This is a genomic window from Pinibacter soli (genome assembly GCF_029961145.1).
Classification (GTDB): domain Bacteria; phylum Bacteroidota; class Bacteroidia; order Chitinophagales; family Chitinophagaceae; genus Pinibacter; species Pinibacter soli.
On the sequence record NZ_JASBRG010000005.1, the window covers coordinates 1 to 230,686 of the forward strand.

Genomic DNA, 230,686 nt, shown 5'->3' on the forward strand with positions numbered 1-230,686 from the left:
ACGCTATTAATTTAATTATTCATTGTATTTTAAATATTTAAACAATATTTTAAAATACTAAATTTTTTGTCACTTATCTGTTTACAATAAAATGCAAGAGATAAATTTAATTCTAACATTTTTAGTAGTTATTTTATAAAGCCATTTTTTATTTTTCCGGCGGTGTGCGAGAACTTCCCTATTTTGCTGAATAAATAATCGATTAAAATGGCTAAAAGATTGTATTGGAGTTTGCTGATCCCTATCCTATTATTTGGAGCTTGCAGTAAGCCGGAAATGCCCCAATTTGTCGGCATCGGCAATTTTAATATTGAAAGTTTAGGAGGTAATCAGTCTGTCGTTTCGGCAGATGTGACCTATTACAATCAAAACAAGTTTGACCTGAAATTGAGAAAAGCGGATCTTGATATTTACCTGGCGGATAAATATGTTGGCAAAACAGTGCTGGATACTTTGATAGAAATCCCCAAATTGGACACATTTAACGTACCGGTAAAAATTACAGTCGATGTAAAAAGCCTGGTTAGCAATGCGATTTCGGCGCTGCTTTTCAACCAGGTTAAGATCAAAATTCAGGGAACGGCAAAAGTTGGGAGATCAGGATTTATGATGAATTTGCCGGTTTTGTATGAAGGAAATCAAAAACTGAACTTCTAAAAATTTCACCTTATATATTATAAAATACTTTAAATTTTATTTTTCGACACAAAAAAGCCTCCCGATTTTTTCAGGAGGCTTTTTTTAACGGAAGTCTAAAACGTCATTTTCAGGAGGCATAGTCAATTTTCTTCCGGAGGTTCTCTTTCACATGATCGAACCATTCATTTTTCAAAATACTCAAAACAATGGTATCTCTTCTTCCATCCGGCATTTTTGGCATGCTGTTTCTCAATACGCCTTCAACCGTGCAGCCGATATTTTCATCGCATTTATACTTTTTTCGTGGAGGGCATCAGCCCTGAATTCTACCCTTTCCATGTTTATTTTTTCGAAGGCAAAAGTCAAAAGCAGCAATTTACAATGACGGTTCAAACCACTTCTTTGGAATTTTTTTCCGTACCAGGTATATCCGAGTTGGAGCGTCTGATTTCCCAACTGGATGTCATAAAATCTCGTCGATCCGGCAAACGCGTTTTCATTTTTATCAAAAACAATGAACGGATATTCTTTTTTGTCGATACGTGCCTGAAGCGTTAAATCAATATACTTTTTCATATTCTCGCTTCCTGCAACTGGCATTGTCGAAAATTTCCATATGTCGGGTTCCTGCTCTGCAAATGGCACTAGAAATTCGGCATCCTCTTTTTTCAGGGGTCGCAAAAGAACTCTGTCGTCTTCCAAAATATAGTCTTTAGAAAAATCGAATTCCATTGTTTTTATTTTTTTTGAAAGTTAAAAATTGATTTGCGGAACGCGGTTTTAATTTTTTGACTCTGGTAATTTTCCGGCGGACTATATTTTTATTTTTTTCAAAATCTTTGATTTTTACCCGCAGAGAATGGAACGCAGATTATCATGATTGTTATGATTTTTTCAAGATTTTTAAAAAGATGAAGGACGGATAATTCCGAATTTGAGGCCATGACTTTCGGCCTTTTTTGGGCAGACAAATGGGGTAAATTGGACTGATTTGCATGGATTTTTCTAGTAGATTTTTCCGATTTTTCATAGGAAATTGGAACGAAGATGACGCAGATTTCGCGGTTTTTTTTTATGAGTAAGACACGACTTTCGGCTTTTTTGGGCACACGGATGACACAGATTAGACGGATTTTAGCGGATTTTTGGTGACGGTATCGTATGTAGCGAGAGCATTGGAACCCATGTAAATAGAACAATTTTTGCTAACTTTTTTGGGAATTCTTTTTACTCGCGTCAGCAGGTTTTTAACCGCAAAGAAAGCAAAGGTGGCGCAAAGAAAAGAAGGGTTCTTGATTGTGTTTTCTTCGTTCCCTTTGCGCAATCTTGGTCCTTTGCGGTTAACAAGATCCATGAAAATCCGTCCAATCCGTGTCCTCTGTGTGCCAATTCTCGTGCAAAAAAAGAGCCCGCCAGTTTATAAACCAGCGGGCTCTCGATACTTTTTATTTTTGACTTTTTCCTTCTCTATTGCTTTTTCTGATCCATTGGCGTTGGACCGGCATCGGCAGTTTTCATGCAACATTTTGGAAGTTTTTTGTAAGATTCCGGATTTGCAGTTTCGTTGTCGGCATCAAAACCGGCATTCGCAATCGCCGTTCTTACGTTTTCCACAGTTGTACGATCTGTCCAATAGGTCACTTTCACCTGCTTGCGTTTGTAATCTGCTGCGTATTTTATTACACCTTCTTCCTTTGCCAGGTAATTTTCTACAATGAGTTTGCATTGCTCGCATTGTAAGGTTGGCGTGCTGATGACAACCGATTTTTGAGTCTTTGCCTGGGCGAACGAAAATGTTACTGCTCCCATCAGAAGGATCAGTACTAATTGTAACTTTTTCATTTTACGAATTTTGGTAACTGGATTTTTTAAAATTCAACTCGCTAAAGTTAAATGATAGAATGTTTGTTTTTCCATAAATCTTTAGCGAAAAATAAACTTTACGCACCCGTCCAATTCGCAGGATCTTCTCTCCAATTCAGCAAAATGGATTGTTGATCCGGTGTAACGATATTCTTTTCGATAGCGATTTCAATCAAAGAATTGTAGTTTGTCAAGGATTTGTATGCAACTCCGGCGTCCGCGAACGCCTTTTCCGCTACCGCAAATCCGTAAGTGAATATGGAAACCATACCAACCACTTCAAGTCCGGCAGCCCTTAAAGCGTCAACTGCTTGCAGACTACTTTTTCCGGTAGAAACCAGATCCTCGATGACTACGGTTTTCTGTCCTTTCTCAAAATGACCCTCGATCTGGTTGCCCAAGCCGTGCTCTTTCGGTTTCGGACGTACATATATATATGGTAATTTCAATTGATCTGCAGCCATTGCGCCCCACGGAATTCCGGCAGTTGCCACCCCGGCAAGCAAATCTGCATCCTGGAACTGTTCAAAAATCACGTTGCACAGCTCGGATTTAACGTAATCTCTAATGAAAGGAAAAGACAACGTTTTGCGGTTATCGCAGTAAATAGGACTTTTCCAACCACTTGCCCAGGTAAACGGTGCCGTTGGGCTCAACTTTATGGCATTGATCTGTAAAAGCTTTTCAGCTACAACTTTTTCATTTGTCATGACGCGAAGATAGCCACGAATGACTGAATAATTGAATAACTGAGTGCCTCAATTCATAGAGAATGATTGAATATGAACATTCAGTTATTCAGTCATTCCGTTACTCAGTTATTATATTTCTATCTTCGCAAAAAGACCACCCTCATGCATATCCCAATTTACTTCAACGATAAGCCGCTTTTTTTGTGTGATGCCATTGGTCCTGAAATGGAGGAGTTTCGCCACCATGATGACACCGTTTTTATTGACGAATTTTCTACGCATGCCGTTAATGCGATGCTGCATGAAATGCATTCAAAGAAAATTCATGCGGGCATTTTTCTTCACTCAAACCTAGTGGAATTAAAGCACGCGATCTGGAAAAAATTCATGGTCATAAAAGCCGGCGGCGGTGTTGTGGAAAATGAAAAACATGCATTGTTGTTCATGCTTCGCAGGGGAAAATGGGACCTGCCAAAAGGTAAACTAGATGATGGCGAAACCATTGAAGAGTGCGCCGTTCGGGAGGTTGAGGAAGAAACGGGATTGCGACAAATCAAGTTAAAGGAACATTTGCTTACAACTTATCACACTTATAATGAAAGCGGACATCATATTTTGAAAGAATCTTACTGGTACAAAATGTCTGTAGACAGTAAGGTGCAGGACATGAAGCCACAAACAGAGGAAGACATTACTGAGTTGAAATGGGTACCCAAAAAACAGCTGGAAGATGTGTTGTCAAATACTTTTCCTTCTATTAAAGATGTGATGAAAAAGCTTGGGTAAGGAAAGCTATGAAGAAGTCCGCCCTATCTAAGGAATGTTGCTTGTCATCCCGAGGAACGAGGGATCTGAGTCTGAAACGAAACTAACATACTGTTTGATTAAACCCTCAGATCCCTCCTTCGTCGGGATGACAACAGAGTTTCTTTACGTTTACAAACACCATCAACTTCAAAGTTTTCTATTGCCCTTTCAACTTTTTCAATTGTTCAATAGCTCCCTGATTTTTCGGATTCAGAACCAAAGATTTTTCATAATATTCAATCGCCAACTTTTTATTTCCCTGCTTCATATAGGCTTCTGCAAGGCTGTCCCAGACGTTCCATGAGTTGGGAAAATCTTTTGTGTTTTGGGTGAACACTGCAATCGCATCGCCTGTATCATTGGCATTGAGAAAGCTGTAACCAATGCTGGTCATGGCGTTTTCATCAATGATCGCCTTTCTTGTTTGCTGATAATTTTTCAGCGCTGCATCTACACCATCCTGCTTTATCGATTTTACAAGAACCAACGCAGCTGTGTCAAATTTGCCGCAGGCGATATACTTGAGAATATCATGATTTTTATCTCCGTACACAATGCTTACAATGTCCGGTGCAATGGATAATCCGTTGGCACTATTTGTAAAATAAAGGATCCCATCTTTAGTGTTTATGTTGCAGACGAACAAGGCTTTGCTATCTCCCTGATCTCCCCAATGCCAGCAATAGCGGGCATTTTCGGTTCTTTCTAAACCGATGCCAAGCCCCCAGTAAAGTTGTGTATAGTTTGCCGGATCAACTTTTATTTGTGCTGTAAGCATTGCTTCATGCGATGCTTTTGTAAGGCCGGTGCCATTTAATACTGCAGCTAAAAATGTTGCATAATCTTTTGCTGTAGTTCTCAAACTCGCTGCAGCATTGGCATTCGGGTAGTTTGCCAGCCACGATACTTCGCCCGTCCAGGTATGGCGATATGCCGCAATATTTTGAAATGAAGGCTTCCATGTTATGCTGCTTCTCGTCATTTCCAAGGGTTTGAAAACAGTTTGTTCGATCAGGGTTTCATAACTCTTACCAGTTAGCTTTTCCATCACTTTCGCGAGGTAAACAAATCCTTCGCCTGAATAGCTGAAGCGTTCACCTGGCGTGAAATTGATGGGCAGTAAAGAATCTCCTTCATTGCGCCAGTTGGGAAAGCCAGCACTGTGCGATAGCACACGGCGGGCGGTGATCATGTCGATGCGCTGATCATTGCCTACCTGGTAATTATTGCCAAGGTAAGCATTCAATGGTTTGTCGAGATCAAGCTGATGAGAATCTACAAGTTTAAGCGCTGCATAAGCGGTTACTACCTTCGTGAGCGATGCGGCTTCAAAGAGCGTAGAATCAGTTACAGGTGTTTTTGTTGTTGCGTTGGCGACGCCATAATTCTTTTGCCAAACCAATTTCCCATTTTGTATATATGCTGCTGTTAATCCGGGAATGTAATCTCTTTGCATGAGCATGGGAATGCTTGTCTCAAGTTTCGATGCTATACTTTCATTTGAGCCTGATTGTGCCAAAAGCAAGACGGGACAAGCAATGCAGAGGGTAATCGCAAGGACAATATTTTTCATATAGATGAATTGACCGCATGATTATTATTTTTATTTATCAGACTCTTTGCGTTTTAAAATTGCTACAGTAATTCTGCTTACGCAAACAAGTCGTTCTTCTTCATCAGTAATTTTTATTTCCCACACTTGTGTTGTATTGCCAGTGTGAAAAGGTCTTGCGGTACCATACACATAGCCACTCGTTGCACTTCGAATATGATTGGCATTGATCTCCAGGCCTACGGGAAAACTTATCGTGTGATCAATTACAAGAGCAGCGGCTACGCTCCCCAAGGTTTCGGCAAGAGCCACAGAAGCACCGCCATGCAACAGCCCGAACGGCTGCTTGGTTCGATGATCTACAGGCATGCGGGCAATCAAATGGTCATCGCCAATTTTGACAAACTCTATTCCCAAATGCTCCGCCATTGTGCCTTTGGAAAGTGTGTGCAAATATTCAAGTGTGAGGCCTTTGTTGGGATTCCAAATCATGGTATAGTTGTTTGTTGTTAGTTGATAGTTGTTAGTGGGTGGTTGATTGCTCTGCAGCCGGTAACTCCTAACAACTAACAATAATCAACCAACAACTGTTCAAAATCTATAGCCAAGGAATTTCGCCATTATACCCGTCCAACCGGTTTGGTGCGAGGCGCCAAGGCCCTTACCTGTGTCGCCATGAAAGTACTCAAAGAATAAAATATTGTCTTTGAAGTAAGCATCAGTTTGCATTTTTTCCTGTTGTCCGAAAAAAACTCTTCTTTCTGTATGATCTTTTAAATAAATTCTTTCCAATCGTTTGATCAAGTCATTTGCAATTTGCCTGAGCGATAAATATGTGCCTGAGCCCGTTGGACACTCTACTTTAAAATCTTCGCCATAGTAAGTATGGAAACGAAGCAGGCTTTCAATGATCAACGCGTTAACCGGCATCCAGACAGGGCCCCGCCAGTTTGAGTTCCCCCCAAACATTGCATTGTCGCTTTCTCCCGGCGTATATTTTGAACAAAAAGTTTCTTTTTCAATTGTCAATTCGTAAGGATGTTCAAAATGATATTTCGACAATGCTCTGATTCCATGATCGCTCAGAAATTCTGTCTCATCGAGCATCCTGTACAATACATGTTTCATGCGGTCTGCACGCACAAGGCTCAGCAATATCTTTTCGCTTTCATTCTTCTCTTTAAATCGGGAAACGAGCGAAGCCAGATCAGGCCTATGTTCCAGGAACCATTGCATGCGCGCCTCAAATTCTGGTAATTCTTTCAACACTTTGCTGTCAATAATTTCCACGGCAAACAATGGAATCAATCCAACCATACTTCTCACTTTCAATCTGAAAGTTTTGCCTGTTGGCAATTGCACCTGGTCGTAAAAGAAACCGTCTTCGTCATCCCATAAGCCTTCTCCGTTTTCTCCTAAATATTCCAGCGCTCCGGCTATGTACATGAAGTGTTCAAAAAATTTATTTGCAAGGTCTATGTACACTTTGTTATAGCGTGAAAGTTCGAGGGCTATGTGCAGCATATTCAATGCAAACATGGCCATCCAGCTTGTTCCATCGGCTTGCTCAATGTAACCTCCCATTGGCAATTGTTTGTTGCGATCAAACACACCAATATTATCCAAACCGAGGAATCCGCCTTCAAAAATGTTGTTTCCGGATTCATCTTTTCTGTTCACCCACCATGTAAATGTGAGCAACAATTTATGAAAGATCGATTCGAGAAAGGCGACGTCTGTTTTGCCTCCATTTTGATGTGCTTCTTCACGATACACCCGCCATGCCGCCCACGCATGCACGGGAGGGTTCGCATCTTCAAAGGACCATTCGTATGCAGGTAGTTGCCCATTGGGGTGCATGTACTGTTCCTTGGTCAACAACTCTAGTTGCTGCTTCGCAAAATCAATGTCGACAATGGACAAGGTGATACAGTGAAAACCCAAATCCCATGCAGCAAACCACGGATACTCCCATTTGTCGGGCATGGAAATGATATCCATGCAATTCATGTGCTTCCATGTGCGGTTACGTCCTGCAAGTCTTTCTACTGGTGGTCTCGGCTGACCGGGATCGCCGCTGAGCCACTGTTGCACATTGTAGTAATAAAATTGTTTGTTCCACAAAATACTGCCGAGCGCTTGTCGCTGCACAAGTTTGGCATCCTCATTTTTCAGGTCATGTTGGATCTCTGCGTAAAAATCATTTGCATCTTGCAAACGTGCAGCGAGAATATCTTCAAAGTCTTTAAAAGGTTGTTCGTGTTCGCCCTTTGTAAGTCTTACGCGAATGATGTGCGTATCTCCTCCTTTTACAACGATATCATAATTGGCAGCACCTTTTGTTCCTTCTTTGTAAGGGTTTACCGTTGTTGCTTTATGAATAATGTAATTGTTGATGCCGTCTTTGCAATAACCTGTTTCATTTTTTGCACTGTAAAGCAATTCGTTGTTGGTATTGTTGTCGCAGAAAATAATCTCAGGATCGCCTTCACAATGCAGATTGTACTCTCCGAAATCGTGACATTGTGCGGCAATAGAAGCAGGTTCCTTCTCGAATAATAAAGGTTTTATTTTGGCATCTGTAAAGCTCCATGTGTTGCGCATCCATAGTGTAGGAAGGACATTCAATGCGGCATCAACATCTGCACGGTTATGAATAGTAATCTTAACTAAAATGTCTTCCGGCGCGGCTTTCGCGTATTCTATATAAATGTCGAAATATTTATTCTCATTGAAAACGCCTGTGTCGATCAATTCATATTCAGGATCGTTTCTTGTTCGCTTTTTTGTTTCCTCCAGTATTTCATCGTATGGGAATGCTGTCTGCGGATATTTGTACAGCATCTTCATGTAAGAGTGGGTAGGTGTGGAATCGAGGTAGTAGTACAGCTCTTTTACATCTTCTCCATGGTTGCCTTGCGGCCCCGACAATCCGTAATATATTTCCTTGATAAAAGGATCTTGTTTGTTCCAGAATGCCATTGCAAAACACATCCGTTGTTCATCGTCGCAAATACCAGCGATACCTTCCTCTCCCCATCTGTAAGCCTTGCTGCGAGCCATGTCGAACGTTGTATAACCCCATGCATCACCGTTTGCGCTATAATCCTCCCGTACAGTTCCCCACTGCCTGTCTGCAACGTATGGGCCCCATTTTTTCCATGCCAGGTCTTTGAGTCTTGTTCTTTCTGCATTCATGATGAGGAAAAATTAATAATTAATAATTAATAATTAAAGCGAGACATTCCGCCTGAGTACAACAGGCAGAATGAAAAGTCTTAGCAACGTAAGTTATCAGTAATTACAAGGCGGGCTACTTAGGGCAATAATTTGAATGGTATATTGACGGCAGCTCATTGTTGAGCTCCTGTTGTGTCACTCCCGATTCGATTCCTCATCGGGATTCCGATAAGAAATATAATCGGAACTTTTACTGTAGTAATTCTATTTAGCATGTATCATACACGGCAACAAACTTAATTATTATTTATTAATTATTAATTCGCCTCATCCATTCGTAGAAAATCCCGGAAACAAAGTCATGCCGCCATCTACGAACAGCGTTGTACCGTTTACATAATCACTATCATCGCTGGCGAGCCATACAGCTGCTTTGCCGATATCATCGGTAATGCCTACACGTCCGTAAGGAATCAATGTCAGGAGTTTTACTTCTGCTTCGGGAGTGTCCCAGGCAGATTTGTTGATAGGTGTTTTGATGGCGCCGGGACCTATGCTGTTGATGCGGATCTTCTTTGGTGCAAATTCCTGAGCGAGTGTTTGCATCAACAATTTTATTCCGCCTTTGCTGGCTGCATAATTTGCATGGCCCGCCCAGGGTATAACTTCGTGTACGCTGCTCATGCAGATTATTTTTCCCAGGGCAACGGATTTTTCGGGCTGCATGCCGCGGCGCAAAAACTCGCGAATGGCTTCCCTTGCACACAAAAACTGACCGGTAAGATTTACACCAATCACATGATTCCATTGTGCCAAAGTCATTTCAGTAAAGGGCGAATCATCCTGCAATCCTGCATTGTTTATCAAAATATCTACCGTGCCGAATTGCTTTACAGTTTCTGCAAACATGGCCTGCACCTGATCTTCTTTGCTTACATCGCATTGGTAGATCATTCCTCTGCCGCCTGCTGATTTTATTTCGTTTAATACGGCATCGGCTGCGTCATGCGTGTGATCGGAGGGATAATTAATTACAACAATAGCACCGTCGGTGGCCAGTGCGTTGGCAACGCCAGCACCAATGCCACTGCAGGCACCTGTTACGATGGCGACCTGGCTTTGTAGTTTGTTTCCCATTTTTGATGGTTTTAATGTGAAGCTACAATACGTGTACCACAGAGAGGGCACACGGATGACCCTGATTTGACTGATCTACGCGGATTGGTTGTTGAATTTGTATCAAATTGATCTTCATAAACACTATCTTCTAATTGTAAAACAGTTTCACCTGTTAATGCAATCCGAAAAAAATCAGTGTAAATCAGTCTAATCAGCGTCATCTGCGTGCCTCTGTTATCGTGCGCTCTGCGTTTTACATATGCTATTTGCCACTGCCTCCGGGAGAAATGGTCTTGCGTCACCGTGATTGCGCAAAATGTCGCGAACGATGGTAGAGGCTACGGATGTGTATTTGGGTTCTCCTGTGAGGAAGATGGTTTCTATGTTTTTGTCTAAAGTGCGGTTGGCGTCGGCGATCGTTTTTTCGTACTCAAAATCGCTTACATAACGGATACCGCGAAGTATGTATTTGGCTCCGATGGACTGGCAGTAATTTACGGTGAGTCCTTCATATGTTGCGCCTTCTACTTTTGGCTCGTCTTTAAATATCTCTTCGATCCACATTAGTCTTTGCTCGGGAGAAAACATGGGCGTTTTTGCAGAGTTTAATCCCACGCCTATTACAATTTTGTCAAACAAATTCAGGGCGCGGGTGATAATGTCCACGTGCCCCAATGTAATGGGATCAAAGGTTCCGGGAAACAAGCAAATGCGTTGCATAGGAAGTTGTGAGTTATAAGTTATGAGTTTTGAGTTGTTAGTTAATAGTTGTTAGTGCTTTCAGGCGCATGCAGCACTTAAGCCTGCATCAAACAACTCATAACTCAAAACCCTGATTAATTCTGTACAGTCTTACCCCCCGCCAGCAGATACAACACTGCCATTCTCACTGCTACACCATTTTCTACCTGCTGCAAGATAATGGATTGTTTGCTGTCCGCCACATCGCTATCCAGCTCCACACCGCGGTTTATTGGGCCGGGGTGCATGATCACTATTTCTTTGTTCAGGTTGTCGAGCAAACTTCTTTTTACGCCGTATTGCAAATTATATTCACGCAATGACGAGAATAACACCTGGTTCTGGCGCTCCAACTGAATGCGCAATACGTTTGCAACGTCGCACCATTCGAGGGCCGTTTTCAAATCGTATTCAACATGTACGTCGAATGCCTGTTGCATGTATTTTGGAATCAACGTAGGTGGTCCTGCTACCATTACTTCTGCACCCATTTTCTTCAGCAGGTAAATGTTGCTCAGCGCCACACGTGAGTGCATGATATCACCCAGCAACGCAATTTTTTTGCCCTGCAAAGTGCCCAGTTTTTCACGAATGGAAAATGCATCCAGCAATGCCTGTGTTGGGTGTTCGTTGATACCGTCGCCGGCATTTACGATGGCTGCAGGAATATGCTTCGCCAAAAAGTGTGGCGCACCGCTTGCGCTGTGCCTCATCACCACCAGATCCACTTTCATGGAAAGAATGTTGTTTACTGTGTCCAGTAAAGTTTCTCCTTTTTTTACGGAAGATCCACTGGCAGTAAAGTTGATGGTATCTGCGCTAAGACGTTTTTCAGCAAGTTCGAAAGAAATTCTTGTACGGGTGGAGTTTTCGTAAAACAGGTTTACGATGGTCACATCCCGCAATGACGGAACTTTTTTAATAGGTCGCTGTAAAACTTCTTTGAATTGAGCGGCGGTATCTAAAATGATTTGAATATCGTTGGGAACAAGGTCCCTAATCCCTAAAAGATGTTTGGTAGATAATTGCATCTTAAGGGGCAAAGCTATAGGAAAAATAAATACGAAGTGGACTTTTTTTGACAGTGTGGAGAGGGTGTGGACAGCAGAAAAACTGAATAACTGAGTAACTGAATAACTGAACCTTCAAAAGATGATTTTCTTCAAATAATTCAATCATTCAATAATTCAAACCTTCGGTTACTCAGTTATTCGGTTATTCAGCTTCGTGCATTCTAAAAATCAAACTTCACCCCGCCACCATAAAACCGGCGCCTGTCACTAGCCAGGGGCATTATGTTTGAGTCTGCAAGATTACAGCTGCTGACATACACGTTCATGTCGTGTATTTTTTTGAAGTTGAGCCTGTATCCCAGGTAAACGTTTTGCAATAAAATAGAGCTATGTTTATTGGTTTTACCCGATCCTGAATTTGCACTTACATCCTCATTCAGCAGATATAACAGGTCAGCGCCTAACGAAAGCCTCTTGTAATTAAACCGGTTTGTCCACCCACCCGTTTTATGGTTTTCATAATACCGGCTGCCATTTACTTCATAATGTTGAATGTTCTTTATAAAGTTCAGGAAGAGCCCCGAGTGCCACTGAAATGCACCGGATGATAACACCTGTCCGGTCAAGCTTACCTGGTGTCTTTGCATTGTATTTTTATAGTGACTATAGATCACCTGCGTGCCTCCGCTTGTTAAAATCGATCCACGTGTGTATGCAAGATCTGAGGCGTTCATGTAATTGTATCGAAGCGTAATTCTTTTGTGAAAAAATGAGAAGTCAGTACCCGCGTGCCATCTGTCACCATAGTTTTTTGTTGTTGGAGGCAGGTAGATCACACTTGTATAAGTGCCTGTAACTAATTGCTCCGGTCTTTCGAAATAGTGATTATAACTGTACAGATCGTTTACCTGAAATTTTGAAAAACTACTGGGTGCAAAGGTTTCTGCATATGAGCCATATATTTTCAATGAAAGCCTGCTGCTTGAAGGCAATGCGCTTGCAGCTATCGTCACAAAAGGATAAGCTCTTGAGTCATTGTAATCATGTTGTACCAGCTTTGACAGATCCTGCATAAATCCGCCTTGAATACTAAAGATCTTTTTATAGGAAATGGTAACAGACGGAGTTATGGTAAAACAATTGCCTTTTTCCTTTGCGGTGTCGATATAGGCTGACATGCCATATACAGATCGAATAAGCTGGTTGTTGTGCGATTCATATTTTACGGATTGAAAGTTAAAATCAAGTGCCGGCTCAATTAGCCAGTCATTTACTTTCAGGCTGTAGCTAAGATTATCATTTAGGAAAAGTACATGTCCTTTCAGCCCGGCATCCAATTTCACAAAGCGGTTGTAATAGGGTTGAACATTCTTAGTTGTTGCTGTGTCTGCTCCTTTTTGAATGTTCGTCGTATACCCTGCAGAAAATTTGTTTTGCAATGCACGATTGAACGCTGTTTGGAGTTGAAGCGTTGTATTTAATAATGACTCGTTCAACTTGCGATCGTGCGCTTCTCTTTCCTGTATATAACCAACGGAAAAATTTCTATTGGAATTTTGTGGCGTGTAATTTCCCTGTATTACAAGCCTGCTCTTTTTTCCAAGATTCGTTTCCGCCCAAACATGCAGCCTGAGTCTGTCAAGATTTTCTGTTGTGTTAAATTCCGTTTGGCTATTGTCGTAATGAGGTGCCGCATCATGTAGGTAATTCAAAGAGCCACCAACAGCAACGGACCCAAGGGTTGCCGAACCATTTACTATATATTGATGAAACAATGCGGTAGTGAACTTGCTCTCGTAAACGTTTGGTTTCTGCGTTACGGCAAATGCCTGTGCGGCCGCGAAAAATTGAGGCTTTGCACTTTTGTTTCTCTTAGTAGCGATCAATGCAAGCATTTGCGAATTGCCCGCCCCGTTGGGTTGCGACAGCGCATTTTTTACGACGGTAATTTCTTCGATATCATAAATGCTGTAAGCATCCGCATCGTTGATCATTACCCCGTCAACAATATACGCCATCGTTGATTTGTCAGTGTAAACACCGTTTACCCACAAACGGATCGCATCACTCAGATTAGTGAAAGGCATTTGTGCAAGATCGCTTGCTTTAATAACTGTTGTTTGGGTGAAGTCTTTCCTGGCACGCATTCTGCCAAGATCAAGATAGGTAGAATCGGTTTGGGCGTTTGCTACGGTACACGCAAGCATGCCGCAGAGCATGAGGTTAAGGTATTTCATGTGGTCTAATCGGGTTTTCGAGGGTCAAAATAAAGAGAAAGCCTAATCTTCTACGTAATTACAAAAGAATAACTTCATCTGCTCCATGCACTTCCTGCCAGCTAACTTTTACTTTTTCGGTGATTAAAGAATCGATGGCTTTGCCTGCATAATCTGGTTGTATAGGCAATTGGCGGCTAAATCTTCTATCGATCAAAATGCATAGCTCTACTTTTTCAGGACGGCCAAATGCAAGCAAGGCATCTAATGCCGCCCGAATGGTTCTGCCGGTGTATAATACGTCGTCGATAAGTACAACCTGTTTGTTTTCTATTGAAAAAGGAATATCTGTATGATTGGCGAGGTGCAATTCTTTTCGCACGTCGTCGCGGTAGAAAGTGATGTCGAGCTTGCCATATTTGATGGCGCTCGCGGGTACTTCCTGCTTAAGATTTTCAACCAGTCTGTCACTGAAAAAGATACCACGTGGCTGGATGCCGATCAGGACGGTATTTTCAAGATTGTAGTGATTCTCAAGTATTTGATGACTTAACCGTTTGATAGTTATTGCCAGCTGCTCTTTGTTTAAAACCGTTTTCAAGAAAAATAATTTTCATAAAAATAGGAAGTTTATGGCACACAGATGACACGGATTAGACTGATTTACACGGATATTTTACATCTGGTTTGCTTTGCATCGATTCGTGTAGGCATATTGTTCAACTATATTCTACTGCTGAAGTTCCGATTTTACTTCGTATCGAAATCCCGATAAGGAATTGAATCGGGAAGTGACACAACCAGAGCTAAACCAATGCTCTACTACCGGTCTCAAAAAAAGAACAGAGCCAAAAACAAATTAGCACGGAAAAAGATCCGTGCTAATCCGTCTAATCCGTGTCATCCGTGTGCTAATAAAGTTAAGCCTCGTTCAGGAACGCATAACGGTAATCCACAGGTGGGTTAAACGTTTCCTTGATTGTTCTTGCGCTTAACCAGCGGTAAAGGTTCAATTGAGAACCGGCTTTATCATTGGTTCCGCTTGCTCTTGCGCCGCCAAATGGTTGCTGGCCCACAACGGCACCTGTCGGTTTATCATTTACGTAGAAGTTACCGGCAGCATTACGCAATTTATTTGTTGCCAAATCGATCGCTGATTTGTCCTGCGCAAAAATAGAACCTGTCAACGCATAAGGAGAAGTAGCATCAACCAATGCCAATGTTTTTTCGTATTGATCCGCATCGTATGTGTAGATCGTAAGCACAGGCCCGAAGATCTCTTCACACATGGTTACATATTTTGGATCGGTTGTTTCGATAACCGTTGGTTCGATGAAGTAACCTTTTTTTCTATCGCAGTTACCGCCTACCAGAATTTTCGCTTTCTTATCTTTCTTCGCGTTGTCGATGTATTTTTTAATTTTCTCGTAGCTTCTCTGATCGATCACGGCATTGATGAAGTTGGTGAAATCTTCAACAGTACCCATCTTCATGCTTTTAACCTGAGCTACCAATTTGTTCTTAACTTCATTTGCGATGTTAGAAGGAATGTAAGCTCTTGAAGCCGCAGAACATTTTTGTCCCTGGAACTCGAAAGCGCCTCTTGCCAACGCTGTTGCTACTGCATCCGGATTTGCACTTTTGTGTGCCACTACAAAGTCTTTACCACCTGTTTCACCTACAATGCGAGGGTAGCTTTTGTATTTGCCCATGTTCTCTCCTATTGTCTTCCACATGGAATTGAAAACACCTGTAGAACCAGTGAAGTGAACTCCTGCGAATTCAGGGTGGTTGAAGCAAATTTCTCCCAAAGTTGCGCCGGGAACAAACACAAGGTTGATAACGCCATCCGGCAAACCTGCTTCTTTCAAAATGCGCATGAACATTTGGGCAGAGTAAATTTGTGTTTCGGCACATTTCCAAACCACTACGTTTCCGCACATTGCTGCAGATGTTGGAAGATTACCGCCAATTGCAGTGAAGTTGAATGGAGTAACAGCCAATACAAAACCTTCAAGCGGTCTGTATTCAAGACGGTTGTGAATGCCGGGAGAACTGATCGGCTGCTGGCGATAAATTTCACTCAGATAGTGAACGTTAAAACGAAGGAAGTCGATGATTTCGCAGGCACTGTCGATCTCCGCCTGGTAAGCGTTTTTGCTTTGTCCAAGCATCGTTGTACCGTTCATGTACGAACGGTATTTTGTTGCGATAAGATCTGCTGCCTTTAAGAAGATGGCTGCTCTGTTTTCCCAGCTGATATTTGCCCACTCTTCTTTGGCTTTTAGTGCAGCATCAATTGCCTGTTTGATATGTTTTTCGTCACCTGCATGGTAATGACCAAGTGTAAAGGCGATTTCGTGAGGAGGATGAATGGCAACTCTGTTACCTGTTTTTACTGCTTTTCCGCCGATGTACATTGGAATGTCGATCTCTTTCTTCTTCAGTTCTGCCAATGTTTTTTTCAGTGTTTCTTTTTCCGGTGAACCCGGTGCGTAGTTTAACACCGGCTCGTTTGCCGGCAAAGGATAGTTGAAATAGCCGTAACTCATGTTTAATCTTGTTTTTAGTTATTGATAGCTGAAATCTTAAAACCGTTATCTGCTTTATATAGCCATATATCTCCCTCCCACCCAATCATTGCGCCGTGATAATTGCGAAATATCTGGCTAAAGTTCTGCTGTTGTAATGTATCTTTTATTCTGGCAGTAAAATACTTATCGTAATTGCGTTTAAAAGCCTCTGCATTTTTGATTTTGCCTTTGTCAAAAGGATACGAAATCACAGAGGCTAGGCTATCCCGCTGATCGTTCTTCACCCATATTTGTAATTTCTTCAAAAACTTTTTAAACGCCACCGGATCATCTATACCTGCCACACTCCACGCCGTAGGCTCACTGCCGTTTGCAAATGTACTATCATCTTTTAATTGCTCCGGTGTTAATGCCAGCGAATCGATAATCGCGGGTTGCAGATGTGTTGTATCCTTGTAAACGATCGGTGTATCAATTTTAGGAGGCGTCGAATCACCAAGGTCGACTTCCTTACTACCGTCATTATTACAGGCAAAAAGAAATAAGATGAATGGTGCAAGCAAGAATATTTTCTTCAGCATAAGACTAATGTTTTGAAACCACTTTTAACCCAACAATCGACATAATTAAAGTGCACAAAAAGAATATGCGCCAGAAACTAAATGGCTCTTTGAAATAAAGAATTCCAATCAGCACTGTTCCTGCTGCACCTATCCCTGTCCATACAGCGTATGCTGTTCCAATTGGTAAAGTCTTTACCGCCTGACTCAGCAACACTGCACTCATCACATAAAAGAGCACAAAAGCAATTGTCCATTTGATGTTCGAAAATCCTTCCGTAAGTTTTAAACAACTCGCAAATGCAATTTCGCAGGCACTTGCAAGAATTAGGAAAATCCAAGGCATGGATAATTAATAATTAATAATTAACAATTAATAACTGTCCGCTATAATGCAGCATTCTTGATAATAAAGAATGCGTATTATTTTGATATCGACGGTATTGCTACTATTAAGCTTGGATTGCGTCGCACACTTATACAGTAGTAATTCTATTCAGCAATACCCTTTTCACAAACTCACTTAACAATGCCGATAATTAATAAAGAAAGACAGCCCTATTAATTATTAATTGCTCTCCTTCTCGCTCATCAAATATGCCTTAATAAATCCATCCAGCTCACCATCCATCACCGGTTGTACATTGCCCACTTCATAATCAGTGCGGTGATCTTTGATCATTTTGTAAGGATGGAAAACATAACTTCTGATCTGGCTACCCCACTCGATCTTTTTCTTGGATGAATTGGCCGCATTTTTTATGGCTTCGCGTTTCCGCATTTCTTCTTCGTACAAACGGCTCTTCAACATCGTCATGGCTTTTTCACGGTTCTCACCTTGCGTCCGGGCTTGTTGACATTCTACAATGATGCCTGTTGGTTTGTGCGTTAAGCGAACGGCGGTTTCCACTTTGTTTACGTTCTGTCCGCCCGCACCACCACTACGGAAAAATGCCCATTCGATATCGCCCGGATTCACTTCAATTTCTATTGTATCGTCGATCAACGGATACACATACACACTGGCGAAAGATGTATGCCTCCTGGCATTGCTGTCAAACGGTGAAATGCGCACCAAACGATGAACACCGCTTTCTGCTTTTAAAAAGCCGTAAGCAAATGGTCCGTCGAATTGCAACGTGGCACTTTTAATGCCTGCACCATCGCCATCCTGCCAGTCGAGTTGTATAACGTTCCAGTCCTGCTTTTCTCCATACATACGATACATGCGGGCAAGCATTTCCGCCCAATCCTGGCTCTCCGTACCACCGGCACCGCTGTTTATTTGCAAAACGGCAGGCAGTTCATCCTCGGGTTGGTTAAGCGTGCTTTTGAATTCTGCATCTTCAATTTCTTTTAATGCATTTTCATAAGCCGATTTCACCTCTTCTTCGGATGCTTCACCTTCCTTCCAGAAATCAAAAAGCACTGCAAAATCTTCCACTGTGGTTTGTACTTTTTCGAACATACCCACCCAATACTCATGTACTTTAATTTCCTTTAAAATGGCGGTTGCCCGCTCATTATCGTCCCAAAAACCGGGACTGAGCGTCATTTGTTTGTCTTGCTGGATCTTGTCTTGTCGGTTAGCGACGTCAAAGAAACCTCCTCAGGACGCTAACGCGCTCCCTCATAACCTTAATTTGTTCTATTGTCATAGCGGGCGAAGTTAAGCATTATTGATAGGAAAATAACTGAGTAACTGAATGACTGAATAACTGAGTAGCTGATTGTGAAAAGGACCTCAACATTCGAACTACCTTGGCAATCCGGAAGCGCTATTCATTTATACTCATGGTAACAACAATCCCCTAAAAGGAAAAGATAGCCTGATAAAAGAATTGCTGCGATTGGATAAACCAATTGACGGAACCAATGAGCGTCAGACGGACCCGACAGTCAATACAGTCGCAGTTGACTCCGCAACAATGTCACATTAAAAATTAGGGGAGAAAGAACGCAGATTATCATGATCCGTGCAGATTTTTAATAAAAAAACCCTTATCAAAATAATTTACACAAAGATGAACGAAGTACGATGCACAAAAATCATTTTTTACTTGGCATTCTGCACCATTTGCGCACCGTACATCGTTCATCGCTAATATTTCAAAACAAGTCTATATTGCTCGCAGGCCACTGTGTTTCCTTGTTGTTTACAACGGACCAAATAATATTATCAAGATCAACTAAATAATTCGGATCGGTACTTCGTGAATTGCAGAGAATTGTCCAGCAAAATCCTCCACCGGTTCTTACAATTTCACCGCTCGATCCCGGAAGATTGCCAACGTTTGTCCAGTTATCGCCATTTACAAACCAGCCGCTTGCATAATTTGAGCCAGCAGAGGTGGTTGTAATTGCCTGAAGGGAGGCGCTGGTTAACAGATCTGCTTTTGAAGTAAATCCATCCGTGCTCACTAAAAATTTCAAAATATCCTGCGGATTTGCAAGCCATCCCGCATCGGCATCCATGCGTGCGATATTGAAACCATAAGGATCTTCATCGCTGTAACCGTAATAGGTCACCTCATTTTGTTTGCGATCGTTTTTTGTGTTGCCTGCCATCTGCATATCGCTGATGCCGCAAGGTTCCAGAACTTTTACTTTCACATAGTTTGTATAGGAAACGTTTGCAATTTTTTCAATTATTCTTGCCAGCAAAAAGTAGGTAAAGTTTGACGCTGTATATGTTGTTCCGGGAGCAACTGTAAGAGGGCGATTGTCGACAGTCCACGAAACCAGTTGCGAAGCTGTGTAATCAGGATGAATGTACATGGGATCTGTACCATCAGACTGCCAGCCGGTAGTTTCCTGCATAAGGTCACGCACTGTTATATTTTGCAGATTGGCGCCATATGGTTGAGTACCGTATGTTGCACCAAGCACGCCATCTGCGCCAAATACTTTTGCATCGAGTGTAAGCCTTTTATCTTCCACTAGTTTCATAATTGCAACGGCTGTAAATGTTTTGCTGATGCCTGCAATTCTAAACAAGCCGGATCCTGTCACAGGAGTTTTTGAAGTTGCATCCGCAAAACCATACCCTTTCAGGTAAACCATTTTTCCATTTCTTGAAATAGCAACAGCAGCACCGGGAATACTATATTTTCTCATAAAGCTACTAATCGCACTATCTACTTTGAGGTTGGGCACTTGCTGGCTGATGCCGGAACTAATTGTGGAGGTTGAGTTAGCATTGCCAATAGTGTCTGATTTGGAGCAGGCTTCAAAAGTTATTATTGCGCACAGAAGTAAAAAGGGACAGGCTTTCATACTCGGAGGTTTAATCTTTAATCAATCTGTCAGCCCATGGATATAACATAGTTTCCCACAATGAAATTGGATGCCCATAAAGATTGCATAACGGAAAATCTTCAGGTTGGTAGAATGAGAAAGTCATTTTTCGCTTGCGCAAAAAGGGAGTTAAAAGAGTCGATCAGCCAAAAAAAATAACGTTAATTCTCTATTAACAAATTACAGAAAAAAGAGTTCAGTTGCAAGAGGAAAATTTTGGAAACTTAACGCAGAAATTTACTCAATACTGAACGTCATAGCTTAAGCTTAATGCCGCCGAAAAGTCGCATTTGCATGCATTTAGCATTAGGCATAGGCGTAGAGCACCTCCTCTCTTGGCACAATTATTTTACCTTTTAACCAACAACTGAATAGCTGAATAATCGAATAACTGAAATGGTGTGGAAATGTCGACAATAATGATCAGTTATTCAGTTACTCAGTTATTAATTTCTTAACTCGATTTTTAACGATTTTGCCTTAAATTGCAAATATGATGGATGTTCTTATTTCTACTGCCCGCTTGTATTTCAGGCAGTTTCGTGAGGGTGACGAACAAAAACTTTTTGATCTGAATTCGGATGAAGAAGTTGTGAAATTTACAGGTAACGCTTCAATGAAAGATCTCGCAGAAGCACATGATGTGCTCGTGAACATCATTTTACCACAATATTCAATGGGCTTTGGCAGATGGGCCGTTTACCGCAAGGAAGATGATGCATTTCTTGGCTGGTGCGGACTCAAAAAGGTTGATGACCATAACATCGATCTGGGCTATCGTTTTTTTCGTAAATACTGGGGAAAAGGTTACGCATCTGAAGCCGCAATTACTGCATTGGAATATGGATTCAACAAACTCAATATTGATAAGGTGGTTGCACATGCGATGGTAGAAAATAAAAATTCCATTAAAATATTAGACAAGTTCTTGCAAAGAACAAAAATTATAAAGGAGGAAAACAAGGATGTACAATGTTTTGAAATGACGCGAGAGATGTTCTTGGAAAAGTTGAGAGTTGAGAGTTGAAAATGGAAAGCCAATTCATATTGAACTTTTCATAAGCATACAAGGCCTAACAACTAATAACAAACAACCAACAACTTCTCTAAAAGAATATCCACAACTGGGGATAAGTGAAAATTGGAATGAACAGAACCAACAATTAAATTTGGATAAAGGCTGGAACAACAGTTAGTAAGGATAAATACTACAAAAGTTCATCGGCCTCCCGCCTCAGTTTCAAAAAACTATTTTAGAACTTAAACTGAACCACTTTGACTGAAACAATTATTAACCTGGAAACCGTTAACCCCATCGAGTTTTTTGGAGTTAACAACGGAAAACTAGACATTCTCAAGAAAAAATTTCCATTATTAAAAATCCTTTCAAGAGGAACACAGATCAAACTAAGTGGCGCTCCGGAACAAATTGAATCAGCTAAAGAAAAAATAGAATTGCTGGTGCAGTATCTGCAGCGAAACGGGCACATGAGCGAGAACTATTTCGAACAGATCCTTGGAGGCGACGACCAGGAAACAATCGATCACTTTGTTGATCGCAATCCTAATGACGTATTGGTTTTCGGACCAAACGGCAAAACAGTCAGAGCCCGCACAGCGAATCAAAAGAGAATGGTTTCTGCTACAGACAAGAATGACATTCTATTTGCAATCGGACCTGCCGGTACAGGTAAAACATACACCGCTGTAGCATTGGCGGTGCGTGCACTGAAGAACAAGCAGGTGAAGAAGATCATTCTTACACGTCCCGCAGTGGAAGCCGGCGAGAGCCTTGGCTTTTTACCCGGTGATTTAAAAGAAAAGATCGATCCATATCTGCGTCCTTTGTATGACGCACTGGATGACATGATACCAGCCGATAAACTTGGCTACTATATGACTACAAGAACCATTGAAATTGCACCACTCGCTTATATGCGCGGCCGTACGCTGGACAACGCTTTCATCATCCTTGATGAGGCACAGAACGCAACCGACCTGCAATTGAAAATGTTCCTTACACGTATCGGCGCCAACGCAAAGGCGATCATTACTGGTGATATGACACAGGTCGATCTTCCTAAAAATCAAAGGAGCGGATTAGAAAAAGCCGTACGCATTCTTAACAACGTTGACGGCATCGCCCACATTGAGCTTGACGAAGAAGACGTTGTTCGTCACAGATTGGTTAAAGCGATCATCAGGGCGTATGAAAGAGATAATCAGGTTAGTTGAGATGGAAAATTGAAGTTGAAAGTTGAAAATGAGTTGTAGCCGGAACTTTCCAGGTCATCCATTCGACATTATGATTTCTTAAAAATAATAAGCAGCAGATCAATACGATCTGCTGTTTTGTTTTAGGTTCTTTCTGCTTTCAATCCTTTTTTTGATCACACCGATTTTGACCGGGCATCTTCGGGTGCAGCAGGGCGAATGCGATTCACCCCTACGGCCACCCCATTTTCAACTTTCAACTTTCAATTTTCCATTACAAAAAGCTATGTTTGCAACTATAACAACCGGGTTATGAAAAAATTACTTGTATTTTTTGCCATTTCTTCTATTCTTTTTGCCTGCGGCAATAATTCCAACGCAGGTTTCGAAAAAGCGGAAGACGCCCAGGATGCAGGCCGACTTTTTATCAGGGCTTCCCTGGATGGCGACTACGACAGAGCGATCAACTATATGCTGAAAGACTCCATAAACGTAATGATCCTGAGAAAATGGAAAGACGAGAACTATGATAAATTGAGCAATGAAAACAAGATCAACTACAAGAACGCAAACATTCTCCCTATCAAAATCGAAAACGTAAGCGATTCCATTGTGAGCTATGCTTACACAAACACATTCAAGAGAAACGATACCACCGTTCTGTTTATCGTTCGCTCTAAAGGAGACTGGAAAGTAGATCTGAAGAAGATACACAGGTATTAATTGAAAGTGGAAAATTGAAAGTGGAAAATGAGGAGAGACTTCTTTAAGTCTTTGCTCTTAAACCTTTTCCACGATTTTCAATTTTCAACTTTCAATTTTCAATTAATAAAATGTCATTTTACTCCGACTTAAAAGAAAGATTCCCCGGTTCTTCACGTTTGGCAATTATTTTATTGCAAGTGGCTCCCATTGCGGCCTGCATTGGTTCGGCAGTTGCGCTTTTCTTGTGGCTGCTGGATAAAGCAACAACAACGAGACAACAACATACATGGCTGTTATTCTTACTTCCTTTGGGGGGATTGCTAATTCACTTCCTATACAAAAGCATTGGAAAAAATGCAGAGAAAGGGAATAATTTATTAATAGAAGAAATTCACGAGCCTGCTGCCGACATTCCCAAAAGAATGGCACCACTGGTACTCTTCAGTACAATCGTTACGCACATTTTTGGAGGCTCCGCGGGTCGCGAAGGGACTGCGGTACAAATGGGTGGAAGCATTTCGGCAGCTATGGGGGGATGGTTCAAAACGACTGATAAAGAATCTCTTCAAACGCTACTGACAGCCGGTATCGCTGCGGGTTTCGGAGCTGTATTCGGCACGCCCGTTACCGGTGCTATTTTCGCCATGGAAGTGCTGACCATTGGCCGCATCCGCTACGATGCATTGCTACCTTGCATCTTTGCTGCGATCATCGCAAATTACACGTGCAGTGCCTGGGGCATTCATCACACACAATATCATATTCTGTTTAAAAATACGCTGCAATATTTTTCCGCTGATTCATTTCACTTGCTTTGGAAAATTGTTGTCAGCGCCATTGCGTTTGGATTGGCAGCATTTCTGTTTGCAGATCTCACTTCTTTTCTAAAGAAAACTTTTCAGCAATTTATAAAGATCGATTGGTTCATTCCGGTTACCGGCGCCATCATCATTATTGCGTTGACTTACATTTTAGGTACCGATGATTATCTAGGTCTTGGCGTGACGAGCCCAAATCCAAACGGAGTAAGCATTGTAAATGCATTTAACGAAGGCGGAGTAACATATTTTAGCTGGTTTTGGAAACTACTGTTTACAGCCATTACGTTAAGCAGTGGTTTCAAAGGCGGAGAAGTAACACCGTTATTTTTTATTGGCGCAGCTCTTGGAAATGCACTTGCAATTTTATTTCATGCACCTGTTGATCTTTTCGCCGCTCTTGGCTTTATAGCTGTGTTTGCTGCAGCCACGAACACTCCTATCGCCTGCACTGTAATGGGCGTAGAGCTTTTTGGTGGCGAACACATTTTGTTTTTTGCGCTCGCATGTTTCATCGCCTATTTCTTTAGCGGACATTCAGGCATTTATTCTTCCCAAAAAATCGGCGTCGCTAAACTTGGCAGTCCCTACGCCGGTGAAAAAAATCTTTCAGAATCGTTTTCAAGAAGAGGTAAGGTGATTTCGTCGATTGTGGAAAAACTGAGACGGAAGAAGAATAATTGAAAATGCTTTAGGTTGAAATTTCCGTACTGAAATCAACCATTCACTGCATCATAGGCAGGCAATGTACCACCAAACTTCATTTTCAACTTTCAATTTTCAATTTTTCCTCCAATTTGTTACCTACTTTTAAAGAAAAACGTCTATGCCTTCATGGTTAATATTCGCCATTCTCTCTGCAGTGTTTGCAGCGCTCACAGCCATTTTCGCAAAAGCGGGATTAAAAGACATTAACAGCGACCTGGCTATGGCCATTCGCACGGTGATCATTCTTTTCATTGCCTGGGGCATTGTATTCTTTCGCGGTTATACAAGTCAGCTCAGCTCGCTCACGAAAAACAACTGGATATTTCTTATTCTTTCAGCAATCGCTACTGGGTTATCGTGGATATTCTATTTCAGAGCCTTGCAGGTTGGTAAGGTTGCGGCGGTGAGCGCCATCGATAAAGGTAGCATTGTGTTAACCGTACTGCTTGCATTTATCTTTTTAAAGGAGCCAATCACACTTAGAACGGTCATTGCAATTACATTGATAGCATCGGGAATGCTTGTAATGGCACTGAAATAAATGTTGAAATCGGTTAGATTTTTTTCAAAAAAATCCCGAAAACTTTCTGTTTTACTGGTTTTCAGAGTATTTATACATAATTAATACTTAATGATACATTATTAATATTCCATTGTTACTTGTTCATTTTTGACGTAGGTTTGCACCTCGTAATTAAAAAATGAATATGTTAACTGTATCACATCCATGGCACGGCGTATCCTATGGTGAAAATGCGCCCAGAGTTGTAACGGCTGTAATTGAGATTCCACAGGGTTCCAGGGCTAAGTATGAAATTGACAAAGAGAGTGGCCTTTTGAAACTTGACCGTGTTATTTATTCTTCTTTCTATTATCCATGTAACTACGGATTTATTCCGCAAACATTCGGCGACGATAAAGATCCACTAGATATTTTGGTGATCACTTCTCTTCCGGTTGTGCCAATGTGCTTAATGGAAGCGAAAGTTATTGGTGTTATGCAAATGATCGATGGTGGTGATGCTGATGATAAAATCATTGCTGTTGCTGCAAACGATCCGGGCGTTAATCACTACAACAATATTGAAGAATTGCCTAAACACTTCTTCAGCGAATTGCGTCACTTTTTCGAAGAATATAAAGCACTTGAAAACAAAACAGTGAGTGTAGAAGAGTTCCAGGATAAAACAAGAGCGTTGGCGATTATACAAGATGGAATTGAGAATTATAAGAAGCTTTTTAAGAAATAGTCCGATTCAATTAAGAATTAGGAATTAAGGATTAAGAATTCGTTAGGTCCGGGTCTCTAAGAGATTCGGACTTTTCTTTTTGCTAGAGAACAGAGATCGCAAACTTCACTTTTGAAGATGCACTCAAAACAATTCTTAATTCTTAATTCCTAATTCTTAATTATTCCTCAAAATATCTCTTTATAATCCTCAACTGATGCGTTCTTTGCGCGGTTTCGCTGTTTACAATTCCCTGGCTGTCGATTTTATCGACGCGTACCTTGCCGGATGCGTGAATAATTTCGTGGGAGTTTAATAAGATGCCAACGTGCGTGATCCGTCTGTCTTCGTTGTCGAAGAAAGCGAGATCGCCACATTTTGCTTCTTGCAAAAATCCTATCACCTCGCCCTGGGTCGCTTGCTGATAGGTGTCGCGTAACAACGGAATACCGATGAACTTGTAAACTGTTTGCGCAAAGCCACTGCAGTCAATTCCAAAGATGCTTTTACCACCCCAGAGGTATGGCGTATTATAAAATTTGAAAGCAAGTTGTTTGATGATTTTGCCGGAAGGCTTTATTTCATAAGGGTCCCAGGTCTTTCCCTTGTAATGAACGGTATTGCGACGCCAAATCGCATTACCGTTTTTCATAGCAGTGAGGCTGCTGCCAAATGGTACCATCATCTGGTGGCTGTTGTATTCCAATTCATTCACCCATTCAGGTGTGAGATGTCTCTCTCCTTTTCTAAATTGCTCCTCATCTATGGACGTTACGTGACTATCCTGGCACCAGCCTTCATAATTGTCATACTGACAACGAATTTTTACCCAGTGATCTTTTTCGCGTTCCAAAATTTCACAAGGCTCTCCAAACAATTGCTGGGTCACCATTTCACTTCGATGTGACGGTTCTGCACGTAAGGGGCTAACAGGCACACAACATACTGCGTAAGGCATATTCGAATTCTTCTTTTATACTTTTTTATGGAATTTGCACGTTCTATGTATCTTAAAGATAGATGAAATGAGCATGACAACAATGTTGCCATGCAAAAGAAATTCATTTTCATGCGAATTACATCTGGCCAAAATAGAATAACAAATAAACAGATGAAAAAACATAATTTCAGCCGGTGAACGATAACAGATTTCAACATATAGCAGATGGTACGTTATTAGAGAATTTCTATAAAGACAGGAATAACAAATGGCTTGGTATTTTGCTGGAGCGCTATACATTGCTACTGTTTGGTGTTTGCATGAAATACTTGAAAGATGAGGACGAAGCGAAGGATGCAACGCAGCAGGTTTTTCTGAAGGCAATAACGGAGCTGCAGAAATATAAGGTTGAATACTTCAAATCATGGCTGTACATGGTGGCAAAGAACCACTGCCTTATGCAGCTACGCAACGCCGGTAAAATTCCGGTTTCAATCAGCGAAAACATGCCACTCGCCAGCGATGAGCCGGCTGTGGAGCAAATGATAGAAAAGGAAAAAACCTACAACCGCCTGCAGGAGGCGCTTACCCAATTAAGCAAAGAACAGCAGCAATGTGTAACTTTGTTCTATCTTGAAAAGAAATCGTACCATCAAATTGCTGATGAAACGGGTTTTTCCCTGATGCAGGTTAAGAGCTTTATCCAGAATGGTAAGCGCAACCTGAAACTCATGTTGGAAGGCAATAGCACAAGAAAATGATTAGTTGAACGTTTGTATTATGAAGTGAAATGAAACCTGATTTAATTAACATATTGAGCAATAGCAATAAAGACATTGATAACCAGCAACTGATGGATTATATCAGCGGCAAATTATCAGAGGCTGAAAAGCACGCGGTAGAGGAAGATACGGTTGACGATGCCTTTATAAATGATGCAATGGAGGGCCTGCAATCGTTTAAGGACAACAAAAAGATCAACTTTTTCGTTGACCAGATAAACACTGACCTACACAAGAGACTGGAAGAAAAAAAGACCAGAAAAAACAAGCGTCGCATCAAGGAACAACCATGGGTCTATATGGCGGTTATTATTGTGTTGGTGTTGATTGTGCTGGCGTATGTGGTATTGTGGGCAATTAAGAATTAGTAATTAAGAATGCATTAGGTTCAAGTCTCTAAGAGATTTGAACCTCTTTTTTTGATGAAAGAATATGAATCCATCAACCGTTTATTCAGTTGCCATCTAATTCCTAATTTCCAATTCCTATTTTCCTCAATAATCAACCTTTCCCTCCTTTCCTTTCCAGGCCTCAAACACAAGCTTTGCTTTTTCTCTTTCAAGCTGTACCATAGGAATGTGGCGATCCTGAACTTCTTTATTGATTTCGGTGTAAATAAATGAATCATCAAAACCGGCATCGGCGGCGTCTTCATGTGTACTGGCGTAGTAGACCTTTTTTGGCCTTGCCCAGTATATGGCGCCGAGGCACATTGGGCAAGGTTCACAAGATGTATATATTTCGCAGTCCTCCAGTTGAAATGAATCAAGATTTTTACAGGCATCTCTAATAGCCACTACTTCAGCGTGTGCTGTTGGGTCGTTCGTTGACGTAACCCTATTCCATCCCTGCCCAACTACTTTTCCATCTTTTACGATCACACAACCAAACGGACCGCCTTCATTTGTTGAAATACTCTTTTCTGACAGCCTGATTGCCATTTCCATAAAATCTTTCTCTTCCATGTTTTGCTTTTTTATAAAGATAATCGTTTAAAAGGGTGCAGTGTTTCCCGGAGTTTAACTCCAGCCTCCCCGGACAGGAGCCCTAACAGTCATCTGCACCCTGAAATGTATGTATTTTACCTGCAACAATAAGGGTTTGCACTTAGTCTTCAAATTTAAAATAAAGGTTCACACAATAAAATCAGGAACATAAAGTTATTACATGGCACAGATTCAAGTCCATTGAAAAACAAGTAATCAGTAACCTATTTAAATCCATAGTATAATGAGTATACTATCCAGTATCCTGCCTAAAACAGGCATTAGTTCTTACTATTCCAAAAAGAACTATTATGAACAAAAGATCACGAAGTCCGCAGACGTTCAGGAGATCCTTTCGCTTTATAATGATGTAGACAACATCATTCCGGTTCAAAACAATATCCAGGCGTTTGATATTCCTTTAGGAAGCTCAATTTCGCAGGTCCGCAGGGAAATGGGATCGCCGATCCTTGAATATAAATGCGAGATTCTCGACGAAAGGAAAATTCTCATTTACAAGAGCAAATTCTTAAAAACCAAAGTATTTACGCAGTTCCATTTCTACAACAACAAATTGTTTATTGTAGAGAATCACTTTTATACTTTGAACGATACGGAGCATAAAATCCTCCAAAAGATATTCGCAGAAAAGTACAACCTTACGTTGGACCACTCCCGCGATTCATATAAACTCGTTGATACTAAAGGTGATAAATTGATCGTTTCAAAAGACATTTACACCAGCATGGTTTATTTGTACAACAATAAAGAGATCATCAACGAGCTGGAAGAGAAACACTACAACAAGTCATTAAAAAACCTAAACCAGTACCAGATACACCTGTCCAGCTGGTTTAGAAGAATATAAGATTTTTTTTCGGTATTGTCCATAAACGGGGCCTTTTTTTTAATAGGTTGTAAGGCCCTGTACTTATTAGTAACTTAGTAGAGCTAATTCGCACCTGCGCAAAGGCAGTGATGCGTTATTCTTTAAAAGTTTAATAAGTGGGTTATGGGCATCACTAAACATATAGATAGTGCAAGCCAATCCCGCAAGTGGGAATGGCTTGTTTTTTTAAGAGTAGCGCTGGGATTGCTTCTTGTATTCAAAGGCATCTCTTTTATAAGCCACGCACGCGAACTTGAAACCATGATCGTTAATACCAACCTCAGAAGAATAGATCAGTTTGCGGCCTTTTTATCATTCTACATTACTGTTGCACACTTGCTCGGCGGTGTGTTATTAATTGTCGGTCTGTACACACGGGTTGCCGCTGCATTGCAAATTCCTATTCTGCTGGGCGCCGTTATATTCGTTAACCGTCCAGGCATTTTATCGGTAGAACCAGAGTTTGTTTTGTCATCTGTTATTCTCATTTTGCTTATTCTGTTTCTCATTCATGGCGGCGGTGCATTTTCAATGGATAGATATGTGAAACAGCACCAGTTGTGACTTCGTCACAATTTGAAAATTTGAAGATTTGAAAATTTGGAAATTCTTTCTATGCGTCATTAGTCATTAATCATTGGCTTCTCTAAGAACTGACAATTCTAACTAACGACAGATAGATCTGACGCATTTTCAAATTTTCAAATCTTCAAATTTTCAAATTTGCCTTGCTGTTTTCTAATTATTTAAAAAATATTAGTCCACAAATTTTGTGGACTAATATTTTTTAAATAATCTTGCACTATAAATAGCAAATGATGTTACACTCTTCGAAAGCACGATGTATATAAAGTAAGGATGGCTGCCAATCTATTCAGCTTGTAGTCCCACAAACAATTCAGTTTACTTTTTTTCACTGTCAATTCTCTAAAAACCTTTACTGGTCGTTATTACGTCCACCGGATGAGTATTGCATGAAGCGTTAATTTATATAAGTATCCAATGAAGTTTAACATAATCGCTTTAGCGGTTCCACTATTTATATTCTTTATTCTGCTTGAGTTTCTTATTGCAAGAAAAAAGAAACTGGACTATTTCAACCTGCACAATTCCATTGCAAATATCAGCATTGGCATTGCAGAGAGATTGATGGATGTTTTTGTGGCGGGCCTCTTCTACTATGTTTATGAATATTTACAACAGCATTTTGCATTGTTTAAAATACATGCAAATGTGGCAACATGGATATTATTATTGGTGTGTACAGATTTTGTGTGGTACTGGTATCATCGCTTTGCGCATGAATGGAACATTTTCTGGGCAGTGCATGTGGTACATCACCAGAGTGAAGATTTTAATTATACAGTATCGGCACGTATTACCGTGTTACAAGCCGTTGTACGTACGGGTTTCTGGTGTGCGTTGCCTATAATTGGATTTCCCGCAGGAATGATAACAAGTATATTAATTATACACGGTCTGTACCCTTTCTTTATACATACGAGAGTAATCGGCAAGCTTGGTTTTCTTGAATATATATTGGTTACTCCATCGCACCACAGGGTGCACCATGCGAGCAATGAAAAATATCTTGATAAAAATTATGGTGACGTGCTGATCATTTGGGACAAATTGTTTGGTACGTTCCAGGCTGAAGAAGAAGAGCCGCAATACGGGCTCACAAAGCCTTTGAAGAGTTTTAGTTTTTTGTGGCAACATTTCCACTTTTTCATTGAACTGTGGCTTTCTGTAAAAAAGGAAAAAGGGTTTTTCAATAAGATCAAACTGTTGTTCAAAAAACCTGATGTGATTGATCCGGAGAACAGGGAAATAGCAGAAGATATTTTTAATATTATACATTCCGAAGCACCGGTTGACAAGCCTTTGAACAAATATGTGGTGTGGCAGATGATCCTGATAACTGTACTGTTGTTTTTATTCATGGGCTTCGATAATTATGTAACTGAATTTTATCAGGTGATCATTACAGGCGTTATCATTATCACGCTGGTGAACTGCGGAGCAATCATGGAACAAAAGAAATGGATCTTTTATCTTGAGTTTGCACGACTACTATTGGTTGCTCTGGGTTGTAGCATGATCTACCCTAATCCGTGGTTATTGATAGCTGTTGTAACTATTGCAACATTGGTGATCTGCTGGTTTTACAGTATTGAAAACAGATATTTACAATGGGTGTATCCATCAAGGAATAGTACATGAGTTACGTGGCCGAGTGGCAAGGCAAAGGTTTGCAAGACCTTTCACGGCAGTTCGATCCTGCCCGTAACTGCGGTTTTTCTATGGCAAGCAATCGTTAAGAGCGAGGCGGTGTGTCTACACCGCCTTTTGTTTTTTGTAATAAGGTCGAGGCACAATTTTTTCTATATGTAATGTTTTTCGCGAAAACAACCTCACATTTTTTTGCTCATTTTTATCATTTTTCTTGACAAATACAGCACAAATACGGTAGACATTTTTAACTGGTCTTTTTAACTTTAAAGTAGGATTAAAATTACCTTATGCCTATTTACATACCTCTTCGAAAACACTTTGAGAAGATCATTCCTCTCACGGATGAGGAATTTGAGTACGTATCATCTTTTTTCAAGCCAAAGAAATTACGTAAACACCAGTTTCTCGTTCAGGAGGGCGAACATGTGCACCATGAGTATTATGTGCTTAAAGGCTGCCTAAAGGCTTATAAACTGGACATAAACGACCGGGAGCATGTGATACAATTTGCCACGGAAGACTGGTGGATCAGCGATTTTCATGCTTACTTCAACCGGGCACCTGCAACTTTATATGTAGATTGTATTGAAGACAGCCTTTTGCTGAGTTTATCTCTTTCCAATCGCGAAAAATTATGCCGGGAAATGCATAAAATGGAACACTTCTTCCGTATGAAATTAACCGCCTCTTTCGTTGCTTTGCAACAACGTATCCTTAACTCCCTGATCAGCTCCACCCAACAACGTTACGACCAACTCATCAGAACCTACCCCATTCTTTTTCAACGTGTTCCGAAGCAGGACATCGCTTCTTATCTTGGAGTAACGAGGGAAACGTTGAGCCGTATAACGCCTTCGGGCAAATAAAGTTGACGAAAATCACATATTCATTCTGACAAACATTCTCTTTTGCTATTGAAAAAGGGCGCAGCTTTGCATTGTCAAAAGAGATGACGTAGTAACCGGTTAAAGGTTGCTTAATAACTCTTTGTATTAGAATCCAATATACGGCTAGTATCCAGTATCCAAAGTTGAAAGACAATCCAATATTCTAGAGAGTTTTTTACAATTTCGCGTTGTAGAAACAAAAAACCTTTGCAAGAACCTACCCAACCCTCATACCAAAAAGCCGAGGGAACCATCTATGTTTGAGTGTAGAAGTTCAAACAACATCTTTTTTTAGATCCATAGGTTTTCTCTATGCGACTTGCAGGCACGACTATTTTTTAAGTAGTCGTGCTTTTGCGTTTTGGGAAGGCGAAATAACTGAATAACTGAATCCACTGAGTAACTGAGTGGTTGAAAGTTTGTCAGTAAGATTGTTGATGGTCGGGTTTCTGTTCGAAGAAGCTCAACCGTCAACTTGACTCAACTTCGTCGACTTTCAACTTCAGTTATTCAGTTATTCAGTCATTCGGTTAATTCGCCTACCAATGTTCAAGTGTGCGACGCAAGGATGATCAATAGAATTACTATAGCTGATACCATAAAAAAACCTGACAAGTTTTCAACTTGCCAGGTCATGTGCAGCATTTCGCACTATTAATTCTTAATTTCTAATTGAATTACTGATACTGAATGTACACCGGTTGTGGCTTCAACTTCAGCACATCTGCGGGTTGCATTTCCTGTGCTCTGTTCACTTTCTTCGTATCGTTTTTATAGAAGATCTTGAAACCGGTGAACTGAACAGGTTCAGTATAGATAAAGTGTTTGTAAGTGCCGATCTTACGCTCAGGCTCACCCCATCCGTCCATGTGCATCACCACCTGAACTTCCGGACTTACTTTAATTTGTTTATAGTTGGTCACCATTGCCTGTGTGAATCTGTGTACCACCAATATCTTTGGAGGCAGGTTATTTTTCTTCACAAGGTTTTGCAGGTAATCCGCTGCATAGTTGATATCTGTGGCGTCGAACGTACCGATCACAGAACCTGGTTTCTTGCCTGTTTTCATTGAGAATTCAGGATCGATACCAAGGTGTACGTTTGGCATTGCCAGGTATTTTTCCAGCAAAGGGATCTCAGTTTTCAAATCGCTGAATGCCACCTGAACGTCGAGGAACACAATAGCATTTGCTTTTGCTGCCATTGCCAAAACCTTATCGATTTGTGCAGCAGGCATACGCAAACGGTATTTGCCGTCTTTTCCAGCGCTTCCTTGCGCCGTTACAGCTATATAATGCAAAGCAGGTTGAACGGGCATTGCAGGATCAGCCGCTTCCCATTTTGCTTTTTCTTTATTCAGTTTATCCAGCATTTCCTGCTCAGGATATTCGCCCAGCACACCCATATTCTTCGAATATAAGTTTCCGTAATAAGCGATCACTCTTTTATAAGGTAAAATTGCTCCGGCATTTGCGAAAGGAGCATTTAGCTGCCATCTCTTGGAGGAGTCTCCATTCAGCAGGTGCTTCCACTTAGCTTCGTATGCGGCTGTATCAACAATAGCAATGGAGTCCTTCTTTACGACAGGAGCCACAGCGCTATCTATTTTTTTACTTACCTCTTTTCCGGGTTCAACTTTAGCCGCTTTGCTCTCGGAATATAGTTGACCACAAGATGTCGCCAGTACTGGTACGGCGGCAACTAACGCGAATCCAAAAACTTTGTTTTTTAAGGATACGCCAATATTTTGTAAAGTCTCAAGGGTATATTTGCGCTGCATAGGACACTAGATCTTTTAATTTTTTTTAAAGAACTGCAAAACTAGAATAATATTGTGCTTTGCATGGTTAAAAAGTCGCTTTTTGAGTAATATTTATATATATTTTATCCACATAACTTTTGTGCCGGCATGCTTTGTAGAAAAATTTTCAAATTATTAACTTCAGATTGTAATGAGTTTATTGAAGAAAAACTTCAAAAATACGGTAACGGCATCCTATAAAGATTTCTGGACTTGGTTCTGTACGAATGAGCAAATGTTTTTTAAAATCGTTGAGACAGGCGATAATATTCAAACTGATTTTTTCGATCAGCTATCTCCTCAATTAGATAAGATCAAGGAAACGATTTATTATGTAGCGGGCATGCATACTTCGGGTATAGCCGAACTGGCATTTGCCGCAGATGGAGAAATTGAAACCATTGTTTTTATAGAAGAATTGGTAGCCGCTGCGCCCGCCCTGCCCAACTGGAAGTTTGCAGCGCTTAAACCGGCTGTGCACATAGATGACATAAATCTGGAAATAAGCGGCTATAAGTTTTCAAAGGAAAAACTACATTTTTTTCCTAATCACGATCCCGATTTTCCTGATGAAATTGACGTCACCATTGTATTTGACGATTTTAACGAGGAGGATAAAACGGCCATTTCCACCGGAGTATATATTTTCATGGACAATTTTTTGGGTGAATTAAACGCCACTACTACCATCGATTTTTTAACAATTGCAGGAAAAGAACCGTCACAAGCTGACTTGATACCAATCGAAAAACTAAAAGATTATCTTATTTGGAGGGAAAAGGAATTCATTGAAAGATATGAAGAAACATGGCGGGATACGGAAAAGGATGAATATTCCGGCTTGACCGCCAAACTTCCCAATGGCAATGAAATGGTGGCTGTGATAAACACATCGTTAATAAACTGGGAAAGCAAGCCATCGCACCCATGGATACTGACGGTAACAATCGAGTACGATGGCAGACGACACAATGGGATGCCCGATAAAAAAACCACAGCGGTGATTGAAGAACTGGAGGCCGAAATTATTAAAGAACTGCCGGATGCTGAGGGCTTTTTAAACTTTGGAAACCAAACGGGAGGCAACAAACGAGACATTTACTTTGTCTGTAAAGATTTTAGGAAGCCCTCTAAAATTCTGCATTACGTGAGCTTAAAGATTGCCGGTAAAGTGGATTTATCTTTCGACATTTACAAAGACAAGTACTGGCGGACCTTTAGCCATTTTGTGGACGCTCTTATGCCATAACCTCAAACAAAGTCAATATCACTTTATAAACAACGACTGTTATGCCCTGGCAAGAAATCTTAGAAAAAGTAATATTCGCGATTATCTTTGGCGGCATTATTGGCGCAGAAAGAGAATACCGCAGCAAATCTGCCGGCCTGCGCACGATGGTACTGATTTGCGTTGGCGCTACGGTTTTCACGATGATGTCGATGGTAATCGGCGCTCCCAACTCTCCTGACAGGATCGCCTCGAACATTGTTACAGGCATCGGTTTTGTGGGCGCAGGCGTGATTTATAAAATGGAAAATCGCCTGAGTGGCATTACCACGGCTGCTTCTATCTGGGTAACGGCAAGTCTCGGCATGGCCATTGGCGCAGGACATTACTGGGTCGCAAGTATAGGATGCGGTGTTACCATCCTTGTATTACTGGCCTTTAAATTTATTGATAAATGGATCGATCATAACAATATCATTCGTGATTATAAAATCGTTTACAACTACGATCCCGAAACCTTCAATCGCTTTGATGGCTTGTTCAAGGAATATAAACTCGAAGCGCACAATAAAAAAAGAGGCAAGAACGGCAACCAGATAACAGGCTTCTGGAAAGTAGCCGGCTCGAAAGAAAATCACCATAAGTTTATTCAATGCATTTTACAGGATAACACGGTGATGGAGTTTGAATACTGAGTAATTAATAATTAATAAAGAATAATTAACAGATGCTGCACTCTAATGAAAACCTGGACTCCATCATCTTTTAATGAATCCAACAAGCTACCTTCACTCTTAAATGGTGCCTTATTAATTCTTAATTATTAATTATTAATTTCCCTCATGCCTGATCTCCGCGTCGCAATCACCAACCGCCAAATACTGGCAATTGCACTGCCGATCAGCTTTTCCATACTTATCCCTCAGATAAATTTTGTTACCAACAATATTTTCTTAGGAGGATTAGGTGAAGAGTCGCTCGCTACTGCCGGTGTTACAGGCGTGTATTACCTCATCTTTGCGGTGTTAGGCGCGGGCCTGAACAATGGCTTGCAGGCGCTTATTGCACGTCGTGCAGGCGAGAATCGCGTGGAGGAAATAGGAAAATTGTTTACACAAGGGGTTATTGTTTCGTTGTTCATTGCAGCCTTCGGAATATTGTTTACTTACTTTGTAGCACCATCAATTTTAAGAGCCACTATTCACGATTCAATGCTACATGAAAAAGCGATTTCGTTTTTGCGTATACGCATATGGGGACTTCCATTTTTGTACATCTATCAAATGCGAAACGCTTTGCTGGTGGGCACCAATCAAAGCAAATATCTTATTGCCGGCACATTGGCTGAGAGCCTTTTCAATATCTTTTTTGATTATGGATTGATCTACGGTAAAATGGGACTGCCGGAAATCGGCTTCAATGGTGCGGCCATCGCTTCTATTATTGCAGAGTTCATGGGCATGTTTGTAGTGTTTGCAGTAATTCATTACAAAGGCATCAGCCACCAATTGCATTTGTACAAAGGAATGAAGTTTGACAAAGCAAATACCAAACTGTTACTCGTACAATCTTCGCCATTAATTTTTCAATACGCCATCAGCATTATAAGCTGGGAATTTTTCTACATATTGATCGAGCATCATGGTGCAAGGGACCTTGCAATTTCAAACACGATGCGAAACATCTTTGGTATGTTTGGTGTGTTTACATGGGCATTTGCAGCCACTACAAACACAATGGTGAGTAATGTCATCGGGCAGGGCATGCAGGATCGTGTGCTGGTACTTATTCGAAAGATTGTAAAACTGAGTGCGGGTATTTCAACCATCATTTGCATTCTGCTGAATATTTTTCCTGAAGCCTTTTTGTCTGTATTTGGCCAGGGCGAAGAATTTGTGCGTGCGGCGATTCCTGTTGTGCGCATCGTTTCGCTTGCACTGGTATTGATGTCGTTTGGAACAGTTTGGCTCAACTCCGTTACAGGCACGGGAAACACGAAGATCAACCTGATGATCGAAGTGCTTGCAATTACACTCTATTCGCTGTATGCATGGATTATTCTGGAGAAGCTAAACTTGCCCATCACTTACGGCTGGATGTCTGAATGGATCTACTGGTCGATAATGTTTACCTGTTCATTTTTATACATGCGCAGCGGAAAATGGAAAAACAAAAAAATATAATCATCTTGTTTCTATTCCATTTCTTTTAGCCACATTTTTTTTATACTTTATCCCACGAAACAGAATATTACGCTCGAACGTGATATTGTAAATCTTTGCCCAAGCAAAATCCACCGGACAAAGTGAAAAACCCCTTTTTGTAAACAAACCCAAATATTTGCATCATTATGAAAAAAGTTCTTAAAGTGCTGGGCATCCTTGTGCTCATTATTATTCTTGGAGTTGTAGGCATTGCCTCGTACGTAAAACTAGGATTGCCCAATGTTGGTCCTGCTTCCGACATTAAAGTGAACTCCACTCCGGAGCTTGTACAACGCGGAGAATATCTTGCCAATCATGTTTTTGTTTGTATCGATTGCCACAGTACCCGCGACTGGAGCAAACTCTCCGCTCCTATCATTGCCGGCACGCAAGGCAAGGGCGGTGAGCAATTTGACCAGACAATGGGATTTCCGGGAAAATATTTTGCAAGAAATATCACTCCTGCCGGCATTGGCAGTTGGACCGACGGCGAGATTTTCAGAACCATTACAACCGGCGTTGATAGAAATGGCCAAGCTATTTTTCCTGTAATGCCTTATCACGCTTACGGCAAAATGGATGCAGAGGATATCAAGGCGGTGATCGCTTATCTGCGCACACTTCCTGCAATTGACAACAAGCCTCCAACCAGTGCTTCCGATTTTCCAATGAACTTCCTGATCAACACAATGCCTTCTAAAGCTGAGTTAACAACAAAGCCTTCTCCTTCTGACAGTGTTGCTTATGGCAAGTACTTGTTTACAGGAGCGGCGTGCCACGAGTGCCACACGCCATTTGATAAAGGCAAGTACACTGAAGAACTTGCTTTTGCAGGTGGAAGATCATTCCCGATGCCATCTGGAACAATTACTTCTGCAAACATTACTCCTGACAAAGAAACGGGTATTGGCAACTGGACAAGAGAACAGTTCATTAAAAAGTTCAAATTTTACGCAGACAGCGCGAATCAAAACATTGTGCTTAAGCCTACAGATATGCAAACGATCATGCCATGGACAATGTATGGAGGCATGACAGAAAGTGACCTTTCAAGCATCTATTCATACCTGCAAACATTGGCGCCGATCAAGCACAGTGTTATCAAGTTCAAGCCTAAGGGGTAAATACATTGGCACACAGATGACACTGATTAGACGGATTTTCACGGATTAATTTCGAAGAAAATTTTCCAGTGTAAGTCTTGATAATTTTAATAAGGCTTCTACGATCACGATGATATTTCGGGATTGTAGAAGCCTTATCACATAAAGCACTGCAGATACCACTTAACACATTTTAATTCCGGTCAACAATTCCAAATATTAATTTAGATGAACCGAATCTGTGAAAATCAGTCTAATCCGTGTCATTTGTGTGCAAAAAAATAACCCTCTCATGAAGTACTACATTATGATTGTTGTTTTGCTATGCAGCAACAAGATACACGCCCAAAATAGCGGCCAATCAATTGTAAATGCAGAAAGAGCATTCGCTGCAATGTCAACAAGAGTGGGTATAAACAAATCCTTCACAGCAAACTTTGATACAAGCTGCGTTGTGTTTGTGAAAGGCAAAGCAGTTAACGGCTATCAACTCTACGGCAACAATGTTGGCAGAGGTGGCGTGCTGAACTGGGAGCCAGAGTATGTGGGCATCTCATCTACGAAACACATTGGTTTTTCCACTGGTCCTTATACTTACAAACAAAGTGCTAACGACACCGTTTCAGGTCGCGGGCAGTTCACTACCATCTGGAAATTTAATGAGAACAGTGAGTGGAAAGCCGTTCTCGACATGGGTGCGTCTTACGGTTCAAATAACGAAAGAGTAACTGCGGTGAAAATATTCACCTCTGATTTCAATTCAACAAAAGTTGCCAAATCTCAAAACGCATTGTCAATAGAAAATGATTTTATAAACGAATACCAAAAGGTCGGCAAACTTGCTTTCAACAACCATATTACAAATGATTCATGGTTCAACAGAAAAAACCATCACCCTTATTATGGACTGGAAAATTTGAGAGCCGCTGTCGCTTCAATTCCGGATACTTTACACTTCGCTCCCATCGCCGGAGAACTCTCGCAAAGCGGCGATTTCGCTTATGTGTACGGGAATGTAATGACGCACGAAAATGTTGAAAATTATTTACGCGTTTGGATTCGCAAAGGCAAAGAATGGAAATTAATTTTACAGGTATTAAACTGGTAAATTATGAGTAAAAGACAGGTGATGATTTTTATTGCATGCAGTGTCGACGGTTATATTGCTACGAAAGACAATGATATCAGCTGGCTAGACATGGTTGACAGAGAAGACGAAGATTATGGCTACTTCGATTTTATTAAAAACGTAGACACAGTACTTCTTGGAAGAAAAACTTATGACAAAGTATTAACGCTGTCCGACACATTCTGGCACAAGGACAGAAAAACGATTGTTCTGTCTGCATCAAGAACAGGAAGCGATGAAAATGTTACTTTCTTCAACGGACCTGTTACGGAACTCATCGCTGATCTTCAAAAGCAGGAAGGGAAAAACATATTTTGCGACGGCGGATCGGAGATTATTTTTGAATTGATGAAACATGATCTGGTTGATCGCTTCATCATTTCTGTTATTCCAATTTTTCTTGGTGATGGCATTTCTTTATTTAAACCAGGCAGGCATATTCAAAGACTGGAACTGAAGCGTAGCATGACTTTTCCTTCTGGATTGGTGCAGTTGTGGTATGAGAAGATGAAGAGCGAGAATGCGCTGTGAGAGAGCACACAGATGACGCTGATTTAACTGATTTGCACTGACTTTTTACTATATTAAACTGTAGCTTTTGGAACCTTTAGCATACGACGAATACGCACACAATTGCATTCATGAAATCCATGATTTACAAAGTAATTTCCGGAAAGACTTTCATATCGACGATTGGGAAAACTGGTTCTATGACCAGGCGTCAGGACTTTTTACGTTTTCAACCGGAGATGAAGAAATAAATTTCAGATACTGCGATGTAGGATCTTTTTCAACAAAAAGCAATACATGGAAATGGTCGTGGGACAACGATCATATTTTAGCAAAAGTGAAAGAGCAAACACTGGCCGTTAAAGAATTTGGAGAGACAATGACCTATGAGAAACTGACGACGGGTTGTTTCAACAGCACGAAGGAAGAAGGTTGGGAGTTTACATCAATCACGGCAAAAATACTAGAAGGCATAGGTGTTTACAGACCTGTTTCCGAGCATTTAATGTTGTTTATGGTTATCCTTGAGTTTGTCGATAACGATACAGCACAAATCATTAAAGATAAATACATCGAATGCGGCAGTCATGAAAAACGCAGAAGAGCCTTTGTTTGCAGGCATCTTGACAAAACAACAAAAGCCGGTTTTGAAGAAGCTTTTGAAACCTATGAAGGAATGGAACTTTCCGACGAAGACGAAGATGAAGACTTTCAGGCATGGTGCGATGAATGTGAAATTGTAAGGCAAAACGCTGGTGGGTGGAACGATGAGTCGATGAAATTTGCAGATATTAAGATGGTTTGCGAAGCATGCTATTTTGAAATGAAAACGATAAATTTGGAACATAAATAAAATATCTCCCCAATCCCTAACCCTTATTATAAACTATGAAGCATCTAGCTGTAGCTGTTCTATTGTTATTAAGTTTTAGTAGCGCGAACGCACAAATTTCTGTATCAGGCAACACCATAACCGGTATGGGTAAGTTTCACTTAGGAGACTCTATTTCCAGATTTACACTCGACTTAAAGCTGCCACCTAACCCTCTATACGAGGGTCAGACAGTTTATCAATATCAACCTTCATTGAGAGATTCTGCAAACTCAATAAAAATTGCTGATTGCTATTTTAGTTCCGTATTGCTGAGTTTTGATAGTTCAAATAAATTAACGGGGGTTTGTGCTACGAAGTTCTATCGTAAGTCTGCCAATCTCACAAAAGAAGCTAAGAAGGACTATAAAGCTCTTAGCAGTTATATAACAAACACACTACATAAAGAAGGAGAGGATAAAATTTACCATCACGGAATGCCACACACAAGAAAAACCTGGCAAAAAGGCAATAGCAGCCTTAGAATTGAGACGGTGCGGCATGAGATCAATACCACCTATGTTGAAATTGAACTCACAGCCAAAGACTTATTTACTGAATAACTAATTGAGAATGCTTTAATCGTAACTCGAACTACACGTTCAGTTTATTCCTGTGTTATCATTTTGTTGTGTTTTATCTTTGAAGTTGTCACAGCTATATCTTTGCCAAAATTTTTTCAAACAATATGCGTCGTTTAATCTTCTCATTAGTACTATTGATCTTTGCTTCTGCCTCTTTTGCACAAAATGCAAATTCAGTTCCAAGACCCAAACTTGTAGTAGGAATCGTGGTGGACCAAATGCGTTGGGATTATTTGTACCGTTATTATGACCGCTACGAAGCGGGTGGTTTTAAACGACTGCTGAATGACGGCTTTTCCTGCGAAAATACTTTCATCAATTATTTGCCTTCTTATACAGCCGTTGGTCACACAACAATATTCACCGGCGCAGTGCCTGCCATCAGCGGCATTACCGGAAATGACTGGATCGAGCAACTTAGCGGCAAAAGCGTTTACTGCACAGATGACAGCACTGTTACCAGCGTAGGCAATGAATCTGAAGATGGTAAAATGTCTCCAAGAAATTTGCTTGTTTCTACCATTACGGACGAGCTGCGACTGGCAACAAACTTCAGATCAAAAGTGGTGGGTGTGTCCCTGAAAGACAGAGCTTCTATTTTACCTGCTGGTCATTTGGCTACTGCTGCTTACTGGCTGGATGATGCAAGTGGACACTTCATCACAAGCTCTTACTACATGAAAGAATTGCCTTCATGGGTAAACAAATACAACGATAAGAACCGCATCCAATCATTGATCAAAAAAGGTTGGAGCACGATGTATCCAATCAAAACATATGTTCAAAGTGATAGCGATGATCAATCTTATGAAGGAAAATTTCCCGGTGAAAAAACATCGACGTTCCCTCATGCAATAGATGATTTTTATAAGCAAAAGAAAGGAATCTTCCGCTCAACTCCATTTGGCAATACACTTACCTTGGAGTTTGCACAACAAGCGGTTGAGAACTACAAACTCGGACAAGGAGACGTTACCGACTTTCTTACTATTAACTGTGCCTCTACTGATTACGTAGGGCATATGTTTGGACCGAATTCAATTGAAGTAGAAGATACTTATCTGCGTCTTGACAAAGATCTCTCTGATTTCTTTACGATGCTTGATCAGAAGCTTGGTAAAGGTCAATACCTTGTATTCCTCTCTGCAGATCATGGTGCAGCACACAATATTGATTTCATGGCAAAGCATAATCTTCCTGCAGATACATGGAATTCAAATCCTTTGAAAGACTCCTTGAATAAGATGTTGGCAACAAAATTTGGTACGGGCAATTTGATCAGGGCGATTAAAAACTACCAGGTGAATTTTGACCTTGATAAAATTGATGCACAGCAACTGGATTTCGAAAAGATCAAAAAAGAAACCATTGCTTATTTGCTTCGTCAGCCCAACATTACACAAGCGATCGATATTGCTGCTGTGGGAAGTTCTGCGACAGTGGAGCCTTTAAAATCAATGGTAGCAAATGGCTATTATTTCAAAAGATGCGGTGCTATACAAATCATCTTAAACCCCGGCTACTATGAAGGCTCCGGCCGCACAGGTACTACACACGGCACGTGGAACCCGTATGATACGCATATCCCACTGGTTTGGTACGGATGGCACATCAAGTCAGGCAAAAGCAATAAACACGCAAACATGACTGATATTGCTCCGACCATTGCGGCGCTGTTGCAAATTCAAATGCCGAATGGTTGTGTGGGCAGTGTGATTGAAGAAATCTCGAAGTAATTAATAATTAATAAAGAATAATTAATAGGGTGGCATTCGTTATCGAGTGCCACTTTTTTTTATTACAAACTCTCCCCTTTAATTGCTAGGTACATTCAAATCATGCTGACCGCCCTATTAATTCTTAATTATTAATTATTAATTCATTTGTCATACTAATGTAACATTCCTTCACCCCTGACTTTTCTCATAATTTCTCCCGCTGCTTCTCGCAACATTTGTGATATAATTCATGTGATGAATACAGGCTTGATTCATAAGTACAATGTTCCCGGACCAAGATATACCAGCTACCCAACTGTTCCTTATTGGGATGAACGCAGTTTCAATGTAAACGACTGGAAATTTTCAGCAGTCAAATCGTTCGCTGAAAGCAATGAAAAGGAAGGCATTAGTTTGTACATCCATCTCCCCTTTTGCGAGAGCCTTTGCACATTTTGCGGCTGCAATAAAAGAATCACGAAAAATCACGATGTTGAAGATCCTTACATCAAGGCAGTGTTGAAAGAATGGCAGATGTATACTGATCTTTTTCAGGAAAAACCACTGATCAAAGAGATCCACTTTGGCGGCGGTACCCCCACTTTTTTCTCACCACATAATTTGCGACAACTACTGGAAGGTATTTTTGCTCATGCTGACAAATGCGAAGATTGGGAGTTTAGCTTTGAAGGGCACCCCAACAATACCACAAGAGAGCATTTGCAAACATTATATGATTTCGGTTTCAAAAGAGTAAGCTTTGGTGTGCAGGATTATGATCCTGTTATACAAAACGCAATTCACCGCATTCAACCGTTTGAAAACGTTGAGCGTGCAACATCTTTGGCAAAAGAAATTGGTTACAGTTCCGTGAGTCATGACTTGGTATTTGGTTTGCCCAAACAAACTCTGGAAACCATCGCCGACACAATACAAAAAACAATTTTGCTAAAGCCCGACAGGCTGGCTTTCTACAGCTATGCGCATGTACCCTGGTTAAAAGGAAACGGCCAAAGAGGATTTGATGAAAATGATCTTCCGAAAGATGAAGAGAAACGTGCCTTATATAATCTAGGGAAAAAACTTTTCCTTGAAAATGGTTATATAGAAATTGGCATGGATCACTTTGCTTTGAAATCTGACAGTTTGTATTCGTCTTCTGTTGATAAAAAATTACACAGAAATTTCATGGGCTACACATCTTCAAAAACCCAATTGATGATTGGCCTTGGTGTTTCGGCGATCAGCGATTCATGGTATGCATTTGCACAAAATGTAAAAACGCTGGAAGAATATTATGATGCGCTTGCAAAAGACGAATTACCGGTATTTAGAGGGCATTTATTGGACGACGAAGATCTTGTGATACGCAAACACGTATTGAACATCATGTGCCAATTACGAACTTCCTGGAGCCAAGCAAATGAAAAGTTCAACGAGCTTGATGACATCATTTCAAAACTCGACGAATTTGTAAAAGACGGTATCGTCACGGTAAATGAAAATGGCTTACAAATAAATGAAAATGGCGTTCCTTTTATCCGCAACGTCTGCATGGCTTTTGACCTTAGAATGAACAGGAAATTGCCGGATACGAGATTATTCTCGATGACAATATAATTCAATTAAGAATTAAGAATTAGGAATTAAGAATACTTTGTGTGGTAGTTCATAATACTTGACAAACATGGCGTCTGAGTAACTAGTTATTGCAATTAGTTCTGTTGTTGTATCAGGAAGAATTCTTAATTCTTAATTCCTAATTTCTGTTACGCCCTCTAAACCCAAAAGCCGCTCCACATATCCCTCCAATTATATGCGTAAGATGCGAAATATTGTCCTTTGCATGCAACGCACTATACAACTCCTGTCCGAGATAAATTACGAGCACTAATAAACATGTAAGCGGTAAAGTGTTACTCTTAAAATTAGTGATGGAAGCCAGCAAAATGCACATGAAAACAATGCCGCTTGCTCCCAGCAAAGCTGTTTGTGGAAAGAGGAAGATATTTACCAACCCCGTAATCACAGCTGTGAAAAGCATCATGATGAGAAGTCGTTTGGAACCATATTTTTCCTCCAGAATGGGCCCGACGATCAGCAGCAACAGGAAGTTATTTATGAAGTGTGTAAAATTCGCATGCCCCAGTACGTGAGTAAACAAACGCAAGTATAAAAGCGGATCGAGCAATGAAGTGCGGTATATGCTAAAAAAAACACCAGTAGTATATCCCTGCGTTACATATCCAAGCACTAATGTTGCTGCGGATAGAAAAAAGTAAGATAATACTACCGGCGAGTTATAATCGATCTTTCTGAATAGTGACATCAAGCTGTTTTAATGACTGAATAACTGAGTAACTGAATAATTGAAAGCTTACTATCAAGGAACCTGACTGAACCTAAACATTCAGTTATTCAGTTTCTATTCTGGCATCTTCTTGCCCATTACTTCAACCTTAACATTGGTAAGGCCCTTTTTATAATAACCCAGTTTTTTTGCACCTGTGGTGGTTAGATCAACTACCCTGTGATTTTTTGCATGGAGGCGGTCAGTTACCCTGAAATATGCCCATTTGCCATTTTTTCTGTTGGTTACTTTTAACCATGTCCCAAAAGGCAATCCATTATGAGCGCAAGTCATATTTTTTTGGTGGAAAACTTCACCGTTAGCTGTTTTTTTACCTTCAAATTTATTGGAGTAATAACTGGCCGTTCCATATTGTACCTTCTGCAGATTCACAACCCGTTTTGCGGGAGTGGGGTCATGCGAGCGTACCGATCGAACGGCTGGCGCCGCGGCTACGCCCTGCCCAAAAAACAATGAACAAACAATCAATAGTCGAATCATAGGATTTATTTATGGTTAATAAACGTTTTTATTGGCAAAATATTTCTCGCTCAACATTCGGTCTACTCCATAAATATCATCATAAAATTTCACTTTGCCATCATTGCCTTCGCAAGTGTTGTATCTTATGTACAATGGCAATTTCTTAAAGCCAGAAACGACGTGCTTTTCCTGTCTTTCCATCCAGGCATTAATGGTATCTGCAGGAAACTTCAATGTGTCATTTCTTATCAAATAATCAGAAAATATTTTCCAGTCCTGCACACGCACACATCCGTGACTTAACGCTCTGTATGAATTACCAAACAATTTTCTTGCATTGGTATCATGCATGTACACACTGTATTTATTAGGAAAATTAAATTTGATCACACCTAATGAATTATCGTCACCCTGGCGCTGTTTCAGCAAATAAGGAAAATGCGTTTTATTAAGTTTTGACCAGTCAATAGTTTTGGGATCGATCACACTATCGTTGGCATCTATCACCATCAAGTTTTGCTTATCAAGATAGTCGGTATTTTTTTGAATGCGTGGAAGCATTTCTTTAAAGATGATGCTGTAAGGTACTGTCCACTGAGGATAAGTAATAAAATTAGAAATGGCACTTGTAAGCAAAGGCGTGCGTGTAACAGGGCTTCCGCAAATAACTTTCGATTGCAACGCAATGGTATCAGTGTCGAACACACGAAGGGAGAACGCAGGCAAATTCACCCAGGCATAGGCTTGTGGTAAGGAATCAGGAAGTTGTTTATAGCGATCGAGATTAAGCGCAATGCGTTTGAATTTTTCCCAATCAGTGTAGTTTAAATTTCTAACGACTGACTCGTTGATCTTTCCCGTTTCTTTAATTTTTTTAACGTGCTGAAATGCAGTCAAAACTTTTTTCAATCCCGCTGAATCGCCTGCTGCCAGCGGTGCAGCGATATATCCCTCTTCCACTAATCTTTGCTGCACTTGTGTGTTAAGCGACATTGAATCTTTGCCGGGGTAAGTGATGTACACAACTTGCTTGAACTTCGCAGTGTCAAGGAAAGAAGGCAGCGCTTCTTTTAAACCTACATAAAATCTGTTGGTAGGTTCTTGTTCTCTCAATACTCCCAACACGTTTCCGCTTGCAACGGCGCCTTGAAATTTATTGAAGAAATATTCGTCATTAACTGCCGAATCATTTCTTAATGTTACGCTGTCCTTCGCCAATCTGCCCAACTTCAGATCTTTGGCCATTCCAAACCATGCGTCGGTTAATAACACATCGGCTCTCGTCCAGAGTATGGCGTTCTTTTTTGAGGAGGGATCTGCAATAATTTTATTGTGAAAATCATTTAAAATCTCTGCATGATAATCTGTTGGGAACAATCCGTATTCTTTGGCATGCATCACCATGTAAAACATGGAATCGGCAATAGGTTGCCATTTCTGGTCCTTGCTCCAAATGGTGTGAAAACTGGTATTTTGATATACCTTGTCAACCTGCTGAAGTAAATCTACTTTAACAGAATCATTTAATTTCCCTGCATTTCCTTTTAGATAAGTTAACAGTTCATCTATATTTTCGCTTACCACGGTTTCCATTTGTTCCGGCTTGTCAACAATTACTTTTTCTGCCGGTTTTTTGGAGCTGTTATTGTTACAGGCAACCAGTGAAACTACGATAAAGAATAGGGGGAAAATCAATCTTTTTACAAAACACAATTGATACAGCTTCATAAAATAAATACAGATTCTTAAATTCAGGGCGAATAATACAACATAAAACACATACTCTCAACCTAATGAATCAATTTCTTTTTTTTCGATTAACAATGTTTTTCATTTTGCTTGCCCAATGCGCAACTGGACAAAGTTTATATGTGGTCAAAGATGTAAAACAGTATGAAAAAATAGTGGCTCTTGATAGCAACCAGCGAATGGTGAGTATTGGAAGTATTACCGGAATACAATTTGACCTTCGTTACGCAACAACTAACAACTTCACACATCAACAACTGTACCCTCGAATCGGTTATTCATATTTGCGACTTGCTGCCGCAAAAGCTCTTGATAAAGTACAGGGCGAATGTACGGCAAAAGGTTATTCCCTAAAAATTTTTGATGCATACCGCCCCTATAGTGTTTCTCAAAAAATGTGGACACTTATTCACGATGAGCGTTATGTGGCTAACCCTGTTAACGGCAGCGGCCATAATCGTGGAACTACGGTTGACCTCACACTGGTTGATCTTGCGACAGGCAAAAATGTGGATATGGGAACTGATTTTGACAACTTCACAGATTCGGCCCATCATGACTTTAAGAATTTGCCGGAAAATGTATTAAAAAACAGAAAATTCTTGCGGGAAACAATGGAAAAGTATGGTTTCAAAGCACTGGAAACTGAGTGGTGGCATTATAGCTTCGGAAACTCAAAAGAATATAATGTAATGGATCTGAGCTTTAGGGATTTGAAAAAATGGGCACACAGATGACACGGATTAGACTGATTTACACGGTTTTTTTTCAAATTGAATAACTGGGTAACTGAATAACTGAGTTCAACTCCGACTTTGCATTTCAGTTATTCAGTTACCCAGTTATTCAATTATTGATCCGTGCAAATCAGTCCAATCCGTGTCATCTGTGTGCTCACTCCTACTTAAACTTTTCGGTTTTCTCATCTCCGGTTATATCGCCTTTGCTTCTGATTTGAATTTGCACACTAGCGATCCATTCATTGCACTCGCGACTGTAGAGATATTCGTTGATATCGTTGATCAGTTGCATTACATCGCTGTACTTTCCTTCTACAACTGTGGAAAACGCGCCTACTTCATACTTTACGTTTGACTTCTGAATAACGGCGATTGCTTCATCTACCCATTCGTATGGATGTCTGTCTTGTACAACGGGAAGAATTTGAATAGAGGCGTTGATGATGTAAGAATGCATTGAAGTAATTAATAATTAATAAAGAATAATTAATAGGGCTACAGTGCTTCAGTATCTGTAACAGCGTCGAGGTTGATGGGACCGTAGATGTGGGGGAATTGTTCCTGCACAGATGGCGACCATTCGTACACAAGCTGGCTCTTCAGTTTACTGGTGTCGATAGTGAGTTTTACGAGATCGGTTTTACCTGCAAAATATCTTTGCAGCACACCATCGACTTGTTGAGTTTCGCTGGCATGAATAAATCCTTCTTTTGCAAGAGAAGTATCTTCATAACTGCCTTTTTCTTTTGCAGTGTTCCATGCCGCTGCAGTAGTAACATGATAAATGATAGCCATCATATGATGTTTAACAATCATGAAAATCTGTGTTCCGCCTCTCAAATAATGCGTTTTACTCGTTGCTCAAGCAACATCAAATCTGCAAGCACAATTGCCGTAACCGCTTCTAACACTGGCGGCACACGCAATGCAATACACAGATCGTGACGTCCTTTTACAGAGAATGTTTCCATTTCGTTGGTTTCCCAGTTCAATGTAAACTGATCTTTTGGTGTAGAAGAAGTTGGTTTTATCGCAATGCGAAAAACCAATTCATTACCATTTGTAATACCACCTACAACACCACCAGCATGATTGGTAATTGTTTTCCCTTCTGCATTTTCAATGGCATCGTTATGTTCAACACCAAACATCTTAGCTGCGGCAAAACCCGTTCCAAACTCAACACCACGAACGGCTGGAATAGCAAACACAGCGTGACCCAACAATGATTCAACAGAATCGAAAAACGGTTCACCTAAACCAATAGGCAATCCGCTCACGCGACATTCAACAATACCGCCAACAGAGTCTTTTGCTTCAATGGCTTTTTGCAAACCTTTCTCCACATCTTTCTCTCCTCCCACTTCAGTTATCGTTGCTTCTACTTTAATGTCGCCTAATATTTTTTTCGCGACAACACCTGCCGCTACCAACCCTACTGTAAGCCTTCCACTGAAGTGACCACCACCGCGGTAGTCTTCGTTACCACCAAATTTTTTGCTGGCTACAAAATCAGCATGGCCCGGTCTTGGCACTGCACGTTGTTTGGCATAATCGCCGGAACGCGTGTTGTTGTTCTCAAACAAAATAGTGATAGGTGCGCCTGTTGCCTTGTCGTTAAACAAACCACTTTTAAAGAACGGAAAATCGTCCTCCTTACGCGGCGTTGTACCTTTCTGCTGACCGCCTTTTCGTCGCTCCAGATCAGGCAAAAAGTCTTCTGTTTTCAAAGGCAATCCCGCAGGAACACCATCGATCAATACACCAACACCTTCGCCGTGCGATTCACCAAATATGTTTACTCGAAAAATACGTCCGAATGAGTTCAATGCTTTAAGTTTTAATCTTAACAATTTTATTGAAGTAAAAATTCAAAAATCAAAATTCAAAAATCAGGGTCTCTGCTTTTTAACTTTTGCCTTTTTACTTTTTACTTACCTCAGCCTCTAGCACCACAGCGCCTAATTTCTTAATGTGTTCATAAAAATCAGGATACGATTTATTGATCGCTTCTGCCACTTCGATGGTGGTTTCGCCTGTTGCTTTTAAGCCTGCAACAGCGCATGCCATCGCGATCCTGTGGTCGTGGTGAGAATGAACAACAGCGCCTCTTACACCACCACCACCATGCACGATCATGAGGTCGTCCTGTAAATCTATTTGAATGCCCATTTTGCCGAATTCCTCCTGCAAAGTAAGTGCACGATTGCTTTCCTTATGCGTTAAACGATTAGCACCTTCTATTACCGTTTTTCCGGCGCAATAAGAGGCTAACGCAACCAAGGGAGGGAACAAGTCCGGGCATTCTGTTGCATCGAAATGAAAGGCTTTTAAGGCAGCAGGACCAATCTCTATTTGCGACTCCTCAATCGACATACTTGCACCACAATCCGTCAATGCCTGCAAAATGGCTTTATCTGCCTGCGTTGAAAATACATCCAATCCTTTCACCGTAATTTTTCCGGCAATGGCACCTGCTACCAACAAGAATGCAGCACCACTCCAATCTCCTTCAACAGTGTAGTTGATAGTTGTTGGTTGTGAGTTGCTAGAAGGTGTTATTATAAATTGCTCGTAATTTTTATTTTCAATTTTGTAACCGAAGTGGGCCAATACTTTTAACGTAAGATCGATGTATGGCTTGCTTTTTAAATTGGTTACGTTTATAGTTGTTGGTTCTGTTACAGATGCCGCGTACGCAAACAACAAACCTGTAAGAAACTGTGAGCTTAATGATCCGTCGATAGTGATCTCTTTTGTTTGCAAAGGACCTTTTACTACCAATGGCAATTTACCATCGTTTGATTTCACCTGTATGCCAAGATCAGGCAATACTTCATCGAAAAAATCCATTGGTCTTTTAAGCAAACTACCTTCTCCATTGATGGTGATAGGTACTTTGTTCATAGAAATGATTGGTGCAAACATGCGAATGCCCAAACCACTTTCTCCGCAGTTTATTCTTTCGTTTTCAGCATTTACACCATTGCTTGTTACATGCAATTCTTCACCCACCAAAGAAGTTTTTGCGCCCATTTGCTGGATTACATCAATGGCTGCATTGTCATCATTGCTATGTCCCGGATTGTGTATGATCGTTGTTCCCTTGTGCAACAGCGCCGCCGCACATGCACGTTGCATGGAGCTTTTAGAAGCCGCTGCCACAATGGACCCTGTGATAGAAGATGGTTGTATGGTTACGTTCATATTTTTATTTTAATTGGAACGCAGATTTTCATGATTGTGATGATTTATTACGATAAGAAAAAAATCTTGACAGATCATGAAAATCATGAAAATCTGCTGTTCTATTCTCTAGATCAACGTTTTCAATTCGTTCAATGGAATCGGTCGTACAACACCTTTTCCTATTTTTTCGAGCAAAATGTAGTTCATTTCGTTGCGCACTTTTTTCTTATCGTGTGTAAGAATTTCAAATGCTTTTTCTTTATCATACTCTGCAACGGTTGGTAAACCATACTTACTCAACAACGCAATTACTTTTTCAGACTGTTTGAAACCAAGCAATTTCTTTGAGATCATGGCTGCAGTGGTCATACCAATTGATATGGCCTGACCATGACCAAGCTCGTACATGTTTTCTACCGCATGTCCCAAAGTATGTCCGTAGTTGAGCAAACGTCTTTCACCCTGTTCGAATTCATCACGTTGAACAACACCCGCTTTTATTTTAACATTGGTCTGGATCAATGCAGATAACAATGTTTTATTCTTCTGAAAATTTGCCAGTGTTTTTTCTTCCAGCAGTTTAAACATACGGGCATCTTTAATGCAGGCATGTTTAATAATTTCTGCAAAGCCGTTTATCCACTCGCTTTCAGGCAATGATTTTAATAAGCTGTAGTCGTACAACAAAAACTCCGGCTGACGAATAGTGCCCACCATGTTTTTATATACGCCAACATCAATTCCATTTTTTCCTCCGATTGCTGCATCTACCATTGCAAGGATGGTGGTTGGTATAAAACCAAATCGCAATCCACGCATGTAAATCGCGGCAACGTATCCTGTGATGTCAGTGATAACGCCACCTCCGATGCCTGCTAAGAAAGTTTTTCTGTCGGCGCCAAATGCTATCAACTGTTCAATTACAGTATCAACAGTCGGTTGAATTTTATACGCTTCTCCGGCTTTCAGAACAATTACGTTCCAGCCTTTGAGTTTCTTTTCGTGGTTGGCAAAAACATTTTCATCCGTGATAACAACTGCATTTTGTTTATCTACAATTGTTTTTAGATCAGCGAATGCTGTATCGAAATAAAAAAAGGTTGAGGCTGTAGAGAATTTGTAAGTTAGTTTCTTCATGAAAGTTGTTAGTTGTTGGTTGTTAGTTGTTAGGTAGTTGATAATTGGTAGAGCTCCTTAAATAGGAAATATTCTAACAACTATCAACTAACAACTAATAACTTCTTTAATCATTCATGATCTTATTCTGGTGGTTGATGCTTTCCATGTGCAGTGCATCGTAGTATTTGGTGATGAACTCTTTGCTAAGACCCATTGCTTCACCTTTTTTGAATGCACGCTCAAGAATTTCATTCCAGCGGTTTGTTTGTAAGATCGTGATGCTGTTCTCTTTTTTGTATTGACCGATCTTGTCAGCTACTTTCATACGTTGTGCAAGGATTTGCATTAACTCATCATCAAGGTGATTGATTTGCTGACGCAATTTTTCCAACGCCGCATGATATTCTTCTGAGTTAACATCTTCTTTTCTCCAAACGATGTCGTTAAGCATTTCTGCCAAACGCTCAGGAGTGATTTGTTGTTTAGCATCGCTCCATGCATTGTCCGGATCGATGTGGCTCTCGATCATCAAACCATCGTAATCAAGGTCAACACTTTTTTGTGAAACGGCTTGCAAAATATCTCTGCGTCCGCTGATATGGGAAGGATCGCAAATGATTGGCAAATCAGGATTGCGGCGTTTCATTTCAATAGCAAGGTGCCACATAGGCGCATTGCGATATTCGCTATTACCGTAAGAACTGAATCCACGGTGGATCAAACCAACTTGTTTAATACCTGCTTTTTGTACACGCTCAACAGCACCTGTCCATAATTCAAGATCAGGGTTGATCGGGTTTTTGATCAATACAGGAATATCAACACCGCGAAGTGCATCTGCCACTTCCTGTACGCTGAACGGGTTTACAGTCGTTCTGGCACCGATCCAAAGAACATCTACATCAAAGCTCAATGCATCTTCCACTTGCTTTGCGGTAGCTACTTCTACTGTTGTTGGCAAACCGGTAATTTTTTTTGCCTGTAACAACCAGGGTAATCCTTTCACACCAATTCCTTCAAACATGCCTGGTCTTGTACGAGGTTTCCATATACCTGCACGAAGCATGTCTACTTTGCCTGTTGCGGCAAGGCGCTGTGCTGTTTCCAGCATCTGGCTTTCGGTTTCTGCACTGCATGGACCGGAAATAATCAACGGTCTTTTGCTTGTCCACAGTGTTTGTACTTGTTCTTTCATGGTTTGATCTGTTGCTTGCATTGTATGAGATTGTAAAGTTATTGAATTTGAGCTTAACGCTAAATGCTTAAGGGCTTAACGCTGTCGTGAATGTTGACCATTTCTCAGATTCGTCGGCTTTGCTGTTCTGCGTTGGCATTAAGCGTTGGGCGTTCTGCGTTTTGCTATTTTATTATCCTTCTGATTTTATTTGCGTTTTCAATGAGTTCAAGTAAATAATCGTAATTCTCTTTTTCCAAACATGCCTTGAACTTTTTCAATTGTGTAATGTGTTCGTTCAATACATCGAGCACATTGTCACGGTTTTGCCTGAATATCGGCACCCACATGTTGGGATTGCTTTTCGCGAGACGCACCGTGCTTTCAAAACCACCACTCGCCAATTCGAAAATGGCCCTGTCTTCTTTCTCTTTTTCCAACACCGTATTTGCTAACGCAAACGATGTGATGTGAGAAATGTGACTGATGTATGCGGCGTGCAAATCATGAGCGTATGCTTCCATTTCAATCTGGTGCATGCCTATTTTTTTGTAAATGAATCTCACAAGTTCGACTGCATCTTTATCGCTGTCTGATGCGTTGCATATTACAACGGCTTTGTTTTCAAATGCTCCTTTTACTGCTGCTTCTGGCCCGCTATACTCCGTGCCCCACATAGGATGCGAGGCAACGAATCTTTTACGTTTTGGATGGTTACGAACTGCTTCTATCAAAAGATGTTTTGTTGATCCCATGTCGAATACTACCTGCTTGTCGTTTACTTTATCAAGTATGGAAGGCAGTATTTCGATCATTTTGTCTACCGGAATAGCCAAAGCAATTACATCACAATTTGCGATGGCCTTGTCGAGATCCATTGCTTCATCGATCAGGCCCAGATCAAGTGCTTTCTTCAAATGCGCGGGGCTTGCATCTACACCAATGATGTTAGATGCGATACCGTTTGCATTTAACTGCAAAGCCATCGATCCCCCTATGAGACCTATACCGACGATTGCAATTCTTTTTCGTTCCATTGGTTATGATATTTTCTTTTCAACTTTCAATTCGATCAGCGTTTTGGGTGCAGCAGGGCGAATGCGATTCGCCCATACAGAATCCTCATTTTCAACTTTCAATTTTCAACTTTCAATTCTCTTAATCGCTTCTTCAAACTTTTCCACCGGGGCGCAAAGGCTCACCCGTATGTAACCATTGCCATTGCTGCCGAATATACCGCCAGGCGTGATGAATACATTTGATTCGTACAACACTTTATCACTTAGCGCATATCCATCAGTGTAAGTTGATGGTATTTTTGCCCAAACAAACATTCCGGCTTGCGTGGTATCGTACTCGCATTGCAACATATCGAGCAATTGAAACACCTTTTTTCTTCTTTCACGGTAAACGCTGTTCACGCTATCGTACCAGTCTTTACCGAGGTTCAAAGCTGTTGCTGCCGCCAGTTGTACAGGCAGAAACATACCACTGTCCATATTACTTTTGAAGCGTAACACTTCGTCAATTCTTTCTTTTGCGGCGACTAAAACACCTACTCTCCAACCGGCCATGTTCTGGCTTTTACTGAGCGAATTCAATTCTATCACAACATCTTTTGCTCCTTCTACAGACAGCAAACTTTCAGGTTGTTCATTTAAAATGAAACTGTATGGATTATCGTGAACGAGTAACAAATTATTTTTCCTTGCAAATGCTACAACTGCTTCAAACGCTTTCTTAGTGGGCAATTGACCGGTTGGCATGTGCGGATAATTAACAAACATGAGCTTAATATTGCCTTGTTCTTTTACCACTTTTTCAAGCGCTTCAAAATCCGGGAACCAGTTGTTTGCTTCAGTAAGATCGTAGTACAAAGGCGATCCTCCGGCAAGTTTTGCAGCACTTGTGTAGGTTGGGTAACCTGGATTTGGCACCAATACTTTATCACCATCATTCAGGTATGTCATGCAAATGTGCATGATGCCTTCTTTACTGCCGATTAAAGGCAAAACTTCAGTATCAGGATTTAAGTCAACATTATACCATTTTTTGTACCAGTCGCTTACAGCTTTACGCAAAACAGGTGAACCGGTATAGCTCTGGTATCCATGCACATTTGTCTTTGCACTTTCTTCCTGCAGTGTTTTGATCACATCAGGATGCGGTGGCATATCAGGACTTCCTATTCCTAAATTGATGATGTTTTTTCCAGCCTTGTTCAGCTCGCCTATTTCACGCAATTTTTGTGAAAAGTAGTATTCGCCTATTCCGTTTAACCTGTTTGCTGTCTGCATGATTATAATTCAAAAATTAAAATTCAAAATTCAAAAACCGTTCATTTATATTCTGCACCCGTCATTTTCCATTTTCAACTTTCTATTTTCAATTCACTCTCAACTCTCCACTCTCAATTTTCAACTCTTCATCTCCCCTTTTTTGTACACCCCGTATACCTTCAATTCTTCTGTCATCGGTGTTATTTTTTCCACTACCGTGTTGAATTGATCCAATGAATCGAATTCCATGTCTGCGTGGAAAGAGTATTTAAAGTCGCTGCCCGGAATAGGGAAGCTCTGTAACTTGCTGAGGTTGATGCCGCCTTCGGCGATGTTGGTGAGCACTTTTGCGAGACTGCCTCTTGAGTGATCTGTGTGGAAATTGATGGAAGCTTTGTCTGCGTTGGATATTTCCTGTGCTATATTTTCTGGCTGCAATATCAGGAACCTTGTGTAGTTATTCTTTAGCGTGTGGATGTTGGGGGCGATCATGTCAAGATCGAAGAGTTCTGCGGCGAGTTTACTGGCGATGGCGGCGATGTGCTTGCTTTTGTGCTGGTGAACATGTTTTGCGCTGAGTGCCGTATCTTCTGTTTCCACCAATTTCCAGTTGTGTTTTTCGAGGAAATCTATACACTGCAAAATCGCCATCGGGTGTGAGTGAACTTCTCGTATATCTTCCAGTTTTACGCCGCGGTTTACCATCAGGTTTTGTGCGATATGAAGGTAAACCTCTCCCACAACCTTCAATTTACTTTTCTGGAGCAAATTGTAATTGGGTAAGATGCTTCCGGCAATAGAGTTTTCAATGGCCATAACGCCGCCGTCACTTTCTTTTTTGTTGGATGCCACTTTTACCACATCACGAAAATTCGGACAGGTAATGACCTCTACATCCTTCCCGAAAAACTGCCTTGCGGCCACCTGGTGAAAACTACCCTCGTATCCCTGAATCGAAACTTTCATTTTTTGTTACGGTTTAAAACAAAAAATCCCGGCGTTTCTGCCGGGATTCATTTATGTTGTTAGTTGTTTTTATTTAACGACGATTCAACAAAAGCAATCCCGGCTTCTGACTAAAGAAGAAGTAAAAATAAAATCGGTTATGCTTTTTCGAGTTGATCATTATTTGTCAAAAATATAAACTATTTGAAATTATCAAAATTTATTTTAAAAATGTGTTACGTTATTCAAATAATGCCATTCTTTGTTAAACGCAGTATTTACAGCTATTGCAGGCGATTTAGAATCTGTTGGTCAATTTTCTTGAAAAGATGGTATGGCTTGTAAATCCGCCAGTTATCTATTTCCATCAGTTCGATGTAGTAATTCAGTTTTGCCTTTTTAAAGTCGTGCTGCGTTTGTTGGGGCATGTTAAGGCACACGATCCAGCCTTCGTTGTCGGTCACTTCTTCAAACCATTCCTGATAGTAATCTTTGTCGCCGCTGTGAAAATTAAGCACATTTTCCGTTATCAAAATAAATTTCGTGATGCCTTCGTATTCCATTTTGTCGATCACATCCCGTTTCAGGGTCATGATGTCGTTTTCAATAGCATCGTTCCATTCCCCGATCAATTCGAGGATCACGTATTTCTCTTCATAGTCGGCCATTATTTCCTTCATGTACAGGGTGCGTGAGCCAAATTCATCCCACTGCGGGTGTATGTAGTAGTTATACACCGTGTGCGTAAACTCGAATTCAGAGTACACCCTTCCATAAAAAGGCGACCGCTCGTCTTCCTCGCTGGTATAAATATGCCGCCAGTTATAAAAAGGTTCTATTTCGTGCATTTTGAGTAATTAATAATTAATAATGAATAATGAATAATGAATAGGGTGTTACTTAATCATAAATTAAGAATTAGGAATTAAGAATGCTTTCTGTGCAGCTTTAAACCTGTTAGCTAACGGGCTTCTGTGCATTAAATCTCAAAATCTCAAATCATCTCAAATCATATCAAATCATGACAATCATGAAAATCTGCGTTCCTGTTTCCTCCATTTTCAAATTTTCAAATTCTCAAATTTTCAAATTGTCTTCAAATTATCCATCGCTCGCTTCACACTGCCATATTTCAACAGCAATTCTTTTGCCTTGTGGGCATCGGTAATGCCAGCTTTTTCCATTAACATTTTTGTGCCACGCTCTATGAGTTTAGCGTTGGTCAGCTGCATGTTCACCATCTTGTTATCTTCTACCCTGCCGAGTTGTATCATAAGCGTGGTGGAGATCATGTTTAGTACCAGCTTTTGTGCGGTGCCGCTTTTCATGCGGGTGCTGCCAGTGATGAATTCCGGACCAACGATCACTTCTACCGGAAAATCGGCGCTGGCGCTGATGGGCGCATTCTCATTACAGCTTATTGATCCGGTTATGATATTGTGCTTTCGGCATTCGTCCAAAGCACTTATCACATACGGAGTTGTACCGCTGGCCGCAATGCCTATTACCACATCTTTTTCGCTTATAAAATGACTTTGCAGATCTTTCCAACCTTGTGTTGTGCTGTCTTCCGCATTTTCCACCGGTATCTGAATGGCTTTTTCTCCGCCGGCGATGATGCCGATGATCAGTCCCTGTGGCATACCATACGTAGGTGGAATTTCACTCGCATCTAAAATGCCCAATCTTCCGCTGGTTCCGGCTCCCATGTAAAATAGACGGCCGCCCGCCAACATTTTATCGGCGATCGCATTGACCAACTTTTCTATTTGCGGGATTGCTTTTTCAACGGCTATAGGCACAGTTTTATCCTCCGTATTCATGTTTGCGAGCAAATCATGTACGGTCATCTTTTCCAAATGTCTGTAGCGACTTGACTGTTCTGTGGTTTGAATAAACATAGATAAAAAATTAAAAAGTCAAAATCCAAAAGTCAAAAAAGGTTCTACAACTGCCGGGGTTTCCTTTTTGAATTTTTACTTTTGAATTTTTACTTGCTATGGTATTTGATAAGCCCATCCATCGGATTCTTCAAAATATTGCCCATTTCAAACTCATAGCTATGGCAAAGTTCAGTAATTACATCCTTAAAACCATAAGCTACACTTCCTACAAAATTGATGGGATTGTTCCAGCTTTCGGTGAACTTACAAATATGGTGGAAGAAGAAGTCGTTCAGTCCGTCTTCAATAATATTCTCAATCATAAAGTGGCCGCGGTTTTCAGCGAGAAATACCGCAAATGACGCGAGATAACGATTGGGGAATTCGCCTTTGTAAACATTGGTTAGCATATCTGCTTCGGAGACACCAAATTTTTCCTCGAAACGATATTTTAACTCCTCGTCGAACGTGCCATACAGGTAATATTGCACTACATTTTTGCCGAGGTAAGCGCCGCTTCCTTCATCTCCCAAAATGTAGCCAAGCCCTGTTCTTTCTTTAATAATTTTACTTCCGTTGTAAAAAGAGGAACTACTGCCGGTGCCTAAAATACAGGCCACGCCTTTTTTATCTCCGCACAAGCCTTTGGCCGCGCCACTTAGATCGTGGTCGACATTTATTTCTGCTTCTGTAAATACTTTTTGCAGCGCCTTTTTGACCATTTTTCGGTTGTCCGGATTTTTGCATCCGGTTCCGTAATAAAATATCTCCTCAATACTGACATTTTTCAGCTTGCCTACCAGTTCTTTTTCTATGAGAGCTTTTATTTCGTCGCCATTCAAAAAGTACGGACTGATGCCTGTAGTGAAAACCCTTTTCGTCTTTTTTCCGTCAACTACACACCATTCGCATTTTGTGGAACCGCTGTCTGCTATTAATAGGGCCATAATGGATGATTTGGAAATTATTATTTAAGTAAAATGTTGTCAGGCTCGGAGCCGGGAAAATTCAGCAGGCAAATATCTTGCATCGTTATCACAATACTACCTTAAAAAAAGCAAGCAAAGTGACATTCCTCTCAATATTTTCCCAACTAACTTGTTGATTAACAAACTTTGTTAAGTAAAAAGTCAAAAGTCAAAACGTTGGTATCCATATCTCGCGATCGCGTTTTCTACTTTTCACTTTTGCCTTTTTACTTTTCACTTAACTACTTACAAATTAATTACAATCGGCAAAACAAGTTTGGATATTTCCGGTAATTTGCAACCTTATTTATGGAAATGCACAGAAATTCTAATAACAAAAAAATACAGGTATGGTTGCCTTTGCTTTTTGCTTTGGTAATGGTACTCGGTATGACGCTCGGATATTTGCTTAGAGGAAACAGTTCGCAAACTCGTGGAATCCTTATGTTACCCGGAAAAAGAAGCCCACTACAGGAAGTGGTTGACCTGGTAAATGCAAAATACGTGGATCCTATTACTGACACGTTGAACGGCGATATGGCGCAGGCGATGCTTGCCAAGCTTGATCCGCATTCGGTGTATATTCCAGCAGTTGATCTAAGTGAAATAAATGAGGATTTGCAGGGAAATTTTCAGGGCATTGGCGTTGAGTTCCAGATATTTAATGATACAGTAAACGTTATCAATGTTTTGCAGGGCGGCCCAAGCGAAAAAGCCGGCTTGCAGGTAGGTGATAAATTTGTGAAAGTGGGTGACAGTTTGGTCGCGGGAAACAAAATCACCAATGCACGCATTCGCAACCTTTTGCGCGGGCCCGGCGCCAGTAAGGTTTTGGTAACGATAATGAGAAATGGTAAACTATTGCAATTCACGATTAATCGCGGCCTGATTCCTATTCCTTCTATTGACGCTTCGTATAAACTCGATTCTTCTACCGGCTATATCCGCATTAATAAATTTTCGGAAACGACCTACGAGGAATTCATGGCTTCGCTGGAGAAATTGCAAAAACAAAACTTTTCCCAGCTGGTCCTGGACCTACGTGGCAATGGCGGCGGCATCCTGACCGAGGCTGTTGATATTGCCGATGAATTTCTGGATGGCAATAAATTGATCGTTTATACGCAAGGATATAAAATGCCTCGCCAGGAATACCGCTGCAAGCGTGATGGTATTTTTGAGAAAGGTAAATTGGTGGTATTGGTGGATGAAAATACTGCGAGCGCAAGCGAAGTATTGACTGGTGCTTTGCAAGATTGGGACAGGGCAACAATTATAGGACGAAGATCTTTTGGCAAAGGCCTGGTGCAGGAGCAATATGATCTTAGCGACGGTGCTGCATTGCGACTTACCGTTGCGAGATATTACACACCGAGCGGCCGCAGTATTCAAAAACCTTACACGCATGATGGCAATGGCGATTACGGTAATGATCTGTTGAAACGCTATCAACATGGCGAACTTGTAAATGCGGATAGCAATAAAGTTCAAAACGGAAAGGCCTACCAAACGAAGAGTGGACGCACCGTTTACGGCGGCGGTGGCATTATGCCGGATGTGTTTGTTCCTTTTGATACAAGTGTGGTTTCTGCAAGCGTGAACAAAGTACTGAGCCGTACAACTGTGAGCAATTTTGTTTACCAATATTATGTACAAAATAAAAATGAGCTGACGGCTTATCACTCCGGTGTTGAGTTTGCACAAAAATTCAATAAGGACGAAGATTTGTGGAATGCGTTTGCAAATTTTGCTTCAAAAGACTCGCTGGCTGTAAATAGTATTTCTGCTAAAGACAAAGACTTTTTGAAAGATCATCTGAAAGCTTTGCTGGGAAGACAGATCTGGCGCAACGAGGGCCTTTATGAGATACTGAACGCGGATGACGAAATGATTAAGAAAGCGCTGGAAGCAGTGAAGAAATAAACTATGTTTGATGTACGGTGTTCGAAGTACGAAAGTCATTGGGATGTAGCTCTCTAAAGAATTTCGTATACCGTACATCGTACTTCTTACGACTCCTCATCCTCTCTCCGTACACTTTTTGTTCGAAATCGAACACTTGATTCAACTCCTCAAAACACAAAACCCTAGAAATCAAGCATCTACAGTTTGGCATTAGCTTGGCCTTCTGATAAGCACTTATGCTTATCACTTACTTTAAAATAACACTGCAAAACTTATCGGGAAGTAAACTCATTTCGGGTATTGACCTTTTCGGCGTAGCCATTGCAACGGCCTGTTGCCTGATAATGTTGTTGTACATTTTAACTGAGTTGTCTTTTGACAAACATCAAAGCAACACCAAGGACATTTATATTATTCGATCTGAAAATTATTGGAGGCTAAGCAGAAAAAAAAGCGTTGCTATTGTGCGCCTTTCCACCTCCAGACTAAAGACGGACATACAAAATGCTACGTGGACGCTTAATATGAACGTTGCTAAAACGTCATTACAAATAAAGGAAGGAAAGGATTGTCAATACCAGAGTGCATGCATGAAGAGACTGAAAACAGAATGATAAAAAAATCAGAAATTAGGAACTGACCACAGAAGGCATCCCAATCCCTAATCCCTGATTTCTAATTCCTGGTTATGCGGCATTTTTAATCTCACGTTGCTGATCCAATACTTCTTTCTTCTCTATTTTGTAAGAGTAGACAAGTCCGATACCGCCGCCTATAGCGATGAAAGCGAACCAGAGCGCAGGATTGTCAGTTTTTAAGATGTGTTGGGTTACGACGTAAGCGAGCGCCAATCCGATGCCGGAACCGATGAGCAACAGACCCCATTTCAGGCTGCGGTAAGGAGCAGGAATGTTGGCGAATTCTTTAGGGTTTATGCCTCTGTCAATCAAGGCCATGTTTTCTTTATTTACGAGGTAGCGCCATCCAAATATCATTGCAAAGCCGCTTACGAACGATATGATTAACCAGAGTATTGCTAATTGACCTGTTTCCATTTTAAAGGTTTTAATGAATTTATAATTAGTTTTTTATGAGTTTCTTTCTTGTCAGACTAACCTTTTGTTTCTGAGGTTACATCTTTCAGGATTTTTTTTCAACCGGTTTCAAAGTATCAGACTATGGGTGAGGGGAAAAGGTTACAACAATTAGGAACTAAGAATTAGGAATTAGGAATTTAGGGTGCTGCAGTATCAGGCGTATCCGGCCTTGTCTTTATTATAGCAAGGAATTTGCATCCAATTTTAATGCAACACAGAAAGAATTCTTAATTCTTAATTCCTAATTCTTAATTATTAATTATTAATTATTAATTGTCCCTGTAACCTCAACCCTTCCAAAGTCGTCAAACAATACCAATGACAACACAACCTTCAGACAATGATCTAATTGCACAGGTGCTTCGGGGCAATCAACAGGTGTTTGCGGAGTTGGTGAAACGATACCAGAATTTCGTTTTTACCATTACGCAGCGATATGTTGACAGCCGCGAAGATGCGGAAGAAATTTCGCAGGATGTTTTCGTTAAAGCTTATCGTAGCCTGCGAGATTTTCGCGGCGATAGTAAGTTCAGCACATGGCTTTATACAATTACTTCTACTACTTGCATTACTCATTTAAGACGTAAAAAACAGGATGTGTTTTCTCTTGACCAGGAAAACGTATTTGCAAGAGCTGAGAATTTAAATTCCGGTTTTAATGCAAATGAAGTGGAACAAAAATCTAAAATCAATATGGTGAACAGTGCCATTGCGCTCCTTTCGCCGGATGATGCGCAGGTGATCACGTTGTTTTACAAAGCAGAGCAGAGCCTGGATGAAATAGCTAATATTATGGGACTGGAAACAAACACTGTGAAAGTGCGCTTACACAGGGCAAGGCAACGACTGAAAGAAAAAATGGAAAAACATTTCGTGGCTGAACTAAACGATCTGAGGTAATTTTAAGAATCCCCTGATTACAACTCGGAATTTCGATCTTATACTTTATAAAACGCATTATGATGGACACAAATAGCAATATTGAAGAAAGATTATGGGACTACGTTGACGGTATTTCCAGTGCCCATGAAAAAAATGTGATTGAAAAATTACTGGAAACCAACAGCGAATGGCGCCATAAATACAAAGAGATTTTGAAGGCCAGCATTCTTTTGCAGGAAAGCATTGAGATCGATGAGCCTTCTATGCGCTTTACGCAAAATGTAATGGAAGAAATAGCCAAATATAAAATCGCTCCGGCAGCTTCTACCTATATCAACAAGAAGATCATCTACAGCATTGCAGCTGTGTTTTTAACCATTATTGTCGCCATGTTTGTGTATGTTTTTGCAAACGTTGATTGGGCCCCTGCAGGATCTGGCGGTGGTATACCATTTGATATTTCTAAAATTAACTACGGCAAAATATTCAACAGCACATATGTAAACATATTCCTGATGTTGAACGTGATCATTGGCCTTGTATTTTTAGATAAGTATTTTTCAGTTAAGAAGAAGAAATTACTGGAACGGGATTTAACAAATACATCCATTTAACCGTTTAATCAGTTAAACTTACATTATTTAATAAGGTCGAATCAGCTAATTTTGCTGTTTAGTTATAAATCAGCACTGTTCAACATTTTGAACAAAGGATATAGACCTATTGATACAGAATCTTTTAATAACACTCACATTTATAATTTGCGGAGTTTTCTCCGCAAATGTTTTTGCACAGGATACATCCATCATAAGACAGTTTAAACGAACGACAGATACCAACCGGGAAGAAGTATCTGAAAAAGATCTGATCGACGTAATGCATTCTTTGCAAAAAAATAAACCAGCAAAAGTCGCTGACACATCGATACAGCCACATAAGTTTCTTTACTCTGTTGTACCGGCCATTGGCTATACGCTTTCCAGTGGTTGGACGGCTATTCTCAGCGCGAATGTTGCGACGTATTTAAGCGACCCCAAAACAACCAATATTTCCAGTCTTACGGTAAGCGCCAATTATACCCAATACAACCAGTTAACGCTTCCTGTTTTTTTAACGGTCTGGACAAAAGACAATAAATGGAACATTTCGGCTGACTGGCGATTTTACAAATACCCGCAAGACACATACGGGCTAGGTGGGCACAGCCAAATTGAAAATGCAGATAACATAGATTACTATCACTTGCGACTGCATCAATCCGTTCAAAAGAGAGTAACAAATTCACTATACCTGGGGTTAGGATATTTTCTGGACTACCATTGGGATATAGATGAAAAAGGATACAACAAGGATGTTGCAGAATATGGCCTGCCGACAAAAACACTTGCCTCCGGCCCGGTTGCAACCGTACTGTTTGACAGCCGAAAAAATTCGATCAATCCTTCACAGGGCTTTTTTGCAAATGTTGTTTACAGACCCAACCTCACTATTTTTGGAAGTGACAACAACTGGCAGTCGTTAACAATTGACGTTAGAAAATACATCAACTTCCCAAAAGGCAGCAAGAACGTTTTGGCGTTCTGGAACCTTGACTGGCTTACGCCTTCTGGTAAACCACCTTATCTCGATCTGCCAAGTACGGGCTGGGATGCGTTTAACAACACCGGCCGTGGATATATACAAGGACGCTACAGAAGCTATAACATGCTGTATCTCGAAAGCGAATACCGCTTTCAGATCTCGCGTAACGGACTTTTCGGCGGCGTGGTATTTGCCAATGCGCAAAGCTTTTCCAACGGCCCTGGTCTTCACTTCGACAATGCTGCTCCCGCCGCAGGACTTGGCCTCCGCATTAAAGTGAACAAAATCTCCAAAGCAAATATTGCTATCGACTACGGCTTCGGACTAAATGGATCGAGAGGTCTGTTCGTGAATTTGGGAGAAATCTTCTAGAAATGTACGAAGTACGAAGTACACAATTGAAGCTTCGTGAAATTAAAAAGACGCGGCAATGCCGCGTCTCTACAGGATTACCCTGATTTTATTAATCATTGAACTTTTTCTTCAGATCCATCAGTTTCGCCTGGAACGGATTCAATGGCTGTGGCTTGCCGCCGCCCTGTTGTGGCTTTTTGATGTTTTGATTACCGCCACTTCTTTGGCCCTGCTCTTTGTTATCTCTTGCAGGTTTGCTGCCATCCTTCATGCTAAGGCCAATACGCTTTCTTGCTACATCTACTTCGGTTACCGTTACCATTACTTTTTGCTGCAATTTCACCGCTTCATTTGGATCGCTGATGTAAGAATTGCTAAGTTGAGAAATGTGTACCAAACCATCTTGTTTTACGCCTATGTCAACAAAAGCACCGAAGTTCGTAATGTTTGTAACTATACCAGGCACAGTCATTCCAACTTTCACATCTTCGATCGCTTTGATGGTTTCATCAAAGCGGAACTCTTCGATCTGTGCACGTGGGTCACGGCCTGGCTTTTCAAGCTCTTTCAAAATATCGTCAATGGTGAACTCACCTACTTTTTCAGATACATATTGCTTGCGGTTGATCTGTTTGCGCAAGTCATTTTGTTTGATCAGATCTTCTACGGAACAATTAAGATCTTTGGCCATTGCTTGTACCACTGAATAACTTTCAGGGTGCACGGCACTGTTGTCAAGCGGATTTTCAGCATTGCGAATGCGAAGGAAGCCCGCGCATTGTTCGAATGTTTTTGGCCCCATCAAACTCACTTTCTTCAGCTCGTCACGAGTTTTGAAAGCACCATTTTTTGCCCTGTATTCAACAATATTTTTTGCCAGTGTTGCACTCAAGCCAGAAACATAGTTCAGCAAATGTTTACTTGCAGTATTCAAATCAACACCTACGTGGTTCACCGCACTTTCAACTACTTTGTCAAGACTTTCTTTCAAACGCGTTTGGTTTACATCGTGCTGGTACTGACCAACGCCTATTGACTTAGGATCGATTTTTACCAACTCACTCAGCGGATCAAGCAAACGACGACCAATGCTGATGGAACCACGAACGGTTACGTCCTGATCAGGAAATTCTTCACGTGCCACTTCTGATGCAGAGTAAATAGACGCACCACTTTCATTTACCATGAAAATGCTCACGTGTTTGCCAAAGTCAATGTTTCGGACAAGTTGCTCCGTTTCACGACCCGCGGTACCATTACCAACACCAATTGCTTCAATATCGTATTTGTTTACCAGATATTTCAATTCATGAATCGCTTCATCAGTTTGATGTTGCGATAGCGTGAAGATGGTTGAATAGTGCTGAAAATTACCTTGCTCATCCAGGCAAACCACTTTACAACCTGTACGGTAGCCCGGATCTATTGCCATTACACGTTTTGAGCCCAGCGGAGATGCCAGCAACAACTGACGAAGATTTTCTGCGAATACTTTTATAGCTTCTTCATCCGCGTCTGTTTTACTAAGCAGGCGGTATTCATTTTCGATCGATGGTTTCAGCAAACGATCGAATGAATCATCAATTGCTTTCTTCACTTCGCCCGCAGCAGGGTTGCTTGCTTTTACAAATATTCTTTCAAGATCTTCTACACCGGTTGTTTTGTCGATGTTCAGATCCATGATCAGGAAGCCTTCTTTTTCACCGCGACGAATCGCCAGAATCCTGTGTGAAGGACTTTGTGAAAGCGGTTCATTGAATTCAAAATAATCGCGGTACTTCTGTGCTTCAGGATCCTCTTTTTTGCTCGACAAAACTTTTGCCTGCAATACAGATGTTTCTTTAAATATCTGGCGCACTTTGTTTCTCGCCTGCTCATTTTCACTCACCCACTCTGCAATGATATCTCTTGCACCTTGTAGTGCCTCTTTATTGTCTTTTACAAGATCGTTCAGGTATTTTGCCGCTTCTTCATCAGGAATTTCATTGCCTTGTTCGAAAAGTAATTTTGCCAAAGGCTCCAAACCTTTTTCAATGGCTTGCGTAGCTCTTGTTTTACGTTTTGGTTTGTAAGGCAGATAAATATCTTCCAGTTCAGTTGCGTCATAGCAATCGTCAATACGTTGTTTAAGCTCCGGTGTTAATTTACCCAGACCCTCGATCGTTTTGATAACTGTTTCTTTACGTTTCTCAAGCTCGTTGAAATATTTAATTTCTTCCACCACGTTATTGATCATCACCTCGTCGAGGTTTCCGGTAGCTTCCTTTCTGTATCGCGCCATAAATGGAATGGTTGCCCCTTCTGCATTCATGTCGTGAATATTGGTGATCTGCTTGATTGATAAGCTTAGTTTTTCAGCAGCTTTTTGTACGTACTTCGGTTCCATGAGTAAATATTTTAAAAGAAACGATTTTCGCTTTTTTGGGAAAGCGGGGAGCAAATGTAAGGTATGAATTGAAAGAAAAAACTTTGATTTTTAATCCGGAAAGACGTATAAAAAAGAAGTGAAAAGTAAAAGTAAAAAGTAAAAAAGGGAGCCTAATTTTCGGGGTCCCTTTTTACTTTTTATTTTTTACTTTATTTCTAGTCTTTAATAAACAATGCCTTCAGTTCTTTTGCATCGTCTGGCTTCATTTTACCTCCCAAAATCAGGCGAAGCTGACGTCTGCGCAAAGCGCCTTCAAAAAGTAATTTTTCTTCGTCCGTTTCCGCCACAAAACCCGGGACAGTTGTAGGTTTATTGTTTTCATCAAGGGCTACAAACGTATAATATGCTTCGTTGCTTTTGTATTTTACCCTTTTCGCCAGATCCTCTCCCCAAATTCTTAAATGCACCTCCATAGAAGTGGTAAATGCACGACTCACCTTAGCTTCAATATGCACTACGTTGCCCAATTTAATAGGCGATTCAAAGGAAATATTGTCAACGGAGGCCGTTACAACAGGCATATTGCAATGTTTTTGTGCAGCCAGTGCCGCTGCGATGTCCATCCAATACATTAAGCGACCTCCCATAAGGTTATTGAACAGGTTAGTATCATTGGGTAGCACCAACTCCGTCATTGTGATTGCGCTTTCTGCTGCTTTTTTTACGTCCATATTTAATTTTTATAATATGGCGCAAAACTAGGTGGAATAATTTGAAAATTTGAAAATATGCTAATTTGAAAATTCTTTTTGGGCAGCTTTCCTTTTTTTCATTTACTCCTCAAACATTTTAGAACCAGCAATAAATGGCGAAAGTAGCACCTGAGGCATTTTCAAATTTTCAATCTTCAAATTTTCAAATTAATATGCTCTCCAGGTTTTTTAAAAAATCAACGTCTACGTCAGCGCCAATCCCCGGTTCTTCTGGAACGGTAACAGAAAAATTGTTGAAGGAAAGGCCTCCTTTTACAGGGTCGAGTTTATGGCCGAGCATACAGGTGTCCATATCGTAAAAACGAATATTGTCGGTCGCTTTGGCGAAATGAGCAAAGGCTGTAAGGGCAAGTCTGCTCTCCAGCATGCCGCCCATCATACAGGGGATGTTACCTTGTTTGCAGACCTCACTTATTTTTATCGCTTCAAGAATGCCACCGCTTTTGGCAAATTTTATATTTACATAATCACAAGCCTTTGCAGCAATAAGGCGCTTGGCATCATGATGATCAAACACGCTTTCATCCGCCATTATTTTTACCGGAGAATTTAAAACAAGTTCTGGTAAAACAGGATCATGATGTCTGCGCATCGGCTGTTCGCAAAATTCAACGTCATAGCGACTGATCTCGTTCAACGCAAACTCAGCATCAGCGTAGCTCCAGCCCTGGTTCGCATCTACACGCAGCGTAATGAAAGGATGAACAGCTTCCCTTATTTGTTTTACTCTTTCCACATCTTCAGCAGGATGTTTGCCCAACTTTATTTTAATGATCTGTACGCCACGCTCAATGAATTCTTTCGCTTTTGCGGCCATATTTTCCGGTGTGTCTATGCCGATTGTAAGATCGGTGATCATTTCTTTTTGCTTTGCATTTGGATTAAGAAATGAATACAACGGTTTGCCCACCTGCTTTGCAGCAATGTCGTACAGCACCATATCAAACGCACTTTTAATGGTTGCGTTATAAGCAGTAAATGCATGTAATTCACTCATCCTTGCGGCAATGTCCAGCGCATCTTTGTCCTTCCACAACTGCGCAAAATCTTTTGCCATTACAAAACAAGTCTCCTGTGTTTCACCAACGATCATTGGAAACGCAGAGCACTCCCCTACTCCAACAATGTTCTCGTTTGTGTAAGCCTTTATGAAAATGTTTTGTGCAAAATTCATTGTTCCCGTTGCGATCGTAAAAGGATGCATGGGAATGCTGTATTTGTATATTTCGAATGCTGTAAAAATCAAGATATGTGTTTTGAGTTTTAAGTTTGTGAGCGGTAATAACCGTTCGGTTTTGACTTTTGATTTTTGACTTTTGGGCTTCCACCTTACTTCCCCATTGCCTTAAAAATCGCCAGTGTTTTCGCGCCCTCACGGAGTTGCAATTCATCTCCTACTATAAAATAATTATTGGTAGATTGTATGTAGGCAAACAGTTTTGTTTCCACAGCATTAATTTCAGGAGCACACATTTTTTTGGTGCTTGCAAGGTGGTTCATTCTTAACGAAGCAATGCCTGTTTTATAGTTACCTCGTATAAAATTACATCCTCCGTAACCGGTAAATTTTAAGCCCGTTGTATCAAATTGTATATAAGCACTGTCGCTGATTAATGTGCCATCCATTCTCGTAAGTTTCCATTTCGCATCAGTTAAGGCAACATTAGGCATGTTTTGCTTTCTGTAAATTGTCCGTACGCTGCGTTTTGGCATCGTCGTAGTGACAAGCGAATCGCTGCTTACATTCAACGCTATCATTGTATCACGCACCATTGTTGCAGGAGCGTTGCCCATATTGCTTTCAATTACGAATACAAGTGTGTCGCCAGCGAGCCACCATTTTTTATAATCCAGCGTTGGTGTGTTAATGGATTCTGCAACGCTGTCTTCCTTTAATTTGAAACCTTCCACCTGCCCTACCTTGCCGGGCTTCTGACAAATCCATGCGCCAATAAATTTGCCCGCATCGGGATTTACCTTTTTCGCTTTCACCGCTGCAATAGTGTCTTTGCCTTCATTTTTCGATTGTGACGCATTGTTACATGCGCTCATGAATATCAAAGCAAGAAACAGTACTCCGATAATATTTTTCATCTGTCAATTTTTTTATTGTTTTTAATGGTCAGAGCCCGCCCGAATTGTTCAGAATAATATCATGCCTTAACTGGAAAAGTTCATAGGGTAACCCGATCAGCAATTTATAAAACTGTTTATATATTATTCTTAATAAAAAAAGAACTTATATATATTTTACAAGTCTCTTGCCAATTTGATGCATTTTAACAAATAACCCAATTTATTTAAAAATAACTATTGCCCTTCTATTTTTCTACACTTCAGTTCACTAATCAATCGATTGTGTCATTTTTATTTAAAAAATACTTACCGGTAAAGGGTTTCCGTAATTTTGCTCATTCATTTTTTTAAAATGTCACTATGAATACACTCCCCAAAATTTCTTTTGACAATACGGCTAACGCATTTGAGTACAAGTCCGACAAACTCCTGAAGAAAGCTCGCTTCCTTTTCTCTTGCATGAAAAATAATTTTCTTGTAAAAGCAGGTATAGCCCTTACTCCATTGGCGATCAAATTAAGACTGCCAGTGAAGGGTCTGATCCGTAGTACTATTTTCCAGCAGTTTGTTGGTGGTGAAACACTCGAACAAACAAAATCTGTTGCGGAAACATTAGGCAAATATCATGTCCAGGTTATTCTCGACTATGGTGTGGAAGGCGGCGACGACGGCGAACACGGATTTGATCACGCGACAGAAGAATTTCTGCGCGTTATCAACTATGCCGCTACGCAAAAAAATATTCCGTTCATGAGCATTAAAGTAACAGGTCTTGCAAGATTTGAGTTACTGGAAAATATCAATGCTTTAATGAACAAACAACGAGGTGATCTGCTACAGTGCTATGAAAAAGCCCTCCTACAATTAAGCGCTGAAGAAAAGGCAGAATGGCAAAGAGTTGTGGAGCGTGTTCAAAAAATCAGCCAGGCAGGTTATGAAAAAAATGTCGGCGTTTTGGTAGATGCCGAGGACTCGTGGATACAAGAACCTGTAGATGCACTGACAACGAAAATGATGGAAAAATTCAATCACAAGTCAGTTATTATCTACAATACACTGCAAATGTACAGGCATGATCGTTTGTCGTTCCTGGAAGAAGCATTGCAAATGGCCGTTGAAAGAAAATATGTTCTGGGTGCAAAAATTGTTCGTGGTGCTTATATGGAAAAAGAAAGAGACCGCGCCGAAGAAATGGGCTACCCTTCTCCTATACAACCCAATAAAGAAGCGACGGACAGAGATTACAATGCAGCTGTGGATCTTTGCATCGACAATATCAACAATGTTGCTTTGATAGTTGCTTCGCACAATGAATACAGCAATCTGTTTGTTACCGAACAACTACTTTTAAAAGGCTTCGAATTGGATCATCCTCACGTGCACTTTTCACAATTGTACGGCATGAGCGATAACATCACTTTCAACCTTGCAAAAGCAGGCTGCAGCGTTAGTAAATATTTGCCTTTCGGCCCTATCAAAGATGTAGTGCCTTACCTGATGCGCCGTGCAGAGGAAAATAGCTCACTAAGCGGACAAACAGGAAGAGAGTTGAGTTTGATCGAGAAAGAAATAAAACGGAGAGCCAATTAATAATTAATAATTAATAATTGATAATTAATAAGGCCGCATTCAGTATTGAATGCGGCCTTTGTTTAGATACAACTATAGCTATGTTATTCTCGTATTCGATGCGACACCTATTAGTTCTTAATTATTAATTATTAATTTTCTTCAAATTGGGTAAAAAGCCCGTCAACAATCCTATCAACGGTAAAAAAGCACATACCTGGTACACATGCTGAATGCTTGTCTGATCTGCGAGCTTTCCCAACAGTGCGGAACCAATACCTCCCATACCAAAGGCGAAACCAAAGAACAAACCTGCAATAGTACCCACTTTGCCGGGAATTAGCTCTTGCGCATACACTAAGATAGCTGAGAATGCAGAGGACAATATCAAGCCGATAAATACGCTTAAAATGCCTGTCCAAAAAAGATTAACGTGAGGCAGCAAAAGTGAAAATGGCGCTACGCCAAGTATAGATATCCAGATTACATATTTACGACCGATCTTATCGCCCAAAGGCCCGCCCAGAAAGGTTCCTGCAGCAACAGAAAACAGGAATACAAAAAGATAGATCTGTGCACTTTGCACTGATACATGGAACTTATCGATCAGGTAGAAAGTGTAGTAGCTTGTCATGCTGGCCATGTAGAAATATTTGGAGAAAATAAGCACCAGCAAAATGATTACAGACAGTACAATTTTTGATTTTGGCAAATGATTGTCTGTATTAATTATTATCGATTTTTTACTCTTAATGCGATTGGTGTTTTGCTTATACCATTTCCCGATATTTATCATAATTACTATCGCTACCAAAGCAGCTAAAGAAAACCAGATAACATGTCTTTGTCCTAACGGCACAATGATCGCAGCCGCTAACAATGGACCTAACGAACTACCTGCATTTCCGCCCACCTGAAACAGCGATTGCGCCATGCCATGTTTGCTTCCCGCAGCCATGTGGGCCAGTCTCGAAGCTTCAGGATGAAATATTGACGAACCAATTCCAACCAATGCCACCGATACAAGGACCATTGGAAAAGTTGAAGCGAAAGATAAACAGATCAATCCGCTTAATGTAAAGCTCATGCCTATTGCTAAAGAAAATGGCTGCGGTTTTTTATCGGTGTATAAGCCAACAATTGGTTGTAGTAAAGAAGCCGATAATTGAAACACCAACGTGATCAATCCTATTTGTGTAAAGTTGAGTTTAAGCGATTCCTTTACCAGCGGATAGATTGCCGGAATTAATGATTGCAATGTATCATTCAATAAATGCGAAACGCTTAAAGCAATGAGCACCGAATAAACGGTTTTCTCTGCTAGTTCCTGTGCAACTGTTACCGAAGGTTGTTCTATTGTTTTCATTACCTGGTCAATTTGTAAGATTACTTTTTATGGGTTGCTATACTCTTTGAAATCTTCAAGGCACTCTGCAAATCCTTATCAGCAAAGGCTTTCAGGAGTTGCTCATGCATATCTTGTGTTTCCATGAAAACTTCTGTGCTTTCAAATTTTTCCAAAAACATATTCTTTAAGTGCATGGCGACAGTTTGATAAATCTCCACCATAATACTATTGGCCGATGCCTCCGCAATGACAATATGAAAATCAATATCGGCCTGGATACAAGCCGGAAGATTTTGCGCCTGCGCATATTTTCTTCGCAATAAAACCGCTTGTTTCATTTTCATCACATCCGCCTCGGACCTACGCACCACAGCCATCTCCACGATCTTTTCTTCTATTGCAAGACGCACTTCATTTACTTCATCGAATTTCGCTCTCATCAATCTTTGCGATAAGGGCTCACCAAAGCCTGTTTTGGAAACAATGGTCGTTCCTGTGCCTTGTCTCACTTTTATAAATCCATCATTTGTGAGAATTCTTATCGCCTCTCGTATCGACGAGCGGCCCACGCCAAACTGCTCCATTAGTTCAGGCTCCGTTGGCAGTTTTTCGCCCACTTCGTACCTATCAGAACTGATCAGTTCCTTTAGTCGTCCAGCAACTTCTTCTGCAAGACTCAATTTGCTTATTTTGGCTGCATTCATCATATCATCAGATGTTTACAAAGCTAAAAGTTTGGCTTGTCAAATCATAATTACTTCGGCCTGTTTTGGGGGTAGTTTTCCACAAGCCTAAAATTACGCTGCTATTCAAGCAAAAGTGCCGATTAAAAGGCCCTATCCTGCGGCCAGTATTCAGCTGCTTTCAGCTCAATGCCTTAACTTTGCTCTTATTTTTTTTAAAAAACCCATAATCCACATTTTTTAATATGGCAGATGTTTTTGAAAAACTAGTGAAGGACGGTGGTCCGATAGGTCAGCACATGAAAAGAGCACATGGTTATTTTGCGTTTCCAAAGCTGGAAGGTGAACTGGGGAGCAGAATGACATTCAGAGGAAAAGAAAGAATCGTTTGGAGCTTAAACAACTACCTTGGACTCGTAAACCATCCTGAGGTGAGAAAAGCGGATACAGAAGCTGCTGCAAGATGGGGAATGGGTTACCCGATGGGAGCCCGCATGATGAGTGGTAACACAAAATATCATGACCAACTTGAAAAAGTTTTAGCCGGCTTTACAAAAAGAGAAGACGCGATGTTGCTGAACTTCGGCTACCAGGGTATCATGAGTTGTATTGACGCTTTGGTAAACAGAAGAGACGTTATCGTATACGATGCAGAATGTCACGCTTGTATTGTTGACGGCGTTCGCTTACACATGGGCTATAGCTACACTTTCAAACATAACGATATTGAAGATTGCGAAAAGCAATTGCAACGTGCCGCTAAAATGGTTGAAAAAACCGGTGGCGGTATTTTGTTGATCACAGAAGGCGTATATGGCATGAGCGGCGATCAGGGTAAATTAAAAGAGATCGTTGACCTTAAAAAGAAATATGAGTTCCGCATTTTGATCGATGATGCGCATGGTTTTGGTGCAATGGGTAAAACTGGCGCCGGTACAGATGAAGAACAAGACGTACAGGATGAAATCGACCTTTACTTCTCTACATTCGTAAAATCCATGGGTAGCATTGGCGCATTTATTTCCGGCCGTAAAGATGTTTTGGCTTACTTGCGCTACAATACAAGATCTCAGATCTTCGCTAAAAGTTTACCGCTTATTATCGTGGAAGGGATGTTGAAACGCATGGAAATGCTGCAAACAATGCCTGAATTGAAAAACAGATTGTGGGATGTTACCAATAAACTTCAAAACGGCCTTCGCGAAAGAGGTTTTGATCTTGGTAAAACCAATACAATGGTTACACCGGTGTATATGAAAGGCGACGTTCCCGAAGCAACTGCAATGGTACTGGATCTGAGAGAAAACTACAATATTTTCTGCTCGATTGTAGTTTATCCGGTTATACCTAAGGGGCACATTATCTACAGACTTATTCCTACAGCTGCTCATACAGATGAAGACATCGAATTAACATTGACTGCATTTACTGAAACGAAAAAGAAGCTGGATGAAGGACAATACCGTGTTGCGGAAATTCCAGACATGGCAGAGGCTTTATAATCTTACTTTAATATAAATTTCAAATAAAAAGAGTAGTTCGGCGAACTACTCTTTTTTTATAACTAGTTGTGAATGAACAAAAAAAATCCCGCCTGTTGGGCGGGATGCACTAATCAAATACCATTAACCATTAAACCTTATCCTATGAAAATTCAAATATAAGATGTTGAAATGATAACTTTAGTTGCACTTGTAATTTTTTTTGCAACTTTGATACTTTATTGATCGAAATCAAATCCATTCAGGAAATATAATATATAACCCGAGTACTTCTACTTAATCCCCAGGGTTTAGTGCAAAAAAAAGGGCCAGGATAGAAATCCAGCCCAAATTTTAATCCAATATCCTATGAAAAACCTAAACTAAAGACAACACGGCGTATTGATATGTTGCATATGTTTTCAAATAATTTTAAGATTTTATTTAGACATCATTGCAAATTTCACATTTAATAATTTTACAGATTTCCTTTTCCCGGATTCGCTGGTTTTCTGTGATTATTTATGCAATCAGACAATGATTCCTCTATAATTTTGATATTAGAAAAAAAGGGAACAATGGCAAAAAACAGAATAGTTATAGCAGTAACTGGCGCAAGTGGTTCTATCTACACGAAAATATTGATGGACAAACTCATGCTTTTAAAAGAGCAATGGGAAGAGGTAGGCGTTGTAATGACAGAAAATGCCAAAATAGTCTGGAACACCGAACTCGGAAATGAAGATTATAAAAAGTATCCTTATAAATTTTACACGCAACAGGATTTTTTCGCACCTTTTGCTTCCGGTTCCGGGCAATATAACGTTATGATAATAGTTCCCTGCTCTATGGGCACGCTGGGCCGGATTGCCCAGGGAATTTCAAATGACCTCATTACGAGAGCCGCAGATGTAATTCTAAAAGAAAGAAGGAAGCTCATTTGCGTTGCCAGGGAAACACCCTACAACCTTATCCATATTCGTAACATGGAAACAATTACGCTTGCCGGAGGAATTATTTGTCCCGCTACCCCTTCGTTTTACAGTAAACCCACAACTATAGAAGAAGCCGCAGCAACGGTTGTAGACAGGTTAATTGACCTGGCCGGACTATCTCTGACAACTTTTCGCTGGGGAACGAACTAGTTTAAACGCATAATTGTTATTATATTCAACAAAACTTGTTTGCTTTGTTTAAGTTTGAATATACCACCACCGACTACCGAACCTTTCTGCAAGACTTTGCCGCTGCTTTGGGAACAACTGTTATAAATGACCGCATTGTGTTTCCGGAGCATATAGGTCACGGTTTTATGCAACTGATAGAATTGCCAAACGGTTTGCAAGCTATCATTTCCGACTATACTATTCATGGAACTTACTGCATCAGGCGACTGAAAACGCATGACGATTACTACACATTGCGATACGAGGAGATAACGATCAACGACAACTTCACTTTTCTGATCGATGCGGACGAGCATAAGGAAACAGCCGACAAGCATTCCGCCATATATCTGACAAGCACAATTTTCGATATATCGTATCTCGTAACAAAAGGTGGATCATTAAAAGGTCTCAACGTTATTTTTAATAAAGAATGGTTGGGCAAACATCTGGGTATTACCGACTCCGATGATGTGTTGGGAGCATACATAAATTTAAAAACAGCCAGCAGCAACATAGAACCGCTGGATGCAGAATATAAAAGGCTATTCAACGAGATCATGGAAACCGGCCACGACAACCCTCTCTGGCTCGGTATCGTGCAGAATCGCGTGATGCTGATAATTGAACGTTTCTTTACGCGTTTGTACGACAAGAACCAATCGCTCACAAAGCATGTGCGCATATCCAAGCACGATATTTCAAGCCTGCAGGAAGTGGAAGAGATTCTTACAAAAGATGTGACCGTCTCACCGCCTACTATAGAGGAACTGGCAACTACGGTGGCAATGAGCCCTGCCAAATTAAAGCGCATTTTCCGCGAGGTTTACGATAGCGGCATTTATTCCTACTATCAAAAACAAAGGATGGTAAAAGCGAGGGAAATGCTGTTAACCGGTGATTATTCAGTGAAGGAAGTGGGCATGCACGTTGGTTACTCCAATCTGAGCAACTTTGCCACAGCTTTTAAAAAGGAATTTGGGATTTTGCCGGGAACACTGAAGCACGCGGGGTGATCAGGAATTAGAAAATAAAAAACGCCATTGCAGTAATTGATAAAAACTGAAAGGGGCGCATTCGTTACTGAATGCGACCCTTTGCTTTATATATTTGAAGGTCGGAATCACCTTTCTAATTTCTAATTTCTAATTCCTAACTCCTGATTCCTGGTCTTTAATTCCCAACCTCTCCCTGTGATGCGCTCCTTTCAACATATGCGTCTTGCTTTGCTCAATCGCGTCCATCACTTTTTCAAGAATGTTTTCGGTAGTATCGTTATAATCAATCTCCATGGGTTCTTTAAACCTTACGGTTAGCAAAGACCCCTTCTTTTTAAAGCGCAATCCTTTCTTATCAAAGGCACGCCAAAATCCGCTGATGACCACAGGCACTACAATTGGTTTTGTCTGCTTAATCACCAATGCAGTTCCTTTTCGTCCGGGCGCATAAGCTTTGGTTGTTCCTTGCGGAAAAGTGATTACCCAACTGTTGTCCAAAGCTCGTAATATCTTCCTGGTATCGGATGGATCGAGGCCCTTACGAACTTCTTTTTTATCTTTTTCAACCCATGTGCGTTTTACCGTTATAGCACCTGCAAGCGCGAAAAAACGACTCACCCAATTGGCTTGCATTGTTTCTGCGGCAGACACGAAGTATACATTGGTGAATGGATTGAGCAGATAATATGGAATACCCAGCGTGTTTTTATAACGTCCCCATTTGGATGCGCAAAAAATATGAAGGAACGCAATTACATCAGCAAAATATGTTTGGTGATTGCTCACAAAAAGCACATTGTTCCGGGGAAGAGCTTTAAGATGCTCCACGCCCTCAATTCTAAACTTGTTTACCCACACAAATCTTGGATATGAAAATAGACCAACAATTGTGTAAACTACTTTACGAACAATATTCAAATTTTTCAAGCGAGCAATTATTGGTTGTGAACTCATCTCATGCGTTAATTTTATTCGAAAACAGCGTGCAATTTAAGCGTTTTGAACAATTAATTTACGGAAAAAGTTTTGAGTCATGAGTTTTGAGTAGTAAGTTTTGAATAATAAATTGTAAGATTATTGATTACACACAGCAACTTAAAACCCACTACTCAAAACTCAAAACTTCCCCCCTATCTTTGCGGCACTTAAACACTTAAGATGCTGAACACCGTTATTTTTGATATGGATGGCTTGTTGATCGATTCTGAACCTTTGTGGGAGAAAGCCGGCATTGCTACCCTGGCGCAATACAATGTGGCAATCACACAAGATGAATATCACAAAACAACGGGTTTGCGCACACAAGAGTGGATCGAATACTGGTTCAGGCATTTTAGCATAACCGCACCAGCAAAACCCGCCGTTGACATCATTATTGAAAAGGCAATCGATTCAATAAGAGAATTTGGCAAACCAATGCCTGGCGTTGAATATATTTTCAACTATTTCAGCGAACGGGGATTTAAAATTGGTTTGGCAACTTCGTCTCCAAAAAGTCTGATTGATGTTGTTGTTGCAAAGCTCAATATTGGTCACTACTTGCAAGCCATCACTTCTGCCGAGCATTTGCCTTACGGTAAACCACATCCCCAGGTGTTCCTTAACTGCGCCGAAGCCCTAAATTCATCTCCTTTGGAATGCATATGCTTCGAAGATTCTTTTAATGGTATGATCGCCGCAAAAGGCGCACGCATGAAATGTGTGATCATTCCTGCTCCTCAGCAAAGAAACGAACACAAGTGGGAAGCCGCAGATCTTAAGCTTTCATCATTGTTAAACTTCAACGATCTGCTGCTTGAAAGACTAGGTAAGTAAGCACTGTCGAAATGAAACCTTTACTACCTCTTCCTTTGACCGCGTGCTATCTTGTTCAATCTTCCCTTGAATTGACTTCTACCATTCATGAATACTTCAAGGATGATTCGTCCTACGGGTAAGTTCGACAGGCTATAAACATAATCTCCGCTTTTCACATTTTGATATTCGTGCGTTTCGTAGATCTTGCCATCAACCGTGATTTCTACCCGCATATTGCTCGTTGTGTTGGACACAAAATTCAGTTCGGTATTTTCCGCCGTCAATCGTGGATATAGCGAGAAAGCGTACTTACCCTGAACGGTATCATTTACAAATTTTGAAGATGAGCGAAAGGCAAGCTTTTCACCGTCACCGCAATCACTTTCAAAAGCATGAATCAAAGTGCCTTTCATATCAAACAACCGTAAATATCCATCACCATTCTGAGGCTCGGCCCAAAACTGCAACCCATCCCCTCCTTTATCATTAAGACACAGTTCATAGAACCCATCTTTTAGTTTAACCGTATCAGTGATAACAACATTGGAATCTTTTGATGCCGGTTTTATCTTCAAAAGCGTATCAGAAAGGTTTGTCAAATAAATTTCATTATCAGCAGGTTTGTTGTTCGTTTTTAACTGCATTACAAATTCGTTGGGAAGATTTTTGGGGGCATTGAAATTCGTCGTCATTTCATTATCTCCCATCCACGCGTCTGTTTTGCCATTGGGTTTGGAAAGCGTCACTGTAAATGTGTTTTTGCCTTCCTTCATTTGAATTTCACCAGGAAGAATTATTTCGGTAGTTTGATCAAACTTCAAGTTTCCTTTCCAATTATAAACCTTTTTTGCAAAGCCGTTAGTTCCGTAAGTTATAGTAACCGAGTGAAGGTCCTCGGAGCCCAAATTACGGATAGAGAAACGTGGATCAAAACTCGCGGGGTTTAGTCTAAAAAAACGCTGCTCATCGTTCGGAACTAAAACCTTATCAATAGCTACATCATTCTTATGCAAAGGTTTTGAGTAATGAAAAAGATAAGCTGAAATATCTTCCACGGCCTGCACATTATCCGTAGCCGTGTAAGGCTCCATTGTAAGATTAACCTTATGTTCGCCCGGTTTGACAAATTCATCAATTACATCAGGCTCCTGCAAATCGCCCGGGCACCAATATGCCCTATGATAAATCCAGGTTCCACCCTGCGGATAAAGCGCGTTGTTTCCGCAGTCTTTCCACATATCGCGGCGATCAACCAGCTTGCCATCAAGTCTCAATTCACGCCAGCGTTGGCAAAATTCGCTGCATCCCTTCGGCTTGTCCATGCCATGCCCGGTATGCTGGATCCTGATGCGGTTCAATGCCGTTCCAGCGGGAGACTGATATGTAACGGGCAGCAAACTATCTTCAATTTTTGCTTTGGCATCACCATATTTGTATCCTTTGTTCCAAAGAGGAGTAACACCAAGCGGAGTAACAACCGGCGGCCCTTGTGTAATTTCAAAATTGATGGTTAATGACCATCCGACATTTGCAGATTCATAGCCCGAATGAACATATACAATTTCAACACTGTCGCGGAGAAATGTTGCAAAATCTGTCACATCAACTTTCCATTGCCAACTCCAACCTTTGTCATAAATACTTCCATATGGCGTAAGCATTCTGCCCAGCTCATAATTAATTGTTTCACCATTTACACCACCCTTCTTCCGAAGCATAATATGGTCGAGATAATCCCAATGCGCAGTTGTCATGCTATCGGGCAACGGGCTTCCCAAAGTAACATTCATGATTATTTTTCGAACTGAAAAACTGCCGGCGGGAAATACGCCCCATTGAGGATATGGATTGGATCCTGTTTTAACATTACAAACAATGGTGGTACGATTGTGTGTAGTAACATCCACAACCACGGGCTTTTGAGCAAAAGCTGGTATGACCACACAGGCAAGAATCGCTAAGATTAAATACTTCATTTGGCAATTGAATTCAAGCAAATGTCGAAATTAACCTCATCTCAACAAAGTCCTGAATTGACAAAGTACTCCATAATAGTAACACATACACATCTGGAAAGCTATCACCATTGGCCAATATAATTGTAGAAATGAGGCATTGACGGCACGAGTAAATCAAACCTACCGTTTTCCAGTTCAACTTTGTTTCCGTTTAGTATACCGGTCATTTCGAATGTGCCTGAGATAATAGTGCCCATTTTCTTCTTATCTAAAATCAAACTGCGAACACTGGAAAAATTAATACTTCCTGACTGGGCATTAATGACCGTACTCCCTATTCTTATTTTGACTGAGTCTCCTTTCAAATTGAAGGACCGTTTACCAAATATCACAAGATCGTCGTCACTAACTATTACATTTTTAGTAATAAGAAAGTCAATTTCCAAAGGTTGGTTTGTGTAATCATTGCCTTTAAAATGAATGACGGTGGAGTCGTTAAATGTTCCTACGATAAACTCAGCATCGGATGAGATATTGTTTTGGTTTTTTGACGAAACCCAGATCTTTGAGTTATAATACGCTCCGAATGTATTGTAGCCCAATTCCGAGGAAATAGGCAAACCAGGATTGTCCACATCATTAATGAAAACAGGCTTTTGAAAATTCTGCTCGGTTGTATCCCTATAACAACCTGTACAAAGAGAAATTGTCATGCAAAATATTATTACTGCAGAAAGGTTCCGGCTCATTTTGAATGTTTTATTTTTTTACTTAAAGGATAATACAATGTTCCACTAGCCATTATTCCCGCACGAAGCCTATATGCACCCGCAGTACTGGTGAACGGTACGGGCACTCCAACTTCCATTCTACCATTCAAATGTTCAAGCCTTCCAATACGAAATCCCATACCCGCGTACCCGCTACAGAAAACATCCCGTGTGTTGTCATAATGTTTCGGAAGACTTATACTGCCGCTATAAGCAGAACTATCACTCATTGTAATCTCCGTCAAAGACTTTCCAACGGCAAACTGAGTGGTGATACTTGCCTTAAGATAAAATGCGCCGTTCTTCGGATGAGGAGGTTCGAACCTCACTTCTAAAGGAACACCCAAATATTTTCTAACGGTATAAATGCGATCTACTGAAGCATATTCAACCTGGTTTTGATTTTTATTTACCAGAGCATAAAAAGGATAGCTTCCAATACCAGATTGATTAAATGTAGATGTTTGAAACTGCGAAAAAGAAATTCCAGAGCTCACAAATAAACGCTTGTTCAACGCCCTTTCTACACTGCCTCCAACACTCCATTGGAAGGCATTCGACGAAATTGCGTCCTCGGCACCTGTACTCACTGCGCGGATAAAATTTCCATTATTTGCTTTTGGGTTAAATGCTAACACATTGGTATATGCGCCGACCTGCCAGAGTCCTCTGTTCTGAGCATTCAGAGAAAAAAATGAAGTAAGTAAAGCTATTGCCAACAAAATTCGGTTCATGGGTGGTGAATTGATCTGAAAAAGACTCTACCTGTGACAACAAAACGACGAAGATTGTGGCTTCACTAAATGTTAAAAATTAAAAAGCCCTCCGCTTAGCGGAGGGCTATATAAAGATTAGATGATAATCTTAATTACTGAGCAGCTTCGTCGCCACCTTCCATTTTCTTTTTCAACTCTGCCAATACACCAAGGTCACCTAGAGTAGCTTTCTCTACTTTACCTTGAATGTTCTTAACAGCTTTCTTCGTTTTATCAGCTTCAGCTTTTGCTTCTTTTCTAGCAGCGTCTTTTTCGCTAGCTTGAGCTTGCTCCCAAATACGAGCGTGAGAAAGAACGATACGTTTTTCGTTGCGGTCGAACTCGATAACCATGAACTGTGCAGTTTCATCTGCAGTCACAGTTTTGCCGTCTTCTTTTCCAAGGTGACGAGCAGGAGCGAAACCTTCTAAACCGTAAGGTAATTGAACGATAGCGCCTTTGTCATCTTTACGGATAACAGTTCCTTCGTGCAGTGTACCAACAGCAAATGTGTCTTCCAATGCATTCCAAGGATCTTCTTCCAATTGTTTATGACCAAGTTGCAATTTGCGGTTTTCTTTGTCGATACCAAGGATGATGATGTCGATGTGCTCACCAACTTTAGTGTACTCAGATGGGTGATTGAAACGTTTCAACCAGCTCAAATCGCTGATGTGGATCATACCACCGATACCTGGCTCAAGTTCAACAAATACACCGTAAGGAGTGATGTTTTTCACCAAACCTTTGTGTTTGCTGTCAACTGGATATTTAGTTTCGATCTCGTTCCAAGGATCTGGAGTCATTTGCTTGATAGACAAGCTCATTTTTCTGCTATCCTTGTCAAGAGTTACGATCTTAGCTTGATGCTCATCGCCTAATTTGAAGAATTCTTTAGCGTTGATTGGAGTGTTAGCCCATGTAATTTCACTTACGTGAACCAGACCTTCAACACCTGGCAAAATTTCAAGGAAAGCACCGTAATCTTCGATGTTTACGACTTTACCTTTTACAACTTCACCTTCTTTAATTGCTTCAGGCAACACATCCCAAGGATGAGGAGTCAATTGTTTCAAACCAAGGCTGATACGTTTTTTGTCGTCGTCGAAATCCAATACTACAACGTTCAGTTTTTGGTCCAGTTTCAACACCTCTGAAGGGTGTGTGATACGTCCCCAGCTGATGTCTGTGATGTACAACAAACCATCTAAGCCGCCAAGGTCCATAAATGCACCAAAGTCTGTGATATTTTTGATTGTACCTTCCAACACCTGACCTTTCTCCAGTTTGCTCATGATCTCTGCACGTTGTGCTTCGATATCGCTTTCGATCAAAGCTTTGTGAGAAACTACAGCATTTTTAATTGCTTCGTTTACTTTCACTACTTTGAACTCCATGGTCTTGTTAACAAACTGATCGTAGTCTGTAACTGGTTTAACGTCAATTTGAGAACCTGGTAAGAATGTTTCCATGCCAAACACATCAACGATCAAGCCGCCTTTGGTTTTGCTGGTAACAGTACCGGTAACAATTTCGCCAGTTTTGTGAACTTCCACAATTCTTTCCCAAGCACGAGTAATACGAGCTTGTTTGCGGCTAAGGTGTAAATTACCTTCTCTGTCTTCTTTTTCAACTACCATAACCTCAACTTCATCACCTACTGAAAGGTTTTGAAGATCGCGGAATTCGTTGAAAGAAACCAATCCGTCGCTTTTAAAGCCAATGTTGATAACAACATCAGTTTTAGTCAATGCTACAACAGCACCTTTAACCAATTCACCGTCAGTGATTGTTACAAAAGTATTGTCGTAAACTTTGTCGTACTTTTCTTTTTCAGCCTGGCTGTAAGTAGAAACGTTACGTTTGTCAATGCTCCAGTCGAAATCGTCGTGAGCAGTTTGAACAGGTACATTTGTTGTCGCTGTAGCTACTTCTGCAGGTTGTGCAGCAGCAGACTCCTGTCCTTCAGCGTTTGAGTTAATAATTTGATTTTCAGACATGATAATTCCCAATGGTTTTTTATTTGGGATTGCAAAGATAGATTAAAATAACGACCTGACAAGGTTTTCAGCCTTTTTACGCATAATTTTTCCCTTGATCAACACCGCCAAAATAAAATGTTATCAGATTGATACTCATCTATTTGCAGTATTAACAAAAAGGAATGCCTGATGGCATTCCCTGTGGTTTTAGATATCGAAATTGGATTTCAGCGTTAAGCTGCAAAAATTACGTTGTCATGTTATCTAAACGGCCTGATTTTCTTAATGTACAGCGCTTTTTTAGTTTGAGGTAACCAGTGTACTTCTATCCAATCCCACATTTGTATCTGATCGCTATGTTTTGAGCTAATAGCTCCGCCAAAAAACACTTTTTGACCGTCCAGGGTAAAGTAGGAATTGTTCAGAAATTGATTTTTTCTCGAAAATTTATCGGTAATGATGCCAGCGTAGACATACTTGTTGCTATTCATCATACTTCTATGATAGTCAACGTATGCATTTATCATGGCAAGCGGAAGTATGCTTGCTATCATACAAATTAATACCTCACCGATTGACCAATTATTATTTTGAATAAAGAAAAATACAAGCACTGACAGGAAAGCTATTGTTACAAAAAGTGTAACTAAAAACGCTATAGTCATATTTCTCGACAATATCCTTTTGTCAGTAGTATCTAGCGGAAGTTTTTTGGTGATCATGGTAATGTTAGTTTATAAAACGAAAAACTGTTTCCGGTTCGTTAGCTAGATCGCTAACATGAAAACAAAGTTCAATTTGTTTTATAAATTCGCTTTCTACATTTCGTCAAAAAACTATCGAAAAAAGGCAAGAATTCTACTGCACCTTTGCAATTGCATTTCCGGCAATAAAACCAGTTGTCCATGCATTCTGAAAGTTAAACCCACCCGTAATGCCATCTACGTCAATTATTTCGCCTGCAAAAAAAAGGTTGTTTACTTTTCGGCTCATCATGGTATTGCTGTCAATTTCACTAAGATTAATGCCTCCTGCTGTAACAAACTCTTCTTTGAAAGTTGTTTTGCCATTTACAATATGCTCCTGGGCGCAGATATTTTTGATCAATTTGTTTTGCTCTTTTGTGGGAAGGTCTGCCCAATTAATATTTGCTTTTACTTCTGATTGTTCTAGCAAATACTCCCACAAACGCTGAGGTAATTGGAAAGGATTTTTATTTATAATTTTTTGTGAAGCTTTTTCAAATCTGTATTGCTGAATAAATTCTCTCAAAGAATTTTCATTGTATTCCGGAACCCAGTTTACAACAATTGAAAACGAATAATTTTTCTCGGCAAACTCTCGTGCACCCCATGCACTAAGCTTCAAAACTGCAGGGCCACTCATCCCCCAATGCGTTATCAAAAGAGGGCCTTGTTGTGAAAGCTTTGAACCAACGATTTTCACCAATGCATTCTCAACACTAATGCCCATGAGGTTCGTTATCTTATTACCTGGCATATTGAATGTAAATAAAGAAGGTAAAGGCGAAATGATGCCGTGCCCAGTTTCTTTGAGCCAATCAAACATTGAAAGTTTTGGGAAACCTCCACATGCAATGCATATAAAATCCGATTCAAAATTTCTGCCATCTGCAAATTGCAAAAGAAAAGTATCGCTTGCAGTTTCAATCTTTTTTACATCAGCATTTAGAAGAATCTGAATCTTATGTTTATTAGCTTCACGAAGCAGGCAATCAATAATTGTTTGAGAAGAATCTGTCACCGGAAACATTCTGCCATCTTCTTCAGTTTTTAGTTCAACGCCCCTTTGTTTAAACCACTCGATCGTGTTTGTTGTAAAAAAATGATGAAAAGTTTTCTTTACAAAATTTCCTCCACGAGGATATTTTTTTGTCATTTCTGCTATCGAAAAACACGCATGCGTAACATTACATCTTCCTCCACCACTAACCTTCACTTTGCTAAGAAGTTTACTGCTTTTTTCTACAATTATTACCTCCAGTAAAGGGTTTGCAATTGCTGCATTAATGGCACAAAAAAAACCGGCCGCCCCGCCTCCGATAACGATAAGTCTTTTTCTTTTCATCGTGTCAAATGTATGCGACAATTCACTAAAATAAAAGACTGTCGTATTACCGACTCTCAATTATTTATCAAAAGAAGGGGCTCTTTTTGTTTCCCCATTTTTTTACATCTAAATAGTCTGCTAATTTTTAAATCAGATTTTCCCCTGCCACTCATCTCTCTCAGCTCTTCGCACAACAGCATCGGCCTGTAGTTTCTTGTTGTAGTACCCACCATATAAAATGGCAATGACAACGAGATTGTACATAAAAAGAATTGATGCGACCAAAGAAAATAATCCCGAAATCAATAACGACAGCAGTGCTACCAGCGACAACCCTAATTCTATTGTCAGAACTAACGGCGCACTTGATCTTAATCGTGCAAGGAGCACGTAAGCTATTATTGCAAAAATGTAAACGGCCATTACGAATACATGTATGAAGTGAAATCCTGCCATCAAAACCAGAAGTTGAATTAAACAGGTGGAAGATAACATCGCTCCGCCGATACCAAAGTAAAGACAGGTATCTTGTTGGGATTGGGTAAGGGTGCTCATAAGATATGTGTTATTCTAAATTTCGGCCAAGATAATACTTCATCAACTTCAATCAAAAAACAAAAGCCACAAATGTCATTGTGGCTTTTGAAATCAATTTCAATCAGATAGTCATCTAAATATAAAAACTAGATCCTACCCTGACTGCTTAATATTTAAAAGTAACTTGAATCCAAATGTGGATTTGCTTTCTCATTCTTTTCAATTTCAGTGAAGGAAGAAAGGACATCCGGGGTTCCTTTTCTGATACAAACATTGTGCTCGTAGTGCGCGGATGGAAGACCATCTTTTGTTCGAACTGTCCAGCCGTCATCATCATAGTAAACTTCTTTTTTACCAAGATTAATCATTGGTTCAATAGCGATCACCAATCCATCACGAAGTTTCTGTCCACTGCCCCTCTTACCATAGTTAGGCACTTGAGGGTCTTCATGTAAACTTTTCCCGAGGCCATGCCCAACCAACTCACGAACCACCCCGTATTTATGTTTCTTCTCTGTGTACTCCTGAATAGCAAATGAAATATCACCTACGCGATTATTAGTAATTGCTTTTTCAATTCCAAGATTCAACGATTCTTTTGTTACCCGAAGCAACTGTTTTACTTCATCACTTATCGAACCGATTGCAAAAGTATAGGCACTGTCCCCGTGAAATCCATTCTTATAAACCCCAACATCTACGGATACGACATCGCCGTTCTTTAACGGGACATCATTTGGAAAACCATGCACAATAGCATCGTTAACTGAGATACAGGTAGCAAAAGGGTATCCTTTATAGTTCTTGAAATTAGGAACAGCTTTATTATCTAGTATAAACTTTTCTGCGATGGCGTCAACCTCCAAAGTAGTCATTCCAGGCTTAAGGATTCTAGCAACTTCTGCAAGAGTAGCACTTACCAGTAAACTGCTTCCTCTCATCAATTCTACCTCCGCCTGCGTCTTATAATAAATCATACGTTTATCTATTTTTCCTCTTAAAAAAAAACCTGACAAGTCTTTTCACTTGCCAGGTTAAATATCATTCGGTAACAAAAGACTAAATTACTGAGGTCTGAGTCGCTTGACGACCTTGTATGCGGCCTGTATTCATCAAGCCATCATACTGCCTCATCAATAACTGAGTTTCTATTTGTTGCAATGTATCCAGAATTACGCCTACCATGATCAATAATGATGTGCCTCCGAAAAATGAAGCAAACCCTTGTGTGACACCGGCCCACTGAGCAAATCCTGGCAGAATACCAGCGATAGCTAAGAAAACCGCTCCTGGTAATGTTATTCTGTCCATAATAGCTCCGATATAATCCGCAGTTGGTTGACCAGGTTTTACACCAGGAACAAAACCGTTATTACGTTTCAAATCTTCTGCTATTTGTTTAGGGTTAAAGATCAGGGCCGTATAAAGAAAGGTAAATGCAATAACAATTACAGCGTAGATGATCATGTGCCAGCCGTTCTTCGGATCTGCAAATATTTTTGCAATACCTGCTTTATTCTCAAAGTTAGAATAAGAAATCAAAGTTGGTAAGAACATGATTGCCTGAGCAAAGATGATAGGCATTACACCAGCACCGTTCACCTTTAAAGGCAAGAACTGACGAGCTCCTCCAAATTGCCGATTTCCAACAATTTGTTTAGCATATTGAACAGGAACTTTTCTAACACCTTGAACTAACACGATCAGCCCCATTATGATTGCGACAAGCACCATAACTTCAAGCAAAAAGATGAGTAGTCCCCCGCCACCTCTAACATTTTGGTGGTCCCACTCTTGCATCAACGCTTGTGGAAGGCGCGCAAGGATACCAACCATGATGATCAAAGAAGTACCATTACCCAATCCTTTATCGGTAATTTTCTCGCCCAACCACATTACAAACAATGTACCTGCAGTTAGAACGATCATTGTTGAAACCCAAAAGAATTCTTTATAGGACTCAAATAAAGCGCTAGAGTTAGTTTGGCGCAAGTATGCTACATAAGCACCAGCTTGTACCATTGTAACACCAACAGTAAGATATCTTGTCCACTGGTTAATTTTCTTACGGCCACTATCTCCGTCTTTTTGGATCTTTTGCATCTGAGGAACAAGAATCGTCATCAATTGCATAAAGATAGAAGCAGAGATATAAGGCATGATACCAAGAGCGAAAATAGAAGCTTGAGAAAACGCTCCACCCGCAAAGGCATCAATTAAACCCAATGCACCGGATTTAGCACCGGCTAAGTTAATTTTGTTAGGATCCAATCCTGGCAATACAATGTGCGCACCCAGTCTGTAAATTAATATAAGAAGTAAAGTAGTGATGATTTTGCTTCTCAACTCTTCTATACTCCAAATATTTTTCAGGGTCTGTATGAGTTTCTTCACGGATTCAAGAAGTTTTTTAAATTAAAATTCTTTTTTTCAAAAACCAAAAACAGGTTTGCCAATACGATTAAAAATCTTTCGCATGCAAACCTGTTTCAAAGTTAAGTAATCAATTTATTAATATCACTTAAGTCAGTCGCATATTTGTAAATATATGCAATAACTCAAGATTCAGAAATTATTTTACCACTTCTACGGAACCGCCAGCAGCTTCGATTGCAGCTTTTGCTTTCTCACTAACAGCGTTTACTTTGAAAGTAGCCTTAGCTTTCAACTCACCGTTTCCAAGAACTTTCACTTTGTCAGTTTGTGCAATCAAGCCGTTCATGTACAAATTCTCCAAAGAGAATTCAGTTATACCATATTTCTCAACCAACTGGTCAATTTGACCTAAGTTAAATACTTTGTATTCAACACGGCTGATATTTTTGAAACCACGTTTTGGAACACGTCTTTGAATAGGCATCTGACCACCTTCGTGAGCCATTTTGCTTTTGTAACCAGCTCGGCTTTGACCACCTTTGTTACCTTTTGTTGAAGTTCCACCTTTACCGGAAGCTTCACCACGTCCAAGACGTTTTTCTTTATGAGTAGCACCTTTTGCAGGTCTAAGAGTATGTAATTTCATCTTTCTTGATTTTAAACTTAACGGGGAATCGCCCCTCGCATTATAATTTGAAAATTTGTGAATTTGAAAATTTGAAAATTAATATGAATCAACTTTTAGAACTGGGTATTGTGACCCAATTTTCAAATCACCATATTTTCAAATTTTCAAATTGCTTAAGCTTCTTCCACTTTCAACATATGGCTAACTTTTCTAACCATACCCAAGATTTGAGGAGTAGCTTCTACTTCTTTAGTAACATGCAATTTGTTTAACCCTAAAGCTTTCAAAGTTAATTTTTGACGCTCCGGTCTGTCAATTGCACTTTTAATTTGTGTTATTTTAATCTTTTTCATGTTAAACCAGTTAAGGTGTAAGGCGTAAATCCTAAAGAAAATTCTCTATTCTTTACTCCTCAACATTTATCCATTAAATACTTTCTTAAGTCCTACTGTACGAGTTTTAGCAACCTGGATTGGTTCTCTCAATAAAGCCAAAGCTTTTACTGTTGCTTTAACCACGTTGTGTGGGTTAGCAGAACCAAGAGATTTAGCCAAAACGTCAGTGATGCCTGCACTTTCCAATACAGCACGCATGCTACCACCTGCGATCACACCAGTACCATGAGCAGCTGGTTTAATCAATACTTTAGCAGCACCTTCTTTTGCAAGCTGATCATGAGGAATAGTACCGTGCATTACAGGAACTTTAATCAAGTTCTTTTTTGCATCTTCAATTCCTTTAGTGATAGCTTCTTGTACTTCTTTAGCTTTTCCAAGACCGTGACCAACAACACCACCTTCGTTACCTACAACAACCAAAGCGGAGAAGCTGAATGCACGACCACCTTTTGTAGTTTTTACAACACGGTTGATTGCAACTACCTTTTCTTTTAATTCCAGGTCGCCGGCTTTTACTTTATTTGCGATTACTTTAGACATTATTTCAATTTGAAATTCGAAATGTAAAAAATTAAATTAGAATTGTAAGCCTCCCTCACGTGCTCCGTCAGCTACAGCTTTAACACGACCATGGTATAAATAACCACCACGATCAAATAAAACTTCTTTTACACCTAATTCAGTTGCTTTACGTGCAATAGCAGCACCAACCAGTTTACTTTTTTCAACTTTAGGAGCTTTTTGCGCTGCGATATCTTTATCTCTAGATGAAGCAGATGCTATTGTAGTGCCAGTTTGATCGTCGATAAGCTGAGCATAAATGTCTGCGTTGCTTCTAAAAATCGCCAAACGAGGTTTAACAGTAGTACCAGCAACTTTTTTACGGATGCGGTATCTGATCTTCTGGCGCCTGATAACTTTAGTATCCATTGTTTTTTATTTTGTTCCTCCGATGCTGCCGGAGGCTAATTTGAAAATTTATGAATTTGAAAATTTGAAAATGTGCTGCGTAATTTTTCTTTTAAGGTTAGAACCAAAATTTTCCAACTACCACATTTCCAAATTTTCAAATCAATCTTATTTACCAGCTGATTTACCAGCTTTCTTACGTACAACTTCATTGCTGTAGCGAACACCTTTACCTTTGTAAGGCTCTGGCTTACGCAAGCTGCGGATTTTAGCTGCAACCTGACCAAGCAATTGTTTATCGCTTCCTTCCAAAGTGATTTTAGGGTTTTGACCTTTTTCAGTAATAGTTACTACTTTAATTTCACTTGGAACTTCAATCAAAATGTTGTGAGAGTAACCTAATGCAAGATCAAGCATGTTACCTTGATTAGCGGCTTTAAAACCAACACCCACTAACTCAAGTTCTTTCTTAAATCCATCAGTTACACCTTTTACAAGATTAGCAACTAACGCACGGTACAAACCATGCATAGCGCGGTGACGGATCTGATCTGTTGGACGAGTAATGATTACTTCGCCATCTTTCACTTCAACTTTGATATCCCTGTCAATTGGTTGCTTCAATTCACCTTTAGGGCCTTTAACTGTGATAACGTTATCAGCGCCAGCAGTAATTGTAACACCTGCAGGAACTTTAATCGGTTGTTTACCTATACGAGACATGATAGTTAATTTGTCTGCTTGTTTATGAATACTGCTAATCGGTCAGCTTAGTATAGTTCAGCTTAATGTATCAGCAGCTGGTTGTTATATATAGTCAAAATTGCAAACCCGTTAAGGTTTGCAATAATTATGTATTAGTATATGTTGCACAATACTTCACCACCTACATTCTGTGATTTCGCCTCTTTATCAGTCATTACGCCTTTAGAAGTACTGATGATAGCAATACCTAAACCGTTTTTAACTCTGTTAAATTCATTTGGTTTAGCATATTGACGCAAACCAGGACGGCTTACTCTTTCCAAAGATTGGATAGCAGGCTGTTTAGTAGAAGGATCATATTTCAAAGCGATTTTGATAACACCTTGTTTGTTATCATCTTCGAATTTGTATTTCAAAATGTATCCTTTGTCGTAAAGAATTTCGGTAATGCGTTTTTTCAAGTTAGATGCAGGGATCTCAACTAAACGATGACCTGCCATCTGAGCATTACGGATTCTTGTCAGAAAATCTGCTATAGGATCAGTTACCATTTTTTATTCAATTAAAATTGTGTTCACAAATTGTTTTAATGGGGATGCGTGATATCCATACCCGCATCACTCAATATTTTTTTCTTACCAGCTTGCTTTTTTAACACCTGGTATTTTACCTGCCAAAGCCATGTCGCGGAAAGTTACCCTTGACAAACCGAAGTAACGGATGTAACCTTTAGGACGGCCTGTTAACTGGCAACGATTTTTCAAACGCACAGGAGAAGCATTTTTTGGCAATGAGTCCAATGCCTGATAGTCTCCAGCTGCTTTCAATGCTGCTCTTTTTTCAGCAAATTTCGCAACCATTGCTTCTCTTTTCCTTTGTCTGGCTTTTACTGATTCTTTCGCCATAGTGGTTTTTGATTAGTTGTTGTCTTTTTTAATATTTTTAAAAGGCATACCCAATTCTTTCAAAAGTTCGTATGCTTCTTCGTTTGTATTGGCAGTAGTCACGAAAGTGATATCCAAACCAGTAATTTTGTTTACTTTATCGATATCGATTTCCGGGAAAATGATCTGCTCAGTTACGCCCAAAGTGTAGTTACCACGACCATCGAAAGATTTTTCGTTGATACCTTTAAAGTCACGTACACGAGGTAATGCAACTGCAATTAAACGATCAAGAAACTCATACATTCTTTCACCGCGTAAAGTAACTCTTGCGCCAATTGGCATGTTCTTACGCAACTTGAAGTTTGAGATATCTTTTTTAGATGTAGTCGCTACTGCTTTTTGACCAGTGATATTACTCAGCTCATCAACAGCGATATCAACTAATTTCTTGTCGTTTACTGCTCCGTTAACACCACGGTTCACGCAAATCTTTTCCAATTTGGGAGCCTGCATTACAGTGCTGTAACCGAATTTCTTCATTAAGGCAGGAACCACTTCTTTAGTGTATTTGTCTGCCAAACGCGGAGTGTATTTTACTGTGCTCATTATTTAATTACCTCCCCTGATTTTTTTGAAATACGAACTAGTTTACCATTGTCCCTGGTACGTTTTACTTTCGTTGGCTCGCTTTTTTTAGCGTCCCAAAGCATTACATTGGAAATGCTAAGAGCAGCTTCAACTTTTACGATACCACCTTTTGTATTTTGGGCAGATGGTTTAGTGTGTTTGGTAACGATGTTAACACCTTCTACGATTACTTTACCTTTATCAACAATCACTTCCAAAACCTTACGAGGTTTCTTCAGATCTTTATCGTCACCAGCGATCACAACTACTGTATCGCCCTTTTTTATGTTGTATTTCGGTTTGAATCTTGTACTCATTGAGATTCTATTTATGCTTAATTAGCTACTTTTTATTGATATGCGTCCCAATCGGGGCGCAAAGGTACGATTATAATACTTCCGGAGCAAGAGAAATTATTTTCATATATCCCTTGTCGCGCAATTCTCTTGCAACTGGTCCGAAAATACGTGTACCTCTTGGTTCATCCGAGTTGTTCAACAACACCACGGCGTTGTCATCGAAACGGATATAAGAACCATCTTTACGACGCAACTTGCTTTTTGTGCGTACGATAACTGCTTTTGCAACAGTACCTTTTTTAATACCGCCAGCTGGAATTGCATCTTTCACAGTAACCACAATCTTGTCGCCAATGTGGGCGTTATTCTGGCCACTGTTACCTAATACACGAATACATAGTACCTCTTTGGCACCACTGTTATCAGCTACATTCAGTCGGCTTTCTTGCTGAATCATCTTTAATTAATTTAAATCGTGTTTATAATGTAAAACAGAGGGATTATTTCACTTTTTCTACCACTTCAACCAGTCTCCAGCGTTTTGTTTTGCTAAGAGGACGAGTTTCCATGATTTTTACAGTGTCACCAATGCTGCACTCGTTCTTTTCGTCGTGTGCATGAAAACTGGTAGTTTTTTTCAGGAACTTACCGTAGATAGGGTGCTTAATTTTTCTTTCAACCGCAACAGTGATGGTTTTTTCCATTTTATTGCTGGTTACCACCCCAATCCTTGTTTTACGTAAATTTCTTTCAGCCATTGTTATTCAAATTTTAGCTTTGAGCTCTCAGCGAATGCATCGAGCAACTTTATTTTTATGCCTTTGCTTTTTAGCCAAGGCTCACAGCTTTTACGCTTCTAATTCTCTTTTTCTCAATTCTGTTTTCAAACGTGCTACATCTCTTCTCAAAGAGCGGATGCTTACCGGGCTCTCCAATGGAGTGATAGCATGAGCAAATTCAAGCTTTTTCAAGCGAAGCTCATCTTCCTGTATCTTGGCTTTCAGATCTTCTTTAGTAAGATCTTTAAGTCCTTTTACAAAGTCTATTCTGTTTGACATCGTTATTACGATTTATAATGTTTGCAAATGATTAGGCTTGCAGGTCTCTGCGAACCACAAATTTTGTTTTGATCGGCAATTTCTGCGCTGCTAATTCAAAAGCTTCTTTTGCCAATTGAACAGGAATACCATCTGCTTCAAACAAAATTCTTCCTGGTTTTACAACAGCTGCCCAATGATCAGGGTTACCTTTACCTTTACCCATTCTCACCTCTGCCGGCTTCCTTGTAACTTGTTTATCAGGGAAAATACGGATCCACACGCTACCTTCACGTTTCATGTGACGGGTCATTGCCTGACGAGCAGATTCAATTTGTCTGTCGGTCATCCAAACTTGTTCCAAAGCTTTCAAACCGAATGAACCAAATGAAAGTGTAGTACCTCTTTTAGCGTCGCCTTTCATGCGACCCTTCTGCATCTTCCTATGTTTCGTTCTTTTAGGTTGTAACATCTTTTTTAGTTTTTGAGTTGCCGGCTATCAGTTTTCTGGTAGCAGCTTATCAACTATTTTTTATTATAACCGGCAACTGCTGATCAGTAACCGAAAACAATTAATTATGCTTTTCTTTCTCTTCTATCTCCACCACCGCGGTTGTCTCTTCTATCTCCACCTCTTCTGTCGCCACCACCTCTTCTGTCATCTCTTCTGTCGTCTGTTCTTTCTCTTCTTTCACCGCCTTCTTTACCGCTTACCAGGTTTGGATTCAAATCTCTCTTAGCCAAAACTTCGCCTTTAGAGATCCAAACTTTGATACCGATTTTACCGTAAACAGTTAGTGCGAATACGCTAGCATAATCGATATCCATACGGTATGTATGCAAAGGCACACGCCCTTGTTTGATCTCTTCGCTACGAGCGATCTCAGCACCACCCAAACGACCGCTAACTTTTACTTTGATACCTTCTGCACCCATACGAAGTGCTGAAGCGATCGCCATTTTAATTGCGCGTTTGTAATTGATACGGTTTTCGATTTGTTTCGCAATGGTGTCACCAACGATGTTGGCATCCAATTCAGGACGACGAATTTCCAGGATATTGATCTGAACGTCATCTTTTCCAGTGAGTTTTTTCAACTCTTCTTTAATCCTGTCAACTTCGTTACCACCTTTTCCTATAATGATACCAGGTTTAGAAGTGTGAATTGTAACGATCAATTTACCCAATGTACGCTCAATAACGATTTTAGAGATACCACCTTTATTGATACGTGCATTCAGATAAGTGCGGATTTTGTGATCTTCGATCAACTTAGTTGAGTAATCTTTTTTATTACCATACCAGTTGCTCTCCCATCCGCGGATGATGCCTAACCTGTTACCAATAGGATTTGCTTTCTGACCCATATGTTTGGTATATTAAGTTTACGTTTGATTATTTAGTGTCTACAATTACAGTTACGTGGTTGCTACGTTTGCGTACACGGTAACCACGGCCTTGTGGTGCAGGACGCATACGTTTTATCGTTCTAGCTCCATCAACAAAAATGGTTTTTACAATCAGTGTTGATTCATCGCCACCTTCGTTCTTTTGTTTCCAGTTGCTGATAGCGCTAACTACCAGTTTACGCAAAGGAACTGCAGGGTGTTTTGGATTGTGTTCCAATTGTGCCAATGCTTTTTCCACTTCCATGCCGCGAATCATATCTGCCAGCAAGCGCATTTTTCTTGGCGATGTAGGGTAATTGTTAAGTTTAGCTACTGCTTCCATTTTATTTAGTTTCAAGTTCCGAGCTTTTGATTTTACTCTTCTGCTCTTTACTGATTATTACATTTTTTTACTTGAGTGTCCTTTGAAGTTACGAGTTGGTGCAAATTCACCTAGTTTGTGACCAACCATAAATTCAGTTACGTATACCGGGATAAACTTGTTACCGTTGTGTACCGCAAATGTGTGACCTACAAAATCTGGAGAGATCGTAGAACGACGGCTCCAGGTTTTGATAACACCTTTCTTTGCTTTGCCTTCGTTTATTGCTACCACTTTGCCCTCAAGTTTGGTGGCGATGTAAGGACCTTTTTTAATTGAACGAGCCATGCTATTTTATTTATCGTTTATTTGTCCCGGTCCGAAGACCGGGACCATTTTAACTATTACAATTATTTAGAGATTTTTTTACCGTTGCTACGTTGGATGATCAGTTTGTCGCTTCCTTTTCCTCTCGTACGAGTTTTCAGACCTCTTGATTTTTGACCAGTTCTAGAACGAGGCTGACCACCTGAAGCTCTACCTTCACCACCACCCATTGGGTGATCTACAGGGTTCATAGCTACACCACGAACACGAGGGCGAATACCTTTCCATACATTTCGACCTGCTTTACCCATGCTCTGCAAGTTGTGATCGCTGTTAGATACAACACCTACTGTTGCGTAACAATTGATCAATACTTTTCTCAATTCACCTGAAGGCATTTTCAACACTGCGTATTTCTCTTCTTTAGCGTTCAATTGAGCTGAAGTTCCAGCGCTTTTCGCCATTTTACCACCCTGACCTGGTTGCAATTCGATGTTGTGAACATTAGTACCCAAAGGCATGTTCTTCATCATAAGTGCGTTACCAATCTCAGGAGCAACTGCATCACCACTGATCACTTTCGTTCCAACCTGCAATCCCTGAGGAGCAATGATGTAACGTTTTTCACCATCAGCATAGCTCAACAATGCGATGAATGCTGTACGGTTTGGATCGTATTCAATAGAAACTACTGTAGCTTCGATATCTTTCTTGTTACGTTTGAAATCTACCAGACGATATTGTTTTTTATGACCGCCTCCAATGTAGCGCATTGCTCGTCTACCCTGGAAGTTTCTACCACCAGTACGCTTCATTGGCTCCAGCAAACTTTTCTCCGGAGTGTCGCTTGTGATTTCTGCGTATGCATTTCCTACTCTCCAGCGTGTGCCGGCTGTCATAGGTTTATATTTTCTAAGTGCCATTTTCTGTTTTAACTTTTGCGGCAGTTAACTGCCATTCTTAATTTAATTAGATTCAACTATTAAATTGCGCCATAAAGGTCGATTGATTCGCCTTCAGCGATCGTAATCAAAGCTTTTTTATAAGCAGGCTTGCGACCTTGTATATAACCAGCTTTTGTAAAACGACTTTTAGCTTTGCTTGGAACAACAGCAGTATTCACATCAATTACAGATACACCGTAAAATTCTTCAACTGCTTTCTTAATTTCCAATTTGTTAGCCTTTCTGTTAACTTTAAAAGCATATCTTCTCAGCTTTTCTTGCTGCGCGTTTGCTTTTTCTGTCAAAATAGGCTTTACTAATACTTCAGAAAGTTTCATTTCTTTCTTATTTATATTTTAATTCAATTATGCATTTACTTCAGCTTCGTCTTCAGAGAAGATTTTCGCTGTTGTTTCACTCAGTACAAGAACATCTGCGTTTACGATGTCGTAAGTGTTGATGTCGCTCAAAGTAACTCCTTCAACACCTGGGATGTTTCTCAAAGACAAGTAAACATTATCAGTGTATTCAGGAAGAACAAACAATGATTTTTTATCATTGATGCTAAGTGCTTTTAATGCACCAGCGAAGTCCTTTGTTTTTGGAGCGTCAAGCTTAATGTCTTCAACAACAACGATAGCGTTAGCTTTCGCTTTGTATGCAAGAGCAGACATTTTAGCAAGGTCTTTCACTTTACGGTTCAATTTGATGTCGTAAGCGTGAGGTTTAGGTCCGAAGATTGTACCGCCACCTTTGTATAGAGGGTTACGGATGTTACCTTTACGGCTACCACCAGTACCTTTTTGTTTGTGAAGTTTACGGCTTGCACCCTTTACTTCTGCACGAGTTTTTACTTTGTGTGTACCTTGACGCTGAGCAGCAAGGTATTGTTTCACAGCAAGATAAATAACGTGATCATTCGGTTCAATTCCGAAAATTTCTTCGGGCAATTCAACCGTTCTGCCGGTTTTTTGTCCTTTTATATTTAAAATATCTACTTGCATCTTTTTTCAGATTAAAAGTTTACTTCTGGATTAAAACAATAGAACCGTTATGGCCTGGTACAGATCCACTAACGAGGATGTAATTTTTATCAGCAAAAATTTTAAGGACTTTCAAGCCTTTCATTTTTACTCTGTCACCACCCATGCGGCCTGCCATGCGCACACCTTTCATTACACGGGAAGCATCAGAAGAGTTACCCAGAGAACCTGGAGCTCTTTGACGATCGTGCTGACCGTGAGAAGCGCCGCCAACACCACTGAAACCGTGACGTTTAACAACACCCTGGAAACCTTTACCTTTTGTAGTACCAACTACTTCAACATTTTCACCTTCAGTGAAAATATCTACGGTAACTGCTTCACCCAGAACTTTTTCTATTGAATAATCGCGAAACTCTTTTACGAATTTTTTAGCGCTTGTGTTAGCTTTTGCGAAGTGATTGATTTCGGCTTTAGGAGCGTGTTTTTCTTTTTTGTCGCCGAACGCTAATTGCAGGGCATCGTAGCCATCTGTCTCTTTTGTTTTAACCTGCGTAACAACGCAAGGACCAGCTTCAATGATGGTACAAGCTGTCTGCTTGCCATCAGGACTGAAGATGCTGGTCATGCCAATCTTTTTACCAATAATCGCTTTCATGTTCTTTGTTTGCGCTGCAAGGTTGAAAGGACAATCTTTTATAGTAGTACCGGAGAGGTATCTAATATTAGGACTTCAATCCCCGTTTAGCAACCGACCTTTTCCGTTTTGCGACTGAACTTAGAGTATAATGTCGCTGGAAGTACCGGCAGTAAACAAACCCTGAACAGCTTGTTTATATTTTTTTTTCGCTGATCAAAGCAATAGGCTTTGATCAATATTTTTACAATCAGAGCTCTTTTCTCCTTACCAAGTAGTGAGGATTGAGAGATAATTTTATTTTAAGAACTTTATTTCCCGCTAACCGGGACTGTCAAACGAATCCGACGATTACGCTTTGATTTCAACTTCCACACCAGAAGGCAGATCAAGTTTAGAAAGAGCATCTACAGTTCTTGAAGAAGAAGTATAGATATCTAATAAACGTTTGTGAGTACACAATTGAAACTGCTCACGTGCCTTTTTATTTACGTGTGGGGAACGCAAAACTGTAAAGATCTTCTTATGAGTAGGTAAAGGAATTGGACCTGTAACTACTGCTCCTGTGCTACGAACTGTTTTTACGATTTTTTCAGCAGATTTATCTACCAGATTGTGATCGTAAGATTGTAATTTAATTCTGATTCGCTGTGACATACGTAAAATCCAACTTTTAATTGGGAGTGCAAAGGTAAGAGGATGTCATATAACATCAAAATATTTTGAAAACATTTTTTAGTATTCAGCCAATTAAATGACGGCTTTTAACAAAATTTGCCTTCATTTTATTTATCCACCTGCCTTCCCTTTGGTTAAAAAAGTTACGCAAGTTACAAATATAATATGATTTGGAGCTGGTTATTTTTAGAAAAAATAACTGTTAACTAATTGAATATAAACTACTTAAAAAGTGAAGTATCAAACTTTAGGAAAATCAGGTTTGTCGGTTAGCAAAATCGCCTTTGGCTGCATGTCTCTGGAAAAAGGTAACTACGCCGAGAATGAAAAATTATTGCTGGAGGCGTTCGAAAAAGGAATTATTCTTTTTGACACGGCTGATTTATATGATAATGGCGAAAACGAGATAACTCTTGGAAAAGCTTTGAAGCCGATTCGGGAAAAGGTAATTATTTCTACTAAAGTAGGTAATCAAATGCGGCCAGATGGAAAGACTTGGGATTGGAATCCAACTAAAAACTACATTCTGGCGGCGGTTGAAAATAGCTTAAAAAGGCTGCAAACGGATTACATCGATTTGTACCAGTTGCACGGCGGTACAATTGACGATCCGATTGACGAGACCATTGAAGCGTTCGAAATATTAAAGCAACAGGGAAAAATTCGATTTTACGGAATCTCGTCTATCAGGCCTAATGTAATCAGGGAATATGTAAAAAGATCTGACATTGTGAGTATTATGATGCAATATAGTGTTTTGGACCGCAGGCCGGAGCAATCCTGTTTTCCACTTTTACAAGAAAATAATATCGGTGTTTTGGCGAGAGGTTCCCTGGCAAAGGGTATTCTGCCAGGCAAATCTGCTGATGCTTATCTCGATCGTAATCAATCGGAAATCAGCAAGGCCGTGGAATGTATTAAAGCTTTTTCGGCTGATGGCCGAAGTCCTGCAGAAACGGCTATTCAATTTGCATTGCATCACCCTGCAGTTTCCAGCGCTGTTGTGGGAATCCGCACTGAACGGCAATTAAATGACGCAATCAGTGCGGTGGAAAAGCCAATGCTATCCGAGCTCGATTACCTACAAATCGCCGGTTCGATTCCTGTGAATTATTATAAGGAACATCTCTAATTATAAGCGCTGCTTCATCACTTCATAAAGGATCATGCCAGTTGCAACTGACACGTTTAAGGATTCAAAGTTGCCTGCCATAGGGATATTGAAGTTCTGATCGCAGATCTTCATGAGCGCAGGTGTTACGCCCTTATCCTCGCTCCCCATTACGACCGCGCAAGGTTCTGTAAAATCAAGTTCAAAGACCCTTGATGAAGCCGTCATCTCGCTGACAAATACTTTTATGCCATTTAAGTGAAGTTCGTCGACCGCTTTCATCAGGCTATTTACACGGCACACCGCAATTTTTTCAAGTGCACCAGCTGAAGTTGTGATGGCATCTTCGTTTAAGGCTCCAACCCCTTTGTCTGGAATTATTATTGCCTGTACTCCGCAGCAGTAGGCGGTTCTGGCGATTGCACCAATATTACGGATATCCGTAACGCCGTCTAGTATTACAAAAAGCGGTGTTTGACCTTTGTCAACTATAAATGAAATTACCTGCTGAAGATCCTGGTATTGTATTTTGGAAATTACAGCTACACAACCTTCGTGGTTTTGAATGTTAAACCCGTTCAGTTTTTCAACGGGCACTTTGTTTATTGGAACATTATGTTGTTGAGCCAACTTAACTATATCACCTGCTGCCGCAGCACCCAGTGTTTGTTGCAAATAAATGCGCTCTAACTGTTTGCCCGTTTTCAATGCGTTGATAACGGCTTCTCTACCTATAACCAAAGAACTCTTCTTGGGTCTGCTTTGTTGCTGCTGTCTGAAATTTTTCACGGTGCAAAAGTAGGATTTAAGTGGGGAGTTGAAAATTGAAAGTTGAAAATGAGTAGTTTTTATGGGTGTTTTGTTGCTTGTTTACAACTACAATAACTAAAAAAGAAGCAGGCTATTTAAGAGCCTGCTTGCTTTTTAAAGTCGCAGTTTGATGCCTCCGTTTACGACGAAGCCATCCAGGGGTGCATATATGTCCCTAAAGTTGGGATCAGTACGTGGACCCGTATAAATCGTATCAAACCTGGTTTGTCTTGTATCTGTGAAGTTTTCAAAATTTACGAACACAGAGAACTTCTCCCATATTTTCTCCGCCATTGCACCAAAGGTCCAAAATGCTTTTCCCGTTGCGCCGTCATTCAAAGGTTGCTTACCCGTATAATAAGCTTCGAGACCAATTTTGAAATTGTCTTCCACTTCGTAAATGAGTACGTTGTTCAACTTGTGCTTCGCTGTGAGCGGATTTGGTATTTTACCATGGTCCGTGTGCAGCAGCGCATCGGTAAATGTATAGCCAATGAATAGACTGAAATCGCCGTAAGTGAGTTTTACATTGGTTTCCCAGCCGCGACTATCAAGATGGCCGGATGCATTCCGGAGTTTGTAAAGATTTGCTGCCAACGTATCCAACATCAACGGATGATTGATGCGTGTGATAAAAAAAAGCTGATTGATACTCATCTTCACATCTCCAATGGCGGTCCGATAATTTACATCTGCGTTGATACCATATGATTTTTCAAGTTCATTGGTTGAGCCCGACACCGGCAATACACCTTTGTATTGCATTCTTTCTGTTTCTTCTGTAAAGATGGTTGGTGTTGTGTAACCAAACCCAGCCCCCACACGCGATGTAAGCCTGGGAGAAAACTTAAACAGCGCCGCAGCACGTGGAAGCAGCACCGGCCCATAATTGGCTACATAGTCTCCCCTCAATCCCAGTTCAGTATTCAGCCAGTTCGTTGCGTTCCAGGATTGCTGAATGAATAATCCTGCGGTTTGCTGAACATAATCCCTTTTTGGAAAGGAATCTTTAGGGTGCTCACGGAAATTGTCGGTATAATAATTTAAGCCTATGATCCAATCTGATTTTTGGCCCGTACGACTGTATGTTCCTTCTGAATAAGAGGACCATTGTGTACCATCAAAAGCATAACCTGGAGTTTTGATGGTGCGACGAAAACAGCTGATGGCGTTCTTGAACTTAAAGGCGCTATGCTCGTTTAGTTTATGATCCAACGCCAGCTGGCTGGAAACGCGGTTGCTGTTGTTGTTTTCGAAATAACTATGTAGACTATCGCCATGTCCTTTGATGTATTGAATGTCGCCTCCCTCCCTTTTTTCGAAAGCCGAACTAAGGCCAACAGTGATGGTCGTTTTCGGATTGAAATAAAGGAACAACTTTGGGTTGAATACGTATCGTTCAGTCTTTGGTATGGCTGTAAAACCCGTTGATGAAGGATCATAAGGTTTGCTGCTGTTGCGGGCAGCATATAATGTAAGACCCGCTTTCCCAAATCGCTGACTATAGAATCCATCTAAATCAAGGCCGCCTGCGGAGGTGCCGTTGATCATAAAGCGAAGATCTTTCTCCTTTTTGGGTGTTTTAGAAATCAGGTTCACGAGCCCGGCAATTGCACCTCCTCCATAGAGTGTGGAACTGGCGCCCTTGATGATCTCCACCTGCTTTAAATCCAGGGGTGGCGTTTGTAATAATCCCAACCCGCTTGAGAAGCCAGAAAACAAGGGAAACCCATCTTTCAATAATTGGGTGTATCTGCCGTCCAAACCTTGTATTCGAATGCTTGAGTTGGCTGAGGTTGCGGACACCTGCTGCGTTTGAATACCGGTACTCTCGCTAAGCATCATGCGAATGTCACCCGGCTTCATGTTTGCTTTTTCCTCTAATTCTTCTCCGCTAACAAACTCGACGCGTGTAGGCATGTTCCGGATGGTGCGTGTGCTCCGGGTTGAGGAGACCACTACTTCATTCATATTCTCTGTATCAGCCTCCAGTTTTATTGTTAAACTGTCTCCTGGTAACGGAATAGTAAATGCTTGAGAAAATTCCTTATGACCGACAGAACGTATTTGCAGTAAATGTTTGCCTGCAGGCACATTGTTAAACAAAATCAATCCTGTTGTATCTGTTGCAGCTGTTTTGCCTGCCAATGTAACCGTTGCTGATACCAACGGTTCATTTGCATCTGCATCTTTTACACGAACAGCTAACTTATGTTGGGCGCGACATATCACCCCCAAACAAAGGAATAGCCATAGGCAAATTGCCTTTTTCATATTTAAAATAAAAGATAATGTGAAATAATAGATGCCTTAAAGGCACCAAAACCAATACTAATATGTACTAGCATTTGGGAGGCTGCCATATGGATGGCAAATTGCGCGACACAAGATTATCGTGATAAAAGAATTTGTACACTACAACTTCATGTTGTTCCACAACAGAAAATCTGAATACTTGTGGAATGATAACGCCGTTGCAGGCTGCACAAGCGAAGAACGGTGAGCAGGGTGCGCTTGGTTTGGAAGTTTCTTTGGAATGATTGGTTTGTACTGATGTGTTTTGCTCATTCGCGCAGCAATCATCATCCGCACAGCAGGGTACGGCTGACAGTAACAATACGTAAAATGAAAGAATGTAGACAAACCACTTCATGAGCCAAAGATAGAACGTAGATGATTACGATTTGATATGATTTTTTGAATTGAGATTTAATCGATTCGTTTAAACTCAAATCATCACAGATCATGAAAACCTGCGTTCCGATTTCTTCAATAAAAAATCCCTTTGCCTGCGCAAAGGGATTCTAAGTTTATCAGCTGATTCGATTATTTCAAACCGAACTCTTTTTTAACTTTTGCTACGTGGTCAAGTTTTTCCCATGTGAACAATTCAACTTTCACATTTTTCTCTTTACCATCCGGAGTTTTGAAAGTTTTAGTAACAACTTCCGGTTTGCGGCCCATGTGTCCGTACGCAGCAGTTTCGCTGTAGATCGGCGTACGCAATTTCAAGCGCTGTTCGATAAAGTAAGGACGCATGTCGAACAGTTTAGAAACGCGTTTAGCGATTTCGCCGTCAGACAATTTTACTTTAGCTGTACCGTATGTGTTTACGTAGATGCTTGTTGGTTGAGCAACACCGATCGCATAAGAAACCTGTACAAGTACTTCGTCGCAAAGACCAGCAGCTACAAGGTTTTTAGCGATGTGACGAGTTGCGTATGCAGCAGAACGGTCAACTTTAGAAGGATCTTTACCGCTGAACGCACCACCACCGTGAGCACCTTTACCACCGTAAGTATCTACGATGATTTTACGACCAGTCAAACCTGTATCGCCGTGTGGTCCGCCGATTACGAATTTACCAGTTGGGTTGATGTGGTATTTGATACCGTCATTAAACAACTTAGCGTATTTCTTATATTTAGCTTTTACGCGGGGGATCAGGATTGAAATGATATCTTTCTGGATCTTGTCCTGCATTTTAGCTTCTGTATCGAAGTCATCATGCTGAGTAGATACAACGATCGCGTCGATGCGAACGGGTCTGTTTTTGTCATCGTACTCAAGAGTCACCTGGCTTTTTGCATCAGGGCGCAAATATTTGATTTGCTTGTTTTCTCTTCTCAATGCAGCAAGCTCAAGCAAGATCTTGTGTGCTAAGTCAAGTGCCAAAGGCATGTAGTCTTCAGTTTCGTTTGTTGCGTAACCGAACATCATTCCCTGGTCACCAGCACCTTGTTCTTCTTTTTTCTTTTTGTCAACGCCCTGGTTGATGTCAGAAGATTGTTCGTGGATAGCAGAGAACACGCCGCAGCTGTTAGCTTCGAACATGTATTCGCTTTTTGTGTAACCGATTTTACGGATTACACCTCTTGCGATTTCCTGCACATCGAGATAAGCTTTTGATTTTACTTCTCCGGCCAATACTACTTGTCCGGTTGTAACCAGCGTTTCGCAAGCCACTTTAGAGTTTGGATCGAAGGCTAAAAAGTTATCTATCAAGGCATCTGAGATCTGATCGGCCACTTTATCCGGATGGCCCTCTGAAACGCTTTCAGAAGTAAACAAATAAGGCATGATTCTAATTTTGTTGGTTATTTATTAATGCAAAATCCATTAATCATCGAGCAAGCAACAATTAATGGATTTTTTATAAAATCGGGACAAAGATAGTCGCCAGTTTGATATTTAAGAATTTTAAACGTCAATTTAATAGTAAAATATACGTTATCAAATAGATTATGCCTCTCAAACATACTTAAAAACCACGAAACCAAAAGTCTATAAAATTAATAGAGTTGTAAATTGTCTTCAAAAAAATCAATAAAAAAGCCTGTTTTGGCAAACAGGCTTTGAATATATTCTATAGAAACTTCTATTTTGTAAGATCTGTATACAATTGCAAGTAATCTGTAAGATCTGATTCTGCATTGTACTGTAATACTTTTTTACCACGCACTTTACCAAACTCTTCAACTAATTTTTTGTCCACTTTCTCGGAACCAAACGTAATAGCATCTGCACTTAGAGCTCCACCTCTGAACATATCTATATTGCCCGGGGCCTTAAACGGCTCAAGATCTTTCTCTTTTATAGTAGCATGGATGTTAGCAAATTTTGCAAAATCTGCACCCAGCTTTTCTTTAAAAGTGGTCTGCCCTACTGTGTAAATAACCTTGCTGTGACTGAAAACAGGTTCTTTTTTGTACGCAGTTTTCAAATACATTGGGATCAAACCAGTCATCCAGCCGCTGCAATGGATGATGTCTGGAGGCCAACCGAATTTTTTTACAGTCTCCAATGCGCCTTTACAGAAGAAAACAGTTCTTAACCCATTGTCGTCAAACCACTTTTCATTCTCGTCTGTAAAAACAAATTTTCTTTTAAAAAGGTCTTCGTTATCAAGAAAGTATATCTGCAAACGTGCATTTGGCAGAGATGCCACTTTGATCTGCAACGGGTAATCGTCGTTATCAACCGATACATTTATCCCAGATAAACGTACCACTTCGTGAAGCCTGTGACGTCTTTCATTGATGGTCCCAAACCGCGGCATAATACAACGCACTTCGAAATTATTGTCATTTGCTTTAATTGCCAGCCTGTTCACAATTTCAGAGAACTCTGTCATTTCCAGGTATGGAGACATTTCGTTGGCAATGAATAAAATTCTTTTCTTTGTTGACATTATCGGTATCGGTTATGAAAAAAAGGAACTGAAAATAGTGTGCAAAGGTAAGGCTTTTTACCCAAAATAGGCTACTATACTAATTTTCCGCTCATAAAAGCTCAAAAAATGACTATAATCAAGGGAATTTCGGCATTGCAGGAAAATGTTAATTTTCTGAAAAACAACGGTAAAACCATCGGATTTGTACCAACAATGGGTGCTTTGCACGATGGTCATATTTCGCTTATTACTGCGTCCAAGGCTGAAAATGACATAACGGTCTGCAGCATTTTTGTCAATCCAACTCAGTTCAACGATCCGAAAGATTTCGAGAAATACCCCATAACTATTGAGGCGGATATTGAAAAACTGGAGCTTGCGGGCACAAATATTCTCTTTTTACCTTCTGTTACAGAAATGTACCCCGATGGATTTGACAAGGTACCTCATTATGACCTGGGCGTTATTGAAACCATTTTGGAGGGCAAATTCAGACCCGGCCATTTCCAGGGAGTTTGCCAGATCGTCCACAAGCTTTTGAAAGCTGTACAGCCACATAACTTATATATGGGCCAAAAAGATTATCAGCAATGTATGGTAATCAACAGATTGATACAGATTGAAAACCTGGGTGTAAAGCTTCATACAAGGCCCACTCTTCGCGAAAAGGACGGGCTCGCTATGAGCAGCCGCAATATGCGCTTGAACGAAGAAGAGAGGAAAAACGCACTCACTATTTATCGCGTTCTCAACTATTTGAAAGATCACATTGAAAAAGAAAGCATCGCCTATTTGCTGGACAGAAGCAATTTAATGCTCACGGATAATAATTTCCGGCCGGATTATGTTTCTATCGCCGATGCGGAAACACTTGTCCCAGTTGAAAATTGGGATGGGCATCAAAAAATTGTTGCTTTAATCGCGGCATATCAGAATGAAGTGAGGCTGATTGATAACATGGCGCTTGATTAGTTGAAAATTGAAAGTTAATTGCAGAACCGGGTACTCCTGGCAACTGTACGTTTTTCCCAAATTCTTCTTAGCTTGCACCCCGCTAAAAAGCGGTTTTAATTAAACAAGCATGGACATCGAAATTTTAAAATCAAAGGTGCACAGAGCCGTAATCACGGAGGCTAACTTACATTACGTTGGTAGTCTTACGCTTGATGAGGATCTGATGGATGCAGCGAATATGATCGAGAATGAGAAAGTGCAAGTTGTGAATGTTAATAATGGTTCCCGCATTGAAACGTACCTTATCAAAGGAAAAAGAGGTTCGGGCGTATGCTGCCTTAACGGACCTGCTGCCAGACAAGGTGCTGCCGGCGATATCGTGATCGTTATTTCTTACGCACGTATGTCATTCGACGAAGCCAAACAATTCAAGCCCTGGATTGTTTTCCCAAAAGACGGAAATAAACTTTAGTTAATTGAAAATTGAAAGTTGAAAATTGAAAATGGTATAACCGAGAGTCTTTTCGAATAAAACCATTTTCAATTTTCAACTTTCAATTTTCAATTATCACCTATCTTTAAGGCCAAACCAACCTGTATGAAGAAAAAGGTGTTTCAGTGGCTTCAGTATGCGTTTTTTTTAGCTTTGGCAATATTTTTAGTTTGGTGGTCGGTCGGTAAGATTAAGGGGCATGACTGGGAGGAAATGAAAGGAGCACTTCGTACTACAGACTATTGGTTACTTGTGCCTGTTGTATTAATTTTATTGGCCAGTCATTACAGTCGCGCATTAAGATGGAAAATTTTAATGCAACCCCTCGGATACTCCCCTTCTACTCTCAATACTTATTTTTCCGTACTTATTGGATATCTCGCAAATCTCGCCGTACCAAGGCTGGGAGAAGTATTGAAATGCACTGTTCTTGCCCGTTATGAAAAAGTGCCCGCAAATAAACTCGTGGGAACTATTGTAGCGGAAAGAGCTTTTGACCTTATATGTTTGTTGATCGTTTTTGCCGTTAGTATATTTTCCCAGATTGATATTATTGGAAAATTTGCAATGGACAAGATCAAAAAAATAGTCAGTACCGAAACCGGCGACATTGACTGGCTCAAGATTGCAGTTGTTGTTGGTGGTTTGTTAATTGTTTTACTGGTTGTAAGATTTATCATGCACAAGTTTGCGCACATTCATGTGATTGGTAAAATAAAAGAATTTATGAGGGGAATCTGGCAGGGATTGATCAGTGTGCGATATGTAAAAAACAAAGGCTGGTTTTTCTTTCATACCATTATGATCTGGGTAGGTTATTTACTAAGCATACAAATGGGATTTTATGCAATGCAGGCCACCAGCGGATTAGGAATTAAAGCATCATTATCTGTACTTTCTCTTGGCAGTATAGGTATGATTGCAACGCAGGGGGGAATTGGCGCTTATCCTTTTCTGGTACAGGAAACAATGATGCTATATGGAATTACAGAAAACGTCGGGAGAGCATTTGGCTGGCTCTTGTGGCTGGTTCAATTTTTCCTGGTTATTGTATTTGGATTTTTAAGCATAGGATTATTACCAATAGTTAACAGAAAAAAAAGTTTACAACATGCGTAACTCAGACGTAATCGAAAAGAAAATTTATGAACCAATAGCACTGGAAGAACAAGTTTACCGTTGGAAATTTCTTGGGCAAAAAATAGCTTTCACGAATGGCTGTTTTGATATACTTCACAAAGGGCATATCGCATCTCTTAGCCAGGCGGCTAAAGAAGCAGATGTACTTGTCGTTGGCCTGAACTCAGACGCTTCTACCAAAAGATTGAAAGGTGAAGGCAGACCGGTTAACAACGAACAGGCAAGGGCAACCGTTTTAGCATCACTTTTAATGGTAGATGCTGTTATTCTTTTTGATGAAGACACTCCTCTTGAACTTATAAAGAAAGTAATGCCCGATGTTATCGTGAAGGGTGGCGATTACACTCTTGACCAGATTGTTGGCGCTAAGGAAGTAATGGCCCATGGCGGCCGGGTTGTGATCAATCCAATTGTGGAGGGTTACAGTACCACGGGTATTTTGGGCAAGATCGCTGCGCTGTAAAAAGAAGTAAAAATCGCATCAGCATGGCATTGTAGCTTTGTGCATAGGACTTTTCAGGTGGATCCCCAGTGCCATTAAAATGCTCCATAATGTTACTACAGTTCAACGGAGCGTCGCAACGACTGTTTTATCGTAGTACAATTGTTGGTCCCATAAAAAATGCGGCTGCACCGTTTTTACTTTTAATTTTTTACTTTTTACTTATAGAAATAACCACTTTTGGCTATTTCCTCATTGTAAAGTAGCTTCGCACATCTCAAAAATTAATCATCCAATAACCTTGTACTTATTTTATTGCAAGGCATTTAAAATCAAAACATATGGCATACGATGTTCTGGTGATAGGTAGTGGACCCGGCGGTTATGTAGCTGCGATCCGTGCCTCACAACTAGGCTTTAAGACAGCAATTGTAGAAAAGGAGAGTCTTGGCGGTATCTGTTTGAACTGGGGTTGTATTCCTACAAAAGCGTTATTGAAAAGTGCTTCGGTACTTGAATCTATAAAGCACGCAGAGGCTTACGGTCTGAAAGCTAGTGGTGAAGCGGATTTTGCTGCTGTTATCAAACGCAGCCGCGGTGTAGCCGACAAAATGAGCAAGGGCGTTCAGTTTTTGATGAAAAAGAACAAGATCGATGTGATCATGGGCTTTGGTGTGTTGAAAGCTAAAGGCCAGGTAGAAGTTACCAAAGCTGATGGTGCTAAAGAAGTTGTAGAAGCGAAACACATCATTCTTGCAACTGGTGGCCGCAGCCGTGAATTGCCTAATCTGAAACAAGATGGTAAAAAAGTTATCGGTTACCGCGAAGCAATGGTTTTGCCTGAGCTTCCAAAATCTATGATCGTTGTAGGTTCTGGCGCGATAGGTGTTGAATTTGCTTACTTCTACAATGCAATGGGAACGAAAGTTACCATCGTTGAGTTCCTTCCTCGTGTAGTACCGGTTGAAGATGAAGACATTTCTAAAGAACTGGAAAAACAATACAAGAAAAACGGCATCGACATCTTGGTAAATGCCTCTGTTGAAAGCGTTGATGTTAGCGGAAACGGCGTTAAAGCAAACGTGAAAAAAGCTGACGGAAATGTTACCCTGGAGGCTGACATCGTGTTGAGCGCTGTAGGTGTTTCTTCAAATATTGAAGGCATCGGTCTTGAGCAAGTTGGTGTTAAAACTGACAAAGGCAAAATCGTTGTTGACAAATTCTACCAAACAAATATTCCTGGTGTTTATGCGATCGGCGACTGCGTTCCTGGTCAGGCATTAGCACACGTTGCGAGCAAAGAAGGCATCATTTGCGTGGAAAACATCGGTTACAACGAGAAAAAATACAATCACCAGCCTGAAGCTCTGGATTACGGCAATGTACCAGGTTGTACTTATTGCACACCAGAAATCGCTTCTGTTGGTTTAACTGAAAAAGCTGCTAAAGAAGCAGGTTACGAAATTAAAGTAGGTAAATTCCCATTGAGCGCAAGCGGTAAGGCTTCTGCGGCAGGTGCTACTGAAGGTTTTGTAAAAGTGATCTTCGACGCTAAATACGGCGAATGGTTAGGTACGCACATGATCGGTTACAATGTAACTGAATTGATCGCTGAGACTGTAGTTGCCCGCAAACTGGAAACTACTTATCACGAAGTACTGAACAGCATTCACCCGCACCCAACTATCAGCGAAAGCATTAAAGATGCGATTGAAGTAGCTTATGGTGAAGCGATTCACTTGTAGTTTTGAGTAATGAGTTGTGAGTTCTGGGTTTTTCGGAGCAAGCAGCTAAAAAATATAGGACTGTCGGAAATGGCAGTCCTTTTTTGTTGGCACACGGATGACACTGATTAGACTGATTTACACGGATTGTTACTATTTTGCAACCATGAAAACAGGAGATTTAAACACTAAAAAACTGCAGGCTGTTGATATTGATCCTTCTCTTTGAAAAGTATAGGAATGAAACTCTTTTTCCTAAAAAACTGGAAAAAGCAAACGAGCATCTTAAAACAGCAAAGTTGCCTGATAGAAAAGGCAAATAACCCCAAGTACAATCAGCGCAAATCAGTCCAATCAGCGTTATCTGTGTGCTAATCGCATTTACATACATTTCCCAATTGTTAATGGCTTAAATTCATCCAACTTCCGTTAAACCTCGGGCGTTATCACATATCCAATAGAAAATTATTGGTGACTATGAAACCACAACGCAGTTTCCTTTTAATATTTACCGCATTACTTTGCACACTTGCCTCTGAAGCTCAGCACGGTTATAACCCGGCACCTCCGCCCCCACCGCCTCCCGGTTATTATTACTATGGACCCCGCATGGGCGGCGGTGTATATATGCACCCGGCACCCCCACATTATAGGCAGCGAAAACCACAGCAACCTAAATTACCCCCTTTTGAACCGGCTTTACATCTGAATTTAGGCTACGGCTTTCCTAATCTTGACCAATATTATATGGCGGACTTTTATGGCGCCTACAAAGGAAATCCCAGCCAGGTTGGGCCGATGAATGCGTCTCTCGACTATCAATTTAGCCGATATATGAGTCTGGGCATTATGGGGATGTATGGCAAAGTGAATATGCCGTATTATGATTACAATACCTATGGCACTGCCATGCGAGGTACGCTGGAAGGCTGGACCATTATGGCCAATATGATGAGCTATATTCCTGCGGGGCCGCACGTTACACCGTATTTGCGTGTAGCCATGGGCGTGAATATCTGGAACCAGAATTATGTAGATTATGATGCTGGCACTAAAATCAATTACGTTCAACACCCGCCTGATTTTGCCTATCAGTTCAGCTTTGGCTGTAAGTTTAATGTAAGCGAGCATACTGGTCTTTTTATCGAAGGCGGATATGGCAAATACATTATGAATGCAGGACTTTCATTTAAGCTATAGCAAGCATGTCGGAATATATAGTTACAAACCTTATCACTTTTGTAAAGGGTCGTTTTTCGTAAACGACCCTTTTGCATTTGAACGAATGAATTCTTTGTTTTAAATTTCTCTATCAATTCAAAAACAATCAAATGCAACAAGCTTCCATTTGGGAAAAAGAAAGCTTTTTTGCGCACCAGGATGTTATCATAGTTGGCAGTGGCTTTACAGGATTGTGGAGCGCATTTTACTTAAAAAAACACCACCCCAGACTGAAGGTCCTTATCCTGGACAGAGGCATTGTACCTTATGGCGCGAGCAGTCGCAATGCGGGTTTTGCATGTTTTGGCAGCATTACAGAACTACTCAACGATGCAAGAAAAATGGGTGAGGAAAAAATGCTGCACCTGGTGGAAATGAGATATGAAGGATTGAAGTGCATTCGCAAAACATTCAACAAAAAAGATATTGAGTTTGAAAAACTTGGCGGCTATGAATTGATTACGCCGAAACAATATGAAAAAGAAAAACAGCTGAAAAATGACGTTGGCTGGATGAACATTTTGTTAAGAAAATCGCTGAAAGAAGAAAAGGTCTTCAAAATAGCGGATAAAAAAATTTCAAACTTCGGTTTTGCCAACGTTAGCCATTTGGTTGAAAACAGACTGGAGGGTCAATTGCACTCCGGAAAGTTGTTGCAGCAATTATTGCAAAAAGTGCAATCGCTTGGCGTCTCCGTTCTGCCAAATATAGAAGTAAACGGTTATGAAAAAAACAACGGAAAAGTTTTCCTGCACAGCAATTTACCTGTTACTTTAACCTCCGATCAATTGCTGATATGCACAAATGCATTTGCAAAGGAACTATTACCAGAACTCAATGTGGAACCAGTTCGCGGGCAGGTGTTAGTTACTTCCCCTATTAAAAAATTGAATTTTACCGGTACATTTCACTACGACGAGGGCTATTACTATTTCCGCAATATCGGTGACAGAATTCTTCTCGGTGGAGCCCGCAACAGTGATTTTTCTGCGGAAGCAACGAACGAGTTCAATACAACAGAATCGATCCAGGACATATTGGAAAACTTCCTCAAAGAAAATATTATCCCCGGTAAAAAATTCTCGATCGACTATCGCTGGAGTGGCATCATGGGTATGGGAAAAGACAAAATGCCGATTGTGAAAAAGGTGAAACCAAATATCTTTTGTGCAGTTCGTTTGAGTGGTATGGGTTTGGCATTGACGCCGGTGGTAGGGGAAAATATTGCGAAGATGATGACTGAGTAACTGAATAACTGAATAGTTCTAGCGCAAGTTTATTCAATTATTCAGTTACTCAGTTATTCAATACACCAATTTATGCGTTTGCTTAATCACGCCCATCACAAACACACTCTGCGTTTGGCCCACGTTGTCGATATTGCTTAATTTGTTTACATGGAAATTGTAGTACGCATCCATGTTTTCGACTGCAACTTTTAGCATGAAGTCAAATTCGCCCGAGATGTTGTAGCATTCTATCACTTCGTGAAGCTCTTGTATAGCTTTGATGAAAATAGTTCCCGCCTTTTTACTGTGTTGTTTTAATGACACATAGCAAATAACCATCAGCCCTCTTTTTACTTTTGCCTGATCCACCAAAGTCACATATTGTTTAATCACTCCTGCATCCTCCATTCGCTTTATCCTATCGTGGACAGGCGTTGGGCTTAAATGGACCAAATTGGATATTTCGCGTACCGTTATCTTTGCATTTTCCTGCAGCAAACGAAGGATCGACATGTCCTTTTCATCGAGGACAAGATTCTGGGTAGTTAAATCTTCTTTTTCTTTCTTTTCTTCCATGTCAAACTGCGTATTTGTTCTTCAAAAATATTAAATTCAGGGCATTTTTTCTGTTTTTGACATATCAGACATTATTTTATCCTGCAAAGTATAGCTTTGCACGTTGTTCGTTTTTTAAAAAAAGACACTAACAAAATAAAAAAGATATGTCTACAATTTCATCTACCATCGACTTCAGCCTTAAGAATAAGGTTGCTGACATGAGCCTTGCAGAATGGGGCCGCAAAGAAATCAGACTTGCAGAAGCAGAAATGCCAGGTTTGATGTCTTTAAGAGCAGAATACGGTGCTTCTCAGCCTTTGAAAGGTGCACGTGTTGCTGGTTGTTTGCACATGACAATTCAAACTGCCGTGTTAATCGAAACTTTGATCGCTCTTGGTGCAGAAGTTAAATGGAGCTCTTGCAACATTTTCTCTACGCAAGATCACGCTGCTGCTGCTATTGCTGCTGCAGGTATCGGCGTATTTGCATGGAAAGGCCAGTCTTTGGAAGAAGCTGACTGGTGCATTGAGCAAACTTTGTTCTTTGGCGCAGCTGATCGTCCTTTGAATATGATCCTTGATGATGGTGGTGATTTGACAAACATCGTGTTTGATAAATACCCAGAACTGATCCAGAACATTAAAGGTCTGAGTGAAGAAACTACAACTGGTGTTCACCGTTTGTACGAGAGAATGGCGAAAGGTACTTTGCCTATTCCTGCGATCAACGTAAACGACTCTGTAACTAAATCTAAATTCGACAACAAATACGGTTGTAAAGAATCTTTGGTTGACGCTATCCGTCGTGCTACTGACGTTATGTTGGCTGGTAAAGTGGCTGTAGTTGCAGGTTACGGTGATGTGGGTAAAGGTTCCGCTGCTTCTCTTGCTGGTGCAGGTTGCCGCGTGATCGTTACAGAGATCGATCCTATCTGTGCTTTGCAAGCTGCTATGGACGGTTTCGCAGTTAAGAAAATGACTACTGCTATTAAAGAAGCTGATATCGTTGTTACTACTACAGGTTGCCGCGACATCATCACTGGCGAGCATTTCAAACTGATGAAAGATAAAACCATCGTTTGTAACATCGGTCACTTCGATATCGAAATCGACGTTGCTTGGTTGAATACAAACTATGGTCACACAAAAGATACAGTTAAACCTCAGGTTGATATTTACAACGTTGATGGTAAAGACATCATTCTTTTGGCTGAAGGCCGCCTTGTTAACCTTGGTTGCGCTACAGGTCACCCATCATTTGTAATGAGTAACTCATTCACTAACCAAACTTTGGCTCAAATTGAACTGTGGACAAACAGCTCAAACTACGAGAACAAAGTATATGTGTTACCAAAACACCTTGATGAGAAAGTTGCTCGTTTGCACCTTCCAAAAATCGCGGTTGAATTGGATGAACTTTCTGATGCACAGGCTTCTTACCTGGGTATTCCTAAAGAAGGTCCGTTCAAACCAGAGCACTACCGTTACTAAGAGAGCTTTGTTTTTTGATGAATATGAGCCGCTTCATTTTTTGGAGCGGCTTTTTTATTATAGCACGCAGATGACACTGATTGGACTGATTTACACTGTTTTTTTTTAATAACTGAATAACTGAAACTTTAAGTTTAATAGAGGCCTTATCATTAATCCATAAGTTTAGTCAGTTAACGAAAAATCCGTGCGAATCAGTCCAATCAGTGTCATCTGTGTGCTAAAAGCTAGCTGTGTCACTAAATTTATTAATCTATCTTTGACGCTATCAAATGTTATCATGAGTACAGCAACAAGAGGGAAAATCAGTTTTATTCAGCACGACAAACAGTATGCTACGATCGAATATATGGTGAATGGAAAGAAGAAATCCATTAACGGCATTGTATCGGAATTCGAGCAAAAAAAGTTGAAGGAACTTAAGCTGATAAAAAAAATCCACCACTTTCACGTGGGTGATGAAGTGAGTTTTGTGATTGATAAATCTCCGCGTGGCGATAAAATGGTTGCTACGAAAGTCCAGTATATTACTAACAATGAACTGGCCAATGTTCTTTACAAGGCATCGCTTGACAATAAATTAGTAGGGTATTTGAAAGAAGTAGACGGTAAACTCTTTGTAAAAGAAACGAGCACCCATTTTTTCTTTCCGCTTGTTCTTTCTCCATGGGAACATGAGCCATCTTCACAATTCGTCAACGAACACATATTATTTTCCTTAGACAATATAGAAAACCCTGAAAAGGTTACTGCGCGCCTGTTTAAACCACATTACATTCCCGAGTTTAAAACAGCTCAGCAACTTTACAAAAACAAGGCTGTTATAGAAGCTCCTGTATTTAAGGTAACACAACACGGCATTTATGTAAATATCGTTGGCGAAAATATTCAGGGGAAATTGCCTGTAGCAGAGGCAGATGAAAAACAATTACCTAAAGAAGGTGACAAAATAAAAGTGCGCATTAGCTATTTAAGTCCGATGCGCATTGTGGTGGAAAGACTGAATTAACAACAGAACGCAGATTTTCATGATCGTCATGATTTGTCAAGATTTTTTTGATCTGAAAATAAAAATCATCAAGAAGTTAAAAACAGCAGGCAGCTCTGCAAGGCTTGTAGCCTTGCAGATTTATACTGTTGCCTTTGGCAACTTCAATGCAGCAAGTCCACTTCTATTAGCCCTCTTTTTCCTTCATAATTGGAGGCGCTACTATACAAATAATCCGATGGATTCTGCACAAGGGCTGCCCTCACCGGATTGTTATGAATGTAATCAAGCTTGGTCTTCATAAAATCGAAGCTATGTATTATTTCAGGATGATTGTTGCCTGACCATAACTTGTATTTATCATTCGCGTTGGTTCTTTTTCCAAAGAATTCAAACATATATAACAACCACTCACGCCTGCTTTCGACTTCTCCTTTATCTGCAATCGATCTCAAAATTTCTTTGCTGGTGAATGTTTTGAAATCACGCATAACATCGCTGAGCGATTTTTCAGTAGCGGTCCAAATGACATGCACATGATTTGACATAATCACGTAAGCATGTAGTCGCAGGCCTTTTTTGGCGATGCAAAATTTAAAGCTTTCCAGGATAATATCACGGTAGCGTTGTCGCGAAAAAATATCTATCCAACCTTCAACTGTAAATGTGAGAAAATGGGTTGCGAATTGATCGCGGATTCTAAATCCTTCTGTAAACATATTTTTCATAAGGTATAAGGTGTTAAAACATTTTGTCGCCAGAGGCGACAGTATAAGGCTGCAAGGCTGGAAGCCTTGCAGAGCACCTAATAGACTTGATCACAGGATTACAGGTTGCAGCTTCTAAAAATTCTTCTTATCATCACCCACCATTGCTTTCACTGCTGCTTTCGCATCCCTTGTATTCTTTTGCACAGCAATGGCGCCGAATACGCTAAGCAAGAATGCAAACGCATAAAAACCTTTCTCGCTTGGAAGCAATGTAGCATTCCACAAACCAACGATCAACAGGACCATCGTCAGGAGGATCGAAAACCAACTTAATCCGTAGTAGATTTCTGTAACAGGAATATTTTCTAATTTATCGCGTACACATTTTTGAACAGATACCGCGGAGAACAATGCGTACATTAAAACAGTGAAGTAATAGCCTTTTTCATTTAGCTGCATGCCGGAGTTCCAAAGACCAATATTAAAACCCAGCACACCAATAAATAATGCAACCCATGAGGCCGAAACAAACGCGATAGACGGTTTTTGCATAAACGCAATTTAGGTTAGGAATAAAAACGGATTAAAAATATGCGAACCGCCAATATGATGTATAAACGAGAACCTAAATTAACGTTTCGTGTAACAACTATTTTCTTTGCAATAAAGCTATTCTTCTGGCAAGTTCTTGTGTAGAAATATCGTAGTGATAAATGCCGGCATGTTCGCCTTCGCCTGTTATAAAGTAACTCTTACCATCAGGTGAAAAACAAATTGCCTCTTCTTGTCCGTGTTGTGTATAAGATAGTTCAAGAGGCGTACGTTGCATTGTTTTGTAAATGGACTCATTGCCTTGTCTCTGCCAGTAATAAACCTTTTTCATACTCTTTAGCATTACCTGTTTGCCGTCTCTTGAAATGCTTCCGGAAACGATCCATTTTTCTTTTTTCTTTCCATCAAAATACAATTTGCAAACTTCACGCAGCATGTAAGTCTTTTTATCGTTCAGATCAAGTGGTGCCGTGTACACAATAACAGAATCTTGTCTCTTGGAAACGATATACAGCAACCTTTCTGTGGGATCAATCATTATGGTCTCAGCATCCTGTGCACCATTTGGATAGGTGAGTGTAAACATTTGCGAACCGACTGTTTTTACAACTCCCGAATCCGCACCAGGCTCTTCTATTCTGAAAATCCGGACATCTAATCTTCTTGCGGCATTGTCGCCGATATCTGCGAGGTAAATGTATTCCTTGCCTGCGTCCGGCCCAGAACCAATTGTAATATCTTCGCAATCATTCACCCCTGAAAACGAAACTTCGTCGCCTTTGAAATAATAGATTCCCTTCAATTCTCCTTTTTCATTCACCGCAAAAAAACGACTCGTATCACCACTGTCATTATGAACATAAAACGTATTGGGATGCACTCTTGACGCAGCCATTCCCGAAACCTCTCTCAACGCTGTATTCAAGTATCTTCCGGTCATGAATCCACCGTCATCCTGTGCTTTGGTTTGGACAGCAAAAAATGAGATTGCAATAAACAGTATCGAAAATTTTATACACATACTTTCAGTATTACATCAATTAATGTTCCTTGCGTAATTGAGGCACTGAAAATATTTGCGGTACGTTATTTCAATATTTCAGCAACAATAAATTTGGGTTAATTATTGGGGCAATTGAAAGAAGTCAGAAGTCAAAAAAGTCTCGAATTATCGGCGTGTTCTCTTTTGAATTTTTACTTTTAAATTTCTATTTTAACCTAACTACGATTGAAGTATTTTCCGGGCCGTTTCCTGCCCATTCACCAGTGCCGCTTCTACGGTACCGGGTGCGCGACCTTCATATAACGCTTCACCGGCAAAAAAGATCGTATTGTCAAGAGGCATTCTTAATAATTTTCTCACTGTCTCGCTTTGCAATGTGCTATAGCTGTAGCCTCCCATACTCCACTCTTCTTTTGTCCAATGTATTGCCTTCGATGCCACAAGTATAGTTCGCAGTTTCTTTTTTTCGATGCCGTAAATATTAGACAGTGATTGAAGTCCCATATCTATAATCTCTTCCTCCGAAACAGTAATCAATGGCATTACCTCAGGACCGCCGAGCCAACCGGTTAGCAAACAATTTTCTTTATCGGACTGCGTCCACCACGTTGGTATATTCTGATCGCTCACTACAAAGCCCGTGTTCTTTTCATGCTCTTGCCAAAATGGTTCTTCAAACTGTAAGAAAACCTTGATCACAGATCCGAATCCAATTTGTGACAAATCGTTCAAATAACCGTCCAGCGCCGGATTGAACTTTATTTTTACATCCTGCAAAACGCGAGGCGACACCGTAACAACGAGTTTGGTTCCCTCAAATTGTTGTCCGTCAGCCGTAAAAACCGTTACTTCATTTTCCATCCATTTCACTTCATTTACAGCTGTGTTATGATGTATTTTTCCGCCGTACTTTTCAATTAAATGATGCAAATGTTCTGCAAGTTTGCGATACCCTCCCGCGATCCTGTATTGCTGGCCATGCTCATTTTCCCATTCTGCTTTTAATGCGAAAACACTTGCCTGGGCTATATCTGCCAAATCAAATCCTTCGGCAAAATCCTGAATGATAAATCGCAACTCCATGTGTTGGTCGTCGCTATAATGCTTCTGAAGAAATGCAGCGAGCGTCATATCCTCGTTAAGACTATCCATCTTTTGTATAATGCCATCCCAGTCGGGGATCATTTCACCCTGAGTACTCCATTTTCCTTTGCGATTATTAAGCATTTTACCTTTCACCGGTTTGTAAGCAACGCCGGCTTCTTTTAAAAGTGCCAGTGTAATAGGCTGCTCGCCATGTACAAACTCTGCGCCTAGTTCAAGCGGCTGCTCAAAGCCATCACAAACTGCAGTATACATCCTTCCCCCTATGCGCTCAGATGCCTCCAGTACAATTACTTTTTGCCTTGCTTTCGCAAGCTCATACGCGGCCATTAAACCGGAAGCCCCAGCTCCAATAATGATTATCTGTTGGTTCATAGTGCTTTTCTGTTGCGAATTTCGTTCCTTAAGGAGTTGTTGGTTGTTAGTTATTTGGCTTGGTGTTCAACCGCTTCGTCTAACAACCAACAACACTCAACTAAATTAATACGGTTTAACAAGGCAATTTGTTCACAAACGGCAGTTAACAAAAACTTCTTTTATAGTTAATTTGTTTACCTGAAATTTGCCACTTATTATCTAAAACATACAACATGAAGAAACACTCCTTTACCGGTTTGAAAATCTGTATGCTGACTATAGCAATTTTTGCCTTTCAATACACTTTTGCCTGGGGCGTAACAGGACACAGAGTAGTGGCAGAAATTGCGCAGCGCCACTTATCCAAAAAAGCAAAAGCTGAAATAAAAAAACTGATTGGCGATCAAAGCCTTGCTTATTGGGCAAACTGGGCGGACTTTATAAAATCCGATACTACCCACGCTTATGACCAGATTTCCAAGTGGCATTATGTTGATCTTCCGGGAAATATTGCAAAGGATTCTTTTGTAAACACGATTCACCGCATGCCGGGAGAAAACCTCTACACGCAAATTCAGGCGATGCAGCACGAATTGAGTGACAAAGCTTTACCAATTGAAAAAAGAAGAATGGCGCTTATTATGTTGATACATTTGGTGGGCGATCTTCACCAGCCTTTGCACGTAGGAAGAGATGAAGATCAGGGTGGAAATAAAATTTCAGTTTACTGGTTCAACGAAAAAACAAACCTGCATTCTGTTTGGGACACTAAACTTGTAGATTTTTCCCAGTACAGCTACACAGAATATGCATCTGCACTTGATGTGGCAGCTAAGGATTCAATGAACGCTTACACCGGCACATCTTTAGATGACTGGTTCTTCGAATCACATGTACTATCTGACAAAGTATATGCTCAATCTCCAGCGGAAGCCAAACTCGGCTATAAATACAACTATATTTTCCAGAAGGATCTTGATGATCAGTTATTGAAAGGAGGTTTGAGATTAGCGAAATTGATCAACGAGTCGTTTTAATTGAAAATTGAAAGTCGAAAATTGAAAATGAATTTCTTTTATTAGAGGCGAATTCGATTCGCCTCTACCATTTTCAACTTTCAATTTTCAACTCCTAAAGCACCCCTTTCGTGCTTGGCAAATAATTGCTTAGCGGATCCCGTTTAATGGCCATTTTTATTGCTTTTGCGAAGGCCTTAAAGATGGCTTCTATCTTATGATGCTCGTTGTATCCTTTACATTCGATATTCAGGTTACATTTAGCCGCATCGCTGAACGATTTAAAGAAATGAAAAAACATTTCAGTTGGCATCTCTCCTATTTTTTCTCTCTTGAATTCCGCATTCCAAACGAGCCAGTTTCTTCCGCCAAAATCAATCAGAACCTTGGCTTCAGCTTCATCCATTGGTAAAGCAAAACCATATCTTTCCATTCCGCGTTTGTCGGTAAGAGCTTGCGCAAATGCTTCTCCAAGTGCAATGCCGGTATCTTCTATCGTGTGGTGTTCATCTATGTGCAGATCGCCTTTTGTTACAATGTTGAGATCCATTTTTCCATGTCTTGCGATTTGATCCAGCATGTGATCAAAAAAACCAAGGCCTGTAGCGATGTTTGCTTTGCCGCTTCCGTCAAGGTTTACTTCTACATGAATTTTTGTTTCGCTTGTGTTGCGGTCGTGTGTAACAACCCGCTGACCAAGTTTTAAAAACTCATAGATCTTACTCCAGTCGGTTGATTCCAACGCAACCGTTGTTTTGCGAAGATCTTCCGCTTTATCATTTATTTCAGCTCCGCCCAAATTCGCATCTTCATTTAGCCAGATCGCTTTACAGCCAAGGTTTTTCGCCAGTTGTACATCTGTTATCCTATCACCTATTACAAATGAATTAGCAATGTCGTAAGCAGGATTGTTCAAATACTCTGTCAGCATTCCTGTGCCTGGTTTGCGTGTTGGCGCATTGTCGGCAGGAAAAGTTTTGTCGATGTGCACTTTCGAGAAATGAATGCCTTCTCCTTCCAAGCTTTTCATCACAAAATTATGCAACGGCCAAAAAGTGTCTTCGGGAAAAACCGGCGTTCCCAAACCATCCTGGTTTGTTACCATCACCAGTTCATAATCCAGCTCACGGGCAATGCGTCCCATAAATTCAAACATCTTCGGATAAAAAGTCAGTTTGTCAAACGAATCAAGCTGATAAGTAGGCGGCGCCTCGTTTATAAGCGTTCCATCACGATCTATAAAGAGAATAGGCTTCATGGAGAGAAACTAAAAAGTTAAAAATAAAAAGTAAAAATAGGTTTGCGATAATGCTTGGTGACTGAATAACTGAATAATTGAATAACTGAAGTTTATACTCGATTAGTCACGTAGACCTTTAGCACTCAGTTATTCAATCATTCAGTTATTTCTTCGGTCTTGCGGCTTTAACCTCTGCCACTGTTACCGCAGAAGCCTTGTTGCCAAAGCTGTTTCGTACATAGGTAAGGACATCTGCGATTTGCTGATCGGTTAAAAAATTGTGTGGCGCCATTACGTTGCTGTAATCTTCGCCTTCCACTTCCACGCCAGAAAGACCATTCATTACAATGCCAATAAGTTTTTTCTTGTCGCCCAATACAAATTTCGTTTTGATCAAAGGCGGGTTCATGCGTGGCGCACCGCCGCCATCCTGCATGTGGCAGGCAAGGCAGTATGTGTCGTACACAATTTTACCGCGATCTTTTGATGCCTTTAAGCCAGACTGCTGGGGTAGGGTGAATGCGCACAGTGAAAGAGCCAGTAAGCAAAAAATTCCTACAATAAGTTTCATTACGATTCAATTAAAAATTCAAAAGTCAAAAGTCAAAAAAGTAGCAGCGTGCTAAAATCAGGAGCAACCCTTTTGACTTTTGAATTTTTGAATTTTGACTTTAAGTATTTCGGTTTTATTTCTTATATGTTATTCTCCAAATTCTTCCCTGGTTGTCATCGGAAATGTACAATGATCCGTCAGGGCCTTGCGCCAATCCGCATGGACGATACGCAGCTTTGTTAATATCTGCGCCAGCGAAACCATCTGCAAATACATCCCAGTTGCCGTTTGGCATACCATCTTTACCAAAAGGAACAAACACTACAAAGAAACCAGCCTGGGGTTCCGGAGCGCGGTTCCATGATCCGTGAAATGCGATGAACGCGCCGTTCTTATATTTCTCAGGGAACATGTCGCCGGTGTAAAACAACAGATCGTTTGGCGCGAGGTGACCAGGAAACTGAACGATGGATTGTTCTTTGCTTCCGCAGTCGCCTGCTTTTGTGCGGTCGCCACCGTATTCAGGATTCAATACTTTTTGTTTTTTTGTATAGTCATAGTAGCAATACGGCCATCCACAGTCTGATCCCAATTTCACTTTGAACATTTCTTCTGAAGGATTTTCAGCTCCTTCTTTTTGACTATACATTTCAGGATAGAATTGGAACAACTGGTCGCGGCCATGTTGTGTTACATACAAGCTGTTTACAGCAGTGTTCCAATCAAGTCCCATTACGTTGCGCAAACCTGTTGCGTATCGAACGCCTTCTGCATAGCTTTGATTTGTTTTATCAACTTTAAACTGCCAAATGCCACCTGCTGAATCCAGTATCGGACAAGGTGATTGCCCCGGAGACCCCTTTACTCTATCCTGCACCTGGCAACAGTTTGAAGGTGCACCGATTGTTACGTAAATATTGCCGTTGTTATCTAAAGTAAAAGGCTTTGCTTCATGCTGATGGTGATCCCACAAACCAGTGATGATCTTCTCCGGTTGTGCGCCATCTGGTACTTCATTCTTTTCATCTAATTTATAGCGAAAAACTTCCGTATTAGAGGAAGCGTATAAATAACCGTTTTTAATCGCCATGCCGGTTCCAATGAAATTACCGAATCCAACTGTTTCGTCGAATTTACCATCGCCATTTTTATCGCGCAATCTCACTATGCCTTTACCGTCTTTTAATTTCTCTAGTTTAGCGTATAGATCACCGTTACTGTTCACAAAAATGTGACGAACTCTACCAACTTTGTCGGCTACTATCTGACCGCCAAAACCTGCTGGCAATTTAATGCCGCCATTGTCCGGATCAGGTACAGGGCCATTCGTTGCTACCTTTGTTGTATCGCCGGCGCAAGCGCTCAAAGTGAGCAAGCACGCCATCAAACAATAAAATGATTGTCGAAAAATAGACATGGTGTTAATTTTTGGTAAGGTAAAAGTAAAATATTGAAAGTGAAACATTGTTTACACGAAAGGCAAATCAATTAATAATTAATATGGCGGTCGATCCGTGCCGTGCTAAACTTTGTTCAAAAAAAAGGTTACAATACTTATCAAGGTAGCTGCACCTATTAATTCTTAATTATTAATTATTAATTTCTCTCAGTCTCTCCAACAACGCCGCATTCTCCTCCTCCGTTCCAATCGTTATACGCAAACATCCTTCGCACAATTCTACTTTGCTTCTGTCGCGAACAACAATTCCTTCTTCGAGTAAGAAGTTATACGTGCCTTTTGCGTCGTTTACTTTTACCAAAATGAAATTGGCGTCACTTGGATAAATTTTTTGAACGATAGGCAGTTGCCCCAGTTTTGCAACCACTGCTTCACGCTGCTGCACAATGGTGCGGATCATTTCGTTTACCTGCTCCACTTCATCCAAAGCTTTCAAAACCAATTCCTGCGAAGCTTGGTTGATGTTGTAAGGAGGCTTGATCTTGTTCATCACCTCGATAATTTCCTGTGATGCAAAAGCCATACCGACACGCAATGCTGCCAAGCCCCATGCTTTGCTGAGGGTTTGCATTACCAAAAGATTTGGGTATTCGCTCAGCTCTTGCACAAATGAGCGGTAGCGGGAAAAATTGATGTAGGCTTCGTCTATCACAACGAGGCCGGGAAAGTTGTTGAGTACAATTTCTACATCTTCCCTATCCAAAGAATTTCCGGTTGGATTATTTGGAGAACAAAGCCAGATGATCTTTGTGTTGGCATCAACAAGGGTTTCAAGGTGAACGAGGTCAAGCTGGAAATTATCCAGCAAGCGAGCCTTGCGCACTTCCACATCGTTGATGTTGGCGCTTACTTCATACATGCCGTATGTTGGCGGGCAAATGATAACGTTGTCTTTTCCCGGATTGCATAGCGCCCTGTACAAAATATCAATACACTCGTCGCTGCCATTTCCGATGAACATATTTTCGACCGGAAGCCCTTTGATCTGCTGCAATTTTTCTTTCACCTTTATTTGTAAAGGATCGGGATAACGGTTATACCATTTGATCAATGGAGAGCCGTAACTGTTTTCGTTGGCGTCTAAAAATATTTTTGCTTCGCCTTTGAACTCATCTCTTGCAGATGAATAAGGCACTAATTTTTTTATATTTTCTCTGAGGAGATTATTGAGATCGAACATAGTTATTTGTTGATGGTTGTTAATAGTAGTAGAAAAATCATTTTCAATTTTCAATTAGCCTTACGGTTACTGCATTCTTATGCGCATCCAACCCTTCCGCTGTTGCCATAAGCTCAACTGCTCTGCCGATTCGATGCAGTCCATCTCTGCTTAATTTTTGATACGTAATTTTCTTGACAAAACTATCTACACTTACGCCGCTATATGCACGTGCATAGCCGTTTGTAGGCAACGTGTGGTTGGTGCCGCTTGCATAATCGCCTACACTTTCCGGAGAATAATTTCCGAGAAAAATGGAGCCTGCATTAATGATTTTTGCAGCAATTGCTTCATCATTTTCGCAAGCAATGATAAGGTGTTCCGCAGCGTATTCATTTACAAGATCAATGGCTTCTTCGATATGTTTTACAACAATTGCTGTGCTGTTTTCAAGCGCTTTGGCTGCAAGGTCCTTTCTTGGCAGAACAGCTAACTGTGTATCCAGCTCCTGTTGTACTTTTTCAACAAATGAATTGTCCGTCGTTACGAGCAGCACCTGGCTATCTGTACCGTGTTCTGCTTGTGAAAGCAAATCAGCCGCTACAAAAGCAGCGTTTGCGGATGCATCGGCTAGCACACACACTTCACTGGGGCCCGCAGGCATGTCTATGGCGACTCCGTCTTTTTGTATCAGTTGTTTCGCACAGGTTACGTATTGATTGCCGGGACCAAATATTTTATAAACTTTTGAAATCGTTGAGGTTCCATAGGCCATTGCACCAATTGCCTGAACACCGCCAACTTTAAAAACATTAGTAATGCCTGCCAATTGTGCCGCATATAATATTGCCGGATGCAGCTTCCCTTCTTTGTTTGGTGGTGAGCACAAAATAATTTCTCCGCAGCCAGCCAGTTTAGCAGGAATACCAAGCATTAAGATAGTTGAAAACAAAGGTGCTGTACCTCCGGGAATGTAAAGTCCCACTTTTTCAATGCCTACGCTTTTGCGCCAGCATTGTACGCCGGGCATTGTTTCAATTATTTCAACTGCTGATAATTGCTTGCCGTGAAACGCTTCAATGTTCTTTGCAGCAAGTTGAATGGCTTCTTTTAATTCTGCCGTCAACAAATTTGTCGCTTCTGCAAATTCATTCGCTTCTGTTTTGATGGCTTTTAATTCAACACCATCAAACTGTTTTGTGTATTGTTGTACCGCTTCGTCTCCGCGCTCTTTCACTTCATCCAACACTTTCTTTACCGTTGCTTCCAGCGAAGTATTATCCAACGCAGGGCGTTGTAGCAAGGTTGACCATTCGGAGCGGTTGGGAAATTGTATAGTCTTCATTTCAATAAATTGAAAATTGAAAATTGAAAATTGAAAACGAAGTCGACGCTGAAAGCATTTTCAACTTTCAACTTTCAATTCTCCATTGGATTAAATGATCATTTTTTCAATTGGCACTACCAATATGCCTTGTGCGCCTTTATCTTTCAGCTGTTCGATAATGTCCCAGAAAGTATCTTCACTCAACACACTGTGTACAGAGCTCCAGCCTTCCTGCGCCAAAGGCAATACAGTCGGGCTTTTCATACCGGGCAACAACGCGATGATCTCTTTCAGTTTATCGTTCGGCGCATTGAGCAGAACGTATTTTGTGCGCTTTGCTTTTTTCACCGCCTGAATACGAAACACGAGTTTTTTCAACAGCTGCTGTTGTGCTTCGTTGAGTTTATTGTTCTTGATTAAAACTGACTGCGATTGCAAAATGGTTTCCACCTCTTTCAAACCATTCATGAAAAGTGTAGAGCCACTGCTTACGAGGTCGCAAACAACATCGGCCAAACCTATGCCGGGTGCTATTTCTACAGATCCGCTGATCTCGTGTATTTCGGCATTTACATTATTGTCGTTCAAAAATTGTTTTGTGAGGAAAGGATAGCTTGTTGCAATGCGTTTGCCTTCCAACGCTTTTACGCTCTCATATTCCTGGCCTCGTGGAACGGCGATCGCCAGGCGGCATTTACCAAAACCAAGTTGTTCTACAATGGTGGTTTGTTTGTTTTTTTCGTAAAGCACATTTTCACCTACGATGCCAATATCTGCCACGCCGTCTTCTACATATTGAGGAATATCATCGTCGCGTAAAAAGAAAACTTCGAGTGGAAAATTGTCCGACTCTGTTTTCAGACGGTCCTTTACGTTGCGAAGATCAATTCCGCATTCGGCAAGAAGTTTTACCGAATCCTCGTACAATCTTCCTGATTTCTGAATGGCAATCCTAAGTTTTGTCTGGCTCATAATGACTGTTTGAAAGAAGCTTAAAATAAAAAAAGGGCTCACATTTGTAAGCCCTTCTCTGTTTGTTTTATTCGTTTAGATACATAACAACATCATCGGCTTACCCGTTGGAGATAAAATGATGATGATGGATATGTATGTTGATTTTCATAATTGTGACGCAAATTTAGTGGATTCATTTAAAGAACCAAAGTTTTTTTTGAATGAATTTTCACGCAAAGGCGCAAAGGGAAAACAAAGGACGCGAAGGATTTCACGCGGCGAACGCAACGGAGCAGCGAGGTGGCCAAGCGTTTGATACGACACTCACTATAGCTGAATAGCATTACTTCTGTTGAACGGAGCGTCGCAAGGGAGTTAAATCAAGGCTCAAATGGAGACTCAACATTCTTAGATTCGCAGCTCCGTTGCTTTCACTGCGTGAACCAGCAACTCTTTGCACCCTTGGTTCTCCCTTTGCGCCTTCGCGTGAAACATGCATGCAATAAAAAAGACGCTGCAGTTGCAGCGCCTTTCCAGAAATTGAGATGTATGTATTGATTACATTTTCTTTGCGTCTTCGAGGAATTTTGCAAGACCAATGTCAGTCAAAGGATGTTTCAACATGCCTAAGATTGGATCAAGCGGGCAAGTGCAAATGTCTGCACCAGCTTCAGCACATTTTACGATGTGCAAAGAGCTACGGATAGATGCAGCCAAAATTTCAGTTTTATACCCCTGGATGGAGAAGATGTTTGCGATTTGAGCAATTAACTCTACGCCATCCCAGTTGCTGTCGTCGATACGGCCGATGAATGGAGAAACCATTGCAGCACCTGCTTTTGCAGCCAAAATAGCCTGACCTGCAGAGAACACCAAAGTACAGTTTGTACGGATACCGTTGTCAGTAAACCATTTGATCGCTTTAACACCGTCTTTTATCATTGGAACTTTCACCACGATGTTCGGGTGAATAGCTGCTAATTTTTGTCCTTCTGCAATAATTGCGTTGAATTCAGTAGAAAGCACTTCAGCACTGATATCACCGTCTACTATTTCGCAGATAGTTTTGTAGTGGTTGATAATGGCTTCTTCACCTTTAATGCCTTCTTTCGCCATTAAAGATGGATTGGTAGTAACACCGTCAAGAATACCAAGGTCGTGAGCTTCTTTGATTTGCGCCAGGTTAGCGGTATCAATAAAAAATTTCATGGTAGTATATAGTTTGTTTAATCAAGAGCTTAATACAATGTGCTAATAAATTGGGGTATGAAGATAAGCAAAAACGGAAAAAAATTATTAGCAGTTAGTCAACACAGAGAAAATAAAAAATGGCAGGCTACTCACATCGCACCGCTACAACCACCTACCCTTGCTGCCTTCCGGCCCTGGGGGAGTTCAGTAGGAGCTGGTCGTGTAAGACCTGCCGGCGCAAAGATAGGGGAATGAGGATTATTTTTTGATGAAGTTTTGCAAATATTTTTTTCTGATATGCGTGGGAAAGAAAATTAATAATTAATAATTAGTAATGAAAAGGGCCGAAAATCTATGAAATGCAGATCTGTCCTATTTTGTGTCACGGCGACACCTATTAATTCTTAATTATTAATTATTAATTCGAATATCCTTGTCTTCCACTCAGCGAATTCACCTGCGTCACATCCACGAGTTCGTCGGCACGGTCGTTTAAAGAGCGATAGTACACAAGAATGGTATAGTTATTTTCTGTATCCCAGTAATTTCCTTCTGTATTGCTGAAATCGGCTTTGGGCTTTTTCTTGTCAACAGTTATGTAAGAGTAATCATAATAGCCCTGCTTTAAGAATAGTGAGGTTTCATACAAACCCTTGTCTGCATTGTAAACCATTTTGGCTTCAGGATCCAAGCCATAATTGGTCAACTCACCCAAAAGATACAGGTCACGGCCGTCAAATGGATGTCCATCAGGAGTGCGGAAACTAAAGTTCACTTTGGCGTAATCTGCCTGCCACAAATAATTCACGCTTTCTGTTACATCGTTATAAAATCGCCCATTATTATCCTGATAATACAGGAATGGCTGTTTTTCTCTGTCAAGATCGGTTTTCACGTAAATATCGGTTCCATCTTTGCGGTAATCGGCGTGCGTTACCCGATCACTCTGCAGGCGGAAACTGCGCAGATCAAGCCAGCGCCACTCGCGGCCACCAGGGAATACGCAATCTTCTTCAGTATTGTAGGCAAGCTCATTCTGACGAATAAAAGTGGGCTTGATATTGACGACAGCATTGTCCCAGCGGTTGTTCTGGAGAATGCAAACTTTCACTTGCTGCATCGGATTTACGAGATCGAGTGCTTTGGTATTTACTGTTAGTTGAATTTTTTGATGTGTAGTGAAATACTGCCCATTGAAAGGTTGTTGCACCTGTACAATCGCAGCGGCTTTCGTGTCTACCACCAAAAATCTTCTTGTAAAAAGCAACTGCGACGTATCACCGTTGGCATACACTTTCAAAAGATAATTTCCCGAACGGGATGGAGCACTGTTATTTTCCGGAAGAACGGCCTGATAGTGCGTATATTTTGTAAGTGAAACTGACGAGTTGCGATAGGTCAGCAACCTGTTTGATACAAAACCTCTTATAAAGTCAAGCTGACCAAGCATAGCCGGCGTCCAGTCGGCATTACACAGCTGATAAGTGTAAGAATAATCGCCCACTCCCCCATCCAGATCATCAAAATGCAGTTCCATTTTATCTCCGCTGTTCAAGCCAAGGATGGGATAACCAATTTGATTTCCGTAAGGATATAGTTTTATGTTCTTGATATTGTCCACATAAGTGTATTCCGGTTGCGCAAGCACACAATCACCAATACCGCAAATAATGGCAAACAATAGGATCAGTTTTTTCATAAACGCAAGATAAGTAATAGTGGAGAGTGAAGAATTGAGAGTGGAGAATTAATTGAAAATTGAAAGTTTAAAGTTTAAAATGATTGGACACAAACCGCTGATAATTCAATCAGATCGAAATCATTGCAAATCATGACAATCATGACAATCTGCGTTCCATCCTCCATTTTCAACTTTCAATTTTCAATTTTCAATTCCCATTTGCCTATTTTTGAAAATCACAAAACCAACAACTTGAACATTTCATCTTTCATAGCGGGGCGGATCGCGTTTAACAAGCAAAGGTCGTTTTCGCGTTTTATTATACGACTGGCTGTTGCGGCAACTGCCATCAGTGTGGCGGCGATGATCGTGACGATTGGTTTTACAAACGGTTTTCAACATGCGATAAGTGAGAAAATCTTCGATTTTTGGGGGCATATTCGCGTACAGCATTTTGAGCCCAATAAAGTGTCCATTGCAGAGGAACTGCCCATTCAGAAAAATGATACTGTTTACACTACATTAAAGAAAAATCCTGATGTTAAAACAGTTCAGGCTTTTGCAACCAAAAACGCTATTCTTAAAACCAGTGAAAGCATCGAAGGAGTTTTGTTCAAGGGCATTGAGAAGAGTTATGCGTTCAAAAATCTGCAGCCTTTTTTGGTGGAAGGAAAATGGCCGTCGTTTCCCGATAGCAGCTACAGCAATGACGTTGTGCTTTCTGCCTATACAGTGAAGCAGTTAAATCTGAAATTGAATGATCCCATTCTCGTGTTTTTTATTCAGTCAGACGGATCACAACCACGTGTAAGAAAATTGCAGGTCTGCGGCATTTACAAAACCGGAATTGAGGATTACGATAAGATCATTGCCATCGGCGACATTCGACTTATCCAACGTTTGAACGATTGGAAAAACGATGAGATCGGCGGTTATGAAATCTTTTTGAAGGATTACAAAAAGATGGATTCAGTAAACAATGATATTTTTTATAAACTGCCGCAAATGTGGAACAGCCGCACCATGCGGGAAATTTATCCCAACATTTTCGATTGGCTAAACCTGCAGGATAAAACAATTGCGATTGTTATCATCATTATGATCATCATAGCGGTGCTTAATCTGATAACATGCCTTCTTATTCTTGTGCTTGAAAGAACAAGAATGGTAGGCGTCTTAAAAGCAATCGGTGCGCCCGATAGCATGATACAAAACATCTTTCTATACAACGCAACCCTGATTACTATCGGCGGCATTCTTATTGGTAATGTGATTGTGCTTTTGTTTTGCTGGCTGCAAAATAAATACGGCATTATTTCGCTGCCGGAAGAAACCTATTATATTTCCAAAGCAGTGATTGATATTGAATGGTGGCACGTAGTGCTGGTGAACGCAGCAACGCTGCTTGTTTGCTTTTTGGTGCTCATCATTCCAACATTTATTGTGAAACGGATACAACCGGTGAAGGCAATACAGTTTAGGTAATTGAAAATGGAAAGTTGAAAATTGAGAATGAAGGGGAGCGCAGATTTTCAAGATTATCGTGATTTAAAATGATAAGAATCAATTTTCAACTTTCAATTAATTTTCAACTTTCAATTTTCAACTTTCAACTAATAAAAAATGGTAATCGACGATTTACAAAATGCAGACAACTACAAAGTTCTTGGCGAAAGACTTGCAAAGGGTTTAAGCTATTTGCAGAAAACAGATTTCACTTCTCTGGCTGCAGGCAAATATGAAATAGAAGGTTCTACAATTTTTGCAATCATCAGCGAGTACAACACAGTTGATGCCGCTAATGAGAAAATGGAAGCTCATAGAAAATATATCGACATTCAATACTGGGTAAGTGGGGCAGAAAAAGTGGGGCATGATATTTTGAAAAATCAACCGCTCTTCAAAGAATACGATGCCGAGAAAGACTTCTTACTGGCAGATAATTTTCCTTCTTATTTTTCTGTGATGCAAGCCGGCATGTTTGCAATTTATTTTCCGTGGGATCTTCATATGCCCTGTATAAAAGTTGATGAAGCTGCTGCTGTAAAAAAAGTAGTGGTGAAAATAGCTGTGTAGTTTAATTAAGAGTTAGCAATTAAGAATTCTTTGTTTTCAGCATATCTGATTTTTTTGCGCAGCTTTTATGCTCAAGATTAAATGAGGTATTGTTGGCAGTTAAGCATTCTTAATTCTTAATTAAAGGGGCAGTTGACAAACACTTTGAATGCATCGTTGCATGAAGTAAATGTTTTCTGTCAACCTCTTTTTTATTTGGTTAATCACTGCAAAAAAAGCCTGTTTTATATCACCCGATTGGTCGTGATTGGTATCTTTATGTACGTAGTGTTTATGAGACGAATCTTCTTATCAATAATTTGTTGCTTTTTGCTGTTAAATGTGTTTGCTCAAAATTGTACCAATCCGGGGCAAACACCAGCAACCGCATTTCCCGTGTGCGGCAATTCGGTTTTCCAACAGAATACAGTTCCTTTATGTGATACCAAACCAATCTATGTTCCCGGTTGCGAAGGCACTGGTGCAGCTTACAGCGGCAAAAATCCGTACTGGTATAAATTCACCTGTTTTCAGGCGGGCACTTTGGCTTTTACAATTACACCCAATACCGCAAATGATGATTATGACTGGCAGCTATTTGATATCACCGGGCGCAATCCGGACGATGTTTTCACAACAGATGCTGCTACCGCGAAAGTTATAACTGTTTCAAGCAACTGGGCCGGAACTTACGGAAAAACAGGTGCTTCTATTAATGGCACCGGCAATTATCAATGCGCATCTGACCCGGCAAACAATGTACCTACCTTTTCAAAAATGCCAACGCTTATTGAAGGGCACACTTACCTTTTACTAGTAAGTCATTTTTTGGACACACAAAGCGGTTACGGGCTATCGTTTTCCGGAGGCACCGCTGTTATTACAGACACTACTCCCCCGCGATTAAAAGCAGTTTACGTTGATTGCTCGCACTCCCAGATCAATATCAAGCTGAATAAAAGAATGAGTTGCGCATCGCTTGCCACAAATGGCAGTGACTTTATTTTAAACTCTCCGGTAGCGACAGTCAAGGGCGCGGCTAGTGCCAATTGTAACGGTGGCTTCGATATGGATTCGTTGACCGTTACGCTCGACAAACAGCTTCCGCCGGGCAATTACACCATCAGCATGCAAAAAGGAAGTGATGCCAATACATTGCTCGACATTTGCCAAACCCCCATTCCCGATGGCGATAACCTGAGCTTTACGGTGTACCCCAAATTGCCTACGCAAATGGATAGCCTTGGAAAACTAAATTGCGCTCCGCGAACCATTTCCGTTTTCTTTGATCATAAAATACTTTGCAATTCCGTAAAAGCTGATGGCAGTGATTTTACTGTTACCGGTTCTTATCCTGTTACAGTGGTATCAGCGAAAGCCGTTAACTGCGATGCCAATGGTGCTGCTCCGCAAATCGACGTTATGTTATCAACATCTCTACAAACAAATGGAAATTTCACGATAATACTAAACAATGACCTTAACGGCAATACGATCATTGATGAGTGCGGCCAGGTTGTTCCGCCATCTTCATTACCATTTTCTGTGAAAGATACAGTAAATGCAGCTTTCACATATTCTATAGGTTGGGGCTGTCTACGTGATACAATTCAGTTTTTCCAACCGGGCAATAATGGCGTTAATCAATGGAAATGGAACATGGATGAAAATCAAACAAGCACGCTTCAAAATCCGCGTGGTCTATACAGTGTGTTTAGTCAAAAAAATATTCAATCCATTGTGAGCAACGGATTCTGCAGTGATACTTCTGCGCAGTCTGTTTTACTGGACAATTACCTGAAAGCAGATTTCGAAGTGTCACTCGACAACTGTCCGCTCGAGCCAATTCAATTTACTGATAAAGCTGTAGGAAAAAACATTACACGCAACTGGTCCTTTGGTGATAATACTGACGATGCCGATACCAGCCCGATTCACATATACAGCCGCGTAACACGTACAACAATTTTTACCGTACGTTACACTGTCACGGATCAATATGGTTGTACAAATACGGCGGAGAAACCGGTTAACATCTATGCAAGTTGTATCATTGATGTGCCTAATGCATTTACACCTAACAGTGATGGCAATAATGATGTTCTTTATCCGCTAAACGCGGTAAAAGCTATCAACCTTGATTTTAAAATATATAATCGCTGGGGGCAACTGCTTTACTCCACCACCAACTGGAAACGCGGATGGGACGGCACTTTCGGTGGACAATTACAACAACCGGGAATGTATGTATGGGTGCTTTCTTACGACGACAGGGATTCCAAAAAACATTTTCTGAGGAAGGGAACGGTGATGCTAATGAGGTGAGGTTAATTTGAAAATGGCGAGAGAAAGAACACAGATTTTCATGATTGTCATGATTGGTTAAGATGTTTTGAATTTGTATCGACTAAAAGGCCAAGCCACCGTTCAGATCGCTTCGCTCTTTTTATTTTATGAATACTGGCAAGCTTATCGCTATCGAGAGATGGGAACAAAAGGAGAATTAAAAATACCAAAGCTCCAATTCCAAATGATTTAAATATCCAGGGGAGCGTTTCTCCGTTGCGCTTTTTAAACGCAGTTTGATGGGCAACAAAAACAACTGGCTGATCACTACTAAAAAACTTATTTTTAGCAACAGCAGCATTAAACGCTTCATGGTCATCAGTATTCAGCAAACGTTCCAGGTAAACAAAATTTTCAAACTTCGTCGTATCGAATTTCTGCTGCGCTTCTTGTGCAAAAGCCACATATTTTTCGCGCTTTTCTTCGCTACTCAGGCGATTGCTTATACTCTTTTTATAATTTTCACCGAGCCAGAAATTGCATTTTTTGCTGATCGTGTCTGATGCATTTTCATACAACGGTATCGTAACAAAAACGCAGTAGGACAATGTTTCATCATGCTTTCCCGAAACGTTGGCGGTTGTATGAATGCTGGCATGTGCCTTGTCTATATAGCATTTCTCCAGCGAATAATATTTTGTAGCAGTGGCTGTATTAAACTGAGAAATGTTGTTCAGTGCAGTGAGTTTACCCGTTGCAGTTTCAAGATAATGTTGTGTAATGATTGCCGGCGCTATAATGGCGAACCACGCAACCATGCTATAGCCTGTTGAAGCTCTGTCATTTTTGAATCGCAACAATTTTATCTTCGGTCTTACCCATATTAAAACAGGTATTACGGATAATCCAAATGGCAGCCACAGATTTAGAATATCTTGTTTTAATGAGAAAAAATTTCCTTTAACAAAGAGTGCCCAGTTGAGGAACGTGTAAAAAAGAACAAAGCCTACGGCAGTGGCGATAAAGGGCAAATAGATCAGGCGCAGCTTCTCGTTAAACTGGTTCATAGTACGGTATTTAGGGTGTACTAATTACGAATTTACCCAAATATAAAAGAATCGGGACTAAATTGCAACTGCCTATGCAACAAAAACAAATAGTTATGCAACCGTTTGGAAATCAGCAAAATGCGGGCAAACAGTCATTTTCTAACAATGAAGAAGTAAAAGATAGAACCAAAGACCACAACGTTTATGAAATAACCGGCCCAAATATTTCTGTTCTCGTACTCTGGTTTAAATTGATCGGAATAGCTGCCGGCAAAACCTTTCAGTAGCCAAAAGAAAGCAGCTCCAACCCATTTGCAAGTTAGTTTTTCGAGGAGGGGTTCATTTGCCATTATTGGTATGTGGGTTTGTTCAGGATTGCTGCATTCATCAACTAACGCAAAAATCTGCCATTGCGAAAATGTGTTTTTTAAACTACAACTTATTTTATTCTAGTGTAAAAAACCGGTTTTGCCGGCATTTTATTTTCGCAGGAATAATTTCTTGCCATTGTATTTCTATTGAAAACTTGTATTGACGTACAGCTACCAAATATGTTGGGATTTGGGAGGCTGTCAAAATTAAACAGTATGGTTCCTTTTGAATAATGCCATGTTCCAGAGTAGGATATTGTTCCTGGCTTGACGTCAACGTTATGTTGACTGGTCAAAGAAAAAGTATGATCTTTTTTCAGAGACAGTATATCCATTCCATGTTGCCATTGACCATAAAGCTTTTTTTCGCTCACTTTACAATGCGTAAAAAGAAGCAGCATTAACATGGCCGCTAAAAAAATTCGAAGGTTCATGGTCGCAAATGGGTTAATATTCTCACGTTTGAATAGCTGCAGATCGCAAAAAAAACTTAGTTCATTCTAATTTCTGAAGCGCTTGTCTTATTTCCTTAATCAATCTTTCATCGTCATAATAAGCTGGATCTTCTTTTCTCCATTCTTCATTGGGTTCATAAAAATCAAATATATAGGCTGCGTCTGTTAATATTTCATTGATATTTTCATCTTCTATGGAATCATCTTCCCACACCGCGTGTTGAAATTCCTTTATAATTAAGATACGTTCTTCTCTTGAGGAGATTAAAGCATCGTTTAATAGTTTCTTTAGCTTATTTATAATCATTCCTTTTTCAATTAAACCAAAATACTCCAACACCGGTCATTATTTTGCATAACGGCTCCAGACACAATATAGACATGCAATCACAATAAAAAAAGGGGCAGACGTTTCGTCTGCCCCGAATGAACCCCATTGATTATTGACTACCGAGTTTGAATTAATTCCTGGTATCCCACCAAAGTGGTGTACCACCTGTATCTGGTCCGCCCAAAAGTTTTGTTGCATTTTGAACGCCGCCAATATTGGTACTTACTTCACTTTGAGCAAAGTTGATACGTCTGATAAATTTAGCAGTTGGTATTGTTCCGTTGCTGTTATTTACAACAACAGGGAATAATTTTGGATAACCAGTTCTTCTGAACTCGCTCCACGCTTCCTGGCCATCAGGGAAAACAGCTAGCCATTTTTGTGTAATGATGCGTTCAAGAGATTTATCGAAACCATCGGCGCTGTTCCATTTAATGGTAATGGTGCTAAGATTTGCATTGCCTGTTTTCACATCGTTTTGTCCTGCACTAACTGCGTTTGGATCGATGTATTGCGCAGCAGTACTTGTAGCATCATTAATGTAGGATGTAGCATCTAGTCCGTATTGTGTAAAAGATGCCTTGATACCATTATTGTAGTTAGTTTGCGCATCACCTGCACCTGCCCATCCGCGCAAGGCAGCTTCAGCTTTCAGGAACCACGCTTCAGCAGCAGTCATCAGCTGAATTTGATTTGGAAATGCTATCAGCGATGCATAGCCGCTGTAACGTGCCTTTGCATCTATATTGATACCTCCACGAATACCCTGGAACTTACCGGCAACCGCAGGATCTGTTGCAGGCACAAGGTATTTAGCCGCTCTTGGGTCATTATAACCTGTAAGGAATGATCCCAGTGGAGCACCTGCTTTGATATCGCCCCAGCCAGTGATCACATCCAGGGGGTGTTGGTTTGTACCTGTGGTGACATTAAAATTATCGCCGTTTACTGTCATCAAACCGATAGCGTTAGCAAGAGACTTTTCGCCTTCTTTCTTAGACATTGTAGCATCGATCATAGATATCCTTATTGCCAAACGCAATCTAAGTGTGTTAGCAAATTTTACCCATTTCGTATAGTCGCCGCCGTAAGCTAAATCAAAGTTTGTAAAGGCAGGTGTGGCTGGCGGGTGCTGTGCGATTGGAGTTAGCACATCAATTGCAGAATCAAGATCCTTAAAGAAAGCATAATATGCATCTTTTTGCGAATCGTAAGTTATGCTTCCATCGCTATTAATCTGGCCGTAATGCGTGAAAATAATAGGGCCATAAATATCGCTTACTCTGTGCATGGCTTCTATCCTAAGTATCTTCGCCCATGCATAGAAATCAGGGTAGTCTTTTGCAGCATTTCTAAATACCTGCAACGATGGTGACATTACGTTATTATAGGCGTCATCCCACGGAAAGGTGTTCCATCCGTTCACCAATGCATACGTTTGGTTGTTTACATTTCCTGCAAATGGAGTTGGTGAAGCCATATAACCGGAGTAAAGGTCCCCTATCAGGTTTTGTTGGAGCTGTGTGTTCCAGGCCGGTGTAACAAAATATATGCTTTGCTGTACCTGTTTTAAAGGCTCTCCAACGAGTCTGCGATCTTGCGAAAGGTCTTCATTCGAAATGTTTGCTGTATCCGTATTGTATGCTTCGAAATTCTTTGTACAACTCCCCAGTAAAAAAGCTCCCGCAATGGCTACAGCGCTCATCGGCAGTAATCTTTTCTTAATTGAGATATGATGTTTCATATAATAGTTTTAAGAATAGTTATGAATTAAAAACCAAGTTTCAAGCTAAAGCCCAGGCTTCTTGTTGAAGGAATACCGAAGGTTTCAATACCCTGCATTGCGTTACCCGTACCCATTGATGTTTCAGGATCAAACGGTGCTTTTTTAGAGAAGAAAAACAGGTTTCTTCCGATCAGTGAAACTCTCAGGTTATTGATACCTTTTGAATGCAACGGCACGTTGTAACCTATAGCCAGCTCACGTAACCGAACTGCAGTTGCATCGTACATGTAGTATTCAGTGATACCCGCTCTGCCACCTACAGCTTTGTAGAAGTCCTGAACAGGAATATCTACTTTTTCCTTGGTTATGCTGTTCACTGCGTTAAAGTTTACTTTACCTGCATCACGAGCATCGGCGCTTGCTTTACTGTCGCCATACTGATCCATCATCGCTTGAGTTACGCTCAATACCTCGCCGCCAAAGCGACCTTCTATCAGGAAGCTAATGTTGAAGTTCTTAATATCAAAGTTGTTGTTCCATCCCAAAGTATATTTAGGATTAGGATTACCTAAAGGCTTTTTAAATGATGTACTGTCTGGAGTAAAGGAATAAGATTTTGCGCCAGTTCCCGGATCTGTAGCTACGTTTACGAGAACCGCACCACTAGCATCTCTTTGGAAGAAATTACCGTAGATATCGCCCCATGAACCGCCTTCCTGAATTTTTGCCTGGTACATGTTTACGCCTTGACTGTTCAATGCGAAAGCATTGTCCTTGGTAGCTCCCGGTACATTCGGATCAGAAAAATTAATCACTTTGTTTACGTTAGTAGCATAGTTAAACGTAGACGTCCAGTTAAAACCTTCTTTTTTAATTGGCTGTACAAATACTGTTGCTTCCACACCGGTGTTTTGGATGTTACCCATGTTAAGATAAAAAAGAGAATAGGTTGTTCCTGTCCCTGCCGGAACTTCCATGTACTGCTGGTAGTTGTTGTTCTTGTAGTAAGTAACATCAAAACCTACGCGATCATGAATGAAGCGCCATTCAGTACCTATTTCAAAAGACCTGTTATCTTCTGGTTTTAAATATTTACCAGGGAAAGGCACTTTGGTGTTGTATTGAGCACCGGCTCTGTTATCTTGCTTGTAAATAGCCGGATTAGTTGCATAGATTGATACATCGTTACCCACCTTTGCGTAAGAAGCACGCACTTTTGCAAAGCTGATTGCGTCCGGAAGATGTACGGCTTCTGACAGAATTAAGTTGGCTCCTGCTGAATAGTAGAAGTAACCTTTTTTCTCTGTTGGCGTAAATGCAAAGGTGGAGGACCAATCATTTCTTCCTGTCAGATCAACGAACAAAAATCCTTTATAGCCAAGTTGCACACTTCCAAAAACGGATTGTTGTTGTTTGTGCTGATCGGTTTGACCGGAGATCATTGCATCTCCCATAATATAGTTCACGCCAAACTTATTGGGATAGTATAAACCCTGTGTCGCATATGGGTCTGTATCAAAGTTGATGTCTCCCAACTTAGTATCGGTTATACTCGAACCCAGGTTTGCCTGTAAATTTAAATTGCTGTTTAATTGTTTGTTAGCCATTAAAATAACGTCACCATAAAGCTGTGTGTTATTGGCTTTATCAAGTGTATAGCGTCCGTTAGGAGGTGCTTGTACAGACTGTGTACCTGCGTACATTCTGGAATCGTATGTATCGTATGATTTATCGAAGTTTCCTCTTGCCTGGATGTTTAACCAATCAAGCAGTTTATACTTCAGTGTAATGTTGCCAATTACCCTGTCCCGCTGGTCCACACGAGGCGCTTTGTTAAGCAGCCAGAACGGGTTCTGTTCGTGGTCCTGACCAGTCATTCCCTTATCGTAGTTGATGTCGTACCAGTTTTGCAGCCACATATTGCGTGCCTGTGAAAAGTACTGGTAGTTGTTTCTGTAATAGTCAAAATTTAATCCGCGTGGGAACAAGTACAAACCAGTAAGCGGGTTCGCATAAATACCGGAAACAGGCCTGTTGGTTGCTTTTTGATTAAGGAAAGTAAAGTTCGCATCCAAACTCAGGCGATCATCAAGAAACTTCATTGTTTCTCTAACATTGATATTGTTTCTGTTAAAAGTAGATGTTGGAACAACCCCTTTACTGTAAGTGTTGCCGTAAGAAAAATAAGTTTGAGCCCTTTCAGTACCACCAGACAAGCTGATTGAGTTGGAGGTAGTAACACCTGTTTGATAGAACGACTTAACGTGATCTGGTGCATTTACAACCTTTCCCCAGCTGTCTTCGGTTGTTGTATCTGTAGCAGCTTTACCGTTGAGCCCCTGACCATATTTAAACTGTGATTCAGGATAGTACATTGGTTTATCGAATGTAACATCCGAAGAAAGATTGATGCGAGCTTTACCCGCTTTGCCGGTTTTTGTTGTAATAACAATGGCGCCATTTGCCGCCTGGCTACCATACAAGGCAGCACCTGAAGCACCTTTCAACACTGTTACACTTTCGATGTCATCAGGGTTAAGGTTGGAGATACCATCACCACCGTCTCTACCGGGTGCGCTTGAAAAACTGGATCCACTGCTGGTAGAACCTTGTCCCCAAACGTCTGTTGGTTGTGAAGGACTAAAGTTTGGTAAAGGAATACCATCGATAACATACAGCGGTTGGTTGTTTTGAGTGGATTTATTACCACGCAAAAGAACACGTGCAGAACCGCCTGTTCCAGATGAGCTTTTAGTAATGGTTACACCCGCAACTTTACCGCTTAAACTGTTTACGAAGTTTGCATCTTTAACAGTGGTAAGATCGGAGTTGTTGAGTTTTTGCGTAGCATAAGTCAGGTCCCTGGATTTCTTTTGGATACCCAAAGCTGTTACCACTACTTCATTCATTTGCTGGCTCGCTACCAGTAATGAAACGCTGATGTTGCTTTCATCACCAACAGTAATCTGTTGCGGTGTGTATCCAACGTAAGAAATGATCAGTACATCTCCTTTTTTGGCAGCCAGTGTAAAAATACCGTTGCTATTGGTAGTCGTTCCTTTAGAGGTTCCTTTGATGCTGACAGTCGCATTTGCAATGGGACTGCCATCAGGTCCAGTGATCTTTCCCGTGATTGGATCCGCCATCACTACTTCAAGATTTGAAGCTTGTATGGCCAGTTCCATTCCATCAAGAGGAACATAATTCAGCGAAGTTCTTTTTTTGTCTTTGTCAGATAAGATCACATAAGTCTTATCATTAAGTTTTTTATACCTGATGCCGGTATTTGATAATACTTCATCCAGGATTTTTTCTGTAGCTTCTTTAGTATCTCCCAATGGGTTTACCATTTGATTTCCCAGAGATTGTTCTGAGAAAAGAAAATAAACACCTTTTTGTTTGTTTAATTCTTTAAGAACAGTGAAGAGTTTTGCCTTTTCAACATTAGTGTCCTGAATGGTAAGGCCGTGTGATCTTTTGTATGCGTCCGTATTACTGCGAACGTACGAGTAGCTGTTTTGGGCATCAGTTGCGGATACAGCCAACATTTGGGTCGCGAGCAAACACCCAAACAGATGGGGCAGAGAATACTTCTTTCTCATTTTTGCAAGTTTTAGGCAGTTATTAGTTTTTGTGTATGTTTACTTTTTTCTATGGCGCAGCAGGGCGTCCCCTGTCAATTCCTAATTAATAATTAATAATTAGCAATTAATATTTGTCTCTCTATAGCATTGGTCCTTCTTTCGTTTTGTAGCAACGAACGGATTGAACTAAATCATTAAAAAAGAAGCCGCATTCGAATAGAGCGAACCCCTATTAATTATTCTTTATTAATTATTCCTCCCTTTTCGGGCAAGTAGTTATTTTATAATGATGGTGTCTTCTTTCTTCTCTATGGTCAGATCAGCATATAGTAGTTGTAATGCTTGTAACAATACATCAAGGTTCTCGTTTGACATTACACCACTTACGCCGTCTGGTGTTTTAGTATAAGCACTTGGTTCAACCTGCACTTTCATACCGTAAGTTTCTTCAATCATTTTTGCAACATTCTCGATACTTGTGTTTTCAAACAGCATTTTCTTTTCTTTCCACGCTGTTACCGAGTTTGTATTTTGCAGCGGCGTTTTTTCAGGTGCATTATCTTTCATTTCCACATAATCGCCAGGCACCATTTTTATTTCTTTACCATCTTTTCCTTTAATGGTTACACTTCCTTCGTTAAGCAAAACGCTTGTTTTTCCATCGCGGTTGATAACGTTGAATTGCGTACCGGTTACAATGATGTCAAACCTGTCCGTATGTACAATGAATCTGCTTTTTTGAGGTGTTTTTTTAACGTGGAAATAGGCCTCTCCGTTTAGCCAAACTTCACGTTCCTTTCCTTCCTGCCAGCCTTTTTCGTAAGAAATGCTGGTATGTGCGTTCAGGGTTACTTCCGAACCGTCCGGCAATACTTTTGCGCTTACTTCGCCGTATTGGGTTTGGATGGAATTTGGTTTCGGGCCTTTAAACATCCAGATGCCGGCAACAGCTAAAATGATCGCCGCCGCAGATGCCATCCACCAGCGCATCGCTCTGGATCTCATGCTTACTACTTTAGTTTCAGAAAGCTCCCCGAGAGATTGCTGCAATCTCATATAAGAGGTTTCAACCTGCGCCTGTGCAATCGATTTTTCTTTCAATTGCAAATTTTGCAACCATTCAATCGCCTCTTCCACTGCAGGCTTCCAATCTGGGTGATTGTTGATAATTTGTTCCCAATCACTGATTGTTTCAGGGCTGGTTTTGAAATACCAGTCTAAAAATTGCTGGTTCTGTAAAATGTCGTTAACGTTAACCATCTTAAAAGTGAATATTCCTATGAAAAAAACATGTTCTTACACTTATAGTACTCGTTTGTAATTTTTTGTAACTATTTTTCTGAAAATATTTTTGCTTTAAACCATTTTTAATCGTTTTTTGCTGTCTAACGTGATTGCAAAGAATTAAGAAACACTTATTTGCCTGGATTAACTTGAGCGAGCTAGTAACCGATACAACTTTATGGGAACGCTATAAAAGCGGCGATCAGCATGCTTTTGGACAATTGTTTCAGAGACACTATCCGTCCCTGTTCCAGTTTGGTATGAAAATTACCAGCGACTCCATATTATTGGAGGACTCTATCCAGGAACTTTTTATCGAACTCTGGCAAAACAAAAAACCAACGGAGGTTCTCTCCGTTAAGGCTTATCTTTTAAAGGCCCTGAAGTATAAACTCATGCGCAGCCTGAAAAAAAGGAACGGAAATGCAACCAACGATCTGCAGGATGACATGCTATTCGAACTTAGCCACGAAACTTTTTTAGTGGAGCGGCAGGAGAACGAAGAAAGAAAAAAGATCGTAATGGGAGCCTTTCAGCAACTTTCCAATCGCCAGAAAGAGATCATCTACCTTAAGTTCTATCAAAACCTCAGCTACGAGGAAGTAAGCGAAATCATGAACATCAATTACCAGGTGGCGAGAAACCTTCTCTATCAGTCCGTGAAAGCGCTGAAGAAGATCTTGACGGCGCTCGTGGTGCTTTGGCTTGTCCGCTAACTCAAAACTCAAAATTCAAAAGCTCGTGTTTCCGAGTTGCAGCGCAGACTTTTTCCTTTTGACTTTTTGCATCACTCCTGCTTTCAATTATTTTAACTAACAACTGTAACCGATTAACCTCTTTAGATACAGCTCTAACTAAAATAACCGGATGATTTTCGCTTTAAATGTTTTGTGAATTGATGGCCGCCACCTGCTCAAACATCTTTTACAACCTGCTCGCGAACCACTCACTATCAAGCATTTAATAAGCTTTTCTAAAAATTTTCCGCAACCGTTTGTGCAAACGCATAATCAATTTATAATCAACATATAGCGATTTTGAAATTTCTTCATTCAGGTTAACTTAATGAGTTTTTAGACAAATGTTTTTGATTACATCGTTATCTTCACGCACACTATTCAATCGCACCCATATTGTTATTCGTTATTCACAATGTAAATTATCGTCAATTATGAGTATGGTAGATTCACTGGAGAAAATTCCGGTAAAGATCTTTAGTTCGTTAAAAGATGGTTCAAAATTCATTGCCGCAGAGATCGCTGCAACAATTAAAAGTAAACAGGCAAAAGGTGAAAATTGTGTTTTGGGACTGGCAACAGGCTCTTCACCAAAAACGCTTTACGCAGAACTTGTTCGCCTTCACAAAGAAGAAAACCTGAGTTTTAAAAACGTCATTACATTTAACCTTGACGAATACTACCCGCTGGATAATGATGCACTTCAAAGCTACAACCGCTATATGAAAGAGCAACTGTTTGATCATGTTGATATTGATCCGGCTAATACAAATGTTCCAAACGGTGAAGTTTCCAAAGAAGAAATAAAAAAATATTGCGCCGACTACGAGGCTAAAATAGAAGCTGCAGGCGGCATCGACATTCAAATTTTGGGAATCGGGAATAACGGCCACATTGGTTTCAACGAGCCGGGCAGCAGCCGTTTTTCAAAAACCCGCCTCATTCCTCTTGAAAACTCAACACGCATAGCAAACTCCGGAGAGTTTCAAAATATCTCTAAAGTGCCGCGTCTTGCCATAACTATGGGCATCGACACCATTTTCAAGGCACACAAAGTGTTCCTGATGGCATGGGGACAAATCAAAGCGCCGGTTATTCAGAAAGCTGTCGAAGGAAATGTTACCGATCAAATTCCTGCTTCTCTGCTTCAGGAGCATAACGATGTAACTTTTGTGCTGGATGAAACTGCGGCAACTGATCTTACGCGTTTCAGATCTCCATGGTTAAGCGGTGAAATTGAATGGACACCTAAAATGGTGAAAAAAGCCGTTGTAAACCTTGCACTGAAACTGGAAAAACCAGTTTTAAGCCTGACAAACAGCGATTACACCGATAATGGCCTTGCTGATCTTTTAGTAGAGAAAGGCGATGCATACGAAATCAATTTGCAGGTGTTTTATATGCTGCGTGACAGCATCACCGGCTGGCCGGGTGGTAAACCAAATGCGGTGATTCCGGCACATCCTGAGCGCTCTGTTCCATATCCAAAAACATGTTTGATATTTTCTCCTCACCCGGATGATGACATCATCAGCATGGGTGGTACATTCATGCGCCTGCACGACCAGGGACATCATGTACACGTAGCTTATCAAACGAGCGGCAACATTGCGGTGACCGATGAATTCGTGACACGCTTTGTTGATTTTGCCGTGGGCTTTGAAGAGATCGCCGGTATTGACAATACCATTTCTAAAAATATTTTGGCCGACGCAAAAAGATTCCTTGCCGCTAAAAAACAAAGCGACATGGATACTGCTCAAATCCGCGCCATCAAAGGATTGATAAGAAGAGGCGAAGCGAAAGCAACCTGCCACTACGTAGGTATTAAAACTGAAAATATTCACTTCCAAAACCTGCCTTTCTACGAAACTGGCCGCATTGAAAAAAAGCCAATGGGTGAAGAAGATGTGGCGCTGACAATGAAACTGCTTCGTGAAGTAAAACCTCAGCAGGTGTACTGCGCAGGCGATCTTGCTGATCCGCATGGCACACACAAAGTATGTTTGGATATTGTGTTTGAAAGCTTACGCAGAATAAAAGCAGCCGGCGATGAGTGGGTGAAGGATTGCTGGGTTTGGTTGTATAAAGGTGCATGGCAAGAGTGGTACACTGAAGAAATTGAAATGGCTGTACCAATGAGCCCTGACCAGGTAATGAAAAAACGTTTTGGTATTTTTATACATCAGTCTCAAAAAGACATGGTTCCATTCCAGGGTTCCGATAGCCGTGAGTTCTGGCAAAGAGCGGAGGAAAGAAACCGCCAGACAGCTGAACTATACGCTAAACTGGGCCTTACGTATTACGCGGGGATGGAAGCTTTTGTGAGATGGCACTACTAGAGTGGAAAGTTGAGAATTGAGAGTGGAGAGTGTGCGATGTTAATGTACGGTGTACGAAATTTAGTTTTGTACACCGTATTTGTTTTTGGGATAGTCTGTTGTTTTATTTTCTTTTAACCGCAAAGAACGCTAAGGTTACGCAAAGACAGCAAAGAATGGGTTTAACTCTTCGTTTTCTTTGCGCAACCTTTGTGCTCTTTGCGGTTAAAATGTACTCAGCTCTCTAAATGCTCAGCGTCTTCAAATACGCCGCATCTTGCTTCGCACATTCCAGCGGGGAAGCTTCATCGTAGCGTTCTTGTTCCACTATAAAATATTCAATACCTGCTTTCTTTGCGACTTTCAAAATGCTTTTGTAATCGATAGAACCATTGCCTACAATACATGATGCATCGTTATCTGAAGGAGCAGCATTTTTCTTTCTGTCTTTAATATGACAAAGACGGAACCTGTTTTTATACTTCGCCAAATATTTTTCAATGTCAGCACCACCTGTTACAACCCAATACATATCCATTTCAAAATCAACAGTAGCAGGATTTGTATTGTCCATCATTACATCTTGCGGCATTTGCCCGTCCAATTCTTTGAAAGAATAACCGTGGTTGTGGTACGCAAAGCGAATACCATGCTTCCTGCATATTTCGCCTCTGTTATTGAACTCATCGGCGATGCGCTTAAAGTCATCAATCGATTTTTGCGGTCCTTTATGCGGACAGATCAAATATTTCATACCGATGGAAGCTGCATCGGCAGCTTTTTTTTCAAAGTCTTTATCAATATCGCAGTGCGACGAAACGAACTTCATTCCAAGATCGCCTACATATTTATTAAAGTCTGCCGGCGTCATTCCCCAAAACATACCCATGTTTCCTTCATAGCCTTCCAGTTGGTTGTAGCCAAATGAAGCCACTTGCTTCAACACACCTTTTGGATCTTTCGGCATGTCGTCACGAAGTGTGTACAACTGCAAGCCTATATTTTTTATGTTGCCTTTTGCTGCCATTAATTTATCCATAGATAAAAAACTTCCTGCTGCAAGCAGACTTGTTGTTTGTAGAAAAGTTCTTCTGTTGTATGACATTTGAATTGAAAATTGAAAGTTGAAAATTGAAAGCGCATTAACTTCAATAAAAAAGTAACAACCCGCGTCCGGGTTGTTATGGGTAATCGTTATTACTTTAGGTTAACATACACAAAAACTAATAGCCGAATACCTGGTGGGCTGTGTGAAATCCAGCAGGCATTTGAGGCAACAATTAATAATTAATAATTAATATGGCACCTTTCGTTATTAAATTTAGCACCGTGTGTTTTAAACAACAAAGTATGCAACCATAATTTACAATCTGCAACACCTATTAATTCCTAATTCTTAATTATCTAAGTCGCCCACGCCTTATCCCCTTTCTTATAATCTATGCAACCTTCATATTTTCCGGGCACTGCCACGTAGCGCAATGCTTTTGTTGCACCTTCTTTCGACGAGAAATAGCCCCAAACGGTGAGCTGTTTGTACATCGCAAAGTAGTGGTTAGGGTCAGACTTTTGTTTTGTCTTATTGTATTCTTTTGATTCTTTGTCAAGCTCTGTGAGCAATTGTGTTTTTTGCTCAGCCGTCAGCTTCATAAAAGGATCGTTGAATTTCTTTTTGCTCGCATCGTTTAGTTTATTGAAGCCTTCCATAAATATTTTTTGGTCCGCTTCAGTATAACAATCTGTTACGATCGCCTTCATAAACTCGCCGATCTTAGCCTCTTTCGCGCCGGGCGAAGATGCTGTTGCAGGCAAGATCGTTTCTCCTACTTCATCAAGAAATGCGATGTTATCCGGAGAAAAATCCAGCACTCCTGAAACTTTTTTGTCGGCGTTTGTACATCCGCTCAAAAAAACATCTGCTCCAATGATCGTGCCACCCAGTATAAGCGCCACACGCGATAGAGCATCTCTTCTTGTCATCATGATGATTTTTAAGTTTTGAGTTATAAGTTTTGAGTTGTAAGAAATAAAAGTCACGTTAATAGTCGAAGAATTTCGCACACCGACCACTACTCATAACTAATTACTCAGAACTCAAAACCCAAGTCGTTTTCAATTAATTAAATGTTTCCTTTCTTCAGTTCACTCACGGCATAATCCGCCGCCCTTGCTGTCAGCGCCATATAAGTCAACGAAGGATTTACACAAGAGGCCGACGTCATCGCAGCGCCATCTGTTACAAAAACATTTTGCGCATCCCACACCTGGTTGTATTTGTTCAACACAGATGTTTTAGGATCCAGACCCATACGCGCCGTTCCCATTTCGTGAATGCCGTCACCCATGTTGTGGCCGTTGTCCCAATGGTGCACATCCTTCACGCCCCCTGCTTCCAGCATTGCGACAGCTTCTTCAATGATCGCCTTGCGCATTTTCTTTTCGTTGTCCTTTATCTCTGCATCCATTTCAAGTACCGGCAATCCCCATTTATCTTTTACGTCTTTGCTAAGCGTTATTTTATTTTCGTGATATGGCAACACTTCACCAAAGCCGCCCATGCCCATTGTCCATGTACCCGGTTCTGTAATGGCTTCCTTAAAACCAGCGCCCACGCTAAGCTCTGCAACATTTCTGCTCCAGCCCTCGCGACTTGCACCGCCCTGATAACCGAAGCCTCTCATAAAATCTCTTTTATCGCCAAACAAGTTTGCGAAGCGAACCAAATAGATTCCATTTGCGCGACGGCCGAAATAATATTTGTCTTCGTAGCCTTCCATTCTTCCGGATGCCCCGAGGTTATAGTGATGATCCATGATGTTGTGACCAAGCTCTCCGCTGCTGCTTCCCAAGCCTTCCGGCCAAATGTCTGTTGCGCTGTTCATCAACACCCAGGCGCTATTTAATGCAGAGGCATTTACGAAAACTATTTTTGAATAAAACTCATAGGTCTTGTTTGTTTCACCATCTACCACTTCAACTCCCTTTGCTTTCTTCGTGTCTTTATCGTAAATGATTTTTGTAACAATGGACCACGGTCTCACTGTTAAATTACCTGTTGCCATGGCTGCTGGCAATGTAGAAGACTGCGTACTGAAATAACCACCGAAAGGACAACCTTCCCAGCACCTGTTTCTGAATTGGCACTGTGTGCGTGCCGGATGTGGTGCGGTAATGTGCGCCACTCGTCCGATGATCATGTGACGATTACCTTTGTAGTAATCTGTCAATCTTGCCGCAACATCTTTCTCCACGCAATTCATTTCCATTGGTGGAAGAAATTGTCCGTCAGGCAAGTGTTGCAAGCCTTCGAGCGAACCACTTATGCCCGCAAATTTTTCCACGTGATCATACCAAGGCGCCATATCCTTATAACGAATCGGCCAGTCGATAGCCCAACCGTCTTTTTTGTTGGCTTCAAAATCAAAATCGCTCCAGCGATAACTTTGCCTGCCCCACAATGTTGATCGTCCACCCAATTGATAGGTGCGCCACCAGTTGAATGGTTTCTTTTCAACGTAAGGACAATCTTTCTCGTTTGTCCATTTTTCCATAACCGCCTCCGATGCGCCCCAGCCGCGTGATATCACAGGTCGCTCTTTTCGTTGTTCCTGTGTTACACTGCCGCGATGCTCAAACTCCCACGGATCTTTATTGGCGGTGTTATAGTCTTTGATATGCTCATAGTTGCGACCTCTTTCCAGCATCAGAACTTTAAGACCTTTCTCCGAAAGTTCCTTTGCTGCCCATCCACCGCTTATTCCGGAGCCAATCACAATGGCATCATAAGTGTTCTGAGCCTGTGCTTTGTTGTTTATATTCAGAGTATCGCCGGGCATATTGTTTTAATTGAAAATTGAATGTTGAAAATGGAAAATTGAGAGCGGAGAGTTGCAAATTATCATTTTCAACTTTCAACTTTCAATTTTCAATTCCTAAAGGTTTCCTTTCTTAAGTTCGCTAACCGCATGATCCACCGCTCTTGCAGTAAATGCCATGTAGGTTAATGAAGGGTTTACACACGATGCAGATGTCATGAATGAACCATCAGTTACAAAAACGTTTGGCGCATCCCACACCTGGTTGTATTTATTCAATACAGATGTTTTGGCATCTTTACCCATTCTTGCAGTACCCATTTCGTGAATACCACGACCCGGCGTACCGTCACCATCATAACCCTTAATATCTTTAACGCCAGCAGCAGTAAGCATGTCTATAGCATCTTGTTGCATGTCTTTACGCATCTTGAGTTCGTTATCCTTTAGCTCGCAGTCAATGGCAAGTACATTCAATCCCCATTTGTCTTTCTTGTTCTTGTCAAGGGTTACTTTGTTTTCGTGGTAAGGAAGAATTTCGCCAAAGCCTCCTATACCCATTGTCCAGCGGCCGGGTTCAGTAAGCGCTTCTTTGAAATCAGCACCGATGTTCATTTCCGCTACTTCTCTGCTCCATCCCTGGCGACTCCCACCACCCTGGTATCCGAAACCACGGACATAATCTCTCTTGTCACCATTGTAGTTTCTGTAACGCGGAACATACACACCATTGGCGCGACGTCCGTAATAATATTTGTCTTCATAACCTTCTACCCAACCTCCGGCGCCTACGCCTAAGTGGTGATCCATCAGGTTATGCCCCAACGCTCCGCTGCTACTTCCCAAACCATCCGGCCAGATGTCTGTTGCAGAGTTCATCAGCAACCATGTAGAGTTTAATGTGGACGCATTTACGAAAACAATTTTTGCATTGTAGACATACGTTTTGTTTGTTTCTGCATCTAACACTTCAACACCGGTTGCACGTTTTTTATCTTTATCGTACAAAACTTTTGTAACGATGCTCCATGGTCTTAATGTAAGATTGCCTGTTTTCATAGCAGCAGGCAATGTAGAAGATTGAGTGCTGAAATAGCCGCCAAACGGGCATCCCAGCGAACACTTGTTTCTAAACTGGCAGTTCGTTCTACCTTCATGCGGAACAGTCAGATTTGCCGTACGGCCAATAATCATATGACGCTGCCCCTTGTAATATTCTTTTATTCTTGCAGAAACATCTTTCTCTACACAAGTCATGTCCATGGGTGGTAAAAACTGACCATCCGGCAATTGTGGAAGGCCATCTCTGTTACCACTGATACCCGCAAATTTTTCAACGTAATCATACCACGGCGCAATTTCATTGTAGCGTACCGGCCAGTCAACACCATGGCCGTCTTTTGCATTGGCTTCAAAATCGAGATCGCTCCAGCGATAACTTTGTCTGCCCCACATTAAAGAACGACCGCCAACATGATAGCCGCGGAACCAGTCAAATCTTTTTATTTCAGTGTAGGGAGATTCTTTTTCATTTACCCAATAATCAAGATTCATCTCATTTAAAGGATAATCGCGTTTCAATACAGGATAGTCCTGAATCATTTCCTGCGTGCGTTTTCCACGATGTGGAAAATCCCAGGCTTCTTTATTGGCGCTTGGATAGTCCTTTACGTGCTCTATGTTACGGCCGCGCTCCAGCATTAAAACTTTCAGCCCTTTTTCTGTAAGCTCTTTGGCTGCCCAACCACCACTGATACCGGAACCCACAACAATCGCATCATAAGTTTGATCTGCCATAATATATTTTTCTTTCTTTTTGGGTAATTCGTTTTACAATTAAAAATGTACGGTGTACGAAGTACTGAAAGCTCTTCGAGGTTTGCAGCTTCGAAGTTCTATTCTGTTGCCTCAGGCAACATTATCGCCAGAGGCGATAGAATAGTACTCCGAAGCTAAAAGCTTCGGAGAGCACACATCTTTCTACACGTCGCAAATCTCCACCGCTTTCTTAAGCGACGCCAGTTTATCTTTTGCTTTTGGAATGAACTCCTGCGCCACGTAACCTTTAAAATTCATTTCTTTGATAGCGTTCATAATAGCAGGATAATAAAGTTCCTGTGTTTCATCTATTTCATGCCTGCCTGGTACACCTGCGGTGTGGTAGTGCCCGATGTACTGACTATTATCTTTAATGGTTCTTATCACATCACCTTCATCGATCTGCATGTGATAGATATCGTACAACAATTTGAAATTGTTAGAATTCAATCGTTTGCACAACTCCACGCCCCATGGAGTTCTGTCGCACATGTAATCCTTGTGATTTACCTTGCTGTTCAACAGTTCCATGTGAATAGTAATGCCATTTTTTTCTGCTAAAGGCAATACTTGTTGCAAGCCTTCAACGCAATTTTTCAAACCTGTTTCATCATCCATGCCATTTCTGTTGCCGCTAAAGCAAATCACATCTTTATAACCAGCCTGCACCATTAACGGGATGATGTCCGTATGATCTTTGATCAATCGTGCATGTTGCGATTTATCGTTCCATCCTTTGGTCAAACTGTTTTCGCCGGATGTATAACACATCGAACTGTACACACCATACTGCTGCAAAATATGCCAGTCAGCAGGACCGATAAGGTCAATAGCACTAAAGCCAATTTGTTTTACTGCTTTGCACAGATCTTCAACACTGAAGTCGTTGAAGCACCATCGGCATACAGAGTGATTGATATTTCCTTTAAATTTTATCATAGCTGTTTCTTTTTCACCCGGCTGCGTGAAGGAAGAGAGCATATTGCCTCCTACTACTACTGCTGCCGATCCGGCGACCATATTTTTGATGGCACTTCTCCTGTTATGAGTGGACATAGATAACGTTTCTTTTTAAAAATTATAAACAAGTAAAAAGTAAAAACACTGGAATGCTCTGTTTTCTTTTTCAAATCATTCAGCAAAAAACAAAGCATCAGGTTTTGAATTTCTACTTTTAACTTTTGACTTATCCTTAATGCGCTACCGCCGTTTGCAACGATGGCTTCTTTCTCCCTTTCATATAAAAATAGAGTACTGAAAATGCCACTATCAGAATGATCGGAATAATCAGTGTAACATTAATGATTTGAGGACCCGCAGCTTTCTTTGCCTCAGCAAATGCATTCGCCATTTCTGTTCCGCCGGCTACATCGGAATAAGCTTTTACATCAGCTCCGGAAGGTAATTGGCCCGCAACCAGTCTGTCATAATAACCTCCCATGAAGATCATGTACAACGATACGGCAAACATGCCGGCACCGCCCATGAAATTCAATCCTACTGCGCCTGTTTTAGGTAAATTTTCTGAAACAAATCCCAGCATGGTTGGCCAGAAATAACATACACCAATACCGAAGATTATTGCTCCGGCAAACAACATGTTTCCTGTAGTGTGACCAAGAATGTATAAACCCAATGCAGCGAAGATTGCTGACATCAACAACACTCCTGCCGACGAAAATTTATGTACAACAGGTTCCGCAAATGCACGACCCAGTACCATTACACCTGTTTCAAGAGTCAATAGTAAAATGGCATTCTCTGTTACGTTCTTTAATAATACATCGATCCATTGTCCGGTAAACAATTCAGTGATGGCCGTTCCCAGCATCAAAATGATCATTACAAAAAACAAAGGATTGAGCAAAGACTTGTACATTTCTGAAGTACTAACACCACTTGATACTCTTTCTGTTGGCGGGAATTCAAGTTTGTTGAAAAGGTATCCGTAGAGCAACGTTGGTATTAGCATCAAGCCAACCAATAATTGCCAGTTGCTTAAATAATTTGTGTCGGGAATATTTACACCGATAAAGCGCACAATCAATGTTCCTATTACAATACCACCGGGGAACCACAGGTGAAAGTGATTGAGTTTGGCAGTCTTCTTTTCTGTATACAAACTGGCCACCAATGGATTACAGGCGGCTTCCACTGTACCATTTCCCATACCGATTAATAATGTTGAAATAAAGAGCGACCAGAAACCTGTCGCTGTAATCGTTAGCACAATACCCAACAAATGAAACACTGCTGCAGCGATCAATAATTTTTTCATGCCGATGATATCCACTATCATACCTCCTATAACGATGGCGAGTGGGAAACCCCAGAATGCGGTACTTGTAATAATACCAATTTGTTCTTGTGTTAAAGAAAACTGATGGCTCCACGTGCTTAATAAACCGGCACGGATACCGAAAGAGAGTGACGTTACTAGTAAAGCAAGACAACTTGCTATGAACAGTTTATTCCTGTTAATGGCCTGCATATCGTTTGTTGTGTTGGGTTAAATTAACTCGAATAAATTTATAGATTTATTTGTTTGGACGAACATTTTTTAAAAAATACTTTAATAAAAATCAGTTTTTGTTATGATTATACCCATCCAACCAAATAAAAAAATTTTAATAGCGAAATAATAGCGATGTAATAAATTTAACCTTTATCTTTTCCAATCATTTTGCTTGTTATATGGGAAATCTACAGATCAAAACGAATCCAAAACTCTATGATGCGATCATTGTAGGATCCGGTGCCGGCGGCGGTATGGCGGCCTACACTCTATCTAAAGCAGGTCTAAAAATATGCCTTATTGAAGCGGGCCCGATGTACGATCCTGCAAAGAATGTTACCCAGTTAAAAAATTCATGGGAGTCGCCAAGGCGTGGAGCAGCAACAAAGTTTCGCCCATTCGGCGATTTTGATGCTTGCTATCACGGCTGGGAAATTGATGGAGAACCCTACACCACTACAAAGGATACAGAATGGGATTGGTTCCGTGCAAGAATGATCGGAGGACGCACCAATCACTGGGGAAGAATCTCGTTACGCTTTGGTCCTAAAGATTTTAAGCGCAGAAGCATAGACGGCCTTGGTGAAGACTGGCCCATCTCCTACGATGATATCAAACCTTACTACGATCGTGTTGATAAACTAATCGGCATTTTTGGTTCGAATGAAGGATTGGAAGATCATCCTGACGGTTTTTTTCTTCCTCCGCCAAAACCAAGATTGCATGAGCTGATGTTAAAGAAAGGCGCAGCAAATGCTGGTGTACCGGTTATTCCTTCGCGCCTCTCTATTCTTACAAAAAAAATAAACGAAGAACGAGGTTCCTGTTTTTTCTGCAGTCAATGCGGAAGGGGCTGCCAGGTGTACGGCGATTTTTCTTCATCTTCCGTTTTAATAAAACCCGCAATGGCAACGGGTAATATTGATGTACTTACGAACGCAATGGCTCGCGAAGTGCTAACCAATAAAGAAGGTATTGCCACTGGTGTTTCCTATGTGAACAAAGGCGATCTGCAGGAATACGAGGTAAATGGTAAAGTGGTGATACTCGCTGCGAGTGCGTGTGAGTCTGCACGATTGCTACTTAATTCAAAATCCGCTAGACATGAAAATGGTCTTGCCAATTCCAGCAATGTCGTTGGAAAATATTTGCACGATTCTACGGGTGCCTCTATGGGTGGTGTAGTACCGCAACTGCTTGGGCGCAAACGATACAACGAAGATGGCGTGGGTGGTGCGCACATTTATTCGCCATGGTGGCTCGATAATAAAAAGCTTGACTTCCCTCGTGGTTATCATATTGAATATGGCGGTGGCATGCATATGCCGGGCTATGGCTTTACCAACGGCATTCAGTTCGTGAATGGAAAATTTGCAGTGAACGGACAGAAAAAACAGGCAGGTGGTTATGGTAAATCTTTGAAGGAAGATTACCGTTACTTCTATGGTGCACAAGTACACATGGCCGGCCGCGGAGAAGCAATTTCTTTTGAAAGTAATTATTGCGAAATAGATCCGGGTGTGGTAGATAAATGGGGCATTCCTGTGTTGCGCTTTAATGTAAAATGGAGTGAGCATGAAATCAAACAGGCGAAGCACATGAAGGAAACCTTCCAGGAAATTCTGCATCAAATGGGTGCGGTGGTTACCTATGGCGATGACTTTGGTCCGCACAATAATTACGGATTAGAAACGCCGGGAAAAATCATTCATGAAGCGGGAACCGTTCGCATGGGCAATGATCCAAAGCGTTCAGCATTAAATAAATGGAGCCAGGCACATGATTGCAAAAATGTGTTTTGTGTAGACGGCGGACAATTTGTTTCGCAGGCTGATAAAAACATTACCTGGACAATTCTTGCGTTGTCTATGCGTACGTCGGAATACATTGTTGAGCAATTAAAGAAACAGAATATTTAGAGAACAAAATTCACCACTAAGGCACTAAGGACTTTCTAAGTGCAACTTAGTGACCTTAGTGCCTTAGTGGTAAAAAATTTAAGTCTATGGATAGAAGAAAGTCGATTAAAGCGATGGCTCTTACCACGTTGTCTGCAGGCTTCCTGGCAGAAGCGTGCAAGTTGTCTGACAAGAAACAAGAAGAAGCAAAAGCTGAAGACAAAAAGGCCGACGGTGGTTATGACAGACAACCGGAGGAGATGGAAAAGCTCAAGGCCATTGCTGCACAAACTTTTTTTACACCGGATGAAATGGCAACCATCACGATACTGGGAGACATCATTATACCGCGTGATGAAGTAAGCGGCAGTGCATCCGATGCGAAAGTGCCCGAGTTCATTGAGTTTATTGTAAAAGACATGCCGGAATATCAGATACCGATTCGTGGTGGCTTGCGCTGGCTAGATGTGCAATGCATGAAACAATTTGGCAAGGCTTTTAAAGATTGCGACGAGAAACAACGTATTGAAATGGTGGATCAAATCGCTTATCCAGAAACAGCAAAACCAACAATGAAGCAGGGTGTAGCCTTCTTCAATAAATTTCGCGACCTTGTTGCCACCGGTTTTTTCACTTCTGAAATGGGCGTGAAAGACATCGGCTACGTGGGCAACAAACCCAATCAATGGAACGGCGTACCGGATGATGTGTTGAAGCAATATGGTTTGGCGTATAGTGAGAAGGAATTGAAGGAGTGTGTAAGTTTTAGCTAGGAATTAGAAATTCAATGATGCGAAGCCAAGCGGCTTGATAAAACAAACGCATCTTGCTTGTCATCCCGACGAAGGAGGGATCTGGGTTTCCCACCGGCAAGCAAGCTGCGAAAATAAGCACGCAGATCCCTCCTTCGTCGGGATGACAAGCAGTCTTTCGTTACTGATTATAAACATTGCTTAATTGAAATATCTGGTATTTAAAAACGCTAAAAATAAAGAACAGCTTTAACTATCAACGTTCTCCTAACAACGAAACACTATCAACTAACAACTATACATATATGAAAAAACTCAGAATGGGCATGATCGGCGGAGGGCCAGGAGCCTTTATTGGCGCGGTTCACCGCATTGCGGCAAATATGGATGGACAAATTGAACTGGTTTGCGGAGCGTTTAGTAGCGATGCTGCAAAATCAAAACAGGCAGGTGAAGAATTATTCCTCGCGCCGGAAAGAGTGTATGGCTCTTACAAGGAAATGATCGAAAAAGAAAAACAACTTCCAGAGGATGTAAGGATGCAGATCGTTAGCATAGTAACACCAAACCACGTGCATTTCGAGCCTTCGAAAATGGCCTTGGAAAATGATTTTCACGTGATCCTCGATAAACCAATGACCTTCACGCTTGATGAAGCAAAGGCTTTGCAACAGGTAGTTGAAAAAACAGGAAAAGTATTTTGTCTTACACACACTTACACCGGCTACCCTATGGTAAAGCAGGCGAAGCAAATGGTGAAAAGTGGCGCACTGGGAAAGATCAGAAAAATATATGTTGAGTATCCTCAGGGTTGGCTGAGCACTTTCCTTGAAGGAAGCGATTCCAAACAAGCCGCATGGCGCACCGACCCGAAGCGTAGTGGAATAGCGGGTTGTATGGGAGACATCGGCACACATGCTTTTAATATGGCAGAATATGTGAGCGGTTTGAAAACAACAAAAATTTGCGCAGATTTAAACATCGTTGTCGAAGGCAGACAACTAGATGATGATGGTGCTGTATTACTCAAATTTGACAACGGAGCAACTGGCGTTTTGTTTGCTTCTCAAATAGCAGCCGGAGAAGAGAACAATGTGAAAGTAAGAGTATACGGAGAAAAAGGTGGCGTGGAATGGCAACAGCAAGATGCTAATACCTTAATGGTAAAATGGCTGGATAAACCCGCTGAGATCTATCGCACGGGCACAGGTTATGTAAACTCCTATGCGTCGCATAACAGCCGCACTCCTGCGGGACACCCAGAAGGTTATCTCGAAGCATTTGCAAACCTCTACCGCAACTTTGCACTAACCGTACGTGCAAAAGAAAACGGCGAAACACCAAAGCCCGAATGGCTCGATTTCCCCGGCATCGAAGATGGCGTCCGCGGAATGGCGTTCATTGAAAATGTGGTGAAGAGCGGGAAGAGTGAGCAAAAATGGACAGACTTTGGCATTTAAAATCAAAACTCAAAAGTAAAAATTCAAAAATGGTAGCAGATTGTTAACGTTTTTTACTTTTTACTTTTTACTTTTTACTTTTTACTTTTTACTTTTTACTTTTTACTTTTTACTTTTTACTTAATAATTTTTCCAATGACAACTCTCAAAGGACCCGGCATATTCCTCGCACAATTCATGGGCGATCAGCCTCCTTTTAATAACCTGAAATCTATTTGCCTCTGGGCCGAGTCACTTGGCTTTAAAGGCGTTCAAATACCTACGTGGGATGCGCGTTGTATCGATCTGCAAAAAGCAGCGGAAAGCAAAACATATGCTGATGAGATCAAGGGCATTGTGAATGAATGCGGCATGGAGATCACAGAACTTTCTACGCACTTACAAGGACAGTTGGTTGCAGTACATCCGGCTTACGATACGATGTTTGACGGCTTCGCTCCTGCTGAACTGCATGGCAATGCTAAAGCAAGAACAGAATGGGCAGTACAACAATTAAAGTATGCAGCAAAGGCTTCGCAAAACTTAGGCTTGAATGCTCATGCAACATTCAGCGGTGCTTTGTTGTGGCACACGGTGTATCCATGGCCGCAGCGCCCTGCGGGCCTTGTTGAAACGGGCTTTACCGAATTAGCGAAAAGATGGCTACCGATACTAAACGTTTTTGATGAACACGGTGTGGATGTTTGCTACGAAATCCATCCGGGTGAAGATTTGCATGATGGTGTAAGCTATGAAATGTTCCTCGAGAAAGTAAACAATCACAAAAGAGCTTGCCTGCTGTATGATCCATCGCATTTTGTGTTGCAGTGTCTCGACTATCTTTCTTACATCGACATTTATCATGAGCGTATAAAGATGTTTCACGTAAAGGATGCGGAGTTTAATCCAACCGGCAGACAAGGCGTGTATGGCGGTTACCAAAGCTGGATAGACCGTGCAGGACGCTTCCGTTCATTGGGAGATGGCCAGGTTGATTTCAAATCGGTGTTCAGCAAAATGGCGCAATACGATTTTAAGGGATGGGCGGTAATGGAATGGGAATGCTGCCTGAAACACCCGGAAGATGGCGCGAAAGAAGGCGCTAAGTTCATTAAAGATCACATCATTCGTGTAACTGAAAAAGCGTTTGATGATTTTGCGGGAACAGGCGCTGACGAGAAGACGAACCGTGCAATACTGGGAATTTGAAAATGCCTTCTGTGAAACAATGCGATGCACAATCAGGTGCATATATTCAAACTTGTCATTTTTCTAAAGACCCAAATAAAACACTAAGACACTAAGAAACACTAAGCTTCACTAAGGAAAACCGAAAAGTGTAGCGATTCTTAGTGAAACTTAGTGTCCTTAGTGCCTCAGTGGTAAAAATTCGAGATTGGCCTTTCAAGAATAACAAAACACAACACACCTTTCAAAACATAGAATATGAAAAAACTCTGGTTTGCTGCAATTTTACTTCCGGGCTTTTTTGCGTGGAAAACAGCAACAAAAAACAATATCGAAAAATACGCAAGCAGACCCTCGAATGATGGTTGGATCACTTTGTTCAACGGCAAAGATTTGAGCAAGTGGCACAGCTACGGCAAATCAAATGTTGCGGGTGCCTGGAAAATAGAAAACGGCGTGATTCATTTGGATGCAAAAAGCAAAAAAGAAGGTGAAGGTGGCGACCTTGTGACGAATGAAGAATTCGACAACTTTGATTTGAAACTCGAGTGGAAAATTTCTCCTAAAGGAAATAGCGGCATTATCTTTTTCATTCACGAAGACACTGCTCAATTCCACCAAACATATTCAACAGGCGCTGAAATGCAGGTGGTAGATAACGAGGGCCATCCGGACGGACATATCATGAAACACAAGGCCGGTGATCTTTACGATCTTATCTCCTCTTCAAAAGAAGCACAGAAACCTGTAGGGGAATGGAACGCCGTTGAAATTAAATCTTTGAACGGCAAACTTGACCTTTACCTGAACGGTATAAATGTAGTGTCAACGACTATGTGGGATGATAACTGGAAACAACTTATTGGCAACAGCAAATTCAAAACATGGCCAAACTGGGGCACTTACAAAAAAGGAAAAATTTCCTTACAGGACCACGGAGATGATGTGTGGTACAGGAATATTAAGATCATGAAATTGAAGTAAGCATTCAAAAGTAAAAATTAAAAAGTCAAAAGCTAAGAGCGCATCATGCCTTCTTACTTTTGACTTTTTAATTTTTACTTTTTACTTACAAAGGTCTCACCCAAATATTTCTATAACTAATCGGCTCGCTTGGATCGCCGTGATCCTGTAGCTTGATAGCGCATGGACCATGCTTATGATACGCCGGTTGTCCTATCCACGCAGTTTCGCCTTTTAATTCAAAATTATTTTGCAGCAACACACCGTTTTGGAAAACAGTAACTCTTGCAGCGCTCTTTAGAGAGCCGTCATCATTAAAGCGTGGAGCTGTCCAGATAACATCATAGGTTTGCCACTCTCCCGGTTTTTTACATGCATTTGCTAAGGGAATTGCTTGCTTGTAAATGCTTCCTGTTTGTCCGTTCACATATGTTTTGTTGTTGTAACAATCCAGTACCTGCAACTCATATCCCGCATCTCCCTTACCTGTTGAAGCAAGGAAAACACCACTGTTACCGCGAGCCTGATTGCTGCCAGTGATATTTTCAGGTATGCGCCATTCAATGTGTAATTGATAGTCTGTAAAAGTTTGCTTTGTTTGTATGTTGCCTGTTCCTTTTTTAACAGTAACAGCGCCATTATTCACCATCCACTGTGCAGCACCGCCATCCTTTACACTTTGCCAACTGTCAAGATTTTTCCCATCAAACAAAACGATGGCATCAGAAGGTGCATCAGCAAAGGTTTTCCCTGGTGTAACCATTTTAGGTTCCGGTTGCCAGACTTCGGTTTCCGCCGCCTTTTCTGCATCAGTTTTTTGTTTTTCTTGGGCCATAGCCATTGTCGTTATGAATAGGCCTGCGATTAAAAGATAAGCTTTCATTGTATGATTTGAGATTTGAGATTTTAAGTTAGAGAGCAGATGACACTGATTAAACTGATTTTCACTGATCTGTTGATGAACAGAAAACATTTCATCAATCAGTATCAAATGCCCCACAAAAAGAACTCTTAATTCTTAATTCCATGTCGTTTAGTTAAGCAACTTTTCAATTACTTGGTTGCTATGTCCAGGAAAAAAAGACTGCTTGTCATCCCGACGAAGGAGGGATCTGCGTGATTGTTTACGCATGATGTTCGTTAGTGTTAGGCACAGATCCCTCGTTCCTCGGGGATGACAAGCAAGATGCTTTTGTTTTTTCAAACACCTCACTAAACTACATTGAATTCCTAATTGTTAATTGAATGCCGCCCTATTAATTATTAATTATTAATTAAACCTTAGGAAGTTTATACCCATTATGATACTCGGCAGACAACAATTTATTCGCCGCTTTATCATCATTGAAATCACGCTTCACATCATCCCAGTAAATTTTCTTTCCAGTGCGGAACGATATGTTTCCCATCTGACAAACAGTGGCAACATGCGCTCCATCTTGTATCGGACAATGCAGGTCCTCCATTTTTCTGCTTTTCACAACGTCAATAAAGTTTTGCGCATGCAGTGTCAATCCATCATCTTCACGTTTTTGCCTTGTCACTGCATCCATTTTTTCTTTACCGTTTATCTTCTCCGGAATCACTTCCCATCCACCTCTATCTACTACAAGCGTGCCATTATTTCCAATAAAAGCCACACCGTGGTCTCGGCTATAAGGCCCGTCGTTTATGCCCGTTGCATGTTCCCAGAGCATATTGAATCCGTTGAATTCGTACACAGTTTGCAGCGTGTCAGGTGTTTCTTCAGCATCATCAGGATACGCAAATTTTCCGCCGCTTGCGACGATGCTCTTTGGTGTGTTTGCTTTCATACCCAGCAAAGCATAATCGATCATATGTACGCCCCAGTCAGTCATAAGGCCACCGGCATAATCCCAGTACCAACGAAAATTAAAATGAAAGCGATTGGGATTGAATTGCCGTTTTACCGCAGGGCCGAGCCACATATCGTAATCAACACCTGCCGGCACCGGACCGTCGGGCTGCATTGGTATTGATTTCATCCATCCCTGATATGCCCAGGCCTTTACAAGCCTGACCTGACCAAGCTTTCCGGAATGTACAAAATCCATCGCGTCGCGGTAATGCTTGTTGCTTCTTTGCCACTGCCCTACCTGTACTACGCGATTGTATTTTTGCTGAGCACCCACCATTGTACTGCATTCTACAATTGAATTTCCCGCAGGCTTTTCGCAATACACGTCTTTACCTGCAGCGCAGGCGTCATGCATTACCAGGCAGTGCCAGTGATCAGGCGTGCCTATTACCACCACATCAACATCTTTGTTATCGAGCAATTTTCTGTAGTCACTGTAGGTTGCCACTTTCATGCCTTTTTGTGCGAGTTCAGCAGCACGTTTGTCCAACACACTTTTATCTACATCACACAATGCAACACATTGCACTTCGGGAATTTTCAACAGCGCAGTCAGATCTGCCCAACCCATTCCGTTAATGCCAATGGCACCTACGTTGATTTTTGCATTGGGAGAAATAGCTTTTTTTCTTGCAAGAAGTTCCATAGGCAAGGCCGCTGCAAGTCCCGCTCCTGCTAAATAAAGGGAAGATGATTGTAGGAAAGCTCGTCTTTTCATATTGGCAATTTTGTATCAATGGTTGTAGAAAATGATTTGACTCTATAGGTAAATATAAGAATTGAAAATTGAAAATGAAGGGAAAATCCCACTAAGCAAAGATTGAACTTTGCTGAACAGAAGACAAATGTTCAGATGCGTTATCGCAGCACTGCAAGAGACAATAATGTCGTTAGTAATACCACAAGTCAGTTCACAATAGTCAATAGAGAGCATGTACGATTCAGCGTCATTTTCAACTTTCAATTTTCAATTTTCAATTAAAAAAGCTTTTTTCCCTAAATTCATTCTTCCAAAAACAACCAATAATGATCAAAAATGTTTTGTTTGCTCTTTGCGTTCTTGCAGTCACGCTAAGTTGTGCCGCTCCTCATGCTACTGCGAAAAAGAAATACAGCGTACTGATATATTCGAAAACAGCCGGTTACCATCATGCTTCAATTGCAGCAGGTATAAAGGCGATACAAAAGCTGGGAACAGAAAACAACTTTGCTGTAGATAGCACTACAGACAGCACCTATTTTACTCCTCAAAATCTAAAAAAATACAACGCCATTATTTTCCTCAGCACTACCATGAATGTATTGGATATTAATGGACAGGCGGCGTTTGAAAAATATATTCAATCCGGTGGAGGTTATGTTGGTGTACATGCCGCAAGCGACACAGAATATGATTGGCCATGGTACAACAAATTGGTTGGTGCTCAGTTTAAGAGTCACCCGAAACAACAGGAAGCAGTTTTGCATGTGGTCGACACAACTTTTATTGCGACCAAACATTTGCCCAGCGTATGGAAAAGATGGGACGAATGGTACAATTTCAAAAACCTTATGGTCGACAGCACCTACCATGTTTTAATCACAATTGACGAAAGCAGCTATAAAGGCGGCGAAAATGGCGACTTTCACCCAATGGCCTGGTATCACAATTTCGATGGCGGAAGAGCATTCTACACGGAACTCGGCCACACAGATGAGTCTTATGCGGACCCATTGTTCCTGAACCACCTACTAGGCGGCATTAACTATGCAATTGGGAAAAAGCCGTAGGCTTTTTAATTTGAAAATTTGAAAATGTGGGAATTTGAAAATGCTTTTAGCGCATCGGTGCTTATTTATCATTGACAACTTTAAGCATCGATAGCTATAAATGACCAATCATCAACTTTTAGCATTTTCAAATTTTCAAATTTTCAGATTGAATTCAGAATTTCAAATCATCTTAGTTGCATGAAGATCCTGATCATAGAAGACGAAAAGGCTTTAGCCAACAGCATTGCCACTTACCTGGGCAATGACAACTATGTTTGCGAACTGGCACCTTCATTTGATGTTGCGCTGGAAAAAACATCGCTGTATGATTATGCCTGCATTATACTCGACATCACTTTGCCTGATGGAAATGGTCTGGAAATTCTAAAGCATCTGAAAAAACAAAACAAGACGGACGGTGTGTTGATCATTTCTGCAAAAAACTCGCTCGACGATAAGGTGCAAGGGTTAAGAACGGGCGCAGACGATTATCTCAGCAAACCATTTCATTTACCGGAGCTGGCAGCACGCGTAGAGGCTATTATCCGCCGCAAATCTTTTTCCGGACAAAACATCATCGAGTTTGATGAAATTTCTGTGGACCTCGATGCCAAGCAGGTTTCCGTAAACAATAAAAACATCGATCTTACACGCAAAGAGTATGATCTGTTGATATATTTTATGGCCAACAAAAACAAAGTGATCAGCAAAGGCGCAATTGCCGAACACCTGTGGGGCGACAATATGGATATCGCGGATAACTACGACTTCATCTATGCGCACATTAAAAATTTGCGTAAAAAATTATTGCAGGCCGATTGCCCGGACTATATTCAATCGGTATATGGAATGGGTTATAAATTCGGCATTCCCAAATAGGCGGAAACATGAAACTGTTTACAAAATACTCCCGCATCAATCTGCTCATAACAGTAGCAATCTTTATACTGGCCAGTATTGCATACGCTTTTCTGTTGCGATATGTAATGATCGAATTTGTAAACGACAACCTCAAGATCGAACAAAGGGAAATAGAAACTTTCGTCAGCAGATACAATAAGCTTCCGGAAATAATTCACGTTCAGGAACAAGAGGTTAGTTATGCGCCTGTTGCCGGTCCAATGCCTAAGCATAAATTCACCTCTATAAGACTGTGGGAGCCAGATGAAAAAAAGCTCGAGCTTTTCAGGCAAATAACTTTTACCGTGCAGGTTAGCGGCCAATGGTACCTGGCCAAAGTAGCGATTTCAATGGAAGATATGGGCGATATGATACGTCTCATTCTGGTAATCACTATTGTTACTATTTTGCTAATATTGATGATGACAGCACTTATCAATCGCGTGGTTTTAAAACACCTGTGGAAACCTTTTTACGAGACGCTTGCAACTATCAATAACTTTCAACTAGGCAATAAAAATAAAATACAACTTTCGCAAACCAACATTGATGAGTTTGATCTCATGAACAAAACGCTTGATGAGTCGCTCAATAAAGCAGAGAATGATTATTTGTTGCTAAAGGAATTTACAGCAAATGCTTCACACGAATTGCAAACACCGCTTGCGATCGTAAGATCCAAAATGGATATTTTGATTCAGGATGAAAACCTTTCTGAATCACAAAGTAAAGCGGCACAAAGTGCCTACGATGCTATTCAACGAATGGCAAAGCTTAACCAATCGCTGCTACTATTAGCAAAGATTGAAAACAAGCAATTTGAGGATGTTGCCATAATAAACCTGAAAGAAAAGATTAAAACAAAACTGGATGATTTTTTTGAATTGTGGCAGAGCAAACATCTAACGATCAAAAAAGACCTCAGCGATTGTGAGATACAAATGAACCCGTTGCTGATAGAAATAATGCTGAATAATTTACTGAGTAATGCTACAAAACACAACATTCAAGACGGGCAAATCTCAATCACCTTAACGGCAAAAAAGCTGATCATTGCAAACACAAACGACGCTCCTGAGCTTGATGAAAAGCAACTGTTCACCAGGTTTTATAAAAATTCCGTTACAAGCGACAATGGCCTTGGATTATGTATAGCAAAACAAATCTGTGACCTTAATGGGTTTGTACTGAGCTACCATTACCAAAACTATCAACACACATTTTCAATTGATTTCTAGGAAAAAAGAAGGATAAGGAAAAATCGTTTTTTGTTGTGCCAGGCGAAAGAACAAGCAGAAATTGCCTGCTCTCCGCTGGGCTTCATAATTTTAAGGCAATGCAAACTTATAGAGTCTGTGAGACGTCAATATTAAGCCCATGAGAAGAAATCATTAAATATTAAATCAAATTGCTGGTTATAAAAGAATTCACTTTGTCACGAAAAGTTTCTCCAACCGGAAAACATTGTTGTTTATTAATACAGACCTCATTTTTGCTAAGCAGGTTGATTCTGTCAACGTTTACGATAAAGGACTTGTGAATGCGGATAAACTGATCACCGGCCAAGAGGTCTTCGAGATCTTTCATATTTGCAAGCGACATAAACATATTCTCCAGCGTGTGGATCTTCACGTAGTTTCTGCAACCTTCAATAAACACAATTTCACTGAAGTTTACCTTATGCATCATTGAATTGTGGCGTACAAAAAAATAGTTCTTCATAACCGGTTATTTTCTCTATATGCGAATTTGGGATTTTGTAAATAAAGGTGACTTCCGGTCACCGCCACCTATTAACCGTCTGTCATTAAATCCGTCCATTTTTTCTATAGACTAATTGGAGAGAGAGTGATAAGTTGTTAGTTATTTATCAATTAGGCTTTATAATTAGCCATTCATTATTATTTCCACTTGGTTTCCTTTCCCCTTTTCTAATTCCTGATTCCTCTAAAGCCCATGCATACTCTTAAACGCATCCTCCAATTCCTTCGTAAGCGCCTTCACTTCTTCGGGCCTGCCGAGCCAGGAAGCGGGTGTGATTTGCAGCAGTGCTATTTTCCATTCATCACCCTTTTTAACCGTCACAATGGATTGAATAGTGTTTAGGTCAGGATTCATTTCTGCGCCGTATTCAGGCATGATACCGGCAACCGCACGAAGCAGCGCTGTACTATCCGATAAAAATCTCACCTCGCGTATGAGGTACACAAACGGGTTGCTCTTATAGTTTTTGAATATGTCGCTTAAACGTGCATTAATGTTTTCACTGCCATTTTCCTGGGTACCATCAAAACCAACAATGCTACCGTCATCTGCAAACAAGGAAGACATTTTATCTCCGGACCGCATATTCCAAAACGCGATCAACTGTTCGTACAGTTTTCTCATTTTAAGTTCTTCGTTCATTGAGATATGTTTTTATAGGTGTAAAGCATTCCTAATTCCTAATTCCTAATTCCTAATTTCTCCCTACATTATCATTTTGCTTCTTCGCTCCATCAAAATTGTATTTCTCCAAAGGTCATCCATTTTGCCAATTTTTTCCCTGTACCCCACTTCTCTGAAACCTGCGTAGGCATGCAGTTTCCGGCTGGCAATATTTTCCGGAAAGATACTCGCCTGCAAAGTCCACACGTTATTTTCTTCGCTTAAATTTATCAGTTCAAGCAACAGCTTTTTTCCAATTCCTTTACCACGCTTATCGTCGCGCACATACACACTTACCTCGCACACACCTACGTACACAGCACGTGACGAAGCGGCTGAAAGCGCGGCCCAGCCAACTATAACGCTATCTTCCAATGCTACGATGCGACAATCCTTGGAAAATTTCACGTCCCAGATTTCCCAGTTGGGCGCCATGTTTTCAAACGTTGCTTCTCTCGTATCGATGCCTTGCTGATAGATTTCTTTTACAGCAGCAAAATCGTGTTTATCAAATTGCCTGATAATCATATACTATTTATGTCTTTTAAAAAAGTCTACAATCATTCCATCAGTCAAAATCAACAATTCAAGCCAAATGTGATAGTTAGGCATTCGCAACCTTTTTACCTTTGTACTGTAATATTATTTGTATGAAAATAACAGCACTTGAACTGCATTGCGAAAGCATTGCTTCTACATTGGATTTTTATAAAAACACTATAGGTCTTCCTGTTCTTTACAACAATGAGCAAAAGGTTGTGTTTGCAGCGGGTAGCACTAAACTCGTTTTTCGCAAATCATTTGATGACAAACCTGTCTATCATTTTGCCTTTAACATTCCCGGCAACAAATTTGAAGAGGCATTTCTTTGGGCGTCCTCTAAATTTACACTTTTCAATATAACTCCGCAAACGACCATCGCAAATTTTACCAGCTGGAACGCAAAGGCTTTTTACTTTCTCGATAACAATCAAAACATTATAGAGTTCATTGCTCGGTATGATTTGCGTGCAACTTCCAACAAACCTTTTAGCGGACAGACCATTTTATCAGTGAGCGAAATCGGATTGGTGGTGGAAAATGTGGAGGCATTTTGCGATACAATTATAGAAGATTTTGGCCTTGATTATTTTGCAAAACAAGCACCGCAAACAGATTTCGCACCGCTTGGCAATGACGAAGGTTTGTTAATTGTTGTGGGAAATAATCGTAAATGGTACCCAACAGACGTCTGTTCAAATCTTTTTTACACTAAGGTTGAATTTGAACAAAACGGCCAGTTCGCAGAATTTGAAATCAATATGGAAGGAGCTCTCTGCTAAAAGATTCTTTATTCAATGATGGTATTTGCCAGTTGAAAAATGGTAAACATGTGATGTGCTTCATGCAACAGAAAAAACTCCGTCCACTGCACAATGGTTAACCTCCCGAATTTTTTGTGAATACCCACCCGTGCCAGCTTTTCATCGGGTAATGATGTAATGAGATGAAGAATCGCCTGCCTGTCTTTCTGCAGAGCATTCATCAGTCGTTCGCTATCCCATTTTTTCCATTCTTCAAATTCCGGATCGTTGTCTGCCACATAAGCTTCAAATATTGGTTCCGGTTGCGTAAGCATAATGTGAATGCGGTCTATGAAAACAGGCTGATATTTTACGAGATGAACGATATTTTCGTGAATAGACCATTTCCCGGCTCTTATTTCTTTTTTCAGTTTTGCTTCGTTTGCAGAAGCAACAATTGAAGCAATTGCTTCATGCTGGTTTGCCAGCCGGCTGACCAAAGCGGGGTATAATTTCATAATTACAAATCTAATTATTACAATTGTAAGATGCCAGCCGAATCTACGGCTCTGTAATTCTCGTAAATCGTTGTATGAAAAAGCTTCATTTCCTATTGACGATCAAATTACTAGCAACTTTGTTGCTTGTGCCGGTACCATTTGCCTGCACAAAAAGCGGTACTGTACATGTTCCGCTAAACAATCCGCCGACTGGCACGACTGATACAACAAACCACTCCCGATATAGTTTTCTGGCGCTCGGAGATTCTTACACTATAGGTCAATCTGTAACCGAGCAGGAAAGATTTCCTGCACAAACGGTGAAGCGACTTGAGCAAACAGGCAAATATTTTGATGCCATTAAATACGTAGCAACTACGGGCTGGACCACCATCGACCTGGCTGCTGCAATTGGCACACAACAACTCTCTGCAAAATATTCTGTCGTTACATTATTGATCGGCGTGAACGATCAATACCAGGGACTTGATGCCGATGGTTATCGCAAAAGATTTACACAGTTATTGTCAACAAGCATTTCATTTACAAGCGATGCGCAACATGTTTTTGTATTGTCTATTCCAGACTACAGTGTTACTCCTTTTGCGTCGCACACCGGCGACACAACACGCATACGTACACAGATCGATCAATTCAACAGCATTAATAAAGAAATTTCGTTAAGGAGCGGCGTGAACTACCTGGACATCACACCATCCACAAGACTCGCCTTAAACGACCCTTCCTTAATTGCGAATGATGGCCTTCACCCTTCGGGAAAATTATATGGCAAATGGGTGGAAATTTTGTTTCCTGTTATGAATGATGTTTTGAAGTGAGGTGTGATGTACGATAGCCATCCGGATGCACCATTCAATTGAATCTCGCACACTGTACATCGCCCACGGCGCTAAAGCAATTAAAAGAAATAAACTAACTTCCCTATTCAATCTCCCAAAATGTCTGATCAAAAAGAATTAGAAAAAGAACTAGCCGCAAAGGAAGCTGTGAAATCTGTTAAGCAAAGTCAGATTGTTGGATTGGGCACGGGTTCTACAGCAAAGTATGTAATAATTGAGCTTGGCAAAATGGTGAAGGATGGCTTGAAAATTCAATGCATTCCCACATCAACCAAAACTGCTGAGCTTGCGACATCTTATAACATTCCACTGATTGATATTAACACCGTCAATCACATTGACGTGACCATCGACGGCGCAGATGAATTTACAAAAGAGAAAATGTTGATCAAAGGTGGCGGTGGCGCACTGCTGAGAGAAAAGATCGTCGCCTCACTTACTAAAGAAGAAATCATTATTGCCGATGCCAGCAAGAAGGTTGATAAGCTGGGCAAATTCACATTGCCAATAGAAGTCATTCCGTTTGCCTTAAACTACGTACAGCATCAGATTGTTTCACTGCAAGGCAAAGGCAAACTGCGCATGAATAATAACAAACCTTTCCTTACCGATCAGCAGAACTACATTATAGATTCTGATTTCGGCTTAATAGACAATCCTCGTGTATTGGCGGAAAAACTCAATCAAATTGAAGGTCTGGTAGCACATGGATTGTTCATTGGCCTCGCGGCGAGGGTTATTATGGGAGTTGGAGATAGCGTTCAAGTTTTTAATTAAGAATTAAGAATTCAATGTCGTTTAGTTAAGGGGTTTGAAAAAGCAAAAGCATCTCGCTTGTCATCCCGAGGAACGAGGGATCTGGGCCTAACACTACCGAACACTATGCGTAAACAATCACGCAGATCCCTCCTTCGTCGGGATGACAAGCAGTCTTTCTTTGCTGGACATAGCAACCAAGTAATTGAAAAGTTGCCTAACTAAACGACATTGAATTAAGAATTAAGAATTGTCTAGGTGCATCGGTACCAGCAATCATTGGCTTTCCCGAGTGCAAAGAATATATTCAAACAAACGAAAGGCTTCGATAAACTCTGCTTGAGTCAATCGAAGCCTTTACACTATCGGACATTTCTAATTCCTAATTTCTAACTTCTAATTCCTAATTGACTGCAAGTCGTTCCCCGCAATCTCCTCCCACTTATACAAATGAAACGTTCTGTCGTTGCTCATTACAACAAATAAGCCTTTGGGGAAATTGGGCCCGAGAGGAGTGGAAATTGTTTCTGATCCATCGCTTTGCGTGGCGGCAACGTTTACAACTTTCAATAATTTATGATTGAAAGGATTGCTGGCATCCCCTTCCCTACTGAAAATCTGGAAACGGTTTGCACCCTGATCGGAAACTAAAATATAACCTGTAGAATCTGTAAGCTGGTAAATGGAAATACCTTCATGGTCTTCTTTGAAGCCTTCTGTTCCGAAGATGGAAAGTTGTTTGTTCCCTTTTACTGCATCGGCATAATATTGTTTTACGCCAACACCTTCGTCGGAATAATAAACATAACCTAAGGCATCATCTACCATGATGGATTCAATTTCCTTTTTCTTACTGAAGCTTCCAAACTTGCGAACAAGTGTTGCTTTTACATTTCCCTTGCTATCATCTTCCAATAAATACTGGCCAATGTAACCTTCTGCCGGACCATTTTTGCGGCCAACGAAAGCATATATTTTTCCTTGTTTGTCGTGGTACATACCAATACCCATGAGGTCGCGGTATTCAGCTTCAGTATCGCCGACAAACATTTCCAAACCGCCATTGTCAATTGGTTTCATATCGGGCAAAGAAAACACGCGAAGCTTGTGCGTCATCCTTTCTGTCGTAACAGCTATATCAACAGGCTTTCCGTTTAATATCAAACCGTATTCAACATCAACATTGTTGGGGCGTTGTAAATTCTTCACCACCTTATCGTGCTGAATTTTTCCCTGCAGATCGAAGACATACAAGGCGCCGTCTTTGTCTTTGTCAGTTCCAATGATCAGGCTCTTCGCAGGATCAGCGGGATTGATCCACACTGCAGGATCGTCCGTATCATATGTTACCGCTTCCGTTACAAATAAAGGCTTTGCCTGTGTTTCCGTTTCCGTTTTTTGTGCCGGCGCTTTGGGCTGAGCCTGGCAACCTGCAACCGCAACCAGTGCGGCTACAGTAATAATGCTCTTCATTTTACTCATCTCAATCAATCAATTTATTTAGTTCCAAATGCGCCGATATATGTTGCAGGATCTGGAGATTTATATGTAACGCCGCCTGCCGTAAGACCATTAGCAAAGTTTCTTGTGAAGTCAGTTTTACCTTTTCCAAGAGCAGTTGAAGTTGCCTGCAGATGGAAATCCCATGAACTGTTGAAAGTAGCGTTGGTGCTATCGGTGCTTAGTGGATAGTTTACAAATTTAGGATCGTTATCACCTGCTTTTGCGCTGATGACATCATTTATACCTGCGATGATTTCTGTATTAGGCTGGAACTGATCAGCACCGCTTTGCGTAAAGCTATAATAGTAAGTACTGTAGAATTTAGAACGGTTGTCTTCAGGATTTGCCTTATCTCTTTTAATACCGTATCTGTCATTTACCAGCAAGTTGTTGTAAAGATCTGCGTGTGCAGATTTTTCCAGCCAGATAGAACCACCTTTTGTTGTAGGTCTTCTCCAACCTGCATTCACTATTGTGTTGTTATAACCAATGATGTACAATTGTGGAGTACGGTCACCGGTGTTTGACAACTTCATACCATTTGTGTTAGGGCTGTAAATTATATTGTAAGCAACATCTGCAACCACGCCGGATTTCAGGTTAACAGCTTCTCCGCCTGTAATGCCTGTTGTGTAGAATTTGTTATTTGAAACGATCACACTGCCACCTTCAAGATAGAACACATCTTCGTTAAAGTTGTGAATAGAAGAGTTCATTACAATTACTTTGCCATTTACGTTGTTGAAATACAAAGCCGGTACGTGCTCGCCCGCTGTTGCTTTGTACAAACCACCTTTCACTGAAGGTGAAGATTCAGTAGTGATGGCACCACCGTAAGACAGATCTGTATAGTTCAAAACAATTTCAGTTGCTGTAGGACCTGCTGTTAAACCACCCCAAAGTGCGCCCCATTGGTTTGTTGATGTTTTCCATGCGTCCGGAACGCTGATCTTAACAGGGTTTGTTGCTGTACCAAGGCTATACAACGCGCCTTTGATGATAAACTCTGGTTTTACTGTTGAGTCACTCATCAACACTTGTACACCTTCTTCGATTGTTAATGATGTACCCGCGGAAATTTCAAGGTGTCCTTTAACGATCACTACGCTATTTTTTTTCCACGTACCTGAAACAACTCCTGAAACAGAAGTACTGTCTAGTTTTGGAGGATTGTTTGAGCCTCCACCATTGTCATCTTTGCTGCAACTTGTGAAAAACATTGCACTTGCTAAAACCGCTACCGAAACAGGTTTCAACATTTTCGAAAAATCTTTTTGAATAGAGATTACACTCTTGTTCGATTTCATGATTTGCTTTTTTAATTAAAAGAATTTTGATTTTTTTAAAATTTATATCGCACGCCCAACACATAAGAGCGTTGATAATAGTCGCGACGTATAAGTGTTTCACCATCCAGGTCCTGGCTTGGAACACCTGCATTGTTAGCATTTGAGCCTTTGATGAAAACCGTTGTTGGTGTATTTAAAAGATTGTTTGCTTTTGCAAAAACAGTGAGATGCTTGAATGATTTTTCCGCCGACACATCCATTTGTACAAAGCCTTGCTGCCACTGATCGGTTCCCACAAACTGACCCACTGTTACGATTCTCGGACCTGTGTAACCCGCGGCCAATTGCGCGTCCCAGCCATGGTGCACATCTTTGAACAATAAGGAAATATTGGCGATGTGTGCAGACTGTCCGTACAATGATCTCTTTACGTTTACACTCGTTGTGTACAAATCTCCATTGTGAGAATCATCGCGAACGCGTTTCATTTTCGGTGTTGTAATAGATGAATTGGTGTAGGTGTAATTCATTTTCACTCCCCATTTGCTGAAGTATTTTATCCAGTCCAACTCTGCACCATAATTTGTCGCAGTTCCAAAATTGCCGGGCATGTAGTAAGTGGCATGTCCAATTGCTTGTAGCGTGTACTCAATAGGATTTTGAATGCGTTTGTAAAAAATGCCGGCCATGAATTGTTCTGCAGGCTTTGGAAAATACTCATAGCGCAGATCTATGTTATCAGCAACAGCATGCTTAAGGTTGGGATCTCCTTTTTCTGTATACTCTTCCTGTACAAGAGGTGCAGGATTGATCTCAGAAAAACCCGGACGGTTAACGGCTCTGTAATATGATAAGCGAATATTTGTTTTATCCCACGGCGTGTATTTAAGGTTGATGCTTGGCAACACATCCGTATACTTTTGATTGCCTACGGGATTGTCTTCGCCAATCGGGTATTTCATTACATAACCCTGATTGGTATTTTCTACACGCACACCGCCCAGTATTTCAAGTTTGTGCAGGTAAGCTTTGAACTGAACATAACCTGCTGCGATCTTTTCACTCGCATTGTATGTTTGTCCTGAAGCCACACTGCCTTGTGGGTTTTGCACGTTCCACTGTATCTGATTATAGTCGGTAAAGTCTTTTCCGTAAGTGTAATACGGATTAGCAGGTAGCAATTGATAGTTGTTGTAAAAATTGTCTCTTTTCTTGTCTCTGTACAATCCTCCAAACTTCCACTCTACCTTTGTCTGTCCGATATTTTGCAGCCAGCTAAGATTTAAATATCCTGAAAGATCCTGGTCATCATTATGCTCCCAGCGACGAGAAGATTTGTTTACATAGGTACGGGTCTTCACAAAATTCTGCTCTACGCCGTCAAGTGAAATGGTAGTGTTATCCGGACGTTCGCTGCTTGCTTTTGCATAGTTTGCGGACCAATCGATCCGCCATTTGTCAGACAATTTATGATCACCATGCAAAGTATTGCTCCAGATATGCTGCGTGGTTTTTCTTGTTCTTGTGGAGTAAGAAAGTGTCGCATTACCCGCTACAGGATCATAGCCACCAATAGTCAATTGTGTTTGAATCGCATCCCGGGTTTGCGTGTTTGTGAGATTCATGTAGCCACTGTACAAGCTAAGACTGTTTCTATCATCCAGATGATAATCTGCCTTTGCATGCACGCCATAGCGCAACTGTTGTTCGGAGTATTGCCTGTTCTGCATTGAGGTCAGCCTTACACCACTTGTGGTATCCACTACTTCGCCATCGTAGAATAAACTGTTACTGCCTCTGTAAGTGTTTTGCAAACTTCCCGAAACGATCACGCCCAATTTGTTATCCAGGAAGCGATTGCCGTAAGTAAGACCACCGATAAGTTCCGGCATTGGTTTTTTCCATGAATAAGTGCTGGAAGCTTTTGAAAAATCCTGCGGCGTGGCATTGTAGCCTTCACCGTGAATTTCGTAAGGCGATTTGCCATTGATACCTTTTGCATCATAACTCATGAAATCACGATTCATAAAAAGCTCACTATAACTTGTCGCAAGGTTTACTGTAAACAAACGACGCGAAGGCGCTTCTTTCATTACCATGTTTACAACACCACCTACTGCATCTCCTTCCATAGAAGGCGTTAATGATTTATAGACTTCCAGTCTGTCCAATAAGTCTGAGGGAAAAATATCCAACGGCACATAGCGGTACTTATCATCAGGGCTTGGAATTTTTATTCCGTTTACCAGAGTGTAGTTGTAGCGTTTGTCCATTCCGCGAAGGATCGCATATTGTCCGTCGCCGTTGCTATTTCTCTCGATAGACACCCCGGAAATACGTTGCACCACATTTGCAACCGTCATATCAGGTGACACTTCAATTGCTTTGGCAGACATAATGTTCATTACCTGGTTTGCATTACGCTCAAGACTTCTGGCTCCGGCTTCACCATTCTTGTCTTTTCCCGCGGTCACAATTACGCTGCTTAGTTCTGTGTGAGATGCACTTAGTTCAATATTGAGAGATTGGATACCGTCGCTCGTCACTTCCAATTTTTGGGAAGCCCCGTGATATCCCACCATTGAAAACTTCAGGTTGTAATTTCCTGCAGGAACATTTTTTATAGTAAAGCTTCCATCTAAACCTGTTACTCCGGTGTAATGAGTTGCTTCAATTTGAACGACCGCCCCGGTTAAAACTTCTCCGGTTTCGTGGGAAACGATCCGCCCCTTAATTACTCCGGCAAAAGAGATTAGTGAAAAGGCAGTTAGAAATAGTAAGAAAAAAATTCTGCGCATAGTGCTTTTTGTTTGCTGCACAAAAGTGGATAATGCGCCTTCTGAAATGAAAAAACAGGCATTAACAATTAGTGAACAACGTATACAACAGCGTGAACAGACGGGCAACAAATGTGAACACAACGATATTAATACATTGAAAATCATTCGTTCTGTTTGTAACAAAAACTCCATTAAGTAATTATTAACTCAACTTGAAGCGTTACAGAACTGATTTTTGCAACCGGAAAAGATTGGAGTTTTACTGTGAGTTTTTTGGAATTACCACGAACGTACTGACGGCACTAAGGGTTTTTTCCAACCACAGAGTTAAGGAGATTTTTTTCACAGAGGAAAAGAGGATTATACCCATGAAATAGCAATTTCGAGAATATAGAGTAATCTGTGTGATACATTCCTCTTTACCCGCTCTTGTTTTGTACGTTTCTATTTGGTTCTCTGCTCTTTCTCCTTAACTCTGTGGTTTAAAGGAGACGCGACAGTGCCGACGTCTCTACAGCGAGCCACAATTCCTAATTCCTAACTCCTAATTTCTAATTAAAGTCCCTGTATATACGCACTCAAATTTTCGCCTTTCTCCAAATTGAGTTTTTTGCGAAGGCGATAGCGAGTTACCCGTAGACTGTCGGAAGAAATGCCCAGAAGTGTGGCAATGTCTGAAGAATCAATATTCATTTTTAGCAGAGCGAGCAGACGCAAATCATTTGCAGTAAGATCATGGCAAATGCGCCTTACTCTTTCGAAGAAACTTTCATGTACCTGCTCGAAAATATTTCGGAATTCATCCCAGTGCTGATCCTGGTTAAAATTCATATCAATGCGTTGTATCAATTGCTGCAACTGCTTTTTCTGGTCACGCTTATCATCCTTCACCATTTTTTCCAGTGAGTCATGTAGTTCTTCCAGCAATTGATTTTTCTGAATAATATGCAAAGTGTGCGCAGTCAATTCCTTTGCTTTCATCTCCAGGCTTTGCCGCAGTACATCTTCCTGCAGTTGTTTGTTTTGCAGATCAACTTCCATTAACTCACTGCGAGTCTTAAACACTTCCTGATGTTGATGACGCAACAAGATTTCATTCTTGATCTTCAATCGCTGGCGACTGATGATCAGGATACTTAGCAATACAAGCAACACAACCACTACAACAGCGCAGATCGTTAATATTACAGTGTTGCGGTGTTCAATGCGTAGTTTCTCTATTTCCGCATTTTTTTTGCCGACTTCATTTAGCACCTGTAAAAATGCAACCTGCTTGTTATTTTCTTTTGAGTAAATATCCAGCAATGACTTTCTACTAAGCTCGTGATAAATATAAGCGCTGTCGTCGCGGCCCAACAAATGCCACGCTTTCGCCATGTCGCGATACGCTGCACTTAACTGATATCCTTCCTGCAGGTGAAGGGCATATTCTATCGCTTTTCTTGTCTGCACAAGCGAAGCCTGGTATCTTCCCGTCTTTCTCAAAATATCGCCGAGGTTGTTGAATATTTCTATGGAACTTACCTGGTCATTTACCTTTTGATAAATCTCCAATGCTTTGCTATAGTAATAGCCCGAAGAATCGTACTGTTCAAGATCTTCGAAGATGCTACCCATGTTTTCATAAATACCTGCAATGCCTGTTTTATCCATTGCATTGGTGTAATGATTCAACGCCAGGCGCTGGAAATAAAAGGCACTGTCGTACATCTGTCGCTTTTCATACAAATGGCCAATGTTGCCGTTAGTGATCGCCAATCCCGGATCTGATGGGTATTTTTTCAGCATCTCCAGCGCAAGATCAAATTGCTTGCGGGCATCATCCATTTGCTTGTTATAATAATATAGCGTACCTATATCATTTAAGTTAGACGCGTACAACTTTTTGTCGTCTTCATTTTTAAAAAATTCTGCTGCCTGTAAGTGAAGATCAAGCGATTGAGAGTAGTGGCCAAGGTGGTAGCAAATCTGTCCCATTTTTTGCAAGGCAATAGCCGCCGCTGTTCTGTCTTTCTTTTCCATCGCCTGGTTGTAAGAATTGCGAAGAAAAAGAAACATTGTATCCGGGCGACCGCTTTCATGTATGTAGGCTTTGTTCAACTCACCATCATACTCAAGTTGCGCAAAACCATGACTTACGCTGAACATAATCAGCATAAAAAAACAACAATGCAGTAAAATTAAATGATGTCTGTTGCGAGCCCTTTTCATACAGTTTTCTGTTCCAGCCGCAAAGAAAAGGGTTCAATGTTAAGTAATTGTAAAGTCGCGGCCTACCAATTAAGAATTAGGAATCAATGTCGTTTAATTAAGGTGTTTAAAAAAATAGAAGCACCTCGCTTGTCATCCCGACGAAGGAGGGATCTGGGCCTGGCACTAACGAACACTATGCGTAAACAATCACGCAGATCCCTCCTTCGTCGGGATGACAAGCAGTCTTTCTTTCCTGAACATAGCAACCAAGTAATTGAAAAGTTGCTTAACTAAACGACATTGAATTCTTAATTCTTAATTGCTCCTCGTGGCCGCTTGCAGGTTGATATGATTCAGCCTATTTTGAATCTGCTTTTTCATCTTCCTCTTCTGCTGAAAAAGATTGTATTTGAAATTTTCCATGGCAGCGGAGCCATTCTGTGTTGGCTGTTCTATGCGGGTACCTACATGCAGTATATCCAGGAACACCCTTGTGTCCTGAAAGTCGCCGATCATTTCCGTAAGCGATTTGACTTTGTCTTGTGTACGAAGTGCAATAGGCATTGCAGAGGTCGCGTATTTTTCAATATGCGGCCATGTATAGGTAAAGTCTTTCAGAATTTTTCTTACGTTGTGCAGTGCATTATCAGAAAAATCTATGCTGCCCTGTGCCTGCATTTCCGATAATTTTTTTCGTGCAAATTTTTTCACCGTCTTTTCATCCACTGCGGTGTCGATGCGCTTTAGAATTTTTTCCTTTTTAATGACCTTTTTGCCCTTTGAATATTTATTTGCTTTTTCCTTCCAGCCATCTTCATCAAAATTCAGTTGAGTTAAAGTTGCCAGTACAATGGCATCGTTAGGATTAGACGCCTCCTTGGATATCTTGTCACGCAGCAATTGAATATTGCGAATCATGCCCACGCTAAGGTAGAGATCCTTTAAACGGCGCGGCAACCTTATTTTTTCCTGGTGATCATTTTCATTAAGCAGCCTGAATGTGGCCCTTATCTTTTTCACCTGCAATCTTAACTGGTGAATATCCTCCATATCAAACTTGTCCGCAAGTTTACCTTGCAGCTTGTTGATCTTCTCACATCGTTTCTCAATTGATTCTTCTATAGTTTTCTTTTTCATCCAGGGACTGTGCTAATGATATTACAAACGAAAGCCGGTTTCTGTTCAACAACCTTTTAACCGCAAAGAACGCAAAGGCTGCACAAAGAAAATAAGTTTAAAATCTGCTACTTTAAAGTTACTGAAGAAAACTTATTCTTGTTATACTGTATACAAGCCTTCTATTAACTCTTACCTATGCCTTCGCTTTCTTTGCGCAACCTTAGGCCCTTTGCGGTTAACCTTCTCCCAGCGCCTTCTTTACCACCGGAGCAACCACCGTTCCAAACAATTCTATCGACTTCATCACTTGCGCATGCGGCATGGTGCCAACGGTCATTTGTATGAGGAAGCGATCCATTTTAAAAATTTCGTGTTCGTACAGAATTTTATCAACCACCTGTTGCGGGCTTCCCAACACCAGCGCTCCTTCCGGCGAGCGCATATAGTCATATTGTTCCCTCGTCATCCCCTGCCAGCCACGCTCCCGGCCAATTTTCGACATCACATAAGCGTAAGAAGGATAAAACTCATCGGCTGCCTGCTGAGAAGTTTCCGCAACATAACCATGCTGATTGATGCAAACTTTCAGTTTCGCCGGATCTTGGTTTGCCTTTGCGCCGGTCTTTCTGTACAGGTCAACCAGCGGCCCAAAATGATGTGGTGCGCCGCCAATAATCGCCACTGCCAAAGGTAATCCGAGCGTACCTGCTCTTACCACAGACGCAGGAGTTCCACCTACTGCTATCCAAATGGGAAGTTGCTCATGATAGGGTCTTGGATACACACCAAGATTGCTGATTGCCGCACGGTGCTTGCCTTTCCACGAAACCTTTTCATTCTTGTTTATTTCTAAAAGCAATTCAAGCTTTTCTGTAAACAACTCATCATAGTCTTCCAGATCATAGCCAAACAAAGGAAACGATTCAATAAACGATCCGCGACCGGCCATGATTTCAGCTCTGCCTTTTGACAACAGATCAACTGTTGCAAATTCCTGGAACACGCGGACTGGATCATCTGAACTCAATACTGTCACTGCACTAGAGAGTTTTATCCTTTCTGTTCTCGCTGCTGCAGCGGCCAAAACAGTTGCCGGAGACGACACCAAAAAATCCGGACGATGATGCTCTCCTATCGCAAATACATCAAGACCAACTTGCTCAGCCAATTCCACTTCTTCCATCAAATCCTTCATTCGCTGATATGGTTCTCTGATTTTTCCTGTCGCCAGATCGGGTGTGTTCTCTACAAATGTGCAAAGGCCAAGTTCCATTGTGTATCGTTTTATCTGTTAGTAAAGTTGAATCATGTTACGTTCATCAAACTTAAAACAATTGTTGAATAGAATTACAATCTACAGTTCCTATCACATTTTGGAGCCAAGCGGTTGAATAAAAATTTCACATCGTTGCGTCGCACACTTTTGCTGTATATCTATATTGAGCAATGCAACCGTCCGTAGAAACGAGTTGAACGCATCTCTCTCGCACCCAAAACACGGTAGCACAAAAAGCGAGGACCCTACATTTGTTGTAGCATATTTCGGGTGTTACAGAGACGCATGCAATGCGTCTCTACGGGGTGACTGATTTTCTATTTCCTATTTCCTAATTCCTAACTCCTCTTCTTTCTCCCACCTGCTGTCTCCACATTGCGTAATACAATCCTTTCTGCAACAGCAATTCATCGTGAGTGCCCACTTCTACGACTTTACCTTTTTCAAGCACGTAAATAACATCAGCGTGCATGATCGTAGAAAGGCGATGCGCTATTAAAATCGTGATCTGTTCACGTGTTGCGGAAATTTCACGAATGGTGTTCGAAATATCTTCTTCAGTTAAGGAATCAAGCGCAGAGGTCGCTTCGTCAAAGATCAACAACCGGGGATTGCGTAACAATGCACGGGCAATCGAGATCCTCTGTTTTTCTCCGCCGGAGAGTTTCATACCGCCTTCACCAAGAATGGTATCAATACCATGCGAAGATCGTTTGAGCAATTGCGTGGCTGAAGCCTTATGCAGCGCTTCTAAAATATCTTCATCCGTAGCATCCGGATTTACCATTTTCAAATTGTCTTTAATGCTTCCCGCAAACAGTTGTGTATCCTGCGTTACAAAGCCAATTTGCCTGCGCAAAGCATTATATCGAATTTCATTGGAAGACTCGTTGTTGAAGTAAATATTACCATCGATCGGTCTGTATAAGCCGACCAACAACTTTACTAATGTTGACTTTCCCGAACCAGAGGGCCCAACAAAAGCGATGGTTTGACCTGTTCGCACATCAAATGAAATGCCGTCTATCGCATTGTAGTTTGCGGTCTTGTGACGAAACACTACTTCTTCAAAACGTAGATCCTGCAAGTCTCCTATCTCAACAGGATTCTCCGGACGCTGTTCTACCGTTTTATGCATCAACACATCAAAGCTGTTAATGGAGGCTTCTACTTCACGATACTGTAAAATGATGTTTCCCAAATCCTGTAATGGCCCAAAAATAGTGGTAGAGATGAATTGCATGGCAATCAATTCACCAGTGCTTAGCACTTTTCTGAAAATGAGCCACAGCAAAATGAACAATATAGATTGACGTAAAAGATTGAGCGTGGTTCCCTGCATGAAGGACAGCGAACGAACTTTTTTCACCTTCACCATTTCGAGGTCGAATATTTTTTGTGTTTGTACACGCAGTCTTCTTATTTCGGGAAAAGTAAGACCAAGGCTTTTCACCAGTTCTATGTTGCGCAGGCTTTCTGTTATAACACCGGCCATGGCATTTGTCTCACGATTGATTGAGCGCTGAACAGTTTTTATTTTCTTAGATAGTAATCCGGTTAACGAACCGAGCACCAATATACCAATTACAAACACCGGAATGAGCATCCAGTTTTTGGTAACGCTATACCAGATAAGAAATCCAATGCCTACGATGGAAGAAAACAATACATTGATGAAGGAAGTGACAAATCGTTCGGTGTCTGTTTTTACTTTTTGTAACACGGACAATGTTTCTCCGCTTCTGCTTTCTTCGAACTCCTGGAACGATAAGCGTAACGTTTGCCGGAGGCCGTCATTAAATATTTGCATGCCAAAGCGGGCCACTGCGAGTCTTGTGGTGAATTCCTGGAAAGCCTTTGCCAATCGCGCCAGCAATGCAACCGCGATGGCTAATACCAGCCAAAACAACACACCTTTAACCAATTCACCTTCTGGTCTCTTATTTATATTGTTTGCGTAATTGTCGATGATTTTACCAAAAATAACCGGATCGATCAAACTAAGCAACTGTGCTACTGCAGCCAGTATTAACGATACAAAAATGAGCGTTCTGTGTGGCTGAAGATATCTCCATAAAATTCGCATATGCTAAAAATAACAAAAACCGGTCCATCGGTAAAAGGAAAAAATAAAAAGTCAAAAGTCAAAATGTTTGTTATTTTAAAGATTCAGCATATAATCAAGCACTCTTTTTGACTTTTGATTTTTTACTTTTGACTTTTATTACACCATGGAGAATTATACAATCGTAATTTTTATAATGGCTATCATGATCGGGCTTTCTGCTTTTGCAGACAAGATCAAACTACCATACCCTATCCTTCTGATTAGCGCAGGTATTGCGATTGGCTTTATTCCCAACTTGCCCAATATTGAACTCAATCCCGAAGTTATTTTTCTAATTTTTCTTCCACCACTTTTGTACGATGCTGCTTTTAATATTTCATTCAAAGAATTCCGAACGCATATTAACACCATCGGTTCTTTAGCAACAGGGCTGGTATTTATAACAGCAACAGGCATTGCTGTAATTACTCATTACCTTATTCCCGGCATGAGTTGGCCGCTTTCGTTTGTACTTGGCGCAATACTTTCTGCAACCGATGCTGTGGCGGCAATCAGTATTACCAAGGGTTTGGGGCTCTCTCATAAAACTGTTACAATACTCGAAGGCGAAAGCCTGGTGAACGATGCTTCTGCGTTGGTGGCTTACCAACTGTCAGTTGCGGCAGTAACGGGAACTGCATTTGTGATATGGAAGGCGTCTTTACAATTTCTTATTCTAATGGGCGGTGGCATTTTGATTGGCTTTATTATGGGCAAATTGCTTGCTTTCATTTTGCATCGTGTAAAGGACGATAGAATGGTTGCTATTGCTTTTATGTTACTGATGCCATTTGTCACTTATCTGTTAGCCGAAACGCTGCATGTGTCAGGTGTGATGGCCGTGGTAATTTTGGGATTGGCCATTGCAAGATTCAGCAATAAAATATTCCCCGATCAATTAAAGCAACAATCGAAAAACATTTGGGACATTATCATTTTCCTTTTGAATGGCCTGATCTTTATTCTTATCGGGCTCGAATTTCCATATGTTATGCGAGGAATCGAAAAGCGTCTAATCTTTCCTTATGTATGTTACGCGATCGTCATAACCATTGTAACGCTTGGCATTCGCATGACAAGGGTTTACTTACAGCGGGTAAATCTGCAACGAGCTTTTCGAAATCCGCGTGCAAGAATTTCGGAAGATGCGTTGTTAGACGTACCAACCAGTATTATTATTAGCTGGGCCGGCATGAGAGGTATTGTGTCGCTTGCAATTGCAATTGGTTTACCTACTACATTGCAAAACGGAGAACCTTTTCCGCAGCGAAGCGCTATTATATTTATATCCGTTTTAGTCGTGCTCTTTACTTTGATTGGACAAGGTTTGACGCTACCGTGGATAGTGAAGAAACTGCGAAAACGTGCAACAACTAGTTCACCACTAAGGCACTAAGGCGCTTTTTTTAACCGCAAAGGACGCCAAGTTGGGCGCAAAGAGAAAGAAGTGCTCCTTTTACATAATCTCTTTGAGTTCTTAGTATAAAAAACCTTCGTTTCCTTTGCGCTCTTTGCGGTTACCATCCCGCCGCCCAAAAGATCGCATTGCGGAACAATGTCGTGTAAGCAGTGTTATCAAACAACTCCGGCGCATGTCCCATGAAGATATAAATATTTCTCGCTGCAAATTTTGGATTCGTCCAGACAACGGGATGATCGCCCATTTTTTTATCGGTTGAAGGCGTATATGTCGACTCATCCACGCTTGCAAGCACGCGTACACTGGATCTCGGACTTTTATCGTAAGTGTACCACTCCTCTTTATTGATCACAAATTCTTTTGGAAGCGCTTTCATACATGGATGTTTTACATCTTCCACTATGACTTTTCCATCCGCAAAATCCGGTATGTAATTCTTAAATTTAATGCCTCCCATAAAATCTGAAAACCATTGCCACATAGGATATCCGTCAAACTCGCCCAACAACGTCGCATGGTGAAAACCGATCCAGCCGCCTTTCCCTAGTTCTATATATTTTATGAAAGCCTGCTCTGCAGTTTTTGTCCATGCATATGGCGGGTAATCCAGTTGAATGAACAATTGATAGTGGCTCAGAAAATTATCGTCAATGGAATCTGTTTTGTTGATATAGTCTATGGCAAAGTTGCTGTCAGCGGCAAGTTTATCGAGCCATAGTCTTGCGGCATTAGAGAAAGCAACATGATGCCCTTTATTTTCATACAAGACAATCGCGTGAAACCTTTTACTGCTTACATTTTGAGCGTGTAGTTTGCCGAAGGCTATTAAGATCAATATAAGGAGAATGCAAGTTTTGTTCATGACGTCGATGGGTTATTATCGAATAAAAATATCAATCTTTCTTTAAATCATTCAAAATAAAGAACTAGTTGTCATCAGTATGAAAATCAAACAACTTGAAGTCACAATCCGATGAAACAGGCGCACCGTCATTGCGAGACCTGCGGAGGATAGACGTCAGCGTTACGGGAGGAAAGACTAACCTGCGTGCTGCGGTCGAAGCAATCTGCCGGCAACTTGTGATGGAGATCGCTTCGCCACGCTTGTCTTAATACGTACAAGCTTCAGAGAATCGTGCTGTCATTCTCCGCCGTGGCTCGCGATGACGGTGCGGGTCACTACATTTCTTAAACTTTCATTCTTTTCAAGGGTTATACAACACAGAAAATTATCTGTAGATTAGTTTCCTGAAATAACCAAACACTGACACGCTAATTTTATCATTTCTCAAAATGCAATTATGGAAATCGTTACCAAAATAACCGACATCATTGAAGTAGCTCGAAATGTAAAAAGTTTTAGATTGGAAAAGCCCGAAGGCTATGATTTCATTCCGGGCCAGGCGACCGAACTTTCAATCAATAAAGATGGATGGAAGGAAGAAAAACGTCCTTTTACATTTACAGCTTTAGAAGAGCAGCCCTATCTTGAATTTACCATTAAACGTTACCCGGATCATCACGGTGTCACTGATCAGATACATCAGTTGAAAGTTGGCGACGAAGTAATTCTACGGGATGTTTGGGGAACGATTCAATATAAAGGACCGGGCTATTTTATTGCGGGAGGTGCGGGCATTACACCGTTTATTGCCATCTTGAGAAAACTGCATAAAGACAATCAGCTGGCAGGCAACACGCTTTTCTTTTCCAATAATGAACAGGTGGATATCATTTACGAATCTGAGTTTCTCGATATGCTCGGCGATAATGCCGTGTTTATTTTAACGAAAGAAGATAAACCAGGTTACCTGAAAGACTATATCAACAAAGGCTTTCTTCAAAAGCATGTTGATGATTTCAAAAAACATTTCTACATATGCGGACCTGATGCAATGGTAAAAGACATTATTGATACATTGAACGAATTAGGAGCTCCTACAGAAACGGTGGTGTTTGAAAAGTAGCAATACAGCATACATCAGTACAAATCATTCAAATCAGTGTCATTCAAGTGCTACGATTCGCTATAGTTTCCTAATCACTGTTTCATGTGTATCTGTATCGATAACAATTACACCTTCATCTTCCTCATTCATTTGCGCAAGCAAAACACCTTTATTGTCCCAGGCAGATGAATGACCAGCACTTTGCGCACCGTCTTCCACGCCAATTGCGTTTGCTAATAAAACCGTCGCCTTGTGCGTGCTTGCTATGCCGGCAAGAGTGAGCAACGCTTTGTCAATGCCCTTTTTTGTTTTTGAAACACTGGCGATGTAAATATTCTCGCCATTTTTAAAGGCATTGGTTGTGTGTTCAGGTACCGACAATTCGTAGCAGATGGCAAATGTGATGCGAGAACTTAACGTGAGATTTATATCATTTTGATGGCTTACAAAGAAGGGCTCTTCATCTGCATGCAAATATGTTTTGGAATACAGTTGGCGCAGTTCCGCCGGCTGAACAATGACCATGGAGATACATACTCCTGCATCGTTTTTTATTGGCAGGCCAACGCAGATCGTTATCCTTTGTTTGTCGCTTACTTTCTGAAAAGCATCCAGTCTTTTATCATCAATGTTTGTCGCAAGACCGGCAGCCATTGCAGGTTCGTAACCAGTGAGTGAAAGTTCCGGAAATACGATCAGATCAGCTCCGTCTGCGAGATCGATAAGCTGCAAATGTTTGGCAATATTCTTTTCTATATTACCTGTCTCTGGTTTTGCTTGCGCTACACTGATCTTCATGATTTAAAGTTACTACCAATGAAGAAAGAATGCAAGTTGTAGAGACGCCTTGAAGGCGTCTCCGTTAAACAGAAAACATTTATGTGCAGATACAAGAAATTTATTCATACATCCCGATCGTTCAGGAGACGCGTTCAACGCGTCTCTACGGGTTGGCGACGATTATTTTGCCACCTCAAACTTAGCTTTCTTACCCTTGATCTTTTGCTCCTTTATCAACTGCAATGTGTGGCTAACTTTTGATTTGCGCACCGCTACAAAACTGAAAAAGTCTTTCACTTCAATCAATCCGATATCATCTTTCTTCAACTCTCCTTTTTGTGTAAGAAATCCTACTATGTCAATTTTATTTACTTTATCTTTTTTGCCATGTGGCAAATAAAGCGTGCTCCATTTCGGTTTTTCAGGCACTTCGTATTCGCCATCAAGTTTTATTTCTTCAACCGGCTCAGTGACATACGCAGGTAGTTTCTCATCGGCACCAATTAACAATATGGCGGTACCGCTGGCATCCATTCTTGCGGTACGGCCATTGCGGTGCGTGTAAGTATCTTCCGTAAGTGATAAATGATAATGTATGATGTAACGGATATTTGGAATGTCCAAACCGCGTGCCGCCAGATCGGTCGTCACCAAAACATTCGAGGTGCCATTTCTGAATTTCACCAGAGCACTATCTCTTTCACGCTGGTCCAATGCGCCATGATAAAAAACACTCACAATCCCTTTATCTGACAGGAAATCACTTACTCTTTCAACAGCTTCGCGGTGATTGCAAAAAACAATGGTAGACCGGTTTCCGAGAAAGCAAACAAGTTTGAAAAGCGTTTCGAGTTTATCGTTCACAGGAGACAGAACTTGCTTTACTTCAAGTGCTTTCTCTGCTCCATCTTCACCGGAGAGAAAATTCAATGTAGCGGCATCTTCCAATCCAACAAATTCTGGTATCTCAACCGAAGAAGTTGCAGATGTAAGAATGCGTTTGTGCAGTGCAGGGAGTTGTTTTATGATCTCTGACATTTCTTCCTGAAAACCCAGTTCCAGCGATTTATCAAACTCATCGAGTACTAAAGTTTGAATATGATCAGTTTTTATATTTTCACGTCGAATGTGATCTGCAAGCCTTCCCGGCGTGCCTACAATTACGGTTGGTGCCTCGATCAAATTATTTTCTTCAATTTCTCTTTTGTGTCCGCCATAGCAACAAGTGATCTTATAGCCTGTTCCCGACTGCTTGAACACTTTCTCTATCTGCATGGCGAGCTCTCTTGAAGGCACAATTATTAAAGCCTGTGTACCTTTTGTTTTGCTTTTCAGGGTTTCCAACACCGGCAATATGAAAGCCAGTGTTTTTCCTGAACCAGTCGCGGATAACAGAATTACATTTTTGTGCGCTTCATTACCGGTAATTGAAGCCTGCTGCATTTCATTCAATGCTTCAATGTTAAGGTTTGCCAATATCTGAGGGAGATCGTATTTTGTAGATTGCATGCCGCAAAAGTAAGAAAGAATATTGGCGACCCTGAAACTTTTCGCAAAACCCGGCATGGCCATGTCAAATGTTGCTTAGCCTGCTGTGCATTTTGATCATCCGGCCGGTTGAAACCAGCAGCAATGAATTATATTTGAGAACAGTAAAACAACTGTTGTCATTTATAAAAGCCAACCTCTCAATAACACATCCTAATTCCTAATTTCTAATTACTGTTTCGCCATGAACAATATCATCAGCTACGGAGAAATACTTTGGGACCTGCTTCCTTCTGGCGCATTGCCGGGCGGAGCACCCATGAATGTTGCGTATCATTTACAGAAACTGGGACAATCACCTGCTCTCATTTCTCGTATCGGTCTTGATAAAAGAGGAAAAGATCTGCTGACTTTCCTTAAAACAAAAAATGTGAACGCAGCGCACGTACAACTCGATTATCATTTGCCGACAGGCATTGTGCATGCCACCGCAAACGTACATGGCGAGATGCAATACGATATTGTTTCGCCCGTTGCTTGGGACAATATTGAAGTGGAAGATGATACGATTCCGTTAGTTAAACAGGCCGATTACTTTATATTCGGAAGTCTCGCTGCCCGCAACAAAACTTCAAGAGATACATTGTTTACATTACTGGAAGACGCTAATACGAAAGTGCTCGACATCAATCTGCGTGCACCACATTTCAATCGGGCGATTGTTGAATCTCTTTTGCAAAAGGCTGATATTTTGAAAATGAATGAAAGCGAATTACAACTTATTGCGGATTGGTTTGGAAACTTCAAAACTGCTACTGATCGCATAACAATGATTCAGCAGAAGTTTGATATTCCAAACATCATCGTAACACTCGGTGCAGATGGCGCCTTAATGAATACCAATGGCAATCTCAATCCTCACAAGGGATTTAAAGTAAAAGTTGCCGACACCATTGGCAGCGGAGATTCTTTCCTGGCCGCCATGATCACCAGTATCATTCAACAACGAACGCCTGACGAAACGCTGACTTTTGCTTGCGCACTAGGCGCCTTGGTTGCATCACGCTCCGGTGGCTGCCCCGACTACTTACCAGATGAAATACACGAACTTATAAATAAACAAAAACAGCTCTGATGAAAAAAAACATTATAACGAGTATGCTTCGTCATCTTTTTTATGGCTAAGAATTATCGCCAGTGCGAATTCAATTCGCCCCTATACAAACACTTTATCTTCCTTCTCATACTCCCGCTTAATACCTTCAACAATATCTTTTTTCGATATTACATTATCGCCTCTATTGATTGTTTGCAACGATGCATAGTGAATAACACTTATAATGGACGACCCGGTTAATTCGTATCTGTTTGCAATAACTGAAAGGTCCAAATCATTTGCCAGTCGCGCTTTTGCTGGCATCGCCTTTTGCCATATAGCTAATCTTTCTGAAGCGGTAGGCGCAGGAAAATGTATGATCGCGTTAAAACGTCTTACAAATGCAGGATCAATATTGTTCTTGAAATTAGATGCAAGAATAACCAGCCCCGGAAAATCTTCTACTCTTTGTAATAGATAAGATACTTCCTGGTTCGCGTATTTATCGTGTGCGCTTTGTACATTGGAACGCTTGCCAAACAAAGAATCTGCTTCATCAAAAAACAATATCCAGCCTTTGTTTTCCGCCTTATTAAAAATCCTCTCAAGGTTCTTCTCAGTTTCGCCTATGTATTTTGAAACGACTTGCGAAATATCTATCCGGTAGACTTCTTTTTGAAATTGCTTTCCAAGCAGCGTTGCGGCAAGCGTTTTGCCTGTTCCCGGTGGCCCATAAAACAAAGCGCGAAAGCCCGGTTTGATGCGTCTGCTCATTTCCCAATCTTTCAAAAAAGAAGTATTGTGGTCAAGCCAGATTTTTATGTCATTGATCTGCTCCGCTGTTTTTGGGTGAAGGATCAAATCGCTCCAATCCATTTTTGTAGAAATGCTCCTGGCAGGAAACTCCGGGCTAAACGCGGGTTTGGAGACAACACCCATTGTGAACAAATCTACGTACTCATCCTGCAAAATCATTTTTCCGCTCATTCTTGGCTCACCATCTTTTACCGGTTCAAGTGAAAGAATGTTGTCCGTTGAAAAAAAATGTTCTGTTGAAAAATAATGCGAGGCCTGCAATCGCTTAGCTACGTCATTTCCCGCGAGAATAAACAACGCTGTTTCTCCGGTGGGAATTGTGCCGCGATGATTGTTACCTTTTGCACAGCCTATTTCAGCAAAGTCCCCACCATTAGGCAAGTACTGCTGAATAATGTTATCCAGAAAATTCGGCTGCACATGAGGAAACAAAGCGAGCAGTAGAATTACAAACTCTTCAATATTGACTTTGCGGGTGACTAAAAAATGACTTAGTGGAGAGTCATCCTGCTCAAGTTTTATGTGGGGATATACAAAGGCATCTTCATTTTCTTTTTGAAAAAAATGCTGCAGTTTTCGGTTGATGACTTCTTTCAGAAAGTCCAATGATTGTATGATATTTTGGGATGTTGCTTGCACGCAATTTAATTTGTAAATGCCTTCGGCTGTCTTTCAACCGGAGTACTGCTTGACTTTTCTATGTACGAGCTTAACATCTTTGTCGTTAATTAAATTGTTTACAACTGCCATTCAACATGTACCTGATCTTTTGTCCATGACAAAACGATTATACCGATTCCCCATGGAAGCCCGTCTATTAAAATATCAACTCCTTTGCGTTCAACATGCAATTGCCAGCCGCTTTCAATTTTTTGCATTCTGCCATTGCGCTGCAAAAAAGTTTCCCGAAAAACACTGACGCTTGTGTTGCTCATCTTGTTCCAGTGTTGAATGACCTGACGCAGCATATCGTCGCATTCTGTCATCGTTGTTGCAGCCAGCACTTCGGCAGGCAGCAGCGCTGTAGACAATGGTATGCCGCAAATGATTTTATTGAAGGACAAATTAAACTCATCACTTTCGTGATTACCAGTCGCCAGATATTCCAGTACCCTAACCGCGGTGTGCTGTGCAGCTTCATCTTTCCATTCTTTGTTTATCCATAACCCCAGTTCAGCAAAAAGTGCCGGCAAAAAGGGATGCAGTATTACAAGACCTGCATTATGAACGTAAAGGTATTCGACTTCCTGCTGCGATTTTTTAGGTTGGGGCGGCAGATTATTTTTCTTTACCTCATGCAACAATTCCTTAATAACAACGTCATCTATATGCTTATCCTCAACCAGCAATTTCAGCAGTACAGTCAATCCTATTCGTGTTTGCCTTTCTGTAAATTCATGCTTTTGCGCAAGCGAAATAAATCCATCCAATAACACGTCTTCCGCGTTTGCAAATTGCTGCCATATTTTACGAATAACCAGCTCTGTAAAATTGTAGCACAACCTTTCAACAGCAGTATAGTTGGCTGACAACAGCGCTTTCAACTGCATTATTTCTGATCTGCTCAACTGTCGCTCACATATCACCTGCTCCAATTCTTTTGAAGACTGAATCCGGCTGTTCCATAGCAGGCGGCCGTTTTCGAGAAAAAATAAAAATTCATTTATTAAAGCTGCCTCACTACTACCTTCGGCTCGTGGCTGTTGATGTAACTGCGAACGGATTTCATTTAATGCCTTCTCGACCAACTTCTCCTTCCAGCGATTATTGCTCAGCATGCCGCAATCAATTTCCATTCGTTCAATAACAATACTATTTTTATTTCCGCCTGCTTCATCGAAAATCGCTTCCATAGCAGGAAGGAGCCGATCGTAAAACAACTCCTGTATTTCATTTTGAACGCCAATATAATCAGTAAGGTCCTCAAAATGTATTTCCATTTTCTGCTGAAGGATAATATGAGACTTCCGTTCGATCACTGATTGAGGTTAAATGTTTTTTCAAAAATACTGTAGCATCCTGTTGCGGAGTTTATGCCAACAACCCGCACGTAGACTGGACTTCCCTGAGCAATTACTCCCGGCTTTTCCTGCATTGAATAGAAGGGTTTTGCAAAATGGAAATACCAGATGTACTTATCAAACGTTGGAGAGCCAGGCGCTGTGCTGAAAACCAACTGATCTCCCTCACGACTCATATTCAACTCTTTTATATCCAATTTATCTTTGCACAACTCAACACTTTTGCCAGCGCATTTATCGAGAGAAACGCAGCCAAATTTCGGCACCATAAATTCAAAGTTCTGCTGATCATTTGAAGAAATAGTGATCCAAACTTGTTTGTTATCATAGATCGCCCTTACTCTCGCACTTCTTTGATAATTTACATTGGTGATGTCGGCATTTATTTCAAGATTTATATTTTGACAAATAAACCTTTCTATATTGATTGTTTGATTTTGGAAGTTACCGACCGTATTACCGTCATAGCTAAACATTGGCTTACCGTTTTCCAGGAATTGCGGAGCCGCAGATTTAATTTTAACGTTCACTTCTGCAAACAATTTCGTCAGGAGGTCGTCGTAAACATGTTCAGTGATTTTCACGTCATTCATGATCTTCACAAAAATCTCTTTCAGGTCAATCACGGTATCTGCGCCATTTTCATCTGTCAATGTGAGTTTAGCGGCATTCGTGACATGGTGGATGGAATCTTTAAGCACATCCAACGGTTTCGCGAACCACATGTAGTACTTACAATTTTCCGCCATTCCCTTGCACGGAAGATTACATGGTTGCTGACATTCATGACTCTTTATTGTTGCAGTAACACTTTGATTCGCTGAGTCCTTAATGGTTACCACAGTATCCGCACTGCCTGTTGGCAATGTGACCTGATTGTTCGTTGAACTTGTGTTGTTGACCGTAAATGAATATGGTTTAGTGCCGTCTGTAACAGTAAGGGTAACTGTATAATTCTTACCCTCCTGATCGCAGACAGGATCACCCTGTGAAACCTGCAACGGATCTGGCGCAGGTGCTTCAGGCAATATATAGGCAACAGGAAGGCAATCGCTACAACACATATATGGCACGTAAAAATCTGCGATCACTTCGCCATTCGTCAATTGATATGTCGGATTATCTGGCGGACGGTTAATGATGATCGAAATCTGATTCTTTTTTTCAGGCGGCAAATCATTGCAGTTGTCAAGATATTCCTGCATTACATTTTTAAACTGCAAGTACAACTGTGGATCTTTATACAAGGTTGTTACAGCGAGCAACTTTGCCTTTGCCTCCTGCGTATCCAGGTCCACATCAGGTTGTAAAAGTTCACGGAAATTTGTCAGTAAAACATTGCTTAGTTCTTTATTGACAAATATTGAATTCACGTCAACAAACCTGTTTCTTCTTTCTTCATGATACACCAGTATAAACGTTCCTGCTCTTGGCACACCTGCCTTGTGTTCAATACCACCATGCCTTTTAAAATAATAATTGAAATTCTTTGCCAAGCGATATTGCGCCACTCTTCGCAGATATTCATTTCGCAAGGCTTCCAGTTTTTCAACAATGCACGTGTGCAAAATCAATTGCATGTTACTAATCAGCACTTCCAGGCGAAGCGTAATTGCGGAACTGTCGTTGGCGCTCGAGGCCTTTAGCGCGGCTATCATTACGTCAGTTAGCACAGTTGTGGCCATCTCGAAATTTGAGTACAACACCTTAAATGCCGTGGTATCAAGTACAGGCAAATCCTTCGTCATCAATACCTGGAACATACTTTCCACACTGTCTACAAAATTGAAGAGTGCAGAATTGTTCGCATCATTCGGTGCAGGATTCACATACTTTCCATTGTTGGCTTTTACGCTGTCGATATAGTACTTGCCAACCGTACCATTAGCCGGTGCACACAATCTTGATAAAGTATCACCCTTTGTATAAGCGGCCAACGCCTGGAACTCACTCACAAGGCTGGAGATAAACGGATGATCAATCACAATATTGGCCCTTTCAAATGCAGCGGCTACTGGCTCCACAGCATCTGCTTCCTCGACGGCAACTTTTTTGGCAGATTTCTTCGCCACTTTTTTTTCGGTAGCTGCCGCAACCTTGTCTTCAAACAAACCTCCTTCAAAAACCTGCACAGGTGGTGTAAATTTATTCTTCCCAGCATTGCAAAACGCATCATGTAGTTTGCAAATGAACTCTGCGATGATGATCCTGTAATCAGATTCAAGATCTTGAATAATGCACACCGGATCATCACCGCTTAAAAAAGCACCGATGTAGTCTGCACTTAAAGCAATCACATCAAATGGTAAATTGAAGCGTTGCTTTTTTGAGATCAGATCAGTGAGCGCTGTGTTAATATTCTTGCCGATGTGTCCTTCGATTCTGAAGAAATTATACCATTCGATATCGTACAACAATGGATTGGCAATAACATTGGAACTATTGTAAGGAGTTGGATCGTAACTAAGGTTCCATCTTGCGTTTCCGTTCTTTGTTTTATCGAAACTCCAGTAATAATAAAGGTCTTCTGCAACCACATCTGCACTGTCATGAACAGTTTTGTAGTAATAAGGAATGCATCGCTCTGAAATAAAATTACGACCATACGCACTTGGGGTTATTCGTATGTCTTGCCCCAAACCACGGCGAATTGTTTTTTCCTTAAGCAGATAATTTTGATGCATCAGGATCATTCTCATCAACAAACTTCTCAACTCGTTTGCACCTGATCCTTGCTCATCAAACAAAGGCGAATAAATAAAGTACTGGCGATAGGCCGAAGGTGCATTACCCGTGTTTGCACTCGCATCACCTAACATTAGATGAAACGGGAACCGCATTTCATCACCGCAGCATTCGCTGGTAATATAGTGGGCCTTGTATTTGAATTCATATACTGCTTTTATAAGATCGTAAATAAAATCAGAGAAGTATTGCAGGTAAACAGGAAAGGAAAGCTGAATGAGTTTCAGCATCTTCTTAAAATCTGCACCGGTACCAAAAGAATAATTGCTAACACCGCTTAACAATGAACCATAGGTAATGAAGCAATAGTTCAGGTCTTTTGCCAGTGTATCTAAAATCGCATCGCTCGTTACGATATCAACGAACGCATTCAACACATCGTCTGAAGAATTCAGATTACCAACAGGCACGTTGTAGCGCCTTAATTCAAGATGCGAAAAAGTAACCTTACCATCACCTCCATTGTTGCTTCCTGGAGCAAGCAGTTTTTTGTTTACCAGCAAAACCTTTACATCCAGTTCCATTCTGCTGCCTTTATCGTTGCAATCGTTAGTATCACAATTTTTCAGCTTCAGCTCATCTGCATCAAGAAAAAGGACCACTGCATATTTGCTCAAATTTGCCCATTGGGATAAGGCAGCGGCATTCGTTTTATCGTTTAAGGCATCATACTCAGTTTGTGTCAACAATAACAAAATATCATTACTGGCTTCTTCAGCATGATCGGGTCTAGCATAGAATGGTACATTGCCCGGGTTGGGATCACCGCATTGCGAAATAATTTCGAGATCAGCCGGGAATGGAGGTTTTGTAAATGACATGCAATACTTGTACCCATTTTCACCGATGTGATCGCAAAGCAAAATAAGGTAGCCCTGGGATGTAACGCCACAACCTTTAGTAATATTAATGGTGTCATTGGTATGCGAAATTTCCAGGCCGCATACAATACCGCTGCCTATTAATTTGCATCGCGTTAACCGGTTTTGCTGATCTAAATAATTGAAGAGATCATTCAGATGCTTGTTGGTAAGCACCTGATCCGCTTCAAATACCGGGAATGTGTTCGCAATACTCATGATCAATTATTTTTAAAAGTTCCCAAAACTGTTTTCCCTAAAACCACAGTGTTGCTTCCCCCTTTGCTTTCTACACAATCGTGTAGTGTAGCTTCAGGATATTCGCTGTGGAGCTGTGCAAGTATTTCTATCATTCTGTCATTAGCTTCCCTGAATGCGTCAAGGTATGTTTTCCTGTCAAACGAATAATTGGCAAGTTCTTCTATCCATTTCTTGTACCGGATCTCAAAAACATTCATGAGTTCATTGTTAAGCCAGCACACTTTTAACATGATATGCGCGGGTGCTTCTTCTCTTATCTTGTCTTCAAAATATTGCCGAAACGCCATGTTGTCGAAATGCCCCGGCCAGTAAGGCAGCACCACCGACACAAGGAAAGTATATGGATCCACTTCGCAAGGACAATCACAATCGTGCAGGCAAACCTGCATGAGATCAAACATCTTTGCAGGCGGCAAAATATTTTCACGCGGACGCAACAAAATGTGTTCAATTAAGTGAAGGCCAACAGGATCACTACAATCACCTTTGAATTCTTCTGCTATTTTGGTTATTGCATCTTGCGCATCGGTATCGTTGTGAAAAATTGTTCCGCTGTCTGTTACGTTTGTCAAAAAATCAGACAACTTAATAATCACCGGATCGCTGTTATCAACGGTGTAATTGTTTGGATCAGCGCCGACCTCAATCACTTTCATTATGGCGTCTTCAGCATCAGATTTTTTTTCATACTCGTTTGAAATAAACTTCACTCCTGTTCGTGAAATAACCGTAAAGCTGTGAAAGCATTTTAGCTTTGTCTCGCCATTTTCTACTACCTCCTTCTCTGTACAAATCACTTCGATGTTTTTTATGCAGCTTAAAAAACGACGCGTATAATCTTTAATGCCTGTAAGAAAACTAATTCTCTTTTCTAAACCGGAAACATTATCTGTGTCCCACAACTTTGTCGCATCAAGGTTGTAGTTGTTATCCTGCGGAAAATAATCGTAAGCTTTGCCACGATTGCTGCTGATATCGTCGTAAGCCTTAAGCGTCCTGATCTTTGCATCGGTGATCTCAGCAAAATCAATTTTCTCCTCAGTCATGTCGGCGTAATTGATCGTGTACATGAGCAAAGCATAATCGTTAAACGATTCTGCAAACCTTGCCAGTAAATGATCGAGAAACCTGCTGCGCCTGTCTTCAAAAACATCTTTTGGTTCATACAGCTCCTGCCAATTATTTTTAGGTTGCGCCGTTGAATCAGCATTTACAATCGCATCTTTCAGTAAAACGGTTAGCCCTGACTTTTTATAAACCGCATCGATGTCTTTTATGTCTTCGAGAAATTGTGCGTAGTAAGTGTGTGTAATATTGCTTGTCGAATACAATTGATGTGCATTGGAAAGCTGTGAAAGAAAGTCTGCCAGCAACTGTTCGTAAAACATTAGGTATGCTTTCATCTGCCGTTGCTGTGCTATGCGAAGTTCTGTTGCGCCTTCCGGCAAACCATATACACCAATGCCATAGGTCTGTGGAAAATCATATTGTACTGGCCAATAAGTTTGCGTGTCCCTTTTTCTGCCGACAGGAACAGGAAGATCGTCTTCGAGCCCGTTCAGTTTTGCACGGGAACGCTCTGCATGAAGCAATGAAACGGTATCATGCACTTCGTCGTAATTAGCAATAAACGGAAACTGATTTTTGAAAAGCAGTATTTTCGATTTATCCGTACTCAAAACCGGCTTGTGCAAAGGTGAAATATTCATGCACCATTTCAATCCTGAATAACCCGGAACCGGCTTACCATCTGCGCCATACTTGGTCATTACAAAATTGCGAATAGCAATAACTCCGTCAATATCCATCAGTAGGTTAATGATGTCGGAAGTGTGGATCACGCTGCGTAATTGCGTTTGCTCCAATTGCGCTGTATTGATAAAACCATGCTGCAATACAACTCCTTCAAATATTTCATCAACCGAAATTCTCTTCGCCATCAATTCTTTGAGTGAATAAAAATCAACCGAAGGATTGAGATAGTTTTCTATCGCATAAAAAATCTCTGCCTGAACTTTTTCAATGTCAACAGATGGTTTAACATCTACATCAAAACAAAAAGCAACTTTTTCATCATCGACGGTTATAACGCTTAAAACATCTTCGCAGAGGTTGCGATGCGCCTGCAAGATCTTAACTGCGGATCTCACGATCAACTCTGCTTTTTTGATCTTTTTCAAATAGAAAGCAAATATCTGTGCAACAAACTCGAAACCGTTGTCGGTGAGCATTGAATCAACATCGCTTGTTTCAACTGAATTGGAGGAAGGCTTTTTAGAAAGCGTGATATCAAATGCCATGACCGAACCATCATTCAAACCAACCGCGCAGGCCCATTGTATAGGATCACCGGTAAGGGCTATTGATGTTATGTTGTTTTTATCAGCAGCATTTGCAGCGAATGTGAAGTCTGCCGTTTTCCATGGCGCCAATTCTATCGAAAACCAAAAATCGCCTTTGGCAAATCTGCCTGCATGTTCTGGGTTCTCAATTACGACTTCGCCATTATTCAAATCGCCCAACACATTGTCATTATCAAGATCCAACAGCACACGATACAGACCAGACAAGAAAAGAGGAATGTTTGTCGGATCGTATTGAAGCTTATCGTCTTTGCAATTTGCGTAGATGGGCACTTCATTTACCGGCACTACGGTTCCTTTTGCATCTGTCTGGCTGTCTTCTGCAAACAGCCATGCATTGTGTACACCGTCGAGATCGATCAATAGCTTGCGATAATCATCTATGGTGAGCGGATTATTCGTCAGTATTTTCTTTGCGGTAAAGAAAACCTGACGTGGTACAGTGGCACCGTTTTCATCTGTCAACAAATCCTTCATGTCGAAGTCACTGCGATATGCCAATTCAGTAATCGCATAGCAAAGTGCTTCGAGTGTCGTAATCCCCGGATCATGTTCATTGTAATCTGTCCAGATGGCGTGCGACAATTCCTCGATGTACTTCAAGCCTTCTGCCCGCAGTACCTGGTAATCCTGCGGTAGCGGTAATTGTCTGTTCTTTAATATGGTAGTTTGTTCATCCATCAGCAAGTGCAGATTGCGGGTGAAACAATTTTATGTTTGATGTTATTTACTTCGTCGTAATAAGAGACCAAAATGGAACGTGCAGTGGAACCGACAGCTACTTCCACATCTACTGGCGGATCGGTGCGATTGATGAACTGATACATTTTTACACAAGTAACAAAGTCCACATAAGGACGTTCTTCAATAAAATTGATCAGTTCGCTTTTGTATATTTTTCCACCAAAGGAAACTTCTACATCATCGTCAAAGGCCCATGGGCATAGGAATTTCTCAATCTCATCATTCAACAGACCCATATAGAACGCGGGATCCATGTGTTCGTAAAAAGTAACTTTAAAGTCGAGTTGTATTTCTTCAAACTGCGGATTCTTTACATGCAATTTTACAAAAGGCGAAATGATTGTTTTGAGATAATCGTTGATATTATTTAGCAAACCTATTGGCGTGTATGGCCGCAGCGGGTTTACATTCGTGTTATTGCGCTGATTGGGAACAGTAATAACAGATACATGTCCTGCGTAATTTTCGCAAAAAACATCAACGCCTTTTTCCGAATAAAAGCCTGCGTGATTTATGCATTTTACTTTGAAGATCTTTTCAAATTTTTCCAGTACGATATGTTCATAATCCCAAATGGTTATTCCTCTTTGTTTGTGACGCAGGCGCTCACTTACACGCACATAAAAGTGTTCGTCGGTCTCCCGGACACGTCCGTCAAACGAGTCGAAGGGTTGTGCGATTTTCTTGAAACTGCCGTCGCTGTTGACAAGTTTTGAAATCGTACCGGCAGGAAGCAATTGCCGAAACTCAATGCCGGTTGTATCATTCTGCACGAGCTGCACTTTTGCCGCTTGTGCCTGGATCAAAACCATTTTACAAACTGCATCTGTAAACGGATGCGCAGTAATTTTTATCCATGCGAGGCCATTTTCCAACAGTGTATTATGTGTGCTGCAATCTTTTGGAAGAGTAAGTGTTACAACACCTGATTGGGTAAAGTTGTTTGTCGTGTCGATGATATTTTCTTTTTTGAAAACCTTCCAATTGTTATTGTCAGCCAAATAATACCATCCCAGTTGCTCCATATCCAGCAAGGGATTGGAACTTCCTTCGGCTACCTGGAAAAGCAGTGTAACAACCGTGTCCGCATTTGCATTTTCAAGACCAACAAACAATTCGCCTTCGTTAGCAATGTCCTGCAACAATGTAATTGGTTCTGTTTTTTCCGTCTCTGCAGATGCATCAACCAATGCATTATTTACGCGGGCAAAACCAAACGAGCCAAGATGAAAAAATAAATCGTTGTCAGCGGATGCAATTGCATCAAATACGATCGTTGAGAATGCGGTATAATTAACGGAAACACTATTCAATATAACTTCAGTCGGAACCGGTGTTGTAGCTACTTTTATTTTGTATGAGCTCGATGATGAGTCCCACACAAGGGATGTTCCTCCACTTATCGCTGCACTTACATTTGCCAGATGTTGCGCAAGAGAGTAGGTATTTTCATTCAGGCTGACTTTAAAGAATCCCTCTAGTGTAGTGGCGGTTATTTTTTCATTTTTTGTAAAATCAATTACAGCAGGTGTAAATGCACCGTTGCTTCCGGAGAAACTAATACTGATTGCACTTGCATTCTTGCTGGCCGAAAACACATCTGTATCAAAACTATTCTGCCGCAGATAATTTGCTTTACCTGTCAGCGAAGGTCCGCCACCAGGGCTTTTCCAGCTGGTAATAATATCGAGCTCTGATAAATGCTTTTGCGTTATCTCTTTGTTGCCCACATAAAAACCTGCGGTCGTAGCAGGAAAATCTCCGAATGGTTTGAAAGGTTTGGAGGCATCAATAGTTCCGTTATCATTACTCAGCATAAGATCCTTAACACCGTTTACACTCACGGACACATTGATGGAACTGATTTCCCGGTTACAGATAAGTGTATAAGGAATACTGTTTGCAATATCCTGGTTAAGATATATTTCCAGGACAGGCAATTCCACGTTCATGTTTTGCGCATGAATTTTCTCAGCATAAGGAACAACAGCCGGATCATCAGGTGTAAGATGCATTGTAAAGATGAGTTGCGATCCGGCTGCGTTGGTATTCACGGTGAAAGCAGTTAACTGCTCCCATTTCTTTTTACCGGTGAACTGCGCGGTAAAACAATTAAGGTTTAGAAATAAAAGAACGGGGATCGGTGTCGAAAAATTTATAGTGATGGTTATTGTGCGTGTACCTTCATTCAAATAAAATATGTTAGATGCTATGGCAAAACCGGTCTGCGCATTTTGAATTTTCCTAACGTCTCCGTAAGTATACCAGCTGTTATCTGCTGATGTGATCTTTGCGCCTTGTCCATCGTCTGAATTGGCTACCGGGGAGGCTTTCAGCAAGTCCTTTGCGCCTCTCATTATTTGAGTGGAATATATTTTGGCGACTGTTGCTTTATTGATCACAATGTCGTCAAGCAATTCATAACTGATCTCTTTGCCTGTTATATCTTTCCCTCCCTTCAATAAAGTTCCTTTTACCAGTCGATCCTGACTAACAGGTTTCTGCAATTCAAACAGTACATGCGCCGCATCCGTCTCAGGAGCTTTGTTGCTAAGCCGCAATACTTCTTTGTAGTAAAAATCGAGATGGCGCTGTGTATAGGAATTTAGTTCTTCTTGCGCATGCAGATAAATTTTTATAAAGGCAATGAACAATGCAAAATGTGGCGTATGTTCCGGATAGTCTTCCATTGTTTGTGTAAACAAGTCGTTTGCCCGGTTGACGACTGATGAGATACCATTGAACAATAATTCTATTTGCGCATTAAAAAGATTGTGATTGATGATATAAACGATAATGTCTTTTGCCGGACCAACCGCAGGCAATGTAATATCAATGTCAGGAACTGCTGTTTGCCAGTAGCTACTCATGTCTGTTGCCCGTGAAAAATTTTCCTCTGATGTTATGACGATTGGAGAATCGCTATCCAACTGTAACGTAGTGTAATCCAGTAACGATACAGCTTTAAAATCGTTGAAATTCTTTTCGATATTGGCAAGTGGTTGTTGTAATTTATTGGTGATGACGTCCAGCAAAATACTTTTGAATTCAAACTCCACAGGCAACAATTGAAATTGCTGATCAACCATTTTCACGACCGAAAAAACAAGATCGAACAGAAATTTAAACTCCGTTTTTGCATCTGCATCGCTGCCTGCCAATACTATTTGCTTATAGATTCTTCTTTTATAATTGCTGACCTCTTCTACACTGATGCGGGTTAGTGTTGCGAGCGGTACACTTACATCAGCACCCATCAATGATTGCCAGTCGCCATCTATTGTGTTGTCTTCTTTATAATAGTTGAGCCTTGCCGCATATCTTTTTGCAAACAGGATCAAATCCGCTGAATTGCGCTCATCCACTTTTGCAAATGTGGTGGACAGTGCAGCCAGCACCCTGTTTACAATACTGGTGCCTTCACGAGTTAATGGATTCTTATCATTGCATGGCATGCGGATAATTTTTTGTGCCGGGTGAATACAAATCACCCGTACATGTTCCTGGTTATTTTCAATTGAACTGGTTTCGTGTGCCGCAGGGCGAATGCGATTCGCCCCTACCGCAACTCAGTTGCTTCATTTTTATAAAACGGATACACAAAATTGAATCTCGAATTCGTCGCCCTTACCGTGTAATCTATGCCTATCAATATTCTCCCTTCTACTTCGTTGGTATCATCCAGTTCTATTTTGTTCACGGTAATACGTGGTTCATAATACAGTATCGCAGTGCTGATGAGATCCTTTATGTATGTTTTGAAAGTTGTCGTCAACGGTTCAAAAACCATTTCATCCAAATTGCACCCATAGTCAGGCAGCATCACTCTTTCGCCTTTCCGCGTAGAAAGCAAAATCTGAAGACTGCTGTGAATGTCGGCTTCATCGCTTAGCATTCCAACCTGCAGCGTTGCTTTGCTGAACGTTGGCGGGAATCCCCAGCCTGTTCCTAAAAATGATTTTGATATTGCCATATGCTTAACCTCCAATTAATACTGTTGGACAACCAATTATTATTGAACCGCCATGGGCTGTCATATCACCCATTCTTGCCGCGGGCATGCCGCCTATCAACACAGTCGTTGAACCCAGCACGATCGAATCGGGTGGTCCTGCACAGGTACACATGTCTCCTACGCGTGCGGCTGGCAAACCACCGATCAATACTGTCGGGCCGCCCGGTGGTAATATTGGTCCGCCTACGTGAGGCACAACACCGGTCACCATCGGGCAAACGTGCATGTCTGATATGCGGGCTGCAAAAGGCATATTGATTTAATATTTGATATTCATGGTGCGACGGGTAGAGACAAGGCAATGCCTTGTCTGTACGGGATCGCCGATTTTTAATTGATCTTTACTATCGATCCTTTTATTTCCATAATCCCACTGCTACTTACACTTGCATTGCCGCTTGCTTCAGCACTCAGCGACGCATCAGCTTTTATGGAAATGTCAGGTGCCGAAATAGAAATGGACGTCCCTGCCTTGATTGTCAGATCTGAAGCCGATTCTATTGAAATACCGCTGCTATCGATCACCATTTTATTTCCATTGTCGTCCTTCACGGTTATGCTGTTTGCATCATCATCCATTTCAAACACTCTGTTGCCAGGTGTTTCTATGTGAATGCTTTTCTTATCATCGTTAAAAATCATCCTGATGCCATTGCGGGAAACATATCCCTTCTCGGGATTGCCGTCTGAAGGTTCAATTGGTGCAGACTTTGCGCTGCTGTGCAACATGCCAAGTATCACGGGGTTTCGCGGATCATCATTCATAAATCCTACCAACACTTCGTCATCTATTTCCGGTCTGAAAAAAGTTCCGCGTTTGTCACCTGCATCAAGAGTTGCAACCCTTGCGTACACGCCATCATCCTGCTCATTCACCATTGGAAGCCGAATCTTAACACGGTATTGTCCGGCATCGTCTGTAATGCCAGTAACGATGCCTATTTGCAATCCCTGCATAGATGATGACTGACCGGTTGTCGATGCGGCGTGTCCGGGATTTACCTGCTCCGAAAAAAATTGTTCGCTCATTCCAAGCGTTGCTTCAGTGGTCCAGTCTCCATCACTGAAGTCATGTTGAATGGCGGACACAAACGCTTTACCATTGAAGTTTTTACCTACGCCGCTTAACGTAATAAAGTCGCCGGGATTCACTGTATTGATGCCCTGGTATCTTACTCTTGCTTTTATTTTAGAAAGATCCTGTCGCAACTTCTTTGCATTCACTATGTCTTGTGTTTCCTGCTCAGTAAGGGTTGCAGAAGTTCTTGTTTCTAAAGGCTGGTTGTTTACCGACGCCAATTGCGATCTGGTGAACTCTCCTTCATCAGGAGCATTGGTATCTTCACTCTCAACTATGCGCACTTGTTGATTTTCAAAATCCCAACTCATTGTTTTAACAGTAGTTGTTTGTGTACGTGCATCCATGTCTGCATAAAACTCAAGTATGTCAGCACCGTACACCAGCTCCAGTTTTGCATCCTCGTCAAGCTTCGGCTTTTTCACTGTTACTGCACCATTGTTGATCACACAGATCATGCTGTTTATATCCAACCGGCTGATCATAAAATCCCAGTCTGAAATATTGGACTGTACGAGTTGCTCATGCTGTGTTTCCGAATCATCAACATCGGTGTCTGTAATATTGTTGTCATTTAATAATTGCGTAACAACGTCACTGTCAAGTATGTCATTAAAATGCCTGTTGCTTTTATTAACCGTCATCTTAACTGTTTCATCTTTGCATTCAATAATCAACTCAGAATAATTTGTATTTACTCTTTGCGTGTTGGTTATAACGATGCCTTTAAACACGGTGGCTACGTCGCCATGATAGCCCAACTGTATTTCAATTTTTTTTCCGGGCGCAAATTCATCTGAGTCACTCAGCTCAAATGTTTCCCTTGCCGCGTCTCCATCGAAGAAATTCAGCGAAGCACGCGGAATTTTATTGATGGCATTGTTGATGGTCAGCTTTGCAAGATGATATTCCTGCGACACGGCATTGCCTTCGATGAGGATGGTGAATGAAACCACATCGGGGTTATGCACAGTTGGTACTATTCGTGTTTCTGTAGGCATGATCTATTTTAGTGGCGGAAAAAACATTTTTGTTCCTGTGGGTACGTTTCTAAAACTATCAAGTCCGTTGAAAGCGGCCACATCTAAATAATACTGCTGGTCGTTGTAAATCTTTTTCGTCATCAATGGCAATTTATCAGAAGCTGTAACTGTTCTTTCATGTGTAATATCAGGGCTCATGGGGTTTTCAAGCGCCACACGCAAAGTCTCTTCTATACTGCCCCTGAAAGAACATTTTGCTACAGCTCTTATCGGAGAGCCGTCTGGCTTAAACAGTTTAAATTCTATATCCATTGAAGTAAGCACTCCTTTGAAGAGCAATGTTCCCCAATGAATTTTTAAATAATAAGGTCTGTGCACTTCACCCTGGTATTGCATTATCTGGCGCCTGAAAATTTCCAGCTGATCAGATACCGGTATTGGCGGAGTGAGTATATTGGTTATGGTATTTGTACTATCAAAAAGAAAATCAAAATTGAATTCCTGCGGCGGTATTCTATTAAACCTCAGTGACACCGCAGATGTGCCCTGGCCCTGTGTGTCAGAGAATTCAACCCTGTATCTGTATGTATAAGTTTCCGGGTTAATGAGCGCAAAAAATGGCGGCGCCGCAATAGTATTGTATTCGGGATCGCTATAGGAAAGTATATATAGCTTTTCGAGTTGTCCAGCATCAATTGACATTAGCGTTCAGTTTGTTGACGAAGTATTTTTAAAACTTCTTCTGTTACTTCTTTCACGATTTCTTTTTTCAATTTCGAAATATCTGCGGGCGCAATCTCACCAACCATATTTGTTGGATTGGCAGGCCCTGATTGATTCGCGCCAATTACTGACTTTACCGTGAGTTCTCTTATCTCGACTGGCATACTCTTATTTTTTAGGCGGATGCTATAATATTGAAATATTGATACGATAATGTGATAGACTCAACAACGATCGCACTATCCTGTGCATTCAATCCTGACACTGACCATTTTTTTGGTATGGCATTTATTACATACCAAGACATAATGGGAGCATGTTGTTCATTCAATAATGAAATGTGAAGATTCGCCGGTGCAAACGAAAAACTTTCGAAGGCATCTCTGCACCATTTTATCACAGGCGACCCAATGTACATTGCACGTTTCAGTGTTATGTCTGCATAGCGTGTGCGTTTAGGCAACTGCCAGGTAAACCTGTTTTCGCCGCCCTCTGTAAAACTTTCCATTTCCATTTCTACATCTAATCCCGTTACTTCCTGGAAGCGTGTATCATCGTTCTGCGGGCTAAGTTCAAAGGTTACCAAAAAATGAAACCCAACGTGAGGATAGTTTTTATTTGGATCTGCCATCACTATTCGTTTTGTATCGTTAGTCCTTCATGTGCAATTTCAAGTGTTTCAATTGCCACATCATTTCCATCAGCTTTCAGATCCGTTGAAGTGATTTTTGTTGGCCAAGCATTTTTGATCTTCCAGACTACAACAGGAGCATGGGTTTCATCAAGCAGGCTAATCGTAATATCACGTCTTTCAACTTTGTTCATGTTGATGGTATTGAACCAGGCATAGAAATCATTGTCAGATTTAAAGATGCCACGCTTCAATGTAATGTTGCTGAATTTCCGTTGTCCCGGCATTTTTATTTTATGAAATTCAGGGCTTGCACCATCGCGGTATTCAATCACTTCATTGGTGATATCTAAACCACTTGCTTCCGTAAAGCCGATCTTAGTGCCTCCCCATTGCACCTGGAAATGAAATTTGGGAAGTGGGTAATTAGCCATAAAAGACTTTTAGTATTGTTTAAAAATGCGAAACCATGCTAAGTCAAAAGTCAAAAGTCAAAAGTCAAAATGCTGCAATGCTGAAAGTATTTTTACTTTTGACTTTTTACTTTTGACTTATTATGAAGTTTGTTGTATTTGTGTAAACCGAAGAATGATAAACTCTGCGGGTCTCACAGGGGCCATGCCTATTTCAACGATCAGTTTACCATTGAGTATGTCGTCAAATGTCATCGTCAAACCCAATCCCACTCTCACGTAGAACGCCTGCTCCGGCTTTGCTCCTGCGAGTGCTCCCTGCCTCCATAGATTTGTAAGATAGTTTTCAATCATCGAGCGAACACGCACCCATGTATTTGCATCGTTAGGTTCAAACACAAAAGTAAATGCAGCAAGCTTCACTGATTTTTCCACCATAATAAAGAAGCGACGCACAGAAACATATCGCCAGTTATTATCGTTACCGAGCAATGTTCTTCCACCCCAAACCAAGGTTCCTTTTCCGGTAAACGTGCGAATGGCGTTGATTGATTTTCCTGACAACGGATCGATGTTCATGTTTGCCTGCATCTCATCAGATATCTTACAGGCAGGTCCTGTAATGGCACTCACACCAACGTTTGCAGGCGCTTTCCATATACCTCTGGTTGCATCAACCGCCGCATATATACCGGCCATCGCAGGCGATGGAGGCATTACCATCGGAAACTGATTGTTCAGCACATTCTTCACTCTGTTGTACAATCCAATGTTTCCGGTAGTGGTGTTATTGAGATCAGAAAGTTTTTTGCCATCAAAATCCCCTGCTGCTGCTGCGCCTCCATTCTTGCTTACCTGTTGTGCAATGGCTGTCTGTGTTTCATCAATACTATAGGAATAGCTTGTAACAAGATTGGGAAAATAAGCCGCACCGTAGTTCAAACTTTCTGTTATTGTAGGATTGATGTTGTCGCGAAAATCTTTTGTCGCCGCATTCAAATCCGCAGCAGTCTTAACGTCCACGCCTGTGTCATACAGATCCATTATGCAAAACCTGTCCTGCAAATTCACATCGGCACAAAGATTCAGTGCGCTATTTTGTAAAGTATAATAATCAGCCTTTGCCATTTTTTGCCCTTCGGGAAAAATAATCAGCGTAATGTCGTCCTGTTTCTTCACTGCTTCCAGTCCCGCAGCAAATTCAGTCTTTCCCGGATCAAGCGGATCGCCGATCGTAGCTTTGTATGGCCCGATTGACACGATGTAGCAGGTACCGCCTCCATTGGCATAAAAAAATCTCACTGCATCATGCATGTTGTGATTGGACGGTTTGCCAGTGAAAGAAGGAGTTATTGTTTCTTTCTGTAACACATCATTGGCATCGGTCCACTGATCAATGGTAACTGTTATACCGGTTTCCACCTGTGCCTTGCCATAGAAGGTTTCATAATCCAGCAACGATGATATCTGTGTCGGAATATTTGTAAGATTGTTGCCACTGCCATCGATGGGCAATGTTTTGTCATTCGGATTCAACGCAATCTGCGTGTATCCTATAAAAGCAGGTATAGTGTCAACCTGTGCGATCGCCGGCGGAAATGCATCTATCTCTGTAACATACACTCCGGGAGTTTTGAGAGCTGATTCGTTTATTAAAGACATAGCATTTGAGTTTTATAACGAACAATGATGTTTAAAATTTGCTTTCGAATTTTATACTGAACACAGGTGCGGGATCGAATAATTTTTCACTTACATCAAACAAATTGTAGATATTGTTTGATGTGCCGTTGTTGTACATATCTATAACGCCAAAACATTTATCACCAGCATTTACAGCCGTTGCATCCTGCAGATCAGCATTGTTTACCACTTGTTCCACTGCCTGCAATTGCTTCCAATGGCTTCCATCAGAGATGGCTATGTTATCAGCTGCTTTCACCGAGACCAGCGATGCGTATAAGTTCCCGCCGTCCTGTACAACTGTTCCTGTGTTGTAATCTTTTGCAGCAACATGAGTTTCAACGGGTGCACTTAGAAATACATTTCCGCCGCTTGTATTGTTTACTTTGTTAGTAAATTGATAAACATTTTTACCGCCTGCTGCGGTTACATATGTTCGTCCAAAGAAATCATCTTTGCTTTTTAATAAGAAGCGCAACATGATATCTCCGTCAATTTTTATAGAAGGAATTTTCGGTTCGGGTGTTGGAGGGTTAAACATCGAACACTGCATGAAACATGTCAGTGTATTGGTATAAAAGAGATAATTCATTTTGTAATTCGCAAAAATCTTTTTCGTCCGGTCATCAGGAACAATGGCAATGGCGTCCGCAAAGAAATTTTCTTTGGGCGTCTGAAACCCGCTGTGTATAAACCTTATACTGAACAGCGGCCTGAATACCAGATCAACTGAATCTATTAACATCATTCAATTTTATAGTAATCGGTTTGTATTTCTTTAATCAATGGACCAGGTGTTTCTGACACATAATCTATGGTTACCATTCTCATTCTGTACACAACAGAGGGATAATATTTTCCTCCCAGCACTGACCATATTTCATGTAACTGTTGCAGGTTAAGACTTACCATGTCGAGTATCAACTTTTCAATATTCGGATCGAGCGCGGGTGTATTAAGATGATCAAAAACATTTTTCTTTTGAAAAACACCAATGATTTGCTGCAGGTCCTGCAATGAAAGGCCATAGCCGCTTGCGGGCCTTACCGATGTAAATAATAATGTGAGGTATAAATGAACAGCAGGATTTTTTAAAATGATGCCACCGTCTTTTCTTATAAAATTATTCGGGTCACGGGAAATTCTGTTTTCCTCTATATTGATGAGAGAAATAAAGATGTCGGTGTTCATGATGTTATTGTTAACATCACTCACGATCTCACTGATATTACCGAAGTCTGCATTAACGGAATTGGCAACAAGCTCCTGACGTATGATATCAATTGCCTGAAATATCATTGGTAAGAATTTAATGGTACAATCTATTTGGTAAAGACAAGGCATTGCCTTGTCTTTGCGGGAACGGAATAATACTGACACAGACAAGGCAATGCCTTGTCTCTACTATCAAATCACATCACTATAAAAAATTAGAAGAGGGTTAAGCTGGTTGCTCAAAGGGGAATGACTATGCAGGCATCAAGGTAGAAACTATATTTTAAATTTGCAATAGACGGCTGCAACCCTTGAAAATATTAGTTATCAACATTGATCAACTTTTTTTCTAATCTTGTCATGATGTGTTGTTACCGATTGGCATATAATTAGTGCATTAGTATATAAACCAGAGGACACATCAATTGTCGACAAACAAATACCGTAAGGAAACATCAAGCGGTAATCTTAATGTCAAAACATACAACCATGCGAAAATTAATTGCGATCGTACAAACATCTTTTGATGGTTTCGTTGCGGGACCAAATGGTGAGTTTACAAATTTCATTGGCGATGAAGAGAATCTTGCATTTGTATGCAGCCTGATTGAAAGTGCCGATACGATGTTATTTGGAAGAAAGTCATGGCAATTACTGGAGAGCAACTGGCCAACCGCAGCAGACAAGCCGGGCGCCACGCAATACGAAATCAAGTATTCCAACTGGTACAACGGTGTACCTAAATATGTTTTGTCGGGAACAATACAAACTTCGAATGATGACAACACAATTGTGATTCGTGATAATGCCGCGGAAAAAATAAAATCACTCAAGCAACAAGACGGCAAAAGCATTTACATTTTTGGCAGTCCCACAGTAGTACATTTTCTTTTACAGGAGAATCTGCTTGATGGCATTTGGCTCATTATGCATCCGGTGTTTTTTGGCAAAGGCATTCCGATGCACAGAGATTTGAACAAAGTGATCAAGCTTAATCTTGCTTCTACAAAACATTTGTCGAGTGGAACATTTTGTTTGAATTATGCTGTAGAGAAGGGAGTGAACAGTTAGTAGTTTTAAATGCAATGTTGTTTAGTTAAACTGTTTGAAGAATTAAAAGAATGTTGCTTGTCATCCCGACGAAGGAGGGATCTGTGTCTAACACTAGCGAACACTATGCGTAAACAATCACGCAGATCCCTCCTTCGTCGGGATGACAAGCAGTCTTTCCTTATTGTCGCGAGCACCACTTAATTGAAAAGTGCCTAATTAAACGACATTAACTCCTAACTCCTAATTCCTAAAAAAAAGCCGCTCCATGAATGAAGCGGCGCGTATTTGTTAATCACCGAATAAAAAAACAACTTCTTAATTATTTAAGACTTTATATTCAGTTCTTCTGTTTTTAGCGCGGCCCTCCGGCGTTTCATTTGTATCAACAGGCATTGTATCTGCATAGCCTTTGTATTTCAAACGTTTTGCATCGATACCTTGCGACACTAAGTAGTCAACAACATGTTTCGCACGTTCAGTTGAAAGTTTTTGATTGACTGCTTTCGTACCTGTATTATCAGTATGACCTTCAATCTCAATAGTCATCGCCGGGTTATCTTTCATCATTTTTACCAATGCATTCATCGCAGGTTTTGATTCATCCAAAATGATAGACTTGTTGATCTCGTAGTACATGTGATCAACAACAACAACGTCACCAACAGCAGGGGCAGCTTTTACAAGACACAATGCCGGCGCATTCATCATTTCCATCTCTTCATCTTGTGGAGGAGCTATGCCCAACGTATTGCTCTGGTAACCATCAGTAGATGCGGATACTTTCACTGGTTGATAATCATCCATTGTAAAGCTATAGCTTCCGTCTGCTCCTGTTGAAAGATTTGCGATCACTTTGTCGCCTGCCATTACCTGTACTTTAGCACCTGCCAATGGCGTGCTGCCATCACAGGCTACTACTTTACCCGCGACTTTTTTTGCAGGCATTTGTTTTTGCAGGCTAAACATATCGAGGCAGCATTCAGATGATCTGTCGGAACTGAACACAACGTCAGACAACATATTTTTTGATGTGCCTTTGCTTGCAAAGTAGATATCATCTTTCTCTGAGTTTACCGGATAACCAAGGTTCTTTACGGTGGCCCATCCGTTGCCAACGCCACCTTTTGCCTGGTACAGGTCAAAGCCTCCCATTCCTACTCTGCCATTGCTTGCAAACACGAGTGTCTGTGAAGCGGCGTGATAGTATGGCGCTTGCTCATCTGCCGGTGTATTGATGACAGAGCCCATGTTCTTAGGCTGACCAACTTTGCCATTTGCGATTGGTGCAAACCAAATATCGAAACCACCTATTCCGCCTGTGCGGTCGCTGGCAAACAATAAATATTTGCCATCAGCAGTTACAAATGGTTGCTGGTTGTTGCTGCCCGCTGCATTGATTGATCCTTCAAGTGCAGTTGGTTCGCTCCACCCTTTTTCTGTTTTTGTGGCCTGGTATAGAGAAGCTGTTTTTTTACCTTCTTTTGTCATTGTCCATCTTGTGAGGTAAATGGTCTTGCCGTCTGGCGCAACGGCTGCCACGCCCTGATGTACATCTGAAGGTTGTGGAATGTCTATTTTGTTGATGGTCGTATTGCCATTCACTGTTGCTTCATACAAGTGGTTGATATAAGCAGGAGATTTCGCACTGCTGTCAACTCTTGTAGAGGTAAAGATCATGGTGTTGGCACCGGTCAGCACCGGAGCATAGTTAGCGCCGGGAGTGTTGATATTATCCTGTTTTTTTACTGTATACAGCGACAGATCTTTTTTATGCAACTCCTGCTGGATGAACTGCAGATTTTCAATTTCTCTTTTTGCAGCAACAGTATAACTGTCGTTTGCTTTATAGCTGCTTAAAAATTCTGTGAATGCTTTTTGCGCGTCTGCATATTTACCAAGACTTCTGAGTGTTACAGCATATTGGTATTTGGCAAGCGGATACTGCTCTGCGCTGTAACCTGATGCTTCCTGGTAGAAATTTTCCGCCTTGGTGTAGTTGTTCAGCTGGCGATAACTTTCAGCTGCACCGTAAACGGCCTGCTGGTGCGTATCTCCACCTGCTGTCTTTGTTTTCGTTTTATTTTGTGCGTTGCCGGCATACGGATCGTATGTTCCGGTTTTGCTTTTACCGCCAATGCCAAGGTACATTTCATAGTACTTTGCTGCAGAAGCGTAGTCTGATTTTTTATAGTAGCTGTTGGCTGCTTTCAGGTAGTTGTACACATACTGTGAATGTGCGTATGTAGCCCCCATTAGTATTGCCGCTGATAAAAATATTTTTTTCATCTGGAGTGATGTTGACTTTTTGGTTTTAGATCGGGTTTTACTTTTAGTGATTACAATCTTGGACAGATGAATTTCACTTCCGGTGTTTTCTCTGCTTTCTTAAAGATGTAAGTCAATGACAACTCAAAACTGTTGCTGCCTTTTGCCATCTTACCAAGATCAGAGGTATTGATATCATAGCTGGCACCGATGAGGAAGTCTTTAACATACACGCCCAGATATGGAGAGATCGCATCTTTAATGCGGTAGTTTGCGCCCAGCATAAAGTCTGCGTCTTCTGCCACGTTCAGTTGCAAATATGCTCCTACCATTTTTTCTTCTGCTGATCCCTGGCGCATGTACAAAATGTTTGGAGTAATGCTTGCCACTTCATTCAGCATAATTCTCAAACCTGCATGGCCCGTATATCTCACAGGTATCTTCGCATCTCCGGTTGCACTGAACTGGTCAGTTGGGCGGGTGATGTGTGAAGCAGAAATACCCGCAAACAAGTTTGCTTTTTTACCTGGTTGCGCATCATAGTACATTGCACCAACACCTGCATCGAAAGAAGTAGCGCTGGTTTTGCTTAATGATTCGCCAGAGCCTGCTCCGGGATTGTAGCCGGTTGAAGGGTTCCACTGCTCACCGAATGACATTTTGCTTATATCAAAGCGGCGCTGGATCATACCGAGCTGAAAGCCCAGGTTCAGTCGTTTATAACCATCTGCACCAAAGCGTATTCCTGAGTAAGCCATGCTTGCATATGCAGTTGTGTAATTAAAGCCGCCGTCACCTGCACGCTGGTTGAGCACGCTCAGGCCAAAGGCTGCATTTTTGTTGGTATTAAAATCGGCAGACACGCCGGGTGTCTGATAGGGAGAAGCGATATTGCCCCACTGGTTGCGATAGATCGCAGATACTCTTGCGCTACCGTCAAACACGCCTGTTAACGCAGGGTTCAACCAGGAAGGATAAACGTAGTACTGGGTATAGTGCGGGTCCTGTGCTTTCGCAGTTCCCATTCCTGCCAGTAGCAGCAGGCCCATTGCAGTTATTTTTGTTATGCGCTTCATTTGATAGTTATGGTTTTTTGCTTTGAGTTGTTTGTTGTTTTTAGTTATCAGTTGTTTATTGTTAGAAGTATCTGCTAATTCTGCTACTCTAACAACCAATCACCAACAACTAACTAAAATTGCAGCGGGTTTGGGCTGGACTAAAATTTGGTTTGCTGTTAACACCTGGCTTTTCGTTTTTGGACCTAAACATCACAGGCATTATAATTTCCCCTCACCCGCCGCATTTTAAACTAGATAATGCTTGTAACAATTCCTGCCTCCCGCTTCTTTTCCGTTTTTATTATTACAGAGCTCTTCACTATGGATATTTCTTTTTGTTTTCTGTTTCAGAAAAACACCTGGTTTTCCAAACTGTCTTTTACTTTCCCGGCCGGCCAGGAGGTCCACCATTTTCAGATGGACCTTCGCCAACGGGCAGTGTTTATCTTAAATATTATCTGAGTAAGTTGATGCTTCCTTTTTTCTCAACAACCTCTCCACTGGTCAAAACAATTCTGCACACATACATGTACACGCCTGATGGCTGCGGCTTTCCGCCTAATGTGCCATCCCATCCACTGGCCATGTTTGTTGTTTCAAATATTTTTTGACCCCACTGGTTGAAGATCATCATCTTCATTTCCGTCACGTTGCTGGCGTATATTTTAAACTGATCGTTGTGACCATCGCCGTTTGGTGTAAAGCTGTTTGGTATGAAGACATTGTCGCAATAGTTCACTGCAATTTTCTGACTGGTACTATCGAAGCAACCATCATTTGCAATTTCCATCAGTCCTACGTTGAACGAACCTGTCTGGTTCCATTTCTTGGTTGGGTTCTTAATGTTTGCGGTTGTATTGTCACCGAAGTTCCAGCTCCAGCGATCGAATGCAGCGCCATTAGACACCGTACCTTTTTCTGTAAACTGTGCGGTAGTGAATATGCAATTATCGTATACTACAGAGAAGTTAGCATCCGGAGCTTGTTTCACCACCACAGGCACACCACCGGTAACTGTTTGATCACAGCTAAGTGGGTTGGATGCAGCATATGTTACACTCACCGGAATGGTATCATTGCCTGTCGTAGCGAATGATACCGGCTGATTCAAAGTGTACTCATAATAATCCTGTGAGTTCATTTCTACTGTATCTACTGCTACAGGATTGTTTACCGTTACATCTGTTGATGGAGTAGCACCCGGAGCTGCGCTCAGTTTCCATGTTATGCTCTTCGCTGCAACTGGCAGGTAGATAGTTGGTTTAAACGTTGTACCCGCGCAAGTGTAAGCACTTCTTGTACCTATGTTATTGTAAACGTTGTTGTAGTAACCATTCACATTTACTCTTGGTACCTGGTAGCCTACATTATAAAGGTATGCGGCACTGCCGTTTGGCATGTGATCTATCGCTGTAAAGTTGCTATCACAAGTGATCACAGAGAACCCGGCGCCTGCAGGGAAGCTTTTCATCACAACTGTGTAACCTGCATTTTGCGGATGTACGTAAGTGGAATCGAATGTACCGCTTCCATCAATTTTAAAGGAAGACAGTGCTTTGGTTGGAACTATCGCAGTGATGTAACTTAAGTCAAATACTTTTCTGTAAGCCACCGCATTTTTTACTCCAAGTCCAATAGGTGTCAGGTAGGTCATCGCTCCACCCGTTCCTGGGTTAGAATACGCCTCGTTTCCGCAGGCATTAATAGTAGCACTACCAGCAAACGTCATATTCTGAGAAACCGTTATAGGCTTATTTGCTTCAATATATTGAGGAATGTTCGATGAAAACTGATAGAATGTATTGTTTCTTAAACCGCTCAATACCGATCCATTCACCTTCACTACAGTTGCTGGATCCTTTACCATTACACGATATAGGGTGTACAACAACTGACTCTTACTGTTTCTTGTTGCCAGTGGAGCGGTAAGGAATTTTTTGCCCCATGCCTGCATCGGAAAGCTTTGCTGGTAGATGTATCTTTCTATTTGTACCTGGTCTTCATTGCATAAGATATTCGTTCCGCTGCTACCATTGAACACTGCAACCGGCATACATTTTCCTGCTGAGTTAGGTAAGGAAACAACTGTTGTTCCTGTTAAATCAACACTCTCATAACTGAAACTGCCAGTAGTACCAGTTATCGAGTGTATTTTGATGTATGCACCCAATATTTGATAAGCTTGTCCCCTGTTAAGTGTAACCTGGAATGGCACACCTGCTGCCTGGCCACCCACTGTTGCGCCAGACGGCGTAATTTGCACCACTGTATTATCATTGTCGGCAATAACAGTTACCCAGGAAGTTCCCATGTAATTAAGATCAGGTTTTATAGAGCTATATTGGGCTGTGCCTAAAGTTTTGTACTCTTTAGCATAAGTACCTGTCGGCTGTATTGTTGCCGTTGAATAAGCGGTTGAAGTATTAAGATCTAATGTTGTTGCCACGGTAATCGGATCCTTACTTTCAACCAGTACCGCACGATTAGACAATCCTTCTGTGATCATGCGAGCGTCCATTGCGCCCCATTTCGGCACTTCGTCTGTTAACACCGTACCACCTGCAGGTATTGAGTAGGTTTTACTGTACCCAGTTCCATGGACAGTTACTGTTGCTTGTGTCGCTACTGTCGAGGCAAGAATAAATTTAAACGTCTGGTTGTTTTGTTGCAGCATATTACCGTTAGAAGGGTAAGGTGCCCAAAAACGAGTTCCTGTATTAGAACTATCCGGCGTTGTTGTGTACACAGGTTGTACCGGTATCTTGCCATCGGTCATCCCTGTAAACTTGTCCAGCAATGTTAAAGCCGTGTCTGAATAAATATTGTTGAATGAATCAATAGCACTTGCGCCACTTACCACCCAGGTGTTGGATGCATTTGTTTGTCCTGTTTTAATTCCGGACTTGCTAGGAAGATTTCTCATCCACGAGTCGATAAAGTTCTGCTGCATTTTGTATTTGAAAGGACCGCTGCCTGTAACATTTGCAGCAACATAGTAATACATAGATTGCGTTGTTGGGTTCAGGCCTGCAGGTATTCTGCCACTGTAACGTTTCAATGAAATTGCTGTAGGCACTGCCGCTGAAGGATCCCATGTAATTCTTGTTACAGTATCCGTTCCGAAAGAGAACGACTGTGTAATTCCGGGTGCAGGAGTTGCCGGCGTAGCAACCAGATCAGGAGGCGCTACAGTTGGGTCAAACTCATATGCACCAATATCCGGAACACCATCTGTTAATAAAACAGGGCGTGCATTACCGTTAATATCTACATTGTTTCCTGCTATCTGAACACCGCGTCCCTGCATCGACCATGAGGCTGGATCAGAAGCAAGCGGTTGAAGGTTAGCCGTACTTGTAAACGCAGGGTTGTAAACAAGGGAATTGTAATCTGATGCATACAGTTTTCTCCATGACGCAAGATCCGGATAATCTGTGCCGATTGGGTATTGCCTCACAAGCATCGGACCGCCGGTATACATCAAATTATAGTCTACGTTCATCATTCCACAGGAAGCATTTTGGTAGTAGATAGCAGGACCAGCTCCTCTATTCACTATGATGTTGTTAAGCACATTTGTGTTCCCACCATAGTTAAATTGCGGGTGATCTGCCCACAACGCCACATTAAAGCCACCTCCGGGTGCAGTATTCAACAATGAGTTGTTGTAATAGTTTGTGTATATCCCGTTTTGACTAAACAGAGCCACACAGATTGCACTATTGGTTGCGCCTGAAACGCTTGATGACACACTGATTTCATTATTAATGAAATCAGTATAACTTCCAGGCACAGCTGTTGTTCCAGTATTGTACAAACCTACCGTTTGGTTGGTTAAACCTGTAAGACCATAAATTTTATTGTTCATGACCTTACCGTGGGCATTAGGAGTTCCATTATTGCCTGTCATGTATATGCCGTAAATATAACCGGTGTTGTTTTCAAGAGTAATATAGTTACCCGTAATTACATTGGCACTGTCACAGTTGTTCATGTAAATGCCAGACGTAGCTGGAGCTGTGCCAATACCGGCGTTAGCAGTTTTTACGGGAATAGTATTGTTAACAATTCTAATACTGCTTGCATTGGAAGCATAAATGCTCTGTTGATAACAGCTGTCGAACAGGTTACCTTCTATCACATCATTTTGAGAGAAGAAAACCGTTGATACAGGAAACGGGGAACTCAAGCCGCTAATGTATATACCCCGGGCTCCTTTATGAAAGGTATTTCCTTTGATCACCAGTTTTCCACCTGTATAGTTTGTTCCGGCATATATACCTGTAACGTCAGTTTGACCATTAAAATAACTGGCAGGCGGTTTTACAGAATTTACCACGCAATTCACAATGCTGTCATTTGATGCGATATTCATCAGATCAAATGCCCTTGCGTACACTGCGTTGGTGGCAGATACTGTAAGATTTTTGAACGTGACATTGCTTGCGCTGTCCAATTGCACTGTATAGTTATTGTTACCGTCCGGTGCGTTGTACGTCAATTCAGTGCCTGCGGGGTTTCCGCTTTCACTTTGGAAGGTAACGGTATTTACTGCAGAGCTGTTGCCAATTACGCCAATTCTGATATGGTCGTTGTACACGCCTGGTTTTGCTTTGAACACTACCGGGCCTGCAATACCGCAACTGATAGCAGATGCAGCATCTTTAAATGAATTAAAGTTTTTCGTACCTACAGGATCGGTCGCCTGCGTCTGGTCGATCGTATATGTACCCGCAGGGAAATAACCGCCGATCACAATTTGTATAGGAACAGTATATTGAGGCGTACCACCGTTACAAGCCACTGCAGCACGATAATATATTGTATTATTGCCCGCATTGAATGTATATGGCGGCGCAACTAATGGTGTCGATAAATTTGACCATGTACCTGCAACGCTGGTAGCTGTTTGCCACTGATAAGTTAACCCTAAACCAACATCATTATTTTTCAGGTTCAAAATAACTGACTTGCCTACGCAGGTTGCGTAACCAACGTTTGCAAATGCATCACCCGGAAGGAATGATGTGGTACAACCCGGCAGGTTATATTCAACAGCGCCTACATCCGGCGTCTTCGTATCTCTTGCTGCGCTGGCGATATCATCAAGCGTAACAACAGGTGTACCTTTGTTCATCATCGCAGCTGATGTTGGTGTTAGGTCCCCTGTTGAAAGATTTTTGAAAGCCGGATCAACAGCAACAGACGTAGTATCGAATTTTGTAGCTTTTTGCCAATCGGCCAGTGTAGCGAAAGCCGTATTGTTATAATACCCCGTGCTGTATGTAGGATGTCCGTTGCTGAAATAGTTATTGTAGTTTATGGTAAATAATGACAGCGTGCTGGATGCCATACACATGCCATATTTCAGCGCCGTTCCGCCACGCACGATAGAGAAAATATTATTTTTTATATCTACAAAGGCAACCTGGTTAGTCGCATAAAAGCCATAGGTCTGGACAGTTGCGGCAGTATTTATGTCATCAATCACCACTGTGTTGTAGTAGTAGTTAGCATAGCTTGAACCACTGTTTGCCAAACCATAAATGGTACCCAAACATTTAATGTCGTAAATCTCATTATTGGATGCCACGTTCTCAGAGCCGGCAAAACCATTGGCAGTACTAAAGTATATGCCATAAAAACTTCCATTGAAAGTGTAACTGGCATTGAACATCGCATGTATCTTATTCTTGGAAATAAAATTGGCAACGTTTGTACCGGTTAAGTAAACACCCATAAGTGAACCGCCTGTGGTTGAGCGTAAAGGTCTTGAGAAATCATTGCCTTCAACCCTCGTCATCAGGTTATTGCTCATATAGATACCGTAAGCTCCAAAGTCCTGTATCGTGTTATTGAGAACCTGGTTTCTATTGACAGGATAGTCCGCTCCAGTACTTGTACCGCCCATAATAGAAATAGCGTATTGCCCTCCCTTGATGGTATTGTTTCTGATTGAATTGCTGTCACAATTCGAACCATTTGAAGCCGGGCTAGTGCCTCCACTCATCACAATACCTGCATAGTTGTTTGATTGTACAGGATCAACAGTAATATTACATCTGCTGATCGTATTGGAATCGGCATCGTTGGTCAGATGGACACCCCAACCAAATTGTGAAGCGGTGTTTCCAAGTGCGGTGATATTAAGGTTGTCAATAATCACGTGATGTGCGCCGTTCAATCTGATCACCGGCGCTGTTGCATTAGTGGCAGCCAGGTAGTTAATTGTAGCACCATTACCATTGAACGTGATCGTGTTTGTTGCAGAGGTTCCAAAAACGCTGTTTATAATAAGCTGCTCATTGTATGGAGTACCAGTATTTACCACGTTAAATACAACAGGTCCGCTAATGCCGCATTTGATATTATTGTATGCATCATTAAATGATTTGAACGGCCCTGTTACCGGCGTTGTTGGCAAAGAATTATTAATAACGAATGTTCCCTGCACACCTCCAATTCTGTTCACCAGCACACTTGGGGAGTAGGCAGTTTGACGGCTAAGCATACAAGAGTCCATTTGCCTGTAATAGGTGGAAGGAGCTAACGGAGTAGTGGCAGCCAGCGTAGTAGTAAGCACATCTGTTGTTGCGCCTGAAATATTATTCCACGTAACGTTATTTGTAGAATATTGCCACTGAGTAACCAAACCTATGGTTGCAGGATGTACCGCAGTTAGGGTAAAGTTGTCGGTCGGGCAAACCTGTGACTGGTTTGAACTAACGGTTCCAGGATCCGGAGCACCATTACAATCAGGAGGAGCTGCTGTCCAGGTGAATGTAATATTCGGCCTTGTAGTAGCAGTACCTAATTCGGTTGTTGTACCAATTGTACAAAAGTTGGTAATATCATTCGCGCCATAGGTATGCGATGCATTAAATGACAAACCCGTTGTCCATGCCACGGTAGCATTAGCTGTTTCATTATTACTAATACCAGTGCCTCCGTTAACGCAAATTTCAACCAGAAGGTTGCTTGTTCCATTCCAGAAAAATTTGTTCGTGAACGGGTATGAGTTTACGCCCGTTGTAGGCGTAAGATTCGAATTGGAGTAAAGTACCGCCGGAGAGTTTTCCCAGGTAGTAGATTGAAGGGAGTTCACACTTGTTGTGTCCATCTTCAGGGAATATTGGCGGAGACCACTGGCATTGTTCACGCTCACTACGTTGTACTTTAAACCGGTAATATAACCCCGCGTAAGCCCTGCGGCCTGCAATTCGCTTGCACGAAACAGGTATTGCGATCTACTTCCCTCAACGGCACCCGGCAAGGGCGACGGATAGGTTGTACCGCCGTTTCCTACAGAGCCGGTACCAACGGTAAAGTCCTGGGCGGAAAGGCGTGACGCAATAGTAAGAAGAAAGAAGACACAAAAGAGGAATGCATGCTTTGTTCTCATTGCAATTATGATTGGTTTTGGTGTTTATGGATCATCTGGCAGTTAAACAGTGTTTATCCAAAAACTCACATGTGTTGTCTGCACTTTATCAGACTATTTTTTCTGCTCCTTGTAAAAATACTATTGTGATTTTTTGATTGTTTGAGCATAAATGCGCAAAAAAATAACCGAGTAGAAACACCTAGGAGAGTGGAAAATTGAAAATTGAAAGCGGAGAGTTGATAGCTGTTAATTGTTAAAAGGAACGCGGGTTAACGTCATTGTTCAGTTATTCAAGCACTCAAATATTCATTTCTTTAATCATAAAAAACACGCTGCGGTACGTCATTGCGAGACCCTGGGAGACCGCACGGTTGGATGATGAAAGCAATTACAAATAGCGGCGAGCGGGGCGAAGCAATCCCCTGCAAGTCGCGAATGGAGGTTGCTTCGGCCGCTGGTCTTATTTTGACCTGTCATTAATTAGCCGAGCATTTCTCCTTCGTTCGCAGGCCTCGCAATGACGCGCTGGCTTTATGCAGTTTATTCAGTCAGTTACCGGCATAAAAAAAGGCCTGTATAAAACAGACCTTAAGTTTGTCACTATTAACAATGATACTAATGGCTAATTCAAAAGGTAAAAGTAAAAAGGTAGATGGTTTTATGCGCTACCTTTCATAACGTATCGGGAACCCTCTTTTTTGAATTTTTATTTTTTACTTTATCAACTAACATGTTCCGCGGCTTTTTCAGCCTTGGTATCTTTTGTCGGTTTCGCCGCCTTCTTCACTTTTTTGGGTTTGGGATCTTTTGCGCCGGCGGCGAGGATCTTACTGGCTTTTTTTACGTGGCGGTTAAATTTCTTCTCTCCTACTTTAGACTTTAAGTCTTCAAAGGTCGAAAACAGTTTATCTTCAATCTGAGTACGTAGCGTTTTTTTCGCGCTCTTTTCGGTGGTAAGATTCTTTTTTGACATTACTAATTTTTTTAATTAAAAAGTCGCTCTACTCAAATTTAATAATTTGATAATATTGGCAATGTTAAGTTTTTAAAACATTCGGATTCATTATTTTTTTTATACTTCGCTGTCTTTTAAGGCATTATTTTTAATCTCAACCGCCTCCGGGATGGCAAAAACAAACTACGCAGCATTGGCAGCCAAAAGTTTTAACACGTAATGTTTTCTTAACACGAAATCTGTTGTGCCATCCCTGAAAAATGTCTACTTTTTTCGCTGATTTTCTAACCATAAACCGCGTTAGTGTTATGTCAGTAAATAAAAAAGAATTCGACAACTTTTTGAAACAGGAACCATGGGCAATGGACAACTCTGAACTTGTATTCGGACGTTCCCTTGGAAGATACACTGCCATCAATGGTATTGTACATCTCTATGCGAGTTTGGAACAACATACTGACGGCTACTACCAAATTTTTAACGACCCTAACGGTAATACTCACCTGCAAATTGATATCGCAGGCAATAAAAAAGAAGGCATCGTTCAATCCCCCGGAGAAATTGTTTTGCTGGATGAAAATGGAGAAAGCAAAGTTTTAATTCCGAAGAAAGAATTTTTTATCCCGCAGGCGGAGTAATGAGCCCGCAGATGACGCCGATTTGACTGATTTGCACAGATTTTCTGATGCAGACTTTGCAACACTTTAAAGGTGCGACAGATTTTCATGATTGTCACAATCTTCCATGATCATTAAGTAGTAGATCGTAACAAATCATCAAATCTGCCTGCCCGACTAAAGTCATTAGGCAGGCGCTCCTTCTTATCCTCAATTTTCAATTCATTGTTGGCTCTTACTTCTTATTAGACTTAATAAAATATAACAAAAAAACACTGGGCACGCAGATAACACTGATTTGGCGGGTCTACGCGGATTTTTTCCTACTACCAGGGACCATTGCCTGATAGAACCTTGGGGAAAAGTAAAGAAAATCGTGATGGCAAACCCGTATAACACACAATAGGATGAGGATAATGACGCAGGTCCAACAAATTGTGGTTCAATTATTTTAAAAAAATGCGGAAATATTTTGGCAAATCAATATCGGCGTCTTATTTTTGCAACCCCGTTGAGGGAATGGCCCTGTAGCTCAATTGAATAGAGCATTTGACTACGGATCAAAAGGTTTCAGGTTTGAATCCTGACAGGGTCACGAAATAGGGTTTCGAAACCAGCTAAAAGCCAGCAAAGTATTGATTTTGCTGGCTTTTTTGTTTTTAGGCATATCAAAAAAGTACAAAAGAAATCAATATTCTGGTGAACAAAATTTTTCCCAAATTTTGTTCACTGGAAAATGAAAAAAAGCCCATTCAGCAAGGATTACGGCGGAAAAAAGTTTACCAAAATACGCCCCGCTTTCACCTGGTTTTCCCCTTCTTTTTCAGTCTGTGAGTGAACATTTTTTAACCAATCAAAAAAACGAAAAACGTGGACAGAAAACACAGTTTTGCACTTTAATGCTTACAACTGCAGACTTTGCACACTATCCCGCCTTTGCAACTGTAACGTATAGCCTTTTTCCGGGGCAGACAACAACAGGTTTATTTTTTCCGGATTAGTGACCAACTGCGCGGCCTCAAGGTTGTTAATTGAAACCACAACATCTCCTCTCAGGATTTTCTGCGCCATGTTTTCGTTTGTCACCGATTCAACTACTAATTGCTCTTTCTCATTGAATGTAAAATAAACGCCGTTGAGTACGAAATCGTATGGCAGCCCACTGGCTTTGTTGGGCGTAAAATGAACGAGTTGTCTTCCTAAATCGAGCGTAAAATTAAACCTGTGCAACATTTTAATCCCTAGCGAGCCGGCCCTGTCACCGGCCCATTTTTCGTCGCCGGTTTCGTAGACCTGTAACACGCCAGGAAAATGCTTCAGTTCCAAGGAGCCTAGGTTCAACTTATCAAAATCACCGGTTACTGAAGTGGAGGCATGCCCCAGGCTAACTGTAGTGCCGCTGCTGTAAGGCAAAAAACCACTGGTGAGCAGCTGGTGATTTTCGACAAATGGCCCAAATCCAACAAGGTAGTAGCCGGCGCCGGTGTCGAAAACGAAATCTGCCCCTGCTTCCTGTGTTCCAACTTTTAGAATACCCGGAACAACCGGTACACCATTAGCAAGCCTTACCGCCACCGTGGTCCCTTCTTTTTCAAAAGCATAGTTACCGAAGTTGTATAATTCTATAACCATCTTGTCGAAATCCACTTTAGTGATAAAACGGCGGGCAAGCGTATTGCCCAAAATACCATCCAGACCGCCGCCGATGCTTTCAAAAAGAGCAATATTGTTTTTAGGTATCGTTAGTGTATCTAAGTGCAGTGTATTGTCCGAAGAAATAGACACCTCCATGCTAGCGCCTACCACTGAAGTATTTTGTCTGCGACTCTTTACCAGGCCCAGCGAATCAGCTACAGATTTTTTCAGTGCCATACCATCGGCGCCGGTATCAAACATCAGCCTCAGCGGGCGACTGCTTTGATTCAGCCGGGCCGTTACCACAATAAACCCGTTTACCATTTGAAATGGAATGCGGGCTTTAAGTATTGAACGCTGATATTTATCAACGCCACACAATTGATCGAAAAGGTCAACGTATAGCAACTCATTTCTATCGTTCAACCAAGCGGCCGTTTCAATGGATTTTCCCTCGCTGAAACCTTGTAAAACCATGCGTTTTTTTTCGCCTGACGTTACCATCGTTTTCAAGCGAAGCGAATCGAGGGAAAAGTGTTCTGCTATGTTTTGCAGCACACCCTCAGCAGAAGGGCGACTATACACTCCTACAGAAAAGTCGGAAGCAAGAAATAGCCTGTAAACGCTTGCATCTCTGGTTTGAAACGAACGGTTCAGCGCAGACACCAATGAATCCGGTATAAACGTTTTTTGTGCGCTGCCAACACTTGTTAAGACGGCGAGTGCTACAAATAAAAGCAGGAACATTTTCCTGCGGAACAGATGTACCAACATATATTCTTCTTCAAAATGATAGAAATATTTTTCTGAAATTGCCCAGGCGGAGTAAAAGGCTTGCTTCGACCAACAACTCAGGTGAATTGTTAGTCAAAGCAAGCCTTTTATCTTTAGGAACAGTTTACACTATTAGAGAATCGTGCAATAATTATTTTGCAGCGTTATCTTTTTTGTCGTCGCCGCCAATAGCCGCCATAAGCATTTTTTTCAGGTCAGGATTGGAAGGTCTTGGCGCACTGGCTGTAATTAATTTGCCATCTGCATCAATCAAAATGAAACGCGGAATGGCTGCAATAGAATAAAATTCCATTAAATCTTGCTTTCCACCTGTATTCAATTGAACACCACCCAATGCATTTTTTTGAACATAGTCCAGCCACACTTGCTTTTGATTGGCACCGTCTGTAGAAATACTCACAAACTCTACAGGCGCATTCGCTGCTTTCATTTCGTCTTCCAACTTCTTCATGAAAGGCATTTCCGCTTTACAAGGTGCGCACCAGGTAGCCCAAATATCAACTACCACTATTTTACCTTTTAAATCGCTGAGGGAAACTTTTTTTCCTAAACTATTTTCGTATTCGAAATTGTAAGCGTAGCTGCCTTTGGAAAACGTACTCACTTTTTTCAGTTGATCAAAATATTTGGCCTTTGCAACCGGTGTTAAAAGATATTTTTTATATTGGTCAGTGGCCGCAGTGAAATCGTTGTACGTTCTAAACAAAGCAAGGCTATGGGCAAGGACAATCCCTTTTAAGGTATCATTGTCCGTTATATTTATTTCATCTTTTAAAATTGACGAAGTAGTCGGTTTTGTATTTGCGTATTTTTTTTCATAATAGGCATACTTAACGACGCTGAAAATATGCATATAATCC

The 230,686-nt window shown here is 41.0% G+C and carries 206 protein-coding genes, 2 tRNA genes and 1 other RNA gene (1 of these 209 cut by a window edge); 70 read left to right on the plus strand and 139 right to left on the minus strand.

All coding sequences use genetic code 11. The features are described from left to right. Positions 1-207: 207 nt before the first annotated feature. Positions 208-657: an LEA/WHy family protein gene (locus QJ048_RS07405; protein WP_282333709.1), complete on the plus strand. Its 450-nt coding sequence runs from the start codon at positions 208-210 to the stop codon at positions 655-657. 231 nt (positions 658-888) lie between these two features. Here QJ048_RS07405 and QJ048_RS07410 read toward each other — a convergent pair whose 3' ends face one another. The 3 genes from QJ048_RS07410 to pyrE form a co-directional block, all read right to left on the minus strand. Continuing rightward, positions 889-1,371, minus strand: a complete 483-nt coding sequence (locus QJ048_RS07410) for a GNAT family N-acetyltransferase (RefSeq protein ID WP_282333710.1) — start codon at positions 1,369-1,371, stop codon at positions 889-891. A gap of 735 nt (positions 1,372-2,106) precedes the next feature. Next, the gene (locus QJ048_RS07415; RefSeq protein WP_282333711.1) at positions 2,107-2,481 is read right to left on the minus strand and encodes a heavy-metal-associated domain-containing protein; all 375 of its coding nucleotides are present in this window, start codon (positions 2,479-2,481) and stop codon (positions 2,107-2,109) included. Positions 2,482-2,579: 98 nt separating this feature from the next. Continuing rightward, complete coding sequence (pyrE, locus tag QJ048_RS07420) at positions 2,580-3,212, minus strand: orotate phosphoribosyltransferase (protein ID WP_282333712.1); 633 nt, start codon at positions 3,210-3,212, stop codon at positions 2,580-2,582. 144 nt (positions 3,213-3,356) lie between these two features. Between pyrE and QJ048_RS07425 the strand changes: the two genes are divergently transcribed. Beyond that, complete coding sequence (locus QJ048_RS07425) at positions 3,357-3,980, plus strand: NUDIX hydrolase (RefSeq protein WP_282333713.1); 624 nt, start codon at positions 3,357-3,359, stop codon at positions 3,978-3,980. A gap of 178 nt (positions 3,981-4,158) precedes the next feature. Here the strand turns inward: QJ048_RS07425 and QJ048_RS07430 are convergent, their stop codons facing one another. From QJ048_RS07430 to QJ048_RS07490, 13 genes are all read right to left on the minus strand, one after another. Continuing rightward, positions 4,159-5,574 (minus strand): serine hydrolase, encoded by a 1,416-nt coding sequence (locus tag QJ048_RS07430; RefSeq protein WP_282333714.1) that lies wholly within the window; start codon positions 5,572-5,574, stop codon positions 4,159-4,161. 30 nt (positions 5,575-5,604) lie between these two features. After that, a complete protein-coding gene (locus tag QJ048_RS07435) occupies positions 5,605-6,045 on the minus strand; it encodes a hotdog fold thioesterase (protein WP_282333715.1) in 441 nt (146 codons plus the stop codon). 99 nt (positions 6,046-6,144) lie between these two features. Then, entirely contained in the window at positions 6,145-8,751 is a 2,607-nt protein-coding gene (locus QJ048_RS07440; RefSeq protein WP_282333716.1) for an MGH1-like glycoside hydrolase domain-containing protein, read from the minus strand. 309 nt (positions 8,752-9,060) lie between these two features. Next, a complete protein-coding gene (locus QJ048_RS07445) occupies positions 9,061-9,870 on the minus strand; it encodes an SDR family oxidoreductase (protein WP_282333717.1) in 810 nt (269 codons plus the stop codon). A 216-nt stretch (positions 9,871-10,086) separates the two neighbouring features. Next, positions 10,087-10,572, minus strand: coding sequence for a pantetheine-phosphate adenylyltransferase (gene coaD, locus QJ048_RS07450; protein WP_282333718.1), 486 nt, complete (start codon positions 10,570-10,572; stop codon positions 10,087-10,089). Between the two features lie 116 nt (positions 10,573-10,688). Beyond that, complete coding sequence (locus QJ048_RS07455; protein ID WP_282333719.1) at positions 10,689-11,624, minus strand: aspartate carbamoyltransferase catalytic subunit; 936 nt, start codon at positions 11,622-11,624, stop codon at positions 10,689-10,691. A 203-nt stretch (positions 11,625-11,827) separates the two neighbouring features. Continuing rightward, on the minus strand, positions 11,828-13,843 hold the full coding sequence (locus tag QJ048_RS07460) for a Plug domain-containing protein (protein WP_282333720.1): 2,016 nt from the start codon (positions 13,841-13,843) through the stop codon (positions 11,828-11,830). 58 nt (positions 13,844-13,901) lie between these two features. Beyond that, a complete protein-coding gene (gene pyrR / locus QJ048_RS07465; protein ID WP_282333721.1) occupies positions 13,902-14,423 on the minus strand; it encodes a bifunctional pyr operon transcriptional regulator/uracil phosphoribosyltransferase PyrR in 522 nt (173 codons plus the stop codon). Positions 14,424-14,742: 319 nt separating this feature from the next. After that, positions 14,743-16,374 carry an L-glutamate gamma-semialdehyde dehydrogenase gene (gene pruA / locus QJ048_RS07470; RefSeq protein WP_282333722.1) on the minus strand — a complete coding sequence of 544 codons (1,632 nt, stop codon included), beginning with the start codon at positions 16,372-16,374 and terminating at the stop codon, positions 14,743-14,745. 14 nt (positions 16,375-16,388) lie between these two features. Next, positions 16,389-16,937, minus strand: a complete 549-nt coding sequence (locus QJ048_RS07475) for a hypothetical protein (RefSeq protein ID WP_282333723.1) — start codon at positions 16,935-16,937, stop codon at positions 16,389-16,391. A gap of 4 nt (positions 16,938-16,941) precedes the next feature. Continuing rightward, on the minus strand, positions 16,942-17,262 hold the full coding sequence (locus tag QJ048_RS07480; RefSeq protein WP_282333724.1) for a DMT family transporter: 321 nt from the start codon (positions 17,260-17,262) through the stop codon (positions 16,942-16,944). A 222-nt stretch (positions 17,263-17,484) separates the two neighbouring features. After that, a protein-coding gene (gene prfB, locus QJ048_RS07485) for a peptide chain release factor 2 (RefSeq protein WP_282333725.1) occupies positions 17,485-18,574 on the minus strand; the annotation gives its coding sequence in 2 pieces (ribosomal slippage) (positions 17,485-18,513 and positions 18,515-18,574; 1,089 coding nt in all). Positions 18,575-19,025: 451 nt separating this feature from the next. Continuing rightward, on the minus strand, positions 19,026-20,192 hold the full coding sequence (locus tag QJ048_RS07490) for a serine hydrolase domain-containing protein (protein WP_282333726.1): 1,167 nt from the start codon (positions 20,190-20,192) through the stop codon (positions 19,026-19,028). A 514-nt stretch (positions 20,193-20,706) separates the two neighbouring features. Here QJ048_RS07490 and QJ048_RS07495 point away from each other — a divergent pair. The 6 genes from QJ048_RS07495 (at position 20,707) to QJ048_RS07520 (ending at position 25,908) form a co-directional block, all read left to right on the plus strand. Further along, a complete protein-coding gene (locus QJ048_RS07495; RefSeq protein WP_282333727.1) occupies positions 20,707-21,240 on the plus strand; it encodes a GNAT family N-acetyltransferase in 534 nt (177 codons plus the stop codon). Between the two features lie 248 nt (positions 21,241-21,488). Further along, positions 21,489-22,448: a PhoH family protein gene (locus QJ048_RS07500; RefSeq protein WP_282333728.1), complete on the plus strand. Its 960-nt coding sequence runs from the start codon at positions 21,489-21,491 to the stop codon at positions 22,446-22,448. Between the two features lie 291 nt (positions 22,449-22,739). Next, positions 22,740-23,150 (plus strand): hypothetical protein, encoded by a 411-nt coding sequence (locus QJ048_RS07505; RefSeq protein WP_282333729.1) that lies wholly within the window; start codon positions 22,740-22,742, stop codon positions 23,148-23,150. Between the two features lie 110 nt (positions 23,151-23,260). Then, complete coding sequence (locus QJ048_RS07510; RefSeq protein WP_282333730.1) at positions 23,261-24,634, plus strand: voltage-gated chloride channel family protein; 1,374 nt, start codon at positions 23,261-23,263, stop codon at positions 24,632-24,634. 142 nt (positions 24,635-24,776) lie between these two features. Continuing rightward, on the plus strand, positions 24,777-25,199 hold the full coding sequence (locus QJ048_RS07515; RefSeq protein WP_282333731.1) for an EamA family transporter: 423 nt from the start codon (positions 24,777-24,779) through the stop codon (positions 25,197-25,199). Positions 25,200-25,365: 166 nt separating this feature from the next. After that, on the plus strand, positions 25,366-25,908 hold the full coding sequence (locus QJ048_RS07520) for an inorganic diphosphatase (protein WP_282333732.1): 543 nt from the start codon (positions 25,366-25,368) through the stop codon (positions 25,906-25,908). A 160-nt stretch (positions 25,909-26,068) separates the two neighbouring features. On the opposite strand, the gene QJ048_RS07525 is transcribed toward QJ048_RS07520, so the two are convergent. After that, on the minus strand, positions 26,069-26,845 hold the full coding sequence (locus QJ048_RS07525) for a C40 family peptidase (RefSeq protein ID WP_282333733.1): 777 nt from the start codon (positions 26,843-26,845) through the stop codon (positions 26,069-26,071). Between the two features lie 176 nt (positions 26,846-27,021). Between QJ048_RS07525 and QJ048_RS07530 the strand changes: the two genes are divergently transcribed. Continuing rightward, positions 27,022-27,588 (plus strand): RNA polymerase sigma factor, encoded by a 567-nt coding sequence (locus QJ048_RS07530; RefSeq protein ID WP_282333734.1) that lies wholly within the window; start codon positions 27,022-27,024, stop codon positions 27,586-27,588. A gap of 29 nt (positions 27,589-27,617) precedes the next feature. Beyond that, on the plus strand, positions 27,618-27,977 hold the full coding sequence (locus tag QJ048_RS07535) for a hypothetical protein (protein WP_282333735.1): 360 nt from the start codon (positions 27,618-27,620) through the stop codon (positions 27,975-27,977). Positions 27,978-28,103: 126 nt separating this feature from the next. Here QJ048_RS07535 and QJ048_RS07540 read toward each other — a convergent pair whose 3' ends face one another. Continuing rightward, on the minus strand, positions 28,104-28,574 hold the full coding sequence (locus QJ048_RS07540) for a nucleoside deaminase (RefSeq protein ID WP_282333736.1): 471 nt from the start codon (positions 28,572-28,574) through the stop codon (positions 28,104-28,106). 265 nt (positions 28,575-28,839) lie between these two features. Here QJ048_RS07540 and QJ048_RS07545 point away from each other — a divergent pair, with 265 nt between their 5' ends. The 5 genes from QJ048_RS07545 to QJ048_RS07565 all read left to right on the plus strand — a co-directional run bounded on the left by QJ048_RS07545 (position 28,840) and on the right by QJ048_RS07565 (position 32,585). Continuing rightward, the gene (locus tag QJ048_RS07545; RefSeq protein WP_282333737.1) at positions 28,840-29,463 is read left to right on the plus strand and encodes a hypothetical protein; all 624 of its coding nucleotides are present in this window, start codon (positions 28,840-28,842) and stop codon (positions 29,461-29,463) included. Between the two features lie 144 nt (positions 29,464-29,607). Beyond that, entirely contained in the window at positions 29,608-30,048 is a 441-nt protein-coding gene (locus QJ048_RS07550) for a DoxX family protein (RefSeq protein WP_282333738.1), read from the plus strand. A gap of 438 nt (positions 30,049-30,486) precedes the next feature. Continuing rightward, complete coding sequence (locus QJ048_RS07555; RefSeq protein WP_282333739.1) at positions 30,487-31,707, plus strand: sterol desaturase family protein; 1,221 nt, start codon at positions 30,487-30,489, stop codon at positions 31,705-31,707. Beyond that, a tRNA-Cys gene (locus tag QJ048_RS07560) sits at positions 31,707-31,777 on the plus strand. The genes QJ048_RS07555 and QJ048_RS07560 overlap by 1 nt, the downstream gene beginning before the upstream one ends. Positions 31,778-32,006: 229 nt before the next feature. After that, positions 32,007-32,585, plus strand: coding sequence for a Crp/Fnr family transcriptional regulator (locus QJ048_RS07565; RefSeq protein ID WP_282333740.1), 579 nt, complete (start codon positions 32,007-32,009; stop codon positions 32,583-32,585). A gap of 698 nt (positions 32,586-33,283) precedes the next feature. On the opposite strand, the gene QJ048_RS07570 is transcribed toward QJ048_RS07565, so the two are convergent. Then, positions 33,284-34,387, minus strand: a complete 1,104-nt coding sequence (locus tag QJ048_RS07570; RefSeq protein WP_282333741.1) for a hypothetical protein — start codon at positions 34,385-34,387, stop codon at positions 33,284-33,286. Positions 34,388-34,559: 172 nt separating this feature from the next. Here QJ048_RS07570 and QJ048_RS07575 point away from each other — a divergent pair, with 172 nt between their 5' ends. The 10 genes from QJ048_RS07575 to hemN all read left to right on the plus strand — a co-directional run bounded on the left by QJ048_RS07575 (position 34,560) and on the right by hemN (position 45,375). Then, positions 34,560-35,657: a DUF695 domain-containing protein gene (locus tag QJ048_RS07575; protein ID WP_282333742.1), complete on the plus strand. Its 1,098-nt coding sequence runs from the start codon at positions 34,560-34,562 to the stop codon at positions 35,655-35,657. Between the two features lie 41 nt (positions 35,658-35,698). Then, the gene (locus tag QJ048_RS07580) at positions 35,699-36,331 is read left to right on the plus strand and encodes an MgtC/SapB family protein (RefSeq protein ID WP_282333743.1); all 633 of its coding nucleotides are present in this window, start codon (positions 35,699-35,701) and stop codon (positions 36,329-36,331) included. 147 nt (positions 36,332-36,478) lie between these two features. Continuing rightward, complete coding sequence (locus QJ048_RS07585) at positions 36,479-37,819, plus strand: MATE family efflux transporter (protein ID WP_282333744.1); 1,341 nt, start codon at positions 36,479-36,481, stop codon at positions 37,817-37,819. Between the two features lie 167 nt (positions 37,820-37,986). After that, complete coding sequence (locus QJ048_RS07590) at positions 37,987-38,964, plus strand: c-type cytochrome (protein ID WP_282333745.1); 978 nt, start codon at positions 37,987-37,989, stop codon at positions 38,962-38,964. A 271-nt stretch (positions 38,965-39,235) separates the two neighbouring features. Further along, positions 39,236-40,051, plus strand: coding sequence for a hypothetical protein (locus tag QJ048_RS07595; RefSeq protein ID WP_282333746.1), 816 nt, complete (start codon positions 39,236-39,238; stop codon positions 40,049-40,051). A 3-nt stretch (positions 40,052-40,054) separates the two neighbouring features. Then, the gene (locus QJ048_RS07600; protein WP_282333747.1) at positions 40,055-40,603 is read left to right on the plus strand and encodes a dihydrofolate reductase family protein; all 549 of its coding nucleotides are present in this window, start codon (positions 40,055-40,057) and stop codon (positions 40,601-40,603) included. 67 nt (positions 40,604-40,670) lie between these two features. After that, entirely contained in the window at positions 40,671-41,435 is a 765-nt protein-coding gene (locus QJ048_RS07605; RefSeq protein WP_282333748.1) for a DUF6882 domain-containing protein, read from the plus strand. 35 nt (positions 41,436-41,470) lie between these two features. Next, on the plus strand, positions 41,471-42,016 hold the full coding sequence (locus QJ048_RS07610) for a hypothetical protein (RefSeq protein ID WP_282333749.1): 546 nt from the start codon (positions 41,471-41,473) through the stop codon (positions 42,014-42,016). Between the two features lie 125 nt (positions 42,017-42,141). Continuing rightward, complete coding sequence (gene pafA / locus QJ048_RS07615; protein ID WP_282333750.1) at positions 42,142-43,773, plus strand: alkaline phosphatase PafA; 1,632 nt, start codon at positions 42,142-42,144, stop codon at positions 43,771-43,773. Positions 43,774-44,010: 237 nt separating this feature from the next. Then, positions 44,011-45,375, plus strand: a complete 1,365-nt coding sequence (gene hemN / locus QJ048_RS07620) for an oxygen-independent coproporphyrinogen III oxidase (protein WP_282333751.1) — start codon at positions 44,011-44,013, stop codon at positions 45,373-45,375. Positions 45,376-45,514: 139 nt separating this feature from the next. Here hemN and QJ048_RS07625 read toward each other — a convergent pair whose 3' ends face one another. The 3 genes from QJ048_RS07625 to QJ048_RS07635 form a co-directional block, all read right to left on the minus strand. Then, positions 45,515-46,084 (minus strand): rhomboid family intramembrane serine protease, encoded by a 570-nt coding sequence (locus QJ048_RS07625; RefSeq protein WP_282333752.1) that lies wholly within the window; start codon positions 46,082-46,084, stop codon positions 45,515-45,517. A 96-nt stretch (positions 46,085-46,180) separates the two neighbouring features. Beyond that, positions 46,181-46,606 carry a septal ring lytic transglycosylase RlpA family protein gene (locus tag QJ048_RS07630; RefSeq protein WP_282333753.1) on the minus strand — a complete coding sequence of 142 codons (426 nt, stop codon included), beginning with the start codon at positions 46,604-46,606 and terminating at the stop codon, positions 46,181-46,183. 15 nt (positions 46,607-46,621) lie between these two features. Continuing rightward, positions 46,622-48,316, minus strand: a complete 1,695-nt coding sequence (locus tag QJ048_RS07635; protein ID WP_282333754.1) for a L,D-transpeptidase family protein — start codon at positions 48,314-48,316, stop codon at positions 46,622-46,624. A gap of 143 nt (positions 48,317-48,459) precedes the next feature. On the opposite strand from QJ048_RS07635, the gene QJ048_RS07640 reads away from it, so the two are divergent. Next, positions 48,460-49,074, plus strand: a complete 615-nt coding sequence (locus QJ048_RS07640; RefSeq protein WP_282333755.1) for a M15 family metallopeptidase — start codon at positions 48,460-48,462, stop codon at positions 49,072-49,074. A 163-nt stretch (positions 49,075-49,237) separates the two neighbouring features. Here QJ048_RS07640 and QJ048_RS07645 read toward each other — a convergent pair whose 3' ends face one another. From QJ048_RS07645 to QJ048_RS07700, 12 genes are all read right to left on the minus strand, one after another. Further along, positions 49,238-49,534: a thiamine-binding protein gene (locus QJ048_RS07645; protein WP_282333756.1), complete on the minus strand. Its 297-nt coding sequence runs from the start codon at positions 49,532-49,534 to the stop codon at positions 49,238-49,240. Positions 49,535-49,572: 38 nt separating this feature from the next. Continuing rightward, positions 49,573-49,872: a DUF952 domain-containing protein gene (locus QJ048_RS07650; protein ID WP_282333757.1), complete on the minus strand. Its 300-nt coding sequence runs from the start codon at positions 49,870-49,872 to the stop codon at positions 49,573-49,575. 41 nt (positions 49,873-49,913) lie between these two features. After that, on the minus strand, positions 49,914-50,906 hold the full coding sequence (locus QJ048_RS07655) for a chorismate synthase (RefSeq protein ID WP_282333758.1): 993 nt from the start codon (positions 50,904-50,906) through the stop codon (positions 49,914-49,916). A gap of 94 nt (positions 50,907-51,000) precedes the next feature. Further along, positions 51,001-52,284, minus strand: a complete 1,284-nt coding sequence (gene aroA, locus QJ048_RS07660) for a 3-phosphoshikimate 1-carboxyvinyltransferase (RefSeq protein ID WP_282333759.1) — start codon at positions 52,282-52,284, stop codon at positions 51,001-51,003. Positions 52,285-52,392: 108 nt separating this feature from the next. After that, the gene (aroB, locus tag QJ048_RS07665) at positions 52,393-53,403 is read right to left on the minus strand and encodes a 3-dehydroquinate synthase (RefSeq protein WP_282333760.1); all 1,011 of its coding nucleotides are present in this window, start codon (positions 53,401-53,403) and stop codon (positions 52,393-52,395) included. A 106-nt stretch (positions 53,404-53,509) separates the two neighbouring features. Beyond that, positions 53,510-54,601, minus strand: a complete 1,092-nt coding sequence (locus QJ048_RS07670) for a chorismate mutase (protein ID WP_282333761.1) — start codon at positions 54,599-54,601, stop codon at positions 53,510-53,512. A 143-nt stretch (positions 54,602-54,744) separates the two neighbouring features. Further along, positions 54,745-55,596: a prephenate dehydrogenase gene (locus tag QJ048_RS07675; protein WP_282333762.1), complete on the minus strand. Its 852-nt coding sequence runs from the start codon at positions 55,594-55,596 to the stop codon at positions 54,745-54,747. A gap of 105 nt (positions 55,597-55,701) precedes the next feature. After that, positions 55,702-56,856 carry a pyridoxal phosphate-dependent aminotransferase gene (locus tag QJ048_RS07680; RefSeq protein ID WP_282333763.1) on the minus strand — a complete coding sequence of 385 codons (1,155 nt, stop codon included), beginning with the start codon at positions 56,854-56,856 and terminating at the stop codon, positions 55,702-55,704. 120 nt (positions 56,857-56,976) lie between these two features. Next, positions 56,977-57,804, minus strand: coding sequence for a prephenate dehydratase (locus QJ048_RS07685; protein WP_282333764.1), 828 nt, complete (start codon positions 57,802-57,804; stop codon positions 56,977-56,979). Positions 57,805-58,067: 263 nt separating this feature from the next. Beyond that, entirely contained in the window at positions 58,068-58,631 is a 564-nt protein-coding gene (locus QJ048_RS07690; RefSeq protein ID WP_282333765.1) for a hypothetical protein, read from the minus strand. Between the two features lie 237 nt (positions 58,632-58,868). Next, positions 58,869-59,684: an N-acetylmuramic acid 6-phosphate etherase gene (gene murQ / locus QJ048_RS07695; RefSeq protein WP_282333766.1), complete on the minus strand. Its 816-nt coding sequence runs from the start codon at positions 59,682-59,684 to the stop codon at positions 58,869-58,871. 89 nt (positions 59,685-59,773) lie between these two features. Further along, on the minus strand, positions 59,774-60,613 hold the full coding sequence (locus tag QJ048_RS07700) for an N-acetylglucosamine kinase (RefSeq protein ID WP_282333767.1): 840 nt from the start codon (positions 60,611-60,613) through the stop codon (positions 59,774-59,776). Positions 60,614-60,949: 336 nt separating this feature from the next. Here QJ048_RS07700 and QJ048_RS07705 point away from each other — a divergent pair, with 336 nt between their 5' ends. Together QJ048_RS07705 and QJ048_RS07710 are read left to right on the plus strand one after the other, a co-directional pair. Then, positions 60,950-62,557: a S41 family peptidase gene (locus QJ048_RS07705; RefSeq protein WP_282333768.1), complete on the plus strand. Its 1,608-nt coding sequence runs from the start codon at positions 60,950-60,952 to the stop codon at positions 62,555-62,557. Positions 62,558-62,775: 218 nt separating this feature from the next. Further along, entirely contained in the window at positions 62,776-63,153 is a 378-nt protein-coding gene (locus tag QJ048_RS07710) for a hypothetical protein (protein WP_282333769.1), read from the plus strand. Positions 63,154-63,225: 72 nt separating this feature from the next. Here QJ048_RS07710 and QJ048_RS07715 read toward each other — a convergent pair whose 3' ends face one another. Beyond that, positions 63,226-63,594 (minus strand): DUF6249 domain-containing protein, encoded by a 369-nt coding sequence (locus tag QJ048_RS07715; RefSeq protein ID WP_282333770.1) that lies wholly within the window; start codon positions 63,592-63,594, stop codon positions 63,226-63,228. Positions 63,595-63,954: 360 nt separating this feature from the next. Here QJ048_RS07715 and QJ048_RS07720 point away from each other — a divergent pair, with 360 nt between their 5' ends. The 3 genes from QJ048_RS07720 (at position 63,955) to QJ048_RS07730 (ending at position 66,471) form a co-directional block, all read left to right on the plus strand. Continuing rightward, positions 63,955-64,536: an RNA polymerase sigma factor gene (locus tag QJ048_RS07720; RefSeq protein ID WP_282333771.1), complete on the plus strand. Its 582-nt coding sequence runs from the start codon at positions 63,955-63,957 to the stop codon at positions 64,534-64,536. Between the two features lie 59 nt (positions 64,537-64,595). After that, positions 64,596-65,132 carry a hypothetical protein gene (locus tag QJ048_RS07725; protein WP_282333772.1) on the plus strand — a complete coding sequence of 179 codons (537 nt, stop codon included), beginning with the start codon at positions 64,596-64,598 and terminating at the stop codon, positions 65,130-65,132. A 109-nt stretch (positions 65,133-65,241) separates the two neighbouring features. After that, positions 65,242-66,471, plus strand: a complete 1,230-nt coding sequence (locus QJ048_RS07730; protein ID WP_282333773.1) for a BamA/TamA family outer membrane protein — start codon at positions 65,242-65,244, stop codon at positions 66,469-66,471. Between the two features lie 91 nt (positions 66,472-66,562). On the opposite strand, the gene QJ048_RS07735 is transcribed toward QJ048_RS07730, so the two are convergent. The 4 genes from QJ048_RS07735 to QJ048_RS07750 all read right to left on the minus strand — a co-directional run bounded on the left by QJ048_RS07735 (position 66,563) and on the right by QJ048_RS07750 (position 71,688). Then, positions 66,563-68,839, minus strand: coding sequence for a Tex family protein (locus QJ048_RS07735; protein ID WP_282333774.1), 2,277 nt, complete (start codon positions 68,837-68,839; stop codon positions 66,563-66,565). Positions 68,840-69,036: 197 nt separating this feature from the next. Further along, the gene (locus QJ048_RS07740; protein WP_282333775.1) at positions 69,037-69,552 is read right to left on the minus strand and encodes an acyl-CoA thioesterase; all 516 of its coding nucleotides are present in this window, start codon (positions 69,550-69,552) and stop codon (positions 69,037-69,039) included. Between the two features lie 184 nt (positions 69,553-69,736). Further along, complete coding sequence (locus QJ048_RS07745) at positions 69,737-70,840, minus strand: mandelate racemase/muconate lactonizing enzyme family protein (protein ID WP_282333776.1); 1,104 nt, start codon at positions 70,838-70,840, stop codon at positions 69,737-69,739. 83 nt (positions 70,841-70,923) lie between these two features. Continuing rightward, positions 70,924-71,688: a lipocalin family protein gene (locus QJ048_RS07750; protein WP_282333777.1), complete on the minus strand. Its 765-nt coding sequence runs from the start codon at positions 71,686-71,688 to the stop codon at positions 70,924-70,926. Between the two features lie 342 nt (positions 71,689-72,030). On the opposite strand from QJ048_RS07750, the gene QJ048_RS07755 reads away from it, so the two are divergent. After that, positions 72,031-73,260 carry a proline dehydrogenase family protein gene (locus tag QJ048_RS07755; protein WP_282333778.1) on the plus strand — a complete coding sequence of 410 codons (1,230 nt, stop codon included), beginning with the start codon at positions 72,031-72,033 and terminating at the stop codon, positions 73,258-73,260. Positions 73,261-73,384: 124 nt separating this feature from the next. On the opposite strand, the gene QJ048_RS07760 is transcribed toward QJ048_RS07755, so the two are convergent. Further along, positions 73,385-74,605, minus strand: coding sequence for an MFS transporter (locus tag QJ048_RS07760; RefSeq protein WP_282333779.1), 1,221 nt, complete (start codon positions 74,603-74,605; stop codon positions 73,385-73,387). Positions 74,606-74,625: 20 nt separating this feature from the next. Next, on the minus strand, positions 74,626-75,294 hold the full coding sequence (locus tag QJ048_RS07765; RefSeq protein WP_282333780.1) for a FadR/GntR family transcriptional regulator: 669 nt from the start codon (positions 75,292-75,294) through the stop codon (positions 74,626-74,628). Between the two features lie 221 nt (positions 75,295-75,515). Here QJ048_RS07765 and QJ048_RS07770 point away from each other — a divergent pair, with 221 nt between their 5' ends. The 3 genes from QJ048_RS07770 (at position 75,516) to QJ048_RS07780 (ending at position 78,933) form a co-directional block, all read left to right on the plus strand. After that, a complete protein-coding gene (locus QJ048_RS07770; RefSeq protein WP_282333781.1) occupies positions 75,516-76,772 on the plus strand; it encodes an aminotransferase class I/II-fold pyridoxal phosphate-dependent enzyme in 1,257 nt (418 codons plus the stop codon). A gap of 557 nt (positions 76,773-77,329) precedes the next feature. Further along, on the plus strand, positions 77,330-77,896 hold the full coding sequence (locus tag QJ048_RS07775) for a UbiX family flavin prenyltransferase (protein WP_282333782.1): 567 nt from the start codon (positions 77,330-77,332) through the stop codon (positions 77,894-77,896). Positions 77,897-77,940: 44 nt separating this feature from the next. Continuing rightward, a complete protein-coding gene (locus QJ048_RS07780; RefSeq protein WP_282333783.1) occupies positions 77,941-78,933 on the plus strand; it encodes a helix-turn-helix transcriptional regulator in 993 nt (330 codons plus the stop codon). Between the two features lie 129 nt (positions 78,934-79,062). Here QJ048_RS07780 and QJ048_RS07785 read toward each other — a convergent pair whose 3' ends face one another. After that, a complete protein-coding gene (locus QJ048_RS07785) occupies positions 79,063-79,869 on the minus strand; it encodes a lysophospholipid acyltransferase family protein (RefSeq protein ID WP_282333784.1) in 807 nt (268 codons plus the stop codon). A gap of 204 nt (positions 79,870-80,073) precedes the next feature. On the opposite strand from QJ048_RS07785, the gene hxpB reads away from it, so the two are divergent. Then, positions 80,074-80,730, plus strand: coding sequence for a hexitol phosphatase HxpB (hxpB, locus tag QJ048_RS07790; RefSeq protein WP_282333785.1), 657 nt, complete (start codon positions 80,074-80,076; stop codon positions 80,728-80,730). A 23-nt stretch (positions 80,731-80,753) separates the two neighbouring features. On the opposite strand, the gene QJ048_RS07795 is transcribed toward hxpB, so the two are convergent. The 30 genes from QJ048_RS07795 to rpsJ form a co-directional block, all read right to left on the minus strand. Next, positions 80,754-82,688, minus strand: coding sequence for a peptide-N-glycosidase F-related protein (locus QJ048_RS07795; protein ID WP_282333786.1), 1,935 nt, complete (start codon positions 82,686-82,688; stop codon positions 80,754-80,756). 104 nt (positions 82,689-82,792) lie between these two features. Continuing rightward, positions 82,793-83,419 carry a hypothetical protein gene (locus QJ048_RS07800; protein ID WP_282333787.1) on the minus strand — a complete coding sequence of 209 codons (627 nt, stop codon included), beginning with the start codon at positions 83,417-83,419 and terminating at the stop codon, positions 82,793-82,795. Continuing rightward, a complete protein-coding gene (locus QJ048_RS07805; RefSeq protein WP_282333788.1) occupies positions 83,416-84,174 on the minus strand; it encodes a hypothetical protein in 759 nt (252 codons plus the stop codon). Before QJ048_RS07805 ends, QJ048_RS07800 begins: the two co-directional genes overlap by 4 nt. A 134-nt stretch (positions 84,175-84,308) precedes the next feature. Continuing rightward, a complete protein-coding gene (gene rpsA / locus QJ048_RS07810) occupies positions 84,309-86,195 on the minus strand; it encodes a 30S ribosomal protein S1 (protein ID WP_282333789.1) in 1,887 nt (628 codons plus the stop codon). Between the two features lie 242 nt (positions 86,196-86,437). Beyond that, positions 86,438-86,731 carry a hypothetical protein gene (locus QJ048_RS07815; RefSeq protein ID WP_282333790.1) on the minus strand — a complete coding sequence of 98 codons (294 nt, stop codon included), beginning with the start codon at positions 86,729-86,731 and terminating at the stop codon, positions 86,438-86,440. Positions 86,732-87,035: 304 nt separating this feature from the next. After that, the gene (locus QJ048_RS07820; RefSeq protein ID WP_282333791.1) at positions 87,036-88,265 is read right to left on the minus strand and encodes a BaiN/RdsA family NAD(P)/FAD-dependent oxidoreductase; all 1,230 of its coding nucleotides are present in this window, start codon (positions 88,263-88,265) and stop codon (positions 87,036-87,038) included. A gap of 132 nt (positions 88,266-88,397) precedes the next feature. Continuing rightward, a complete protein-coding gene (locus QJ048_RS07825; RefSeq protein WP_282333792.1) occupies positions 88,398-88,802 on the minus strand; it encodes a hypothetical protein in 405 nt (134 codons plus the stop codon). A 155-nt stretch (positions 88,803-88,957) separates the two neighbouring features. Then, a complete protein-coding gene (gene map / locus QJ048_RS07830) occupies positions 88,958-89,761 on the minus strand; it encodes a type I methionyl aminopeptidase (protein WP_282333793.1) in 804 nt (267 codons plus the stop codon). 82 nt (positions 89,762-89,843) lie between these two features. Beyond that, the gene (secY, locus tag QJ048_RS07835) at positions 89,844-91,178 is read right to left on the minus strand and encodes a preprotein translocase subunit SecY (RefSeq protein ID WP_282333794.1); all 1,335 of its coding nucleotides are present in this window, start codon (positions 91,176-91,178) and stop codon (positions 89,844-89,846) included. Positions 91,179-91,356: 178 nt separating this feature from the next. Further along, positions 91,357-91,806: a 50S ribosomal protein L15 gene (gene rplO, locus QJ048_RS07840; RefSeq protein WP_282333795.1), complete on the minus strand. Its 450-nt coding sequence runs from the start codon at positions 91,804-91,806 to the stop codon at positions 91,357-91,359. A 155-nt stretch (positions 91,807-91,961) separates the two neighbouring features. Continuing rightward, complete coding sequence (rpmD, locus tag QJ048_RS07845; RefSeq protein WP_282333796.1) at positions 91,962-92,141, minus strand: 50S ribosomal protein L30; 180 nt, start codon at positions 92,139-92,141, stop codon at positions 91,962-91,964. A 66-nt stretch (positions 92,142-92,207) separates the two neighbouring features. After that, complete coding sequence (gene rpsE, locus QJ048_RS07850) at positions 92,208-92,726, minus strand: 30S ribosomal protein S5 (RefSeq protein WP_217792274.1); 519 nt, start codon at positions 92,724-92,726, stop codon at positions 92,208-92,210. Between the two features lie 36 nt (positions 92,727-92,762). Then, the gene (rplR, locus tag QJ048_RS07855; RefSeq protein WP_282333797.1) at positions 92,763-93,116 is read right to left on the minus strand and encodes a 50S ribosomal protein L18; all 354 of its coding nucleotides are present in this window, start codon (positions 93,114-93,116) and stop codon (positions 92,763-92,765) included. A 147-nt stretch (positions 93,117-93,263) separates the two neighbouring features. Further along, positions 93,264-93,818 (minus strand): 50S ribosomal protein L6, encoded by a 555-nt coding sequence (gene rplF / locus QJ048_RS07860; RefSeq protein WP_282333798.1) that lies wholly within the window; start codon positions 93,816-93,818, stop codon positions 93,264-93,266. Between the two features lie 134 nt (positions 93,819-93,952). Then, on the minus strand, positions 93,953-94,351 hold the full coding sequence (gene rpsH / locus QJ048_RS07865) for a 30S ribosomal protein S8 (RefSeq protein ID WP_217792277.1): 399 nt from the start codon (positions 94,349-94,351) through the stop codon (positions 93,953-93,955). Positions 94,352-94,435: 84 nt separating this feature from the next. Then, complete coding sequence (rpsN, locus tag QJ048_RS07870) at positions 94,436-94,705, minus strand: 30S ribosomal protein S14 (protein WP_217792278.1); 270 nt, start codon at positions 94,703-94,705, stop codon at positions 94,436-94,438. Between the two features lie 12 nt (positions 94,706-94,717). Continuing rightward, entirely contained in the window at positions 94,718-95,293 is a 576-nt protein-coding gene (gene rplE, locus QJ048_RS07875; RefSeq protein ID WP_282333799.1) for a 50S ribosomal protein L5, read from the minus strand. Next, positions 95,293-95,631: a 50S ribosomal protein L24 gene (gene rplX, locus QJ048_RS07880; protein WP_217792280.1), complete on the minus strand. Its 339-nt coding sequence runs from the start codon at positions 95,629-95,631 to the stop codon at positions 95,293-95,295. The genes rplE and rplX overlap by 1 nt, the downstream gene beginning before the upstream one ends. A gap of 70 nt (positions 95,632-95,701) precedes the next feature. After that, positions 95,702-96,070, minus strand: a complete 369-nt coding sequence (gene rplN / locus QJ048_RS07885; RefSeq protein WP_217792281.1) for a 50S ribosomal protein L14 — start codon at positions 96,068-96,070, stop codon at positions 95,702-95,704. Positions 96,071-96,113: 43 nt separating this feature from the next. Beyond that, positions 96,114-96,371, minus strand: coding sequence for a 30S ribosomal protein S17 (rpsQ, locus tag QJ048_RS07890; RefSeq protein ID WP_217792282.1), 258 nt, complete (start codon positions 96,369-96,371; stop codon positions 96,114-96,116). A gap of 90 nt (positions 96,372-96,461) precedes the next feature. After that, positions 96,462-96,671: a 50S ribosomal protein L29 gene (gene rpmC / locus QJ048_RS07895; protein WP_217792283.1), complete on the minus strand. Its 210-nt coding sequence runs from the start codon at positions 96,669-96,671 to the stop codon at positions 96,462-96,464. Positions 96,672-96,702: 31 nt separating this feature from the next. Continuing rightward, positions 96,703-97,122 (minus strand): 50S ribosomal protein L16, encoded by a 420-nt coding sequence (gene rplP, locus QJ048_RS07900; protein WP_217792284.1) that lies wholly within the window; start codon positions 97,120-97,122, stop codon positions 96,703-96,705. A gap of 104 nt (positions 97,123-97,226) precedes the next feature. Then, entirely contained in the window at positions 97,227-98,018 is a 792-nt protein-coding gene (gene rpsC, locus QJ048_RS07905; RefSeq protein ID WP_217792285.1) for a 30S ribosomal protein S3, read from the minus strand. Between the two features lie 28 nt (positions 98,019-98,046). After that, positions 98,047-98,382 carry a 50S ribosomal protein L22 gene (gene rplV / locus QJ048_RS07910; RefSeq protein WP_217792286.1) on the minus strand — a complete coding sequence of 112 codons (336 nt, stop codon included), beginning with the start codon at positions 98,380-98,382 and terminating at the stop codon, positions 98,047-98,049. A gap of 57 nt (positions 98,383-98,439) precedes the next feature. Further along, positions 98,440-98,709: a 30S ribosomal protein S19 gene (rpsS, locus tag QJ048_RS07915; RefSeq protein WP_217792287.1), complete on the minus strand. Its 270-nt coding sequence runs from the start codon at positions 98,707-98,709 to the stop codon at positions 98,440-98,442. 62 nt (positions 98,710-98,771) lie between these two features. Further along, positions 98,772-99,611, minus strand: coding sequence for a 50S ribosomal protein L2 (rplB, locus tag QJ048_RS07920; protein WP_282333800.1), 840 nt, complete (start codon positions 99,609-99,611; stop codon positions 98,772-98,774). A gap of 59 nt (positions 99,612-99,670) precedes the next feature. After that, the gene (gene rplW, locus QJ048_RS07925; RefSeq protein WP_282333801.1) at positions 99,671-99,970 is read right to left on the minus strand and encodes a 50S ribosomal protein L23; all 300 of its coding nucleotides are present in this window, start codon (positions 99,968-99,970) and stop codon (positions 99,671-99,673) included. Positions 99,971-99,997: 27 nt separating this feature from the next. Beyond that, on the minus strand, positions 99,998-100,636 hold the full coding sequence (gene rplD / locus QJ048_RS07930) for a 50S ribosomal protein L4 (protein ID WP_282333802.1): 639 nt from the start codon (positions 100,634-100,636) through the stop codon (positions 99,998-100,000). A gap of 19 nt (positions 100,637-100,655) precedes the next feature. Beyond that, positions 100,656-101,273, minus strand: a complete 618-nt coding sequence (rplC, locus tag QJ048_RS07935; protein ID WP_217792291.1) for a 50S ribosomal protein L3 — start codon at positions 101,271-101,273, stop codon at positions 100,656-100,658. Positions 101,274-101,603: 330 nt separating this feature from the next. Then, complete coding sequence (gene rpsJ / locus QJ048_RS07940; protein WP_217792292.1) at positions 101,604-101,909, minus strand: 30S ribosomal protein S10; 306 nt, start codon at positions 101,907-101,909, stop codon at positions 101,604-101,606. Between the two features lie 253 nt (positions 101,910-102,162). Here rpsJ and QJ048_RS07945 point away from each other — a divergent pair, with 253 nt between their 5' ends. After that, positions 102,163-103,062 carry an aldo/keto reductase gene (locus QJ048_RS07945; protein WP_282333803.1) on the plus strand — a complete coding sequence of 300 codons (900 nt, stop codon included), beginning with the start codon at positions 102,163-102,165 and terminating at the stop codon, positions 103,060-103,062. Here QJ048_RS07945 and rlmB read toward each other — a convergent pair whose 3' ends face one another. The 5 genes from rlmB to QJ048_RS07970 all read right to left on the minus strand — a co-directional run bounded on the left by rlmB (position 103,063) and on the right by QJ048_RS07970 (position 109,042). Next, on the minus strand, positions 103,063-103,830 hold the full coding sequence (gene rlmB, locus QJ048_RS07950; protein WP_282333804.1) for a 23S rRNA (guanosine(2251)-2'-O)-methyltransferase RlmB: 768 nt from the start codon (positions 103,828-103,830) through the stop codon (positions 103,063-103,065). A 135-nt stretch (positions 103,831-103,965) separates the two neighbouring features. Further along, a complete protein-coding gene (locus QJ048_RS07955; RefSeq protein ID WP_282333805.1) occupies positions 103,966-106,125 on the minus strand; it encodes a TonB-dependent receptor in 2,160 nt (719 codons plus the stop codon). Positions 106,126-106,192: 67 nt separating this feature from the next. Further along, positions 106,193-106,504: a DUF6660 family protein gene (locus QJ048_RS07960; protein WP_282333806.1), complete on the minus strand. Its 312-nt coding sequence runs from the start codon at positions 106,502-106,504 to the stop codon at positions 106,193-106,195. 173 nt (positions 106,505-106,677) lie between these two features. Further along, a complete protein-coding gene (gene metK, locus QJ048_RS07965) occupies positions 106,678-107,931 on the minus strand; it encodes a methionine adenosyltransferase (protein ID WP_282333807.1) in 1,254 nt (417 codons plus the stop codon). Positions 107,932-108,229: 298 nt separating this feature from the next. Next, positions 108,230-109,042 carry a glycogen/starch synthase gene (locus QJ048_RS07970; protein WP_282333808.1) on the minus strand — a complete coding sequence of 271 codons (813 nt, stop codon included), beginning with the start codon at positions 109,040-109,042 and terminating at the stop codon, positions 108,230-108,232. Positions 109,043-109,150: 108 nt separating this feature from the next. Between QJ048_RS07970 and panC the strand changes: the two genes are divergently transcribed. From panC to QJ048_RS08005, 7 genes are all read left to right on the plus strand, one after another. Further along, the gene (panC, locus tag QJ048_RS07975) at positions 109,151-109,996 is read left to right on the plus strand and encodes a pantoate--beta-alanine ligase (protein WP_282333809.1); all 846 of its coding nucleotides are present in this window, start codon (positions 109,151-109,153) and stop codon (positions 109,994-109,996) included. Positions 109,997-110,105: 109 nt separating this feature from the next. Further along, positions 110,106-110,450, plus strand: a complete 345-nt coding sequence (gene panD / locus QJ048_RS07980; protein ID WP_282333810.1) for an aspartate 1-decarboxylase — start codon at positions 110,106-110,108, stop codon at positions 110,448-110,450. 126 nt (positions 110,451-110,576) lie between these two features. After that, entirely contained in the window at positions 110,577-111,590 is a 1,014-nt protein-coding gene (locus QJ048_RS07985) for a lysylphosphatidylglycerol synthase transmembrane domain-containing protein (protein WP_282333811.1), read from the plus strand. Further along, entirely contained in the window at positions 111,583-112,074 is a 492-nt protein-coding gene (gene rfaE2 / locus QJ048_RS07990; protein WP_282333812.1) for a D-glycero-beta-D-manno-heptose 1-phosphate adenylyltransferase, read from the plus strand. The genes QJ048_RS07985 and rfaE2 overlap by 8 nt, the downstream gene beginning before the upstream one ends. Before the next feature lie 320 nt (positions 112,075-112,394). Continuing rightward, positions 112,395-113,798: a dihydrolipoyl dehydrogenase gene (lpdA, locus tag QJ048_RS07995; protein WP_282333813.1), complete on the plus strand. Its 1,404-nt coding sequence runs from the start codon at positions 112,395-112,397 to the stop codon at positions 113,796-113,798. A gap of 456 nt (positions 113,799-114,254) precedes the next feature. After that, positions 114,255-114,977 carry a hypothetical protein gene (locus tag QJ048_RS08000; RefSeq protein WP_282333814.1) on the plus strand — a complete coding sequence of 241 codons (723 nt, stop codon included), beginning with the start codon at positions 114,255-114,257 and terminating at the stop codon, positions 114,975-114,977. 131 nt (positions 114,978-115,108) lie between these two features. Then, entirely contained in the window at positions 115,109-116,245 is a 1,137-nt protein-coding gene (locus QJ048_RS08005) for an NAD(P)/FAD-dependent oxidoreductase (protein WP_282333815.1), read from the plus strand. A gap of 57 nt (positions 116,246-116,302) precedes the next feature. Here QJ048_RS08005 and QJ048_RS08010 read toward each other — a convergent pair whose 3' ends face one another. After that, positions 116,303-116,803, minus strand: coding sequence for an Lrp/AsnC family transcriptional regulator (locus tag QJ048_RS08010; RefSeq protein WP_282333816.1), 501 nt, complete (start codon positions 116,801-116,803; stop codon positions 116,303-116,305). A gap of 146 nt (positions 116,804-116,949) precedes the next feature. Between QJ048_RS08010 and ahcY the strand changes: the two genes are divergently transcribed. After that, a complete protein-coding gene (ahcY, locus tag QJ048_RS08015; protein WP_282333817.1) occupies positions 116,950-118,275 on the plus strand; it encodes an adenosylhomocysteinase in 1,326 nt (441 codons plus the stop codon). A gap of 280 nt (positions 118,276-118,555) precedes the next feature. Continuing rightward, entirely contained in the window at positions 118,556-119,284 is a 729-nt protein-coding gene (locus QJ048_RS08020; RefSeq protein ID WP_282333818.1) for a S1 RNA-binding domain-containing protein, read from the plus strand. Between the two features lie 143 nt (positions 119,285-119,427). Here QJ048_RS08020 and QJ048_RS08025 read toward each other — a convergent pair whose 3' ends face one another. The 4 genes from QJ048_RS08025 to QJ048_RS08040 all read right to left on the minus strand — a co-directional run bounded on the left by QJ048_RS08025 (position 119,428) and on the right by QJ048_RS08040 (position 123,061). Next, positions 119,428-119,991, minus strand: coding sequence for an REP-associated tyrosine transposase (locus QJ048_RS08025; RefSeq protein ID WP_282333819.1), 564 nt, complete (start codon positions 119,989-119,991; stop codon positions 119,428-119,430). Between the two features lie 114 nt (positions 119,992-120,105). After that, a complete protein-coding gene (gene yiaA, locus QJ048_RS08030) occupies positions 120,106-120,525 on the minus strand; it encodes an inner membrane protein YiaA (RefSeq protein ID WP_282333820.1) in 420 nt (139 codons plus the stop codon). Between the two features lie 97 nt (positions 120,526-120,622). Then, a complete protein-coding gene (locus tag QJ048_RS08035; RefSeq protein ID WP_282333821.1) occupies positions 120,623-121,546 on the minus strand; it encodes a hypothetical protein in 924 nt (307 codons plus the stop codon). Between the two features lie 201 nt (positions 121,547-121,747). Then, the gene (locus QJ048_RS08040; protein WP_282334169.1) at positions 121,748-123,061 is read right to left on the minus strand and encodes a flavin monoamine oxidase family protein; all 1,314 of its coding nucleotides are present in this window, start codon (positions 123,059-123,061) and stop codon (positions 121,748-121,750) included. A gap of 161 nt (positions 123,062-123,222) precedes the next feature. Between QJ048_RS08040 and QJ048_RS08045 the strand changes: the two genes are divergently transcribed. Next, positions 123,223-124,026: a S1/P1 nuclease gene (locus tag QJ048_RS08045; RefSeq protein WP_282333822.1), complete on the plus strand. Its 804-nt coding sequence runs from the start codon at positions 123,223-123,225 to the stop codon at positions 124,024-124,026. 94 nt (positions 124,027-124,120) lie between these two features. On the opposite strand, the gene hisB is transcribed toward QJ048_RS08045, so the two are convergent. The 9 genes from hisB to QJ048_RS08090 form a co-directional block, all read right to left on the minus strand. Further along, positions 124,121-125,263: a bifunctional histidinol-phosphatase/imidazoleglycerol-phosphate dehydratase HisB gene (hisB, locus tag QJ048_RS08050; protein WP_282333823.1), complete on the minus strand. Its 1,143-nt coding sequence runs from the start codon at positions 125,261-125,263 to the stop codon at positions 124,121-124,123. A 145-nt stretch (positions 125,264-125,408) separates the two neighbouring features. Next, a complete protein-coding gene (locus QJ048_RS08055; RefSeq protein WP_282333824.1) occupies positions 125,409-125,816 on the minus strand; it encodes a c-type cytochrome in 408 nt (135 codons plus the stop codon). A gap of 115 nt (positions 125,817-125,931) precedes the next feature. Further along, the gene (locus QJ048_RS08060; protein WP_282333825.1) at positions 125,932-127,215 is read right to left on the minus strand and encodes a PQQ-dependent sugar dehydrogenase; all 1,284 of its coding nucleotides are present in this window, start codon (positions 127,213-127,215) and stop codon (positions 125,932-125,934) included. A gap of 172 nt (positions 127,216-127,387) precedes the next feature. Further along, positions 127,388-128,437: a histidinol-phosphate transaminase gene (hisC, locus tag QJ048_RS08065; protein WP_282333826.1), complete on the minus strand. Its 1,050-nt coding sequence runs from the start codon at positions 128,435-128,437 to the stop codon at positions 127,388-127,390. Positions 128,438-128,480: 43 nt separating this feature from the next. After that, the gene (gene hisD / locus QJ048_RS08070; RefSeq protein ID WP_282333827.1) at positions 128,481-129,761 is read right to left on the minus strand and encodes a histidinol dehydrogenase; all 1,281 of its coding nucleotides are present in this window, start codon (positions 129,759-129,761) and stop codon (positions 128,481-128,483) included. 90 nt (positions 129,762-129,851) lie between these two features. Next, the gene (hisG, locus tag QJ048_RS08075; RefSeq protein ID WP_282333828.1) at positions 129,852-130,715 is read right to left on the minus strand and encodes an ATP phosphoribosyltransferase; all 864 of its coding nucleotides are present in this window, start codon (positions 130,713-130,715) and stop codon (positions 129,852-129,854) included. A 540-nt stretch (positions 130,716-131,255) separates the two neighbouring features. Further along, on the minus strand, positions 131,256-131,906 hold the full coding sequence (gene fsa / locus QJ048_RS08080; RefSeq protein ID WP_282333829.1) for a fructose-6-phosphate aldolase: 651 nt from the start codon (positions 131,904-131,906) through the stop codon (positions 131,256-131,258). Between the two features lie 117 nt (positions 131,907-132,023). Continuing rightward, positions 132,024-132,123: signal recognition particle sRNA small type (ffs, locus tag QJ048_RS08085), an RNA gene on the minus strand. 183 nt (positions 132,124-132,306) lie between these two features. Beyond that, positions 132,307-133,587 carry a type IX secretion system plug protein gene (locus QJ048_RS08090; protein WP_282333830.1) on the minus strand — a complete coding sequence of 427 codons (1,281 nt, stop codon included), beginning with the start codon at positions 133,585-133,587 and terminating at the stop codon, positions 132,307-132,309. A gap of 234 nt (positions 133,588-133,821) precedes the next feature. Between QJ048_RS08090 and QJ048_RS08095 the strand changes: the two genes are divergently transcribed. The 3 genes from QJ048_RS08095 to QJ048_RS08105 all read left to right on the plus strand — a co-directional run bounded on the left by QJ048_RS08095 (position 133,822) and on the right by QJ048_RS08105 (position 137,949). Continuing rightward, a complete protein-coding gene (locus QJ048_RS08095; RefSeq protein ID WP_282333831.1) occupies positions 133,822-135,054 on the plus strand; it encodes an ABC transporter permease in 1,233 nt (410 codons plus the stop codon). A gap of 138 nt (positions 135,055-135,192) precedes the next feature. Continuing rightward, complete coding sequence (locus tag QJ048_RS08100) at positions 135,193-135,645, plus strand: NanQ anomerase/TabA/YiaL family protein (protein ID WP_282333832.1); 453 nt, start codon at positions 135,193-135,195, stop codon at positions 135,643-135,645. Between the two features lie 321 nt (positions 135,646-135,966). After that, positions 135,967-137,949, plus strand: a complete 1,983-nt coding sequence (locus tag QJ048_RS08105) for a T9SS type B sorting domain-containing protein (protein ID WP_282333833.1) — start codon at positions 135,967-135,969, stop codon at positions 137,947-137,949. Between the two features lie 47 nt (positions 137,950-137,996). Here the strand turns inward: QJ048_RS08105 and QJ048_RS08110 are convergent, their stop codons facing one another. Beyond that, the gene (locus QJ048_RS08110) at positions 137,997-138,977 is read right to left on the minus strand and encodes a hypothetical protein (RefSeq protein WP_282333834.1); all 981 of its coding nucleotides are present in this window, start codon (positions 138,975-138,977) and stop codon (positions 137,997-137,999) included. Positions 138,978-139,051: 74 nt separating this feature from the next. Between QJ048_RS08110 and QJ048_RS08115 the strand changes: the two genes are divergently transcribed. Further along, complete coding sequence (locus tag QJ048_RS08115) at positions 139,052-139,246, plus strand: hypothetical protein (protein WP_282333835.1); 195 nt, start codon at positions 139,052-139,054, stop codon at positions 139,244-139,246. 579 nt (positions 139,247-139,825) lie between these two features. Here QJ048_RS08115 and QJ048_RS08120 read toward each other — a convergent pair. The 4 genes from QJ048_RS08120 to QJ048_RS08135 all read right to left on the minus strand — a co-directional run bounded on the left by QJ048_RS08120 (position 139,826) and on the right by QJ048_RS08135 (position 146,686). Next, the gene (locus tag QJ048_RS08120; RefSeq protein ID WP_282333836.1) at positions 139,826-140,125 is read right to left on the minus strand and encodes a hypothetical protein; all 300 of its coding nucleotides are present in this window, start codon (positions 140,123-140,125) and stop codon (positions 139,826-139,828) included. A gap of 121 nt (positions 140,126-140,246) precedes the next feature. Then, positions 140,247-141,860, minus strand: a complete 1,614-nt coding sequence (locus tag QJ048_RS08125) for a RagB/SusD family nutrient uptake outer membrane protein (RefSeq protein ID WP_282333837.1) — start codon at positions 141,858-141,860, stop codon at positions 140,247-140,249. 26 nt (positions 141,861-141,886) lie between these two features. Further along, positions 141,887-145,444 carry a SusC/RagA family TonB-linked outer membrane protein gene (locus QJ048_RS08130; RefSeq protein WP_282333838.1) on the minus strand — a complete coding sequence of 1,186 codons (3,558 nt, stop codon included), beginning with the start codon at positions 145,442-145,444 and terminating at the stop codon, positions 141,887-141,889. Between the two features lie 258 nt (positions 145,445-145,702). Further along, positions 145,703-146,686: a FecR family protein gene (locus QJ048_RS08135; protein WP_282333839.1), complete on the minus strand. Its 984-nt coding sequence runs from the start codon at positions 146,684-146,686 to the stop codon at positions 145,703-145,705. Between the two features lie 173 nt (positions 146,687-146,859). On the opposite strand from QJ048_RS08135, the gene QJ048_RS08140 reads away from it, so the two are divergent. Together QJ048_RS08140 and nagB are read left to right on the plus strand one after the other, a co-directional pair. Continuing rightward, positions 146,860-147,426 (plus strand): RNA polymerase sigma factor, encoded by a 567-nt coding sequence (locus QJ048_RS08140; protein WP_282333840.1) that lies wholly within the window; start codon positions 146,860-146,862, stop codon positions 147,424-147,426. 455 nt (positions 147,427-147,881) lie between these two features. Next, positions 147,882-149,789 (plus strand): glucosamine-6-phosphate deaminase, encoded by a 1,908-nt coding sequence (gene nagB, locus QJ048_RS08145; RefSeq protein ID WP_282333841.1) that lies wholly within the window; start codon positions 147,882-147,884, stop codon positions 149,787-149,789. Positions 149,790-150,012: 223 nt separating this feature from the next. Here the strand turns inward: nagB and QJ048_RS08150 are convergent, their stop codons facing one another. The 6 genes from QJ048_RS08150 to QJ048_RS08175 form a co-directional block, all read right to left on the minus strand. Beyond that, on the minus strand, positions 150,013-150,873 hold the full coding sequence (locus QJ048_RS08150) for a sugar phosphate isomerase/epimerase family protein (RefSeq protein WP_282333842.1): 861 nt from the start codon (positions 150,871-150,873) through the stop codon (positions 150,013-150,015). A gap of 299 nt (positions 150,874-151,172) precedes the next feature. Beyond that, positions 151,173-151,751, minus strand: a complete 579-nt coding sequence (locus tag QJ048_RS08155; protein ID WP_345774535.1) for a gluconate 2-dehydrogenase subunit 3 family protein — start codon at positions 151,749-151,751, stop codon at positions 151,173-151,175. A gap of 137 nt (positions 151,752-151,888) precedes the next feature. Next, a complete protein-coding gene (locus QJ048_RS08160; RefSeq protein ID WP_282333843.1) occupies positions 151,889-153,604 on the minus strand; it encodes a GMC oxidoreductase in 1,716 nt (571 codons plus the stop codon). Between the two features lie 96 nt (positions 153,605-153,700). After that, complete coding sequence (locus QJ048_RS08165; protein ID WP_282333844.1) at positions 153,701-155,380, minus strand: GMC oxidoreductase; 1,680 nt, start codon at positions 155,378-155,380, stop codon at positions 153,701-153,703. A 183-nt stretch (positions 155,381-155,563) separates the two neighbouring features. Beyond that, complete coding sequence (locus QJ048_RS08170; RefSeq protein WP_282333845.1) at positions 155,564-156,457, minus strand: hydroxypyruvate isomerase family protein; 894 nt, start codon at positions 156,455-156,457, stop codon at positions 155,564-155,566. A gap of 136 nt (positions 156,458-156,593) precedes the next feature. Continuing rightward, the gene (locus tag QJ048_RS08175) at positions 156,594-157,892 is read right to left on the minus strand and encodes an MFS transporter (protein WP_282333846.1); all 1,299 of its coding nucleotides are present in this window, start codon (positions 157,890-157,892) and stop codon (positions 156,594-156,596) included. Positions 157,893-158,095: 203 nt separating this feature from the next. On the opposite strand from QJ048_RS08175, the gene QJ048_RS08180 reads away from it, so the two are divergent. From QJ048_RS08180 to QJ048_RS08200, 5 genes are all read left to right on the plus strand, one after another. Beyond that, positions 158,096-159,835 (plus strand): GMC oxidoreductase, encoded by a 1,740-nt coding sequence (locus QJ048_RS08180; protein WP_282333847.1) that lies wholly within the window; start codon positions 158,096-158,098, stop codon positions 159,833-159,835. Positions 159,836-159,921: 86 nt separating this feature from the next. After that, positions 159,922-160,587: a gluconate 2-dehydrogenase subunit 3 family protein gene (locus QJ048_RS08185; protein ID WP_282333848.1), complete on the plus strand. Its 666-nt coding sequence runs from the start codon at positions 159,922-159,924 to the stop codon at positions 160,585-160,587. A gap of 284 nt (positions 160,588-160,871) precedes the next feature. Continuing rightward, positions 160,872-162,026, plus strand: coding sequence for a Gfo/Idh/MocA family protein (locus QJ048_RS08190; RefSeq protein ID WP_282333849.1), 1,155 nt, complete (start codon positions 160,872-160,874; stop codon positions 162,024-162,026). Positions 162,027-162,161: 135 nt separating this feature from the next. Next, complete coding sequence (locus QJ048_RS08195; protein WP_282333850.1) at positions 162,162-163,214, plus strand: sugar phosphate isomerase/epimerase family protein; 1,053 nt, start codon at positions 162,162-162,164, stop codon at positions 163,212-163,214. A 237-nt stretch (positions 163,215-163,451) separates the two neighbouring features. Next, entirely contained in the window at positions 163,452-164,177 is a 726-nt protein-coding gene (locus QJ048_RS08200) for a 3-keto-disaccharide hydrolase (RefSeq protein ID WP_282333851.1), read from the plus strand. An 85-nt stretch (positions 164,178-164,262) separates the two neighbouring features. Here QJ048_RS08200 and QJ048_RS08205 read toward each other — a convergent pair whose 3' ends face one another. Both QJ048_RS08205 and QJ048_RS08210 read right to left on the minus strand, forming a co-directional pair. Next, positions 164,263-164,991, minus strand: coding sequence for a 3-keto-disaccharide hydrolase (locus QJ048_RS08205; RefSeq protein ID WP_282333852.1), 729 nt, complete (start codon positions 164,989-164,991; stop codon positions 164,263-164,265). A gap of 439 nt (positions 164,992-165,430) precedes the next feature. Continuing rightward, entirely contained in the window at positions 165,431-166,753 is a 1,323-nt protein-coding gene (locus QJ048_RS08210; protein WP_282333853.1) for a Gfo/Idh/MocA family protein, read from the minus strand. A gap of 308 nt (positions 166,754-167,061) precedes the next feature. On the opposite strand from QJ048_RS08210, the gene QJ048_RS08215 reads away from it, so the two are divergent. From QJ048_RS08215 to QJ048_RS08225, 3 genes are all read left to right on the plus strand, one after another. Then, on the plus strand, positions 167,062-167,805 hold the full coding sequence (locus QJ048_RS08215; protein ID WP_282333854.1) for a ThuA domain-containing protein: 744 nt from the start codon (positions 167,062-167,064) through the stop codon (positions 167,803-167,805). A 180-nt stretch (positions 167,806-167,985) separates the two neighbouring features. Continuing rightward, the gene (locus tag QJ048_RS08220) at positions 167,986-168,666 is read left to right on the plus strand and encodes a response regulator transcription factor (RefSeq protein WP_282333855.1); all 681 of its coding nucleotides are present in this window, start codon (positions 167,986-167,988) and stop codon (positions 168,664-168,666) included. An 8-nt stretch (positions 168,667-168,674) separates the two neighbouring features. Next, on the plus strand, positions 168,675-169,925 hold the full coding sequence (locus QJ048_RS08225) for a sensor histidine kinase (RefSeq protein ID WP_282333856.1): 1,251 nt from the start codon (positions 168,675-168,677) through the stop codon (positions 169,923-169,925). A 160-nt stretch (positions 169,926-170,085) separates the two neighbouring features. Here the strand turns inward: QJ048_RS08225 and QJ048_RS08230 are convergent, their stop codons facing one another. From QJ048_RS08230 to QJ048_RS08240, 3 genes are all read right to left on the minus strand, one after another. Continuing rightward, the gene (locus QJ048_RS08230) at positions 170,086-170,409 is read right to left on the minus strand and encodes a LytR/AlgR family response regulator transcription factor (RefSeq protein WP_282333857.1); all 324 of its coding nucleotides are present in this window, start codon (positions 170,407-170,409) and stop codon (positions 170,086-170,088) included. A gap of 225 nt (positions 170,410-170,634) precedes the next feature. Then, positions 170,635-171,093, minus strand: coding sequence for an SgcJ/EcaC family oxidoreductase (locus QJ048_RS08235; RefSeq protein WP_282333858.1), 459 nt, complete (start codon positions 171,091-171,093; stop codon positions 170,635-170,637). Between the two features lie 63 nt (positions 171,094-171,156). Beyond that, on the minus strand, positions 171,157-171,642 hold the full coding sequence (locus tag QJ048_RS08240) for a GNAT family N-acetyltransferase (RefSeq protein WP_282333859.1): 486 nt from the start codon (positions 171,640-171,642) through the stop codon (positions 171,157-171,159). 122 nt (positions 171,643-171,764) lie between these two features. Between QJ048_RS08240 and QJ048_RS08245 the strand changes: the two genes are divergently transcribed. Then, positions 171,765-172,436, plus strand: a complete 672-nt coding sequence (locus QJ048_RS08245) for a VOC family protein (protein ID WP_282333860.1) — start codon at positions 171,765-171,767, stop codon at positions 172,434-172,436. Positions 172,437-172,444: 8 nt separating this feature from the next. On the opposite strand, the gene QJ048_RS08250 is transcribed toward QJ048_RS08245, so the two are convergent. Beyond that, positions 172,445-172,915, minus strand: coding sequence for a DinB family protein (locus QJ048_RS08250; RefSeq protein ID WP_282333861.1), 471 nt, complete (start codon positions 172,913-172,915; stop codon positions 172,445-172,447). Positions 172,916-172,989: 74 nt separating this feature from the next. Here QJ048_RS08250 and QJ048_RS08255 point away from each other — a divergent pair, with 74 nt between their 5' ends. Both QJ048_RS08255 and rpiA read left to right on the plus strand, forming a co-directional pair. Further along, positions 172,990-173,736, plus strand: a complete 747-nt coding sequence (locus tag QJ048_RS08255; protein WP_282333862.1) for an SGNH/GDSL hydrolase family protein — start codon at positions 172,990-172,992, stop codon at positions 173,734-173,736. A gap of 120 nt (positions 173,737-173,856) precedes the next feature. Then, positions 173,857-174,534: a ribose-5-phosphate isomerase RpiA gene (gene rpiA / locus QJ048_RS08260; protein ID WP_282333863.1), complete on the plus strand. Its 678-nt coding sequence runs from the start codon at positions 173,857-173,859 to the stop codon at positions 174,532-174,534. Positions 174,535-174,909: 375 nt separating this feature from the next. Here rpiA and QJ048_RS08265 read toward each other — a convergent pair whose 3' ends face one another. The 7 genes from QJ048_RS08265 to QJ048_RS08295 all read right to left on the minus strand — a co-directional run bounded on the left by QJ048_RS08265 (position 174,910) and on the right by QJ048_RS08295 (position 186,759). Continuing rightward, the gene (locus tag QJ048_RS08265; RefSeq protein WP_282333864.1) at positions 174,910-175,995 is read right to left on the minus strand and encodes a phytase; all 1,086 of its coding nucleotides are present in this window, start codon (positions 175,993-175,995) and stop codon (positions 174,910-174,912) included. 14 nt (positions 175,996-176,009) lie between these two features. Continuing rightward, positions 176,010-177,323 (minus strand): hypothetical protein, encoded by a 1,314-nt coding sequence (locus QJ048_RS08270; RefSeq protein WP_282333865.1) that lies wholly within the window; start codon positions 177,321-177,323, stop codon positions 176,010-176,012. Positions 177,324-177,358: 35 nt separating this feature from the next. Next, the gene (locus tag QJ048_RS08275; protein ID WP_282333866.1) at positions 177,359-180,103 is read right to left on the minus strand and encodes a TonB-dependent receptor; all 2,745 of its coding nucleotides are present in this window, start codon (positions 180,101-180,103) and stop codon (positions 177,359-177,361) included. Between the two features lie 537 nt (positions 180,104-180,640). Further along, complete coding sequence (locus QJ048_RS08280; protein WP_282333867.1) at positions 180,641-182,242, minus strand: tetratricopeptide repeat protein; 1,602 nt, start codon at positions 182,240-182,242, stop codon at positions 180,641-180,643. A gap of 351 nt (positions 182,243-182,593) precedes the next feature. Beyond that, positions 182,594-183,415: a CHAD domain-containing protein gene (locus QJ048_RS08285; protein WP_282333868.1), complete on the minus strand. Its 822-nt coding sequence runs from the start codon at positions 183,413-183,415 to the stop codon at positions 182,594-182,596. Positions 183,416-183,632: 217 nt separating this feature from the next. Next, positions 183,633-184,670, minus strand: coding sequence for an LLM class flavin-dependent oxidoreductase (locus QJ048_RS08290; protein WP_282333869.1), 1,038 nt, complete (start codon positions 184,668-184,670; stop codon positions 183,633-183,635). A gap of 334 nt (positions 184,671-185,004) precedes the next feature. Further along, entirely contained in the window at positions 185,005-186,759 is a 1,755-nt protein-coding gene (locus QJ048_RS08295) for an ABC transporter ATP-binding protein (RefSeq protein ID WP_282333870.1), read from the minus strand. Positions 186,760-186,904: 145 nt separating this feature from the next. On the opposite strand from QJ048_RS08295, the gene QJ048_RS08300 reads away from it, so the two are divergent. Then, positions 186,905-188,176, plus strand: a complete 1,272-nt coding sequence (locus QJ048_RS08300; RefSeq protein WP_282333871.1) for a Na+/H+ antiporter — start codon at positions 186,905-186,907, stop codon at positions 188,174-188,176. A 121-nt stretch (positions 188,177-188,297) separates the two neighbouring features. Here QJ048_RS08300 and QJ048_RS08305 read toward each other — a convergent pair whose 3' ends face one another. Next, positions 188,298-189,062 (minus strand): ThuA domain-containing protein, encoded by a 765-nt coding sequence (locus QJ048_RS08305; RefSeq protein ID WP_282333872.1) that lies wholly within the window; start codon positions 189,060-189,062, stop codon positions 188,298-188,300. Between the two features lie 439 nt (positions 189,063-189,501). Here QJ048_RS08305 and QJ048_RS08310 point away from each other — a divergent pair, with 439 nt between their 5' ends. Continuing rightward, on the plus strand, positions 189,502-190,167 hold the full coding sequence (locus QJ048_RS08310; protein ID WP_282333873.1) for an FAD-binding oxidoreductase: 666 nt from the start codon (positions 189,502-189,504) through the stop codon (positions 190,165-190,167). A 60-nt stretch (positions 190,168-190,227) separates the two neighbouring features. Here QJ048_RS08310 and QJ048_RS08315 read toward each other — a convergent pair whose 3' ends face one another. Both QJ048_RS08315 and QJ048_RS08320 read right to left on the minus strand, forming a co-directional pair. After that, on the minus strand, positions 190,228-190,947 hold the full coding sequence (locus QJ048_RS08315; RefSeq protein ID WP_282333874.1) for a carbon-nitrogen hydrolase family protein: 720 nt from the start codon (positions 190,945-190,947) through the stop codon (positions 190,228-190,230). Positions 190,948-191,109: 162 nt separating this feature from the next. Continuing rightward, a complete protein-coding gene (locus QJ048_RS08320) occupies positions 191,110-192,438 on the minus strand; it encodes a DEAD/DEAH box helicase (protein ID WP_282333875.1) in 1,329 nt (442 codons plus the stop codon). A 223-nt stretch (positions 192,439-192,661) separates the two neighbouring features. On the opposite strand from QJ048_RS08320, the gene QJ048_RS08325 reads away from it, so the two are divergent. Then, complete coding sequence (locus tag QJ048_RS08325) at positions 192,662-193,552, plus strand: carbohydrate kinase family protein (RefSeq protein ID WP_282333876.1); 891 nt, start codon at positions 192,662-192,664, stop codon at positions 193,550-193,552. 81 nt (positions 193,553-193,633) lie between these two features. On the opposite strand, the gene QJ048_RS08330 is transcribed toward QJ048_RS08325, so the two are convergent. The 15 genes from QJ048_RS08330 to QJ048_RS08400 form a co-directional block, all read right to left on the minus strand. Beyond that, on the minus strand, positions 193,634-194,968 hold the full coding sequence (locus QJ048_RS08330; RefSeq protein WP_282333877.1) for an ATP-binding protein: 1,335 nt from the start codon (positions 194,966-194,968) through the stop codon (positions 193,634-193,636). 98 nt (positions 194,969-195,066) lie between these two features. Beyond that, positions 195,067-196,308: a contractile injection system tape measure protein gene (locus QJ048_RS08335; protein WP_282333878.1), complete on the minus strand. Its 1,242-nt coding sequence runs from the start codon at positions 196,306-196,308 to the stop codon at positions 195,067-195,069. Beyond that, a complete protein-coding gene (locus tag QJ048_RS08340) occupies positions 196,305-200,174 on the minus strand; it encodes a hypothetical protein (protein WP_282333879.1) in 3,870 nt (1,289 codons plus the stop codon). The genes QJ048_RS08335 and QJ048_RS08340 overlap by 4 nt, the downstream gene beginning before the upstream one ends. Before the next feature lie 2 nt (positions 200,175-200,176). Then, positions 200,177-203,260 carry a hypothetical protein gene (locus QJ048_RS08345; RefSeq protein WP_282333880.1) on the minus strand — a complete coding sequence of 1,028 codons (3,084 nt, stop codon included), beginning with the start codon at positions 203,258-203,260 and terminating at the stop codon, positions 200,177-200,179. Beyond that, the gene (locus tag QJ048_RS08350) at positions 203,260-206,778 is read right to left on the minus strand and encodes a hypothetical protein (RefSeq protein ID WP_282333881.1); all 3,519 of its coding nucleotides are present in this window, start codon (positions 206,776-206,778) and stop codon (positions 203,260-203,262) included. The genes QJ048_RS08345 and QJ048_RS08350 overlap by 1 nt, the downstream gene beginning before the upstream one ends. Before the next feature lie 104 nt (positions 206,779-206,882). Beyond that, a complete protein-coding gene (locus QJ048_RS08355) occupies positions 206,883-207,296 on the minus strand; it encodes a GPW/gp25 family protein (RefSeq protein WP_282333882.1) in 414 nt (137 codons plus the stop codon). A 4-nt stretch (positions 207,297-207,300) separates the two neighbouring features. Next, positions 207,301-207,591, minus strand: a complete 291-nt coding sequence (locus tag QJ048_RS08360) for a PAAR domain-containing protein (RefSeq protein ID WP_282333883.1) — start codon at positions 207,589-207,591, stop codon at positions 207,301-207,303. A gap of 77 nt (positions 207,592-207,668) precedes the next feature. Then, entirely contained in the window at positions 207,669-209,417 is a 1,749-nt protein-coding gene (vgrG, locus tag QJ048_RS08365; RefSeq protein WP_282333884.1) for a type VI secretion system tip protein VgrG, read from the minus strand. Between the two features lie 3 nt (positions 209,418-209,420). Then, the gene (locus QJ048_RS08370) at positions 209,421-210,101 is read right to left on the minus strand and encodes a CIS tube protein (RefSeq protein WP_282333885.1); all 681 of its coding nucleotides are present in this window, start codon (positions 210,099-210,101) and stop codon (positions 209,421-209,423) included. Then, positions 210,101-210,286 (minus strand): DUF5908 family protein, encoded by a 186-nt coding sequence (locus QJ048_RS08375; RefSeq protein ID WP_282333886.1) that lies wholly within the window; start codon positions 210,284-210,286, stop codon positions 210,101-210,103. Before QJ048_RS08375 ends, QJ048_RS08370 begins: the two co-directional genes overlap by 1 nt. Positions 210,287-210,297: 11 nt before the next feature. After that, positions 210,298-210,753 (minus strand): phage tail protein, encoded by a 456-nt coding sequence (locus QJ048_RS08380; RefSeq protein WP_282333887.1) that lies wholly within the window; start codon positions 210,751-210,753, stop codon positions 210,298-210,300. Between the two features lie 2 nt (positions 210,754-210,755). Beyond that, on the minus strand, positions 210,756-211,187 hold the full coding sequence (locus QJ048_RS08385; RefSeq protein WP_282333888.1) for a phage tail protein: 432 nt from the start codon (positions 211,185-211,187) through the stop codon (positions 210,756-210,758). Between the two features lie 120 nt (positions 211,188-211,307). Further along, positions 211,308-212,828, minus strand: a complete 1,521-nt coding sequence (locus QJ048_RS08390) for a phage tail sheath family protein (RefSeq protein WP_282333889.1) — start codon at positions 212,826-212,828, stop codon at positions 211,308-211,310. Between the two features lie 31 nt (positions 212,829-212,859). Then, complete coding sequence (locus tag QJ048_RS08395) at positions 212,860-213,597, minus strand: hypothetical protein (protein ID WP_282333890.1); 738 nt, start codon at positions 213,595-213,597, stop codon at positions 212,860-212,862. Further along, on the minus strand, positions 213,594-214,148 hold the full coding sequence (locus tag QJ048_RS08400; protein WP_282333891.1) for a Pvc16 family protein: 555 nt from the start codon (positions 214,146-214,148) through the stop codon (positions 213,594-213,596). Before QJ048_RS08400 ends, QJ048_RS08395 begins: the two co-directional genes overlap by 4 nt. A 405-nt stretch (positions 214,149-214,553) precedes the next feature. Between QJ048_RS08400 and QJ048_RS08405 the strand changes: the two genes are divergently transcribed. Then, positions 214,554-215,135: a dihydrofolate reductase family protein gene (locus tag QJ048_RS08405; protein ID WP_282333892.1), complete on the plus strand. Its 582-nt coding sequence runs from the start codon at positions 214,554-214,556 to the stop codon at positions 215,133-215,135. 297 nt (positions 215,136-215,432) lie between these two features. Here the strand turns inward: QJ048_RS08405 and QJ048_RS08410 are convergent, their stop codons facing one another. The 4 genes from QJ048_RS08410 to QJ048_RS08425 all read right to left on the minus strand — a co-directional run bounded on the left by QJ048_RS08410 (position 215,433) and on the right by QJ048_RS08425 (position 226,797). Then, positions 215,433-217,403, minus strand: coding sequence for an OmpA family protein (locus QJ048_RS08410; protein WP_282333893.1), 1,971 nt, complete (start codon positions 217,401-217,403; stop codon positions 215,433-215,435). 50 nt (positions 217,404-217,453) lie between these two features. Further along, on the minus strand, positions 217,454-218,458 hold the full coding sequence (locus QJ048_RS08415; RefSeq protein WP_282333894.1) for a PorP/SprF family type IX secretion system membrane protein: 1,005 nt from the start codon (positions 218,456-218,458) through the stop codon (positions 217,454-217,456). Positions 218,459-218,894: 436 nt separating this feature from the next. After that, positions 218,895-225,842, minus strand: coding sequence for a T9SS type B sorting domain-containing protein (locus QJ048_RS08420; protein WP_282333895.1), 6,948 nt, complete (start codon positions 225,840-225,842; stop codon positions 218,895-218,897). Between the two features lie 703 nt (positions 225,843-226,545). Then, the gene (locus tag QJ048_RS08425; RefSeq protein WP_282333896.1) at positions 226,546-226,797 is read right to left on the minus strand and encodes a hypothetical protein; all 252 of its coding nucleotides are present in this window, start codon (positions 226,795-226,797) and stop codon (positions 226,546-226,548) included. A gap of 290 nt (positions 226,798-227,087) precedes the next feature. Between QJ048_RS08425 and QJ048_RS08430 the strand changes: the two genes are divergently transcribed. Both QJ048_RS08430 and QJ048_RS08435 read left to right on the plus strand, forming a co-directional pair. Further along, positions 227,088-227,417, plus strand: a complete 330-nt coding sequence (locus tag QJ048_RS08430; RefSeq protein ID WP_282333897.1) for a hypothetical protein — start codon at positions 227,088-227,090, stop codon at positions 227,415-227,417. A 500-nt stretch (positions 227,418-227,917) separates the two neighbouring features. Then, positions 227,918-227,991, plus strand: a tRNA-Arg gene (locus tag QJ048_RS08435). A gap of 308 nt (positions 227,992-228,299) precedes the next feature. On the opposite strand, the gene QJ048_RS08440 is transcribed toward QJ048_RS08435, so the two are convergent. Both QJ048_RS08440 and QJ048_RS08445 read right to left on the minus strand, forming a co-directional pair. Beyond that, positions 228,300-229,805 carry an aspartyl protease family protein gene (locus QJ048_RS08440; RefSeq protein ID WP_282333898.1) on the minus strand — a complete coding sequence of 502 codons (1,506 nt, stop codon included), beginning with the start codon at positions 229,803-229,805 and terminating at the stop codon, positions 228,300-228,302. Between the two features lie 151 nt (positions 229,806-229,956). Then, positions 229,957-230,686, minus strand: the 3' portion of a protein-coding gene (locus tag QJ048_RS08445) for a TlpA family protein disulfide reductase (RefSeq protein WP_282333899.1). The gene runs 677 nt beyond the window's last position; only the last 730 of its 1,407 coding nucleotides appear in the window; its start codon lies beyond the right edge, outside the window — the gene reads right to left on this strand; the stop codon is at positions 229,957-229,959.

Coding starts and splice junctions, on each gene's coding strand:
- QJ048_RS07405 (WP_282333709.1), top strand. CDS start 208: ATGGCTAAAAGATTGTATTGGAGTTTGCTGATCCCTATCCTATTATTT.
- QJ048_RS07410 (WP_282333710.1), bottom strand. CDS start 1,371: ATGGAATTCGATTTTTCTAAAGACTATATTTTGGAAGACGACAGAGTT.
- QJ048_RS07415 (WP_282333711.1), bottom strand. CDS start 2,481: ATGAAAAAGTTACAATTAGTACTGATCCTTCTGATGGGAGCAGTAACA.
- pyrE (WP_282333712.1), bottom strand. CDS start 3,212: ATGACAAATGAAAAAGTTGTAGCTGAAAAGCTTTTACAGATCAATGCC.
- QJ048_RS07425 (WP_282333713.1), top strand. CDS start 3,357: ATGCATATCCCAATTTACTTCAACGATAAGCCGCTTTTTTTGTGTGAT.
- QJ048_RS07430 (WP_282333714.1), bottom strand. CDS start 5,574: ATGAAAAATATTGTCCTTGCGATTACCCTCTGCATTGCTTGTCCCGTC.
- QJ048_RS07435 (WP_282333715.1), bottom strand. CDS start 6,045: ATGATTTGGAATCCCAACAAAGGCCTCACACTTGAATATTTGCACACA.
- QJ048_RS07440 (WP_282333716.1), bottom strand. CDS start 8,751: ATGAATGCAGAAAGAACAAGACTCAAAGACCTGGCATGGAAAAAATGG.
- QJ048_RS07445 (WP_282333717.1), bottom strand. CDS start 9,870: ATGGGAAACAAACTACAAAGCCAGGTCGCCATCGTAACAGGTGCCTGC.
- coaD (WP_282333718.1), bottom strand. CDS start 10,572: ATGCAACGCATTTGCTTGTTTCCCGGAACCTTTGATCCCATTACATTG.
- QJ048_RS07455 (WP_282333719.1), bottom strand. CDS start 11,624: ATGCAATTATCTACCAAACATCTTTTAGGGATTAGGGACCTTGTTCCC.
- QJ048_RS07460 (WP_282333720.1), bottom strand. CDS start 13,843: ATGAAATACCTTAACCTCATGCTCTGCGGCATGCTTGCGTGTACCGTA.
- pruA (WP_282333722.1), bottom strand. CDS start 16,374: ATGAGTTACGGCTATTTCAACTATCCTTTGCCGGCAAACGAGCCGGTG.
- QJ048_RS07475 (WP_282333723.1), bottom strand. CDS start 16,937: ATGCTGAAGAAAATATTCTTGCTTGCACCATTCATCTTATTTCTTTTT.
- QJ048_RS07480 (WP_282333724.1), bottom strand. CDS start 17,262: ATGCCTTGGATTTTCCTAATTCTTGCAAGTGCCTGCGAAATTGCATTT.
- QJ048_RS07490 (WP_282333726.1), bottom strand. CDS start 20,192: ATGAAAGCCTGTCCCTTTTTACTTCTGTGCGCAATAATAACTTTTGAA.
- QJ048_RS07495 (WP_282333727.1), top strand. CDS start 20,707: ATGATGGATGTTCTTATTTCTACTGCCCGCTTGTATTTCAGGCAGTTT.
- QJ048_RS07505 (WP_282333729.1), top strand. CDS start 22,740: ATGAAAAAATTACTTGTATTTTTTGCCATTTCTTCTATTCTTTTTGCC.
- QJ048_RS07510 (WP_282333730.1), top strand. CDS start 23,261: ATGTCATTTTACTCCGACTTAAAAGAAAGATTCCCCGGTTCTTCACGT.
- QJ048_RS07515 (WP_282333731.1), top strand. CDS start 24,777: ATGCCTTCATGGTTAATATTCGCCATTCTCTCTGCAGTGTTTGCAGCG.
- QJ048_RS07520 (WP_282333732.1), top strand. CDS start 25,366: ATGTTAACTGTATCACATCCATGGCACGGCGTATCCTATGGTGAAAAT.
- QJ048_RS07525 (WP_282333733.1), bottom strand. CDS start 26,845: ATGCCTTACGCAGTATGTTGTGTGCCTGTTAGCCCCTTACGTGCAGAA.
- QJ048_RS07535 (WP_282333735.1), top strand. CDS start 27,618: ATGAAACCTGATTTAATTAACATATTGAGCAATAGCAATAAAGACATT.
- QJ048_RS07540 (WP_282333736.1), bottom strand. CDS start 28,574: ATGGAAGAGAAAGATTTTATGGAAATGGCAATCAGGCTGTCAGAAAAG.
- QJ048_RS07545 (WP_282333737.1), top strand. CDS start 28,840: ATGAGTATACTATCCAGTATCCTGCCTAAAACAGGCATTAGTTCTTAC.
- QJ048_RS07550 (WP_282333738.1), top strand. CDS start 29,608: ATGGGCATCACTAAACATATAGATAGTGCAAGCCAATCCCGCAAGTGG.
- QJ048_RS07555 (WP_282333739.1), top strand. CDS start 30,487: ATGAAGTTTAACATAATCGCTTTAGCGGTTCCACTATTTATATTCTTT.
- QJ048_RS07565 (WP_282333740.1), top strand. CDS start 32,007: ATGCCTATTTACATACCTCTTCGAAAACACTTTGAGAAGATCATTCCT.
- QJ048_RS07570 (WP_282333741.1), bottom strand. CDS start 34,387: ATGCAGCGCAAATATACCCTTGAGACTTTACAAAATATTGGCGTATCC.
- QJ048_RS07575 (WP_282333742.1), top strand. CDS start 34,560: ATGAGTTTATTGAAGAAAAACTTCAAAAATACGGTAACGGCATCCTAT.
- QJ048_RS07580 (WP_282333743.1), top strand. CDS start 35,699: ATGCCCTGGCAAGAAATCTTAGAAAAAGTAATATTCGCGATTATCTTT.
- QJ048_RS07585 (WP_282333744.1), top strand. CDS start 36,479: ATGCCTGATCTCCGCGTCGCAATCACCAACCGCCAAATACTGGCAATT.
- QJ048_RS07590 (WP_282333745.1), top strand. CDS start 37,987: ATGAAAAAAGTTCTTAAAGTGCTGGGCATCCTTGTGCTCATTATTATT.
- QJ048_RS07595 (WP_282333746.1), top strand. CDS start 39,236: ATGAAGTACTACATTATGATTGTTGTTTTGCTATGCAGCAACAAGATA.
- QJ048_RS07600 (WP_282333747.1), top strand. CDS start 40,055: ATGAGTAAAAGACAGGTGATGATTTTTATTGCATGCAGTGTCGACGGT.
- QJ048_RS07610 (WP_282333749.1), top strand. CDS start 41,471: ATGAAGCATCTAGCTGTAGCTGTTCTATTGTTATTAAGTTTTAGTAGC.
- pafA (WP_282333750.1), top strand. CDS start 42,142: ATGCGTCGTTTAATCTTCTCATTAGTACTATTGATCTTTGCTTCTGCC.
- hemN (WP_282333751.1), top strand. CDS start 44,011: ATGAATACAGGCTTGATTCATAAGTACAATGTTCCCGGACCAAGATAT.
- QJ048_RS07625 (WP_282333752.1), bottom strand. CDS start 46,084: ATGTCACTATTCAGAAAGATCGATTATAACTCGCCGGTAGTATTATCT.
- QJ048_RS07630 (WP_282333753.1), bottom strand. CDS start 46,606: ATGATTCGACTATTGATTGTTTGTTCATTGTTTTTTGGGCAGGGCGTA.
- QJ048_RS07635 (WP_282333754.1), bottom strand. CDS start 48,316: ATGAAGCTGTATCAATTGTGTTTTGTAAAAAGATTGATTTTCCCCCTA.
- QJ048_RS07645 (WP_282333756.1), bottom strand. CDS start 49,534: ATGCATTCTTACATCATCAACGCCTCTATTCAAATTCTTCCCGTTGTA.
- QJ048_RS07650 (WP_282333757.1), bottom strand. CDS start 49,872: ATGGCTATCATTTATCATGTTACTACTGCAGCGGCATGGAACACTGCA.
- aroA (WP_282333759.1), bottom strand. CDS start 52,284: ATGAACGTAACCATACAACCATCTTCTATCACAGGGTCCATTGTGGCA.
- aroB (WP_282333760.1), bottom strand. CDS start 53,403: ATGAAGAAACTAACTTACAAATTCTCTACAGCCTCAACCTTTTTTTAT.
- QJ048_RS07670 (WP_282333761.1), bottom strand. CDS start 54,601: ATGCAAGCAACAGATCAAACCATGAAAGAACAAGTACAAACACTGTGG.
- QJ048_RS07675 (WP_282333762.1), bottom strand. CDS start 55,596: ATGGAACGAAAAAGAATTGCAATCGTCGGTATAGGTCTCATAGGGGGA.
- QJ048_RS07680 (WP_282333763.1), bottom strand. CDS start 56,856: ATGCAGACAGCAAACAGGTTAAACGGAATAGGCGAATACTACTTTTCA.
- QJ048_RS07685 (WP_282333764.1), bottom strand. CDS start 57,804: ATGAAAGTTTCGATTCAGGGATACGAGGGTAGTTTTCACCAGGTGGCC.
- QJ048_RS07690 (WP_282333765.1), bottom strand. CDS start 58,631: ATGCACGAAATAGAACCTTTTTATAACTGGCGGCATATTTATACCAGC.
- murQ (WP_282333766.1), bottom strand. CDS start 59,684: ATGTTTATTCAAACCACAGAACAGTCAAGTCGCTACAGACATTTGGAA.
- QJ048_RS07700 (WP_282333767.1), bottom strand. CDS start 60,613: ATGGCCCTATTAATAGCAGACAGCGGTTCCACAAAATGCGAATGGTGT.
- QJ048_RS07705 (WP_282333768.1), top strand. CDS start 60,950: ATGCACAGAAATTCTAATAACAAAAAAATACAGGTATGGTTGCCTTTG.
- QJ048_RS07710 (WP_282333769.1), top strand. CDS start 62,776: ATGCTTATCACTTACTTTAAAATAACACTGCAAAACTTATCGGGAAGT.
- QJ048_RS07715 (WP_282333770.1), bottom strand. CDS start 63,594: ATGGAAACAGGTCAATTAGCAATACTCTGGTTAATCATATCGTTCGTA.
- QJ048_RS07720 (WP_282333771.1), top strand. CDS start 63,955: ATGACAACACAACCTTCAGACAATGATCTAATTGCACAGGTGCTTCGG.
- QJ048_RS07725 (WP_282333772.1), top strand. CDS start 64,596: ATGATGGACACAAATAGCAATATTGAAGAAAGATTATGGGACTACGTT.
- QJ048_RS07735 (WP_282333774.1), bottom strand. CDS start 68,839: ATGGAACCGAAGTACGTACAAAAAGCTGCTGAAAAACTAAGCTTATCA.
- QJ048_RS07740 (WP_282333775.1), bottom strand. CDS start 69,552: ATGGACGTAAAAAAAGCAGCAGAAAGCGCAATCACAATGACGGAGTTG.
- QJ048_RS07750 (WP_282333777.1), bottom strand. CDS start 71,688: ATGAAAAATATTATCGGAGTACTGTTTCTTGCTTTGATATTCATGAGC.
- QJ048_RS07755 (WP_282333778.1), top strand. CDS start 72,031: ATGAATACACTCCCCAAAATTTCTTTTGACAATACGGCTAACGCATTT.
- QJ048_RS07760 (WP_282333779.1), bottom strand. CDS start 74,605: ATGAAAACAATAGAACAACCTTCGGTAACAGTTGCACAGGAACTAGCA.
- QJ048_RS07765 (WP_282333780.1), bottom strand. CDS start 75,294: ATGATGAATGCAGCCAAAATAAGCAAATTGAGTCTTGCAGAAGAAGTT.
- QJ048_RS07770 (WP_282333781.1), top strand. CDS start 75,516: ATGGCAGATGTTTTTGAAAAACTAGTGAAGGACGGTGGTCCGATAGGT.
- QJ048_RS07775 (WP_282333782.1), top strand. CDS start 77,330: ATGGCAAAAAACAGAATAGTTATAGCAGTAACTGGCGCAAGTGGTTCT.
- QJ048_RS07785 (WP_282333784.1), bottom strand. CDS start 79,869: ATGAGTTCACAACCAATAATTGCTCGCTTGAAAAATTTGAATATTGTT.
- hxpB (WP_282333785.1), top strand. CDS start 80,074: ATGCTGAACACCGTTATTTTTGATATGGATGGCTTGTTGATCGATTCT.
- QJ048_RS07795 (WP_282333786.1), bottom strand. CDS start 82,688: ATGAAGTATTTAATCTTAGCGATTCTTGCCTGTGTGGTCATACCAGCT.
- QJ048_RS07800 (WP_282333787.1), bottom strand. CDS start 83,419: ATGAGCCGGAACCTTTCTGCAGTAATAATATTTTGCATGACAATTTCT.
- QJ048_RS07805 (WP_282333788.1), bottom strand. CDS start 84,174: ATGAACCGAATTTTGTTGGCAATAGCTTTACTTACTTCATTTTTTTCT.
- rpsA (WP_282333789.1), bottom strand. CDS start 86,195: ATGTCTGAAAATCAAATTATTAACTCAAACGCTGAAGGACAGGAGTCT.
- QJ048_RS07815 (WP_282333790.1), bottom strand. CDS start 86,731: ATGATAGCAAGCATACTTCCGCTTGCCATGATAAATGCATACGTTGAC.
- QJ048_RS07820 (WP_282333791.1), bottom strand. CDS start 88,265: ATGAAAAGAAAAAGACTTATCGTTATCGGAGGCGGGGCGGCCGGTTTT.
- QJ048_RS07825 (WP_282333792.1), bottom strand. CDS start 88,802: ATGAGCACCCTTACCCAATCCCAACAAGATACCTGTCTTTACTTTGGT.
- map (WP_282333793.1), bottom strand. CDS start 89,761: ATGATTTATTATAAGACGCAGGCGGAGGTAGAATTGATGAGAGGAAGC.
- rplO (WP_282333795.1), bottom strand. CDS start 91,806: ATGAAATTACATACTCTTAGACCTGCAAAAGGTGCTACTCATAAAGAA.
- rpmD (WP_282333796.1), bottom strand. CDS start 92,141: ATGAAAAAGATTAAAATAACACAAATTAAAAGTGCAATTGACAGACCG.
- rpsE (WP_217792274.1), bottom strand. CDS start 92,726: ATGTCTAAAGTAATCGCAAATAAAGTAAAAGCCGGCGACCTGGAATTA.
- rplR (WP_282333797.1), bottom strand. CDS start 93,116: ATGGATACTAAAGTTATCAGGCGCCAGAAGATCAGATACCGCATCCGT.
- rplF (WP_282333798.1), bottom strand. CDS start 93,818: ATGTCTCGTATAGGTAAACAACCGATTAAAGTTCCTGCAGGTGTTACA.
- rpsH (WP_217792277.1), bottom strand. CDS start 94,351: ATGGTAACTGATCCTATAGCAGATTTTCTGACAAGAATCCGTAATGCT.
- rpsN (WP_217792278.1), bottom strand. CDS start 94,705: ATGGCGAAAGAATCAGTAAAAGCCAGACAAAGGAAAAGAGAAGCAATG.
- rplE (WP_282333799.1), bottom strand. CDS start 95,293: ATGAGCACAGTAAAATACACTCCGCGTTTGGCAGACAAATACACTAAA.
- rplX (WP_217792280.1), bottom strand. CDS start 95,631: ATGAGTACAAGATTCAAACCGAAATACAACATAAAAAAGGGCGATACA.
- rplN (WP_217792281.1), bottom strand. CDS start 96,070: ATGATTCAGCAAGAAAGCCGACTGAATGTAGCTGATAACAGTGGTGCC.
- rpsQ (WP_217792282.1), bottom strand. CDS start 96,371: ATGGCTGAAAGAAATTTACGTAAAACAAGGATTGGGGTGGTAACCAGC.
- rpmC (WP_217792283.1), bottom strand. CDS start 96,671: ATGTCAAACAGAATAGACTTTGTAAAAGGACTTAAAGATCTTACTAAA.
- rplP (WP_217792284.1), bottom strand. CDS start 97,122: ATGTTACAACCTAAAAGAACGAAACATAGGAAGATGCAGAAGGGTCGC.
- rpsC (WP_217792285.1), bottom strand. CDS start 98,018: ATGGGTCAGAAAGCAAATCCTATTGGTAACAGGTTAGGCATCATCCGC.
- rplV (WP_217792286.1), bottom strand. CDS start 98,382: ATGGAAGCAGTAGCTAAACTTAACAATTACCCTACATCGCCAAGAAAA.
- rpsS (WP_217792287.1), bottom strand. CDS start 98,709: ATGGCTCGTTCAATTAAAAAAGGTCCTTACATCGCCACCAAACTTGAG.
- rplB (WP_282333800.1), bottom strand. CDS start 99,611: ATGGCACTTAGAAAATATAAACCTATGACAGCCGGCACACGCTGGAGA.
- rplW (WP_282333801.1), bottom strand. CDS start 99,970: ATGAAACTTTCTGAAGTATTAGTAAAGCCTATTTTGACAGAAAAAGCA.
- rplD (WP_282333802.1), bottom strand. CDS start 100,636: ATGCAAGTAGATATTTTAAATATAAAAGGACAAAAAACCGGCAGAACG.
- rplC (WP_217792291.1), bottom strand. CDS start 101,273: ATGAAAGCGATTATTGGTAAAAAGATTGGCATGACCAGCATCTTCAGT.
- rpsJ (WP_217792292.1), bottom strand. CDS start 101,909: ATGTCACAGCGAATCAGAATTAAATTACAATCTTACGATCACAATCTG.
- QJ048_RS07955 (WP_282333805.1), bottom strand. CDS start 106,125: ATGAAAAAGGCAATTTGCCTATGGCTATTCCTTTGTTTGGGGGTGATA.
- QJ048_RS07960 (WP_282333806.1), bottom strand. CDS start 106,504: ATGAAGTGGTTTGTCTACATTCTTTCATTTTACGTATTGTTACTGTCA.
- metK (WP_282333807.1), bottom strand. CDS start 107,931: ATGCCTTATTTGTTTACTTCTGAAAGCGTTTCAGAGGGCCATCCGGAT.
- QJ048_RS07970 (WP_282333808.1), bottom strand. CDS start 109,042: ATGTCAACAAAGAAAAGAATTTTATTCATTGCCAACGAAATGTCTCCA.
- panC (WP_282333809.1), top strand. CDS start 109,151: ATGACTATAATCAAGGGAATTTCGGCATTGCAGGAAAATGTTAATTTT.
- panD (WP_282333810.1), top strand. CDS start 110,106: ATGGACATCGAAATTTTAAAATCAAAGGTGCACAGAGCCGTAATCACG.
- QJ048_RS07985 (WP_282333811.1), top strand. CDS start 110,577: ATGAAGAAAAAGGTGTTTCAGTGGCTTCAGTATGCGTTTTTTTTAGCT.
- rfaE2 (WP_282333812.1), top strand. CDS start 111,583: ATGCGTAACTCAGACGTAATCGAAAAGAAAATTTATGAACCAATAGCA.
- lpdA (WP_282333813.1), top strand. CDS start 112,395: ATGGCATACGATGTTCTGGTGATAGGTAGTGGACCCGGCGGTTATGTA.
- QJ048_RS08000 (WP_282333814.1), top strand. CDS start 114,255: ATGAAACCACAACGCAGTTTCCTTTTAATATTTACCGCATTACTTTGC.
- QJ048_RS08005 (WP_282333815.1), top strand. CDS start 115,109: ATGCAACAAGCTTCCATTTGGGAAAAAGAAAGCTTTTTTGCGCACCAG.
- QJ048_RS08010 (WP_282333816.1), bottom strand. CDS start 116,803: ATGGAAGAAAAGAAAGAAAAAGAAGATTTAACTACCCAGAATCTTGTC.
- ahcY (WP_282333817.1), top strand. CDS start 116,950: ATGTCTACAATTTCATCTACCATCGACTTCAGCCTTAAGAATAAGGTT.
- QJ048_RS08020 (WP_282333818.1), top strand. CDS start 118,556: ATGAGTACAGCAACAAGAGGGAAAATCAGTTTTATTCAGCACGACAAA.
- QJ048_RS08025 (WP_282333819.1), bottom strand. CDS start 119,991: ATGAAAAATATGTTTACAGAAGGATTTAGAATCCGCGATCAATTCGCA.
- yiaA (WP_282333820.1), bottom strand. CDS start 120,525: ATGCAAAAACCGTCTATCGCGTTTGTTTCGGCCTCATGGGTTGCATTA.
- QJ048_RS08035 (WP_282333821.1), bottom strand. CDS start 121,546: ATGTGTATAAAATTTTCGATACTGTTTATTGCAATCTCATTTTTTGCT.
- QJ048_RS08045 (WP_282333822.1), top strand. CDS start 123,223: ATGAAGAAACACTCCTTTACCGGTTTGAAAATCTGTATGCTGACTATA.
- hisB (WP_282333823.1), bottom strand. CDS start 125,263: ATGAAGCCTATTCTCTTTATAGATCGTGATGGAACGCTTATAAACGAG.
- QJ048_RS08055 (WP_282333824.1), bottom strand. CDS start 125,816: ATGAAACTTATTGTAGGAATTTTTTGCTTACTGGCTCTTTCACTGTGC.
- QJ048_RS08060 (WP_282333825.1), bottom strand. CDS start 127,215: ATGTCTATTTTTCGACAATCATTTTATTGTTTGATGGCGTGCTTGCTC.
- hisC (WP_282333826.1), bottom strand. CDS start 128,437: ATGTTCGATCTCAATAATCTCCTCAGAGAAAATATAAAAAAATTAGTG.
- hisD (WP_282333827.1), bottom strand. CDS start 129,761: ATGAAGACTATACAATTTCCCAACCGCTCCGAATGGTCAACCTTGCTA.
- hisG (WP_282333828.1), bottom strand. CDS start 130,715: ATGAGCCAGACAAAACTTAGGATTGCCATTCAGAAATCAGGAAGATTG.
- fsa (WP_282333829.1), bottom strand. CDS start 131,906: ATGAAATTTTTTATTGATACCGCTAACCTGGCGCAAATCAAAGAAGCT.
- QJ048_RS08090 (WP_282333830.1), bottom strand. CDS start 133,587: ATGAAAAAACTGATCCTATTGTTTGCCATTATTTGCGGTATTGGTGAT.
- QJ048_RS08100 (WP_282333832.1), top strand. CDS start 135,193: ATGGTAATCGACGATTTACAAAATGCAGACAACTACAAAGTTCTTGGC.
- QJ048_RS08110 (WP_282333834.1), bottom strand. CDS start 138,977: ATGAACCAGTTTAACGAGAAGCTGCGCCTGATCTATTTGCCCTTTATC.
- QJ048_RS08115 (WP_282333835.1), top strand. CDS start 139,052: ATGCAACAAAAACAAATAGTTATGCAACCGTTTGGAAATCAGCAAAAT.
- QJ048_RS08125 (WP_282333837.1), bottom strand. CDS start 141,860: ATGAAACATCATATCTCAATTAAGAAAAGATTACTGCCGATGAGCGCT.
- QJ048_RS08130 (WP_282333838.1), bottom strand. CDS start 145,444: ATGAGAAAGAAGTATTCTCTGCCCCATCTGTTTGGGTGTTTGCTCGCG.
- QJ048_RS08135 (WP_282333839.1), bottom strand. CDS start 146,686: ATGGTTAACGTTAACGACATTTTACAGAACCAGCAATTTTTAGACTGG.
- nagB (WP_282333841.1), top strand. CDS start 147,882: ATGAGTATGGTAGATTCACTGGAGAAAATTCCGGTAAAGATCTTTAGT.
- QJ048_RS08150 (WP_282333842.1), bottom strand. CDS start 150,873: ATGTCATACAACAGAAGAACTTTTCTACAAACAACAAGTCTGCTTGCA.
- QJ048_RS08155 (WP_345774535.1), bottom strand. CDS start 151,751: ATGATGACAAGAAGAGATGCTCTATCGCGTGTGGCGCTTATACTGGGT.
- QJ048_RS08160 (WP_282333843.1), bottom strand. CDS start 153,604: ATGCCCGGCGATACTCTGAATATAAACAACAAAGCACAGGCTCAGAAC.
- QJ048_RS08165 (WP_282333844.1), bottom strand. CDS start 155,380: ATGGCAGATCAAACTTATGATGCGATTGTTGTGGGTTCCGGTATCAGT.
- QJ048_RS08170 (WP_282333845.1), bottom strand. CDS start 156,457: ATGTCCACTCATAACAGGAGAAGTGCCATCAAAAATATGGTCGCCGGA.
- QJ048_RS08175 (WP_282333846.1), bottom strand. CDS start 157,892: ATGCAGGCCATTAACAGGAATAAACTGTTCATAGCAAGTTGTCTTGCT.
- QJ048_RS08180 (WP_282333847.1), top strand. CDS start 158,096: ATGGGAAATCTACAGATCAAAACGAATCCAAAACTCTATGATGCGATC.
- QJ048_RS08185 (WP_282333848.1), top strand. CDS start 159,922: ATGGATAGAAGAAAGTCGATTAAAGCGATGGCTCTTACCACGTTGTCT.
- QJ048_RS08190 (WP_282333849.1), top strand. CDS start 160,872: ATGAAAAAACTCAGAATGGGCATGATCGGCGGAGGGCCAGGAGCCTTT.
- QJ048_RS08195 (WP_282333850.1), top strand. CDS start 162,162: ATGACAACTCTCAAAGGACCCGGCATATTCCTCGCACAATTCATGGGC.
- QJ048_RS08200 (WP_282333851.1), top strand. CDS start 163,452: ATGAAAAAACTCTGGTTTGCTGCAATTTTACTTCCGGGCTTTTTTGCG.
- QJ048_RS08205 (WP_282333852.1), bottom strand. CDS start 164,991: ATGGCCCAAGAAAAACAAAAAACTGATGCAGAAAAGGCGGCGGAAACC.
- QJ048_RS08210 (WP_282333853.1), bottom strand. CDS start 166,753: ATGAAAAGACGAGCTTTCCTACAATCATCTTCCCTTTATTTAGCAGGA.
- QJ048_RS08215 (WP_282333854.1), top strand. CDS start 167,062: ATGATCAAAAATGTTTTGTTTGCTCTTTGCGTTCTTGCAGTCACGCTA.
- QJ048_RS08220 (WP_282333855.1), top strand. CDS start 167,986: ATGAAGATCCTGATCATAGAAGACGAAAAGGCTTTAGCCAACAGCATT.
- QJ048_RS08225 (WP_282333856.1), top strand. CDS start 168,675: ATGAAACTGTTTACAAAATACTCCCGCATCAATCTGCTCATAACAGTA.
- QJ048_RS08230 (WP_282333857.1), bottom strand. CDS start 170,409: ATGAAGAACTATTTTTTTGTACGCCACAATTCAATGATGCATAAGGTA.
- QJ048_RS08235 (WP_282333858.1), bottom strand. CDS start 171,093: ATGAACGAAGAACTTAAAATGAGAAAACTGTACGAACAGTTGATCGCG.
- QJ048_RS08240 (WP_282333859.1), bottom strand. CDS start 171,642: ATGATTATCAGGCAATTTGATAAACACGATTTTGCTGCTGTAAAAGAA.
- QJ048_RS08245 (WP_282333860.1), top strand. CDS start 171,765: ATGAAAATAACAGCACTTGAACTGCATTGCGAAAGCATTGCTTCTACA.
- QJ048_RS08250 (WP_282333861.1), bottom strand. CDS start 172,915: ATGAAATTATACCCCGCTTTGGTCAGCCGGCTGGCAAACCAGCATGAA.
- QJ048_RS08255 (WP_282333862.1), top strand. CDS start 172,990: ATGAAAAAGCTTCATTTCCTATTGACGATCAAATTACTAGCAACTTTG.
- rpiA (WP_282333863.1), top strand. CDS start 173,857: ATGTCTGATCAAAAAGAATTAGAAAAAGAACTAGCCGCAAAGGAAGCT.
- QJ048_RS08265 (WP_282333864.1), bottom strand. CDS start 175,995: ATGAGTAAAATGAAGAGCATTATTACTGTAGCCGCACTGGTTGCGGTT.
- QJ048_RS08270 (WP_282333865.1), bottom strand. CDS start 177,323: ATGAAATCGAACAAGAGTGTAATCTCTATTCAAAAAGATTTTTCGAAA.
- QJ048_RS08275 (WP_282333866.1), bottom strand. CDS start 180,103: ATGCGCAGAATTTTTTTCTTACTATTTCTAACTGCCTTTTCACTAATC.
- QJ048_RS08280 (WP_282333867.1), bottom strand. CDS start 182,242: ATGCTGATTATGTTCAGCGTAAGTCATGGTTTTGCGCAACTTGAGTAT.
- QJ048_RS08285 (WP_282333868.1), bottom strand. CDS start 183,415: ATGAAAAAGAAAACTATAGAAGAATCAATTGAGAAACGATGTGAGAAG.
- QJ048_RS08290 (WP_282333869.1), bottom strand. CDS start 184,670: ATGGAACTTGGCCTTTGCACATTTGTAGAGAACACACCCGATCTGGCG.
- QJ048_RS08295 (WP_282333870.1), bottom strand. CDS start 186,759: ATGCGAATTTTATGGAGATATCTTCAGCCACACAGAACGCTCATTTTT.
- QJ048_RS08300 (WP_282333871.1), top strand. CDS start 186,905: ATGGAGAATTATACAATCGTAATTTTTATAATGGCTATCATGATCGGG.
- QJ048_RS08305 (WP_282333872.1), bottom strand. CDS start 189,062: ATGAACAAAACTTGCATTCTCCTTATATTGATCTTAATAGCCTTCGGC.
- QJ048_RS08310 (WP_282333873.1), top strand. CDS start 189,502: ATGGAAATCGTTACCAAAATAACCGACATCATTGAAGTAGCTCGAAAT.
- QJ048_RS08315 (WP_282333874.1), bottom strand. CDS start 190,947: ATGAAGATCAGTGTAGCGCAAGCAAAACCAGAGACAGGTAATATAGAA.
- QJ048_RS08320 (WP_282333875.1), bottom strand. CDS start 192,438: ATGCAATCTACAAAATACGATCTCCCTCAGATATTGGCAAACCTTAAC.
- QJ048_RS08325 (WP_282333876.1), top strand. CDS start 192,662: ATGAACAATATCATCAGCTACGGAGAAATACTTTGGGACCTGCTTCCT.
- QJ048_RS08340 (WP_282333879.1), bottom strand. CDS start 200,174: ATGAGTATTGCGAACACATTCCCGGTATTTGAAGCGGATCAGGTGCTT.
- QJ048_RS08345 (WP_282333880.1), bottom strand. CDS start 203,260: ATGGATGAACAAACTACCATATTAAAGAACAGACAATTACCGCTACCG.
- QJ048_RS08350 (WP_282333881.1), bottom strand. CDS start 206,778: ATGCCATGCAATGATAAGAATCCATTAACTCGTGAAGGCACCAGTATT.
- QJ048_RS08355 (WP_282333882.1), bottom strand. CDS start 207,296: ATGGCAATATCAAAATCATTTTTAGGAACAGGCTGGGGATTCCCGCCA.
- QJ048_RS08360 (WP_282333883.1), bottom strand. CDS start 207,591: ATGCCTTTTGCAGCCCGCATATCAGACATGCACGTTTGCCCGATGGTG.
- vgrG (WP_282333884.1), bottom strand. CDS start 209,417: ATGCCTACAGAAACACGAATAGTACCAACTGTGCATAACCCCGATGTG.
- QJ048_RS08370 (WP_282333885.1), bottom strand. CDS start 210,101: ATGTCAATTGATGCTGGACAACTCGAAAAGCTATATATACTTTCCTAT.
- QJ048_RS08375 (WP_282333886.1), bottom strand. CDS start 210,286: ATGCCAGTCGAGATAAGAGAACTCACGGTAAAGTCAGTAATTGGCGCG.
- QJ048_RS08380 (WP_282333887.1), bottom strand. CDS start 210,753: ATGGCAGATCCAAATAAAAACTATCCTCACGTTGGGTTTCATTTTTTG.
- QJ048_RS08385 (WP_282333888.1), bottom strand. CDS start 211,187: ATGGCTAATTACCCACTTCCCAAATTTCATTTCCAGGTGCAATGGGGA.
- QJ048_RS08390 (WP_282333889.1), bottom strand. CDS start 212,828: ATGTCTTTAATAAACGAATCAGCTCTCAAAACTCCCGGAGTGTATGTT.
- QJ048_RS08395 (WP_282333890.1), bottom strand. CDS start 213,597: ATGATGTTAATAGATTCAGTTGATCTGGTATTCAGGCCGCTGTTCAGT.
- QJ048_RS08400 (WP_282333891.1), bottom strand. CDS start 214,148: ATGATATTTCAGGCAATTGATATCATACGTCAGGAGCTTGTTGCCAAT.
- QJ048_RS08405 (WP_282333892.1), top strand. CDS start 214,554: ATGCGAAAATTAATTGCGATCGTACAAACATCTTTTGATGGTTTCGTT.
- QJ048_RS08410 (WP_282333893.1), bottom strand. CDS start 217,403: ATGAAAAAAATATTTTTATCAGCGGCAATACTAATGGGGGCTACATAC.
- QJ048_RS08415 (WP_282333894.1), bottom strand. CDS start 218,458: ATGAAGCGCATAACAAAAATAACTGCAATGGGCCTGCTGCTACTGGCA.
- QJ048_RS08420 (WP_282333895.1), bottom strand. CDS start 225,842: ATGAGAACAAAGCATGCATTCCTCTTTTGTGTCTTCTTTCTTCTTACT.
- QJ048_RS08425 (WP_282333896.1), bottom strand. CDS start 226,797: ATGTCAAAAAAGAATCTTACCACCGAAAAGAGCGCGAAAAAAACGCTA.
- QJ048_RS08430 (WP_282333897.1), top strand. CDS start 227,088: ATGTCAGTAAATAAAAAAGAATTCGACAACTTTTTGAAACAGGAACCA.
- QJ048_RS08440 (WP_282333898.1), bottom strand. CDS start 229,805: ATGTTGGTACATCTGTTCCGCAGGAAAATGTTCCTGCTTTTATTTGTA.